The 229,117-nt window shown below is 72.9% G+C and carries 208 protein-coding genes and 6 tRNA genes (1 of these 214 cut by a window edge); 140 read left to right on the top strand and 74 right to left on the bottom strand.

All coding sequences use genetic code 11. From position 1 onward, the window contains the following. From gyrB to K8Z61_RS13665, 10 genes are all read left to right on the top strand, one after another. Positions 1-604, top strand: partial view of a DNA topoisomerase (ATP-hydrolyzing) subunit B gene (gyrB, locus tag K8Z61_RS13710; RefSeq protein WP_224130523.1) — the 3' portion only. 1,484 nt of this gene lie to the left of the window's left edge; the window shows 604 of its 2,088 coding nt (coding positions 1,485-2,088); the start codon falls outside the window, past its left edge; the stop codon is at positions 602-604. A gap of 69 nt (positions 605-673) precedes the next feature. Beyond that, entirely contained in the window at positions 674-3,319 is a 2,646-nt protein-coding gene (gene gyrA, locus K8Z61_RS13705; protein WP_224130443.1) for a DNA gyrase subunit A, read from the top strand. Then, entirely contained in the window at positions 3,319-3,819 is a 501-nt protein-coding gene (locus tag K8Z61_RS13700) for a DUF3566 domain-containing protein (RefSeq protein ID WP_224130442.1), read from the top strand. Before gyrA ends, K8Z61_RS13700 begins: the two co-directional genes overlap by 1 nt. A gap of 88 nt (positions 3,820-3,907) precedes the next feature. Next, positions 3,908-3,981, top strand: a tRNA-Ile gene (locus K8Z61_RS13695). A gap of 35 nt (positions 3,982-4,016) precedes the next feature. Continuing rightward, on the top strand, positions 4,017-4,139 hold the full coding sequence (locus K8Z61_RS13690; protein WP_224130440.1) for a DLW-39 family protein: 123 nt from the start codon (positions 4,017-4,019) through the stop codon (positions 4,137-4,139). A gap of 57 nt (positions 4,140-4,196) precedes the next feature. Next, positions 4,197-4,272, top strand: a tRNA-Ala gene (locus tag K8Z61_RS13685). A 201-nt stretch (positions 4,273-4,473) separates the two neighbouring features. Then, positions 4,474-4,995 (top strand): hypothetical protein, encoded by a 522-nt coding sequence (locus tag K8Z61_RS13680; protein WP_224130438.1) that lies wholly within the window; start codon positions 4,474-4,476, stop codon positions 4,993-4,995. Between the two features lie 48 nt (positions 4,996-5,043). Next, a complete protein-coding gene (locus K8Z61_RS13675; protein WP_224130436.1) occupies positions 5,044-5,958 on the top strand; it encodes a hypothetical protein in 915 nt (304 codons plus the stop codon). Between the two features lie 178 nt (positions 5,959-6,136). Next, entirely contained in the window at positions 6,137-6,919 is a 783-nt protein-coding gene (locus K8Z61_RS13670) for an SURF1 family protein (protein ID WP_224130434.1), read from the top strand. Further along, positions 6,916-7,251, top strand: coding sequence for a DUF3817 domain-containing protein (locus K8Z61_RS13665; RefSeq protein ID WP_224130432.1), 336 nt, complete (start codon positions 6,916-6,918; stop codon positions 7,249-7,251). The genes K8Z61_RS13670 and K8Z61_RS13665 overlap by 4 nt, the downstream gene beginning before the upstream one ends. A 101-nt stretch (positions 7,252-7,352) precedes the next feature. Here K8Z61_RS13665 and K8Z61_RS13660 read toward each other — a convergent pair whose 3' ends face one another. Beyond that, entirely contained in the window at positions 7,353-8,078 is a 726-nt protein-coding gene (locus tag K8Z61_RS13660) for a hypothetical protein (protein ID WP_224130430.1), read from the bottom strand. A gap of 134 nt (positions 8,079-8,212) precedes the next feature. Between K8Z61_RS13660 and K8Z61_RS13655 the strand changes: the two genes are divergently transcribed. After that, a complete protein-coding gene (locus K8Z61_RS13655) occupies positions 8,213-8,725 on the top strand; it encodes a peptidylprolyl isomerase (protein ID WP_224130428.1) in 513 nt (170 codons plus the stop codon). Between the two features lie 25 nt (positions 8,726-8,750). Beyond that, the gene (locus tag K8Z61_RS13650) at positions 8,751-9,692 is read left to right on the top strand and encodes a rhomboid family intramembrane serine protease (RefSeq protein WP_224130426.1); all 942 of its coding nucleotides are present in this window, start codon (positions 8,751-8,753) and stop codon (positions 9,690-9,692) included. A 173-nt stretch (positions 9,693-9,865) separates the two neighbouring features. On the opposite strand, the gene K8Z61_RS13645 is transcribed toward K8Z61_RS13650, so the two are convergent. Then, positions 9,866-10,330 (bottom strand): cell division protein CrgA, encoded by a 465-nt coding sequence (locus K8Z61_RS13645; protein ID WP_224130424.1) that lies wholly within the window; start codon positions 10,328-10,330, stop codon positions 9,866-9,868. A gap of 65 nt (positions 10,331-10,395) precedes the next feature. Between K8Z61_RS13645 and K8Z61_RS13640 the strand changes: the two genes are divergently transcribed. After that, positions 10,396-11,259: a DUF881 domain-containing protein gene (locus K8Z61_RS13640; RefSeq protein ID WP_224130422.1), complete on the top strand. Its 864-nt coding sequence runs from the start codon at positions 10,396-10,398 to the stop codon at positions 11,257-11,259. Positions 11,260-11,303: 44 nt separating this feature from the next. Here K8Z61_RS13640 and pknB read toward each other — a convergent pair whose 3' ends face one another. From pknB to K8Z61_RS13605, 7 genes are read right to left on the bottom strand one after another with little or no spacing between them, the layout of a single operon-like run. Beyond that, positions 11,304-13,088, bottom strand: a complete 1,785-nt coding sequence (gene pknB, locus K8Z61_RS13635; protein WP_224130420.1) for a Stk1 family PASTA domain-containing Ser/Thr kinase — start codon at positions 13,086-13,088, stop codon at positions 11,304-11,306. Then, on the bottom strand, positions 13,085-14,590 hold the full coding sequence (locus K8Z61_RS13630) for a serine/threonine-protein kinase (RefSeq protein ID WP_224130418.1): 1,506 nt from the start codon (positions 14,588-14,590) through the stop codon (positions 13,085-13,087). The genes pknB and K8Z61_RS13630 overlap by 4 nt, the downstream gene beginning before the upstream one ends. After that, positions 14,587-16,086, bottom strand: coding sequence for a penicillin-binding protein 2 (locus tag K8Z61_RS13625; RefSeq protein ID WP_224130417.1), 1,500 nt, complete (start codon positions 16,084-16,086; stop codon positions 14,587-14,589). The genes K8Z61_RS13630 and K8Z61_RS13625 overlap by 4 nt, the downstream gene beginning before the upstream one ends. After that, a complete protein-coding gene (locus tag K8Z61_RS13620) occupies positions 16,083-17,495 on the bottom strand; it encodes an FtsW/RodA/SpoVE family cell cycle protein (RefSeq protein ID WP_224130415.1) in 1,413 nt (470 codons plus the stop codon). Before K8Z61_RS13620 ends, K8Z61_RS13625 begins: the two co-directional genes overlap by 4 nt. Continuing rightward, on the bottom strand, positions 17,492-18,883 hold the full coding sequence (locus K8Z61_RS13615; protein ID WP_224130413.1) for a PP2C family serine/threonine-protein phosphatase: 1,392 nt from the start codon (positions 18,881-18,883) through the stop codon (positions 17,492-17,494). Before K8Z61_RS13615 ends, K8Z61_RS13620 begins: the two co-directional genes overlap by 4 nt. 13 nt (positions 18,884-18,896) lie before the next feature. After that, complete coding sequence (locus K8Z61_RS13610; protein ID WP_224130411.1) at positions 18,897-19,376, bottom strand: FHA domain-containing protein; 480 nt, start codon at positions 19,374-19,376, stop codon at positions 18,897-18,899. Continuing rightward, on the bottom strand, positions 19,369-20,091 hold the full coding sequence (locus tag K8Z61_RS13605) for a DUF3662 and FHA domain-containing protein (protein ID WP_224130409.1): 723 nt from the start codon (positions 20,089-20,091) through the stop codon (positions 19,369-19,371). Before K8Z61_RS13605 ends, K8Z61_RS13610 begins: the two co-directional genes overlap by 8 nt. Positions 20,092-20,268: 177 nt before the next feature. Here K8Z61_RS13605 and K8Z61_RS13600 point away from each other — a divergent pair. The 4 genes from K8Z61_RS13600 (at position 20,269) to K8Z61_RS13585 (ending at position 24,357) form a co-directional block, all read left to right on the top strand. Then, positions 20,269-20,352, top strand: a tRNA-Leu gene (locus K8Z61_RS13600). Between the two features lie 278 nt (positions 20,353-20,630). Continuing rightward, on the top strand, positions 20,631-23,111 hold the full coding sequence (locus K8Z61_RS13595) for a molybdopterin oxidoreductase family protein (RefSeq protein ID WP_224130407.1): 2,481 nt from the start codon (positions 20,631-20,633) through the stop codon (positions 23,109-23,111). A 50-nt stretch (positions 23,112-23,161) separates the two neighbouring features. Further along, the gene (locus K8Z61_RS13590; RefSeq protein WP_224130405.1) at positions 23,162-23,680 is read left to right on the top strand and encodes a hypothetical protein; all 519 of its coding nucleotides are present in this window, start codon (positions 23,162-23,164) and stop codon (positions 23,678-23,680) included. Next, the gene (locus K8Z61_RS13585; protein WP_224130403.1) at positions 23,677-24,357 is read left to right on the top strand and encodes a hypothetical protein; all 681 of its coding nucleotides are present in this window, start codon (positions 23,677-23,679) and stop codon (positions 24,355-24,357) included. The genes K8Z61_RS13590 and K8Z61_RS13585 overlap by 4 nt, the downstream gene beginning before the upstream one ends. Before the next feature lie 83 nt (positions 24,358-24,440). Here the strand turns inward: K8Z61_RS13585 and K8Z61_RS13580 are convergent, their stop codons facing one another. Beyond that, complete coding sequence (locus tag K8Z61_RS13580; RefSeq protein WP_224130401.1) at positions 24,441-25,757, bottom strand: HNH endonuclease signature motif containing protein; 1,317 nt, start codon at positions 25,755-25,757, stop codon at positions 24,441-24,443. A 224-nt stretch (positions 25,758-25,981) separates the two neighbouring features. Continuing rightward, positions 25,982-27,382: a glycosyltransferase family 87 protein gene (locus K8Z61_RS13575; RefSeq protein ID WP_224130399.1), complete on the bottom strand. Its 1,401-nt coding sequence runs from the start codon at positions 27,380-27,382 to the stop codon at positions 25,982-25,984. Between the two features lie 198 nt (positions 27,383-27,580). Between K8Z61_RS13575 and K8Z61_RS13570 the strand changes: the two genes are divergently transcribed. The 9 genes from K8Z61_RS13570 (at position 27,581) to K8Z61_RS13530 (ending at position 35,655) form a co-directional block, all read left to right on the top strand. Next, positions 27,581-28,642, top strand: coding sequence for an NAD(P)-dependent oxidoreductase (locus tag K8Z61_RS13570; RefSeq protein WP_224130397.1), 1,062 nt, complete (start codon positions 27,581-27,583; stop codon positions 28,640-28,642). Further along, positions 28,639-29,310: a glycosyltransferase family 2 protein gene (locus tag K8Z61_RS13565; RefSeq protein ID WP_263431049.1), complete on the top strand. Its 672-nt coding sequence runs from the start codon at positions 28,639-28,641 to the stop codon at positions 29,308-29,310. Before K8Z61_RS13570 ends, K8Z61_RS13565 begins: the two co-directional genes overlap by 4 nt. Continuing rightward, positions 29,307-30,014, top strand: coding sequence for a DUF2064 domain-containing protein (locus tag K8Z61_RS13560; RefSeq protein ID WP_224130395.1), 708 nt, complete (start codon positions 29,307-29,309; stop codon positions 30,012-30,014). Before K8Z61_RS13565 ends, K8Z61_RS13560 begins: the two co-directional genes overlap by 4 nt. Continuing rightward, positions 30,011-30,736 carry a bifunctional 2-polyprenyl-6-hydroxyphenol methylase/3-demethylubiquinol 3-O-methyltransferase UbiG gene (locus tag K8Z61_RS13555; protein ID WP_224130393.1) on the top strand — a complete coding sequence of 242 codons (726 nt, stop codon included), beginning with the start codon at positions 30,011-30,013 and terminating at the stop codon, positions 30,734-30,736. The genes K8Z61_RS13560 and K8Z61_RS13555 overlap by 4 nt, the downstream gene beginning before the upstream one ends. After that, complete coding sequence (locus K8Z61_RS13550; RefSeq protein WP_224130391.1) at positions 30,736-31,911, top strand: molybdopterin-dependent oxidoreductase; 1,176 nt, start codon at positions 30,736-30,738, stop codon at positions 31,909-31,911. Before K8Z61_RS13555 ends, K8Z61_RS13550 begins: the two co-directional genes overlap by 1 nt. Next, positions 31,911-32,360: a hypothetical protein gene (locus tag K8Z61_RS13545; protein WP_224130389.1), complete on the top strand. Its 450-nt coding sequence runs from the start codon at positions 31,911-31,913 to the stop codon at positions 32,358-32,360. The genes K8Z61_RS13550 and K8Z61_RS13545 overlap by 1 nt, the downstream gene beginning before the upstream one ends. Continuing rightward, complete coding sequence (locus K8Z61_RS13540; RefSeq protein WP_224130387.1) at positions 32,360-33,046, top strand: response regulator transcription factor; 687 nt, start codon at positions 32,360-32,362, stop codon at positions 33,044-33,046. The genes K8Z61_RS13545 and K8Z61_RS13540 overlap by 1 nt, the downstream gene beginning before the upstream one ends. Then, on the top strand, positions 33,043-34,191 hold the full coding sequence (locus K8Z61_RS13535; RefSeq protein WP_224130385.1) for a sensor histidine kinase KdpD: 1,149 nt from the start codon (positions 33,043-33,045) through the stop codon (positions 34,189-34,191). The genes K8Z61_RS13540 and K8Z61_RS13535 overlap by 4 nt, the downstream gene beginning before the upstream one ends. A gap of 408 nt (positions 34,192-34,599) precedes the next feature. Further along, positions 34,600-35,655: a hypothetical protein gene (locus K8Z61_RS13530; protein WP_224130383.1), complete on the top strand. Its 1,056-nt coding sequence runs from the start codon at positions 34,600-34,602 to the stop codon at positions 35,653-35,655. Here the strand turns inward: K8Z61_RS13530 and K8Z61_RS13525 are convergent. Genes K8Z61_RS13525 through K8Z61_RS13505 form a run of 5 tightly spaced genes read right to left on the bottom strand, consistent with a single transcriptional unit; the run spans position 35,652 to position 41,496 of the window. Next, positions 35,652-36,761, bottom strand: a complete 1,110-nt coding sequence (locus K8Z61_RS13525; RefSeq protein WP_224130381.1) for a glycosyltransferase — start codon at positions 36,759-36,761, stop codon at positions 35,652-35,654. The two genes, K8Z61_RS13530 and K8Z61_RS13525, sit on opposite strands and share 4 nt — an antisense overlap. Further along, positions 36,758-37,750, bottom strand: coding sequence for an ABC transporter ATP-binding protein (locus tag K8Z61_RS13520; RefSeq protein WP_224130379.1), 993 nt, complete (start codon positions 37,748-37,750; stop codon positions 36,758-36,760). Before K8Z61_RS13520 ends, K8Z61_RS13525 begins: the two co-directional genes overlap by 4 nt. Then, positions 37,743-38,594, bottom strand: coding sequence for an ABC transporter permease (locus K8Z61_RS13515; RefSeq protein ID WP_224130377.1), 852 nt, complete (start codon positions 38,592-38,594; stop codon positions 37,743-37,745). Before K8Z61_RS13515 ends, K8Z61_RS13520 begins: the two co-directional genes overlap by 8 nt. Then, a complete protein-coding gene (locus K8Z61_RS13510) occupies positions 38,591-39,880 on the bottom strand; it encodes a nucleotide sugar dehydrogenase (RefSeq protein ID WP_224130375.1) in 1,290 nt (429 codons plus the stop codon). Before K8Z61_RS13510 ends, K8Z61_RS13515 begins: the two co-directional genes overlap by 4 nt. Continuing rightward, positions 39,877-41,496, bottom strand: a complete 1,620-nt coding sequence (locus tag K8Z61_RS13505; RefSeq protein ID WP_224130373.1) for a glycosyltransferase family 4 protein — start codon at positions 41,494-41,496, stop codon at positions 39,877-39,879. The genes K8Z61_RS13510 and K8Z61_RS13505 overlap by 4 nt, the downstream gene beginning before the upstream one ends. Positions 41,497-41,616: 120 nt before the next feature. On the opposite strand from K8Z61_RS13505, the gene wecB reads away from it, so the two are divergent. From wecB to K8Z61_RS13460, 9 genes are all read left to right on the top strand, one after another. Continuing rightward, positions 41,617-42,699 (top strand): non-hydrolyzing UDP-N-acetylglucosamine 2-epimerase, encoded by a 1,083-nt coding sequence (gene wecB, locus K8Z61_RS13500; RefSeq protein ID WP_224130372.1) that lies wholly within the window; start codon positions 41,617-41,619, stop codon positions 42,697-42,699. Further along, positions 42,696-44,435: a glycosyltransferase gene (locus tag K8Z61_RS13495; RefSeq protein ID WP_224130370.1), complete on the top strand. Its 1,740-nt coding sequence runs from the start codon at positions 42,696-42,698 to the stop codon at positions 44,433-44,435. Before wecB ends, K8Z61_RS13495 begins: the two co-directional genes overlap by 4 nt. Next, on the top strand, positions 44,436-46,577 hold the full coding sequence (locus tag K8Z61_RS19370; RefSeq protein WP_224130369.1) for an acyltransferase family protein: 2,142 nt from the start codon (positions 44,436-44,438) through the stop codon (positions 46,575-46,577). It begins immediately after the preceding gene. Further along, a complete protein-coding gene (locus tag K8Z61_RS13485; RefSeq protein WP_224130367.1) occupies positions 46,574-48,403 on the top strand; it encodes a glycosyltransferase in 1,830 nt (609 codons plus the stop codon). The genes K8Z61_RS19370 and K8Z61_RS13485 overlap by 4 nt, the downstream gene beginning before the upstream one ends. Positions 48,404-48,406: 3 nt before the next feature. After that, positions 48,407-50,623 carry a glycosyltransferase family 4 protein gene (locus K8Z61_RS13480; protein ID WP_224130365.1) on the top strand — a complete coding sequence of 739 codons (2,217 nt, stop codon included), beginning with the start codon at positions 48,407-48,409 and terminating at the stop codon, positions 50,621-50,623. Further along, positions 50,613-51,665 carry a glycosyltransferase family 2 protein gene (locus tag K8Z61_RS13475; RefSeq protein WP_224130363.1) on the top strand — a complete coding sequence of 351 codons (1,053 nt, stop codon included), beginning with the start codon at positions 50,613-50,615 and terminating at the stop codon, positions 51,663-51,665. Before K8Z61_RS13480 ends, K8Z61_RS13475 begins: the two co-directional genes overlap by 11 nt. Before the next feature lie 130 nt (positions 51,666-51,795). After that, on the top strand, positions 51,796-52,683 hold the full coding sequence (locus K8Z61_RS13470; RefSeq protein ID WP_224130361.1) for an NAD(P)-dependent oxidoreductase: 888 nt from the start codon (positions 51,796-51,798) through the stop codon (positions 52,681-52,683). A gap of 136 nt (positions 52,684-52,819) precedes the next feature. Continuing rightward, positions 52,820-54,016 (top strand): acyl-CoA dehydrogenase family protein, encoded by a 1,197-nt coding sequence (locus tag K8Z61_RS19365; RefSeq protein ID WP_224130359.1) that lies wholly within the window; start codon positions 52,820-52,822, stop codon positions 54,014-54,016. A gap of 52 nt (positions 54,017-54,068) precedes the next feature. Further along, on the top strand, positions 54,069-54,653 hold the full coding sequence (locus tag K8Z61_RS13460; RefSeq protein WP_224130358.1) for a DUF2867 domain-containing protein: 585 nt from the start codon (positions 54,069-54,071) through the stop codon (positions 54,651-54,653). Between the two features lie 49 nt (positions 54,654-54,702). On the opposite strand, the gene K8Z61_RS13455 is transcribed toward K8Z61_RS13460, so the two are convergent. Further along, positions 54,703-55,488: a 2-keto-4-pentenoate hydratase gene (locus tag K8Z61_RS13455; protein ID WP_224130357.1), complete on the bottom strand. Its 786-nt coding sequence runs from the start codon at positions 55,486-55,488 to the stop codon at positions 54,703-54,705. Then, on the bottom strand, positions 55,485-56,531 hold the full coding sequence (locus K8Z61_RS13450; protein WP_224130356.1) for a PP2C family protein-serine/threonine phosphatase: 1,047 nt from the start codon (positions 56,529-56,531) through the stop codon (positions 55,485-55,487). The genes K8Z61_RS13455 and K8Z61_RS13450 overlap by 4 nt, the downstream gene beginning before the upstream one ends. 103 nt (positions 56,532-56,634) lie before the next feature. Here K8Z61_RS13450 and K8Z61_RS13445 point away from each other — a divergent pair, with 103 nt between their 5' ends. From K8Z61_RS13445 to K8Z61_RS13435, 3 genes are all read left to right on the top strand, one after another. Then, positions 56,635-57,636, top strand: coding sequence for an SDR family NAD(P)-dependent oxidoreductase (locus K8Z61_RS13445; protein ID WP_224130355.1), 1,002 nt, complete (start codon positions 56,635-56,637; stop codon positions 57,634-57,636). A 65-nt stretch (positions 57,637-57,701) separates the two neighbouring features. After that, entirely contained in the window at positions 57,702-58,184 is a 483-nt protein-coding gene (locus tag K8Z61_RS13440) for a glutathione peroxidase (protein ID WP_224130354.1), read from the top strand. Between the two features lie 27 nt (positions 58,185-58,211). Beyond that, the gene (locus K8Z61_RS13435; RefSeq protein ID WP_224130353.1) at positions 58,212-58,715 is read left to right on the top strand and encodes a CoxG family protein; all 504 of its coding nucleotides are present in this window, start codon (positions 58,212-58,214) and stop codon (positions 58,713-58,715) included. A 63-nt stretch (positions 58,716-58,778) separates the two neighbouring features. Here the strand turns inward: K8Z61_RS13435 and K8Z61_RS13430 are convergent, their stop codons facing one another. Next, a complete protein-coding gene (locus K8Z61_RS13430) occupies positions 58,779-61,121 on the bottom strand; it encodes an MMPL family transporter (protein ID WP_224130352.1) in 2,343 nt (780 codons plus the stop codon). Between the two features lie 63 nt (positions 61,122-61,184). Next, complete coding sequence (locus K8Z61_RS13425; RefSeq protein WP_224130351.1) at positions 61,185-61,793, bottom strand: TetR/AcrR family transcriptional regulator; 609 nt, start codon at positions 61,791-61,793, stop codon at positions 61,185-61,187. Between the two features lie 144 nt (positions 61,794-61,937). On the opposite strand from K8Z61_RS13425, the gene K8Z61_RS13420 reads away from it, so the two are divergent. Then, complete coding sequence (locus K8Z61_RS13420) at positions 61,938-63,323, top strand: NAD-dependent malic enzyme (RefSeq protein ID WP_224130350.1); 1,386 nt, start codon at positions 61,938-61,940, stop codon at positions 63,321-63,323. Positions 63,324-63,347: 24 nt separating this feature from the next. Here K8Z61_RS13420 and ppgK read toward each other — a convergent pair whose 3' ends face one another. After that, a complete protein-coding gene (gene ppgK, locus K8Z61_RS13415) occupies positions 63,348-64,121 on the bottom strand; it encodes a polyphosphate--glucose phosphotransferase (protein WP_224130348.1) in 774 nt (257 codons plus the stop codon). A 140-nt stretch (positions 64,122-64,261) separates the two neighbouring features. On the opposite strand from ppgK, the gene K8Z61_RS19360 reads away from it, so the two are divergent. From K8Z61_RS19360 to K8Z61_RS13390, 4 genes are all read left to right on the top strand, one after another. Continuing rightward, complete coding sequence (locus K8Z61_RS19360) at positions 64,262-65,734, top strand: fatty acid desaturase (RefSeq protein ID WP_308116780.1); 1,473 nt, start codon at positions 64,262-64,264, stop codon at positions 65,732-65,734. Then, positions 65,734-65,931, top strand: a complete 198-nt coding sequence (locus K8Z61_RS13400; RefSeq protein WP_224130346.1) for a ferredoxin — start codon at positions 65,734-65,736, stop codon at positions 65,929-65,931. Before K8Z61_RS19360 ends, K8Z61_RS13400 begins: the two co-directional genes overlap by 1 nt. Positions 65,932-66,000: 69 nt before the next feature. After that, positions 66,001-66,576: a TetR/AcrR family transcriptional regulator gene (locus K8Z61_RS13395; protein WP_224130344.1), complete on the top strand. Its 576-nt coding sequence runs from the start codon at positions 66,001-66,003 to the stop codon at positions 66,574-66,576. Positions 66,577-66,660: 84 nt separating this feature from the next. Then, a complete protein-coding gene (locus K8Z61_RS13390; protein ID WP_224130342.1) occupies positions 66,661-67,926 on the top strand; it encodes a M15 family metallopeptidase in 1,266 nt (421 codons plus the stop codon). A 10-nt stretch (positions 67,927-67,936) separates the two neighbouring features. Here the strand turns inward: K8Z61_RS13390 and K8Z61_RS13385 are convergent, their stop codons facing one another. Next, complete coding sequence (locus tag K8Z61_RS13385) at positions 67,937-68,764, bottom strand: alpha/beta hydrolase fold domain-containing protein (RefSeq protein WP_224130340.1); 828 nt, start codon at positions 68,762-68,764, stop codon at positions 67,937-67,939. A 103-nt stretch (positions 68,765-68,867) separates the two neighbouring features. Between K8Z61_RS13385 and K8Z61_RS13380 the strand changes: the two genes are divergently transcribed. From K8Z61_RS13380 to K8Z61_RS13365, 4 genes are read left to right on the top strand one after another with little or no spacing between them, the layout of a single operon-like run. Then, complete coding sequence (locus K8Z61_RS13380) at positions 68,868-69,854, top strand: NADPH:quinone oxidoreductase family protein (RefSeq protein ID WP_224130338.1); 987 nt, start codon at positions 68,868-68,870, stop codon at positions 69,852-69,854. A gap of 10 nt (positions 69,855-69,864) precedes the next feature. Further along, positions 69,865-70,236, top strand: a complete 372-nt coding sequence (locus K8Z61_RS13375) for a hypothetical protein (protein ID WP_224130336.1) — start codon at positions 69,865-69,867, stop codon at positions 70,234-70,236. Between the two features lie 10 nt (positions 70,237-70,246). Then, positions 70,247-72,211, top strand: a complete 1,965-nt coding sequence (locus K8Z61_RS13370) for a M13-type metalloendopeptidase (protein ID WP_308116779.1) — start codon at positions 70,247-70,249, stop codon at positions 72,209-72,211. Beyond that, the gene (locus K8Z61_RS13365; protein ID WP_224130334.1) at positions 72,208-72,990 is read left to right on the top strand and encodes a 2-phosphosulfolactate phosphatase; all 783 of its coding nucleotides are present in this window, start codon (positions 72,208-72,210) and stop codon (positions 72,988-72,990) included. The genes K8Z61_RS13370 and K8Z61_RS13365 overlap by 4 nt, the downstream gene beginning before the upstream one ends. A 4-nt stretch (positions 72,991-72,994) precedes the next feature. Here the strand turns inward: K8Z61_RS13365 and K8Z61_RS13360 are convergent, their stop codons facing one another. Further along, positions 72,995-73,405, bottom strand: coding sequence for a Crp/Fnr family transcriptional regulator (locus tag K8Z61_RS13360; protein ID WP_224130331.1), 411 nt, complete (start codon positions 73,403-73,405; stop codon positions 72,995-72,997). Positions 73,406-73,528: 123 nt separating this feature from the next. Between K8Z61_RS13360 and K8Z61_RS13355 the strand changes: the two genes are divergently transcribed. Beyond that, a complete protein-coding gene (locus K8Z61_RS13355; protein ID WP_224130329.1) occupies positions 73,529-75,679 on the top strand; it encodes a DEAD/DEAH box helicase in 2,151 nt (716 codons plus the stop codon). Between the two features lie 152 nt (positions 75,680-75,831). Here K8Z61_RS13355 and K8Z61_RS13350 read toward each other — a convergent pair whose 3' ends face one another. The 3 genes from K8Z61_RS13350 to K8Z61_RS13340 all read right to left on the bottom strand — a co-directional run bounded on the left by K8Z61_RS13350 (position 75,832) and on the right by K8Z61_RS13340 (position 79,111). Continuing rightward, on the bottom strand, positions 75,832-76,827 hold the full coding sequence (locus K8Z61_RS13350) for a glycoside hydrolase family 6 protein (RefSeq protein WP_224130327.1): 996 nt from the start codon (positions 76,825-76,827) through the stop codon (positions 75,832-75,834). A gap of 86 nt (positions 76,828-76,913) precedes the next feature. Further along, positions 76,914-77,747, bottom strand: coding sequence for an SDR family oxidoreductase (locus K8Z61_RS13345; protein WP_224130325.1), 834 nt, complete (start codon positions 77,745-77,747; stop codon positions 76,914-76,916). Then, positions 77,744-79,111 (bottom strand): cytochrome P450, encoded by a 1,368-nt coding sequence (locus tag K8Z61_RS13340; RefSeq protein WP_224130323.1) that lies wholly within the window; start codon positions 79,109-79,111, stop codon positions 77,744-77,746. Before K8Z61_RS13340 ends, K8Z61_RS13345 begins: the two co-directional genes overlap by 4 nt. 104 nt (positions 79,112-79,215) lie before the next feature. Here K8Z61_RS13340 and K8Z61_RS13335 point away from each other — a divergent pair, with 104 nt between their 5' ends. From K8Z61_RS13335 to K8Z61_RS13320, 4 genes are all read left to right on the top strand, one after another. Continuing rightward, a complete protein-coding gene (locus K8Z61_RS13335; RefSeq protein WP_224130321.1) occupies positions 79,216-79,842 on the top strand; it encodes a TetR/AcrR family transcriptional regulator in 627 nt (208 codons plus the stop codon). A gap of 61 nt (positions 79,843-79,903) precedes the next feature. Further along, positions 79,904-81,136 (top strand): acyl-CoA dehydrogenase family protein, encoded by a 1,233-nt coding sequence (locus K8Z61_RS13330; RefSeq protein ID WP_224130319.1) that lies wholly within the window; start codon positions 79,904-79,906, stop codon positions 81,134-81,136. A 136-nt stretch (positions 81,137-81,272) separates the two neighbouring features. Next, positions 81,273-82,076, top strand: a complete 804-nt coding sequence (locus tag K8Z61_RS13325; RefSeq protein ID WP_224130318.1) for a DUF1206 domain-containing protein — start codon at positions 81,273-81,275, stop codon at positions 82,074-82,076. Positions 82,077-82,147: 71 nt separating this feature from the next. Continuing rightward, positions 82,148-82,492: a hypothetical protein gene (locus K8Z61_RS13320; RefSeq protein ID WP_224130316.1), complete on the top strand. Its 345-nt coding sequence runs from the start codon at positions 82,148-82,150 to the stop codon at positions 82,490-82,492. A 21-nt stretch (positions 82,493-82,513) separates the two neighbouring features. On the opposite strand, the gene K8Z61_RS13315 is transcribed toward K8Z61_RS13320, so the two are convergent. The 5 genes from K8Z61_RS13315 to K8Z61_RS13295 all read right to left on the bottom strand — a co-directional run bounded on the left by K8Z61_RS13315 (position 82,514) and on the right by K8Z61_RS13295 (position 87,236). Continuing rightward, a complete protein-coding gene (locus K8Z61_RS13315) occupies positions 82,514-82,777 on the bottom strand; it encodes a DUF1905 domain-containing protein (protein ID WP_224130314.1) in 264 nt (87 codons plus the stop codon). Between the two features lie 323 nt (positions 82,778-83,100). Then, on the bottom strand, positions 83,101-83,418 hold the full coding sequence (locus tag K8Z61_RS13310) for a hypothetical protein (protein ID WP_224130312.1): 318 nt from the start codon (positions 83,416-83,418) through the stop codon (positions 83,101-83,103). 95 nt (positions 83,419-83,513) lie between these two features. Further along, positions 83,514-85,793, bottom strand: coding sequence for a SpoIIE family protein phosphatase (locus K8Z61_RS13305; protein WP_224130310.1), 2,280 nt, complete (start codon positions 85,791-85,793; stop codon positions 83,514-83,516). Positions 85,794-85,967: 174 nt separating this feature from the next. Then, positions 85,968-86,114 (bottom strand): GPGG-motif small membrane protein, encoded by a 147-nt coding sequence (locus tag K8Z61_RS13300; RefSeq protein ID WP_224130308.1) that lies wholly within the window; start codon positions 86,112-86,114, stop codon positions 85,968-85,970. Positions 86,115-86,231: 117 nt separating this feature from the next. Continuing rightward, complete coding sequence (locus tag K8Z61_RS13295) at positions 86,232-87,236, bottom strand: LacI family DNA-binding transcriptional regulator (RefSeq protein ID WP_224130306.1); 1,005 nt, start codon at positions 87,234-87,236, stop codon at positions 86,232-86,234. 170 nt (positions 87,237-87,406) lie between these two features. Between K8Z61_RS13295 and araB the strand changes: the two genes are divergently transcribed. From araB to mmsB, 6 genes are all read left to right on the top strand, one after another. Further along, positions 87,407-89,137, top strand: coding sequence for a ribulokinase (gene araB / locus K8Z61_RS13290; RefSeq protein WP_224130304.1), 1,731 nt, complete (start codon positions 87,407-87,409; stop codon positions 89,135-89,137). Beyond that, positions 89,134-89,862 carry an L-ribulose-5-phosphate 4-epimerase gene (locus tag K8Z61_RS13285; protein WP_224130302.1) on the top strand — a complete coding sequence of 243 codons (729 nt, stop codon included), beginning with the start codon at positions 89,134-89,136 and terminating at the stop codon, positions 89,860-89,862. Before araB ends, K8Z61_RS13285 begins: the two co-directional genes overlap by 4 nt. Beyond that, positions 89,859-91,373: an L-arabinose isomerase gene (araA, locus tag K8Z61_RS13280; RefSeq protein ID WP_224130300.1), complete on the top strand. Its 1,515-nt coding sequence runs from the start codon at positions 89,859-89,861 to the stop codon at positions 91,371-91,373. Before K8Z61_RS13285 ends, araA begins: the two co-directional genes overlap by 4 nt. A gap of 52 nt (positions 91,374-91,425) precedes the next feature. Beyond that, positions 91,426-92,505 (top strand): multiple monosaccharide ABC transporter substrate-binding protein, encoded by a 1,080-nt coding sequence (gene chvE / locus K8Z61_RS13275; protein WP_224130298.1) that lies wholly within the window; start codon positions 91,426-91,428, stop codon positions 92,503-92,505. 111 nt (positions 92,506-92,616) lie between these two features. Then, positions 92,617-94,230 (top strand): sugar ABC transporter ATP-binding protein, encoded by a 1,614-nt coding sequence (locus K8Z61_RS13270; protein ID WP_224130296.1) that lies wholly within the window; start codon positions 92,617-92,619, stop codon positions 94,228-94,230. A gap of 23 nt (positions 94,231-94,253) precedes the next feature. Beyond that, a complete protein-coding gene (gene mmsB, locus K8Z61_RS13265) occupies positions 94,254-95,630 on the top strand; it encodes a multiple monosaccharide ABC transporter permease (RefSeq protein WP_224130294.1) in 1,377 nt (458 codons plus the stop codon). 112 nt (positions 95,631-95,742) lie between these two features. Here mmsB and K8Z61_RS13260 read toward each other — a convergent pair whose 3' ends face one another. The 3 genes from K8Z61_RS13260 to K8Z61_RS13250 form a co-directional block, all read right to left on the bottom strand. Then, positions 95,743-96,342: a TMEM175 family protein gene (locus K8Z61_RS13260; protein WP_224130292.1), complete on the bottom strand. Its 600-nt coding sequence runs from the start codon at positions 96,340-96,342 to the stop codon at positions 95,743-95,745. Between the two features lie 78 nt (positions 96,343-96,420). Further along, the gene (locus K8Z61_RS13255; RefSeq protein ID WP_224130289.1) at positions 96,421-97,020 is read right to left on the bottom strand and encodes a YceI family protein; all 600 of its coding nucleotides are present in this window, start codon (positions 97,018-97,020) and stop codon (positions 96,421-96,423) included. Positions 97,021-97,260: 240 nt separating this feature from the next. Beyond that, positions 97,261-97,404, bottom strand: a complete 144-nt coding sequence (locus K8Z61_RS13250) for a hypothetical protein (protein WP_224130287.1) — start codon at positions 97,402-97,404, stop codon at positions 97,261-97,263. Positions 97,405-97,785: 381 nt separating this feature from the next. Here K8Z61_RS13250 and K8Z61_RS13245 point away from each other — a divergent pair, with 381 nt between their 5' ends. The 4 genes from K8Z61_RS13245 to K8Z61_RS13230 all read left to right on the top strand — a co-directional run bounded on the left by K8Z61_RS13245 (position 97,786) and on the right by K8Z61_RS13230 (position 104,403). Then, positions 97,786-99,579 carry a DEAD/DEAH box helicase gene (locus K8Z61_RS13245; RefSeq protein WP_374227959.1) on the top strand — a complete coding sequence of 598 codons (1,794 nt, stop codon included), beginning with the start codon at positions 97,786-97,788 and terminating at the stop codon, positions 99,577-99,579. Positions 99,580-99,758: 179 nt separating this feature from the next. Next, complete coding sequence (locus K8Z61_RS13240) at positions 99,759-101,651, top strand: penicillin-binding transpeptidase domain-containing protein (RefSeq protein WP_224130283.1); 1,893 nt, start codon at positions 99,759-99,761, stop codon at positions 101,649-101,651. A 249-nt stretch (positions 101,652-101,900) separates the two neighbouring features. Next, the gene (locus tag K8Z61_RS13235) at positions 101,901-103,379 is read left to right on the top strand and encodes an NAD-dependent succinate-semialdehyde dehydrogenase (protein WP_224130281.1); all 1,479 of its coding nucleotides are present in this window, start codon (positions 101,901-101,903) and stop codon (positions 103,377-103,379) included. A 19-nt stretch (positions 103,380-103,398) separates the two neighbouring features. Next, positions 103,399-104,403 (top strand): DUF2332 domain-containing protein, encoded by a 1,005-nt coding sequence (locus K8Z61_RS13230; RefSeq protein WP_224130279.1) that lies wholly within the window; start codon positions 103,399-103,401, stop codon positions 104,401-104,403. Here K8Z61_RS13230 and K8Z61_RS13225 read toward each other — a convergent pair. Continuing rightward, positions 104,400-105,497: a helix-turn-helix transcriptional regulator gene (locus K8Z61_RS13225; RefSeq protein ID WP_224130276.1), complete on the bottom strand. Its 1,098-nt coding sequence runs from the start codon at positions 105,495-105,497 to the stop codon at positions 104,400-104,402. The genes K8Z61_RS13230 and K8Z61_RS13225 overlap by 4 nt on opposite strands. Positions 105,498-105,699: 202 nt before the next feature. Between K8Z61_RS13225 and K8Z61_RS13220 the strand changes: the two genes are divergently transcribed. Continuing rightward, positions 105,700-106,608 carry a diacylglycerol kinase family protein gene (locus K8Z61_RS13220; protein ID WP_224130274.1) on the top strand — a complete coding sequence of 303 codons (909 nt, stop codon included), beginning with the start codon at positions 105,700-105,702 and terminating at the stop codon, positions 106,606-106,608. 166 nt (positions 106,609-106,774) lie between these two features. Here K8Z61_RS13220 and K8Z61_RS13215 read toward each other — a convergent pair whose 3' ends face one another. Beyond that, complete coding sequence (locus tag K8Z61_RS13215) at positions 106,775-107,449, bottom strand: pirin family protein (protein ID WP_224130272.1); 675 nt, start codon at positions 107,447-107,449, stop codon at positions 106,775-106,777. A gap of 70 nt (positions 107,450-107,519) precedes the next feature. Between K8Z61_RS13215 and K8Z61_RS13210 the strand changes: the two genes are divergently transcribed. Beyond that, complete coding sequence (locus tag K8Z61_RS13210) at positions 107,520-108,875, top strand: glycoside hydrolase family 1 protein (RefSeq protein ID WP_224130270.1); 1,356 nt, start codon at positions 107,520-107,522, stop codon at positions 108,873-108,875. On the opposite strand, the gene K8Z61_RS13205 is transcribed toward K8Z61_RS13210, so the two are convergent. Together K8Z61_RS13205 and K8Z61_RS13200 are read right to left on the bottom strand one after the other, a co-directional pair. Next, complete coding sequence (locus tag K8Z61_RS13205; RefSeq protein WP_224130520.1) at positions 108,872-109,432, bottom strand: TMEM165/GDT1 family protein; 561 nt, start codon at positions 109,430-109,432, stop codon at positions 108,872-108,874. The two genes, K8Z61_RS13210 and K8Z61_RS13205, sit on opposite strands and share 4 nt — an antisense overlap. 102 nt (positions 109,433-109,534) lie before the next feature. Then, entirely contained in the window at positions 109,535-110,380 is an 846-nt protein-coding gene (locus K8Z61_RS13200; protein ID WP_224130268.1) for a prephenate dehydratase, read from the bottom strand. 53 nt (positions 110,381-110,433) lie between these two features. Between K8Z61_RS13200 and K8Z61_RS13195 the strand changes: the two genes are divergently transcribed. Continuing rightward, entirely contained in the window at positions 110,434-110,850 is a 417-nt protein-coding gene (locus K8Z61_RS13195) for a DUF4446 family protein (RefSeq protein WP_224130266.1), read from the top strand. A gap of 54 nt (positions 110,851-110,904) precedes the next feature. Here the strand turns inward: K8Z61_RS13195 and K8Z61_RS13190 are convergent, their stop codons facing one another. Both K8Z61_RS13190 and K8Z61_RS13185 read right to left on the bottom strand, forming a co-directional pair. Then, entirely contained in the window at positions 110,905-112,476 is a 1,572-nt protein-coding gene (locus K8Z61_RS13190; protein WP_224130264.1) for a diacylglycerol kinase family protein, read from the bottom strand. Beyond that, positions 112,446-113,468: a YafY family protein gene (locus K8Z61_RS13185; protein WP_224130262.1), complete on the bottom strand. Its 1,023-nt coding sequence runs from the start codon at positions 113,466-113,468 to the stop codon at positions 112,446-112,448. The genes K8Z61_RS13190 and K8Z61_RS13185 overlap by 31 nt, the downstream gene beginning before the upstream one ends. A 61-nt stretch (positions 113,469-113,529) precedes the next feature. On the opposite strand from K8Z61_RS13185, the gene K8Z61_RS13180 reads away from it, so the two are divergent. From K8Z61_RS13180 to K8Z61_RS13150, 7 genes are all read left to right on the top strand, one after another. Beyond that, positions 113,530-114,135 carry a TIGR03086 family metal-binding protein gene (locus K8Z61_RS13180; RefSeq protein WP_224130260.1) on the top strand — a complete coding sequence of 202 codons (606 nt, stop codon included), beginning with the start codon at positions 113,530-113,532 and terminating at the stop codon, positions 114,133-114,135. Positions 114,136-114,224: 89 nt separating this feature from the next. Further along, on the top strand, positions 114,225-115,196 hold the full coding sequence (locus K8Z61_RS13175) for an aldo/keto reductase (RefSeq protein WP_224130258.1): 972 nt from the start codon (positions 114,225-114,227) through the stop codon (positions 115,194-115,196). 51 nt (positions 115,197-115,247) lie between these two features. After that, entirely contained in the window at positions 115,248-116,540 is a 1,293-nt protein-coding gene (serS, locus tag K8Z61_RS13170; protein WP_224130256.1) for a serine--tRNA ligase, read from the top strand. Then, a complete protein-coding gene (locus K8Z61_RS13165; RefSeq protein ID WP_224130254.1) occupies positions 116,537-117,379 on the top strand; it encodes an HAD family hydrolase in 843 nt (280 codons plus the stop codon). The genes serS and K8Z61_RS13165 overlap by 4 nt, the downstream gene beginning before the upstream one ends. Next, entirely contained in the window at positions 117,376-117,858 is a 483-nt protein-coding gene (locus tag K8Z61_RS13160; RefSeq protein ID WP_224130252.1) for a GNAT family N-acetyltransferase, read from the top strand. The genes K8Z61_RS13165 and K8Z61_RS13160 overlap by 4 nt, the downstream gene beginning before the upstream one ends. Further along, on the top strand, positions 117,855-118,715 hold the full coding sequence (locus tag K8Z61_RS13155; protein ID WP_224130250.1) for an HAD family hydrolase: 861 nt from the start codon (positions 117,855-117,857) through the stop codon (positions 118,713-118,715). The genes K8Z61_RS13160 and K8Z61_RS13155 overlap by 4 nt, the downstream gene beginning before the upstream one ends. Positions 118,716-118,742: 27 nt before the next feature. Beyond that, positions 118,743-119,378 carry a hypothetical protein gene (locus tag K8Z61_RS13150; RefSeq protein WP_224130248.1) on the top strand — a complete coding sequence of 212 codons (636 nt, stop codon included), beginning with the start codon at positions 118,743-118,745 and terminating at the stop codon, positions 119,376-119,378. Between the two features lie 59 nt (positions 119,379-119,437). Here K8Z61_RS13150 and K8Z61_RS13145 read toward each other — a convergent pair whose 3' ends face one another. From K8Z61_RS13145 to K8Z61_RS13135, 3 genes are all read right to left on the bottom strand, one after another. Beyond that, on the bottom strand, positions 119,438-120,010 hold the full coding sequence (locus tag K8Z61_RS13145) for a bacterial proteasome activator family protein (RefSeq protein WP_224130245.1): 573 nt from the start codon (positions 120,008-120,010) through the stop codon (positions 119,438-119,440). 38 nt (positions 120,011-120,048) lie between these two features. Further along, complete coding sequence (locus K8Z61_RS13140; protein ID WP_224130244.1) at positions 120,049-121,017, bottom strand: NAD(P)H-quinone oxidoreductase; 969 nt, start codon at positions 121,015-121,017, stop codon at positions 120,049-120,051. A 73-nt stretch (positions 121,018-121,090) separates the two neighbouring features. Further along, a complete protein-coding gene (locus K8Z61_RS13135) occupies positions 121,091-121,699 on the bottom strand; it encodes a molybdenum cofactor guanylyltransferase (protein ID WP_224130242.1) in 609 nt (202 codons plus the stop codon). A gap of 35 nt (positions 121,700-121,734) precedes the next feature. Between K8Z61_RS13135 and K8Z61_RS13130 the strand changes: the two genes are divergently transcribed. From K8Z61_RS13130 to K8Z61_RS13115, 4 genes are all read left to right on the top strand, one after another. Further along, positions 121,735-122,532 (top strand): carbon-nitrogen hydrolase family protein, encoded by a 798-nt coding sequence (locus K8Z61_RS13130; RefSeq protein WP_224130240.1) that lies wholly within the window; start codon positions 121,735-121,737, stop codon positions 122,530-122,532. 11 nt (positions 122,533-122,543) lie between these two features. Further along, the gene (locus tag K8Z61_RS13125) at positions 122,544-123,521 is read left to right on the top strand and encodes a hypothetical protein (protein WP_224130238.1); all 978 of its coding nucleotides are present in this window, start codon (positions 122,544-122,546) and stop codon (positions 123,519-123,521) included. 85 nt (positions 123,522-123,606) lie between these two features. Continuing rightward, positions 123,607-123,834 (top strand): biotin/lipoyl-binding carrier protein, encoded by a 228-nt coding sequence (locus K8Z61_RS13120; protein ID WP_224130236.1) that lies wholly within the window; start codon positions 123,607-123,609, stop codon positions 123,832-123,834. 259 nt (positions 123,835-124,093) lie between these two features. Beyond that, positions 124,094-124,297, top strand: coding sequence for a cold-shock protein (locus tag K8Z61_RS13115; protein WP_224130234.1), 204 nt, complete (start codon positions 124,094-124,096; stop codon positions 124,295-124,297). 72 nt (positions 124,298-124,369) lie between these two features. Here K8Z61_RS13115 and K8Z61_RS13110 read toward each other — a convergent pair. The 3 genes from K8Z61_RS13110 to K8Z61_RS13100 form a co-directional block, all read right to left on the bottom strand. After that, positions 124,370-124,457 (bottom strand) — tRNA-Ser (locus K8Z61_RS13110). Positions 124,458-124,500: 43 nt separating this feature from the next. Beyond that, the gene (locus tag K8Z61_RS13105) at positions 124,501-125,280 is read right to left on the bottom strand and encodes a hypothetical protein (protein ID WP_224130232.1); all 780 of its coding nucleotides are present in this window, start codon (positions 125,278-125,280) and stop codon (positions 124,501-124,503) included. Between the two features lie 109 nt (positions 125,281-125,389). Beyond that, positions 125,390-126,211: a hypothetical protein gene (locus K8Z61_RS13100; RefSeq protein ID WP_224130230.1), complete on the bottom strand. Its 822-nt coding sequence runs from the start codon at positions 126,209-126,211 to the stop codon at positions 125,390-125,392. Positions 126,212-126,302: 91 nt separating this feature from the next. Here K8Z61_RS13100 and K8Z61_RS13095 point away from each other — a divergent pair, with 91 nt between their 5' ends. Together K8Z61_RS13095 and K8Z61_RS13090 are read left to right on the top strand one after the other, a co-directional pair. Next, a complete protein-coding gene (locus tag K8Z61_RS13095) occupies positions 126,303-126,773 on the top strand; it encodes a hypothetical protein (protein ID WP_224130229.1) in 471 nt (156 codons plus the stop codon). An 80-nt stretch (positions 126,774-126,853) separates the two neighbouring features. After that, positions 126,854-126,944, top strand: a tRNA-Ser gene (locus K8Z61_RS13090). A 69-nt stretch (positions 126,945-127,013) separates the two neighbouring features. On the opposite strand, the gene K8Z61_RS19020 is transcribed toward K8Z61_RS13090, so the two are convergent. Beyond that, positions 127,014-127,751: a hypothetical protein gene (locus tag K8Z61_RS19020; protein ID WP_263431047.1), complete on the bottom strand. Its 738-nt coding sequence runs from the start codon at positions 127,749-127,751 to the stop codon at positions 127,014-127,016. 266 nt (positions 127,752-128,017) lie between these two features. On the opposite strand from K8Z61_RS19020, the gene K8Z61_RS13080 reads away from it, so the two are divergent. Continuing rightward, positions 128,018-128,164 (top strand): hypothetical protein, encoded by a 147-nt coding sequence (locus K8Z61_RS13080; RefSeq protein WP_224130227.1) that lies wholly within the window; start codon positions 128,018-128,020, stop codon positions 128,162-128,164. A gap of 65 nt (positions 128,165-128,229) precedes the next feature. Here K8Z61_RS13080 and K8Z61_RS13075 read toward each other — a convergent pair whose 3' ends face one another. Next, positions 128,230-129,228: a LuxR family transcriptional regulator gene (locus tag K8Z61_RS13075; RefSeq protein WP_224130225.1), complete on the bottom strand. Its 999-nt coding sequence runs from the start codon at positions 129,226-129,228 to the stop codon at positions 128,230-128,232. Between the two features lie 142 nt (positions 129,229-129,370). Continuing rightward, positions 129,371-131,188 (bottom strand): phosphoenolpyruvate carboxykinase (GTP), encoded by a 1,818-nt coding sequence (locus tag K8Z61_RS13070; RefSeq protein ID WP_224130223.1) that lies wholly within the window; start codon positions 131,186-131,188, stop codon positions 129,371-129,373. A gap of 444 nt (positions 131,189-131,632) precedes the next feature. Between K8Z61_RS13070 and K8Z61_RS13065 the strand changes: the two genes are divergently transcribed. From K8Z61_RS13065 to K8Z61_RS13055, 3 genes are all read left to right on the top strand, one after another. Continuing rightward, a tRNA-Arg gene (locus tag K8Z61_RS13065) sits at positions 131,633-131,705 on the top strand. Positions 131,706-131,881: 176 nt separating this feature from the next. Further along, positions 131,882-132,586, top strand: a complete 705-nt coding sequence (locus K8Z61_RS13060) for a hypothetical protein (RefSeq protein WP_224130221.1) — start codon at positions 131,882-131,884, stop codon at positions 132,584-132,586. Positions 132,587-132,658: 72 nt separating this feature from the next. Further along, positions 132,659-133,378 carry a DUF3841 domain-containing protein gene (locus tag K8Z61_RS13055; protein WP_224130219.1) on the top strand — a complete coding sequence of 240 codons (720 nt, stop codon included), beginning with the start codon at positions 132,659-132,661 and terminating at the stop codon, positions 133,376-133,378. Between the two features lie 410 nt (positions 133,379-133,788). Here the strand turns inward: K8Z61_RS13055 and K8Z61_RS19015 are convergent, their stop codons facing one another. From K8Z61_RS19015 to K8Z61_RS19010, 4 genes are read right to left on the bottom strand one after another with little or no spacing between them, the layout of a single operon-like run. Next, entirely contained in the window at positions 133,789-133,920 is a 132-nt protein-coding gene (locus tag K8Z61_RS19015; RefSeq protein ID WP_263431046.1) for a hypothetical protein, read from the bottom strand. Between the two features lie 37 nt (positions 133,921-133,957). Further along, positions 133,958-135,247, bottom strand: coding sequence for a hypothetical protein (locus K8Z61_RS13050; RefSeq protein WP_224130217.1), 1,290 nt, complete (start codon positions 135,245-135,247; stop codon positions 133,958-133,960). Further along, on the bottom strand, positions 135,244-135,816 hold the full coding sequence (locus K8Z61_RS13045) for a 5-methylcytosine restriction system specificity protein McrC (RefSeq protein WP_308116778.1): 573 nt from the start codon (positions 135,814-135,816) through the stop codon (positions 135,244-135,246). The genes K8Z61_RS13050 and K8Z61_RS13045 overlap by 4 nt, the downstream gene beginning before the upstream one ends. A 28-nt stretch (positions 135,817-135,844) precedes the next feature. Further along, positions 135,845-136,165 (bottom strand): McrC family protein, encoded by a 321-nt coding sequence (locus tag K8Z61_RS19010; RefSeq protein ID WP_263431070.1) that lies wholly within the window; start codon positions 136,163-136,165, stop codon positions 135,845-135,847. A gap of 495 nt (positions 136,166-136,660) precedes the next feature. On the opposite strand from K8Z61_RS19010, the gene K8Z61_RS13040 reads away from it, so the two are divergent. The 6 genes from K8Z61_RS13040 (at position 136,661) to K8Z61_RS13015 (ending at position 146,738) form a co-directional block, all read left to right on the top strand. Continuing rightward, complete coding sequence (locus K8Z61_RS13040) at positions 136,661-138,058, top strand: hypothetical protein (protein WP_224130215.1); 1,398 nt, start codon at positions 136,661-136,663, stop codon at positions 138,056-138,058. An 88-nt stretch (positions 138,059-138,146) separates the two neighbouring features. Beyond that, entirely contained in the window at positions 138,147-138,587 is a 441-nt protein-coding gene (locus tag K8Z61_RS13035; RefSeq protein ID WP_224130213.1) for a hypothetical protein, read from the top strand. Positions 138,588-139,072: 485 nt separating this feature from the next. Then, positions 139,073-140,068 (top strand): hypothetical protein, encoded by a 996-nt coding sequence (locus K8Z61_RS13030; protein ID WP_224130211.1) that lies wholly within the window; start codon positions 139,073-139,075, stop codon positions 140,066-140,068. Further along, positions 140,065-143,409, top strand: a complete 3,345-nt coding sequence (locus tag K8Z61_RS13025) for a DEAD/DEAH box helicase (protein WP_224130209.1) — start codon at positions 140,065-140,067, stop codon at positions 143,407-143,409. Before K8Z61_RS13030 ends, K8Z61_RS13025 begins: the two co-directional genes overlap by 4 nt. Then, the gene (locus tag K8Z61_RS13020) at positions 143,406-146,291 is read left to right on the top strand and encodes a DEAD/DEAH box helicase (RefSeq protein WP_224130207.1); all 2,886 of its coding nucleotides are present in this window, start codon (positions 143,406-143,408) and stop codon (positions 146,289-146,291) included. The genes K8Z61_RS13025 and K8Z61_RS13020 overlap by 4 nt, the downstream gene beginning before the upstream one ends. 57 nt (positions 146,292-146,348) lie before the next feature. Continuing rightward, on the top strand, positions 146,349-146,738 hold the full coding sequence (locus tag K8Z61_RS13015) for a hypothetical protein (RefSeq protein ID WP_224130205.1): 390 nt from the start codon (positions 146,349-146,351) through the stop codon (positions 146,736-146,738). Positions 146,739-147,211: 473 nt separating this feature from the next. Here K8Z61_RS13015 and K8Z61_RS19355 read toward each other — a convergent pair whose 3' ends face one another. Then, complete coding sequence (locus tag K8Z61_RS19355) at positions 147,212-148,096, bottom strand: CHAP domain-containing protein (protein WP_224130203.1); 885 nt, start codon at positions 148,094-148,096, stop codon at positions 147,212-147,214. Between the two features lie 247 nt (positions 148,097-148,343). On the opposite strand from K8Z61_RS19355, the gene K8Z61_RS13005 reads away from it, so the two are divergent. The 3 genes from K8Z61_RS13005 to K8Z61_RS12995 all read left to right on the top strand — a co-directional run bounded on the left by K8Z61_RS13005 (position 148,344) and on the right by K8Z61_RS12995 (position 151,207). After that, positions 148,344-149,045, top strand: a complete 702-nt coding sequence (locus K8Z61_RS13005) for a hypothetical protein (protein ID WP_224130201.1) — start codon at positions 148,344-148,346, stop codon at positions 149,043-149,045. Beyond that, a complete protein-coding gene (locus K8Z61_RS13000; RefSeq protein WP_224130198.1) occupies positions 149,042-150,682 on the top strand; it encodes a hypothetical protein in 1,641 nt (546 codons plus the stop codon). The genes K8Z61_RS13005 and K8Z61_RS13000 overlap by 4 nt, the downstream gene beginning before the upstream one ends. Before the next feature lie 90 nt (positions 150,683-150,772). Continuing rightward, positions 150,773-151,207 (top strand): SRPBCC family protein, encoded by a 435-nt coding sequence (locus tag K8Z61_RS12995; RefSeq protein WP_224130196.1) that lies wholly within the window; start codon positions 150,773-150,775, stop codon positions 151,205-151,207. 28 nt (positions 151,208-151,235) lie between these two features. Here K8Z61_RS12995 and K8Z61_RS12990 read toward each other — a convergent pair whose 3' ends face one another. Continuing rightward, on the bottom strand, positions 151,236-152,375 hold the full coding sequence (locus K8Z61_RS12990; RefSeq protein ID WP_224130194.1) for a CdaR family transcriptional regulator: 1,140 nt from the start codon (positions 152,373-152,375) through the stop codon (positions 151,236-151,238). A gap of 123 nt (positions 152,376-152,498) precedes the next feature. Here K8Z61_RS12990 and K8Z61_RS12985 point away from each other — a divergent pair, with 123 nt between their 5' ends. Together K8Z61_RS12985 and pruA are read left to right on the top strand one after the other, a co-directional pair. Next, positions 152,499-153,434: a proline dehydrogenase family protein gene (locus K8Z61_RS12985; protein ID WP_224130192.1), complete on the top strand. Its 936-nt coding sequence runs from the start codon at positions 152,499-152,501 to the stop codon at positions 153,432-153,434. An 85-nt stretch (positions 153,435-153,519) separates the two neighbouring features. Then, a complete protein-coding gene (gene pruA / locus K8Z61_RS12980) occupies positions 153,520-155,148 on the top strand; it encodes an L-glutamate gamma-semialdehyde dehydrogenase (RefSeq protein WP_263431045.1) in 1,629 nt (542 codons plus the stop codon). 4 nt (positions 155,149-155,152) lie between these two features. Here pruA and K8Z61_RS12975 read toward each other — a convergent pair whose 3' ends face one another. Beyond that, entirely contained in the window at positions 155,153-155,758 is a 606-nt protein-coding gene (locus tag K8Z61_RS12975; protein WP_224130190.1) for a DUF6518 family protein, read from the bottom strand. 147 nt (positions 155,759-155,905) lie between these two features. On the opposite strand from K8Z61_RS12975, the gene K8Z61_RS12970 reads away from it, so the two are divergent. Then, positions 155,906-156,814, top strand: a complete 909-nt coding sequence (locus tag K8Z61_RS12970; RefSeq protein ID WP_224130188.1) for an oxidoreductase — start codon at positions 155,906-155,908, stop codon at positions 156,812-156,814. Positions 156,815-156,927: 113 nt separating this feature from the next. Here K8Z61_RS12970 and K8Z61_RS12965 read toward each other — a convergent pair whose 3' ends face one another. Next, positions 156,928-157,365 (bottom strand): hypothetical protein, encoded by a 438-nt coding sequence (locus tag K8Z61_RS12965; protein WP_224130186.1) that lies wholly within the window; start codon positions 157,363-157,365, stop codon positions 156,928-156,930. 159 nt (positions 157,366-157,524) lie between these two features. Continuing rightward, entirely contained in the window at positions 157,525-158,190 is a 666-nt protein-coding gene (locus K8Z61_RS12960; RefSeq protein WP_224130184.1) for a SprT-like domain-containing protein, read from the bottom strand. Between the two features lie 430 nt (positions 158,191-158,620). On the opposite strand from K8Z61_RS12960, the gene K8Z61_RS12955 reads away from it, so the two are divergent. From K8Z61_RS12955 to K8Z61_RS12940, 4 genes are all read left to right on the top strand, one after another. Beyond that, positions 158,621-161,608, top strand: coding sequence for an apolipoprotein A1/A4/E family protein (locus K8Z61_RS12955; RefSeq protein ID WP_224130182.1), 2,988 nt, complete (start codon positions 158,621-158,623; stop codon positions 161,606-161,608). After that, a complete protein-coding gene (locus tag K8Z61_RS12950; protein WP_224130180.1) occupies positions 161,608-162,990 on the top strand; it encodes a hypothetical protein in 1,383 nt (460 codons plus the stop codon). The genes K8Z61_RS12955 and K8Z61_RS12950 overlap by 1 nt, the downstream gene beginning before the upstream one ends. Before the next feature lie 87 nt (positions 162,991-163,077). After that, on the top strand, positions 163,078-165,150 hold the full coding sequence (locus tag K8Z61_RS12945) for a serine/threonine-protein kinase (protein ID WP_224130178.1): 2,073 nt from the start codon (positions 163,078-163,080) through the stop codon (positions 165,148-165,150). Positions 165,151-165,177: 27 nt separating this feature from the next. Then, the gene (locus K8Z61_RS12940) at positions 165,178-169,491 is read left to right on the top strand and encodes an FtsK/SpoIIIE domain-containing protein (protein ID WP_224130177.1); all 4,314 of its coding nucleotides are present in this window, start codon (positions 165,178-165,180) and stop codon (positions 169,489-169,491) included. Between the two features lie 86 nt (positions 169,492-169,577). Here K8Z61_RS12940 and K8Z61_RS12935 read toward each other — a convergent pair whose 3' ends face one another. Then, positions 169,578-169,874 (bottom strand): WXG100 family type VII secretion target, encoded by a 297-nt coding sequence (locus K8Z61_RS12935; RefSeq protein ID WP_224130175.1) that lies wholly within the window; start codon positions 169,872-169,874, stop codon positions 169,578-169,580. A gap of 198 nt (positions 169,875-170,072) precedes the next feature. Continuing rightward, entirely contained in the window at positions 170,073-170,468 is a 396-nt protein-coding gene (locus K8Z61_RS12930) for a DUF3054 domain-containing protein (protein ID WP_224130173.1), read from the bottom strand. A 159-nt stretch (positions 170,469-170,627) separates the two neighbouring features. On the opposite strand from K8Z61_RS12930, the gene K8Z61_RS12925 reads away from it, so the two are divergent. From K8Z61_RS12925 to K8Z61_RS19350, 6 genes are all read left to right on the top strand, one after another. Further along, complete coding sequence (locus tag K8Z61_RS12925) at positions 170,628-171,344, top strand: ABC transporter ATP-binding protein (RefSeq protein WP_224130172.1); 717 nt, start codon at positions 170,628-170,630, stop codon at positions 171,342-171,344. Continuing rightward, a complete protein-coding gene (locus tag K8Z61_RS12920) occupies positions 171,319-172,866 on the top strand; it encodes a hypothetical protein (RefSeq protein WP_224130170.1) in 1,548 nt (515 codons plus the stop codon). The genes K8Z61_RS12925 and K8Z61_RS12920 overlap by 26 nt, the downstream gene beginning before the upstream one ends. 72 nt (positions 172,867-172,938) lie before the next feature. After that, positions 172,939-174,003, top strand: coding sequence for a putative zinc-binding metallopeptidase (locus K8Z61_RS12915; protein ID WP_224130168.1), 1,065 nt, complete (start codon positions 172,939-172,941; stop codon positions 174,001-174,003). A 19-nt stretch (positions 174,004-174,022) separates the two neighbouring features. Then, positions 174,023-175,000: a glutathione S-transferase family protein gene (locus tag K8Z61_RS12910; protein ID WP_224130166.1), complete on the top strand. Its 978-nt coding sequence runs from the start codon at positions 174,023-174,025 to the stop codon at positions 174,998-175,000. Between the two features lie 72 nt (positions 175,001-175,072). After that, the gene (locus K8Z61_RS12905; RefSeq protein ID WP_224130164.1) at positions 175,073-176,014 is read left to right on the top strand and encodes a cation diffusion facilitator family transporter; all 942 of its coding nucleotides are present in this window, start codon (positions 175,073-175,075) and stop codon (positions 176,012-176,014) included. Continuing rightward, positions 176,011-176,901: a sucrase ferredoxin gene (locus K8Z61_RS19350; RefSeq protein ID WP_224130163.1), complete on the top strand. Its 891-nt coding sequence runs from the start codon at positions 176,011-176,013 to the stop codon at positions 176,899-176,901. The genes K8Z61_RS12905 and K8Z61_RS19350 overlap by 4 nt, the downstream gene beginning before the upstream one ends. Here the strand turns inward: K8Z61_RS19350 and K8Z61_RS12895 are convergent. From K8Z61_RS12895 to dnaK, 8 genes are all read right to left on the bottom strand, one after another. Continuing rightward, positions 176,895-178,301 carry a M1 family metallopeptidase gene (locus K8Z61_RS12895; protein WP_224130161.1) on the bottom strand — a complete coding sequence of 469 codons (1,407 nt, stop codon included), beginning with the start codon at positions 178,299-178,301 and terminating at the stop codon, positions 176,895-176,897. The genes K8Z61_RS19350 and K8Z61_RS12895 overlap by 7 nt on opposite strands. Positions 178,302-178,482: 181 nt before the next feature. After that, entirely contained in the window at positions 178,483-181,086 is a 2,604-nt protein-coding gene (clpB, locus tag K8Z61_RS12890; RefSeq protein WP_224130158.1) for an ATP-dependent chaperone ClpB, read from the bottom strand. A gap of 119 nt (positions 181,087-181,205) precedes the next feature. Then, positions 181,206-182,291, bottom strand: coding sequence for an Abi-alpha family protein (locus K8Z61_RS12885; protein ID WP_224130156.1), 1,086 nt, complete (start codon positions 182,289-182,291; stop codon positions 181,206-181,208). Between the two features lie 4 nt (positions 182,292-182,295). Further along, the gene (locus K8Z61_RS12880; protein WP_224130154.1) at positions 182,296-183,594 is read right to left on the bottom strand and encodes a hypothetical protein; all 1,299 of its coding nucleotides are present in this window, start codon (positions 183,592-183,594) and stop codon (positions 182,296-182,298) included. A gap of 106 nt (positions 183,595-183,700) precedes the next feature. Further along, on the bottom strand, positions 183,701-184,162 hold the full coding sequence (locus tag K8Z61_RS12875; RefSeq protein ID WP_224130152.1) for a heat shock protein transcriptional repressor HspR: 462 nt from the start codon (positions 184,160-184,162) through the stop codon (positions 183,701-183,703). A gap of 3 nt (positions 184,163-184,165) precedes the next feature. Continuing rightward, complete coding sequence (gene dnaJ, locus K8Z61_RS12870; RefSeq protein ID WP_263431059.1) at positions 184,166-185,353, bottom strand: molecular chaperone DnaJ; 1,188 nt, start codon at positions 185,351-185,353, stop codon at positions 184,166-184,168. A gap of 124 nt (positions 185,354-185,477) precedes the next feature. After that, positions 185,478-186,095 carry a nucleotide exchange factor GrpE gene (gene grpE / locus K8Z61_RS12865; protein ID WP_224130148.1) on the bottom strand — a complete coding sequence of 206 codons (618 nt, stop codon included), beginning with the start codon at positions 186,093-186,095 and terminating at the stop codon, positions 185,478-185,480. Then, the gene (gene dnaK / locus K8Z61_RS12860; protein ID WP_224130146.1) at positions 186,092-187,942 is read right to left on the bottom strand and encodes a molecular chaperone DnaK; all 1,851 of its coding nucleotides are present in this window, start codon (positions 187,940-187,942) and stop codon (positions 186,092-186,094) included. Before dnaK ends, grpE begins: the two co-directional genes overlap by 4 nt. Positions 187,943-188,141: 199 nt before the next feature. On the opposite strand from dnaK, the gene K8Z61_RS12855 reads away from it, so the two are divergent. Then, on the top strand, positions 188,142-188,987 hold the full coding sequence (locus K8Z61_RS12855; RefSeq protein ID WP_224130145.1) for an aldo/keto reductase: 846 nt from the start codon (positions 188,142-188,144) through the stop codon (positions 188,985-188,987). A gap of 106 nt (positions 188,988-189,093) precedes the next feature. Next, complete coding sequence (locus K8Z61_RS12850) at positions 189,094-189,474, top strand: hypothetical protein (protein WP_224130143.1); 381 nt, start codon at positions 189,094-189,096, stop codon at positions 189,472-189,474. 33 nt (positions 189,475-189,507) lie between these two features. Here K8Z61_RS12850 and K8Z61_RS12845 read toward each other — a convergent pair whose 3' ends face one another. Continuing rightward, positions 189,508-190,104, bottom strand: a complete 597-nt coding sequence (locus tag K8Z61_RS12845) for a hypothetical protein (protein WP_224130141.1) — start codon at positions 190,102-190,104, stop codon at positions 189,508-189,510. Positions 190,105-190,218: 114 nt separating this feature from the next. Continuing rightward, complete coding sequence (locus K8Z61_RS12840) at positions 190,219-190,644, bottom strand: nuclear transport factor 2 family protein (protein ID WP_224130139.1); 426 nt, start codon at positions 190,642-190,644, stop codon at positions 190,219-190,221. Positions 190,645-190,711: 67 nt separating this feature from the next. Between K8Z61_RS12840 and K8Z61_RS12835 the strand changes: the two genes are divergently transcribed. From K8Z61_RS12835 to K8Z61_RS12820, 4 genes are read left to right on the top strand one after another with little or no spacing between them, the layout of a single operon-like run. Continuing rightward, positions 190,712-191,590 carry a TIGR03619 family F420-dependent LLM class oxidoreductase gene (locus tag K8Z61_RS12835; protein WP_224130137.1) on the top strand — a complete coding sequence of 293 codons (879 nt, stop codon included), beginning with the start codon at positions 190,712-190,714 and terminating at the stop codon, positions 191,588-191,590. Beyond that, positions 191,587-192,795, top strand: a complete 1,209-nt coding sequence (locus tag K8Z61_RS12830) for a hypothetical protein (RefSeq protein ID WP_224130135.1) — start codon at positions 191,587-191,589, stop codon at positions 192,793-192,795. Before K8Z61_RS12835 ends, K8Z61_RS12830 begins: the two co-directional genes overlap by 4 nt. Further along, complete coding sequence (locus tag K8Z61_RS12825) at positions 192,792-193,640, top strand: SDR family oxidoreductase (protein WP_224130133.1); 849 nt, start codon at positions 192,792-192,794, stop codon at positions 193,638-193,640. The genes K8Z61_RS12830 and K8Z61_RS12825 overlap by 4 nt, the downstream gene beginning before the upstream one ends. Before the next feature lie 11 nt (positions 193,641-193,651). Continuing rightward, complete coding sequence (locus K8Z61_RS12820) at positions 193,652-194,809, top strand: sulfotransferase (RefSeq protein ID WP_224130131.1); 1,158 nt, start codon at positions 193,652-193,654, stop codon at positions 194,807-194,809. A gap of 29 nt (positions 194,810-194,838) precedes the next feature. Here the strand turns inward: K8Z61_RS12820 and K8Z61_RS12815 are convergent, their stop codons facing one another. After that, positions 194,839-196,293, bottom strand: coding sequence for a cytochrome P450 (locus tag K8Z61_RS12815; protein ID WP_224130129.1), 1,455 nt, complete (start codon positions 196,291-196,293; stop codon positions 194,839-194,841). 93 nt (positions 196,294-196,386) lie between these two features. Between K8Z61_RS12815 and K8Z61_RS12810 the strand changes: the two genes are divergently transcribed. Then, the gene (locus tag K8Z61_RS12810) at positions 196,387-196,995 is read left to right on the top strand and encodes an amino acid-binding protein (protein WP_224130128.1); all 609 of its coding nucleotides are present in this window, start codon (positions 196,387-196,389) and stop codon (positions 196,993-196,995) included. 264 nt (positions 196,996-197,259) lie between these two features. Here K8Z61_RS12810 and K8Z61_RS12805 read toward each other — a convergent pair whose 3' ends face one another. After that, the gene (locus K8Z61_RS12805) at positions 197,260-197,703 is read right to left on the bottom strand and encodes a nitroreductase family deazaflavin-dependent oxidoreductase (protein WP_224130126.1); all 444 of its coding nucleotides are present in this window, start codon (positions 197,701-197,703) and stop codon (positions 197,260-197,262) included. A gap of 90 nt (positions 197,704-197,793) precedes the next feature. Here K8Z61_RS12805 and K8Z61_RS12800 point away from each other — a divergent pair, with 90 nt between their 5' ends. Beyond that, positions 197,794-198,729 carry a 1,4-dihydroxy-2-naphthoyl-CoA synthase gene (locus K8Z61_RS12800; protein WP_224130124.1) on the top strand — a complete coding sequence of 312 codons (936 nt, stop codon included), beginning with the start codon at positions 197,794-197,796 and terminating at the stop codon, positions 198,727-198,729. A 19-nt stretch (positions 198,730-198,748) separates the two neighbouring features. Here K8Z61_RS12800 and K8Z61_RS12795 read toward each other — a convergent pair whose 3' ends face one another. Next, positions 198,749-199,918 carry a site-specific integrase gene (locus tag K8Z61_RS12795; RefSeq protein ID WP_224130122.1) on the bottom strand — a complete coding sequence of 390 codons (1,170 nt, stop codon included), beginning with the start codon at positions 199,916-199,918 and terminating at the stop codon, positions 198,749-198,751. 219 nt (positions 199,919-200,137) lie between these two features. Next, complete coding sequence (locus tag K8Z61_RS12790; protein ID WP_224130120.1) at positions 200,138-200,509, bottom strand: transcriptional regulator; 372 nt, start codon at positions 200,507-200,509, stop codon at positions 200,138-200,140. Positions 200,510-201,190: 681 nt separating this feature from the next. On the opposite strand from K8Z61_RS12790, the gene K8Z61_RS12785 reads away from it, so the two are divergent. The 28 genes from K8Z61_RS12785 (at position 201,191) to K8Z61_RS12650 (ending at position 229,062) form a co-directional block, all read left to right on the top strand. Next, positions 201,191-201,793, top strand: coding sequence for a hypothetical protein (locus K8Z61_RS12785; RefSeq protein ID WP_224130118.1), 603 nt, complete (start codon positions 201,191-201,193; stop codon positions 201,791-201,793). Continuing rightward, positions 201,772-202,758, top strand: coding sequence for a hypothetical protein (locus K8Z61_RS12780; RefSeq protein ID WP_224130116.1), 987 nt, complete (start codon positions 201,772-201,774; stop codon positions 202,756-202,758). The genes K8Z61_RS12785 and K8Z61_RS12780 overlap by 22 nt, the downstream gene beginning before the upstream one ends. Before the next feature lie 95 nt (positions 202,759-202,853). After that, complete coding sequence (locus K8Z61_RS12775) at positions 202,854-203,549, top strand: SAF domain-containing protein (RefSeq protein WP_224130115.1); 696 nt, start codon at positions 202,854-202,856, stop codon at positions 203,547-203,549. Beyond that, entirely contained in the window at positions 203,549-204,352 is an 804-nt protein-coding gene (locus K8Z61_RS12770; protein WP_224130113.1) for a hypothetical protein, read from the top strand. The genes K8Z61_RS12775 and K8Z61_RS12770 overlap by 1 nt, the downstream gene beginning before the upstream one ends. Positions 204,353-204,408: 56 nt before the next feature. Continuing rightward, positions 204,409-205,848, top strand: a complete 1,440-nt coding sequence (locus K8Z61_RS12765) for a CpaF family protein (protein WP_224130111.1) — start codon at positions 204,409-204,411, stop codon at positions 205,846-205,848. After that, positions 205,836-206,723 carry a type II secretion system F family protein gene (locus K8Z61_RS12760; protein ID WP_224130109.1) on the top strand — a complete coding sequence of 296 codons (888 nt, stop codon included), beginning with the start codon at positions 205,836-205,838 and terminating at the stop codon, positions 206,721-206,723. The genes K8Z61_RS12765 and K8Z61_RS12760 overlap by 13 nt, the downstream gene beginning before the upstream one ends. Then, positions 206,720-207,628 carry a hypothetical protein gene (locus K8Z61_RS12755; RefSeq protein WP_224130106.1) on the top strand — a complete coding sequence of 303 codons (909 nt, stop codon included), beginning with the start codon at positions 206,720-206,722 and terminating at the stop codon, positions 207,626-207,628. Before K8Z61_RS12760 ends, K8Z61_RS12755 begins: the two co-directional genes overlap by 4 nt. 51 nt (positions 207,629-207,679) lie before the next feature. Further along, positions 207,680-207,880, top strand: a complete 201-nt coding sequence (locus K8Z61_RS12750) for a hypothetical protein (RefSeq protein WP_224130104.1) — start codon at positions 207,680-207,682, stop codon at positions 207,878-207,880. A gap of 36 nt (positions 207,881-207,916) precedes the next feature. Beyond that, positions 207,917-208,324: a TadE family protein gene (locus K8Z61_RS12745; protein WP_224130102.1), complete on the top strand. Its 408-nt coding sequence runs from the start codon at positions 207,917-207,919 to the stop codon at positions 208,322-208,324. Then, on the top strand, positions 208,321-208,788 hold the full coding sequence (locus tag K8Z61_RS12740) for a TadE/TadG family type IV pilus assembly protein (protein WP_224130100.1): 468 nt from the start codon (positions 208,321-208,323) through the stop codon (positions 208,786-208,788). The genes K8Z61_RS12745 and K8Z61_RS12740 overlap by 4 nt, the downstream gene beginning before the upstream one ends. A 56-nt stretch (positions 208,789-208,844) precedes the next feature. Further along, positions 208,845-209,219: a pilus assembly protein TadG-related protein gene (locus K8Z61_RS12735; protein WP_224130098.1), complete on the top strand. Its 375-nt coding sequence runs from the start codon at positions 208,845-208,847 to the stop codon at positions 209,217-209,219. Positions 209,220-209,237: 18 nt separating this feature from the next. After that, positions 209,238-212,483, top strand: a complete 3,246-nt coding sequence (locus K8Z61_RS12730) for a LysM peptidoglycan-binding domain-containing protein (protein ID WP_224130096.1) — start codon at positions 209,238-209,240, stop codon at positions 212,481-212,483. 298 nt (positions 212,484-212,781) lie between these two features. Continuing rightward, positions 212,782-213,687 (top strand): hypothetical protein, encoded by a 906-nt coding sequence (locus tag K8Z61_RS12725; RefSeq protein ID WP_224130094.1) that lies wholly within the window; start codon positions 212,782-212,784, stop codon positions 213,685-213,687. A gap of 90 nt (positions 213,688-213,777) precedes the next feature. Beyond that, on the top strand, positions 213,778-214,038 hold the full coding sequence (locus K8Z61_RS12720) for a hypothetical protein (RefSeq protein WP_224130092.1): 261 nt from the start codon (positions 213,778-213,780) through the stop codon (positions 214,036-214,038). Continuing rightward, positions 214,035-214,973: a hypothetical protein gene (locus K8Z61_RS12715; RefSeq protein WP_224130089.1), complete on the top strand. Its 939-nt coding sequence runs from the start codon at positions 214,035-214,037 to the stop codon at positions 214,971-214,973. Before K8Z61_RS12720 ends, K8Z61_RS12715 begins: the two co-directional genes overlap by 4 nt. A 20-nt stretch (positions 214,974-214,993) precedes the next feature. After that, positions 214,994-215,329, top strand: coding sequence for a hypothetical protein (locus tag K8Z61_RS12710; protein ID WP_224130088.1), 336 nt, complete (start codon positions 214,994-214,996; stop codon positions 215,327-215,329). 1 nt (position 215,330) lies between these two features. Next, positions 215,331-216,188 carry a hypothetical protein gene (locus K8Z61_RS12705; protein WP_224130086.1) on the top strand — a complete coding sequence of 286 codons (858 nt, stop codon included), beginning with the start codon at positions 215,331-215,333 and terminating at the stop codon, positions 216,186-216,188. A gap of 26 nt (positions 216,189-216,214) precedes the next feature. Next, positions 216,215-217,579 carry a hypothetical protein gene (locus K8Z61_RS12700; RefSeq protein ID WP_224130084.1) on the top strand — a complete coding sequence of 455 codons (1,365 nt, stop codon included), beginning with the start codon at positions 216,215-216,217 and terminating at the stop codon, positions 217,577-217,579. Then, positions 217,576-219,111 carry an SCO6880 family protein gene (locus tag K8Z61_RS12695; RefSeq protein ID WP_224130082.1) on the top strand — a complete coding sequence of 512 codons (1,536 nt, stop codon included), beginning with the start codon at positions 217,576-217,578 and terminating at the stop codon, positions 219,109-219,111. Before K8Z61_RS12700 ends, K8Z61_RS12695 begins: the two co-directional genes overlap by 4 nt. 90 nt (positions 219,112-219,201) lie before the next feature. Next, positions 219,202-220,716 (top strand): ATP-binding protein, encoded by a 1,515-nt coding sequence (locus tag K8Z61_RS12690; protein ID WP_224130080.1) that lies wholly within the window; start codon positions 219,202-219,204, stop codon positions 220,714-220,716. Between the two features lie 180 nt (positions 220,717-220,896). Then, positions 220,897-221,679, top strand: a complete 783-nt coding sequence (locus tag K8Z61_RS12685; protein WP_224130078.1) for a sulfite exporter TauE/SafE family protein — start codon at positions 220,897-220,899, stop codon at positions 221,677-221,679. 169 nt (positions 221,680-221,848) lie between these two features. Next, entirely contained in the window at positions 221,849-224,569 is a 2,721-nt protein-coding gene (locus K8Z61_RS12680) for an endonuclease/exonuclease/phosphatase family protein (protein ID WP_224130076.1), read from the top strand. Between the two features lie 91 nt (positions 224,570-224,660). Further along, complete coding sequence (locus tag K8Z61_RS12675) at positions 224,661-225,248, top strand: ATP-binding protein (RefSeq protein WP_224130074.1); 588 nt, start codon at positions 224,661-224,663, stop codon at positions 225,246-225,248. Then, positions 225,245-225,727, top strand: a complete 483-nt coding sequence (locus K8Z61_RS12670; protein WP_224130072.1) for a hypothetical protein — start codon at positions 225,245-225,247, stop codon at positions 225,725-225,727. The genes K8Z61_RS12675 and K8Z61_RS12670 overlap by 4 nt, the downstream gene beginning before the upstream one ends. After that, positions 225,724-227,211, top strand: a complete 1,488-nt coding sequence (locus tag K8Z61_RS12665; RefSeq protein ID WP_224130070.1) for a type IV secretory system conjugative DNA transfer family protein — start codon at positions 225,724-225,726, stop codon at positions 227,209-227,211. The genes K8Z61_RS12670 and K8Z61_RS12665 overlap by 4 nt, the downstream gene beginning before the upstream one ends. Positions 227,212-227,227: 16 nt before the next feature. Further along, positions 227,228-227,959 (top strand): hypothetical protein, encoded by a 732-nt coding sequence (locus tag K8Z61_RS12660; protein WP_224130068.1) that lies wholly within the window; start codon positions 227,228-227,230, stop codon positions 227,957-227,959. Next, positions 227,946-228,689, top strand: coding sequence for a helix-turn-helix domain-containing protein (locus K8Z61_RS12655; protein WP_224130066.1), 744 nt, complete (start codon positions 227,946-227,948; stop codon positions 228,687-228,689). The genes K8Z61_RS12660 and K8Z61_RS12655 overlap by 14 nt, the downstream gene beginning before the upstream one ends. 13 nt (positions 228,690-228,702) lie before the next feature. Further along, the gene (locus K8Z61_RS12650) at positions 228,703-229,062 is read left to right on the top strand and encodes a hypothetical protein (protein ID WP_224130065.1); all 360 of its coding nucleotides are present in this window, start codon (positions 228,703-228,705) and stop codon (positions 229,060-229,062) included. The last annotated feature ends 55 nt before the right edge of the window (positions 229,063-229,117 follow it).

Here is a 229,117-nt window from a genome sequence, read left to right as displayed (position 1 = left end):
GGCGATCCTCCCGATCCGCGGCAAGATCCTCAACGTCGAGAAGGCGCGCATCGACAAGGTGCTCGGCAACACCGAGGTGCAGTCGATCATCTCCGCGCTCGGCACCGGCATCCACGACGAGTTCTCGATCGAGAAGCTGCGCTACCACAAGGTCGTGCTGATGGCCGACGCCGACGTCGACGGCCACCACATCAACACGCTCCTGCTGACGCTGCTGTTCCGGTTCATGAAGCCGCTGATCGAGGGCGGCTACGTCTACATGGCCCAGCCGCCGCTGTACCGCCTGCGGTGGAACAAGCCGGCCGAGCACGAGTTCGTCTACTCCGACGCCGAGCGCGACGCGCTGATGCGCGCGGGTCTCGAGGCCGGCAAGAAGCTGCCCAAGGAGAACCCGGTGCAGCGCTACAAGGGCCTCGGCGAGATGAACGCCAAGGAGCTGTGGGAGACCACCATGGACCCCGACAACCGGCTCATGCTCCAGGTCACCCTCGACGACGCCGCACACGCCGACGAGATCTTCTCGATCCTCATGGGCGAGGACGTCGAGCAGCGCCGCTCCTTCATCCAGCGCAACGCCAAGGACGTCCGATTCCTGGACATCTAGGTCTGGGGCCGTATCCCGCCCTCTACCGCCAGCCCTAGACACTCCTAGATCCAGACAGAGAGACTGATCGTGACCGAGACGCCCACCGACGGCACCGTTCCTCCCACCGGCGGCCGCGTCGAGCCCGTCGAGCTGCAGACCTCGATGCAGCGCGCGTACATCGACTACGCGATGGCCGTCATCGTCGGCCGGGCGCTGCCCGACGTCCGCGACGGCCTCAAGCCGGTGCACCGCCGCGTCCTGTACGCGATGTACGACGGCGGGTACCGGCCCGACCGCGGCTTCTCCAAGTGCAGCCGCGTCGTCGGCGACGTCATGGGTCAGTACCACCCGCACGGCGACTCCGCGATCTACGACACCCTCGTGCGCCTGGCGCAGCCGTGGGTCATGCGCGCGCCCCTGATCCAGGGCCAGGGCAACTTCGGCTCGCCGGGCAACGACGCCGCGGCGGCCATGCGGTACACCGAATGCCGCATGGCGCCGCTGGCGATGGAGATGGTCCGCGACATCGACGAGGAGACCGTCGACTTCCAGCCGAACTACGACGGCCGCTCGCAGGAGCCCGTCGTCCTGCCGTCGCGGTTCCCGAACCTGCTGGTCAACGGCTCGGCCGGCATCGCGGTCGGCATGGCCACCAACATCCCGCCGCACAACCTGCGCGAGGTCGCCGAGGGCGCGAAGTGGGCGCTGGAGCACCCGGACGCCTCCCGCGAGGAGCTGCAGGACGCCCTGATCGAGCGGGTCAAGGGCCCCGACTTCCCCAACGGCGCGCTGATCGTCGGCACCGCCGGCATCGAGCAGGCCTACCGCACCGGTCGCGGCTCGATCACTCAGCGCGCGGTGATCGAGGTCGACGAGGACGCCCGCGGCCGCACCTGCCTGGTGATCACCGAGCTGCCGTACATGGTGAACCCCGACAACCTGGCCGAGAAGATCGCCGACCTGGCGCTCTCGGGCAAGGTGCAGGGCATCTCGGATGTCCGTGACGACACCTCCGACCGCACCGGCCAGCGGCTGGTCGTCGTGCTCAAGCGCGACGCCGTGGCCCGCGTCGTCCTGAACAACCTGCTCAAGCACACCGAGCTGCAGACCAACTTCAGCGCCAACATGCTGGCGCTGGTCGACGGCGTGCCGCGCACGCTGACGATCGACCAGTTCATCTCCAACTGGGTCGAGCACCAGATCGAGGTCATCCGCCGGCGCACCGAGTTCCGGCTGCGCAAGGCCGAGGAGCGCGCCCACATCCTGCGCGGCCTCGTGAAGGCGCTCGACATGCTCGACGAGGTGATCGCGCTGATCCGGCGCAGCCCCGAGGTCGACGACGCGCGTCAGGGCCTGATCGAGCTGCTGGAGATCGACGAGATCCAGGCCAACGCGATCCTCGACATGCAGCTGCGGCGGCTGGCCGCGCTCGAGCGGCAGAAGATCATCGACGACCTGGCCGAGATCGAGCGCACCATCGCCGACCTCCAGGACATCCTCGCCAACGTCGCGCGGCAGCGTCAGATCGTCTCCGACGAGCTCACCGAGATCGTCGACAAGTACGGCGACGAGCGGCGCAGCCAGATCATCGCGGCCGACGGCGACCTCTCGATGGAGGACCTCATCCCCGACGAGGAGCTCGTCGTCTCCATCACCCGCGGCGGGTACGCCAAGCGCACCCAGCGGCACGCGTACCGCACGCAGAAGCGGGGCGGCAAGGGCGTGCGCGGCGCGACGCTGCGCGGCGACGACGTCGTCGAGCACTTCATCGCGACCACCAACCACCACTGGCTGCTGTTCTTCACCACGGCCGGCCGGGTCTACCGCACGAAGGCCTACAACCTGCCCGAGGCGGCGCGCGACGCGAAGGGCGGGCACGTCGCCGGGCTGCTGTCGTTCCAGCCCGACGAGTCGATCGCGCAGGTGCTGGCGATCCGCGACTACGAGCAGGCGCCGTACCTGGTGCTCGCCACCCGCGCGGGCCTGGTGAAGAAGACCCGCCTGGGCGACTACAACTCGCCGCGGCAGGCCGGCGTCATCGCGATCAACTTCCGCGACGACGACGACGAGCTGATCGGCGCCGAGCTGGTCTTCCCCGAGGACGAGATCCTGCTGGTCTCGCGCCGCGGCCAGGCCGTGAGGTTCTCGGCGGCCGACGAGCAGCTGCGTCCGATGGGCCGCGCCACGTCCGGCGTCCGCGGCATGGAGCTCGGCGGCGAGGACGCCGTCCTGTCGATGTCGGTGATCCGCGCAGCGCAGGCGCAGGCCGAGGACTCCGACGAGAACGTCCAGTACGTCTTCACCATGACCGACGGCGGCTTCGCCAAGCGCACCCGCATCAGCGACTACCGGCTCACCAACCGCGGCACCAAGGGCGTCAAGGCGATGGCCCTGGCCAACGAGGACCGCGGCGGCCTGGTCGGCGCGTTCATCGTCGAGGACGGCGACGAGATCCTCTCGATCACCCAGGGCGGCCAGGTGGTGCGCAGCCCGATCAACGAGGAGTTCCGTCCGACCGGCCGTTCGACGCAGGGCGTGAAGTTCGTGTCCTTCCGCTCCGGCGACGCCGTGGCGGTGGTGACCCGTTCGGTCGAGGCGAAGGCCGACGACGAGGAGGACGCTGCGGGCGCGGATGCAACAATCGCCGCAGACGACGAGTCGCAGGTCCCGGACGCCGGTGCCGAGGCCGGCGTCGCCACGGACGCCACGACCGACGGGGAGGACCAGGCCTGATGGCTGGTACCGCACGCAGCGACGACACGGCCGCCCAGGCCCCCGCCACCGAGCAGCTGAACACGCGGCTGCAGTCGATGGCCGAGGCCGGCGGCCCGGCCGCGAAGGCGACGGCCGACGCGCGCCGCAACCCGCGTCGGGCCCGGCTGCGGCTCTCGACGATCGACCCGTGGTCGGTCATGAAGACCTCCTTCCTACTGGCCGTCGCCTTCGCGATCGTCAGCGTGGTGGCCGTCCTCATGGTCTGGACGGTGCTGAGCGCCGCCGGCGTCTGGGAGTCGATCAACCAGACGGTGCGCGACATCGTCGGCGGCGACACCGCGCAGAGGTTCGACGTCACCGACTACCTCGGCACCAGCCGCGTCCTGGGCTTCACGATGGTCGTCTCGGCGATCAACGTCGTGCTGATCACCGCCGTTGCGACCCTCGCGGCGTTCCTCTACAACATGGCCGCCTCGCTGCTCGGCGGCATCGAGGTCACCCTCTCCGAGGACGCCTGAGCCGACCGCCGCACCGTTTTGTCGGCGTCCGAGACGCTGGGGTAGTGTTCCCCCTCGGTCAACCGACCGCCCCCGGCCTGCCGGGTGCGGGCCTATAGCTCAGACGGTTAGAGCGCTTCCCTGATAAGGAAGAGGTCACAGGTTCAAGTCCTGTTAGGCCCACCGACCGCAGCCCGCCTGCAACCGAGGAGTCCTCGATGAAGAAGATCCTGCTCGTCGTCCTCACCGCCGCAGGCGCCGTCCTGGCCAAGCGCAAGTACGACTCCAGCCAGGCCGAGCACGCCCTCTGGGCCGAGGCCGTCGACGCCGTCCGTCGCTGACCTCACCGCAGCATCGCGGGCCTCGCGCCCGCACTCCCGCCGCCTCCGGGTGGCATCGGGGCCTTGGCGCAATTGGTAGCGCACCTGCTTTGCAAGCAGGGGGTTAGGGGTTCGAGTCCCCTAGGCTCCACCAACTTCCTGCGTCCTCGACGGGAACTCGCGCGGATCTCCCGCTGGGTCGGCCCGTGCTCGTGGACCGCTGAAAGCGTTCCTCGAGCATCGGCGAACTCCGTCGTGCGCCGTCCTGGGGATGTCGTGTGCAACCGCATCACGCAGAATTCCCGCACTAGCTTCGGTCTGTATTCGATGCCAAGCTGCGCCGGTGGAACCGTATGTGCGGCACGTCAAGCACGTCGTTCCGGACGAATTTCGTGGGGAACTCGCGCTCGTCGACGCGATGGCGGACCGCCTGCGTCGACATCTCTCGGACACGGCCTCCGACCTGCGTCGACTCCACGTTCACGGGGCATCCAGCGCGGTGGTGCAAGGACATGTGGGTGGATTGCTCCGCGTCGATCTCCACTTCGAGGAGGAGGTCGTCCTGACCGCCGAACTTGGATTCGTGACGCAGGCTCGACCGGATTTCATCTTCAGGCTCGGCCCCGGACGCGGCGTGATCGCGGAGGTGGAGCGGGGCGGAACGATCACGAACAACCACGACCTGAAGGATCTCTGGAAGGCGCACATCGCTCCCGATGCGCACCATCTGTTCCTCGTCGTCCCCATGCAGAACTTCTCCAGGGACGGGTCCGGTCGCGAGAAGCCCTTCCCGGTCGTGGCGCGGCGGCTCGGCGCGTTCTTCGGCGACAGCCGCCGCGAGATCGACGTCCTGAGCGTGCATGTCTTCGGCTACTGAGCGATTCGTCCGTGCCGGGCAGGCCGCCTCCATGTTGCACAATGCCCCGTGCTCTCTCGCCTGACCCGCGCCCTCGCCACGGGCACGCTGCTGGTGACCGTCACCGGCTGTGCGGGATCAATCCCGCCGCCGAGCGCGGCGCCGAAGCCCGACGTCCTGCCGTCGGCCACGCCCACGCCGGACGCCGACCTGCCGGCTTCGGCGGTGCTGCCCTATGTGCCGGAGAGCACGGCGCTGCTGACGGTCACCGACTACGACCGGGTGGCCGAGCAGCTGGGCGTCGAGCTGACGCGCGGGATGAGCCAGGCCGAGCGGGACGACTTCTGGCGGCGGGCCGCACGCGGCGCCGCGCTGCTCAGCCCCGGCCTGCTGCGTGACGACGAGAAGCGGCTGCGCGACGACTACGGCATCGGCCAGGAGGACGTCTCGTGGGAGGCGCACCTCGTTGGGGACGACGGGGTCGAGACCGGCTGGGTGCTGCGGTTCCGCGACGGCACCCCGATGGCGTCGGTCAAGGAGGCGATCGACGCCGGGGTCGGGCCGCTCGCCGGGGCGCGGATCGCCGACGGGACGGTCGTCGTCAAGGGCACGCTGCCCGATCCGGCCGACAGCTGGGCGTCCGACGAGACGATCCAGCCTCTCGTCGGCACCACCGCGGCGGACGGGGTGGTGGTGCGTCGGGGCTGCGTGGCGGCGCCGGCGGGCACGCCGCGGGTCGAGTCGCTGGACGCCTGGTCGATGACCTTCGAGGGCGCGCTCGCCACGGCCCGCCTGGGGCTGAAGCGCACCGACCTCTTCACGCGACTGCGGCTGGCCGAGCAGCGCGCGAGCTTCACGCGGGTCTTCGCGGGCGGCGTCGCCGACCCGCAGTCGGGACGCCTCGGCTTCCGGATGAAGGCGCCCGCGGCGGCGACCGATCTGGCCCTGCGCGAGGATCTGCCCTTCGCGGTCTGCGGGCGGTAGGTCCCGGCCGCTGTCGGGTGCGGGGGTCTCGACAAGCTCGACCACCGTGCGGGGCTCGACCACCGTGCGGGGCTCGACCACCGTGCGGGGCTCGGCCACCGTGCGGGGCTCGGCCACCGGGTGCGGCTCGACCGGCGTCACAGGCTGGACCACCGGAGCGCCCCGTACCCTGGAGGGCGTGACCAGCGCCTTCGCCCCGCGCCTCCTCGCGGCCCATGCGGCGATGCTGGTGTCGGTGTCGGCGGCCACCGGCCTGGGCGTCTGGCAGTACGACGCCTACCAGGCGCGCAAGCAGGCCGAGCGCATCGACCTGACGCAGGAGACCCCGCGTCCGCTCACCGATCTGATGGGCTCCGACGATCCGTTCCCGGGCGCCGACGTCGGGCGTCCGGTCGACGTCCGCGGCACCTGGGTGCCCACCGGCACGGTGTTCGTGTCGGGCCGCGAGCACGACGGCGTCGACGGCTTCTGGGTCGTGACGCCGGTGGCCGTGGGCGGCGAGGGCCGGCCGGCCGTGCCGGTGGTGCGCGGCTGGGTGCCCACCGTGGCCGACGCGCCGCCCGCACCGAGCGGCGAGGTCGACCTCGTCGGGTCGCTGCAGCCGACGGAGGGCACCGGCGAGACCGACCCGAATCCCGACGACGACGTCATCCCGCAGGTGCGCATCGCCGACCTGATCCAGCACGTTGACCAGGACCTCTACAGCGCCTACGTCGTCGACGACACCCCGTCGGCCGGGCTGGTGAAGGCCGACCTCGCGGCGCTGCCCGACAGCGGACGCTTCACCGGCCTGCGCAACTTCCTCTACGCCATCGAGTGGTGGCTCTTCGGCCTCTTCGCGCTCTACATCTGGGGCCGCTTCGTGCGCGACGAGACGCGCGAGCCCGACGACCTCGGGGACGGCACTGCCACCCCGTCCGGTCCGGCTCCGGACGACCACCCGGTACCGTCGAACGCGTGAACCGGCTCTTCGTCACCTACCGCGTGCTCGCCCTCGTGGTGGGCGTCCTGCTGCTCGTCGGCACCCTCAGCGCCGTCCTCAAGTACGGCCTCAGCGAGGGCAGCAGCCTCCAGACCCTCGGCGAGCGGCTCGACCTGGTCTGGCTGGTACACGGCTGGATCTACATCGTCTACGTCGTGGTCGCGTTCGTGCTGACGCAGAAGGCCCGCTGGTCGCTGCCGCAGTTCGGGCTGATGATGATCGCCGGCCTCATCCCCGGCCTGATCTTCTGGGTCGAGGCGCGCGTCGCGGCCCGTCTGCGCGAGCAGCACCCTGAGCTCGTCCGCGCCTGAGCCGCCGAGCCCGCCGCACGATCCCGAGACGCCGAACGGCGGCCGCCCCGCGAGGGGACGGCCGCCGTTCGACGTTCCACGTGGAACCGATGCGGTGCGGCTCAGCGGTCCTCGGCCGGCGGGGCGGCGTCGAGCTCGACGATCTCGACCGGCTCCTCCGGCGTCGTGGCCTTGCGCGGAGCCTCGGCGGCGTCGGCGATCGCCTCGTCCGGGGTGGCCCCGGCGTCGTCGGCGACGTGCTTCGGCGCCTCGGTGGCCGGGGTGGTGACGACGCCGGCGGAGGACGACGCGGGCGCGCTGCTCGGCGCGGCCGGCGGCACGTACGCGGACTGCCACACGTCGGGCTTCGAGCCGCCCTGCAGCCGCTTGGCCACCACGCCCACGGCCGCGGCGACACCGCCGACGATGAGCAGGGTCTTGACCTTCGAGCGCTTCTTCTTCGGCGCCGGCTGGCCGGTGAGCTCGGCGACGCGGGCCTGGGCGCGGCCGGCCACGTCGGCCGCGCGCTCCTGCGCGAGCGAGGCGCCCTGCGCGACGTACGGGGCGGCCTTCGAGCGGGCCTCGCTCAGCGCGTCCTGCAGCACCGGGACGGCCTTGTCACGCGCGTCCTGGAGTGCGGGGACGGCCTTGGCCCGGGCGTCCTGCAGCGCCGGCACGGCCTTGGAGCGGGCGTCGGAGAGGCGGTGCGCGGCCTCCTCGCGGGCGGTGCCCGCGGCGGACTCGAGCTGGTCGACGAAGCCCTCGACGAGGTCCTCGAACGACTCCACCACCGAGCCGACGCGATCCTGGGCCTGATCGAGCAGGGACTTCTTCTTGCGCAGACGCATGACGCGTCACTTCCTCTCGTGGTGGCGTGCAGGTGGGGGACGCCGGTCATCTTGGCACCCGTGGAAAGATCGTCGCGCACGACGCGGCCGCGTCGTTCACCCAGACGTACACCCACGCCAATCGAAAGGCAGTCATGGCTGACCTGCAGGCCGTCCTCAAGACCAACCGGGGCGACATCACCCTGAACCTGTTCCCGAACCACGCCCCCGAGACGGTCGAGAACTTCGTCGGCCTGGCCACCGGCGAGAAGTCCTACGACGCCGGCAACGGCAAGACCGGCCCCTTCTACGACGGCCTCGGCTTCCACCGCGTCATCTCCGGCTTCATGATCCAGGGCGGCTGCCCGCTCGGCACCGGCACCGGCGGCCCGGGCTACACCTTCAAGGACGAGCCGCACCCCGAGCTGGTCTTCGACAAGCCCTACCTGCTCGCCATGGCCAACGCCGGCCCGGGCACCAACGGCTCGCAGTTCTTCATCACCGTCGGCGCCACCACCTGGCTGAACTTCAAGCACACCATCTTCGGCGAGGTCGCCGACCAGGCCGGCCGCGACGTCGTCGACGCCATCGCCACCACCGCCACGGGCCCGGGCGACCGTCCGCTCGAGCCGGTCGTCATCGAGTCCGTCGAGATCACCGGCCGCTGAGCGGCCACCCCCTGAGGCCTGACGCATGACGACGCCCCCGGCCACGCCGCAGCCCGTCCCCGGCACCGGCGTGCCCACCTGCTACCGGCACCGCGACCGGGAGACCTACATCAGCTGCCAGCGGTGTGGTCGACCCATCTGCCCGGACTGCATGACGGAGGCCGCCGTCGGCTTCCAGTGCCCGGAGTGCGTGGCCGAGGGGCGTCGCAGCATCGCGCAGGCGCGCACGTCCTTCGGCGGGGTCATCCCCAGCCGTCCGGGCGTCGTCTCGCTCACCCTGATCGGCCTCAACCTGCTCGTCTTCGCCCTCGTGCAGGCGACGGGCGGCGCGGCGAGCCTGCTCGTCGACCGCCTGTCGCTGCACGCGGAGTCGCTCTGCGGCCTCTCCCGGGGCTTCTTCTACGGCGCCAGCGAGGCCGGCTGCGTCGGCCGGGGCGGCACGTTCGTCCCCGGCGTCGCCGACGGCGCGGTCTGGCAGATGCTCACCAGCGTGTTCCTGCACGTCTCGGTGCTGCACATCGCCTTCAACATGTTCGCGCTCTACGCGCTGGGCCCGCAGCTGGAGCAGGTGCTCGGCCGCTGGCGCTTCCTGACGCTCTACCTGCTCTCCGGCCTGGCCGGCTCGGTGCTCGTCTACGCCACCGCCGGCCCCTCGACCACGCTCGGCGCGTCCGGGGCGATCTTCGGCCTGATGGGCGCGCTGCTCGTCATCGCCTACAAGGTGCGCGGCGACTACCGCAGCATCCTGTTCTGGATCGGCCTGAACTTCGTCATCACCCTGGTCGGCGCGGGCTACATCTCCTGGCAGGCCCACCTCGGCGGCTTCCTGGGCGGCGCCGCGCTCGGCGCCCTGCTCGCCTACGCCCCGCGCGAGCGCCGCACCCTCGTGCAGGTCGGGGGCTTCGTGGCCGTCGGCGTCGTGCTCGTCGCGATCACCGCGCTCCGCACGCTCAGCCTGCAGGTCTGAGCCCGGACGCAGCGAGACCCGGCTCGCAGGTGAGCCGGGTCACGCTCCCCGCCCCCAGGCGGTGGAGAACCTTGTGGACGAACGGTCCGGTGCGTCCACAACTGTGGACGTTCCTGGGGAGAACTACACGCGTGTGATTCCTCCCCAGGGTCATCCCCAGGTGTGGAGGACGCTCACTCCCAGCGGGTCGCGAAGGAGAAGCCGACGGCCATGAACGCGATGCCCACGAGCAGGTTCTTCTGGCCGAGGTCGTTGAAGACCGGCACCTGCGAGACGTCGTTGGAGATGACGTAGAAGGTGCAGATCCAGAGCAGGCCGAGGAGGAAGCAGCCGAGCATGCCGACCACGACGCCCCGCCCGCGGCCGAGCGGGGTCGAGGGGTGCGCGGCGATCAGGAGCCCGAGGAAGATCGCGCCGAAGCCGATCAGGTAGTTGTAGTCCGCGAGGTCGCCGATGAAGGCGGGACCCTTCGGGTCGTCGCCGAGCACGTCGGGACGCACGCCCACGTAGTAGTAGGCCATCCAGGCGATGCCGCCGAGCACGAGGACGAGGGCGAGCACCGCGCGGACCGTCAGGATCGGACCCCGGATCGGGTCGGCGAAGGCCTGATCGGCCGGCTTGCGCTTGAGCTTGGCCACGACGTCTCCTCGGGCGGTTGACTACGGGATGGGGATCGGCGTCGAACGCCCGTAGCCTAGACGTCGTGAGCGAGGGGGAGCACGTGAGGGGCGGTGCGTCGGCCCACGGCACGACCCACCGCACGGCCCACGGCGCGACGCGGGGCACGGCCCTGGTGGCGCGGGTGCGCAGCGGTCTCGGGCGCACCGTCGGACGCCGTCCCCGCCGCCCCGGCTCCCGCGCCTGGCGCGTCGGCACCCCGGTCGTGCTGGTCCTCTGCGGCTCGCTGCTCGCCGTCAGCGCCGCCCGCAGCCAGGGCACCGACCTGCGACCCGGCCGCTACCCCGACGTCGCGTCCCTCGTGCGCGCGGAGTCGCAGTCCTACGAGGCCCTGCGCCAGCGGGTGCAGGACCTCAACGGCCAGGTCGCCGAGCTCGCCGCCGGCGTCGACGATCCCGAGGTCGCGCGGCTTCAGCAGCGCACCGAGCGGCTGCGCAGCCCCGCGGGCCTGGCGCCCGTGCGCGGACCGGGCGTCACCGTCACGCTGTCGGACAGCCCCCTCGAGGTCGACCGCGAGAGCGGCATCGACGAGCGGTGGTTCGTGGTGCACCAGCAGGACGTCCAGGCGGTCGTCAACGCCATGTGGCGCGGCGGCGCGACCGCGGTGACCATCCAGGGCCAGCGGGTCGTCACCACCACGGCGATCAAGTGCGAGGGCAACTCGATCACCATCCAGGGCGTGCCCTACCCGCAGCCGTACGTCATCTCCGCGGTCGGCGACCAGTCGTCACTCGAGAGCGCGCTGACCTCCGACTCCTACGTGCGCGGGTACGTGCAGCAGTCGCAGGACCCCGCGGTGCGCATCGGCTGGGGCATGCGGCGCGACGAGGTGCGCGCGCCCGCCTACGACGACGTGCTGCGGCTGTCGTACGCCAAGCCCGTCGCCTGACCCGCCCGACCCGAGGCCGACCTCGCCGGCCGGCGCGGGCTGGGTCAGGGCGTCGGCTGCTGCTGCCCCGGCGGGGTGCCGCCCTGGCCGGGAGGGTTGCCGCCGTTGCCCGGACCGCCGGGCGTCGGCTGGCCCGACGGCGTCGGGCTGGCGGAGGGGGTGGGCTCGAAGGCGGAGACGAAGATGTTGACCTCGCTGCCCTGCGGCTGGGTCGTGCCCGGCTCGGGCAGCTGGTCGACGACCGTGCCCTTCTTCTCCGTGCTCGTGGGGTCCTGCCGGACGACCGGCTTGAAGCCGGCGCGGATGATCTTCTGCGTCGCCTGGTACTGGGTGAGGCCCACCACCGAGGGCACCTCCTCCGGCCCGTCGGAGTAGTACACGACGACGGTCGAGCCGGACGCCACCTTGGTGCCGGCGGCGGGGTCGGTGCGGATGACCTGTCCGGCGGCCTCGTCGGACTCCACCACCTGGAAGCGCGGCTTGAGGCCGGCGTCGGTGAGCGTGCCCTGCGCCTGCTGCCGCATCTGGTTGACGATGTCGGGGATGGCGACCTCGGGCTTGCCGGCGCTGATCGTCAGCGTGACGGTGGTGCCGGGGTCGACGAACGCGTTGGCCGGCGGGTCCTGCGAGATCACCCGGCCCTGCGGCACGGTGCCTGACGGCTCGAAGCTGGCGGTGCCGACGGTGAGGTTGGCGTCGCCGAGCGCCGCGTTGGCGCTGTTCTCGCTCATCCGCACGACGTCGGGCACCTGCACCTGCTCGGGCGCGGACGGGAAGAGCTTGGGCCACAGGAAGATCGCGGCCACGATGATGCCGATGACCAGCGCCGCCAGCGCCAGCAGGAAGCCGGTGCGCGGGCCGTCGTCGTCGGACTCCTGCGCGGGCACCGGCACCGGCACGGGCATCGGCGCCGGACGCGGGGCGACGGGCGGCAGGGTCGTGGTCGGGGGCAGCGGCGCCGGCGCCTGGGCCTGCACCGGACGACCGGCGAGGTAGCGCTCGATGTCGCTGCGCATGGCGGCCGCCGACTGGTAGCGGTCCTCGACCCGCTTGGCCAGCGACTTCATCACGATCGCGTCGATCTCGGGGGTGAGCTCGGTGTCGTGGTCGGACGGCGGCAGCGCCTGCTCGCGCACGTGCTGGTAGGCCACGGCGACGGGCGAGTCGCCGACGAACGGGGGACGTCCGGTGAGCAGCTCGTAGAGCAGGCAGCCGGCCGAGTAGACGTCCGAGCGCGAGTCGACGGTCTCCCCGCGGGCCTGCTCCGGGGAGAGGTACTGCGCGGTGCCGACGACGGCGGCCGTCTGGGTCATGCTCGAGGCGGCGTCGCTGATCGCGCGGGCGATGCCGAAGTCCATCACCTTGACGTCGCCGCTCGGCGTGAGCATGACGTTGCCGGGCTTGATGTCGCGGTGGATGATCCCGGCCCGGTGGCTGTAGTCGAGCGCCGAGAGCACGCCGCTGGTGATCTCCAGCGCGCGCTCGGGCAGGATCTTGCGGCCCTCGCGGAGGATGTCGCGCAGCGTCCGGCCCGCGACGTACTCCATGACGATGTAGGGCTGCTGCACGCCCGAGCCGTCGGAGGCGGGCTCCTCGCCGGTGTCGTAGACCGCGACGATCGCCGGGTGGTTCAGCGACGCCGACGACTGCGCCTCGCGGCGGAAGCGCGCCTGGAAGGTGGCGTCGCTGGCGAGGTCGGTGCGCAGGCGCTTGACGGCGACCACGCGGCCGAGCCGGGTGTCGGTGCCCTTGCGGACCTCGGCCATGCCGCCGCGTCCCAGCAGCTCGCCGAGCTCGTAGCGGCCGCCGACCGTGGGCTGCTCGGTCATCGGGCGACTCCTCGGGAGGCGGGCGGTGCGGGCGGCGTGCCCGCTCCGCCGGACGCGGACGGTGACGCGGGCGCCGTCGGGGACGGCGTCGGGGTGGGCGTCGGGGTCGGGGTCGGGGTGGGCGTGGGGGTCGGCGTCGGCGCGGCGCCCCAGTAGCTGATCGTCACGGAGTCGCCCTGCACCAGCGCGCCCTCGGGGCTGACGCGCTCGACGGCGCCGGGGGTCTGGCTGCCGTCGTTGGTGAGCTCGTTGAGCACGACCTTGAGGCCCAGGCGGGTCAGCTGCTCGCGGACCTCGCGGTAGTCGCGGCCCTCGTAGTCGCTGCTGCGCACGTCGACGGTCTGCACCGTCGGGCTGGCCTGGGTGGGCGTCGACGAGGGCCGCTCCGAGGCGGTGCGACTCGGCGTCGGACGCGGGGTCTCGGCGGCCTGGGTCGGGGAGTCGTCCCGGTTCAGCAGGACGACCAGGGCGATGATGCCCGCGATCGCGGCGACCGCGAGCAGCGCCAGCAGCGCGCCGGTGGCGGCCGAGCGACGCTGCGCGGGGGCGTCCGAGACGGTGGTCGAGGTGGTGATCGGCGGCACCGGGGCTACGGGACCGGTGCGCAGCACCGCCGTCGCGGCCTCCGCCGGCGCGGCCGGCGCGACGGGCGCCACGGGCGGCAGCACGACGGTGCTGGGACTGCGCAGCGCGGCGGCGAAGGCGGCGCCGTCGGCGAACCGCTGCTCGGGGTCCTTCGCCAGCGCCCGCGTGACGACGGCCGCGAGGTCGGAGGGCACGCTCGCCGGCAGCGCCGGCACCGGCTGGTTGAGGTGCGCGAGCGCGGTGGCGACCGGGGTGTCGGCCTCGAACGGACGGCGTCCGGCCAGCGCCTCGAAGGCCACCACGCCGAGGGAGTAGACGTCGGAGGCGGATGTGCTCGGGTTGCCACGCGCCTGCTCCGGCGAGAGGTACTGCGGGGTGCCGAGGACGGTGCCGGTCTGGGTGAGGCCGGCCGAGGTGGCGGCACGCGCGATGCCGAAGTCGGTGATCTTGACCTGCCGCGCCGGCGTGACGAGCAGGTTCGCGGGCTTGACGTCGCGGTGGACGATGCCGGCGGCGTGGGCGGCGCCGAGCCCGTCGGCGGCCTGGGCGAGCAGCTCGCGGGCGGCGTCGGGGTTCATCGGCTCGCCGCCGCGCAGCAGCGCCGAGAGCGGCTGGCCGTCGACGAGCTCCATGACCAGGAACGGCTGCGGCATGCCGCTCTGCGTGCCCTCGCCGACGTCGTAGACCGCCGCGATGTTCGGGTGCTGGAGCGCGGCCGCGTGCCGCGCCTCCTCGTTGAGCCGCGCCCGGAAGGCGGGGTCGTCGGCGAAGCCGGCCCGCAGCGTCTTGATCGCGACCGCGCGGCCGAGCAGCGTGTCGGTGGCGCGCCACACGTCGCCCATGCCCCCGCTCGCGAGGTGCTCGTCGAGGCGGTAGCGGTGCTGGTCGTCGGCGTACCGGACGTCGTTAGTGCTCACTTGATGACCGCCTCCATCACGGCCTTGGCGATCGGGCCGCCGAGCCGGCCGCCGGCGATGTCGCCGCGGGCCACGGTCGGGGCCTTCTGGATGAGGACCGCGACGGCGACCTGCGGGTCGTCGGCCGGCGCGAAGGAGGTGAACCAGGCGTACGGCGGCACCGAGGGGAGGCCGCTCTGCGCGGTGCCGGTCTTGCCGGCCACCTTGACTCCGGGGATCGCAGCCGGCGCGGCGGTGCCCTCGTCGACGGTCGAGACCATCAGGTCGGTGAGCTGGCTGGCGGTGCGCGCGCTGATCGCCTGGGAGAGCTGCTGCGGCTTGGTGGAGTCGATCTGCTCGAACTCCGGCGACTGGACGGAGTCGACCAGGTAGGGCCGCATCACCTTGCCGTCGTTGGCGATGCCGGCGGCGACCATCGCCATCTGCAGCGGGGTCGCCCGCACCTCGAACTGGCCGATGCCGCTCTGCCCCGCCTGCGGCTTGTTGGCGTCGGCCGGGAAGACCGACTCGGCCTGCGGCAGGAGGTCGTCGAAGTAGGTGGAGTTGAACCCGAACGCCTCGGCCTGCTTGCGCAGCCGGTCGGCGCCCAGCTCGACGCCGAGCCGCGCGAAGGTGGTGTTGCAGGAGTTCTCCAGCGCCTGGGCGAACGGGATGCGGTCGGAGCCGCAGTTGCGTCCCTCGTTGTCGATCAGGCCGGACGAGCCGCTGGTCAGCGGCAGCTGGTACGTCGCGCCGCCCGGCACGAGGTCGTTCTTGGTGTAGAGGCCGTCCTCGATCGCCGCGGCGGCGGTCACCAGCTTGAAGGTCGAGCCCGGCGGCAGGGTGGTCTGGATGGCGCGGTTGGTGAGCGGCTGGCCCGGCGCGTCCTGCAGCCGCTGCGCGGCCTTGTTGACCTTGGCGAGGTCGTGGTCGGCGAGCAGGTTCGGGTCGTAGCTGGGCAGCGAGACCATCGCGAGCACCTTGCCGGTGCGCGGCTGGATGGCGACGACCGAGCCCTGGCCGTTCGGGCCGAGCACCTGCTTGAGCGCGGTGTACGCGGCGCGCTGGGCCTTGGCGTCGATCGTCAGCTCGACGTTGCCGCCCTTGCTCTGCTGGTTGCTCAGCAGGTCGACCAGCCGGCTGACGAACAGGCTGTCGTCCTCGCCGGAGAGCACGCGGTTCTGGGTCTGCTCCACCATCTGCTGGCAGCTGGTGCAGCCGCCGGACTGGGCGTTGTAGTAGTTGAACCAGCCGGTGATGGGCGCGTAGAGCTGCGGCTGCGGGTAGGTGCGCTGGTAGTCGTAGCGGTCCTTCGACGGGACGCTGCGGGCCACCGGCGTGCGTCCGACCAGGATCGCGCCGCGCTCCTGGGAGAAGGAGGCGTCGACGGCGCGCCGGTTGCGCGGGTCCTGGTCGAGGGAGCTGGCCTTCCAGTACTGCAGGTAGGTCACGTTCGCCATCAGCGCGAGGAACAGCACCAGGCAGAACACCGAGAGCGTGCGGATCGGACGGTTCACAGCCGGATCACCTGCGTCGACTCCTCGTCGGGCTCGTCCGCCTCGGCGGACAGGTCGGGCACCGGACGTCGGGCGAGGTCGGAGATGCGCAGCAGCAGGGCCACGATCACCCAGTTCGCGACCAGCGACGACCCGCCGTAGGACAGGAACGGCGCGGTGAGGCCGGTGAGCGGGATCAGCCGGGTGACCCCGCCGACCACCACGAACACCTGCAGCGCGAAGACGCCCGCCAGACCGGTGGCCAGCAGCTTGCCGAAGCCGTCGCGCGAGATGACGGCGGTGCGCAGCGCCCGCTCGACGATCAGGCCGTACATGACGAGCACGGCCATCAGGCCGGTGAGCCCGAGCTCCTCGCCGATGGAGGAGGTGATGAAGTCGGAGTTGGCGTAGTAGACCATCCAGGGGCTGCCGCCGCCGAGGCCGCGACCGAGCAGGCCGCCCCAGCCGAAGCCGAACTGGCTGAGCACGATCTGGCGGCCCTTGTCGCTGGTGCCGTCGCCGAAGAACGCGTAGGGGTCGAGCCACAGGTCGACGCGGTCGCCGACGCGGCCGACGAACATGGTGGCGAGCACGGCGCCGATGACGAACATGATCGCGCCGACCACCAGCCAGCCCGGACGCTCGGTGCTGACGTAGAGCATGATCAGGAACAGGCCGAAGAACAGCAGGCTCGAGCCGAGGTCGCTCTGCGCGACCAGGATGACCATCGAGATCGCCCACATGCCGAGGATCGGGCCGAGGTCGCGGCCGCGCGGCAGGTCGACGAAGAGCACCCGGCGCCCGGCGAGCGCCAGCGCGTCGCGGTGCAGCACCAGGTAGCCGGCGAACGCGATGACCAGCAGCACCTTCGCGACCTCGCCGGGCTGCAGCGAGAACGGGCCGATGCCGATCCAGATGCGGGCGCCGTTGATCTCCTTGCCGAGCACCGGCACCTGCGGGGTCAGCAGCAGGACGATCGCCGCCAGGCCGCAGGTGTAGGTGAAGCGGGTCAGGACGCGGTGGTCGCGCAGCAGCAGCAGGGTGCCGGCGAACAGGCCGACGCCGAGGGTCATCCAGATGAGCTGGCGCCGGGCGAAGTCGGAGTCGCCGGCGAGGTCGAGGCGGTGGATGACGGCCAGGCCGAGGCCGTTGAGCGCGGCGACCACGGGCAGCAGCACGGGGTCGGCGTACGGCGCGACCAGCCGGACGACGACGTGCGCGCCGAGGATCAGGCCGGCCAGCCAGCCGCCGTAGCCGACGATGTCGGCCGGCACCCGGCCCTCGACGCCCAGCCCGGCGGCGGCGTACGCCCCGATGCCGACGACGAGCGCGAGGACGAGCAGGAACAGCTCGGCGCCGCGGCGGCGCCGGTGCACGAACTGCAGCAGCGGGCCGGTGACGCCCGTGGTGGTCAGGCCGGGGGTGCTCACGGGGCGTCCCCTCCGCAGTCGCGGGCCGAGGCCACCTGGGTGCCCAGGTTGGCGATGGCCTGGCGCGCCTCGTCGAGGCCGCTGGTGCCGAAGGTGGCGCGCACGCGGTCGGCGTCGTAGGTGCACAGCTCGCTGAGCGGCAGGTCGCTGCGCTCGTACGGCGTGGAGAGGCTCAGGCCGGGGACGTCGGCGTTGACGCCGCGGAAGATGACGACCACGCCGTCCTGCTCGCCGATGTAGTACTGCCGCTGGCTCCACGACCACGCCGCCGCGCCGATCAGCCAGACGACGCCGAGCACGACCAGCCCGATGAGCGGGGCACGCAGCCACCGCAGCCGCTCGGGCGCGCGGGGCGCGTACCGCACGGCCTCGGGGTCGGGCGGGTCGGCGGTGATGGCGTGGTCGGGCAGGTCGGCGACGCCCACGGCGCCGGCGGAGCTGGTCGTCCCCTCGCCGCCGTCGCCGTCGGGGGTGCGGTGACGCCGGGTGGAGAGCAGCCCGCGCGGCATGCGTCGGCGCAGCTCGGACGCGGAGCCGACGAGCAGCGGCTGGAGCTCGGCGAGCTCGTCGGCGTGCGCCTGCGCGCCGGCGTCGTCGAGCACCTCGGCCACCACGCAGGTGACGTTGTCGGTGGAGCCGGCCTCGAGGCTGGCGCGCACCAGCTCGACGGCGGCGAAGTCGGGCGTCCCGTCGCCGAGCAGGGCGGCGATGACGTCGTCCTCGAGCACGCCGCAGGCGCCGTCGGAGCACAGCAGCAGGCGGTCGCCGGCCGCGAGGTCGACGACGAAGAGGTCGGGCTCGAGCTCGGTCTGGCCGTCGAGCGCACGCAGGATGACGTTGCGGTGCGGGTGCACCCGGGCCTCGGCCTCGCTGATGCGGCCCTCGTCGATGAGGCTCTGGACGAAGGTGTGGTCCTTGGTGAGCTGGCGCAGCACGCCGTCGCGCAGCAGGTAGGCGCGGGAGTCGCCGACGTGGCCGAGCGCGATGCGGTGGCCGTCGAAGCGGGCGAGCGTGGCGCAGGTGGAGGTGCCCATGAGGGCGGGGTCCTCGTCGACGAGGTCGGCGATGCGGTCGTGCGCGCGGTGCAGGGCGCCGGAGACCTCGCCGAGCAGCTCGACGGTGCCGGTCTCGGGGTCGGTCGCGCCGGTGGACGGTGCGTTCGCGAGGTCGACGCCGGTGTCGCCGAGCCGCGAGCCCGCCGGGGTCGGGGCCGGCACGTCGAGCCGCCGCAGCTGGCTGATCGCGGTGGCGCTGGCGATGTCGCCGCGGGCGGCGCCGCCGACGCCGTCGCACACCGCGAGCACCCAGGGCCCCGCGTAGCCGGAGTCCTGGTTGTCCTTGCGGACCCGCCCGACGTCCGAGAGCGCCGAGTAGAGCAGCCGGTACATCAGCCGGCCCTCCTCACTTGCGCACCTCGATGATCGTCTTGCCGATGCGCACCTGCGTGCCGACGGTGACGGTGGTCGGCTGCGTGATGCGGACGCTGCCGATGTAGGTGCCGTTGGTGGAGCCGAGGTCCTCGACGAACCACTGGTCGCCGGACGCGGCGATGCGCGCGTGCCGGGTGGAGGCGTAGTCGTCGTCGAGGCGGATCGCGGCGTCGGACCCGCGTCCGATCAGCACCGGCGTCTCGCCGAGCTCGGCGCGCTCGCCGGCGTTCGAGCCGTCGACGACGATGACGTGCGTGGGGGAGCCGCGGCGCTTGGCCGGCGGCTTGGCCTTGCGCTCCTTCCGCTCCTTGCGGGGCGGTGCGGTGCGGGCGGCCTCGGGCACGCGCGCGCCGAACATGTCGGAGCGGATGACCGAGATGGCCGAGAGCACGAAGATCCACAGGATCGCCAGGTAGGCGATGCGGATCAGGAAGAGGGTCAGCTCAGACATCGGCCCGCTCCTCGATGACGCGGACGGTCATGGTCGTGTTGCCGACGCGCACCTCGGTGCCGTCGTCGGCGATCGAGCGCGCCCGCTTCTGCCCGTCGACCAGCACGCCGTTGGTGGAGCCGAGGTCGACGACCTCGACGCTCACCTGCTCCTGGTGCTGGCCGCGGTAGGAGACGGCGATCTGCGCGTGCCGGCGGCTGACGCCGGGGTCGTTGATGCGGATGTCGGCGTCGGTGCCGCGTCCGACCACCACGCCCGGCGGGTGCAGCGGGTGCTGCGTGCCGTTGATGTCGAGGAACGCCCGCGCCCGGCGGATCTGGGTGTCGGTGGCCGTGCCCGTGACCCGCGCCTGCGCCTGGCTGCGGATGCGGAACAGGCCCGTCGCGAGGTCGTCCGCCCGCTCGAACTCGATCTGGATGGGGCCCGGGAACGCGTAGCCCTGCGTCGTCGCGTGCTCCTCGACCTGCTTCGTGAGCTCGGCGGCGAGCGCGGAGTCGTAGGGCGCGAGGCGCTCGAGGTCGCTCGGGCTCAGCTCCACGTGGAACGCGTTGGGCACCAGGCGGCGCGAGCGGGAGAGGATCTGCGCGTTGTTGTCGCACTCGCGCTGCAGCGCCGCGGCGATCTCGACCGGCTGCACGGCGGAGCGGAAGGCGCGCGCGAAGGCTCCGTTGATGAGGGACTCCAGGCGCTGCTCGAACCGCTGCAGTCCGCTCACCGGGCCTCCTCTCGACTCCACGACCGTGCTTGCCGGCGTGCGGCGGGCAGGCCGAGGACCCGGCCGACGCCGGATCGAGCCCGATCGTAACGGGCCGTCGGTTCCGGACGACTCATCCCGGGTGGGGGCCGTGGTTTGGGGATGTCGTCGCGGCTGGGATAACCTCGCCCAGCACTCGCGCGAGTGGCGGAATAGGCAGACGCGCACGGTTCAGGTCCGTGTGCCCGAAAGGGCGTGGGGGTTCAACTCCCCCCTCGCGCACAGCGGCCCACCTGCAGTCATGCAGGTGGGCCTGTTGCTTTTCCGGGTCGGGTTCGGCGCGGCGGTGCAGTGCAGGATTCCCCGGATATCCGGGGAATCCTGCACTCCGTGACGCGGCCGGCACCTCCCGCGGCGCCCCGGAGTGCCGTGCGCGTCACGGAACGGCCGGCGGTCGGTCCGCCGCAGGGCCGGCGTCCACCCGAACGGCGGCCGCAGTCCGCGCATGGCGCGTCCTCCGGACGGATACCGCCTCACGCCACGACAGCGGAGGTGGGCGCATGGAGCAGCGGACGCAGATCGATCGGATCGCCGAGCCGTGGGGCACTCGGACGCCCTACGGGGCGGGAGAGCCGTGGCCGGTGCGGGTCGACCAGCACCTGGCGGCGGGCGTCGCCGAGGACGACGTGGAGCGGTGGGTGCAGGCGGCGTCGCTGCTGCACTCCAACGGCGACGCGATGGACGTGGCGGTGCGCGCAGGTCGGATCGTCGGCGTGCGTGGCCGGGCGGTGGATCGGGTCAACCACGGTCGGCTCGGCCCCAAGGACCTGTTCGGCTGGCAGGCCAACGGCTCGCCCGACCGCCTGACCCGGCCGCTGATCCGTCGTGACGGGCGGCTGGTGGAGACCGACTGGGAGACGGCGATGGCCGCCGTCGCCGGGCGGGCCCGCGAGCTGATCGAGGAGCGCGGGCCCTCGTCCATCGGGTTCCACACCACGGGGCAGCTCTTCCTGGAGGAGTACTACACGCTCGCGGTGCTCGCCCGCGGCGGCATCGGCACCCCGCACCTCGACGGCAACACGCGTCTGTGCACGGCGACGGCGGCGGCGGCGCTCAAGGAGTCGTTCGGCTGCGACGGACAGCCCGGCTCGTACGCCGACGTCGACCACGCCGACGTGATCTGCCTCTACGGCCACAACGTCGCCGAGACCCAGTCGGTGCTCTGGACGCGGATGCTCGACCGGCTCGACGGGCCGCAGCCGCCGGCGATCGTCTGCGTCGACCCGCGCCGCACGCCGGTGGCCGAGCGCGCGGCCGTGCACCTGGCACCGCGGCCGGGCACCAACGTCATGCTGATGAACGGTCTTCTGCACGAGCTCATCGCGCACGATCGCGTCGACCGCGCCTACCTCGACGCCCACACCGTCGGGTTCGACGAGCTCGCGCGCACGGTGGCGGCGTGCCCGCCGGAGCGGGTCGCCGAGGTGTGCGACGTGCCGGTGGACGACCTGCGCCGTGCCGCCCGGATCATCGGCGACGCCGAGCGGCTCGTGTCGACCGTGCTGCAGGGCTTCTACCAGTCGCACCAGGCGACGGCGGCCGCCGTGCAGGTCAACAACGTGCACCTGCTGCGCGGCATGCTCGGTCGTCCCGGCTGCGGCGTGCTGCAGATGAACGGGCAGCCCACCGCGCAGAACACCCGCGAATGCGGCGCGAACGGCGACCTGCCGGGCTTCCGCAACTGGGCGAACGACGCCCACGTCGAGGAGCTGGCGCGGCTGTGGAACGTCGAGACCTCGCGGATCCCGCACCACTCGGCTCCCACGCACGCCATGCAGATCATGCGATACGTGGAGGACGGGTCGATCCGGTTCCTGCACGTCAGCGGCACGAACCCGGCGGTCTCGATGCCCGAGCTCGCGCGGATGCGGGCGCTGCTCGGCCAGGATCGGCTGTTCCTCGTGGTCCAGGACCTCTTCCTCACCGAGACCGCGACGCTCGCCGACGTGGTGCTGCCGGCGGCGACCTGGGCGGAGAAGACCGGCACCTTCACCAACGCCGACCGCACCGTGCACCTCTCCGAGCAGGCCGTCGACCCTCCCGGCGAGGCGCGCCCCGACCTCGAGATCCTGCTCGACCTGGCGCGGCGCCTGGACCTGCGCGACCGTGACGGCGCGCCGCTCCTCGGCTGGACGTCGCCCGAGGAGGCGTTCGAGGCCTGGAAGGAGTGCTCGCGCGGCCGGCAGTGCGACTACACCGGCCTCACCTACGAGCGGCTGCGCGGTGGCAGCGGCATCCCGTGGCCGTGCACCGACGAGCGTCCCGAGGGCACCGAGCGGCTCTACGTCGACGGCGACTTCCGCTCGCGTGCCGACGACTGCGAGGGCTACGGACGCGACCTGGTCACCGGCGCACCCGTCGAGCCCACCGAGTACCGGGCGCTGAACCCGGACGGCCGCGCGGTGCTCAAGGCGTGCGAGCACCTGCCGTCGCACGAGCCCACCACGACGGAGCATCCGTACGACCTGATCACCGGCCGGACGCTGTACCAGTTCCACACCCGCACCAAGACGGCCCGCGCCCCGCAGCTGCAGGCCGCCGCACCCGAGGTGTGGGTCGAGGCGTCGGCCGACGACGCCCGAGCCGAGGGCTGGGCCGAGGGCGACCTTCTTCGCGTCGCGACGCCGCGCGGCTCGGTCCTCGCTCGTCTGCGGGTCGGCGGGATCCGGCCCGGCGCCCTCTTCGTGCCGTTCCACTACGGCTACTGGGACACCACCGGCGACGCCCCCGACGGCGACGGCGGGCGCGCGGCCAACGAGCTGACGCTCACCGGCTGGGACCCCGCCTCCAAGCAGCCGCTCTTCAAGGCGGGCGCCGCGCGCGCGGATCGAGTCGCGGCCTCCGACGGCCTGGCGGCGCCCGCGCCGACGACGACGGCGTCGCGTCCGGCCGGCGACCCGGGCGCGCGCCCGGTGGCTGCGACCCGCGGCGGACCGCCGGCGCTGTGCGACGAGCGGATCGTGGCGGGGGACGAGCGGTGAGCGGGCTCGGCGGGCCCAGCGGTCCTCGTCGGTTGAGTGGTGTCGCCGCCGTGCTGCGCAACCGCCATGCCGAGCAGATAGGGCTCGCGCTCGAGCGGGTGCACGCGGCGGAGTGTGCCCTGATCAGGGCGCTGGACGATCTGCGTCACCGTCACCCCAACGACCACGAGGTGTTCCACGTGGCGCGGGACGTCGCGGCGTGGTCGCGCCGGCACGTCCCGCTGGTCGCGGAGGCCGCCGGGGCCTGGGGCCGCGATCTGGATCCGGAGGGTCCGGCGGAGGATTCATCGGTGCGAGATCGGCTCGCCGAGCGCGCCGCGCAGCTGGTCGGACGGCGCCATGCCGCGTCCGTGCTGCTGCTCGACGACCTGCGGGCCGCGCACCTGTGCGCGGCCGGGGCGTCGCTGGACTGGGAGGTGCTGGCCCAGGCGGCGCAGGCGCTGCGCGACGACGCGCTGCTGGCGCTCGTCCAGGAGTGCCATCCGCAGACGCTGCGGCAGCTGCGGTGGACGAACGCCCAGGTGAAGGAGACGTCCGCGCAGATCGTCGTGGCCGGGGCGGGATCGTGAGCACGTCCTCCGACCTCGACCACCCGCTGCCGACCCGGGTGGTGCTCCGGCCCGTCGCGACCCCGTTGCCGCTGGGCTTCCTGGCGCTCGGCGTCGCCACGCTCGGGTTCGCGGCCGTGCAGCTCGGCTGGGTCGACGCCTCCCAGGGTCACGCGGTCGCCCTCGGCGTGCTCGTGCTGACCGTGCCGCTTCAGCTGCTGGCCGCGACGTTCGGCTTCCTGGTGCGCGATCCCGTCGCCGCCACCGGCATGGGCGTCCTCAGCGGCACCTGGGCCGGGGTGTGCCTGGTGACGCTCTCCTCGCCGCCCGGTGCGCTCAGCCCCGGCTCCGGGGTGCTGCTGCTCGGTGCCGGTGCCTGCCTCCTGGTGCCGGCCGCCGCTGCCCGCGCGGCCATCGTCCCGGCGGCCGTGGTCGCGACCAGCGCCGTGCGGTTCGCCGTCACCGGGATCGCGCAGGTGCGGCAGAGCCATGCCTGGCTCGAGGTGGCCGGCTGGATTGGTGTCGTCCTCGCCGCGCTGAGCCTCTATGCCGCTCTCGCCCTCGAGCTCGAGGCCTCGTCCGGACGCACGGTGCTGCCGCTCGGCCGGCGCGGCGTCCGCGCCCGGGCGCTCGACGGTCGGCCCGCCGACCAGATCGCCGATCTCCCCAGCGAGCCCGGGGTGCGGCGGCTGCTGTAGGCGGGGCTTGCCGTAGACGGCGCGCGCCGGCAGCCCGATCACCGGGTGATGTCGGGCTGTGGGGTTGCGCGTAGCGGTGGGGCTCAGCCGCCGTCGGGCTGGGGTGGGTCGAGGAGGGTGGTGCCGTGGCGGTCGCGTCGGAATCGGACGCCGTTCGGTGACTGCCAGAGGTAGACGCCGGGTTGGTCGGGTCCAGCGGGCTTGTAGCGCCAGCCGTCGTGGGTCTTGTGGCGGTGGTGCTTGCGGCACAGGGGCGCGAGATTCGACGAGCTGGTGGAGCCGCCCGACTCCCAGGGGTCGATGTGGTCGGCGTCGCAGGACCGTGCTGGTCTGCGGCAGTAGGGGAAGACGCAGGTGTGGTCCCTGAGGATGATCTGCTCGCGCATGAGCTCGGGCACCTCGTAGGCGTCGCTGTAGCGCTCCGCGGCCAGGTCGAGGATCGGACGAACGGTGACGCTGGTGCCGACGGTCTGGCACCAGGCCTTGATGACGTCGATGCCGAGGGGCGACCGGGACGCCTCGGAACGGGCCACGTCGCCCAGCGCACCGGTGACCGCGTCCACCGACAGGTGCACGTAGAGGGTCAGGTGCCGCGACCGGGGCTGCGTCGCGGAAGCAGCAGCACCCTCCGATCCTCCGCCGGTCTCGAGCGGAAGCGCCTGCTCGCCACGGGCGAGCATCCCGGCGGCCTTGGCACGCCGGACGTTCAGCGTCTCCTCGGAGCCGGCCTTCTTGAGCTGCTCGGCGAGCGCTGCGATGGCGCGTTCGAGGTCGGCGGCGTCGGGCTGGTCGAGGCGGCCTGAGATGTCGATGGTGCCGTCGAAGCCGGCTTGACCCATCCACACCTCGAAGCAGCGGTGCTCTGCTTCGCGGGCCTTCCGCAGGACCGCGTCACCGGGGTCGGCGTGCTCCTGCGCGACCCGGCAGATGTTCGAGATCTGGGTGCGGGAGACCTGGTGGGCGTACGCGGCGATCCGGGCGTCCACGAGGTCGGCTGCCTCGGCGGAGAGGGGGATGGTGTCCTCGGTGATCCGGCGGACCTGCCAGACCGTGAGCTCGCCCTTCACCAGGCGGGACCAGACTCGCGGGAGCCGCACGCACGCCTCGAGGGCGTGGCCGACGTAGAACGAGCCGGCCTGCTGGGTCATGCCGAGCGCGGTGATGAACTCGGTGACCGCGTGCTCCTGCACCTCCGGCGCGCCGGGGCCGGCAAGCGGGAGCATCATCCCGGTGTCGATGACATAGCCCGCCACGTCACCAGTGCCCGCGACGTGGGCGATGGCCCAGTCCGCGGCGGCGATGAAGACGTCTCGCTCCGCTTGCTCGGCAGCAGCCCGCGCAGCCATCGCGGCGCGTAGGGCGTCGCTGTCGCGCAGCAGCCGAGGGGTCCGAGAGGGCATGCTCAGATTCTATGCGAACACGCGTTCGATCGCCAGTGTTTCCCCAGATCAGACCAGGTTTTTGAGAACCTCAGCCATGGACAACTGAGAGAGACGACGACGAGGCCGGCGGCGGCGAACGGGGAACACCCGCTGTACCGAGACGGCGGGCAACCACCGAGTGCCATGACCGCCACGGCGACCACTGACAAGCGGTGAGCTGACCATCGGTGGTCGACCTCGAGTCACCGTGGGCGTTCGAGTGCCGGGGTCTCGACAGGCTCGACCACCGGTCGTCCGCCCGCCGGGAGCCGCCGGGAGATCAGCCACCCGACGAGCGTCAGGCCGGCGGCGATCGCCCAGAGGCCGGAGTAGCCCACGTACGCCCCCTGGTAGAGGTACGAGAACGTGCCTGCGGCGGCGACGGGCAGCCAGTGCCAGCGGCCGGTCATGGCGATGAGCGCGAGCAGCAGCACGGCGTACCAGCCGTAGTGCGGGGTGAAGACGAGGAACGCGCCGCCGACGAGCCACACGGCGGAGCGCTCCGGGTGATCGGGGTCGCTGACGCGCCAGCAGAGGGCGGCGAGGGCGACCAGGACCAGCGCGCCGACGAGGGTGTCGAGCGGCTGGGGCAGCAGCCAGCCGACGAGCTTGAGCCGCGAGCCGCTGCTGTAGCCCTCCTCGTCCAGGTAGCCGGGGAGGTAGCCGATGACGTCCATGCCGACGGCGAGCACGTGCGGCACGTAGCCGAGCACGACGACGGCGACGGAGGTGCCGATGACGGTCCAGGGGTGCCGCTTCAGCAGCGCCGGGCCGATCAGGGCGGGATAGATCTTGGTGGCGATCGCGGCGCCGAGCAGCACGCCCGCCCAGGCCGGCCGCATCAGCGCGTACGCGGCGAGCGCTCCGTAGGCGAAGAGGACGCCGACCCAGTCGATGTGCGCGTTGTTGCCGATCTCGGTGACCACCAGCGGGCTCCAGGCCCACAGCGCGGCCCACCACGCCGGCTCGCCGCGCAGCCGCTGGCGGCGCAGCAGCAGGAACGTCAGCAGCAGGACGCCGGCGGCGCCCGTCGCCTGGAAGGCCAGCTGTCCGCCGTGGCCGTCCAGCCCGGCCAGGTCGACGAGCCGGACGCCGACGAACGCGCCCTGTGCGACCGGCGGGTAGATGGTGCGCACGTCGGGCCGGTTGAGCCGCGCGCAGCCGGTCGGCCGCGTGCAGGTGCCGTCCCCGGACGCCTGGAACAGCTCGGGGGTGTGCAGCCGCTCGAGCGCGGGGTCGTTCGGCGTGTGCCGGTACGGGCTCACGCCGGCGAGCTGCACGGTGCCGTCCCAGATGTAGCGCAGGTCGTCGTTGGACGTCTGCGGCGGGACGCTGATCGCGGCCAGCTGCAGCAGCGTCGCGACGCCGAGCACCAGCCCGGCGACGGCCCGGCGGCCCAGCCGCGCCCAGGCGAGCGCGATCACCGCGACGGCGAACGGCGCCCAGGCCAGCGGCTGCTGCTCGCCGCTCGCGTCGTCGCGGAACAGCACGGCCGTGAGCACCACCTGCGTCGCGGCGGCCAGGCCGAGCACGATCCGCGCCACGAGCACCCCCCGCGAGCGGGGAGCGGTGGCCGGGGGGGCGTCGACCTGGGGGGACGTCATGCCGCGAGGGTGCCACCCGTCCGAGGCGTCCCGCGAGCGCGGAGGGCGAGGGGTCACCGATCCGTAAGCACCGGGCCCGACGACCCGGTGACAGGTCTTACCGATCGGTGACGGACCCCCAAGGGAGGTTGTCCCGATCACCGGGCACTGTCACGTTCGGAGCATGACACCCCGTCCCTGCTCTCCCCGTCGCCGCCGATGAGGGTGCTGCTCACCGGCTCGGCCGGCTTCATCGGCACCGCCGTCCGCGCCCGCCTCGAGGCGGCCGGGCACGACGTCGTCGGCGTCGACCTCATGCTCGAGCAGGCCCACGGCGACGCGGCGGCGCCCGCGGGGACGCACCGGCTGGACGTCCGCGACGCCGTCGCCGACCCGGACGCCGCGTGGTCGCGGCTGCTGCGCGGCGTCGACGTCGTGTGCCACCAGGCCGGGGTCGTGGGCGTCGAGCGGGATGCCGCGGAGCTGCCGCTCTACGCCTCGCACAACGACGTCGGGACCGCCACGCTGCTCGCCGCGATGGCCGCGCACGGGGTGGAGCGGCTGGTGCTGGCCTCCTCGATGGTCGTCTACGGCGAGGGCCGCTACGCCTGCGCCACCCACGGCCCGCAGACGCCCGGACCCCGCTCGGAGGAGCGGATGGCGGCCGGCCGGTACGAGAACGCGTGCCCCCGCTGCGACGAGGACCTCGCCTGGCTCACGATCGGCGAGGACGCGCCGCTGCGTCCCCGCAGCGGGTACGCCGCCGGCAAGGCCGCGCAGGAGCACTACGCCGGCGCGTGGGCCCGGCTCACCGGCAGCCGGCTGATGGCGCTGCGCTACCACAACGTCTACGGGCCCGGCATGCCGCGCGACAGCAGCTACTGCGGCGTCGCGGCGATCTTCCGCTCGCGGATCGAGGCCGGCCTGCCGCCGCTCGTGCTGGAGGACGGCGGTCAGCAGCGCGACTTCGTGCACGTCGACGACGTCGCCACCGCCAACCTGCTGGCGATCGAGGCGGTCGGCGACCTGCCCGCCGGCGACGCGCCGGCCTACAACGTCGCCTCCGGTCAGCCGGTGACCATCGCGCAGGTCGCCGAGGCGATCGCCGGCACCCGGGGCCTGACGCCCGAGGTCGTCGGCGGCCACCGCATCGGCGACGTCCGGCACGTCGTCGCCTCGCCCGAGGCCGCCCGCCGCGACCTCGGCTTCGTCGCGGCCGTGCGTCCCGAGGCCGGCCTGCCGGCGCTGGCGTCCGCGCCGCTGCGCGAGGCCGTCCGATGAGCGGCGACGGGCTGGACGAGACCACGCTGGTGCTCCCCTGTCTCGACGAGGGCCCGTCGCTGCGGGCGCTCCTGCCGCGGGTGCCCGCCGACCTCCGCGTCGTGGTGGCCGACAACGCCTCCACCGACGACACCGCCGCGGTGGCCCGCTCGTTCGGCGCCACCGTCGTGCAGGCCTCGCCGCGCGGCTACGGCGCGGCGGTGCACGCCGGCGTCGAGGCCGCCACGACCCGCTGGGTCGCGGTGATGGACGGCGACGGCTCGCTCGACCCCGACGACGTCGCCCCGCTGCTCGCGCTCGTGCGCGGCGGCGAGGCCGACCTGGCGATGGGCCGCCGGGTGCCGGTCAGCCGCGGGCTGGTGCCCTGGCACGCCCGCCTGGGCAACGCGATGATCCTGCGACTGCTGCGCCGCCGCATCGGCGTCGGCGTGCGCGACATCGGCCCCCTGCGGGTCTGCGAGCGGGAGCGGCTGCTCGCGCTCGGCGTCGAGGACCGCGGCATGGGCTACCCCGTCGAGCTGCTCGACCGCGCCACCCGCGCCGGCTGGCGGATCGTCGAGCGCGACGTCGCCTACCACCCGCGCACCGCGGGCACCCGCTCGAAGGTCTCCGGCTCCCTGCGGGGCACCCTGCGCACCGCCCGCGACATCGGCCGGGTGCTGGCATGAGCGCGCCCACCGCCCTGGTGATGGCCAAGGTGCCGGTGCCCGGACGGGTCAAGACCCGCCTCGCCGCCGACCTGCCCGGCTCGTCCGGGCAGGCCCACGAGGCGGCGGCCGCCCTCGCCGCGGCCGCGCTCCTCGACACCCTCGACGCCGTCGCGGCCTGGGCGCCGCCCGGACGCCGCGTCGTCGCGCTGGACGCCGACCCGGCCGACCCGGCCGCAGGCCCCCACGCCGGAGCCCTCGTCGAGGCGCTGGACGGCTGGCGGGTCGTCCCGCAGGGCGAGGGCGGCCTCGACGAGCGCCTCGCCCGCGCCCACGCCCGCGTCGACGGCGCCGTCCTGCAGATCGGCATGGACACCCCCCACGTCACCCCGGCCCTGCTCGACGCCGTCGCCGCCGGCCTGGACGACGCCGACGCCGTGGTCGCGCCCGCTGACGACGGCGGCTGGTGGGCGCTGGCCCTGCGGTCGGGCCGCGACGGCCGTGCGCTGCACGGCGTCCCGATGTCGACGGACACCACGGGCGAGGCCACCGTGGCCGCCCTGGCCGCCCTCGGCCTGCGGGTCGGCTCCGCGCCCGTCCTGGAGGACGCCGACACCCTCGCCGCCGCCCGGCGGATCGCCGCCGCGGCCCCCGACACCCGCTTCGCCCGGCTCCTCGAGCGACTGGAGGCCGGACTCCCGGCCGGAGAGGCGGCCCTGCGATGACCGCCCAGCCCTGCCCCCACCACCCGGACGGCTGTCCGGGCGGCCAGTCCCGCGCGGGCGGGCGGCCGGTCTCGCCCGTCGCCCGTCGCGTGCTCGGCGCAGAGGAGGTCTTCGCCCACGCCCTGCGCGGCGAGCCCTGCCATCTCGCCATCGGCGGCACCGACCAGCGGGTCGCGCTGCCGGTCGTCGACTGGACCCGCGACACCGACGACTCCGACGAGCTGCTGCTCGGCTGGTGCGTCGGCCCGACGATCGACATCGGCTGCGGTCCCGGCCGGATGGTCACCGAGCTGGCGGCGCGCGGCCACCTGAGCCTCGGCATCGACGTCGTGCCCGAGGCCGTGCGCCAGACCCGCCTGCGCGGCGGCGCGGCGATGCGTCGCGACGTCTTCGAGCGGGTGCCCGGCGAGGGCCGCTGGCAGACCGCGCTCCTCGCCGACGGCAACGTCGGCATCGGCGGCGACCCCGTCGCGCTGCTCGCCCGGGTGCGCCGGATGCTGCGCCCCGGGGGCCGCATCGTGGTCGAGACCGCCGCGCCCGGCTCGGCGTCGCGCAGCTTCGACGCCCGGCTGGAGTGCGCCTGCGCCGCCAGCGACGCCTTCGGCTGGGCGATCGTCTCGATCGAGGACCTCCCCGACATGGCCGCCGACGCGGGTCTGCGCGAGGAGCGCCGTCGCACCGCCGAGGGACGCTGGGCCGCCGTGCTCACCGAGGCCGCCTGATGAGCACCCTGCGCGAGCGCGTGCCGGCGCTGCCCACCCCGACGTTCTCCTCCCGCCTGCGCAGCCCGGCGGTGGCCGCGCGCATCGGCGTCTGGCTCGGCCTGGCCTTCGCGGTCTGCTTCGTCTCCGGGCTGATCAGCCACGCGATCCAGATCCCGTCTGTGCAGGGCGAGATCCCGTTCCCGACCAGCCCCGTGTGGATCTACCGGGTCACCCAGACGCTGCACGTCGTGGCCGGCACCGCCGCCGTCCCGCTGCTGCTCGCGAAGCTGTGGGCCGTCTACCCGCGGCTGTTCCAGGCGCCGCCTCGTGGAGCTCGCGAGGCCCTGCTGAGCGTGCTCGAGCGCGGCTCGATCGCGCTGCTCGTCGCCGGCTCGCTGCTCGAGCTCGGCCTCGGGCTGATGAACGTCGCCCAGTGGTACGCCTGGGGCTTCGACTTCCGGGTGACGCACTACGCGCTCGGCTGGCTCGTGATCGGCGCCCTCCTCGTGCACATCGCGGTGAAGCTGCCGGTCATCCGCAGCGTGCTCGGCGCCGACGTCGAGGCGAGCGACGAGGACCGGCCCGAGGCCGTCGAGCCCGGCGTCCTCACCCGGCGCGGCGTGCTGCGCACGACCTGGATCTCGGCCGGCGTGGCGGTCGTCGTCGCGAGCTCCGCCGCCGGCACCGCGCCCGTGCTGAACCGCATCGCCGCGCTCTCGCCCCGCTCCCGGCGCAGCGGCATCCCGATCAACCGCACGGCCGCGCAGGCCGGCGTCGTGCCGGCCGCGACCAGCGGCGACTACGCCTGCTCCGTGCTGCTCGACGGCGCGGAGCGACGCTTCTCCGCCGCGCAGCTGCGGGCGCTGCCGCAGGCCACCCACACCCTGCCGATCGCGTGCGTCGAGGGCTGGAGCGCCGACGGCACCTGGACCGGCGTCCCGCTGCGCGCCCTGCTGGACGAGGTGGGCGCGCCGCTCGGACGCCCGGTACGGGTCGTCTCGCTGCAGCGCAGCGGACCTGACCTCGAGACCGTGCTGCCGCCGGACTTCGCCGACGACCCCCGCACGCTGCTGGCCATGGAGCTCGACGGCGAGCCGCTCTCGCTCGACCACGGCTACCCGGTGCGACTGATCGCGCCGAACCGTCCCGGCGCGCTGCAGACCAAGTGGGTCGGACGGGTGGAGGTGCTCTGATGCGCGCCGAGACCGGGGTGCGGGCGGTCCTGATCGTGCTCGGCGCCGCCGTCATGGCCTACGCGGCCTGGCTGCTGCTCGATCGTCAGACGCTCGACCAGAGCCTCGAGGTCGGCCGATGGGCGATCATCGCCGTCGTGCTGCACGACGCCGTCCTCGCGCCGATCGCCCTCGGCATCGGCTGGCTGCTGGGCCGGCTCGGCGGTGCGGGCGGCGTCCGGGCGACGGCGGTGCGGGCGGCGGCTGCCGCCGGCACCGTGATCGCCACGCTCGGCGTCACGGGCTTCGCGGTGCTGACCCGCTCCGGCGACGACGCCGGCAACCGGACCCTGCTCGACCGCGACTACCCGGCCGGCCTGCTGGGGGTCGCGGCCGTCGTCGTGGTCGTCGCCGGGCTGGCCGCGCTCGCGGGCGTCGCCGGCGCCCGGCTCGGAGCGCGTCGCCCCTGATGGCGCGGGTGCTGGTCGTCGACGACGACGCGACCGTGCGGGAGGTGCTCGCCACCTACCTGCGCGCGCACGACCACGAGGTCGTCGAGGCCGGCGACGGCGAGACCGCGCTGCGGCTGATGGCCGAGCGGCCCGCCGACCTGGTGGTGCTCGACCTCATGCTGCCGGGCGTCGACGGGCTCGAGGTGACCCGCCGGCTGCGCCGCGAGCGCGACGTCCCGATCATCATGCTCACCGCGCTCGGCGGCGAGGCCGACCGCGTCGTCGGTCTCGAGCTCGGGGCCGACGACTACGTCGGCAAGCCGTTCAGCCCGCGCGAGCTCGCCCTGCGGGTCGACGGCGTGCTGCGCCGCACCGCGGCCGCCCCGGCCGCCGACTCCGGGCGCGTCACCCGCGACGGCGACCTCCTGGTCGACGCCGGACGCCGCCTGGCCTCGCTCGACGACGTGCCGCTCGCGCTCACCACCCGCGAGTTCGACCTGCTGCACTTCCTCGTCACCCACCCGTCCACCGCCTTCACGCGCGAGGATCTCCTCCAGCACGTGTGGGGCTGGACGATCGGCGACCGCTCGACGGTCACCGTGCACGTGCGCCGCCTGCGCGAGAAGGTCGAGACCGACCCGACGCGCCCCGTCCGGCTCCTCACCGTGTGGGGCGTCGGCTACCGATGGGAGCTCCGAGCATGACCCTCGCCGACCTCGCCCAGATCGTCGGCGTCGCCGCGCTCGCCGCCGGACTCGTCGGCGCCCTCGGCCTCGGCGTCGCCTGGGCGACGCGCGCCTGGTCGCTGCGCTGGCAGCTGCTCGTGCTCGCCGCGGCGGCCGGTCTGGGCGGCTACGCCGGGACGCTCGCGATCGCGTGGCAGATGTTCATCTCCTCCCACGACCTGCTGGTCGTGACGGTCGTCAGCACCGTGTCGCTGCTGATGGCGGTGGCCCTGGCCGTCGCGATGAGCTGGCCGCTCGCGCGCTGGTCGGCCACGCTCCAGGGCCAGGTGCGGTCCCTCGGTCCCGGCCTGGTGCCGGGCGCGGTGACGACCGGGCCGCGGGAGTGGCGCGCGCTCTCCGACGAGCTGGCCGAGGCCCAGCGCCGCCTCGAGCAGGCCCGGCTGCGCGAGCTGCGGCTGGAGGAGTCCCGCCGCGAGCTGGTCTCCTGGGTCTCCCACGACCTGCGCACGCCGCTGGCCGGCATGCGGGCGATGGCCGAGGCGCTCGAGGACGGCCTGGCCCCCGACCCGTCACGCTTCCACCGCCAGATCCGCGTCGAGGTCGACCGGATGGCCGCGATGGTCGACGACCTCTTCGAGCTCTCCCGCATCCACGCGGGCGTCCTGCGGCTCACGCCGACGACGCTGGCCCTCGGCGACCTGGTCTCCGAGGCGATCGCCGGCGCCGATCCGCTGGCCCGCGCCCGCAACGTCCGGCTCGGCGGCGACGTCGACGCCGACCTCGAGGTCACCGCGGACCCCGCCGGCCTCTCCCGGGTGCTCTCCAACCTGCTGGTCAACGCCATCCGGCACACGCCGTCCGACGGCGTCGTCGAGGTGATCGGACGCCGGCACGACGACGGCGTCGAGGTGCTGGTCAGCGACGGCTGCGGCGGTCTGCGGCAGGACGAGATCGAGCGGGTCTTCGACCTCGGCTGGCAGGGGGAGCAGGCGCGCACGCCGAGCGCGGCCGGCACGCCGGGCGGCCCGACCGGCGCCGGCCTCGGCCTGGCGATCGTCAAGGGGATCGTCGAGGCCCACCACGGGCGCGTCGGCGTGGAGAACCTGCCCGCCGACGGCGGCTGCCGCTTCTCGGTGCTGCTGCCGCGAGCCGTCCCGGCCTGAGCGCCGCGGGGCGCCGACCGGGGCATGCCGCCGCGTTCCAGGAAACAGGCGTCCACTCATCCGGGCGAACCGAGCACACATGACCGCGGAGCGGCTACGATTCGGATGCGTCGGCCGCGACATCGCCTCACGCTGTGAGAACAGGGTCCTGGGGAGGGCCTGAGCGCGATGTCGCGGCCGACGTGCTGTTCCCGGGGCTAGGCCCGAGGAACAGGGTGCTGGGGAGTGCTCCATCCCTCGTTCGGCGCGGCCCGCCCCGCGGATGGGTGCAAGCTCGCCGGTCTAGTCCACCCTGGGCCGCGGACGTGGCCCGGGCGGGCCGGGCAGGTCCGTCCGATCGATGCCGGGGTTCGCCGGACGGCGCCGTCGACGGCCCCGTACGGTGGTCGCGCATCTCGGGAGGTGGGCATGCTCGGACGGACACGCATGGGGCGCGTGGGGCTGAAGGGACGTACGGGATCGTCGACGGCGGTCGCGCTGCTGGCGGTGGCCGTGGTGGCGGCGCTGGTCGCGGCCGTGCTGGAGGCGCCCGCGCTCGCCCGCGGATCCGACCTTCTCGGCCGGCCGGCGGCCCGCACGGTCACCCACGTCGACCAGCGCTCGGTGCCGCCGCGGGAGACCGTGCGGATCCTCCAGGTCGTGTTCCGCGCCAAGGCCGGCGAGCGGCGGCTGATCACCGCGAAGGTGTACGCCCGGCAGCCGCGCACCACCGGCGACCCCGTGCTGATGGCCGCAGTCTCCATGGGCTGCAGCCCGCGGGCCCGCGGCGTCCGCAGCGCCGGATCGACGCAGAACCTCGTCCGCGGCCACCGCAGCCTGCTCACGCCGCGCTTCGTCTACCGCGTCCCGCGCACCGGACGCGTGGCGTGCACCGTCTACGCCACCGGCGAGCGGCCGCGTCCGCATCGCGGTGGCGCGCGGCGCAACGCCTGGCGGGTCTCCGACGGCTCCTACATCGCGGTCTCACAGCCGCTCCGGCGCTGGTCGCGCTCGATCGGGACGGCCGCCCGCTCCCGCGTCGTCCGACCGCATCGCCAGTGGTCGCCGATCAGCACCCGCGTGTGGATCGGCGCCGGCCGCTCCTTCCAGCTGCTCGCCGACCACAAGGTGACGACCTGCTCCTCGCCGGGCGGCAGCAAGGACTCCACCACGCAGGGCCGCAACCTGTGCCGCTTCCACGTGCGCAGCGGAGGCACGCGCGTGCGCTCGCGGATCACCGTCGTCCAGCTGGACCGCCGCGGCCACGCGTGCGCCCCCCGGCAGGTCTTCCTCGGCTCGCGGATGGTGACGCCGTCGGTGCACCACGCGATGCTGTTCCAGCGCGAGCGGGTGCGCGTCGCCCGGCGCAAGGGCTGCACCCAGCGCTTCTGGATCCGCTCCACCCTGCTCAACAGCCGCGGCGCGACGATGATGGTGCACGCGCCGTCGGAGCGGCTGGCGGTGCTGCCGCGCGTGGTGCGCTAGCCGCGGGCGGGGCCGGCCGCAACGCCGGCCAGGTGGCGCACGAACGCGTCCGCGTGCACCCGCCAGTCGAGGTGCCGCTGCGCGTACACGTGGCCGCGCGCCCCGACCTCGGCCAGCGCGGGGTCGGCCTCGAGCGCGAGCACGGCCTCGACGACGTCCTCGGGTCGGGCGCGGCCCTCGACGAACGGCACCACGCGTCCGGCGTCGGCCTCCTCGACCAGCCGCACCGCCTCCGGCAGCGGGGTCGTGACGACGGGCAGCCCGTGCGCGAGGTACTCCGCCACCTTGCTCGGCCGCGAGACGCGGTAGTTCGGCTGGTCGTGCAGGAGCGAGAGCCCGGCCAGGGCGCCGTCCAGCAGCGCCATCGCCTCGGCGTACGGCCGGAAGCCCAGCCACTCGACGCCCGGCGCGTCGACCAGCGCGGCCTGCGCCTCGGCGTCGGCCGGCCCGACCAGCTGCACGCGCACCCGCCCGTCCGTGCGCTCGTGCAGCAGGGCGCCGGCCGCGATCATCTCGAGGGCGCCGCGGGCCCGGGTCAGGTGCCCGACGTAGACCACCCGCGGCTCGCCCGGTGCGACGACCCGGTCCGGCACCCGGGTGGTGTTCGGGACGACGGGGTGCGGCCGCGCGAACCGCTGCTGGTAGGCGTCCTCGGCCAGGAGCAGGTCGACGCGGCGCTCCGCCCGACGCTCCACCGCGCGCACGCCCCGGGCCGCGGGGCCGGACAGCGACGCGGGGAGCCAGGCCTTCATGCCGAGCGCGGCGGCGGTGTCCTCGTGCACGTCCCAGACGACCGGCGGCAGGCGCAGCCCCGTGGTGGCCAGCAGCAGCTCGGGGTCGTGCAGCAGGACGACGTCGTGCGCCGGGGCCTCGCGACGCAGCAGCGCCCGGGCCGCGCGGAGGGCGCGCAGCCGACGGCGTCCGCGGGCGCGGGGCACGTCGAGGGTGCGCAGGCCGGGCTCGGGCACGGCGGCCACGTCGTAGCCGGTGAACGGCGCCGCGTAGGTGACCTCCCAGCCGTGCTCGAGCAGCGCGGGGATCTGCCGCTGCCTGATGCGGGCGTCCTGGGGGTGGTGCACCACCGTGACGACCAGCGCGCGGGTCACCCGGCCTGCTCCGCCTTCGCGGACTCGGCGCGGGCGGCCTCCTCGCGGGCGGCCTCCTCGCGGGCGGCCTCCTCGCGGGCCGCCTGTTCCTGCTGACGGCGCCGCGAGACCGGCTGGTCCTCGTCGGCGTCGTCGACCTGCACGCGCTTGCGCTTGGTGGGCCGCGCGGTCGGACGTCCGGTCTTGGCGGAGTACTCGTCGAGCACGTCGGCGGTGGGGCCGTCGGCGACCAGGCGACCGCGGTCGAGCCACAGCACGCGGTCGCACATGTTGCGCACCATCGACATCGAGTGGCTCACCAGGATCATCGTGCCCGCGTGCTCGACGATGTCGTCGATGCGGTCCTGGCTGCGCTGCTTGAACTCGACGTCGCCGGTGGCCAGCGCCTCGTCGATCATCAGGATGTCGGGCTGGGAGGACGTCGAGATCGCGAACCGCAGCCGCGCGCCCATGCCGGAGGAGTAGGCGCGCATCGGCAGGTCGATGAACTCGCCGATGCCGGCGAGGTCGACGATGTCGTCGTAGCGCTCGCGCACCTGGGCGGGCGTGAGGCCCAGTGCCAGGCCGCCGAGCACGATGTTGCGCTCGCCGGAGAGGTCGCGCATGAGCGCGGCGTTGACGCCCAGCAGCGACGCGGTGCCGTCGGCCCAGATGGCGCCCTGCGTGACGGGCAGCGCGCCGGCGATGCCGCGCAGCAGCGTCGACTTGCCCGAGCCGTTGTGGCCGATGATGCCGATCGACTCGCCGTGGTGGGCCACGAACGAGACGCCCTGCACCGCCTTGACGACGTCGACCGCGCCGACGTGGCGCCGCAGCCGCTGGTTCCACGACTGCCCCTTGAGCCGGCGGCCGCCGAACGTGCGGTAGTGGATGTGCACGTCGTCGACGATCAGCGACGGCTTGCCGACCCGGCTGCCGGCGTCGGGCCGGATGCCGGGACCCTCCGCCGGCTCGTCGTGGTCGTCGTGGTCGTCGTAGTCGTCAGCCACGGGCGTAGGTCTCCTCCGCGCGCCAGAAGAACACGAAGCCGACGGCCAGCAGCCCGAAGGCCCAGCCGATGCCCCACAGCCACGACGAGAGCGACACCGGCACCTCGGTGAGCAGGCACGAGCGGCCGAGCTCGAGGTAGATCGCGATCGGCTGGTGCTTGAGGATGTCAGCGGCGGCGCCGTCCTTGACGTAGTGGTTGAGCGAGAAGAAGACGCCCGAGGTGTACATCAGCGCGCGCAGCACGAAGGGCACGAGCCGCCCGAAGTCGCGGAACTGCGAGACCAGCCGGGCGAGCACCATCGCGATGCCCATGCCGAAGACCCACTGGAGGCCGACCGCCAGGGGCAGCAGCAGCCACACCGGTCGCAGCGGCTCGCCGGAGCTGATCACGACCACGATCAGCACCAGCAGCGCCGGCATCAGCGTGAACAGCTCGGCGGTGACGGTCGCCAGCGGCAGCATCGCGCGCGGGAACTGCAGCGAGCCGATGAGGTCCTGGTTCAGCGAGATCGCCTTCGAGCCGTTGGAGATCGAGGCGGTGGAGAAGTGGAACAGGAAGACGCCGATCACCAGGAAGCCGGTGTAGTTGTCGATGCCGCGGTTGGTCTTGAGCACGACGCCGAACACCAGCAGGTAGACGCACGCCCACAGCGAGGGCGTGATGACCGCCCAGAGCTGGCCGAGGTAGCCGCCGGACTGGTTGCGCGCGTAGGCGCGCGCCGCCGCGAGGGAGATCATGAAGTGACGCCGCTGCCAGGTCTGGCGCAGGTACTCCCTGAGGGGCGGCCGGACGCCGACCCTGCTCAGCCCGTGTTCGGCGGCGAGCGCCGCGAGATCGGTCACAGTCGGTGCGCCTCCTCGCCGACGGTCGCGCCGCGGGTGTCGAAGAACAGCTGCGACGCGGCGGCCAGCGCGCTGGGGTCGTAGGACGTGTGCTTCTGCACGAGCACGACCAGGTCGGCCTCGCGCAGCGCGGCGTCGAGGTCGTCGGCGCGGGTGACCTCGACGCCCGGACGCCAGTCGGTGACGTGGGGGTCGTGGTAGACGAGCTCGGCGCCGAGCTGGCTGAGCTGACGGGCCAGCGGCACCGCGGGCGACTCGCGCTGGTCGGCGATGTCGGGCTTGTAGGTGACCCCCAGCAGCAGCAGCTTCGAGCCGCGGATGGCCTTGGCGTGGTCGTTGAGCAGGTTCTGCGCGCGGTGCGCCACGTAGGCCGGCATCGTCGCGTTGATCTCCTCGGCGAGCTCGACGAAGCGGAACGGGTAGCCGAGCTTCGCGCGCACGTTGTGGGAGAGGTAGTTGGGGTCGATCGGGATGCAGTGGCCGCCGACGCCCGGGCCCGGGTAGAACGCCTGGAAGCCGAACGGCTTGGTGGAGGCGCAGCGGATGACGTCCCACAGGTCGATGTCGAGCTCGTGGCAGAAGCGGGCCATCTCGTTGACCAGCGCGATGTTGATGTGCCGGTAGGTGTTCTCGAGGAGCTTCGCGGTCTCGGCCTCGCGGGCGCCGACCGCCTCGACGATGGTGTCGACGAAGCGGCCGTAGAACGCGCCGGCCCGCTTCGTGGCCTCGGCGTCGAGCCCGCCGACCACCTTCGGGGTGTTCTTCAGGCCCCAGGTGGGGTTGCCGGGGTCGATGCGCTCGGGGGAGAACGCGAGGGAGAAGTCGGTGCCCGCCGTCAGGCCGCTGGCCTCCTCGAGCTGCGGCTTGACCTCCTCCTCGGTGGTGCCGGGGTAGGTGGTCGACTCGAGCACGACGAGCTGGCCGCGCTGCAGGTTCGCGCCGATCGCGGCGACGGCCGAGCGGACGGCGCGCAGGTCGGGGCCGCCGCCGTCGCCCAGCGGGGTCGGCACGCAGATGACGACGGTCTCGGCGCCGGCGATCACCGAGGCGTCGGTGGTGGCGCGGAAGCCGCCCTCGACCATGGCGGCGATGTCGGCGTCGGAGAGGTCGTCGACGTGCGAGCGACCGCCGTTGAGGCCCTCGACGATGGCCTCGGTGACGTCGAGCCCGGCGACCCGCAGACCGGCGGCGGTGGCCTCCTTGGCCAGCGGCAGGCCGACGTAGCCGAGACCGATCACGACGAGGTCGTGGGTCCAGGTCGTGTCGGCGGTGGGGGATGCGGTCACAGGGTCTCTCCTCGGATCGCGCCGGTGCGGCGGGCTGGTTCGGGTCGGGCCGGTGCGTGGGCCGGTGCGTGGTCCGGTGCGGTCCGACGGGCGTCTGCGGTGGGGTCCATCGTGCCGTAGACGGCGGCGTAGGCGTGCGTCGCCGCCCTCCACGTGCGGGTGTCGGCGACCCAGCGGCGCGCGGCGGCGCCGCGGTGGGCCCGCTCGGCGGGGTCGGCGAGGGCCTCCAGTCCGGCGGCGATCGCCTCGGGGTCGTCAGGTCGCACCAGCACGCCCCGATCCTCCCCCACGATCTCGCGCAGCGGGGGCAGGTCGGCCGCGAGCACCGGCAGGCCGAGCGCCATCGCCTCGACCGGCTTGATCGGCGGGACGACGCGCGTCACCGGCAGGTCGCGGCGCGGCAGGCAGAAGACGTCGAGGCGACGGTAGGCGTCGGCGAGCGCCGCGCGGTCGAGCCGGCCGGTGAAGGTGGCGGCGTCGCCGAGCCCGCGCTCGGCGGCCAGCGTCTCGAGCGCGGCCCGGGCCGGGCCGTCGCCGGCCACGAGCAGCCGGACGTCGCGACCGCGCGTCCGCAGCAGGGCGACCGCCTCGACGAGCAGGTCGACGCCCTCGTAGGCGTTGAGGGTGCCGCCGATGCCGACGGTCAGGCCGGCTCCCGGCGCGCGGGGCGGGACGGGCTCGGCCAGCCACGAGTCGTCGACGCAGTTGGGCACCACGTGCACGCGCGCGGGGTCGACGCCGCGGGCGATCACCTGCTCGCGCAGGGCCGTGCTCAGCGTCACGACGGCGTCGGCGGCGCGCATCACCTGCGCCTCGGACTCCCGGCTGAGCCGGTGGAAGTCGGTGCGGGCGGCGGCGTCGGGGTCGGCGGCGCGGCTGCGCCAGGTCTCCTCCAGCAGCCCCCGCACCTCGTAGAGCAGCGGGACGCCGTGGCGCCGGCGCAGCGCGAGCCCGACCCGGCCGTTGAGGTGGTTGCTGTGCGCGTGCAGCACGTCGGGACGCACCTGCTCGACGACCCGCGAGGCGCGCTCGACGTCGAGCCGCAGTGCGTCGTCGGCGCGCAGCGGCAGCCGCGGGCCGAGCAGGCGGTGGTGCACGACGCCGGCCACGACCCGGCGGGCCGGGACGCCGAGGCGGCCCTTGCTGACCGGGAACCCCAGGCGGCTGACGACGTGCACCTCGGCGCCGTCGCGCACCTGCTGCTCGGTGATGCCCCGGGTGCGCACGGTGTACCCGGCGACGATCTCGGGCTCGGAGTTGGTGACGAGGTGCAGCACGCGCTCGGCGCCGGCGGGCGCGGGCGGCCCGAGCCGGCGCGGCGGCAGCGGGCCGGCGGGCACGGGCGCGAGCAGCATCGCGAGCTCGCCGTCGATCAGCCGGGCCAGGAGCGGACCGACCGGGCCGGCGGCGCGGGCGAGCTCGCGGGCCAGCCGCAGCTCGCCGCGGGCGTGGGCGTCGAGGGCGGCGCGGTAGCGCGGGTCGTCCTGCCACGGCGCCGGCACGCCGCCGACGTGGGCGGTCGCGCGCAGCAGGTGACGCAGCGTGACGACGGCCGCCGCGGGGGCGTCGCGGAGGGTGCGGCCCGCGGCGTCGAGACGCCGGCTGCCTGCACCCATGAGGACTCCTCGCTGCCTGCTGTGGGACGGTCGTGCGATTCCGGGCCCGCCGCCGCACTGTAGTAAGTTTCCGCAGTCAAGTCCCACCGAGGCGGCGGGCGTCTCGCCCGCGGAGGTCGCATGTCGCTCGTCATCCACATCACCGGTGCGCGGCCCAACTTCCCGAAGGCGGCCCCGGTCATCGACGCCGTCGCGGCGCTCGGCGGCGATCGCGTCCAGCAGCGGCTCGTGCACACCGGCCAGCACTACGACGAGCGCATGTCGGAGGTCTTCTTCCGCCAGCTCGGCCTGCCCGAGCCCGACGTCAACCTCGGCGTCGGCTCCGGCACCCACGCCTCCCAGACCGCCGCCGTCATGGTCGGCCTCGAGGAGCTCTTCCTCGCCGAGCGCCCCGACGCCGTGGTCGTCTACGGCGACGTCAACTCCACCGTCGCGGCCGCGCTGGTCGCCGCGAAGCTGCAGATCCCGCTGGCCCACGTCGAGGCCGGCCTGCGCAGCTTCGACGCCACCATGCCCGAGGAGGTCAACCGGCTGGTCACCGACCGGCTCTCCGACCTGCTCTTCGCCACCAGCGCCGACGCGGTGGCCCACCTCGGCAACGAGGGCACCGACCCCGACCGCATCCACCTGGTCGGCAACCCGATGATCGACACCCTGCTGGCCCACCTCGACGCCTTCGACGTCGAGGCCGCCCGCGCGCGGCACGCGCTCGAGGGTCGCTACGCGGTCGCCACGCTGCACCGTCCGGCCAACGTCGACGCCGGGGCCGACGCCGAGGCGCTCGTCCGCACGCTGCACGCCGCCGCCGACCAGGTGCCGATCGTCGTCCCGCTGCACCCGCGCGGCCGCGCCGCGCTCGAGGGCGCCGGCCTGCTCGAGCACCCGGGCATCAGCCTGTGCGAGCCGCTGGGCTACGTCGAGTTCCTCGGCCTGGTGCGCGGCGCCGACGTCGTCATCACCGACTCCGGCGGCGTGCAGGAGGAGACCACCGTCCTCGGCGTGCCGTGCCTGACGCTGCGGCCCAACACCGAGCGTCCGGTCACCATCACCCACGGCACCAACCGGCTCGTCACCCGCGAGTCGCTGGCCGCCGAGGTCGAGGTCGCGCTCGCCACCGACCGCTCCAGCCACAAGGTCCCGCCCCTGTGGGACGGCCACGCCGGCCCGCGCATCGCCGAGGTCCTGGTCGAGGCCTACGCATGATCCTGCGCCGCCGTCCTCGGCTCGGCGCGAACCGCATCCCGCCCGTCGTCCCCTCCCGCCCCGACCTCACGGTCGCGGTGGTGCTCGACCCCTTCTCCGAGCTCGCGTTCGGGTACGAGTGGAGCCAGGTGACGTTCGGGCCGGACGACTGGCGCGCGACGCTCGAGGCCCGGCGGCCCGACCTGCTCTTCGTCGAGTCGGCCTGGAACGGCAACGACGGCCGGTGGCGGCTGCACATGACCCGCGACGACCGGCCCAGCCCCGAGCTGCAGGCGCTCGTCGCGTGGTGCCGTGAGCGCGGCGTCCCGACGGTCTTCTGGAACAAGGAGGACCCGCCCAACTACGCGAAGTTCCTCGAGACCGCGCGGCTCTTCGACCACGTGTTCACCGTCGACGCCGACCGCATCCCCGTCTACCAGCGCGACCTCGGCCACGACCGGATCGCGCTGCTGCCGTTCGCGGCCCAGCAGCGGCTGCACCGGCCGGTGCGCTGGATGCCCGGACGCCCCTACGAGGTGGCCTTCGCCGGCACCTGGTTCGCCGAGAAGCACCCCGAGCGGCGCGCCCAGATGGAGTACGTGCTCGGCCCGGCCGTCGAGCACGGCCTGCACATCTGGTCGCGGATGCAGCGCGGCGACAAGCGCTACCGCTTCCCGAAGCCGTACCGCAGCCACGTCGTCGGCTCGCTGCCGTACCGGAAGATGATCGGCGCCTACACCGCCTACAAGGTCTTCCTCAACGTCAACTCGGTCACCGGCAGCCGCACCATGTGCTCGCGCCGGCTCTTCGAGCTCTCCGCGGCCCAGACCGCGATCGTCTCGGCGCCCGCCGCCAGCATCGAGCCGTTCTTCGGCGACACCGTCACCGTCGTCCAGGACGCCGCCCAGACCGAGGCCGCGCTGACCCGCCTGCTCGGCGACGACGACGCCCGCGACCGGCAGGCGCTGCGCGCCCACCGGCGGGTGTTCGACGAGCACCTCTACTCCCACCGCGTCGACACCGTGCTCACCACCGTCGGGCTGGCCGGCGGCCCCCGGCCCGCGCCGCGGGTCTCGGCGGTCGTCCCGACCCGGCGTCCCGAGCAGCTCGACCACGTGCTCGAGACCATCGCCCGGCAGAGCCACCCCGACGTCGAGCTCGTGCTCGTCACGCACGGGTTCGCCCCGGACGAGGCCGAGCTGCAGGCCCGCGCGGCCGCGGCCGGCGTCCAGCGGCTGGTGCTGGTGCCCGCCGACGGCGCGCTCAGCCTCGGGCGCATCCTCAACCTCGGCACCGAGGCGTCCACCGGCGAGCTCGTCGGCAAGATGGACGACGACAACTTCTACGGCACCCACTACCTCACCGACCTCGTCCGGGCGCTGGACTTCTCCGGCGCCGACGTGGTCGGCAAGTGGGCGCACCTGGTGCGGCTCGAGGGCACGGGCGAGACCCTGCTGCGCTTCGCCCACGCCGAGCACCGCTACGTCAAGCAGGTGCAGGGCGGCACCCTGCTGACCCGCCGCGACGTCGCCGAGCGCATCCCGTACGACGACCTGCCCCGTGGCGTCGACACCGCCTTCCTCAACCGGGTCGCCGAGGCCGGGCTGACGGTGTACTCCGCCGACCGGTTCAACTTCGTGTCGATCCGCAGCCACGACCCCAGCACGCACACCTGGTCGATCAGCGACGACGAGATCCGTCAGCGCTCCTCCCAGGTGCTCGACGTCCCCGACCCCTACGCCCTCGCGGAGGTCTGAGTGAGCACGACCACCAGCCGGCCGGCGGCGACCCCGTCCAGCGCCGGACCCGTCGGCCCCGAGGCGCCGGTGCGCAACGACCGGTTCCGGCCCGACATCCAGGGCATGCGGGCGATCGCCTGCCTGCTCGTGCTGCTCTACCACGCGGGCCTCTCGGTGCTGCCGGGCGGCTTCGTGGGCGTCGACGTCTTCTTCGTCATCTCCGGCTTCGTCATCACCGGCCAGCTGCTGAAGGAGGGCGACCGCACCGGCACCGTCTCGCTGCTCGGCTTCTACGCCCGGCGCGCGAAGCGGCTGCTGCCGGCCGCCGGCCTCGTGCTGGTCTCGACGGCCGTGCTCGTGTGGGCGTTCGTGCCCAAGATCCGCTGGGAGACCACCGGCGGCGACATCGTCGCCTCGTCGCTCTACTTCGTGAACTGGCACCTCGCGGCCCGCCAGGTCGACTACCTGGCCGAGGACGAGCCGCCGTCGGTCGTGCAGCACTTCTGGTCGCTCTCGGTCGAGGAGCAGTTCTACTTCCTCTGGCCGCTGCTGTTCATCGTCTTCCTGCTGGTCGCGCGCCGGTTCGGCCTGGCGCGCCGGCTCTCGCTGACGCTCGGCCTCGCGGTCATCACCGTCCCGTCGCTGGCCTACGCCGCGCACCTCGCGCTGAGCGACCCGACGGCGTCGTACTTCAACACCGGCACCCGCATCTGGGAGTTCTCCGCGGGCGCGTTCGTCGCCATCGCCGCGCCCTGGCTCGACCGCGCGCCCGCCCGGCTGGCGCAGCTCGCGGGCTGGGTCGGCCTGGCGCTCGTCGCCGGCAGCGGCCTGTTCCTGAACGAGAAGATGACCTGGCCCGGGGCCTACACCCTGGTGCCGGTCGTCGGCACGGCCCTCGTGCTCGCCGCAGGCCCCGCCGCCGGCGCGCTCGGCCCGGTGGTGGTGCTGCGCAACGGCTTCATGCAGCAGGTCGGCAACATGAGCTACTCGCTGTACCTGTGGCACTGGCCGCTGCTCACCGTCGCCCGGGCGCACTACGGCGACAAGGAGATCACCACGCCGATCGGCGTGCTGATCCTGCTGGTGTGCGCCGTGCCCGCCTACCTGTCGTACCGGTTCGTCGAGAACCCGATCCGGCACTCCGCCCGCATCTCGCGCAGCAAGCGCACCGCGGCGGGCGTCGGCGCGTTCTTCACCGCGATCGGCGTGGTCGCCGGCCTGCTGCTCTCGTCGGCCGTCTCGGCCAGCGCGCGCAATGTCGCGGACACCCCGGGTGCGGCGATCCTCGGCGACCCGCCGGCCACCTCGGTGCTCGCCGGCCAGGGCCCCGGCTCGGAGGACTACGCGGCCATCTACCCCGACCCGCTCGTCGCGGCCAAGGACCTGCCCGACCTCTACGCCGCCGGCTGCCAGGTCGACCAGGACACCGACGAGCCGAAGGTCTGCGAGTACGGCCCCCAGGACGCCAAGACGACGATCGCGGTGGTCGGCGACTCCAAGGCCGCGCAGTGGGTGCCGGCCTTCCAGCAGCTAGCCGACGCCCACGACTGGCGCATCCGCACCTACACCAAGTCGGCGTGCGCCTTCGCGACCATCACCACGATCAACGACAAGCAGCCCTACACCAGCTGCCGCACCTGGACCGACAACGTCCTGAAGGACCTCACGGGGGCGAACAAGCCCGACTACGTCGTCACCGTCAGCCTGAAGTCCACCGGCATCGACGGCACCAAGGCCGACGGCAGCCCGCGGCTGAGCAAGGACGCCATGGTCGCCGCGCTCGCCGACACCTGGGGTCGGCTGGAGCAGGCCGGCGTGAAGGTGATCTCGCTCTCCGACACCCCGCAGACGCAGGGCAAGGCGATCTACGAGTGCGTCTCCGAGCACGAGGGCGACTACTTCACCGCCTGCACCTACGACCGCGCCAAGGGCATCGACGCCAGCGGCCAGTCGACGCAGGAGGCCGCGGCGAGGAAGGCGGACGTGCCGTTCATCGACATGAACGACTTCATCTGCCCCACCGCCTACGACGGCCGCTGCCCGCCGGTGATCGGCAACGTGATGATCTACCGCCAGGGATCCCACATCACCAGGACCTACATCGAGACCATGGCGCAGCCCTTCTACGAGGAGCTCCGCAAGGCGGGAGTGCCCGGATGAGCCTGACCAGCCCGACCCCCTCCGCCAGCGCCGCCACCGCGGTGCGCGTCGTGCGCGATCGCCTGCGCCGGCTGCGCGAGCACGTCGTCGAGGAGGAGACGCCCGCCTGGGCGCTGGCCCCGGCCCTGCGGCCCCAGCGCCCCGGGCTCACCGTCGCCATGGCCGTCTCGGCGCGCCTGGCCACGGGCCTCGACGACCAGTGGCACGCGCGCACGCTGACCGCCGAGACGCCGTCCGCCGCCGGAGCCGACCTGCTGCTCGTCGAGCTGTGCGACCTCGCGGTGCCCGGCTTCGGCCGCGCCGACGAGCCCCGCGTCGTCGACCTGCTGCAGGCCGCGCGCGCCGCCGAGGTCCCCGTGGTCGTCTGGATCACCCGCGGCCGCCCGCCGGCCGGCCAGGCCGACGTCGCCGCCCTGCGACGCCTGCTGGCGCTCGCCGACCACGTCTTCGTCGCCGGCGGCGAGCGGCTGCTCGGCCTGTGGGGCGCGCTCGTCCCCGTCGAGCCGCTGCTCCCGGCCGCCCGCACCCAGCGGCCTCCGCGCACCATCGGCTCCACCCCGACCCCCGGCTTCTCCGCCGTGCCGGAGGCCGCCAGCCCGGCCGAGCGTCGCGCCCTCGTGGTCTCGACCGGGCCGAGCGACCCGGAGGTCGCCGGGCCGGTCGCCACCGTGCTCGGTCCGGCTCTGCGCTCGCTGGCACCGCGCACCGACGTGCGCCTGCAGGACGTCGCGATCCCGCCGCGCGGCGTGCTGCCCAACCCGCTCTCGCGGCTGGCCCAGCCGGCCGACCACGCCGGCGTGGTCGAGGCGATCGAGCACGCGGCGGTGCTCGTCGACGTGCCGCGTCGCACGGTCGACGACACCTGGATCCCGCTGGAGGCGATGGCGCTCGGCACCCCCGTCATCTCGCTCGCCGGGCTGCCGCAGCCCGAGGGCGTCGACGTGCTCGCGCCCGCCGACCGCGCCGGCCTGCGCGCCGAGGTCGTCGCCCTGCTCAACCAGCCCGAGCTGGCCGACCGCGAGTCGCTGCTGCTGCGGCGCAGCGTGCTGCGCGCGCACACCTTCGGGCACCGGGCCCGCACCCTGCTGGCCGCCGTCGGTCGTCCGGCCGAGGAGGTCCGCGAGCCGCAGCCGCCGATGATCTCGGCGATCGTGCCCACCAACCGGCTGCACGAGCTCGACAACGTGCTGGCCAACATCGCCCGGCAGCAGCACCCCCGGGTCGAGCTCGTCCTCGTGCTGCACGGCCTCGCCGTCGACGAGGCCGACCTGCGCGCCCGGGCGAAGGAGGCCGGCGTCGAGCAGCTCGAGATCGTGGCCGCCGACGCCTCGCTGACCCTCGGCGCCTGCATGAACCTCGGCATCGACGCCTCGTCCGGCGAGCTGATCGCGAAGATGGACGACGACAACCACTACGGGCCGCACTACCTCGGCGATCTCGCCGCCGAGCTGCGCGCGCAGGGGGCCGGCATCGCCGGCAAGTGGGGCCACTACGTGTGGCTGCGCTCCACCGGCGCGGTCGTGCTGCGCTACCCCGAGTTCGAGCACTCCTGGGTGCGGCGCATCCAGGGCGGCGCGATGCTCTTCGACGGCGACGTCGCCCGCGGGCTGCGCTTCGGCGACCTGCCGCGCGCCGTCGACTCCGACATCCTCGACCGGGCGATCGCCGACGGCGTGTCGATCTGGTCGGCCGACCGCTTCAACTTCGTCAGCGTGCGCGGCGAGGACCGCGCCGCGCACACCTGGACCGTCGAGGACGCCAGCTTCCTCACCGCCGCCGGTCGGCTGGCGTTCTACGGCGATCCGCGTCCCCACGTGGAGGTCTGACCCATGGCCGGCAAGTCCGCTCGCACCCGCGTCAAGCAGAAGCTGCGCCGCCAGGTCGCCACCGCCTCGGTGCGGGTCCCGGCTGACCGCGGGCCCGCGAAGGTGCAGGAGATCGTCGAGCGCGCGCACGTGGCCGAGGCCCGTCGTCGCCTGGTGCAGGGCAAGGACCCCGCCGGCGCGCTCGCGCTGCTGCAGCCGCTGCTCGAGCGTGACGACGCCATCCCGCGGGCGTGGGTCGTGGCCGCCGAGGTGCACGAGGCCACGGGCGACCGCGCGGGCGCGCTCGACGCCGCCCGTCGCGCCGTGCGCGCCGGCGACACCTTCGACGCCCGACTCGCCCACCACCGCCTGGCCAGCGCCGGCACCGACGCCGCCGAGGCCGACGCCGCGCTGCACGCCCTGATCGACGCGCGACCGCGCAACAAGCGCGAGATCCTCGCGACCATCGAGGCGCTCCGCTCGGCCGGCGAGGCCGACGTCCGCCGGTTCGAGGCCAACCTCGCGCGGTGGGGTCTCACCGGCTACGAGGAGGACCTCGACGAGACCCTCGCCGAGCAGGAGCTCGTGGCGGCCGACGCCGCCGAGCTCGACGCCCTCGTCGAGGAGGTGGGCGAGCGGCTGCGCCGTCCGCTGGCGCCGATCGCGCGCGCCCTCGACCAGCGTCGCGAGTGGAGCCGGCTGGCGGACTTCGCCGAGCGGCAGATCGCCGACACGATCGCCATCTCGGCGCGTCGCGAGCCCGCCCTGGAGCTGCGCCGGGCCGCGGCCCGGGCGCTCACCGCCGGCTACACCGGCCCGGCCCAGCGGCTCGCCGGCGAGGCCCTCGCGCGCCACCCCGACGACCGCTACGCCCGCGCCACCTGGGAGAACGCCACCGACCAGCTGGCCGTCGTCCGCGACGGCTGGCAGGCCGCCACGCCGCGCACCAGCCCGGCGTACGAGCCGCGTCCCAAGGCCGTCCTGGCGATGCTCGCGCAGTCGCTGCCGCACCTCTCCGGCGGCTACGCCACCCGCACCCACGGCCTGATGACCGGCCTGGCCGCGCACGGCTTCGACGTCGAGGGCGTCACCCGCCTCGGGTTCCCCTACGACCGGTGGAGCACCAGCGACCAGCGCGTCGTCGAGCCCTACGACGACGTCGACGGCATCCGCTACCACCGCACCATCGAGGTCGAGGCGCCCGGCCCGTACCCGCAGTACCCCCTGACGCGCTACGTCGGGAAGTACGCCGACGCGATCGTCGCCCACGCCCGGCGCCACCGCCCGGCGCTGCTGCAGTCGTCCAGCTTCTACGTCAACGGCCTGGCCACCCGCGAGGCCGCGGCCCGGCTCGGCGTGCCGTACGTCTACGAGATGCGCGGCCTGGAAGACCTGATGAAGATCTCGCGCGACCCCGGCTTCGGGGCGAGCGACCGGCAGCGGTTCCTCGACGAGGTCGAGCTGCAGTCGTGCCTCGGCGCGGCGAAGGTCTTCGTCATCACCGAGGCGCTGCGCAAGGAGATGGCCGCCCGCGGCGTCCCGGAGGAGAACCTCGTCGTGCTGCCGAACGGCGTGCACACCCACCGCTTCGAGCCGCGTCCGAAGGACCTCGAGCTGCAGGCCGAGCTCGGACTGCAGGGCAAGACCGTCATCGGCTACGCCGGCGGCATGGTCGACTACGAGGGCCTCGACCTGCTGCTCGAGGCGGTCGCGGAGCTGCGGGTCGCCCGCCGTGCCGCGTCCGGCTCGGAGACGCCCGACTTCCACCTCGTCGTCGTCGGCGATGGCCCGTACCAGTCCGTCGTCCACGCCACCGCGGAGCGGCTGCAGCTGCACGACCTGGTCACCTTCACCGGCCGCGTGCCGCACGAGGAGGTCAGCCGGTACCTCTCGCTCTTCGACATCACGCCGTTCCCGCGGCGTCCGCTGCCGGTGTGCGAGCTGATCTCGCCGATCAAGCCGTTCGAGTCGATGGCGATGGGCCGCGCGGTGATCGTCTCCTCGGTGGCGGCGCTCACCGAGATCGTGCAGGACGGCGTGACGGGCCTGGTCTTCGAGAAGGGCTCGGCCACCGACCTGGCGCGGGTGCTGAACACCCTGATCGACGACCCCGACCTGCGCGCCCGTCTCGGCGGCGAGGCCCGCGACTGGGTGCGCCGCGAGCGCGACTGGCACCAGCTGGTCGACATCCTCGCGACGAACTACGACGCGATCATCGCCGAGCACGCCCGTGGCCGCTGACGCTCCCGACGCCCAGGAGCACGGCGCGCGGCCCGCGCCGCCGGTGTCGGTGGTGATGCCGGTGCTCAACGAGGAGCGCTACCTGGCGCAGTCGGTGCAGCGGGTGCTCGACCAGGCCTACGACGGCCCGATGGAGGTCGTGCTCGCCGTCGGCCCCAGCCGCGACCGCACCGCCGAGATCGCCGCCGGGCTGGCCGCCGACGACCCGCGCATCCGGGTCGTCGACAACCCCACCGGACGCACCCCGCACGCCCTCAACGCCGCGATCGGCGCGTCCAGCCACGCGTACGTGGTGCGCGTCGACGCCCACGGGCTGCTGCCGGACGGCTACGTGCGCGACGTCGTCGCCCTGCTGGAGACCACCGGGGCGGCCAACGTCGGCGGGCTCATGCACGTCGAGGGCGAGACCGACTTCGGGCACGCAGTCGCGGTGGCGATGTCGTCGCCCTACGGCATCGGCGGCGCGAAGTTCCACGTCGGGGGCCAGGCCGGCCCGGCCGACACCGTCTACCTCGGCGCGTTCCGGCGCGACGTGCTCACCGCTCTGGGCGGCTACGACGAGCAGTTCACCCGCGCGCAGGACTGGGAGCTGAACTACCGCATCCGCAAGGCCGGCCACACGATCTGGTTCTCGCCCGACCTCGCCGTCACCTACCGACCGCGCCGCGACCTGCGGGCGCTGGCCACCCAGTTCCACGGCTCGGGGCGCTGGCGCCGGCAGATCATCGCCGCCTACCCCGACACCGCGTCCTTCCGCTACCTCGCCGCCCCCGTCGTCACCCTGGCGATCGGCGTCGGCGTGCTGCTGGGCCTCGTCGGCCTGCTCGGCGCCGCGCTGGGCGCCGGCCCGCTCGGCTGGCTGACCCTCGGCCTCGCGGTGCCCCTCGTCTACGCCCTCGGCGTCGTCGCGGTGAGCCTGCGCGAGGGTCGCGGCCTCAGCGGCCGGGCGCGGCTGTGGCTGCCGGTCGTCATCGTCACCATGCACCTCGCCTGGGGCAGCGGCTTCCTGCGGTCGGTGCCTCGGGCCCAGCGCGCCCGCTGAGCCTGGCCGCAGCTCGCACGTAACGCGGAGTCCCGTGAACTGACCAGCCCTCAGGAGTGGTGGTCAGTTGACGGGACTCCGCGTTACAAGGGGTGATCGAGCCGCGCCCACCGCGTGCCAGGCTGGCGGCATGAGCGAGACCACTCCGACCGTCGCCGTCCTCGGCACCGGCATCATGGGCGCGGCGATGGCCCGCAGCCTGTGCCGCGCCGACCTCCCCGTCCGCGTCTGGAACCGCACGCCGTCCGGCGCCGAGCCGCTCGCCGAGGCGGGGGCGCGGGTGTGCGCGAGCGTCGAGGAGGCGGTGAGCGGGGCGGACGTCGTCGTCACGATGCTGCACGACGGCGCGGCCGTGCGCGACGTGCTGGCCCAGGCCGGCCCCGCGACGGCGCCCGGCGCTCGGTGGCTGCAGTGCACGACCGTCGGCCCCGACGAGCTGCCCGGCCTGGCCGACATCGCGGCGAGCCACGACCTCGTCCTCTACGACGCCCCCGTGCTCGGCACCCGCGAGCCGGCCGAGGCTGGCAACCTGGTCGTCCTCGCCGCGGGTCCAGAGCAGGGTCGGGACGCCCTCGCGCCCGTGCTGGACGCCGTCGGCGCCCGGACGCAGTGGGTGGGCGACGACGCCGCGTCGGCCGCCGCGACCCGGCTCAAGCTGGTCGCGAACAGCTGGGTGCTGGCGATCAACAACGCCGCCGGCGAGACCGTCGCGGTCGCGGAGGCGCTGGGCGTGGAGCCCTCGGCGTTCCTGGAGGCGATCGGCGGCGGGCCGCTCGACCTGCCCTACCTGCGGGCCAAGACCGCGCTGATCCTCGAGGATCGCACGGAGGAGGCGAGCTTCGGCGTCGACACCGCGGCGAAGGACGCCCGGCTGATCGTCGCCGCGGCCGAGGCCGGGGGACGACGGGTCGACGGCCTCGCCGCGGCACGCGACCGGCTGCAGCGGGCGTCCGAGGCCGGGCTCGGCGCCCACGACATGGCCGCCGCGCACGCCGCCAGCAGTCCGCAGGGGGCCTGAGCGGGGCGCGCCGGCGGCGCCGGACGGCGACCGCCGAGGGGGTGGTCCGGACCACTCCCTTGGCGGATCGGCCCCTCGTCGGGCAGAATGTAGAACGAGTTCTAGTTCTGCGCCCGCCCCGAGAGGTTGATGCACCGTGACCCGTACCGCAGCCGAGGTCCTCGCGAAGCTCGAGGAGCACGCCGAGGAGATCGCCTCGCTCGGGCCCGTCAACGAGGAGCTCGGGCGCCTCGACGACCGCGCCGCCAAGATCCTCCGTGACGCGGGCGTCATCAAGATGCTCCAGCCCGCGCAGTACGGCGGCTACGAGTCGCACCCGCGCGAGTGGGCCGAGGCGACGATGAAGGCCGCGTCCCTCGACGGCGCCACCGGCTGGATCTGCGGCATCGTCGGCGTCCACCCCTGGGAGATGGCGTTCATGGACCCGAAGGTCCAGGACGAGGTGTGGGGCCAGGACCACGAGGTCTGGGTCGGCTCGCCGTACGCGCCGATGGGCGTGCTGAAGCCGCTCGGCGACGGCACCTACGAGTTCTCCGGCCGCTGGCAGTTCTCGTCCGGCACCGACCACTGCGACTGGGTCTTCCTCGGCGCGCTGCTCGGCGACGAGAACGGGGTCCCCCTGCTCGACCCGCCGCAGCTGATCCACGTGCTGCTGCCGCGCAGCGACTACACGATCGTCGACGACTCGTGGGACGTCGTCGGCCTCAAGGGCACCGGCAGCAAGGACGTGATCGTCGACAAGGCGATCATCCCCGAGTACCGCACCATCACCTACACCTCGCTGGTCGACGGCTCGGCCTGGCGCAGCCGCGGGCTGGAGAGCCCGACGTACCAGATGCCGTTCTCGGCGATCTTCCCGCTGGGCATCACCTCCGCGGTCATCGGCATGGCCGAGGGCGCCCTGGCCCACCACCTCGCCTACCAGCGCACCCGCGTCCAGATCACCGGCCGCAAGGTCAAGGACGACCCCTACGTCATGTACGCCGTCGCCGACGCCGCGGCCGAGATCCACGCCTCCCGGGTGACGCTGCTCGACGGCGTCAGCCAGATGTACGACGCCGTCGCGCAGGGCAAGGAGTTCGAGTTCGGCGAGCGCTCGCTCTCGCGCCGCAACCAGGTCGCCGCCGCGTGGCGTGCGGTGCGGGCCGTCGACGAGATCGTCGCCCGCTCCGGCGGCAACGGCATGCGCATGTCGCACCCGCTGCAGCGGTTCTGGCGCGACATCCACATGGGCCTCACCCATGCCATCCACGTGCCCGGGCTGGTCTACCACGCCTCCTCGCTGTCGATGATCGACGTCGAGGCGCCGGGGTACATGCGCCCGATGATCTGAGCCCACCCCGACGCACCCGCCGCATGCCGCCGTGCCTCCTAGGCTCGGCGGCATGCGCGTCCCCCGTCCCTCCCTGCCGCGTCCGCTCCCGACCGCCCGCACCAGCGCCCGCGTCACCGCCCTCCCGCTGCCGGCCGCCGAGGTGTGGCGCACGGTGTCGGAGGTCGGCCCGAGCGCGTGGTACGTCGACGCGCTGCCGCTGGTCGTGCGCGGGCTGCTCGACCGCGCCGTGGGCGGCGAGGGGCGGATCATCCCGCCGGCCGCGCCGTTCCCGCTGGTCGCGGGCGACCGCGTCGGCCTCTGGCACGTCGACGCCGTCCGGCCCCCCGGCCTGCGGCTGCGCGGCGAGCTGGCGCTGCGGGCGATCGTCCGGGCGCCGGGCACGGTCACCCTCGTCACCCGCGTGGTGCCGCTCGACGACGACCGCACCCGCGTCGAGCAGATCGTCCGGCTCGACCCCGACGGCCTGCTCGGCCTGGCCTACCTGACCGCCGACCTGCCGGCCCGCGAGACCGTCATCGAGCTGGTGCACCGCCGGCTGCTGCGCGAGCTGCGGCACGACCCCACCCGCGAGCAGCGCCGGGCCCGGCGCCGGGAGGAGCGTCGCGAGGGGCGTCGCGAGGGGACCAGAGGCTGAGTCGCTCGAGCCGGCGCGATGCCACGCCGGCCGGGCGCCTCGACCCGCGTCAGGGCGCGACGGCGAGCTCGCCGAGTCCCTCGATCGCCAGTCGGTACGACGAGCCGGCCACCAGCGGGACGGCGTCGGTGAGCGCGCCGAGGAGCACCAGCGAGCCCGCCGGCAGCACCTCGCCGCGCGACTCCAGGTGCGCGAGCAGGTGGCCCAGCGCCCGCAGCGGCTCGCCAAGGATCGCGGCGCCGGTCGCGCGGTGCACGATCGCGCCGTCGACCTCGACGGTGCAGGCGAGCGCGGCGAGGTCGAGATCGCCCGGTGGACGCAGCGGCGCCGTCACGGGGTCGAGCACGACGCCCGCCGCGCTGGTGTCGTCGGCGACGACGTCGGGCAGGCGGAAGCGGTAGCCCTCGAAGCGCGAGTCGATCACCTCGGCGGCCAGCCCGACCTCGGCCACGACGCCGCGCAGGTGGAGGGGCTCGCCGGCGAGGTCGACGGCGGTGCGGACGACGATCTCGGGCTCGATCCGCGGCTGCGTCCAGCCCGCCAGCCGGGCCGGGACGTCCTCGACCCCGAGCAGCATCGCGTCGGTCAGGAACCCGACGATCGGCCGGTCGACGCCCATCCGCTCCTGCTTGGCCCGCGACGTCAGCCCCAGCTTGGCGCCGACCACCCGCTCGCCGGCGGCGACGCGGGCGCGCCGGTCGGCGTCCTGCACGGCGTACGCCCAGGCGTCGTCCAGGGCCGGGTGGTCGTCGGTGAAGGGCCGCAGCAGCCGCCCCGATCGCCGGGCGTCGGCGAGGACGGCAGCCGCCCGCGCGGGATCCGGCGCGCCGCTCACGCCCGGTTCTCGGCCAGCACGAGGGCGAGGTCGTCGCACAGCGCGCGCCGGCTGTGCCCGAGCAGCCGGGCGACGAGCCGGTCGAGCGCCTGCTCGAGATCGCCCTGGCCCAGCGACGGCGCGTAGGCGTCGAGATCGAAGAAGCGGCCCGCGCGGTCGCGGTGCTCGACCAGGCCGTCGGTGAAGAACAGCATGCGGGCGCCCCGCGGCCAGGCGTGCACGCTGGCGGTCGGGTCGCTGCCGAGGCCCAGCGGCACGGTGACGTCGCCGTCGTCGAGCGCCTCGACCGCGCCGTCGCTGACCAGCAGCGGCGCGTGGTGCCCGCAGTTGACCAGGCGCACCGAGTCACCCTGGAACTCCGCCACGACCGCGGTGACGAACTCCTCGTCGTCGGGCTCCTGCTCGACGACGACGTCGATCATCCGCGCCAGCCGGCACAGGTCGGGCTCGGTGAACGCGGCGGTGCGGAAGGCGCCGAGCACGGCGCTCGCGGTCTGGACGGCCGGCAGGCCCTTGCCGCGCACGTCGCCCACGATCACCCGCACCCCGTGCGGGGTCTCGGCCACCTCGTAGAGGTCGCCGCCGACGAGGGCCTCGGCGCTGGCCGAGACGTAGCGGCTCGCGACGCCCACCGAGCCGACCGCGCTGGGGGTGGAGCGGAGCACCGCGCGCTGGGCGGTCTCGGCGATGACGGTCATCCGCTTGAGGCGGTCCTCGCGCTGGTCGCGCACGTAGGAGCCGACGACGGCCAGCACGGCGATCAGGGTGCACACGCCCACCCGCAGCCACCACTCGGCGGTGCCGGTGTAGTCGTGCCAGGCGCCGCTGAGCAGCGCGACGACCACGCTCGCGACCGCGATGCCGGCGGTCTCGCGCCAGCGTCCGATCACCGAGGTGAGCAGCGCGGCGGCGCTGAACGCGCCGGCCAGCCGGAAGGCCTCGACGTCGATGGCCACCAGCACCACGAGCAGGCTCAGACCGGCCAGGACGCCCGTGGTCAGGCACGCCTGCAGGGCAGGCGGGACTCGACAGGCGGCGGGCACGGGCGAAGTCTGCCAGCCGGGGTGGCGCGGCGTCCGGCGCTCGCGTCGATCGGGCACCCCGATGAGAGGACCCTCATGCGGCGGCGCCCCCTACAGTCGGGGCATGGCTCGGAGCCGCTCCACCCGCTCGCTCGACGCGCTGCTCGACGGTGCGCTCGACCGCACCGTCCTCCTCGGCTACAGCCGGGTCGGCAGTCGCCTGCGCCGTCGCTGGTGGCCCGCCGACCCGCAGCCCGGCTCCCTGCAGGGACGGCGGTACGTCGTCACGGGCGCGACCTCCGGTCTCGGGACGGCCGCGGCGGACGGCCTGCTCGCCCTCGGCGCCTCGGTGCACGTGCTGGGCCGCAACCCGGGCAAGGTCGAGGCCACCGCGCGCTCGCTGCGCGAGGCGCACCCGCACTCCGAGATCGTCGAGGAGGTCTGCGACGTCGGCGACCTCGCCGCCGTCGAGCGCTGGGCTCGCGGCCTCCGCGACCGGGTGCCCGCCGTCCACGGCCTCCTGCACAACGCCGGCGTCATGCCGCCGCAGCGGCAGGAGAGCCCGCAGGGCCACGAGATGTCGCTCGCGGTGCACGTGCTCGGCCCCCACCTGATGACCTCGCTGCTGCTCGACGCGCTGCGGGCCTCCGGCGCCGCGAGCGTGGTCTGGATGAGCTCGGGCGGCATGTACGGCGCCCGGCTGCACGTCGACGGCCGCGACGACCTCCAGTACGCCGAGGGCGAGTACGACGGCGTCCAGGCCTACGCGCGCACCAAGCGCATGCAGGTCGTGCTCGCGGACGCGTGGGCGCGGGCGGTCGGCGGCGACGACCTGCGGATCGAGAGCATGCACCCGGGCTGGGCCGCGACCCCCGGCGTCACCGAGCACCTGCCGGCCTTCGAGCGGGTGCTGCGCCCGCTGCTGCGCACCCCGGCCGACGGCGCCGACACCGCGGTGTGGCTGCTCGCGACCCGGCCCGCCTCGCGCGCCGGCCACTTCTGGCACGACCGCCGCCAGCGGCCCACGACCTTCGGCTGGGAGCGCGGCCACGACCCCCAGGACGTCCGCCGGCTGCTGGCGTACGTCGAGGAGGCCACGGGCGTGGGGCTGGCCGCCGCCCGCTGAGACGTCGACGCCTCGTCGCGCCACCCAGTACCACCGGCGACCACCGGTTTGGCAGGCTGGGGGGCATGACCTCCCTTCAGGACTTCTCCGCCACCTCGATCGACGGCCGCCCGGTCGACCTCGGCGACTACCTCGGCCAGGTCGTCCTGGTCGTCAACACCGCGTCGAAGTGCGGCTTCACCCCGCAGTACCAGGGCCTGCAGCAGCTGCACGACCAGTACTCCGCCCGCGGCTTCGCGGTGCTCGGCTTCCCCTGCGACCAGTTCGGTCACCAGGAGCCCGGCGACGACGCCGAGATCGCCGGCTTCTGCGAGCGCAACTTCGGCGTCACCTTCCCGCTGTTCTCGAAGATCGAGGTCAACGGCGACGGCGCCCACCCGCTCTTCGCGTGGCTGCGCAAGGAGAAGAGCGGCCTGCTCGGCGGCAAGATCAAGTGGAACTTCACCAAGTTCCTCCTCGGCAAGGACGGCCAGGTCATCGGTCGCTACTCGCCCACCACGAAGCCCGAGAAGATCGCCTCCGACATCGAGAAGGCGCTCGCCGCCTGACGTCGGGTAGCTCGTCAGGAGCCCGCCATGACCGCCTTCACCGCCTCGCGTGAGGCCCACGCCGTCGTCGACGCCCCGCGCGAGGCGATCTGGGCGGTCCTCACCGACCCGCCGCGGCTGGCCTCCCTCGTCCCGTTCCTGCGGACGATCGAGGCCGTCGACGAGCACCACTGGCGGTGGGAGATGAGCGGGCTGAAGGTCGCCGGGCTCGACATCGCGCCCACCTTCACCGAGCGGATGGAGCTGACGCCGCCAGAGCGGCTGGAGTTCCACCACGAGCCGCCGGCGGGCGTCACCGAGCGGGCGGGCGTCACCGGCTGGTACGAGCTCACCGCCCTCGAGCCGGCTGCCGACGGCACCGAGCGCACCGCCCTGGCCACGGGCCTCGACATCACCGTGGAGCTCCCGCTGCCGGGGCTCGCGCGACGCACGGTCGAGACCACGATGCGCGGCGTCATCGCGCAGATGGGCGACCGGTTCGCCGCCAACCTGCTGCGCGAGCTCGGCCTCCCGCCCGGCTCGGCCGCCTAGGCCCACCCGGACGCACCGCGGCCCGGCCCGTCGAGGACGGGCCGGGCCGCGGTGCTGCGTCGGTCAGCGGCTGCCGGCGTGCTCGGCGTCGCCGCCGAGGGTGCGCAGCTCCTCGTCCAGCTCGCGGTCGGTCGAGGCGCCCGGCCGCTGCAGCGACTCGCCCTCGACGTCGACGTTCGGCAGCAGCCGGTCGAGCCAGCGCGGCAGCCACCAGGCCCGCTCGCCGAGCAGCTGCAGCAGCGCCGGGATGAGCACCATCCGGACGACGAAGGCGTCGAAGACGACGGCCACGGCCAGCGCGAAGCCCATCGACTTCACGATCGGGTCGCTCTGCAGCATGAAGGCGGAGAACACCGCGGTCATGATGGTCGCGGCGGCCGCGACGACCCGCGCGCTGTTGCGGAAGCCGTCGACGACGGCCTCGCGCGTGCTCATGCCGTGCACGTGCGCCTCGCGGATGCGGGTCACCAGGAACACCTGATAGTCCATCGCCAGGCCGAACACCACGCCGATCAGGAAGATCGGCATGAAGCTGACGATCGGCTGCCCCTCCATCAGGCCGAAGGCGCCCTCCTGGAAGACCGCGACCGTCGCACCGAGCGTGGCCAGCACCGAGAGCAGGAAGCCCAGGGTGGCGGTCAGCGGCACGAGCACCGAGCGGAAGACGACCATGAGCAGCACGAACGCCAGGCCGATGACCACGGCGAGGTAGATCGGCAGGGCGCCGGCGAGCCGGTCGGAGACGTCGGTGGTGATGGCGGTGAGGCCGGTGACGCCGATCGTCGTGCCGGTGCGCTGCTCGATGCCGGCCTGGCCGTCGCGCAGGTCGCGCAGCAGCTGCTCGGTGGCGGTGTCGTCGGGTCCGGAGGACGGCGTGATCAGCACCTGCTGGCCGGCGCCGTCCGGCGAGGGCAGGGTCAGCTGGGCGTTGGCGACGCCCTGCTGGCCGGCGGCCCACTCCACGACCTGCCCGAAGGCGGCCTGACGATCGGCCTCGGGGAGCGCGCGGGCGTCGACGACCACCAGCAGCGGGCCGTCGCGGCCCGGGCCGAACGCGTCGGTGATCAGGTCGGACGCCTTGCGCTGGGTGGTGTCGCTGGAGGCGGTGGAGTCGCTCGGGAAGGCCAGGTGCAGGCCCTTGGCCGGGATGGCCAGCGCGCCGAGCGCGACCACGACGAGCAGCACCGCGGCCACCGGCGCGCGGCCGACGAGCCGGGCCCAGCGAACGCCGTTGTTGAGCAGCCGGCCGTCCGCGTCGCGGGTGCCGCCGGTGCGGCGGACGCGGCCGGCGAACGCCTTCGACTTCAGGATGCCGAGGATCGCCGGCAGCAGGGTGAGCGCGACGAGCACGGCCACCAGGACGGTGCCGGCCGCGGCCAGGCCCATCGCGGTGAGGAACGGGATGCGGACGATCGACAGCGCGGCCAGCGCGATGAGCACGGTGAGGCCGGCGAAGACCACCGCGGAGCCGGCCGTGCCGACCGCGACGCCGATGGCGTCCTCGCGGTCGTCGGTGCGCTCGAGCTCCGCGCGGTAGCGGGCCAGGATGAAGAGCGTGTAGTCGATGCCGACGGCCAGGCCGATCATCGTCGCGAGGATCGGCGTGGTCGAGCCGATGTCGAAGAGCAGCGTCGAGGCGGTGATGCCCGAGACGCCGAGCCCGACGCCGACCAGCGCGATCAGGATCGGCAGGCCGGCGGCCACCAGCGAGCCGAAGGTCAGCAGCAGCACGACCAGGGCGACGCCGATGCCGATGAGCTCGGACGTGCCGTCGACCGCGGCCTGCACCTTCGAGCCGGTGCCGTTGGCCTCGGCGGTGAGCCCGTCGGTGCGGGCCGAGGCGAGCGCGGCGTCGAGGGCGTCGATGGTGTCGGCCTGCACGTCGGCCGGGGTGGCGACGTCCCAGGCGAAGGTGATCAGGCCGGTGCGGGCGTCCTGCGAGAGCGGGGAGGTGGCCTCCAGGTTCCGCTCGACCGTGGCCTGCGGCGTGCCCGCCTGCCGCGCGCCCTTCAGCGCCTGCTGGCGCTGCCCGTCCGCGGCCTGGACCGGGCCCACGATGGCCTGGCGGCCCTCGCGGCTCAGCTGGGGCAGCGCCTTGAGCCGGCCGACCAGGTCGGTGACGGCCTGCTCGGGGCCGGCGTCGCGCAGCGTCTGGCCCTCGGGGGCGCGGACGACGACGGTGACGCCGGCCTGGTCGAAGGCGTCGACCGCGTCGGGGTAGAGCTCGGACTGCAGGTCGGCCGCCTTCTCCGAGGGGATGCCCGGGATGGTGAACGCGTCGGTCATCGGCTTGCCGAAGCCGGCGGCGACGACGCCGACGGCGATGATCGCGACCAGCCAGGAGGCGAGCGCGAGCGGCCAGCGCCGGTAGGCGCCGCGGCCGAGGCGGTAGAGGAAGGTGGCCATGGTGGTGGTCTCTCTCGTGGGACGGGATGGGTGCTGCCGGGTGGTGCGGGGTGGTGCGTGACGTCAGGGGCCGAGCAGCTCGCGGCCGGTGGCGAGCGCGTCGAGGAAGCGCTGCGAGAGCGGGGCCTCGTGCGGGTCCTGGGAGAACTGCTGCAGGGCGACGTCGAAGAACGCGACGCACAGGCGCACGAGGAGCGCGGCGCGGTGCTCGCCGAACTCCTTCCCCTCGCGGGCCAGGATGTGGCCGCTCATCTGGGTGAGCACCTCCTGGAACCGCTCGTGCGCGACGAGCATCAGGCGCGGCGTGGCGGTGGCGACCTGCATGCGCAGGTCGACGAGGTCGGGCGTGAAGTCCTCGTCGTCCAGCAGGTGCAGCGCGAGCTCGCCGACGTCGTCGAGGAGCACGCCGTGCGGCCCGCCGCCGACGAAGGTGGCGAGCGCGGCGTCCGGGATCTCGGGCACCGAGCCGATGACGGCGTCGACCTTGCCGGGCACGTAGTTGAACAGCGTGCGCCGCGAGACCTCCGCAGCGTCGGCGAGCTCGTCCATCGTCCAGCCGTCGAGGCCGCGGTCGCGGGTGAGCTCGAGGGCGCGCAGCTGGATGCGACGCAGGGTCGCCGCCTTCTTCGCCTCGCGCCCCGTGATCGGGCCGGTCATTGCACTGATGGACATGGAGTGCAGTATTGCACTGTCGTTCAAGGAGTGCAGAATCGTGACGACGGTCACCCGCGTCGTCCCGCAGGGCCCTCCGTGCGGGTGGTGCGCGGACGCGCGTCGGACTTGCCGGTAACCGAGCCCGGGCCGGACGCTGGCGGGATGAACCGCGCGACCGCCTCGAGCTACTCGATCACCATGCGCCTGCACACGGCGCCCGACCACGGCGTCGTCGGGGCGGTGGCCACGACGATCGCGCAGGCCGGCGGCATCGTCACCGCCATCGACGTCGCGGAGTCGAGCAACGCCCGGCTGGTCGTCGACGTCACCTGCTCGGCCGGCGACGCCGACCACGCCCACGAGCTCGAGGTGGCCGTCGACGCGCTCGACGGCGTCGAGGTCTACAAGGTCAGCGACCGCACCTTCCTGCTGCACATCGGCGGCAAGATCGAGGTGGGCTCGAAGGTGCCGCTGAAGAACCGCGACGACCTCTCGATGGCCTACACCCCGGGCGTCGGCCGGGTCAGCCGGGCGCTGGCCGAGCACCCCGAGGACGTCCCGCGGCTGACGATCAAGGGCAACTCCGTCGCCGTCGTCACCGACGGCTCGGCCGTGCTGGGCCTGGGCAACATCGGCCCCGGCGCCGCGCTGCCGGTCATGGAGGGCAAGGCCGCGCTGTTCAAGCGGTTCGCCGACATCGACGCCTGGCCGATCTGCCTGGACTCCCAGGACGCCGACGAGATCGTCCGGGCCGTCGAGCTGATCGCGCCCGGGTTCGGCGGCATCAACCTGGAGGACATCGCCGCGCCGCGCTGCTTCGAGATCGAGCGGCGGCTGCGCGAGAGCCTCGACATCCCGGTCTTCCACGACGACCAGCACGGCACGGCGATCGTCGTCCTGGCGGCGCTGACCAACGCGCTGCGGGTCGTGCGCAAGCGGCTGGCCGACGTGCGGGTCGTCGTCTCCGGCGGCGGCGCGGCCGGCACCGCCATCGTCACCCTGCTGCTCGCGGCGGGCGCCGTCGACGTGGTGGTGGTCGACCGGGCCGGCGCGCTCTCGGCCGACGACGACACGTTGCCCCCGGCGCACCGCGAGCTCGCCGCGGCCACCAACCCGCGTCGGGTCACCGGCTCGCTGCACGACGTGCTGGTGGGCGCCGACGTGTTCATCGGCGTCAGCGCGCCGGGGATCCTCGAGCCCGCGTGGATCGGCGAGATGGCCGACGACGCCGTCGTCTTCGCCCTGGCCAACCCCGATCCGGAGGTCGATCCCGCCGAGGCCGCCCGGTACGCCGCCGTGGTGGCCAGCGGCCGCTCGGACTACCCGAACCAGATCAACAACGTGCTGGCCTTCCCCGGCGTCTTCCGCGGTCTGCTCGACGCGCGGGCCAGCGACGTCACCGTCGAGATGCTGCTGCGGGCGGCCGAGGCGATCGCGCTGGTGGTCGGCGACGACGAGCTCAACCCGAGCTTCATCATCCCGTCGGTCTTCCACCCCGACGTGCCCGGCGCCGTCGCCGCCGCCATCCGGGACGCCGCCGGCGGCTGAGATCGCAGGCTGCGACAGGTCCCGTCAGCCTGCGCGCTCGGACGCGTAGACCGCGGCGCCGACGACGCCGGCGCGGTTGCGCAGCCGGGCGGGCACGATCGTGGTGCCGATGTCGATCAGCGGCAGGAACTCGTCGGAGCGCTTGCTGATGCCGCCGCCGACCACGATCAGCTCGGGGGAGAACAGCCGCTCGAGCGTGCCGTAGTAGACCGTGAGCCGCTCGGCCCACTCCTCCATCGAGAGGTCCTTGCGCTCGCGGGCGCTGTTGGCCGCCCAGGTCTCCGCGTGGTGACCCTCGACCTCGAGGTGGCCGAGCTCGGTGTTCGGCACGAGCACCCCGTCGAGCAGCAGCGCCGAGCCGATGCCGGTGCCGAGGGTCGTGACGATCACCAGGCCGCCGCGCCCGCGGGCGGCGCCGTAGCGGGCCTCGGCCAGGCCGGCGGCGTCGGCGTCGTTGACGGCGTGCACCCGGCGTCCGGTGAGGTTGGAGAAGAGCGCGTCGGCGTCGGTGCCGAGCCACGACTCGTCGATGTTCGCGGCCGAGCGGACGACGCCGTGCGAGACGACGCCCGGCACGGTGATGCCGATCGGCGCGCCCGGGGCGGCGTCGTCGCCCTCGAACTCGCCGAGCAGCTCGACGACGACGTCGCCGATCGCCTCCGGGGTGGCGGGCTGCGGGGTGGGGATGCGGACGCGCTCGGCGGCGAAGTCGCCCGCCTCGAGGTCGACCGGCGCGCCCTTGATGCCGGTGCCGCCGATGTCGATGCCGAACGCGCGGCTGGTCTGGCTGTCGCTCACCGCGCCACCCTCACCGACCCGCGGGTCGCCGTCCACACCCGGGTGACTTTACAAATCAAGGGGGGTTGTCAACGCGTTTGACATTCCCTATGGTTCTGTCAACCCGGCCGGTGACGGCCGTCACCCCAGGAGGAATCCCCATGACCGCGACTCCGAGCGCCGGCATCCCGAACTCGACGGTGCCCGCCGGCTCCACCGAGCGGTGGAAGGACAAGAAGCGCTACCTCTGGCTGATCGGCCTCGTCGTGCCGTCGCTGGCGTTCGCCGCCATCGGCCTCTGGGCGGCCACCGGCTGGACGGCCCTGCTGTGGCTCGGCCCGATCATCGTGCTGGGCGTCGTGCCGGCGATCGACCTCGTCGCCGGCCTCGACCGCTCCAACCCGCCGGACGACGTCATCGAGCAGCTCGAGAACGACAGGTACTACCGCTGGATCACGTATCTGTTCCTGCCGATCCAGTACGCGGGCTTCGTCACCGCGATGTGGCTGATCGCCACCGACGGCGGCGGCCTCGGCGACCTGACGCTGCTCGGCAAGATCGGCCTGGCGGCCTCCATCGGCACCATCGGCGGCATCGGCATCAACACCGCGCACGAGCTCGGCCACAAGCGCGAGGAGAACGAGCGCTGGCTGGCCAAGATCGCCCTCGCGCAGGTCGCCTACGGCCACTTCTACATCGAGCACAACCGCGGCCACCACGTGCGGGTCGCGACGCCGGAGGACCCCGCCTCGAGCCGGATGGGCGAGAACTTCTACCAGTTCTGGCCGCGCACCGTCCTCGGCTCCCTCAAGAGCGCGTGGCACCTGGAGCAGAAGCGGTACGCCCGCAAGCACACCCACCCCTTCCACCTGGGCAACGACGTGCTCAACGCCTGGCTGATGACCGCCGTGCTCTGGGGGGCGCTGATGGTGTGGCTCGGCGTCGGCATCGCCCCGTTCCTGGTGCTGCAGGCCGTCATCGGCTTCTCGCTGCTCGAGGTCGTCAACTTCATGGAGCACTACGGGATGCTGCGGCAGAAGGTCGGCAGCGGCGAGCGCCAGCGCTACGAGCGCGTCGACCCCTCGCACTCGTGGAACTCCAACAACATCGCCACCAACGTGCTGCTCTACCACCTGCAGCGCCACAGCGACCACCACGCCAACCCGACCCGGCGCTACCAGACCCTGCGCGACTTCGAGGAGAGCCCGGTGCTGCCGACCGGCTACGCCGGCATGATCGTGCTCGCGCTCGTCCCGCCGCTGTTCCGCCGCGTCATGGACCGACGGGTGCTCGACCACTTCGACGGCGACATCAGCCGCGCGAACCTCATGCCCCGCAAGCGGGAGCGGCTGATCGCCAAGTACGCCCCGCACCTGGCGGCGCTCGAGGCCGAGCGGGCCGCCGCGGTCGGTCCGGTGCGCGAGGACGTCACCCCCGGCGCGGTGGCCGACGAGGTGCTCGCCGCCCGCTGCCCGGGCTGCGGCTACACCTACGAGGTCGAGGTCGGCAACGAGCTCGAGGGCTTCGCGGCCGGCACCGCCTGGTCGGAGATCCCCGACGACTGGTGCTGCCCCGACTGCGGCGTTCGCGAGAAGGTCGACTTCGTCCCGCTGAACAACGTGGAGGTCTCCTGATGGGCATGCGCATCGTCGCCGACTACGACACCTGCGAGGGCCTCGGCATGTGCGAGGCGATGGCCAGCGACTACTTCGAGCTGGACGACGACGAGCAGATGCACATCCTCAACGAGCACCCCGACGAGGCCGACCGGGCCCACGTCAACGCCGCCGTGCAGGCGTGCCCGGTGCTCGCGCTGCGGCTCGAGGGCTGAGCCCCTGCCCGCACGCACGCGTCCCGGCCTGACGGGCGCTCGCCTCCCCTCGGTCCTTAGACTCAGGGGGTGAGCACCCGTCAGGCCTCGACGCGCGAGCGCATCGTCGACGCCGGCGTCGCGCTCACCACCGAGGTCGGCTGGTCGGGCGTCACCATGGCGCGGCTGGCCGAGGTGGTCGGCGTCAGCCGGCAGACCGTCTACAACGAGGTCGGCACCAAGGCCGGGCTGGCCGAGGCGATGATCCTCGCCGAGCTCGAGCGGTTCATGGGCGTCGTCGACGCCGCCTTCGACCGGCACTCCGGCGACCTCGTGGCGGCGATCCGAGCCTCCGCGCACGACGTGCTCGTGCACGCCTCCGACAACCCCCTGCTGCACGCGGTGGTCTCGGCCACCCACGGCGCCGACACCGAGCTCCTGCCGCTGCTGACCACGCACGCGCAGTCGCTGCTCGAGACCGCCAAGCAGGTCATCGCGGCCCGGGTCGCGCCCTACCAGCTCTCCCTCGCCCCCGCGCAGGTCGAGGCGATGATCGACATGGTGGTGCGGGTCGTGCTCTCGCACGTCATGGCGCCGAGCGCCGCGCCGGACGACACCGCCGAGTCCGTCTCGTTCGTCGCCGCGAAGGTCCTCGACCTGGACTGAGCGCGCCGTCCGATGGGCGCGATGCCCGGAGGCCGCCTACCCTGGTGACCTCGACCACAGTCGCGGACCAGGGGAGGAACCGCCGTGCCGCATCTCGGGCGCACTCGGCGTGCCGGACGATCCGTCGCGCTGCTGACCGCGACCCTGCTGGCGGTGCCGGCGCTCGGGGGCTGCGGCGGACGCGCGTCCGACGCGCCGGCGGCCGACCCCTCGGCCGTGGCCGCGAGCCCGTCCGGGTCGGCGTCTCCCGCCGCGGGCCCGGCGTCCCCGGGGGCCTCGGCGCCGGCGTCCCCCGGCGCCGCCCACGCAGTGGCCGATCCCGGCCCGCTGCGGCTGCCGCTGCGCACGGCCGACGTGCTGCTCGTCGACGACCGTCCGCTCACGCCCCGGCTGCTCGAGCGGATCCGCGGGCTGAAGGGCGTCCAGAGCGTCACGTCGCTCTCGATCGCGAAGGTCAGCATCGAGAACCGCGCGCTGACCCTGGCCGCGGTCGACGCCGCGTCGTACCGCCGGCTGACGCCGCAGGCCTCGGCGCAGGCGCAGTCGGTGTGGCGGCGCGTGGCCGGCGGCGAGATCGCCGCCCTGCCGGGGCTGCGGAAGACCCTGCCGATCGACCGCGAGGGCTACCTGCGGCTCGGCAACGACGACTCCGACGCGCGGCTGCACGTCGGCGCGTACGCGCCCCAGGTGCCGTCGATCGACCTGGTCGTCAACGAGTCCTGGGGCCGTGACCTGCGGATGCCCGCCGGCAACGCGGTGGTGGTCTCGACTGGCATCGCCTCGCCGACGAAGGTGCGCGGCCAGATCCGCCGGCTCGCGCCCGCCGGGGCGTCCGTCCAGGGTCTCGACGCGGTGGCGCGCTACGGCCTCGACCCCGGCGCCACCCAGACCGCGTTCGTCGTCGGCTCGGTGGCCGACGCGGTCGGCAGCTTCACCTACAGCGTGCTCGGCGGCGGGCGCATCGCCCCCGCGCCCGCGTGGGTGGCCTCGCACATCGGCACCGAGACGATGCCGATCATCGGCCGGATGACCTGCAACACGAAGATCTTCCCGCAGTTGCGCGCGGCGCTCCTGGAGATCCAGCAGGTCGGCCTCGCCTCGAAGATCTTCCCCGGCCAGTACGCCGGCTGCTACTACCCGCGGTTCATCGCCGGAACCACGACGCTCTCCAACCACTCCTTCGGCCTGGCCTTCGACGTCAACGTGCCGGGCAACCAGCGCGGCACCGTCGGCCAGATCGACCGCGGCGTCGTCGCGATCTTCAAGAAGTGGGGCTTCGCCTGGGGAGGCGACTGGAACTACACCGACCCCATGCACTTCGAGCTCGCGCGGCTGGTCGCGCCCCGCTGAGCCGGCCCGTTCAGGCCAGGCGACGTGCGACCTCGCCGGCGACCATCGCCATCGTCGTGCGGGCGCGCGTGGGGTCCTCGGTCAGGAAGTAGTGGTCGACGCCCGGCGTCACGTCGTGCACGACCTCGACGCCGGCCTCGGCGAGGCGGCGCGCGTAGGCGTCGCCGTCGCGCCGCAGGGTGTCGCGCTCGGCGGTCAGGACGACGGCCGGCGGCAGGCCGGCGAGGTCGGGGGCGAGCACCGGCGAGGCGTAGGGGTGCGCGCGGGTGGCCGGGTCGGGGAAGTAGACGCGGCGCACGAGCGCGCGCAGCGACGGCGAGATCATGCCGGGGGCGGCCGGCACGTCGGTGGCGAGGTCGAGCGCCGGGACGCCCAGCACCTGCAGCCGGGGGGTGAACGAGCCCGCGTCCCGCGCCTGCAGGCACACCGACGCCGCCAGCCCGCCGCCGGAGGAGAATCCGCCGACCGACACGGCGGCACGCCGTCGCGCCACCACGCTGGCGACGTCGTGGCACTCGTGCTGGGCCACCGGGTACGCGACGTACGGGCCGGTGCGGAAGTCGACGTTCCACACCTCGACGCCGGCCGTCGCGGCCAGGTAGCGGCACCACCAGTCGTCCATCCGCGGGTAGCGCATCAGCCACGCGCCGCCGTGGAAGTGCACGTGCGCCCGCTCGCCCGCCCCGGGGCTGCCGGCGGGCGGGGAGTAGACGTCGACCGGCACCGCGCCGTACCGGGTCGGCACCCGCTCGCGGCGCGGACGCGGGAGGTCCTGCCCGGCGAACCGCAGCTCCGCGCCGTAGCGCACGGTGAACCGGGCGAGGGCGTGCATGGTCATGGCCTGGAGGCGGTCGGAGGGGCGCACGCGTCGGGTTCGGCGCCGCGGGCCTCCCCGGATGCCCCGCCCGCCGCGCCCCGCCCCGGCGGCTACGGTGGCCACCATGCGCGCAGTGCAGGTCGTCACGACCACCGGACCCCGCGACGTCGTCGTCCAGGACGTCCCCGAGCCGACGCCCGGGCCGGGGGAGGTGCTCGTGGAGGTGCACAGCGTCGGCATCTCCTTCCCCGACCTGCTGCTGAGCAAGGGCGAGTACCAGCTGCGGCCCGAGCCGCCGTTCACCCTCGGCGTCGACTTCGCCGGCGTCGTCGTCGGCGGCGACCTCGAGCACCCGAGCACCGAGCGGCTCTCCGTCGGCACCCGGGTGGCCGGCGTCGGCGCCTACGGCGGCGCGGGCGAGCTGGTCGCCAGCCCCGGCATCTTCACCTTCCCGCTGCCCGACTCGATCACCTTCGACGAGGGCGCGGCGCTGCCGATGAACTACCTCACCGCCCAGTTCGCGCTGGCCGAGCGCGGCTCGCTGCGCGAGGGCGAGACGGTGCTCGTGCACGGCGCCGCCGGCGGCGTCGGCACCGCCACCGTGCAGGTCGCGAAGGGCTACGGCGCCCGGACGATCGCGGTGGTCTCCACCGACGAGAAGGCGCAGGTCGCGCGGGACGCCGGGGCCGACGAGGTCGTCCGCGTCGAGGGGTTCCGCGAGGCCGTCAAGGAGCTCACCGGGGGCCGCGGCGTCGACGTCGTCATGGACGTCGTGGGCGGCGAGGTCTTCCTCGACTCCCTGCGCTCGCTGGCCCCGCAGGGCCGCCTGCTGGTCGTCGGGTTCGCCGCCGGCCAGGGCATCCCCGAGGTCAAGGTCAACCGACTGCTGCTGAACAACACCGACGTGCGCGGCGTCGGCTGGGGCGAGTACGCGATGCGCCGCCCCGGCTACATGCACGCCCAGTGGGCCGAGCTCGAGCCGATGATGGCCAGCGGCGTCGTCAAGCCGCCCGTCGGCCGCACCTACCCGCTGGAGGAGTTCGGGCAGGCCCTCGTCGACCTCGACGAGCGGCGCGCGCTCGGCAAGTCCGTCGTCCACGTCCGATCCTGAGAGGCCCGCCATGAGCCACGAGCACGACCACGCCGGTCACGACCACGACCACCACGACCACGACCACGCGCCCGACCCCGAGCTCCTGCGCCAGGTGGCGCACGTGGTGCTCGACGGCGTCAGCGCCGACCTCGACGACGCCGGCACCGACCCCGTCGAGCTCGCCTTCGGTCGGCTGGTCGAGCTCGAGGCCATCGAGATCCACCTCGACGAGGAGAACGAGGAGCTCGAGCTCGACGTCTCGCCCCTGATGGGCGGGGTGCTGGTCGTCGTCGGCGAGCTCGTCGAGCTGCTCGCCGAGCAGGAGGGCACCTCGGTCGAGGAGGTGCTCCAGACGGTGCGCGGACGCCTCGACGCCCGCCTCGCTGGACCGCAGGACTAGCCTCGGCGCCGTGAGCATCCTCGACGACGCCCGTCCGGGCATGGACCTCGACACCCGACCCCAGGACGACCTCTTCGGCCACGTCAACGGCCGGTGGCTGGAGGAGACGGAGATCCCCTCCGACCGCTCCAGCTGGGGTCCGTTCGTGCAGCTGGCCGACCGCGCGGAGGAGCAGGTGCGCGCGATCATCGAGGACCTCGCCGGGCGGGTCGCCGCCGGCGAGAGCGGCCTCTCGCCCGATGCGCGCAAGATCGGCGACCTGTTCGCCTCCTTCATGGACGTCGACGCCATCGCCGCCCGCGGCCTCGAGCCGGTGCGTCCGCTGCTCGACGCGGTCGAGGCGCTGCGCGACGTCCGCGACCTCGCGGCGTTCCTCGGCGAGTTCGAGCGCATCGGCGGCCACGGCCTCTTCGGCTCCTACGTCGACTCCGACTCCAAGGACTCCGACCGCTACCTCTTCCACCTCACCCAGGGCGGTCTCGGCCTGCCCGACGAGTCGTACTACCGCGACGAGAAGTTCGCCGAGGTGCGCACCGCCTACGTCGAGTACCTCACCGGGCTGTTCCGCGCGGCCGGACGCCGGGACGCCGAGGCCGATGCCGCCACCGTGCTGGCCGTCGACACCCGCCTGGCCCAGGGTCACTGGGAGCGCGCGGAGACCCGCGACGTCCAGAAGACCTACAACCTCTTCACCCTCGAGGGCCTGCGCGAGCTCGCGCCGGCCTTCGACTGGGACGCCTACGGCCGCAACCTCGCCGGCACCAAGGTCGAGCTCGACGTGCTGCTCGGCGAGGTCTGCGTGCGGCAGCCGTCCTACCTCTCCCACCTCTCCGGCGTGCTCGAGGAGCTGCCGATCGAGCAGTGGCGCACCTGGCTGGCCAGCCACGTGCTGCGCGCCTGGGCGCCGTACCTCACCGACGACCTCGTCGAGCTGAACTTCGGCTTCTACGGCCGCACCCTCAACGGCACCCCCGAGCTGCGGGCCCGGTGGAAGCGGGGCGTCTCGCTCGTCGAGGGCGCGCTCGGCGAGGCGGTCGGCGCGGAGTACGTCGCCCGGCACTTCCCGCCGAGCTCGAAGGCGATGATGGACGAGCTGGTCGCCAACCTGCTCGCGGCCTACCGCGTCTCGATCTCCGAGCTCGACTGGATGACCGAGGAGACCAAGCAGCGGGCCTACGAGAAGCTCGACACCTTCCGGCCGAAGATCGGCTACCCCGACCGCTTCCGCGACTACTCCGCGCTGCGGGTCACCGCCGACGACCTGGTCGGCAACGTCGTCGCCGCGTCGGTCTTCGAGACCGACCGGCAGCTGGCCAAGCTCGGCGGGCCGGTCGACCGCGACGAGTGGTTCATGCTCCCGCAGACCGTCAACGCCTACTACAACCCGGGCACCAACGAGATCTGCTTCCCGGCCGGCATCCTGCAGGCGCCGTTCTTCAGCCCCGACGCGCTGCCGGCGGAGAACTACGGCGGCATCGGGGCCGTGATCGGCCACGAGATCGGCCACGGCTTCGACGACCAGGGCGCGCAGTACGACGGCGCGGGCAACCTGAACAACTGGTGGAGCGAGGCCGACGAGGCGGCGTTCCGCGTCAAGTCGCAGGCGCTGGTGGCCCAGTACGACGGCTTCGAGCCGCGTCAGCTGCCGGGCGAGAAGGTCAACGGCTCGCTCACCGTCGGCGAGAACATCGGCGACCTCGGCGGCCTCACCATCGCCCACCGCGCGTTCGTCATCTCCCAGGGCGGCGAGGCGAGCCGTGACGACCGCGAGCGCCTCTTCCTGAACTGGGCGTTCGTGTGGCGCACCAAGCGTCGTGACGAGCAGGCGCGGCAGTTCCTCACCGTCGACCCGCACAGCCCGGCGGAGTTCCGCGCGAACATCGTGCGCAACCTCGACGAGTTCCACGAGGTCTTCGACACCCGACCCGGCGACGGCCTCTGGCTCGACCCCGAGGAGCGGGTGCGGATCTGGTGACCGCCCTCGGGACGTTCGATCCCGCCCACCTCCAGCGCTCCCACCGGGTGCGCTGCGAATGGGGCCCGTCCGGCGCGCACGCGCTCGTCGGCGACCTCGGCCCCGGCGACCTCGCGATCGTGGTCGACGTGCTGTCGTTCTCGACGACCGTCACGGTGGCCGTCGAGCTCGGCATGCAGGTGTGGCCGTGCCGCTGGCGCGACGAGCGCGCCGAGCGGCTGGCCCGCGACGTCGACGCGGTGCTCGCCGTCGGACGCCTGGAGTCGCGCGCGCCGGGCGCTCCGCCGCGGGCGACGGTGAGCCTGTCGCCGGCCGAGATGGCCGGAGTCGAGGACGTCCCGCGGGCCGTGCTGCCCTCGCCCAACGGCTCGACGATCTCCGCCGAGCTCGCCGACTCCGGCCTGGAGGTCGTCGCCGGCTGCCTGCGCAACGCCGGCGCCGTCGCCCTGCGCGCCTGGGAGGTGCTCGACGCCGGCGGCAGCATCGTCGTGGTCGCCTGCGGCGAGCGGTGGCCTGACGGCACGCTGCGGCCCGCGGCCGAGGACTGGTGGGGCGCCGGCGCCGTCCTGGCCGCCCTGCCCGGCGAGCTGCTCAGCCCCGAGGCCGCGCTCGCCGCCTCGACCTTCACCGCCGTCGACGACCTGGGGCCCGCCGTGCTCGGCTGCGCCAGCGGCCACGAGCTCGCCGCCCGCGGCTACCTCGACGACGTCGGCGTCGCCGCCACCCTCGACGTCACCGCCGTCGTCCCCACGCTGCGGGACGGGCGGTTCGTGGGCTGAGGCGTCAGTCGTCCTGACCGGCCTCGCGCAGCCGGCGGGCCAGCGTGGTGGCGACCTGCCGCGCCACGGTGGGGAACGTGCTCATCACGGTCTCGAACGACTGCGGGTCCATCACCAGCACGTCGGCCTCGGAGGTGGTGACGACCGTGGCCGAGCGGGCGCCGGCCCGGTCGAGGAGGGCCATCTCGCCGATCAGGTCGCCGGCGCCGAGGGTGGCGATGGCCCGGCCGCCGGAGAGCACGTCGGCGGAGCCGGAGAGCAGCACGAAGGCCTGCGAGCCGAGACCGCCCTGCTCGGTGAGCACGGTGCCGGCCGCGACCGTGGTCTCGTCGAGCAGTCCCGCGAGCCGCTTGAGCTCCTTCGGGGTGCACGACGCGAACAGGTCGAGCCGCTGGAGACGTGCGGGATCGGCCATCGGGGGCTCCTGGCTGCTGGAGGGTGCGGGTGGGGCCGAACCTACCGCGTCGCGCGCCCGGCGTCCGGGCTGCTGGGGACGGCCGGTCCAGACCTGTCGGCGTCACCTGCTAGACACGCGGTCATGCCCCCCGCCGTCCCCTCACCCGCCACCGACGCCGCCCCCACCCGTGCGGAGGCCGAGGCGCACCTGCGCGCGCTCGTCGGGCGCGACGACGCGGTGCTCCGCGACGACCAGTGGACGGCGATCCAGGCGCTGGCGGCCCAGCACCGGCGGGCGCTGGTCGTCCAGCGCACCGGCTGGGGCAAGTCGGCGGTCTACTTCGTCGCCACGCTCCTGCTGCGGACGCGGGGCGCCGGCCCGACGGTCATCGTCTCGCCGCTGCTGGCGCTGATGCGCAACCAGATCGCCGCGGCCGAGCGGGCGGGCATCCGGGCGGCGACGATCAACTCCACCAACATCGAGGAGTGGAGCGGCGTCGAGCAGGCGGTGCGCGCCGGCGAGCTCGACGTCCTGCTGGTCAGCCCCGAGCGGCTCAACAACCCCGGCTTCCGCGACGAGGTGCTCCCGCGGCTGGCGGCCACCTGCGGCCTGCTCGTCGTCGACGAGGCACACTGCATCTCCGACTGGGGCCACGACTTCCGGCCCGACTACCGCCGCATCCGCACGCTGCTGGGCGACCTGCCCGACGGCATCCCGGTGCTGGCCACCACCGCCACCGCCAACGCACGGGTCACCGCCGACGTCGCCGAGCAGCTCGGCACCGACGTCCTGGTGCTGCGCGGCAGCCTCGACCGCGACTCGCTGCGGCTGGCCGTCGTCCGGCTGACGACCGCCGAGCAGCGGCTGGCGTGGCTGGCCGACCACCTCGCCGAGCAGCCGGGCTCGGGCATCGTCTACTGCCTGACGGTCGCCGCCACCGCGGAGGTCGCCGACTACCTCCGCTCGCGGGGCCACGCGGTGGCGGCCTACTCGGGCCAGACCGAGCCCACCGAGCGGCAGGCGCTCGAGGCCGACCTCGCCGCGGGCCGGGTCAAGGCGCTGGTCGCGACCTCCGCGCTCGGGATGGGCTACGACGCGCCGCTCGGGTTCGTGGTCAACCTCGGGGCGCCGTCGTCGCCGGTGTCGTACTACCAGCAGGTCGGCCGCGCGGGCCGTGCGCTCCCGCCGGGGCAGACGGCCAGCGTCGTGCTGCTGCCGAGCACGGAGGACCGCGACATCTGGGCGTACTTCGCCTCCCTGGCCTTCCCGCGCGAGGAGGTCGTGCGGCAGACCCTCGACGTGCTCGCCGCTGAGGGCGCCCCGCTCAGCACCGCGGCGCTGGAGACCCGCGTCGACCTCTCCCGCTCGCGCCTGGAGCAGATGCTCAAGGTGCTCGACGTCGACGGCGCGGTGCGCCGGGTGAAGGGCGGGTGGGAGTCCACCGGACGGCCGTGGACCTACGACGCCGAGCGGTACGCCCGCGTCCGCGAGGCCCGCGAGCGCGAGCAGGCCGCGATGCTCGCCTACCTCGCCACCGATCGCTGCCGCATGCGGTTCCTGCGCGAGCAGCTCGACGACCCCGAGGCCGTCGACTGCGGCCGCTGCGACGTCTGCGGCGGGTTCGCCCCCGCCACCTCGGTCTCCGACGACGCGCTGGTCGAGGCCCGCGAGCGGCTGGCGCGCCCCGGGGTGCCGATCGAGCCGCGCAAGATGTGGCCCACCGGCCTGTCCGCCCTCGGCATCGGCCTGAAGGGCCGGCTCAGCAGCGGCGCCGACGAGGGCCGCGCGATCGCCCGGCTCACCGACCTCGGCTACGGCCCGGCGCTGCGCGCGCTGTTCGCCGGCGACCCCGGCGATCCGGGCGAACCGGGCGATCCCGACGCGCGCGGCCCGGAGTCCGTGCCCGTGCCGCTCGTCCGGGCGCTGCTGGCGGTGCTGGACGACTGGCGTCCGCCGGTCGACGCCATCGTGGCCGTCGAGTCGGCCTCGCGACCCGCGCTCGTGGCCGACCTCGCCGACGGCCTCTCCCGCTACCTGCGCGTGCCCGTGGTGGGTCGCTTCGCGATCGTCGACTCCTCGGTGCGGCCCGGCCAGGGCGCCACCAACTCGGCGCAGCGGGTGGCGGCGGTGTCGCGGCGCTTCGCGCTGCAGGCCGACGTGCCCTCGGGCGCTTCGGTGCTGCTGGTCGACGACCGCGTCGGCACCGGCTGGACCCTCACCCTCGCCGCCCGCGCGCTCCTCGACGCCGGCGCCGGCCGGGTGCTGCCCGTGGCGCTCGCGCTCGACGCCTGAGCCTCGCGCCGGCGGTCGAGCCTGTCGGCGGTCGAGCCCGCGTCGGTGGTCGAGCCTGTCGAGACCCCCGCACCCGCCCGCGACGGCGTCGGCGGTCGAGCCTGTCGAGACCCCCGCACCCGCCCGCGACGGCGAGCCCGTCGTCCGGACGACTACCGCGCCTGCAGCAGCCGTCGCGCGCCCTGCGGCCACCACTGCCCGGACGGCGGGCCGCCGTGGCAGGTGTCGTCCGAGGACTGCCCGTCGGACTCGCCGGGGTTCTTCACCCACAGCCGTCCGTCGAAGGAGCCGCGCAGCACGAGCCGCGGCGGCTCCCCGAGGCGCGCCCACGTCGGGTTGCAGACGTCGCCGTCGACGGGCCGGGCGGCGCCGTTGCGGCCGGTGTCGATCACGTAGCGGCGCCCCGACACGCCCTGCCGCGCCAGCGCCGCCACCAGCGCCCGGGCGTATCGCTGCTCGTCGGCGGTGGGCCGGAAGTTGCCGACGTCGGTGCTGAAGCCCCGCGCCGAGCCGATGCCGGCCCGCTTCAGCAGCGGCGCCATCTGCGCCGGGGTGCGCCAGCCGGAGTGGCCGGCGTCGAGGTACGCCCACGCCCCGGCCCTCGTCAGGTGCGAGAGCGCGTAGCGCAGCAGCGAGAGCCGCTCGTCGACGTCGAAGCGGCAGCGCTCGTTGCCGATGAACGGCACGGCGTCGGGCTCGACGACCACCAGCGGGTGGCTGCCGCGCAGCCCGGCGGCGGCGCGCGAGACCCAGCGGCGGTAGCTGGCGGCGTCCGGCAGGCCGCCGGAGGAGTAGAGGCCGCAGTCGCGTCCGGGGATCGCGTAGATCACCAGCAGCGGCGTCTTCCCGGCGTCCTCCGCGCGCTGGACGTAGCGGCGCACCGCGCCGCGGACGTCGTCGACGCCGTAGTAGTCGGTGATCCACAGCGGCTGGGCGCTGCGGCCGATCCGGGCGTAGCGGGAGTCCTGCGCGGCCGCCTTCGAGCCGGGCATGTACGGGTCGACGAAGAGCCCGCGCGAGGCGCGCGGGTCGCCGGCGCCGACGCTCGGCGCGGCGGCGGGTCCGACCAGCCCGGCGAGCAGGAGCAGGCCCAGGACCGGGACGAGCAGGGCCAGGACGGCCGGGACGAGGGGAGGGCGGCGGGGCACCCGTCGAGGCTAGGTCAGCGTGGGCCCACGCACCGGGGTTCCGGCGCGCGGGCCCACGGACCTGCGTCACATCGCGGTCGAGCCGGTCAGCGGCTCGCGCGGCGCTCGTACTCCGCGCGGGCGGCGGCGTCGACGTCGAGCAGGATCTGGTCGCCCTTGGTGACCCGGCCCAGCCAGTCGCGGGCCGAGCGCGGCAGCAGGTTCACCGCGGTGCCGACGCCCTGCGCGTAGCCGGGCACCCAGCTCTCGAGCCGCGGCTTGCGGGCGACCGCGAGGATGGTGTCGGCCACCTGCTCCGGCGTGCACGGCTTCATGCCCGGCGCGTTGCCGACGCCGGCGGAGAGCTCGGTGGCGACGACGGTCGGCAGCACCACCGAGGCGTGCACGCCGTAGGGCGCCAGCTCGGCGTACATGGCCTCGGTGAAGCCCACGACCGCGAACTTGCTGGCCGAGTAGACCGCCGCGCCCGCGTACCCCATGCGGCCGACGGCCGAGGCGACGTTGATGACGTGGCCGCGTCGGCGCGCGATCATGTCCGGCACGACCAGCTTGGTGCCGGTGATGACCCCGCGCACGTTGACGTCGAGGGTCTTGTCGATCGACTCGTCGGCGTGCTGCTCGAGCAGCGAGAGCGGCATGATGCCGGCGTTGTTGACCAGCACGTCGATCGGCCCGAGGGTGCGGGCGAAGTCGAGGAAGGCCGCGTAGGACGCGCGGTCCGCCACGTCGACGACGTGGCCCTCGGCCACGCCGGCGCGTCCGCGGGAGACCTGCAGGGCGGCCTTGGCGGCGACGTCGTCGTCGAGGTCGCCGATGACGACGCGCGCCCCGGCGTCGACGAAGCGGGCGGCGGTGGCCAGGCCGATGCCGCGTCCGGCACCGGTGATGACGACGAGCTGGCCGGTGAGGTCGGTGGTCATGAGGTCCTCCGGAGAAGGTCGAGGGGGAGCCCGTCCGAGGGGAAGGGCAGGGAGTGGTTGTTCATCGGCGCGACGTAGTCGGGGTCGACCGACCAGGTCCAGCCGCGGAGCAGGTGGTGGGTGATGGCCTTGATCTCGGCACCGGCGAAGAAGAGGCCGAGGCACTTGTGCACGCCGCCGCCGAAGGGCTCCCAGGCGTAGCGGTGCGACTTGTCCTCGCGCCGCTCGGGGCCGAACCGGTCGGGGTCGAAGGCAAGCGGGTCGCTCCACAGCTCGGGCATGAGGTGGCTGAACTGGGGGGCGAGGGAGCAGAAGGTGTCGGCGGGGATCTCCACGCCGCACACCACGACCGGCTTGATCGTCTTGCGCACGATCACCGGCACGGGGGCGCGCAGCCGCAGCGCCTCGCGCATGACGCGGTCCATGGTGTCCCAGGCGTCGAGATCGGCGAGCGTGGGCCGCTCGGGCATCGCGTCGGCCTCGGCCCGCAGCCGCTCCTGCCACGCGGGGTGCTTGCCGAGCAGCTCGAGGATGGTGGTGACGGTGAGCGTCGAGGTGTCGTGCGCGGCCATCATCAGGAAGATCATGTGGTTGACGACGTCGTCGTCGCTGAACCGCTCGCCGTCCTCGGTGCGCAGGTGGCACAGGCGGCTGAGCATGTCGCTCGACTCCACCGCGCGCCGCGCCGGCAGGTAGGAGCGCAGGAACTCCTCGAGCACCGCGCGGCTCCTCGTCGCGCGCCCCCAGCGCGTGAACGGCCACGGCCGCTGGACGATGCCCGAGGCGGCCTGCACGCAGTCGATGAACGCCTTGTTGATCTGCGCCATCTCCGCGGGCGGGGTGTGCTCGGCGCCGCCCATGAAGATCTCGGCGGCGATGCCGAGCGTCAGGGTCTTGAGCTCGGGGTAGGCGCGGAAGTCGGGCAGCGGACGCCAGCGGCGCAGGCCCTCCTCGATGGCGGGGTGCATGCGCTCGACGTACCCCTCGAGCCGGGGCCGGACGAACGCCTCCTGCATGATCCGCCGGTGCAGGTGGTGCTCCTCGAAGTCGAGGAACATCAGGCCGCGCTGGAAGAACGGGCCGACGATCTCCCCCCAGCCGGGGCCGCTGACGAAGGCCTTCTCGCGGTTGGTGAGCGCGGCCTCGCAGGCGTCGGGCCCGAGCAGGAAGACCCACTGCTTGGTGAGCATCGGGAACGGCGAGACCGGCCCGTAGGCCTCCCACTGGCGCGTGAACAGCGCCATCGGGTCCTTCGCGTACTCCAGCGCGCGCCCGAGCAGGGGCAGGCCGCGGTCGCCGGGCCGGATCGCCGGGAGCGGACGCACCGCGGAGGGCTCCGGACGGCGGGCTGTGGTCTGGGTCACGTGCCCACTGTCAATCAGGAAGGACGCCCTGTCAATATGTGGGGCGAGGCTGATCGCAGGAGCGGGACGTCGCTCGTCGGGACTCGGATGGGAGGATGCGCCGCATGGCGGTGAAGGCCGGGCGCTATCGCGGCATGACGGCGGACGAGCGCGTCGCGGCGCGTCGCGCGCAGCTGCTCGACGCCGCCCTCGAGGTGTGGGGACGCGACGCCGGCGCCGAGGGCCCGCGGGTCACGATGACCGCGATCTGCACCGAGGCGGGGCTCTCGGAGCGGTACTTCTACGAGTCGTTCACCGGGCTCGACGCCCTGCTCGCCGCGGTGCTCGAGGGCATCGCGCAGGAGATCGAGGACGACGGCGTCGCGGCCATCGCGGCCGCGCAGGGCGGTCCGGCCGAGCGGGTGCGCGCCGGTCTCGCGGCGTTCGTCGGCGTCATCACCGACGATCCGCGCAAGGGCCGCGTCCTGACCATCGAGGCGCCCGGGTGGCCGTCCCTGCGGCCCACGCAGCGAGCGCTCATGCGCACCTTCGTCGACCTGGTCTCGCGGGAGGGTCGGGCGCTCTACGGCGCCGAGGCGCTCGAGGAGCGCGACGCCCACCTGCAGGCGCTGATGTTCATCGGCGGGATCCAGGAGCTCGTCACGTCCTGGCTCGGCGGCGAGGTCGACGCCGATGTCGAGGAGATCGTCGACTCGGCCACCTTCATGTTCACCCGCACCGGTCACCGCTGAGTCGCGAGACGTTCCACGGAACGTGTAACTCGCAGTTACACCGGCGAGTACGCTCGCCTGTATGAGCGAGACCACCGAGACGCCGACCAACTTCGGCCTGTCCCAGGACCACCGCGACCTCCAGGCGTGGGTGCACCAGTTCGCGGCCGACGTCGTGCGTCCGGCCGCCGCCGAGTGGGACGAGAAGGAGGAGTTCCCCTGGCCCGTGCTGGAGGAGGCCGCCAAGATCGGCCTCTACTCCGTCGACTTCATGGCGACCCAGGCCTTCGACCCCACGGGCCTCGGCATCCCGGTGTTCCTCGAGGAGCTGTTCTGGGGCGACGCCGGCATCGGCCTGGCCATCACCGGCACCTCGCTCGCCGCCGCCGGCCTCTCGGGCAACGGCACCGAGGAGCAGGTCATGGAGTGGCTGCCGCAGATGTTCGGCGAGCCCGGCGACCTCAAGGTCGCGGCGTTCTGCTCCTCCGAGCCCGACGCCGGCTCCGACGTGGGCGCCATGCGCACCCGCGCGATCTACGACGAGAAGACCGACGAGTGGGTCATCAACGGCACCAAGACGTGGGCCACGAACGGCGGCATCGCCAACGTCCACGTCGTCACCGCCGTCGTCGACCCCGACCTGCGCACCCGCGGCCAGGCGTCGTTCATCATCCCGCCGGGCACGAAGGGCCTCTCCCAGGGCCAGAAGTTCCACAAGCACGGCATCCGCGCCTCGCACACCGCCGAGGTCGTCCTCGACAACGTCCGCATCCCCGGCCGCTGCCTGCTCGGCGGCAAGGAGAAGCTGGACGCCCGGCTCGCCCGCGCCCGCGAGGGCGCCAGCACCGGCGGCGCGAACGCCTCGATGGCCACCTTCGAGCGCACCCGTCCCGCCGTGGGCGCCCAGGCCGTCGGCATCGCCCGCGCCGCCTACGAGACCGCGCTCGACTACGCCAAGACCCGCGAGCAGTTCGGCAAGGCGATCGTCGAGAACCAGGCCGTCGCGTTCGCCCTGGCCGACATGAAGACCTCGATCGACGCCGCCCGCCTGCTCGTCCACCGCGCCGCGTGGATGGCCTCGCAGGGTCTGCCGTTCGAGGCCGCCGAGGGCTCGATGTCGAAGCTGTTCGCCGGCGAGACCGCCGTCAAGGTCACCACCCAGGCCATGCAGATCCTGGGCGGCAACGGCTTCACCCGCGAGTACCCGGTGGAGCGCTGGTCGCGCGACGCGAAGATCTACACGATCTTCGAGGGCACCAGCGAGATCCAGCGCCTCGTCATCGCCCGCTCGATCTCGGGCGCGTCGATCCGCTGACGCACCCCGGCGGTGGTCGAGCGCCCCGCCCTGCAGCACCCGAGGCCCCGTCCGGCTGTGCCGGACGGGGCCTCGTCGCGTCGCGTCTCCCGCGGGAGGGTGCCCGCGGGCGCGGACCGGGTCTAGGTTCCGGCCCATGGACGTCGAGGCGACCGCGCGGCGGGTGGCGCGCAGCGACGGCCTCGACGTCGGGGTGCGGCTCGGCCTGGTCGCCTACGGCCTGGTGCACCTGCTGATCGCCTGGCTCGGGCTCCAGCTCGCGCTGGGCGACCGGCAGGGCTCGGCTGACTCGGCCGGCGCGATGCAGCAGCTCGCGGAGCAGCCGTTCGGAGGCGTGCTGCTGGGGGCGGTCGCGCTCGGCATGGGCGCGCTGGTGGTGTGGCGTCTGCTCGAGGCGGCCGTGGGCCACCGGCAGGACGACGGCGCGGCCCGCTGGTGGAGGCGTGCGACGTCGCTGGGCAAGGCGATCGTCTACGTCGCCGTCGGCTCGAGCGCGGTCAGGGCGACGACGGGTCCGGCCTCGGGCGACGACGGTCGCTCCGCCACGGCTCGGCTGATGGACCTGCCGGCCGGCGCGGTGCTCGTCGGGCTGGTCGGACTCGGCATCGTCGCCTACGGCCTACGGCACGCCCAGCGCGGGCTGGGCGAGGACCACGCCGACCACCTGACCGCCGAGGGTCGCAGCGGCGACGCGGGGTCGCTCTACCTGGCGCTCGGCACGGTCGGCTACGTCGCCAAGGGCGTCGCGATCGCCGCGGTCGGCGGGCTGTTCGTCTACGCCGCGGTCAGCCACGATCCGGAGCGCTCCGGCGGCCTCGACCAGGCCCTGCGCACGGTCCTCCGGCAGCCGTTCGGTCCGGTGCTGCTCGGGGCGATCGCGCTCGGCTTCGCCGCGTACGGCCTGTTCTGCTTCGCGCGGGCACGGCACCTGTCCCGGTGACGCCGTCGGGCGCGGTCGGCCGCCCGCCTAGGCTGAGCCGGTCCGTCCGATCCCGATGCCCGAGGTGACCGTTGCCCGCCACCCGCTCCGCCCGTCAGAGGAAGGCCGCCGCCGAGGCGGGAGCGCTGGCGACGGTGACCATCGACCTCGCCCCGGACGACTCGTTCGCCTATACGATCGCGTGCACGCGGTGCGAGGTGCCGCGTCCCGGCAGCGGGACGCGGTCGTGGAGCACGCGGCGGCGCGGTGAGGACAACGGCTACCTCGCGGCGATGGACCGCTGGATCCTCCACCTCGCCGCGAAGCACCCGGACGCCTCGGCGCCGTGCCTGGCCTACCTGCCGGAGGCCCAGGCGCGGCTGCAGGAGCGACGCGAGCAGCGTTCGGGCCGCCCGGCGTCGTCGGACGAGGGCTGAGCGAGTCGACAGCCGAGCCGCTCAGCGCTCGGCGTCGACCTCGAGTCGCACCTCGATCTCGTCGCCCGCGCCGCGTCCGGTGCGCTTGCGGGTCTCGGCGTTGAACGACACCAGGTACCGCCCGCCCATGACGCCGATGGTGGTGCGGTACTCGTAGTCGCCGTCGATGGTCACGACGACCGGCACGCGCTTGCCGCGATCGAACGACAGCACGACGTCCTCCGGGACGATGATGCCGACGTTGTTGCCGCCGGTGGCCTCGAGGACGGTGCGGAAGGTGGGCATGGCGGGGCTCCTGTCCTGGCTCCTGTCGTGGCCGCGGGGCCGCAGCCGTCGGGGATCACCCCACCACGACCTGGGAGCGGGGTCGAGCAGTCGTCCGTGACGCGTACGGCACCTCCCTGGACGCCCTGAGGTGCCGGACGCGTCACGGAGCGTCGGGTTGCCCCGGGGCCCCGGGGCACCCCCCGGGGCCCCCCCCCCCACCCCCCCCCCCCCCCCCGCGCGCCCCGCCCCCCCCCCCGCGGGGGGGGGCCACCGTCACGGAGCGTCGGTTTCCCGGGTCGCCCGGGGAAACCGACGGGAGCCGCCCCGATCACCCCGACACCTCACGCCGCGCGCACGGCCTCCCGCAGCGCGGCGTGGCTCCACCAGGGCTCGACGTCGAGTCCGGCGGTGGCCGCCTGCAGCTCGAGCATGGAGCGGTCGACCGCCTCGAGGCAGGCCGTGACGTCGGCGCACGAGAGGTCGCCGGCGTCGAGGACCGCCAGCAGGGCCGCCGAGCGCTCGGCGGCGCGGGCCAGGGGAGCGGACAGTCGGGGCCCCTCGGCGGAGAGGTCGGCGACGAAGACGGGGTCGAGGAACACCTCGGCCAGGCGACGCAGGTCGTCGGTGGTCGAGCGGAGCCAGAGGTCGGGCTGGGCCACGAGGGCCTCGCAATCGCAGGTGGGGGCGGGTGCTGGGGAGGACCGCCTCGGCCGGGGAGCCTCGTCGATCATCACGGGACGGGGCCCGCCGGGGCTCACCCGTTGGATGAGCGATCGATCGGGCGATGGATCGCCAGCACGGTGGTGTCGTCGTCGCCTCCGGCGCTGGCGTCGTCGACCAGCCGCGCGACCCACGGGCCGACGCCGTCGACGGGTCCGGGCTCGGCGGAGGCGCGCAGCTCCTCGACGGTGGCGGCGAGATCGCGGTCGCGCCGCTCGTGGAGCCCGTCGGTGTAGGCGAGCAGGGTGGCGCCCGGGGGCAGGGTCGCGCTGAACGTCCGCGCGGTGCCGGCGCCGACGCCGAGCAGCGGCCGCGAGATGCCCTCGAGCGGCCGCGCGGGCCCGTCGCCGAAGATCATCGGCGCCGGGTGCCCGGCGTTGATCATCTCGACCTCCCCCGTGCCGGGGTCGATCACCAGCAGCAGCGCGGAGGCCACCTGGTCCTCCAGCAGCCCGACCATCATCTGGTCGAGCAGGTCCAGGCACAGCGACGGCTCCGCCCCGGCGTAGAGGTAGGAGCGCAGCGCGGTGCGGATCTGCGTCATCGCGGCCACCGCGGCGACGCCGTGGCCGGCGACGTCGCCGAGGGTGAAGGCGACCCGGCCGTCGGGGAACTCCAGGTGGTCCCACCAGTCCCCGCCGAGACGCACCTCGCTCGCGGGGCGGTAGCGCGAGGCGATCTGCAGGCCGCCGACGTCGGTGACGAGGTCGGTGACGACCGTGCGCTGCAGCGCCTCGGTGACCGCGATCTGCTCCCGCGAGCGGTGCAGCAGCAGCCCGGCGGCGTGGGCGCGGATGCCGTTGGCGAGGTCGTGCTGGGCCTGGGTCCAGGGGCGCGAGTGGTGACGCACGATCTCGCGCCACTGGTCGAAGGACTTGCGCGGCGAGAGCCGCACGTGGTCGCCCTCGCGCTCGTACAGCTTGGCGTTGGCGGGATCGCCGCCCCAGTCGACGACCCGCGGCATCTCGGGGCGGTAGAACGCCAGCCAGCGGTCGCCCGCGGTGCCCACGATCAGCGCGCCCGCGGCGGTGTCGGCGTGCTCCTCGAGCGCGGGGTCGAGACCCGCCAGGTGGTGGGTCGACGCCGGCTCACCGTCGGCCCGACGCAGCAGCGCCGCGATCCGCCGGCAGACGTCGTCCGGCGGCGTCCGGCCCCCGGTGATGACCCGGCCGTTGTAGAACAGCGCGACGCCGTCGGCGTCGGCGATCTCGAGGGTGTTGGGGTGGGCGGCGAGCACCTCGAGCATCCGGTCGCCTGCGCCGATCATGGCGGCGGTGAGCTCGGCGTAGAGGCTCTGGCTGCGCAGCTCCTGCTCGCGGACGTCGCTGCGCTCGCGCTCGGCCATCATCTGCGAGGCGATCTGCCCGAGGAACTCCGCCGCCGCCCGCGCCTCGTGGCTGGGCCGGTGGGGGCCGGAGTAGTGGTGGCAGGCGATGAGCCCCCACAGCTCGCCGTCGACGATCAGCGAGACCGACATCGAGGACGTGACGCCCATGTTCGTCAGGTACTCGACGTGGATCGGGGAGACGCTGCGCAGGGTCGAGAACGACAGGTCGAGCGGGGCGCCGGTGCCGGGGTCGAGCACGGGCACGCACGGCACGGGCCGGTAGGAGACGTCGGCGATGAGCCGGATCCAGTTGACGGTGTAGAGCCGGCGCGCCTGGGCGGGGATGTCGGTGGCGGGGTAGTGCAGGCCGAGGAACGGGTTGAGGTCGTCGCGTCGCTGCTCGGCGATCACCTCGCCGTTCCAGTCGGCGTCGAAGCGGTAGACCATCACGCGGTCGAAGCCGGTGACGTCGCGGATCTCCTGCGCCAGCCGGTCGGCCAGCTGCGTGACGCTGCGCGCGTCGACGAGCCGGGCCATGGCCGAGCGCGCGGACTGGTAGCTGAGCATCGTCTGGTCGCCGTCGACCTCCTCGAGCTCCACCACGATGCGCAGGCCCGAGCGGTGGACGACCGCCTCGACGGCGCGTCCGCGGAGGCTGCCGGCGTCGTCGGCGTCGGCGCGCACCGAGGGCAGCACCAGGCTCACCGGCTCGCCGCGCACGGCGTCGGCGTGCTCGACCACGCGCGAGCCGAGATCGTCGCCGACGAGGTCGGCGAGCCGGAGCCGCAGCGCCTTCTCGGGCGGGACGCCGAGCAGCTCGAGGACGTTGGCCGACGTCATGACGATCTGGCCGTCGGACTCGCGGACGGCCAGAAGCACGCCGTGCGGCTGGATCGCGCCCGGGACGTGGATCGGCTCCCGCTCGCAGGTGTCGAGGTCGAACGGCGGGTGAGCGGGGCTGTGGGCGGCGGGCTCGACCTGGGTCATGTCGGGCTCCCTTGCGCAGGCTGCCCGAGAACCCCGGAGCGCCGGGGACGACGTGGTGCGCGCCCGTCGGGAGGGCGGGGCCGGCGGACAGACGTACGCTAACTCATCGACCGATCACCCGAATGCCGGCGATGCGGCCCCACCCCGAGGGGCTAGGCCCGGTCCAGACCGGGCTCAGCCGAAGATCGACACGCCTCCGGGGCCGATGAGCAGGCCGACGACGACGATCAGCAGGCCGATCAGCAGGTCGCCGCGCACGGCGCGGACGATGCCGTAGACGACCAGCACGACGGCGATGAGCCACAGGATCGTGTGGAGCATGGGGACCTTCTCTCGGGTGGCGGGTCCTCGGGCGGGACCCGATCCCCGTCAGCGTGACCGCGGGGCGAGAGGCGGAAACCCGCAGGTCAGCCGCCTACCCCGGTGGGCGAGGAACGCTCAGGCCGGCGGCGGCGCGGTCGACGCCCGCACCTGCAGCGGGCACGGCACCAGCGCGGTCGGCCCGGCGTCCTCGCCGTGCAGGAGGCGGGCGAGCACGGCGAGGGCCTCGGCGCCGAGGGCGGCGAAGTCCTGCCGGACGGTCGTCAGCGCAGGACGCAGGTAGGGGGCCTCGGGCAGGTCGTCGAAGCCGACCACCGAGACGTCGCGGGGCACGCGGCGTCCGCGGCCCTCGAGCCCGGCGACCAGCCCCATGGCCATCTGGTCGTTGGCGGCGAACACCGCCGTCGTGCCGGGCTCCACGAGCGACGCCGCCAGGTGCCCGCTGGCGGCCGACCAGTCACCGGCCACGAGCGGCTCGGCGGGCGGCAGGCCCGCCTCGGCCCGGGCGTCCTGCCAGCCGAGGACGCGCTGGACGGTCTCCGACCATCCGGGCGGGCCGGCCAGGTGCGCGACGTCGCCGTGGCCGAGCCCGAGCAGGTGGCGGGTGGCCTCGCGGGCGCCGCCGCGGTTGTCCATGCCGACGCTCGGGCCCGCGGGGCGGCGGTCCGGGTCGTCGCCGGCGAGCACCAGCACGGGGACGCCGAGCTCGGCCGACTGCACGCGCAGGGCGCTGTCGTGCGCCGCGATCAGGACGACCGCCTCGACGCCGTAGCCGAGCAGCTCGCCGACGCACGCGCGCACCTCGTCCTCGACCAGCTCGTGGGCGGTGCGGGTGGCCAGCCGGTAGCCGGCGGCCCGGGCCGCGCGGTCGACGCTCAGCAGGATCTGCTGCGGCCCGAACTGGCCGGAGCCGAACATCACCGCGCCGATCAGGCCGGAGCGTCCGGCGGCGAGCGCCCGGGCGCTGAGGTTCTGCCGGTAGCCGAGCTCCTCGATCGCGGCGCGGACGCGCTCCTCGGTGGCCGGTCGCACGTTGCCGGAGCCGTTGACGACGCGCGACACCGTCTGGTGCGAGACGCGGGCACGCGCGGCGACGTCCTGCAGCGTCGGCGGTCGGGTCATGCGGGGGAGCGTAGCCACCCCGGCCCACGTGTCCAGCGTCAGGATGTGAGCGCTCACAACTGGTCTGGTCCACTCGGCGGCGATGTGGGCCGGAGGGCTTGACGGCGATGAATGTTAGCGCTCACAGTACTCCGGGCGCCGGCGTGGCGCCGGTCACAGGAGGAGGGACGATGGGCGAGCAGCACGTGGTGGGCGTCGACTTCGGGACGCTGTCGGGCCGGGCGGTCGTCGTCCGGGTCGGCGACGGCGCCGAGCTCGGCAGCGCCACGACGCCCTACGCCCACGGCGTCCTCGACCACGCCCTGCCGGGCGGTCGCCGGCTCGGCGCCGACTGGGCGCTGCAGGTGCCGGCCGACTACGTCGTCGTGCTGCGCGAGGCGGTGCCCGCCGCGCTGGCCGCCAGCGGCGTCGACCCCGCGTCCGTCGTCGGCATCGGCACCGACTTCACCGCCTGCACGATGGTGCCGACGACAGCCGACGGCACCCCGCTGTGCGAGCTGCCCGACCTCGTGAACGAGCCGCACGCCTACGTCAAGCTGTGGAAGCACCACGCCGCCCAGCCGCAGGCCGACCGGATCACGGCGCTGGCCGCCGAGCGCGGCGAGCCGTGGCTGGCGCGCTACGGCGGCCACATCTCCTCGGAGTGGGAGCTCGCCAAGGCCCTGCAGGTCCTCGAGGAGGCGCCCGAGGTCTACGCCCGCATCGAGCACTGGGTCGAGGCGGCCGACTGGATCGTCTGGCGACTGTGCGGCACCTACGTGCGCAACGCCTGCAGCGCCGGCTACAAGGGCAACCTCCAGGACGGCGCCTACCCGAGCGCGGAGTACTGCGCGGCGCTCCACCCGGGCTTCGCCGACGTCGTGCCGACCCGCATCGCCCACCCCGTCGGCACGCTCGGCGCCGCGGCCGGCGCCCTGACGCCCGAGGCCGCCGCCTGGACCGGCCTGCCGGTCGGCATCCCCGTGGCCGTCGGCAACGTCGACGCGCACGTCACCGCCCCCGCCGCCCAGGCCACCCGGCCCGGCCAGATGCTCGCGATCATGGGCACCTCCACGTGCCATGTCATGAACGGCGAGGTGCTGCGCGAGGTGCCGGGCATGTGCGGCGCCGTCGAGGGCGGCATCACCCCCGGGCTGTGGGGGTACGAGGCGGGTCAGTCGGGCGTCGGGGACGTCCTCGGCTGGTGGGTCGAGAACGGTGTCCCCGAGTCGTACCGCCGCGAGGCCGAGGCGGCCGGCGAGTCGGTGCACGCGCTGCTGAGCCGGCTGGCCGCTCGGCAGCGGGTCGGCGAGCACGGCCTCGTCGCGCTCGACTGGCACTCCGGCAACCGCTCGGTGCTCGTCGACCACGAGCTGAGCGGGCTCGTGCTCGGGCTGAGCCTGGCCACCCGGCCCGAGGACGTCTACCGCGCGCTGGTCGAGGCCACCGCCTTCGGCGCCCGGGTGATCGTCGAGACCTTCGGCGCCGCCGGGGTGCCGGTCACCGAGTTCGTCGCGGCCGGCGGCCTGGTGGCCAACCGCTTCCTCATGCAGGTCTACGCCGACGTGCTCGGCATGCCGATCTCGACCATCCGCTCCGGCCAGGGTCCCGCCCTCGGCTCGGCCATCCACGCCGCCGTCGCCGCCGGCTGCCACGCCGACGTGCACGCCGCCGCCGCGGCGATGGGCGGCGTCGAGCGGGCCTCGTTCGTGCCCGACCCCGAGCGCCACGCCGCCTACGACGAGCTGTTCGCCGAGTACCGCGCGCTGCACGACCACTTCGGCCGCGGCGACGCGATGATGCGCCGGCTCAAGGCCCGGCGCCGCGCCGCCCTGGCGGAGGCGGCTCGCGAGACCGCCCCCGCCGCCCCCGCCGCCCCTGCCACCGCCACCGCGACCGCCCTCGCCGGGAGCGCCCGATGAGCGCCCCGGCGCTGGACGCGGCGCTCGCCGAGCGGGCGTGGGCCGTGCGCACGGAGGTCGCGGCCCTGCACGCCGAGCTGACCCGCTACGGCCTGGTCGTCTGGACGGCCGGCAACGTCTCGGCCCGCGTGCCGGGCGTCGACCTGTTCGTGATCAAGCCCTCCGGCGTCGCCTACGACGACCTCCGCGCCGACACGATGGTCGTCTGCGACCTCGACGGCCGGCTCGTCGACGGCGACCGCGCGCCGAGCAGCGACACCGCCGCCCACGCCTACGTCTACCGGCACATGCCCGAGGTGGGCGGGGTCGTGCACACCCACTCCACCTACGCCACCGCCTGGGCCGCGCGCCGCGAGCCCATCCCCTGCGTGCTGACGATGATCGCCGACGAGTTCGGCGGCGAGGTGCCGGTCGGGCCGTTCGCGCTCATCGGCGACGACTCCATCGGCCGCGGCATCGTCGAGACGCTGCGCGGCAGCCGCTCGCCCGCGGTGCTCATGGCCAACCACGGGCCGTTCACCGTCGGCGCCGACGCCCGCGCCGCGGTCAAGGCGGCCGTGATGGTCGAGGACGTCGCCCGCACCATCCACCTCGCCAGGCAGCTCGGCGAGCCGGCCGCGATCGCGCCGGCCGACGTCGACGCGCTCCACGAGCGCTACCAGCACGTGTACGGCCAGCAGTCTCCGCCGCCCGCCGCCCCGACCACCCAGGAGTCGCTCCGATGACCGCCCTCGCCCTGCGCCCGAGCCACCGCGTCTGGTTCCTCACCGGCAGCCAGCACCTGTACGGCCCCGAGGTCCTCGAGCAGGTCGCGGAGCACAGCCGCGCCATCGCCGCCGCCCTCGACGCCTCGCCGGACGTGCCGGTGGAGGTCGTCGTCCGGCCGGTGCTCACCGACACCGACGCCATCCGCCGCACGCTCGTCGAGGCCACCGCCGACGACGACTGCCTCGGCGTGATCGCCTGGATGCACACCTTCAGCCCCGCGAAGATGTGGGTCACCGGCCTCGAGGCCCTCGGCAAGCCGCTGCTCCACCTGCACACCCAGGTGCACCAGGCGCTGCCGTGGTCGACCATCGACATGGACTTCATGAACCTCCACCAGGCCGCGCACGGCGACCGCGAGTTCGCCTCGGTGCAGACCCGGCTCGGCGTCGTCCGCACCACGGTCACAGGCCACGTCGACGACCCCGCCACCGCCCGGCGCATCGGCGTGTGGGCCCGCGCGGCCCGCGCCCGCGCCGAGATGGTCGGCCTGCGGGTCGCCCGGTTCGGCGACAACATGCGCGGCGTCGCGGTCACCGAGGGCGACAAGGTCGAGGCCGAGCGACGCTTCGGCGTCAGCGTCAACACCTGGGGCGTCAACGACCTCGTCGCCGTGGTCGACGCGGTCGGGGAGCACGAGGTCGACGCGCTCGTCGAGGAGTACGGCGACGCCTACGACGTCGCCCCCGAGCTGCGGCCCGGCGCCGCGCGTCACGACGCGCTGCGCACCGGCGCGCGCATCGAGGCCGGGCTGCGACGGTTCCTGGTCGACGGCGGCTTCCGCGCCTTCACCACCAACTTCGAGGACCTCGGCGGCCTGCGCCAGCTGCCCGGCCTGGCGGTGCAGCGGCTGATGGCCGACGGCTACGGCTTCGGCGGCGAGGGCGACTGGAAGACCAGCGTCATGCTGCGCACCCTCAAGGCGATGGCCGACGGGCTGCCCGGCGGCACCTCGTTCATGGAGGACTACACCTACCACCTGGTGCCCGGCGAGGAGCTGATCCTCGGCGCCCACATGCTCGAGGTCTGCCCGAGCATCGCCGCCGAGCGTCCTCGCCTCGAGGTCCACCCGCTCGGCATCGGCGGACGCGAGGACCCGGTGCGCCTGGTCTTCACCGCCGCGCCCGGCCCCGCCGTGGTGCTCGGCACCGCCGACCTGGGCGAGCGGTTCCGCCTCGTCGCCAACGACGTCGAGGTCGTCACCCCGCCCGAGCCGCTGCCCGCGCTGCCGGTGGCCCACGCCGTCTGGCGTCCCGCGCCCGACCTGCGCACCTCCACCGAGGCGTGGCTCCTGGCCGGCGGCCCCCACCACACCGTGCTCTCGACGGCCCTGACCGCCGAGCATCTCGACGACCTCGCCGAGATGGTGAGGACCGAGCTGGTCCTCATCGACCGCGACACCACCGTCCGCACGCTCGCTCGGGAGCTGCGCTGGAGTGCCGCCTACCACCGCCTCGCCGCGGGACTGTGATCCCGTGGCCCGGCGACCCCCACACCCACGCGAACGGACGAAGGAGTTCACGGTGCGCAAGCTCATGACGACCGCAGCGGCGCTGACCCTCGCGGTCGGCCTCGCCGCCTGCGGCGGCGGCGACTCGGGCTCGGCCTCGGACGGCGGAGGCGGGAAGGGGACGATCGGCGTCGCCATGCCGACCAAGTCCTCCGAGCGCTGGATCGCCGACGGGAACAACATCAAGAAGCAGCTGGAGGACGCCGGCTACAGCGTCGACCTGCAGTACGCCGAGGACGACATCCCGACCCAGGTCTCCCAGGTCGAGAACATGGTCACCAAGGGCGACAAGATGCTGGTCATCGCCGCGATCGACGGCACCGCCCTCGGCGACGTGCTCGCCAGCGCTCAGTCGTCCGACATCCCGGTGATCGCCTACGACCGGCTCATCCGCGACACCGACGCGGTCGACTACTACACGACCTTCGACAACGAGAAGGTCGGCGTCCTCCAGGCCACCTCGCTCGTCGACGGCCTCAAGGCGCGGGGCAAGGCGCCCTACAACGTCGAGCTGTTCGCCGGCTCGCCGGACGACAACAACGCCACCTTCTTCTGGAACGGCGCCATGTCGGTGCTGCAGCCGCTCATCGACTCCGGCGACATCGTCGTGCCCTCGGGGCAGACCAAGTTCGAGCAGGCCGCGATCCTGCGCTGGGACCCCGCCACCGCGCAGAAGCGGATGGAGGACATCCTCACCAGCACCTACGCCTCGAAGAAGGTGCAGGGCGTGCTCTCGCCCTACGACGGCCTCTCGCTCGGCATCATCGCCGCGCTCAAGGGCAACGGCTACACCGACGACGACCTGCCGGTGGTCACCGGCCAGGACGCCGAGGTGCAGTCGGTGAAGTCGATCCTCGGCGGCGAGCAGTACTCCACGATCTTCAAGGACACCCGCGAGCTCGCGAAGGTCACCGTCGAGATGATCAAGGCGATCGCCGAGGGCAAGGACCCCGAGGTCAACGACACCAAGACCTACGACAACGGCAAGAAGGTCGTGCCCGCGTACCTGCTCGACCCCGTGGTGGTCGGCAAGGACGACGTCACGAAGGTGCTCGTCGACTCCGGGTACTACACCCAGGCCGACCTGAAGTAGCCCTCTCCGGTCCCGTCCCCCGGGACACCGGCGGGTCGGGCGCGATCTCCCCCGCGTCCGGCCCGCCCCTCCGACCCCTCCGACCTCCGCCCAGCCCGACGAAAGGGAGCCATGACCGCCCCCCTCCTGGAGATGCGCTCCATCACCAAGCGCTTCCCCGGCGTCCTCGCGCTCGACGACGTCAGCCTCGCCGTGCGGCCCGGCACCGTCCACGCCGTGTGCGGCGAGAACGGCGCCGGCAAGAGCACGCTGATGAAGGTGCTCTCGGGCGTCTACCCGCACGGCTCCTTCGACGGCGAGATCCTGCTCGGCGGCGAGCCGGTGCGCTTCGCCAGCATCCGCGACAGCGAGGCCGCCGGCGTCGTGATCATCCACCAGGAGCTCGCGCTGATCCCCGAGCTGTCGATCGCGGAGAACGTCTTCCTCGGCAACGAGCAGCTCGTGGGCGGCGGCGGCCGTACCGGGCGCCGCCGGCGCTGGGCCGGCGGCGTCGTCGACTGGGACCGCACCCACCACCGGGCGATCGAGCTGATGGCCCGGGTCGGGCTGCGGGAGAACCCGCTGACCCCGGTCAAGGACCTCGGCATCGGCAAGCAGCAGCTCGTCGAGATCGCCAAGGCGCTGGCCAAGGACGTGCGGCTGCTGATCCTCGACGAGCCCACCGCCGCCCTCAACGACGACGACTCCGAGCACCTGCTCGGGCTGCTCGACGGGCTGCGCGCCAAGGGGCTGACCTCGATCATGATCAGCCACAAGCTCAACGAGATCGAGCAGGTCGCCGACGCGATCACGATCATCCGCGACGGTCGCTCGATCGAGACGCTCCAGGTGCGGCCGGACGCCTCGGCCCCCGAGGCCGAGCGCACCGCGCCCGCGGAGCGGGTCGACGAGGACCGCATCATCCGCGGCATGGTCGGCCGCGACCTCGAGCACCGCTTCCCGGCGCACGAGCCGCGGATCGGCGAGGTGCTGCTCGAGCTCGAGGGGTGGAGCGTCGCCCACCCCGACGACCACGACCGGCTCGTCATCCGCGACGCGAGCCTCACGGTGCGGCACGGCGAGATCGTCGGCATCGCCGGCCTGATGGGCGCCGGACGCACCGAGCTCGCCCGCAGCGTCTTCGGCCGCTCCTACGGCGCCAAGCACGCCGGACGCCTGCTGCTGGACGGCGAGGAGGTGCGGCTGCGCTCGGTGCGCGACGCGATCCGCGCCGGCATCGCCTACGTCAGCGAGGACCGCAAGGGGCTGGGCCTCAACCTGCTCGACGACATCAAGACCTCGGTCGTCTCCGCCGGCCTCGAGCGGCTGCGCACCGGCCCCGCCCGGGTGGTCGACGCCGGCCGCGAGGTCGCGGTGGCCGAGGAGTACCGCCGCTCGCTGAACATCAAGGCGCCCAGCGTCACCGCCGGCGTCGGCAAGCTCTCGGGCGGCAACCAGCAGAAGGTCGTGCTCGCCAAGTGGCTCTTCACCGAGCCGCGGCTGCTGATCCTCGACGAGCCCACCCGCGGCATCGACGTCGGCGCCAAGTTCGAGATCTACGGCATCGTCCAGCGCCTGGCCCGCGAGGGCCGCGGCGTCCTGGTCATCAGCTCCGAGCTGCCCGAGCTGCTCGGGCTGTGCGACCGCATCTACACCCTCGCCGAGGGCGTGATCACCCACGAGTTCACCCGTGACGAGGCCAGCCAGGAAGCGCTGATGCGTCACATGACGGCGGACGTCCGCTGACCGCCGTGCGAGAGAGGGAAGCCATGACCACCACCCCCGCCCGTCCACGCCGCCCCGGCGTCGACCTCGGCTCGCTGCTGCGCGGCAACGTGCGCCAGTACGGCATGATCATCGCCCTCGCGGCGATCGTGCTGCTCTTCCAGCTGCTCACCGACGGCGTGCTCCTCAAGCCGCTCAACGTCTCGAACCTCGTCGTCCAGAACGCCCAGATCCTGATCCTCGCGATCGGCATGGTCATCGTGATCGTGTCGCGGCACATCGACCTCTCGGTCGGCTCGGTGGCCGCGTTCACCGGCGCGGTGGGGGCGATCCTGATGACCCGCCACGACGTGCCGTGGCCGCTCGCGGTGGTGATCTGCCTGGTCGTCGCCGGCCTGATCGGCGCCTGGCACGGCTTCTGGGTCGCCTACGTGGGCATCCCGGCGTTCATCGTGACGCTGTCGTCGATGCTGCTCTTCCGCGGCCTCACCCTGGTCGTGCTCGGGGGCGCCACGGTGGGCGACCTGCCCCGGGGCTTCCTCGACCTCGGCAACGGGTTCCTTCCGAAGGTCGGCCCCGACACCGGCTACCACAACCTGACGCTCGTCCTCGGCGTGCTGGTCGTCGTCGTGCTGGTCGCGCTGGCCTGGCGCAAGCGGGCCGCGTCGGCGAGGTACGGCTTCGCGGTGCTGCCCACCGGGCTGTGGGCGCTGCAGCAGGTGGTGATCGCCGCAGTGGTGCTCGAGCTGACGTGGCTGCTCGCGCAGGCCAAGGGCCTGCCGATCGTCGGGCTCATCCTCTTCGGCCTGATCGCGCTGTACACCTTCGTCATGACCCGCACCGTGATCGGCCGGCAGGTCTACGCGATCGGCGGCAACGTCGACGCCGCCACCATGTCGGGCGTCAACACCCGCCGCGTCGACTTCCTGGTGATGGTCAACATGGGCGTGCTGGCCGGCCTCGCGGGCCTGGTGACCACGGCCCGCCTCACGGCCGCGAACCCGAAGGCCGGCACCAACTTCGAGCTCGACGCCATCGCCGCCGCGTTCATCGGCGGCGCGGCCGTCACCGGCGGCGTCGGCACGGTCGTCGGGGCGATGATCGGCGGCCTGGTGATGGGCGTGTTGAACAACGGCATGTCGCTGCAGGGCGTCTCCATCGACTGGCAGCAGGCGATCAAGGGCCTCGTGCTGCTGCTCGCCGTCGCGTTCGACGTGTGGAACAAGAAGCGCACCGCCGGCTCCGGCGGGGCCGGCGCGGAACGCAAGGACGCCACCGCGCCGCCCCCCGACGAGCTCGTCGAGGCGCTCGAGGCCTCAGGACCGCCCGGCTCGGTCGGTCCGGCCGACACGCCCGGATCGGGCACGCGGACGGACGAGTCGACCGCCGGCGCCCCGCCCGGTCACCCCGCGCGCACCTAGCGCCCCTGCTCCGGGCGCCCGGTGGTGGGACGCGACCGCGCCACGCCGCCGGGGTCCTCCGCGCGGGCGGCCGCGTCCTCGACGGGCCGCCGGGCGCCCGGGCCGTCCGCGCTCAGACCTCCCCGGAGGCAGCCGCGCGGGCGGCGACGTGCGCCTCCAGGCGCCGGTCGGGCACGACCCAGATCAGCGCCACGAGCACGAAGAACGTCAGCCCCAGCCATGGACCGACGGTCGCCGCCCCGACGATGCCGGCCACGTACAGCAGCGGCGACGCCTTCCCCTTCAGGTCGCGGCCGAGCGCGCGACTCAGGTCGCCGGCGTCGTCGACGCGCACCACCGCCATCTGCAGCAGGTAGTAGGCGATCGCGGCCGCCAGGAGGTTGACGCCGTAGGTGACCGTCGGCGCGGAGGCGAGGGAGGTCTCGTCCATCCAGGCGGTGGTGAACGGCACGAGCGAGAGCCAGAAGAGCAGGTGGAGGTTCGCCCAGAGCACGGCGCCGTCGACGCGGCGGGCCAGCTGGAACTGGTGGTGGTGGTTGTTCCAGTAGATGCCGATGTAGACGAAGCTCAGCAGGTAGGTGAGCAGGCTGGTGGCGGAGTCGGCCAGATCGGCGAAGTGCTCGCCCTCGGGCACCCGCACCTCCAGCACCATGATCGTCAGGATGATCGCGAGGACGCCGTCGCTGAACGCCTCGAGGCGGCTGGTGGGCATGGCACCAGCATGGCCGGACGCAGCAGGGGCCGCACCCGAACCGGGTGCGGCCCCTGCTGTGTGGCGGTGCGGGGTGCGTCAGGCGTTCTTGATCGCCGAGACGTCGAAGTCGAGCTTGATCTTCTCCGAGACGAGGACGCCGCCGGTCTCGAGCGCGGCGTTCCAGGTGAGGTCCCAGTCCTTGCGGTTGATCGTGGTCGCGCCCTCGAAGCCGATGCGGGTGTTGCCGAACGGGTCGGTGGCCGAGCCGGTGAACTCGAAGTCGATGGTGACCGGCTTGGCGATGCCCTTGATGGTGAGGTCGCCGGTGATCGTCCAGTCGTCGCCGTCGCGGGAGACCTCGGTGGAGACGAAGGTGATCTCGGGGTTGGTCTCGGCGTCGAAGAAGTCGGGGGAGGCCAGGTGGCCGTCGCGGTCGGCGCTGCCGGTGTCGATCGACGCGGTCTTGATGGTGAGGTTGACGGTCGAGGCGGCCGGGTTGGCGGTGTCGACGTGCGCGGTGCCGCTCCACTCGCCGAACTGGCCGCGGACGGTGGTGACCATGGCGTGCCGGGCGCTGAAGCCGAGGCGGCTGTGGCTGGCGTCGATGGTGTAGTCGCCCGAGATGTCCTCGAGGACGGTGGTGGCGGGGTCGAAGACGTCGGCCTCGGCGGTGGTCTTCTTGGAGAAGATGCCCATGGTGTGCTCCTGGAGTCGGCGGGTTTGGTTCAACTTTCAACCACCCTAACGGACGGGTGGCCGCGTGCATTCCCGGGCCAGCCTGCCGTCTCCGGCCGGTCTGGACCAGTGCCCGCCGGCGACTGCGCGGTGAACGGACGTCCGGACGCGACGAGAGCCGCCCCCGCGGTGGCGGGGACGGCTCTCGAGGGTCGATCCCCGCGGGGCCGGAGCGGCGGGGGATCGGCGGGCTGTCGTCGGTCAGGCAGCGTGGGTGTGGTGCGTGTGCAGGCCGGCGGTGGTCGCGGCGCTGAGCCAGCGCGACTCCAGGTGGCCCTGGCCGTCGGCGTCCTGCACCGTGATCCAGACCTGGTACATCTCACCGGTCGTCTGAGTGTGGGTCATGAGACACCTCCTGTTCACTCTCTGTTCACCAAAGGTAGCACGTCCCCACCGGCATGCCACGTCCTTGACGGAATCCTGACCATCTCCTCCACCTGGGCGGTCCGGAGCGGGCTCGTGGTGCGGTCGCCGCTCCACCCCCCGCCTGGGGGAGCCGTCCTGGCCGCGCGAGCGGATGCCGCAGCCCGCCTCCGGTGGCCGGACGCACGCGCTCGGCGTCGCCGGCCCGGCCCGCGGGGAATGCGTCCTGGGCCCCGTCGCCACTACCGTTGACGGGTGAGCGACCCCGTGGACCTGCCCGACGACCAGCCCCAGAACCCCGTCGAGGACGCACCCGAGGAGCCCACGGGCCCGACCTTCGCCGACCTCGGCCTCGGCCCCAAGGTGCTCAAGGCGCTGCGCGACGTCGGCTACGAGACGCCCTCGGCCATCCAGGCCGCCACCATCCCGACCCTGCTCGAGGGACGCGACGTCGTCGGCCTCGCGCAGACCGGCACCGGCAAGACCGCCGCGTTCGCGCTGCCCGTCCTCGACCGCCTCGACGTCTCGCAGAAGACGCCGCAGGCGCTCGTCCTGGCCCCCACCCGCGAGCTCGCGCTGCAGGTGTGCGAGGCCTTCGAGCGCTACGCCGCCCACCTCACCGGCGTGCACGTGCTGCCGGTCTACGGCGGCCAGGGCTACGGGGTGCAGCTCTCCGCGCTGCGCCGCGGCGTCCACGTCGTCGTCGGCACGCCCGGGCGCATCATGGACCACCTCGAGAAGGGCACCCTCGACCTCTCCGAGCTGCGGTTCCTCGTGCTCGACGAGGCCGACGAGATGCTCAACATGGGCTTCGCCGAGGACGTCGAGACGATCCTCGCCGACACCCCGTCCGACAAGCAGGTGGCGCTGTTCTCCGCCACGATGCCCGCGCAGATCCGCCGGCTCTCGCAGAGCTACCTGCGCGACCCCGCCGAGATCACCGTCAAGGCGCGCACGTCGACGGCCTCCAACATCACCCAGCGCTACCTCGTCGTCAGCTACCCGCAGAAGGTCGACGCCCTCACGCGGATCCTCGAGGTCGAGAACTTCGACGGGATGATCGTCTTCGTCCGCACGAAGAACGAGACCGAGACCCTGGCCGAGAAGCTGCGGGCACGGGGCTACTCCGCGGCCCCGCTCAACGGCGACGTCGCCCAGGCCCAGCGCGAGCGCACGGTCAACCAGCTCAAGGCCGGCAAGCTAGACATCCTGGTGGCCACCGACGTCGCCGCGCGCGGTCTGGACGTCGAGCGGATCAGCCACGTCGTCAACTACGACATCCCCACCGACACCGAGTCCTACGTCCACCGCATCGGCCGCACCGGCCGCGCGGGACGCTCGGGCGACGCGATCTCGTTCATCACCCCCCGCGAGCGCTACCTGCTCAAGCACATCGAGAAGGCGACGCGGCAGCCGCTGGCCGAGATGCCGCTGCCGGGCGTCGACGAGGTCAACGCCACCCGCCTCGCGCGCTTCGACGACGCCATCACCGAGGCGCTCGCCGACACCGAGCGCATCACCGCGTTCCGCGACATCGTCGCCCACTACGTGCGCCACCGCGACGTGCCCGAGCTCGACGTCGCCGCCGCGCTGGCCGTCGTCGCGCAGGGCGAGACCCCGCTGCTGCTCGACCCCGCGGCCGAGCGTCCGGCGCGTCCTGTTCGGGGTGACCGTCCCGAGCGGGGCGAGCGTCCGGAGCGGGGCGACCGCGGCGAGCGGCCCGAGCGGAAGAACCGCCGCGCCGACGGCCCGCCGCTGGTCACCTACCGCATCGCGGTCGGCAAGCGGCACCGCGTCGAGCCTCGGCAGATCGTCGGCGCCATCGCCAACGAGGGCGGCCTGCGCCGCGCCGACTTCGGCGCCATCTCGATCCGCCCCGACTTCTCCCTCGTCGAGCTGCCCGCCGACCTCGGCCCCGAGACGTGGGAGGCGCTCGCCGACACCCGCATCAGCGGCAAGCTGATCGAGCTGCGGCTCGACGACGGCCCGCCGCGCGGTGGCGCCCGGCGTCCGCGCTCGGACCGGCCCGAGCGGTCGGACCGGCCCGAGCGGTCGGAGCGGCACGACCGCCCCGAGCGCTCCGACGCCCCGGCCGCGTCGGACGCCGCCGACGACCGTCGGGCCCGCAAGCCGCGGCACCGGTCGTCGCAGGACTGAGCGCCGCGGGCTCGGCCGCTCGCCCCATGTGACGCGGAGTCCGGTCAACTGACCACCCCTCCTGAGTGGTGGGAGGTTCACGGGACTCCGCGTTACATGCGATTCCGACTCCGGCCGCATCCCCGCCCCGGCGCCGCGCCGCGCAGGGACCGTCGGCGCCGGCTGGTAGAACCGCAGGCGTGACGCGTCTCGGTGGTCTCCTGCTCGCCCTCGTCCTGTGCGCGGGCCTGCCCGCGTGCAGCGGCTCGTCGGGTCCCGACCCGCGGCCGACGGCCGAGGCCTGGGCCACGGCGCTGACGACGGGCGACCTCGCCGACGTGCCCGTGGCCGACCCGCCGAGCGGGGGCGTCGCGAAGGGATACGCGGCGATCGTCGAGGGGCTCGGCGGGCTCGAGCCTCGGGTCGAGGTCGCGTCGGTCGACGACGGCGCGTCCGACGCCGAGCGCATCGCTCGGCTGCGCTGGACGTGGCCGGTCGGCGGCAGCTGGGCCTACGAGACCTCGCTCCCGCTGCGCGAGGTCGACGGCGCGTGGCGCGGCGTGTGGTCGCCCGCCGTCGTCGAGGGCTCGCTGCAGGCGGGCGAGACGCTGCGCCTGCAGCGGCTGACGCCGACCCGCGGCGACCTGCTCGGCGCCGGCGGCACGGCGCTGGTCACGGAGCGTCCCGTCGTCCGGTTCGGGCTCGACAAGACCCGCGTCAGCGCCGCGCGGGCGCCTGCGTCGGCCCGGCGCCTGGCGACGCTGCTGGACGTCGACGTCGCGGGGTTCGTCAAGCAGGTGCGAGCCGCCGGCGCCAAGGCCTACGTCGAGGCCATCGTCTACCGCCGCGACGACGTCCCGCGGCGGGTCGCGGCCGGCTACGAGGCCATCCCGGGCGCGGTCGCGACGAAGGACCAGCTGGCGCTGGCGCCGAGCAAGGGGTTCGCCGCGCCGATCCTCGGCACGGTCGGCCAGGTCACCGCGGAGATGGTGAAGAAGCAGCCCGACGTCTACCGGCCCGGCGACCAGGCCGGCCTCTCCGGGCTGCAGGCCCGCTACGACGAGCAGCTCCGGGGCACGCCCGGTGCGCTGGTGACGGCCGTCCCCGGCGATGGCGCTCCGGGCGGCGCCGAGACCGAGCCCCGCGAGCTCTTCCGGGTCGACCCGAAGGCCGGCCGCGACCTCCGGCTCAGCCTCGACGTCCGGCTGCAGCAGCAGGCCGAGTCGGTGCTGGCCGGGGTGCGGCCCGACGCCGCCCTGGTCGCGATCCGCCCGTCCACCGGCGCGGTCCTCGCCGCCGCCACCGGCCCGTCGAGCTCGCTGAACCTGGCCACCTTCGGCCGGTTCGCGCCGGGCTCCACCTTCAAGATCGCCAGCAGTCTGGCCCTGCTGCGCGCCGGGCTGCGTCTGGGCAGCGCCGTCACCTGCCCCGCCTCGGTCACGGTCGACGGCAAGCGGTTCGGCAACTACTCCGACTACCCGAGCGGTGCGCTGGGCCGCATCACGCTGGCCCAGGCCGTGGCCAACTCGTGCAACACCGCCTTCATCGGCCAGCGCGGCAGGGTCGACGGCTCCGCCCTGGCCGACGCCGCCGCGTCGCTGGGCGTCGGCATCGACCACGACGCCGGCTTCCCCGCCTACTTCGGCGCCGTGCCTGAGCCCCGCAGCCAGACCGAGGCCGCCGCCGACCTGATCGGTCAGGGCACCGTCACGACCTCGCCGATGGCCGTCGCCACCCTGATGGCCTCGGTGCAGGCCGGACGCACCGTGCTGCCGTGGCTCGTCCAGGACCAGTGCCCCACCGTCGGCGACGGCGTCGCCCCGCTCACCTCGGGCGAGGTGACGGCGCTGCGCTCGCTGCTGCGCGGCGTGGTCACCGGCGGCTCCGGCCGCGGCCTGGGCGACCTGCCGGGCCCGCCGGTCCGGGCCAAGACGGGCACGGCCGAGTTCGAGCGGGACGGTCGCACGCTCACCCACGCGTGGATGGTCGCGGGCCAGGGCGACCTGGCCGCGGCGGTCTTCGTCGACGTCGGCGACTCCGGCTCCGGCACGGCCGGTCCGCTGCTGCGCCGGTTCCTGGCGTCCGCCCGCTGACGCGCGGGCTCGCGCCGGCGCCCGGAACGAGGTCCGGGAGGAGGCCCGGAAAGAGGATGAGCCCCGGGCTGCATGGGGTCAGCCGGGGCTCATCGTCGCGTCAGAGTGCTCCCTCCGAATCGACGTCCCGATCATGCCACGCACCGGCCGGGGCCCGAGGCGGAAACGCCCGATCGGGTGGCACCGGTCCAGCCCACCCGGCCGTGGGGGCCCTGGGCGCGCGGGGCGGGGCGGTGACAGGATCGGCGCATGGGCCTCGACCAGCGCTTCCCGTCCGACCTGCTCCCCGACGACCACCGCGGCCTGCTCATCGGCGGCGCCTGGCGTCCGGCGTCCGGCGGTGAGGTCTTCGAGGTGCTCGATCCCGCCGACGGCAGCGTCCTGACGACGGTCGCCGACGCGAGCGTCGAGGACGCCGTCACCGCGCTCGACGCCGCCGTCGCGGCGCAGGCCGCCTGGGCGCGCACCGCGCCGCGCGAGCGCGGCGAGATCCTGCGGGGGGCGTTCGAGACGATCGCGGCCCGCGCGGACGAGATCGCCCTCCTGATGAGCCTCGAGATGGGCAAGACGGTCGCGGAGTCGAAGGGCGAGGTGTCGTACGGCAACGAGTTCTTCCGCTGGTTCTCGGAGGAGGCCGTCCGCATCGCCGGCCGCTGGATGCAGGCGCCCGCGGGGGGCAGCCGGCTGCTGACGATGAAGAAGCCGGTCGGCCCGTGCCTGTTCGTGACGCCGTGGAACTTCCCGCTGGCGATGGCCACGCGCAAGATCGGCCCGGCGATCGCCGCCGGCTGCACGATGGTCGTCAAGCCGGCCGCGCAGACCCCGCTGACCATGCTCGCCGTCGCCGGCATCCTCGCCGACGCGGGCCTTCCCGACGGCGTGCTCAACATCGTGCCGTCGACCCGGGCGGCGGAGATCAGCGAGCGGCTGCAGGCCGACGACCGCCTGCGCAAGGTCAGCTTCACCGGCTCCACGGGCATCGGCCGCGTGCTCGTGCGGCAGAGCGCCGAGCAGCTGCAGCGCGTCTCGATGGAGCTCGGCGGCAACGCGCCCTTCCTCGTCTTCGAGGACGCCGACCTCGACGCCGCCGTCGACGGCGCGATGACCGCCAAGATGCGCAACATGGGCGAGGCCTGCACGGCCGCCAACCGCTTCCTGGTGCACGAGTCCGTGGCCGAGGAGTTCGGACAGCGCCTGGCCGCCCGGATGGGCGCGCTGGTCGTCGGCCGCGGCCAGGACGACGGCGTCGACGTCGGCCCGCTGATCGAGCAGAAGGCGCTCGACGGCGTCCGCAAGCGCGTCGACGACGCGGTCGCCGAGGGCGCCCGCGTGCTCACCGGCGGCAGCGACGCCGAGGTGCCGGCCGAGGGCTTCTTCTACCCGCCGACCGTGCTGGTCGACGTCCCTGCCGACTCCGCGCTCAACCGCGAGGAGATCTTCGGCCCGGTCGCGCCCGTCCTCTCCTTCCGCACCGAGGAGGAGGCGATCGCGCGGGCCAACGACACGGCGTACGGCCTGGCGTCGTACGTGTACACGCGCGATCTCGCGCGGACGATCCGGGTGGCCGAGGCGCTGGAGTACGGCATGGTCGGCGTCAACACCGGCCTGATCTCCAACCCGGCGGCGCCGTTCGGCGGGGTCAAGGCCAGCGGGTTCGGTCGCGAGGGAGGCTTCGAGGGCATCGAGGAGTACCTCGAGACCACCTACGTGGCGCTGCCCGCCACCTGAGCCGCCCCGGCCTTCGCCCGTGGATCCCTACGGCCCGACGCGCTCGCAGTACGAGCGCTTCGCCCGGCACGCCGCGGAGTCGCCGACCTTCGCGGCCTGGTCGCGCGGCGTCGCGGGCGACGAGGAGGTGCTGGCCTGGATCGACGCGCTGCCCGACCTACGGCGCCAGCCCAACCTCGTCTTCGCGGCCGCGCGCTGGCACGGCGTCCCCGCGCCGGGGCCGTACGCCGGGCTGCGCGCGGCGCTGCTCGGGGACGACGGGACGATCCGCGCGACCCTCCTGAGCCGCTCGACCCAGACCAACGAGGCGGGTCGCCTCGCCACCCTGCTGCCGGCGCTCGGCCTGATCGCCGAGGCCGAGGGCGTCCCGCTCGCGCTGCTCGAGGTCGGCGCCAGCGCCGGGCTGTGCCTGCTGCCCGACCGCTGGGACTACCGCTGGCACACCGCGGACGGCGAGGTCCGGCTCGACGCCGGTCAGGGCCGCGAGCTGCGGGCCCGGGTCGAGGGATTCGCCCCCCTGCCGCGGCGTCCGCTGCCCGTCGCCTGGCGCCGGGGCGTCGACCTGCGGCCCGGCGACGTGACGGACGACGACGCGGTCGCCTGGCTGGAGAACCTCGTGTGGCCCGGGCAGCACGACCGGCTCATCACCCTGCGCGCGGCCCTGGCCGCGGCGCGCGAGGACCCGCCGCCGATCGTCGCGGGCGACCTGCTCGAGGTGCTGGAGGCCCAGGTGGCCGCGGCCGGAGCGCATGGCCCGGTGGTCGTCTACCACTCGGCCGTCATCGCCTACCTCGACGACGCCGACCGCGACCGCTTCGTCGCCCTCGTCTCCGGCCTGCAGGCGCGCGGCGCGTGCCACTGGGTCAGCAACGAGGCCGCGAGCGTGCTCCCCAGCGTCACGGCGACCCTGCCGGCCCCGCTGGCCTCCGACCGGCGCCTGGCCGGCGGCTGCTTCGTGCTCGGCGTCGACGGCGTCGCCCGCGCACTCACCCACGGGCACGGCCGGTGGCTGGCCTGGGGCTAGCCGGCCGACGGCTCGCGTGCGGCCGGCGCCGATGAGGTCCGGAGGCCGAGCGCGTCAGCCAGCCGACCGCGCGAGGGGATGCCGAGCTTGCGGTAGACGTGCGAGAGGTGCCACTCGACGGCCTTCACGCTGACGCCGAGCTCGGCGGCGATGCCGCGGTTCGTCAGGCCGGACGCCGCGGCCTCCGCGACCCGGCGCTCCGTGACGGTGAGCGTCGCGACCCCGGCGCTGGCCACGGTCGTCGGGGTCTCCCCGGCCAGGCGGAGGAGCCGCTCGACGCGCTGCGCCAGCGGACGGAGTCCCTGGCCGCCGGCGTGCGCCTCGGCGTCGCGCAGCAGCGACACCGCCCGGGCGTGCCCGGCCGGCTGGAGGAGCAGCAGCGTGGCGAGGTCGGTGCCGATCTGCGCGGCCAGGCGCGCGTCGACCGGCAAGGCGCCGGGCGGCGCGACCAGCGCGAGACCGTCCTCGAGCAGCCGCACCCGTCGCTCCCCGGCGTCCACGGCCGCCAGGGTGCGCAGCGCCGCGGCGCGGGCCCGCGGGGACTCCCCGGCGACGAGCTCGGCCTGCTGCTCGGCGGTGCGCCGGGCCTCGGCGCGGCTGCCGGTGCGGAGCAGGGCCAGGGCGAGCGTGGTGCGCCACGGGACGTCGGCCGCCGGCGCCTCGGGAGCCAGCCGTCCGGCCTCGAGCGCGTGGGCGAGGGCGTCGTCGTCGCGACCGCAGGCCAGCGCCAGCTCGCCGCGGAGCACGGCCGCGCGGGCGAGCTCGGCGCGCTCCGCCGCGGACGGCGCGCCCTCGAGCCGCTCCTGCAGCAGCAGCGCGACGGCGTCCTCCACCAGCGGCAGCTCGCCGCGAGCCAGGCGGACCTCCGCGAGCGCCACGAGCACCCGTCGTCGCAGGGTGGGCGGCAGGGAGCGCTCCGCGGCGAGTCGCTGCAGGGTCGCGAGCGCGTCGATCAGGCGTCCGGACCGCTGGTCGTCCAGGGCGCGCGCCAGCGTCGCGCGGGCGTCCTGCGTCGACGGTCCGGTGGGTCGAGGGTCGGCGGGGGAGGTCTGCGCGGCTGGGGAGGTCGGGACGGCTGCCCCGGGGGCCTGCATGGGCCCATCGTGGGGTGCGGTGCCCGGCCCGCGGACCCGAATGCCGCAATTCGACCGACCCCGACCGCGCGGCTCACCCGCAGGGGCCGGGTCGCGTGCGACGCGTGCGACGGCTGGGTCGGCTGGGTCGAGTGGGCCGATCGGCGGCGACGGTGCGCCCGGGGTCGACGCCCGCGGACGGGTCTGCCAGGGTTCGTCAGCGATGCGCTCCTTCGCCGTGCTCCTCAACCCCGCCGCCGGTGGCGGCGACGCCGCTCGCGGCGCTGCGGCCGTCGTCGCCCGGCTCGAGCAGGCGGGCGCTGCGGTGCGGATGCTCCCGTCGCCCGGCCCGGAGCGACTCGCCCCGCTGGTGTCGGAGGCCGCGGAGCGCGGCGAGGTGGTCGTCTCGGCCGGCGGCGACGGCATGCTCTCCCACGTCGTCGGACCCGCGGCCCGCGCCGGGGCCACCCTCGGCCTGCTGCCGGCCGGCCGCGGCAACGACTTCGCGCGCATGCTCGGGCTGTCGTCGGAGCCCGACGCCGTGGCCACGACCCTGCTCGAGGCGCCGGCCCACCCGGTCGACCTGCTCGCGTGCACGCGTCCCGAGGTCGGCACCGAGATCGTGGCGGGCTCGGTCTACTGCGGCATCGACGCGCACGCGTCCGCGCTCGTGCACCGCATGCGCCGCACGCCCGCGCCGCTGCAGTACCCGTCGGCCGCGGTCCGGGCGATCGTCGGCTACGCGCCGGGACGCTTCCGGCTCGAGCTCGACGACGACGTGCTCGAGATCGAGGCCGGCATGGTCGCCCTCGCGAACTCCGGCTACTACGGCCAGGGCATGCGCATCGCCCCGGACGCCTCGCTGCACGACGGCCTGCTCGACGTCGTCGTCGTGGCGGCGACCTCGCGGCTGACCCTGCTGCGCGCGTTCCCGACCATCTACTCCGGCCGTCACGTCGACCGGCCCGAGGTCAGCCTGCACCGCGCGCGCCGGGTCAGGCTGACGGTGGCTGCCCGCTCGCCCGTCGCCGTCGGCGCCGACGGCGAGCCCCGGGGCGTCCTGCCCGGCCCGGACGACGACCCGCTCGTCGTCGAGGTGCTCCCGGACGCCGTGCGCGTGGTCGGCGGCTAGGCGTCCGGTCGTCGTGGTTCCACGTGGAACCAGGACCAGACCACACGCGCCCCATCCGCCACTGGTTTCCCCGGTCGACCGGGGAAACCGTTCGATGACGGGCAAAACTTTGCCTGTCATCGATCAACATCCCCGGTCGACCGGGGAAACCGACAGTGCGCCCGCCTCAGGGCAGGGCCAGCACCACCAGCTCGCTCGGCACGCCGGCCTGCACCGTGTGGCCCGGCTCGTCGGTCATGAGGAACGCGTCGCCGGCCTGCAGCGGGTCGGCGAGCGAGGAGCGCAGGAGGGCGCCGCGGGTCACCGCGACGTAGAGGCGTGGGGCGGCGGGCAGGGCCAGGGAGGCCCCGGCGTCGAGCCGGACGACGTGCAGCGCGACGCCGGGCACGTCCAGGTCGGCGGCGGGCAGGAGCCGGTTCGGCGCGGTGTCCAGGGCCGCGCCCAGCTCGACGACGCGGTGGGCGACGCCCTCGCGCTCGACCGGGTCGGTCAGCCACAGCTGGACGAACCGGGTGCCGGTGCGGCCGATCTCGCTGTGCTCGGCGCCGTCGCCGGGGTGGAAGACCCCGAGGCTGCCGGCGGGCAGGAGGACGGGCTCGGCGTCGTCGTGGCGGTGCTCGAGCACGCCGTCGAGCACCCAGGTCACGATCACCAGGCCGCTGTGCCGGTGGCTCTCGAAGCCGGTGCCGGCGGCGAGGAGGTGCTCGTCGTGGCAGACCAGCGGCCCGAACCCGGCCCGCTCGGGGTCGTAGTGGGCGCCGAAGGAGAAGGCGTGACGGGTCTGACGTCCGGCCTCCCGGGTGAGGAAGCGCGCCGAACCCCTGCGGATCTCCACGGTCATGGACCAAGATCGTGCCATGCGACCAGGGGCCCCCGGAGTCGGGTCGGGCGGCGCCGGCCCCGGTGCCCCCGTGCGCTCGCTGACCCCCGCGCCGGCCGCGCCGCCGGTGCTGCCGCCGGGCTTCCGGCTCGGCGTCGCGACGGCCGCCTGGCCCACGGAGGGCGCGGCGGACGCCCGCGGCGCCACCGGCTGGGACCGCTTCGCCGCGCTCCCCGGCACGATCCGCGACGCCGCGACCGGCGACCCCGCCGCGCACGGCGTCGAGCGCTGGCGCGAGGACGTCGACCTGCTCGCCCGCCTCGGCGTCCCGGCCTACCGCTTCTCCGTCTCCTGGGCGCGGGTGCAGCCCGGCGGCGCCGGGCCGCTCTCCGCGGCCGGCCTCGACCACTACGAGCGGCTGGTCGACGCGCTGCTCGCGGCCGGCGTCGACCCGATGGTCACGCTGCACCAGTGGGACCTCCCGGCCGAGCTCGACGAGCGCGGCGGCTGGCTCGACCGCGACGTCATCGACCGGTTCGCGGCCTACGCCGAGGCGGTCGCGGGCCGGCTGGGCGACCGCGTGCGGCAGTGGGTGCCGGTCGACCAGCCCAGCCTCGAGGCGACGCTCGGCTACGGCGTCGGCTCCCACGCGCCGGGCCGTGCGCTCGGCTTCGACGCGCTCTACGCCGCCCACCACCTGCTGCTCGCCCACGGCCGGGCGACGATGGCCGTGCGCTCCCGGCTGCCCGGCGGGCTCGGCGAGGTGGGCTGCGCGAACCAGCACGCGCCGGTCTGGCCGGTCAGCGACGACGCCGCCGACGTCGGCGCCTCCAAGCTCTTCGACGCGCTGTGGAACGGGCTGTTCCTCGAGCCCATGCTGCTCGGCCGCTACCCCGCCGACCTCGCGCCGCTGCTCGAGGACGTCGTCCAGGACGGCGACCTCGCCACCATCCGCCAGCCGCTGGACTTCTACGGCGTCACCTACGCCGCACCGCTGCGGATCGGGGCGGCTCCCGAGGACTCCGACCTGCCGTTCGAGGCCTTCGAGACCGTCGGCCACCCGCTGACCGACGCCGGCTGGCCGGTGGTGCCCGAGGCGCTGCGCGAGTGGCTGATCATGCTCCGCGCCCGCTATCGCGCCGCGCTGCCGCCGATCGTCGTCACGGGCACCGGCGCCGCCTTCGACGACGGGCCCGACGGCTCCGACGCCGACCGCATCGCCTTCCTCGACGCCCACCTGCGCGCCGTCGCCGAAGCGGCGCAGCGCGGCGTCGACGTCCGGGCGCTGTACGTGTGGTCGCTGCTCGATGGCGTGGAGTGGACGGCCGGACGCACCCACCGCTTCGGGCTCGTCGCGGTCGACCCGGACGACGGCACGCGCACGCCGAAGCCGTCGTTCGACTGGCTCGCCTCGGTGGTGCGGGCGCAGACCCGCTCGGTGGGCTAGCTCGCCAGCTCGTAGACCGTCAGCGCGGCCAGCACCGCGCAGGCCGCCGCGCCGCCGTACATCAGGCGGTGCAGCGGCACGCGGGACGAGAGCCAGCGCCCCGCCACCACGGCGAGCCCGCTGACGGTCAGCAGGGCGCCCAGCGCGCCCACGAACACCTCGACCGGCGCGTCGTAGCGCGCCACCAGCGTGATGGTCAGCAGCTGGGAGAGGTCGCCCCACTCGGCCGCGAAGAGCACCAGGAACGACGCGACGATCGCGCGGTACCCGGTGGCGTCCTTCGCTCGCGCGGCGATCTCGGCGCTCTCCTCGTCCTCGTCGGCCGCCGAGCGGGCCTCCCGCAGCAGCAGCACGGCGCCCAGCACGAACATGCCGGCCACGACGCCCTGCACCAGCCGGTCGGGCAGGAAGGTGACGACCTGCCCGAGCAGCACCGCGACGGTGGTCTGCACCGCGAACGCCAGGCCGACGCCGATCCACACCAGCACCGGCCGGTACCGGGTGGAGAGCACGAGCGTGGCGAGGAAGGTCTTGTCGGGCAGCTCGACGAGGAAGATCGCGCCGAAGGTGAGCGCGAGGGCGGCGAGGTCGATGGCGGGCTCCTGCGAGGCAGTCGGCGAGCGGTGCTCGCGACGGGGCGGGACGGGACGGGGCGCGGGTCAGGCGTGGGCGCGGAAGGGGTCCGCGGGGTACACGCCGAGGATCTTCACCTCGGTGGTGAAGAACGACAGCTCCTCGAGCGCGCGGCCCAGCCCGAGGTCGTCGGGGTGGCCGTCGACCTCGGCCAGGAACTGCGTGGCCGTGAACTGCCCGTCCACCATGTAGCTCTCGAGCTTGGTCATGTTCACCCCGTTGGTCGCGAACCCGCCCAGCGCCTTGTAGAGCGCGGCCGGCAGGTTGCGGACGTTGAAGATGAACGAGGTGACGACCGGCCCCGATCCCGGCTCGGCGCGCACCGGCTCGCGGGAGAGGACGACGAAGCGGGTGGTGTTGTGGTCCTCGTCCTCGACGTCCTCGGCCAGCACGTCGAGGCCGTAGATCGACGCGGCCAGCGGCGGCGAGATCGCGGCCTGGGTCGGGTCGGCTGCCTCGGCCACCTCGCGGGCGGCGCCGGCGGTGTCGCCGGAGATGATCGGGACGAGCCCGTGCTCGCGGATGACCTTGCGGCACTGGCCGAGCGCGTGCACGTGGCTGTGCACGGTGCGGATGCCCTCGAGGGTCGCCCCCGGCACGGCCATCAGGTGGAACCGGATGCGCAGGAAGTGCTCGGCGACGATGTGCAGGGTCGAGGCCGGCAGGAAGTGGTGGATGTCGGCGACGCGTCCGGCGAGGCTGTTGTCGATCGGGATCATCGCGAGGTCGGCGTCACCGCCCTCGACCGCGGCGAAGACGTCCTCGAACGACGCGCACGGCACGGCCTCCCAGTCGGGGTAGTGCTCCTGGCACACGATGTGGGAGTTCGCCCCCGGCTCGCCCTGGTAGGCGATGCGTCGCTGGTTCGGCACCCGCGCAGTCTAGGGAGCGCGGCGACGGGCCGACCGGCGGCTAGGTTGGCCGCGTGCCGCTGGTGCTCGCCGTCCTCGCCCTGCTCCTCGCCGTCGCCGCGCTCGTCCTGGGGGTGCTGGCGCTGCGCCGCGCCGCGCCCGGACGGGCGTCCGGCGGCGACGACGCGCTCCCGCCGGACGTGCTCGGCCTGCGTCAGGAGGTCGCGGCCCTGCGAGCCGAGGCCGGACGCGCGCTGCGGCACCTCGCGGTCGTGCGCTACGACGCGTTCGGCGACATGGGCGGCCACCTCTCGTGGAGCCTGGCGCTGCTCGACGACGCGGGCGACGGCGTCGTCGTCACCTCGATCCACGGCCGCTCGGACGCCCGCACGTACGCCAAGAGCGTCAGCGGCTGGACCTGCGAGCAGCAGCTCTCCCCGGAGGAGGCCGAGGCGATCGCCGCGGCCCGGCCCGGCCGCGCGAGAACCTGAGGTCCGGACCGGCCCCCGAGCGGTCGGGCCGACACGGCGTGCTGACGCGGCGTGCTAGCGGGGCACCCGCACCAGCACGCGTCCCTGCAGGCACTCCATGCGCAGCTCGCGGCCGGCGCCGACGGTGTCGCCGTCGAGCTGACGCGGGGTGTCGGCGGCGGCGCGCAGGACGATCGTCCGGCCGGTCATCCGGTTGACCAGCTCGTCGGTGCGCCGCTGCCGGGCCAGCACCCGCACGGCGAGCGGGATCCACGAGACGAACCGCCGCGGGTGCAGCAGGACGACGTCGAGCCGCCCGTCGTCGATGCTCGCGTCGGGCAGCAGCGGCATGCCGGCCTGCAGGTAGCCGACGTTGCCGACCACGATCGTCCGCGCGCGGTGCTTCGTGAACTCCCCGCCGTCGACGCTGATCTCGACCTTGACCGCCGGGAACATCAGCGACTTGAACGCCGAGAGCACGTACGCGAGCCAGCCCACGCGGCGCTTGATGTCCTCGTTGACGCCCTCCATGATCGCGGCGTCGAAGCCCATGCCGGCCATGACGAGGAAGTGCGAGTCCTCCAGGCCGTCGCCGCCGACGGCGACGAGGTCGATGGCGCGGTCCTGGCCGTTGAGCGCGACGTCGATCGCGGCGCGCAGGTAGAGCGGGATGTCGAGGTTGCGGGCCAGCAGGTTGCCGGTGCCGGCCGGGATGATGCCCACGGGGATGCCGGTGCCGGCGAGCTCGGCGCAGACCTCGCGGACGGTGCCGTCGCCGCCGCACACGAGCACGAGGTCGGCGCCGTCGACCGCGGCGGCCTCGGCCATGCCGGTGCCGGGGTCCTCGACGGTCGTGAGGTGCCAGGTGGGGGCCAGCCAGCCGCTCTGCAGGGCCATCTGCGTGACGGTGGCCTGGAACTGGTCGACGTCCTCGACCTTGATCGGGTTGAGCACGACCGCCAGCCGCCGCTCCGAGGGGTAGGCCTCGGGCAGCGGCTCGGCGCGGTGCGCCTGGCTCCGTGGCAGGGGCGACCAGACGGCCAGGCCGATCAGCACGATCGCGACGCCGAGCAGCACGCCCGCGACCACGTCCGAGGGGTAGTGCCGCCCGAGCAGGACGCGGTCGAGGCACACCACCAGCACCAGCACGGCCAGCCCGCCCTGGAGCAGCCGTCGCGGCCGGGTGCGCCGCACGAGCATCTGCACCAGCACGGCGCAGAGCAGGCTGAACGCCGCGATCGACGAGGCGTGGCCGCTCGGGAAGGAGTTGGTGCCGAGCAGCGTGGAGGGGTCCTGCCACGGCGGCCGCTCCCGGCCGATCAGCACCTTCAGCCAGGTGGTCGCCTGGCTGTTCACGACCATCACGCCGATCACCAGCACCGCCGCACGTCCGAAGCCGCGCAGCCACAGCACGAGCGCCAGGACGAGGGTCAGCGTGGTCATGCCGGCGGTCGCGAAGGCGAGCTCGACCCCGCGCAGCAGGTGGTGGGGCCAGCCCCCGATCGCCCAGGCGCTGGCCGGCTCGCCGCGGCCGTCGACCCGGACGAGCGGCCCCCAGCCGGTGCGCACCAGGGTCGCCAGCACCGCGAACGCCCCCAGCAGGGCGGCCGCCCAGGTCAGGAGGGTGGTGCGGGAGCGGTCGAGCACGGGGGAAGTGTGGCAGCAGCCGGCTGTGCGTGGAGCGCCGCCGCCGCGCGCGCGGACGCCAGCGCTCGGGCGCGCAGGTCCGGCGGGCCGAGCACCTCGACGTCACCGCCGAAGCCCAGGCAGACGCCCAGCACGGCGCGCTCGACCCGGAAGGAGCCGTCCAGCTCGACCCAGGCGTCGTCCCGGGCGCGCTCGACGAGCGCGGGCGGTGAGAGCATCGGCGTCAGAGCGGTGCGCACGGCCTCCTCGTGCTCCACCCGGACCCGCAGCCGGGCGGCGATCGGGGCGATCCCCCGGTCCTCGAAGGTGCTCCTCAGGGTCGTCCAGACCTCGGCGAGTCGGGCGTCGGCGGGCAGCCGGGCGTCCTCGTCGAGCACCGTCAGCCCCGCGATGCGGGCGAGTCGGTACGTGCGCGGCTGTCCCCGGTGGTACGCCACGAGGTACCACCGCCGACCGTTCTCGACCAGACCGAGCGGGTCCACGGTACGGGTGCGGGGCACGGCGTCCCGCGCCCCCGCGTAGGCGAGCCGGACGCGTCGCCGCGCCATCGCGGCCGTGCGCAGCGCGGGCACGTGGGCGGCGTCGTCGGGCTCGGCGAACCAGCGGCGCCGGTCGACGTGCACGACCTCCTGCAGCCGCGATGCCGAGCCGGTCAGGCGTGCGGGCGCCGTCGCGGTGAGCTTGTCGAGCGCCGAGCGCACCTCGCGGCTCAGCCCGAGATCGCCGAAGGTGTCGAGCCCCAGGGACGCCAGCAGCACCTGCGCCTCGACGTCGTCGAGCGCCGACACGTCGGCCCGGAAGCCCTCGAGCAGCCGCAGGCCCCCGTGACGCCCGCGCTCGGCGACGATCGGGACGCCCGCGGTGCTGAGCGCCTCGACGTCGCGCAGGATCGTCCGCTCGCTCACCTCCAGGTGCGCGGCGAGCTCGCGCGCGCTCATCCGCGGACGCTGGCGCAGGAGCAGCATGATCGAGAGGAGCCGGTCGGCGCGCATGTCCCGATCCTGTCAGGAATACCTGACACAAGGTGTCAAGTATGAGCGGGAACCTCGTCCCATGAGCCCGATCACCGCCACCCCGTCCATCCCCGACCTGCGTCCCGCGCTGCTGGACGCCCTCGCCCACGCCGAGCCGCTCGTGCTGCTCGCCGCCGGCGACCTGCCCGGCCTCGACCGGCCGACGCCCTGCGACGAGTACGACCTGCGCACCCTGCTCGGTCACCTGCTCACGGTCGTCGAGCGCATCCGCGTCGTCACCGCCGGCGGCCACTTCTCCGAGGTCCCGCAGGTCACCGTCGTCCCCGACGACGAGCGCGCGGACGCCTGGCACGCCGCCGTCGCGCGACTGCGCGACGCCCTGCCGCTCGTCGACCTCGCCCGGCCCGTCACCGCGCCCTTCGGCACCCTGCCCGCGGGTGCGGTGCTGATCAGCTACGTCGGCGAGGTCGCCGTCCACACGTGGGACCTCGCCGCGGCCGTCGACCGGCGCGACCTGCTCGATGCCGCGGTGGCCGCGCCCCTGCTCGCCGCGGCCATGCAGCGGCTCCCGGCGCAGGGGAGGGCGCAGATGCCGTTCGGCGACGTCGTGCCGGTCGCCGACGACGCCGGCGCCTTCGACCGGCTCGTGGGCTGGTTCGGCCGCCGGCCCGACTGGCGTCCCTGAGACCGGCACTCCCGCCGGCGCTCGGTCGCCTCTGCGTCCCACCCTCTCCGGGGGCCGGCCCGGCGCGGCCGCGGCCTAGGGTCGCAGGCATGGTCGCCACCACCCGTCTCGGTCGTTCCGGTCTCGTCGTCTCCGTCGTGGGCCTGGGGTGCAACAACCTCGGTCGCGCCGGTACGGCCAGCGAGAGCCAGGAGGGCACCGACGCCCTGGTCCACGCCGCGATCGACGCCGGCATCACCCTCTTCGACGTCGCCGACGTCTACGGGGCGCGGCCGGGCCTCTCGGAGGAGCGGCTCGGCGTCGCCCTGCGCGGTCGCCGCGACGACGTGGTCGTCGCCACGAAGTTCGGCATGCCGACGGGCGGCGCGAACGGCGCCGACTTCGACGCCCGCGGCTCGCGGCGCTACGTCGTCCGGGCGGCGGAGGCGTCGCTGCGCCGGCTGGGCACCGACTGGATCGACCTCTACCAGCTGCACACCCCCGACCCGCTCACGCCGATCGAGGAGACCCTCGCGGCGCTCGACGACCTCGTCACCGCCGGCAAGGTCCGCTACGTCGGGCACTCCAACCTCTCCGGCTGGCAGATCGCGGACGCCGACCACGTCGGCCGCGCGCTCGGCACCCGCTTCGTCTCCGCGCAGAACCACTACAACCTGCTCGACCGGCGCGCCGAGCTCGAGGTCGCCCCGGCCTGCGAGGCGTTCGGGCTGGGCCTGCTGCCGTACTTCCCCCTGGCCAACGGCCTGCTCACCGGCAAGTACCGCGACGGCGCCCCCGAGGGCAGCCGCCTGACGATGACCCGCCAGCACCTGCTCGACGTCGCGCAGGGCGAGCAGTTGCGCGCCTACTCGGCGTTCGCGCAGGCCCGCGGGCTCACCGAGCTCGAGGTCGCGATCTCGTGGCTCGCGACCCGTCCCGCCGTGGCCAGCGTGATCGCCGGCGCCACCCGCCCCGAGCAGATCCGGGCCAACGCCGCCGCGGCGTCCTGGACGCCCGCCGACGACGACCTCGCCGAGCTCGACGCGCTCTTCCCGCCCGCCGAGCGGATCGCGCTCTTCTGAGCGCGCCGATGCGCTCCGGGAGCCGGTGGCCGGCCCGGATAGCCTGACGCCGTGATCGATCCGCGCACCCTCCGCGAGCAGCCCGACGTCGTCCGCGCCGCCCAGGCCAAGCGGGGCCTCTCCGACGCCGTCGTCGACGAGGCGCTCGCCGCCGACTCCGCCCGCCGGGCCGCGATCGTCGCCTTCGAGCAGCTGCGGGCCGAGCAGAAGGGCCTCGGCAAGCAGGTCGCCCAGGCCCAGGGCGAGGAGAAGCAGGCGCTGCTCACGCGCACCAAGGCGCTCGCCGCCGAGGTCAAGCAGGCCGAGGCCGCCCAGGCCGAGGCCGAGGCCGCGTGGCAGGCCGCGCTGACCTCGCTGCCGAACCTCGCCGCCGCCGAGACCCCCGAGGGCGGCGAGGACGACTTCGTCGTCCTGGAGACCGTCGGCACCCCGCGCGACTTCGCCGCGGAGGGCTTCGAGCCGCGCGACCACATCGAGCTCGGCCGGCTGCTCGGCGCCATCGACCTCGACCGCGGCGCCAAGGTCTCCGGCAGCCGCTTCTACTTCCTCACCGGCGTCGGCGCCGAGCTCGAGCTCGCGCTGATCAACCTGGCCATGCAGCAGGCCCGTGAGGCCGGGTTCACCCAGGTCATCGCGCCGTCGCTGGTGCGTCCGCGGGCGATGGACGGCACCGGCTTCCTCGGCCAGGCCGCCGACGACGTCTACCGCATCGAGGGCGAGGACCTCTACCTCGTCGGCACCAGCGAGGTGCCGATGGCGGCCTACCACTCCGACGAGATCCTCGACGCCGCCAGCCTCCCGCGCCGCTACGCCGCGTTCAGCCCGTGCTTCCGCAAGGAGGCCGGCTCGCACGGCAAGGACACCAAGGGCATCATCCGCGTCCACTGGTTCGACAAGGTCGAGATGTTCGTCTACGCCGACCCCGACGACGCCGCGGCCGAGCACCAGCGGCTCCTGGCCTGGGAGAAGCAGTTCCTCGACCGGCTCGAGCTGGCGTACCGGGTCATCGACGTCGCCGCCGGCGACCTCGGCCTCTCGGCCATCCGCAAGTTCGACTGCGAGGCCTGGATCCCCACCCAGGGCAAGTACCGCGAGCTCACCTCCACCTCGAACTGCACCGAGTTCCAGGCCCGGCGCCTCGACATCCGCGGCCGCTACCCGGCCGCCGACGGCGCCACCACGGTCAAGCCGATCGCCACCCTCAACGGCACGCTGTGCGCGATGACCCGCACGATCGTGGCCATCCTCGAGACCCACCAGCAGGCCGACGGGTCGGTGCGGGTGCCCGAGGCGCTGCGGCCCTGGCTGGGCCGTGACGTCCTCGAGCCGGTCGTGGCCCCGTGAGCCGCACGCCCGAGAGCTGGCGGCCGCGCCTGGTCGCGCTCGACATCGACGGCACGCTGCTGCGCTGGGTCGAGGGCGCCGGCTCCACCGACCCGCACCTGAGCCCGGCGGTCGTCGAGGCGGTGGCCCGGGCCAAGGCGGCCGGCGCGCACGTCGTGCTCTCCAGCGGACGCGCGCCCGGCGGCATGATCGAGATGGCCGACGCCCTGGGCCTCGGCACCGAGGACGACCCCGCCTGGATCGTCGCCTCCAACGGCGCCGTCGTGTTCCGCTACCCGCCGATGCGCGTGGTGCACGAGGAGACCTTCGACGCCGCGCCCGCCGTCCGCGCGATCCTGGCCGAGCGGCCCTCCGCGCTGGTCGCGGTCGAGGAGCGCGGCGTCGGCTACCGCGTCAGCGCCCCGTTCCCCGAGGGCGAGCTCGGCGGCGAGAGCATCGTCGCCGAGGTCGAGGACCTCGTCGGCGAGCCGGTCAGCCGGGTGATCATCCGCGACCCGTCCGCGCAGCCGGAGGACTTCGTCGAGCTCGCCGCTCGCGCGGGCCTGCACGGCATCGACTACGTGGTGGGCTGGACGGCCTGGCTCGACCTCGCGCCCGTCGGCGTCTCCAAGGCGTTCGGGCTGCAGCTCGTCGCCGACGCCCTCGGGGTCGTCGCCGCCGACGCGCTGGCCATCGGCGACGGCCGCAACGACCTCGAGATGCTCGCCTGGGCGGGTCGCGGCGTGGCCATGGGCCAGGCCGTCGAGCAGGTGCGCGCGGCAGCCGACGCCGTCACCGACTCCGTGGCCGACGACGGCGCCGCCCGCGAGCTCGACCGCTGGTTCGGGACGGGCGCGTGAGCCTGCCCGCGATGATCGCGACCGAGCGGCTGCGCCTGCCGCTGCTCGACGCCGCGGTGGTCGCCGACCTGCGGGCCGGGGCGCGGCGCCCGCAGTTCCACCCCGACTTCCCGCGTCCCGACGACCTCGACGCGATCTCGATGTGGCGCGAGGGCGACCCCTGGTCGGTGCGGGCGATCGTCCGCGGCGTCACGGCGCTCGGGACGATCGGCTTCTTCGGCGCGCCCGAGCCGGCCGACGACGACGTCCCCGAGACCGAGGTCGGCTTCGGATTGGTCGACGAGGCGCAGGGCTGGGGCTTCGCGACCGAGGCGCTGACCGCCCTGCTCGACCACGTCGACGCCCTCGGCGTCCGCGTGCGCGCCCGCACCCGGCCCGAGAACGCGCGCAGCCTGCGGGTGCTGGCCAAGACCGGCTTCACCGCGCTCCGCGGGGCCGACGACGACGGACACCTGGTGATGGCGAGGTCCCTGCCGTGACGACCACCTCCCCGCTCGACCTCCCGCCCGGCGGCGAGCGGCCGCTGCCGCGCCTGGTGGCCACGGACCTCGACGGCACCCTGGTGCGCAGCGACGGCTCGGTCTCGCCCTACACCCGCGCGGTGCTGACGGCGCTGGAGCAGCGCGGCGTCCCGGTCGTCTTCGTCACCGGACGCCCCCTGCGGTGGGCCGCCCACGTCTTCGACCACGTCGGCGAGCACGGGCTGGCGATCATCTCCAACGGCGCCGCCGTGTGGGACGTCGCCGCCGACGCGCCGCGCCTGGTGCGCGACATCGAGCCGGCGCTCGCGCTGGAGGTCGCCGAGGAGATCCGCGCCGCGGTGCCGGGCAGCGCGTTCGCCGTCGAGGACCTCGTCGGCATCGGCCTGGAGCCGACCTTCATGGAGCGGGTCGAGATCCCCGACGTCTCGCGCCGCGCGCCCCTGGCCGACCTGCTCGACCGGCGCGTGCTCAAGCTGCTGGCGCGCCACGAGGAGCTCGACGCCCAGGAGTACTGGGACCGCGCCGAGGCGGTGTCGCGGGGGCGGCTGACGATCACCTGGTCGTCGTCCTCGACGCTGCTCGAGATCAGCGCCCCCGACGTCACCAAGGCCTCGACCCTCGAACTGCTGTGCGCCGAGCTCGGCCTCGGCCCGGCGGACGTCGTCGCCTTCGGCGACATGCCCAACGACCTGCCGATGCTCGGCTGGGCCGGGCTGTCCTACGCGATGGCCGACGCGCACCCGTCGGTCCGCGAGGTCGCCGGCCGCACCGCCCCCGGCCACGACGAGGACGGCGTCGCGCAGGTGCTCTCCGGGCTCTTCGGCCTCGGACTGCAGCCCGGCGCGTCGGACTGAGCGCGGGCATCTGCTTCCATGGAACCCATGCGTCCGTCCACCCGCTCCCGTGCCGCCCGCGGTCCGGCGGCGCTCCTGGCGCTGCTGACCGTCCTGCCGCTGCTCGCGGTGCTGGCCGGAGCCGCGGCCGTGGCCACGCTGGTCGCGGCCCCCGCCTCGGCGCTGTCGTGCCGGCCGCCGCTCGTGAGCCGCGCGGGTCAGCAGGCCGACGCCGTCTTCGTGGGCTCGGTGCAGTCGGTCACCAGCCGGGCCGACGGCGACGACACGGTGTTCACCCACCGGGTCGTGGTCAGCGGGGTGTGGCGCGGCCGGATCCGCTCGAAGTCGGTCGAGGTCGTCACCCGCTCCGGGCCGCCGTCGGTGTGCCCGCTGGGCCGTCTGCCGCAGGACACCCCGTACGTCTTCTTCGCCCGTGCGGACGGCGACCTGTGGCGCGTCTCGGCCTCCAGTGGCACCGCGACGGCCTCCCCGGCGCTGCGTCGCTCGCTGAAGTCGCTGTACGGCTCACCGAAGGTGCCGGTCTCGCCGGAGCCCACGCCGCCTGCCCTCACCGCCCTGCCGGTCTCGACGCCGGCCACCTTCGAGCGCGCCGCCGCGCCGGGCGCCGCGCTGGTGCTCGTCGGCCTGCTCGGGCTGGTCGTCGTGCGTCGACGCCGGGCCTGAGCCCGCCGGCCGTCCGCCGGCCGTCCGCTGACCGCCCGCCGACTGTCCGGGCCGCGGGCTCAGAGGTAGAGGCCGCCCGAGGCGTCCGAGCCGCCGTCCTCGCCCGGGCCGCCGGGCATGCCGGCACCGGGCACGGGCGCGCCGCCCCCGGCGGGCAGGCCGCGACGGATCTGCTCGAACTGCGCCCGCGCGGCCATCTGCTGGGCGTAGATCGCGGTCTGGATGCCGTGGAAGAGGCCCTCGAGCCAGCCGACCAGCTGGGCCTGGGCGATCCGCAGCTCGCCCTCGGACGGGGCGGCGTCCTCGCCGAAGGGCAGCGCGAGCCGCTCGAGCTCCTCGACCAGCTCGGGCGCCAGACCGGCCTTGAGCTCGTCGATCGACGCCTCGTGGATCTCGCGCAGCCGGTGCCGGCTGGCCTCGTCCAGCGGAGCCGCCTTCACCTCCTCGAGCAGCTGACGGATCATGCTGCCGATGCGCATCACCTTCGCCGGCTGCTCGACGAGCTCGGTGACGTTGCGCTCGCCGCCCTCCTCGCCCTCCGGCGCGTCCTGCACCTGCAGGGCCGAGGCGGGCACGGCGCCCATGGGCTGGCCGTCGGGGCCGACGATGACGATCTGCTGCTCCTCGCTCATGACTCCACCCTACGGAGCCGTCGACCGCCGCGAGCGCATCAGAGGGTGAGCAGGATCTTGCCGCTGTGGGCGCCGGAGTCCATCAGCGCGTGCGCCTCGGCGACCTGCGCCAACGGCATCGTGCCGTGCACGATCGGCCGCACCGAGCCGTCCCCGACGAGCGGCCAGACGTGCTCGACGACGGCCGCGCAGATCGCGCTCTTGCCCTCGACCGGGCGCGCGCGCAGCGACGTCGCGATCACCGCGCCGCGCTTGCGCAGCAGGGCGTTGAGGTCGAACTCGGCACGGGTGCCGCCCTGCATGCCGATGACGACGAGCCGCCCCTCGGTGGCCAGCGCGTCGACGTTGCGGGCCAGGTACTTGGCGCCCATGTTGTCGAGCACCACGTCGGCGCCGCCGAGCTCGCGGAGCACCTCGACGAAGTCCTCCTCGCGGTAGTCGATCGCCCGCTCGGCGCCCAGCGACTCGCACAGCGCCCGCTTCTCGGCGCTGCCGGCGGTCGTCAGCACGCGGGCGCCGAGCGCCGCCGCGGCCTGGATCGCGAAGGTGCCGATGCCGCCCGCGCCGCCGTGCACCAGCAGGGTCTCGCCGGGGCGCAGCCCCGCGATCATGAAGACGTTCGACCACACGGTCGCCGCCACCTCGGGCAGCGCCGCGGCGGTGACGAGGTCGACGCCCGGCGGCAGCGGCATCACCTGACCGGCCGGCACGGCCACCAGCTCGGCGTACCCGCCGCCGGCGAGCAGCGCGCACACCTCGTCCCCGACCTCGTGGCCGGTGACGCCCTCGCCGAGGGCCGTGATCGTGCCGCTGCACTCCATGCCGATCACGTCCGAGGCCCCCGGCGGCGGCGGGTAGAAGCCCTGGCGCTGCAGCAGGTCGGCGCGGTTCAGGCCGGCGGCGGCGACGCGGATCAGCACCTCGCCGGGGCCGGGCTCGGGGTCGGGGAGCTCCCCGACGCTCAGGACCTCGGGACCGCCGGTCCCCTGGGCGATGACGGCGCGCATGCTGCGAAGGCTAGGACGTCGGGCCCCGCCGTCGGTCACCCCCCGGGCTGGACGGCGGCGCCGCCCAGGCTCCTCACTGCTCCCGCGACTGCTGCTCGCGATGCTCGGCGAGGGTGGCGAGATCGCCCCAGGTGTCGATGTCGTGGTGCTCCAGCCCGGCGGCGGCGACGTCGACGAGGTCGAGCGGCCCGAGGAGGGTCCGCATCGCCATCCCGTGCTGCCGCTCGTGGTCGGGGCGCACGGCCGCCAGCCGGTCGGGGTCGAGGACGAGGGCGAGCTGGCCGCGTCCGGTCGGGTCGACCAGGCGCGCGCCGTCGTGGCCGTCGGCCGCGTCGTGCAGGCGGCGGAAGGTCGTGGGCGTCACCTGCGGCATGTCGACGGCGAGGACGCCGAGCGTCCGGGGACGCCGCAGCAGGGCGTCCACGCCGGTGAGCAGCGCCGCCACCGGGCCGCCGTGGCGGGGGTCCTCGCGGACGAACGTGACGGGGCGATCCGTGGGCAGCGGGTCGCCGACCACGACGACCTCGGCGGCGTCGACGAGCGCGTCGAGCGCGTGAGCGAGCAGCGAGCGCCCGTCGACCTCGAGGCCGGCCTTGTCGACGCCCTCGAGCCGGGTGCCGCGGCCGCCGGCGAGCACCACGGCGCAGAAGCCGCCCCGGCCGGGGTCCAGGAGTCCGCTCACGCGGGCCATCCTGGCGCACGACCTACCCTGGCCGGGTGCCCGTCCCGTCCCGCCCGCTGGAGGTGGCGCTCGTCCAGGCGGCCAGCGCCCTCGACCCCGAGGTCAACCGCGCCCGCCTGCCCTCGCTGGTGCCCGACGGGGTCGACCTCGCGGTGCTGCCGGAGGCCTCCGCGCGCGACTTCGGCGCGCCGGGCTCCGACGTCGCGCCCTTCGCCGAGCCGCTGGACGGGCCCTACGCCACGGCGCTCGCGGCGGTCGCCGCGGCGCGCCACACCACCGTCGTCGCCGGCGCCTTCGAGACCTCCGCCGACCCCGACCGGCCCCACAACACGCTGCTGGTGCGCGGCGCGGTGCGCGCGGAGTACCGCAAGATCCACCTCTACGACTCCTTCGGCCACCGCGAGTCCGACCGCCTGCTGGCCGGCCCGACGACGCCCGTCGTGGTCGACCTGCCCGTCGGCGACACTGCCGGCGACATCTGGCGGCTCGGGCTGATGACCTGCTACGACCTGCGCTTCCCCGAGCTCGCCCGGGCGCTGGTCGACGCCGGGGCCGACGTGCTCGTCGTGCCGGCGGCCTGGGTGGCCGGCGAGCGCAAGCTCGACCACTGGCGCACGCTGGTGCGGGCCCGCGCGATCGAGAACACCGTGCACGTGCTCGCCGCGGCGCAGCCCGCGCCCCGCTACACCGGCCACTCGCTCGCGGTCGGTCCGCTCGGCGACGTGCTCGCCGAGGCCGGCCCGGACGAGGAGGTGCTCCGCGTCGCGCTGGCGCCGGACGCCGTCGCCGAGGCCCGCCGCGCCAACCCGTCCCTGGCCAACCGGCGCCTGTAGCCTCTCGCGACGTGTCCCGCCGCTCCGCCCTGCCCTCCCCGGTGCCGGTCGGCGCGCTGCTCCTCGTCGGGCTCGTCCTGCTGCTGCTGGGCGTCGTCCCGGTCGGACCCCGGCTGCTCGGCGGCCTGGGCGCCGCCGTCGTGGCCAGCACGTACGCCTGGGTGCTCGCGGCCCGCGCCGGCGGGCGTCCGCTGACGTTCGCCGGGCTCGCCGTGCTGCTGTCGGCGCTCACCCTGGCCGTCGACGCGCCGTGGCTGCGCGCCGGCGCCGCCGTCCTCACCTGCACCGAGGCCGCCGTCCTCGCGGTGATGACCACCGTGCCCGCCCGTCGCTTCCTCCAGGCGGCGCGCGAGTGCGCCCTGGCCACGGTCACCGCCGCCCTGGGCGCGCTGGCCACGGTCGGCTGGCGGCCGGAGGTCGACCTCCTGCGCTTCCACTACCTCACGCTCGTGCTCGCCCTGGCGGCCGCGTTCGCGCTGGTGCACCGGCTCGGTGCCGGCTTCCACGGGCTCGGACGACGCGGACTGCTGGTCGTGCTCGGCGGCGGGGTGCTGCTCGTGGGCACCGTCGCCTACGCCGAGCTGCTGCGCCGCTACGGGCCCGGCCCCGTCGTCGACGGGCTGATCTCGGCCACCGACTCCTCCCGTGACGCCCTCGGCGCCGTCCCGCGTCCGGTGGCGGCGGTGCTCGGCATCCCGGCGCTCGCCTGGGGCTGCCACATGCGGGCCCGACGGCGTCAGGGCTGGTGGGTGTGCGCGTTCGGCGTCGCGGCGACGATCCCCGTCGCCTCCTCCCTCGTGGAGCCGGCCACCTCGCTGCTCTCGGCGGCGCTCCAGGCGCTGTACAGCCTCGTCGTGGGCCTGGCGATCGGCTACGGGGTGATCCGGGTCGACCTCGCGCTGACCGGCCCCCGGGGACGTCGGGCGCGGCGCGCCGAGGAGGACCGCGCGGTGCGGCCCGAGCCGCCGCGCACCAGCGCCCTGCTCTGAGCCCGCACCCGGCCCGCAGCCGGCCCGCACCTGCCGCGTCCCGACCGGCTCGGCGTACCTGCGGGTAACGAATACGGTCGCCGATGTGGCCCGTGAGCAGGAGATCGTCGCCGAGATGGTGGCAGCCGTCATGACCGTCGCCGTCGAGTCCGGCGCCGCGGTGGCGGCGGGCGACACCGTGGTGCTCCTGGAGTCGATGAAGATGGAGATCCCGGTGCTGGCCGAGTCGGCGGGCGTCGTCCGCGACGTCCGCGTGGCCCCCGGCGACGTCGTCCAGGAGGGTGACGTGCTCGTCGTCCTCGATCCGTCCTGAGCCGGTGTCCGCGCCCGCTCGGCGCCGCCTGGAGAATCCGTCGGACTCACCCGGTCGTGGATGGTGCGCGCCGGCCGGGGCGCTGCTACCTTCGACTCAGTTGAAGGGGACCTCGGGTCCCTCCGCCGCCCGCAAGATGGTCGGCGGCTCATCTGAACGTCCTTGGTCTTCGGTATTGCTGGGCATCAAGTGAAAGAGATGTCTTCAGCCCGACCACCGGCACAGTGTCGGCGGATCAACACCGAAGGAAACACGCATCATGGCTCAGGGCACCGTCAAGTGGTTCAACGCTGAGAAGGGCTTCGGCTTCATCGCCCAGGACGGCGGCGGCGACGACGTCTTCGTCCACTTCTCCGCCATCCAGGGCAGCGGCTACAAGTCGCTCGAGGAGAACCAGAAGGTCGAGTTCGAGGTCACCCAGGGCGCCAAGGGCCCGCAGGCCTCCAACGTCGTGGCGATCTGATCTCGCTGATCTGACGCACGAACGCCCCCGTCCGGCTCTGCCGGGCGGGGGCGTTCCGCATGCTGGGGCGTCTGGCAGAGGGGGCGGGATTCGAACCCGCGGTGGGTCTCCCCACGACCGCTTTCAAGGCGGTTCCGATCGGCCACTCCGGCACCCCTCCGTGACCCGCGCGGCCGAGCCGCGCGGGGCAGGGGGAGTCTAGGTCAGCCCTTCGCGGGCGCGACCTTGATGGGGACGAACGACAGCGACCAGTCGGTCACGCCCTTGCTGCCGAAGTCGCCGGTCAGCTCGGCGTAGGAGATCCACAGCCAGCGACCGACCATGCGCTTGGGCACGGTGAACCGGACGACGGCCTTCGAGCCGCGGCGCTCGACGACGGCCGCCGAGCCCGAGCGGTTGGCCTCGAAGTCCGCGGCCGTGAAGGTGCGGCGCCGCGAGCTCCACACCTGGGTGACGATCGTCGTCCCCTTCTCGAAGCCCGGGCTGGAGAAGCCGATCCTCGCGACCGAGCCGGCCCGCAGGGAGTAGACGCCCTTGATCCGCTCGGCGTTCAGCGAGGCGCGCTTCGGCCCGCGCAGGTCGCGGAAGCGGAGGGTCGACTCCGGGCTGTCGGTGACGGTGCCGTCGGTGCCGGTCTCGCGGACGACGACGGTGTGGGTGCCCGCCCGGCCGCACGCACCGCTGAAGGAGAGCCCGCCCTCGGGCTGCGCGGAGGCCGCGTCGTCCACCACCTCGCCGTCCACCAGCAGCGAGTAGGCCGAGGCGTCGCTCGGGCTGTCGTCGGTGAAGCGGACGAAGCGGCTGCACGCGACGTTGTAGTAGGGGGTCAGGCCGCCGCTCTCGGTGCTGATGCCGGTGGCGGTGATCCTGGGCGCGGAGGAGACGTCGGCGTTGGCGCTCGACGGACCGACCACCGGGACCGTGGCGACGAGGCCGAGGGCGAGGAGGGCAGGGACGGGGCGGAGTCGCAGAGGGAGGGACACGTCCGGGAGGCTAGGCCGCCGCCGGCTCGGCTGCGGGTCGTCGAGGGCGCGTCGGGGATTCCCGGACGTTCCCGGACGCCGGTGGTGGCCGGCGGTCGCCGGTGGACGCTCAGCGCACGACGCGCAGCGTCCGGGTGACTCCCCAGGCGCGGGTGACGGGACGTCCGTCGACGATCCGGGTGCCCCACACCGTCACCTCGAGCCGGCGGCCGACGAGCCGGCTCGGCACGAACACCTTCGTCACGAGGGTTTGGCCGGAGGTGGCGACGTACCCGTCGCCGGGCGCGCCGGGGCAGAAGGAGTTGCGGCACACGAGCACGTCGTCCGCGGTGGCGGCGCCCGTGGTCGGGCGCGACCACACGACCTGGGTGACGCGGGTGCCGGCGGCGAACCGGCCCGTCCAGCGCAGGGTCAGGGTCCGGCCGCCGCGGATCGACGAGGCGGGCGAGAGCTCCAGCCGCGATGGGTGGGCGACCGTGCGCAGCGCGAACCGACGGGCCGCCGAGCGGCCGAGACGCCGCTGGCCGTCGTACTCCTCGACGGTGACGTCGTAGGTGAGGCCCGAGCGGATGCTGCTCTGGTTGCCGACCGGCAGGATGACGCGCCCCTCCCAGCCGTCCGGCGCGGTCCACACCTGCTGCACCTTGTCGGCGCCGTTCGTCGGCAGCGCGGTGATGACGTAGCGGTGGCCGGCGACCGGGGAGGAGTCGGCGATCTCGACGCTCAGCCCCGCGTTGCCCCACACGGTCGTCGGGGTGCCGCCCTGGAAGAGGTCGGAGGAGACGCGGACGACCGACAGGCCGGCGGTCGCGGACTGCGCGGGGGACTCCACGAGGCCGACGCCGGCGAGGCCGGCACTGACGACCGTCACCCCCGCGACGAGGGAGGCGAGCAGCGGACGAGTGGGACGACGTCGGGATCCGGGGAGCACGCGCGCACGCTAGGCGCCGGCCGGGACCGGCCCGTGAGCGGGAGGCGACCGGCGGGTGAACGCGTCTCCGGGGGCCTGGGAGAATCGGGGCATGGCCCGACGCGACCCCCTCCCCGTGCCCCACGACTACCGTCTCGCGCCCCTCTTCGCGGCCCGGCTCTTCGGCCTGGCGCTGGTGGCGCTGGCCGTGGTCGCCTTCGTCGGCACGGCGGTGGTGTCGGTGGCGCCGGTGAACCCCGACGTCATGGTGCTGGTGCTGGTGCTCGCCCTGGCCGCGGTGCTGTGGTTCGGCTGGTGGCTGCGCGCCCGCGCGACGCCCTTCCACGTCGACGCCGAGGGCTACCGCGTTCGGCTCGTGCGCGGAGCGGGCGTGATGAGCGCCCGGTGGGCCGACGTCGTCGAGGCGAGCACCGACAGCCCGCACGGCATCCCGGTCGTGGTGCTGCACCTCGTCGGCGGCCGCACCACGTCCATCCCCGTGCAGGCGCTCGCGCTCGACCGCGAGGAGTTCGTCCGCGAGCTGCAGCAGCGGCTGCGGGACGCCCGACGCGACGCCGTCTGACGCGGGCGGCACCCGTCCGATCCAGCTGGCAGACGATTGGGCACGCCCCGGATCCGACCTGTAGCCTGACGCCGCTGTAGGGAGGCGTCGCCTAGTCCGGTCTATGGCGCCCGACTGCTAATCGGGTTTGGGGCTACAACCCCATCGGGGGTTCAAATCCCCCCGCCTCCGCAGACACCGATCCCGCCCGGGTCCACCGGGCGGGATCGTCTGTCTCCGGGCTCGTCGAACGGGTGCGCCTCAGTCGCGTCCGAGCAGGCGGCGGGTCACTGGATCCCTCTGCGCCTGCGCCGAGCCGGCGCGCGAGGTGCTCCGGAAGAGGGCGGCGGCCGCGTACCAGCTCGGCACCGCCAGACCGACGAACGCGACGAGCAGCGCTGCGTCCTGGTCGGCCGGCCAGGCGTCGGCCCAGCGGCCCTCGGGGTCGGTGGTCAGACGGAGCAGGACCAGCGGGGCGAGCCCGCCTGCCGCCGCCAGGCCGGCGGCCAGGTAGCGGCGCGGGTGCAGGTACCAGGCGCGGGCCTCGACCGCGGCCCGCGCGTCGCTCTCGCCCCAGTCGGTGACCCGGCCCTCCGCGTGCGCCACGAGGCGGGGCAGCGCGCTCCACCAGCAGAACGCCTCGACGACCCGACGTCCCGCGGCCCGCACCCGCAGTCCGAGCACCACCGCGGCGCCGGCCAGGAGGACGCCCAGGACCAGGCCGCCGAGCCGCACCGGCGGCGCGCCCCCCGACCAGGCGCCCGCGGTCAGTCCGGCGCCTGCGGCCACCCCCAGGCCCCACGCCGCGGCGCCTGGGCCGAGGCGACGGGCCGAGGTGAGCTCGGGGTCGAGGACGCGCAGCGCCTCGCGGCGACGCATCAGGTGCAGACCGAGGTCGGACGGGTCGCCGGCCCGGGCCGTCTCGCTGATCCGCACCCACTCCCGGGCCTCGGGCGACACCAGGCCGGACAGGACGGCGTCCGGCGCGGAGCCGCTCACGGTGCAGGTCGCGCGTCGACGCGCAGATCGGTCACAGGCTGTCCCCTCGGTGGCGTGCGCCGGGACTCCGGGCTCGGCGCCACCGTGCCCCGGACGGTTCTGGTCCAATCCCCGCGGCGCCGGGACCGGAGCCCCGCTGGCAGCGGCGAAGTGCAGGTTCTCGCACTGCATGTTCCTGAGGGTCGGTTTCGGAACCCGCCGGGACGGGCATCGGGCAACCTGGCAACTCCTTCGGGATCGGCAGCGGCCGGTCCTCGCATCTGAGCGTGAGGTCACCCATGAAGAACATCCGTCGCATCGCCCTGACGCTCGCCGCCACGGCCCTCTCCCTCGGCACCCTGGCCGCCACCGGCCCCGCCGCCCACGCCGACACCAGCTGGGGCTGCTACTCCTGCCGCGCCATCCCCAAGTGACGTGCTGAGGTCCACGACCCCGGAACACCCCCCCTGAGCGGGTGCGAGCCACGGCTCGCACCCGCTCAGTCGTCTGCGGAGGTCTCGTCGCCGGTGACGCCGAGCCGGCCCATCTCGTAGCCGAGCTGGAAGCGGGTCTCGGCGTCGTACTCCGCCTTGAGGTCGGCGATGTAGCCCGCGTACGTGCGCGGGCTGACCCCGAGCCGCTTGGCGCTCGTCGGGTCGGCATGGCCCTCGACGAGCATGCGGATCGTCATCGCCCGCTGCTCGGCGGCGATGTCGCGCATGGTCTCGCCGTCCTTCTGGCCGAAGGGGCGTCCGCGCTCCCAGGCGCGCTCGAAGACGTCGACGAGGTAGGCGACGACGGCCGGCTCGCGCACGACGACGGCGGTGCTGAGGTCGTCGCTGCCGGGGATGATCGCGATCCGCCGGTCGAGCACGATCAGCCGGTTGAAGAACTCGTCGAGGGTGCGCACCTGCGCCCCGCGGGCGGTCACCACGTCGACGTACTTCACCGTGGGCGTGTGCCTGCGCGCCGCGTGCTGGTAGAGCGTGCGGAAGCGGACGCCGCGGTCGATCGCCGCGGTGTCGCGCACGGCGGCCGCGGCCAGCGCGACGGCGTCGCGCCCGGTCTGGGGCTGGGCGGTGAGGATCTCGTCCTCGACGTCGGCCACGAGCCCGGAGAGGTGCGCGTTGATCGCGGTGTCGCGCAGGTAGGTGACGGAGTCGCCGCCCGGCTGGGCGGGAGCGCGACGGTAGGTCTGGCCGAGAGAGGCGAGCGTCTGCGACCACTGGGTCGACTCCTCGAGCAGCCGCGTCCCCTCGCTGCTCAGCGGCGTGACGACGCGCGTCTGCAGGCCCGCCGGGTCGGCCGGCACCCAGCGGACGCCCTCGGCGTCGCGCTGCGCGAGGCCGAGCTCGACCAGCAGGGCGAAGGCCTCCCCGCCGGGGCCGTCGACGGCGACGCGCGGGTCGTCGAGCGGGATCGCCCCCTCGCGCACCAGCGCCTCGTACAGCGCGGTGGACTCGGTCTCCAGCAGCCGCCGCTGCTCGGGTCCGTACACGGGTGTGCCTCCTCGCTGGGGATCGTCCGGTGGCCCGGGCCATCCTCTCCGATGCGCGGTCGCGCGCGCCCCGGAACGGGCCGACGGGGCCCCGGCCGGTCGGCCGGGACCCCGTCGCGGTGGTGCGGGGACGTGCAGGGGCTCAGAGGCCCAGGCGCGCCTTGAGGCCGTCGAGCTCGGTCCAGAGCACGCCCGGCAGGTCGTCGCCGAACTGCTCGAACCACTCCTGGATCTGCGGGATCTCGGCCTTCCACTCCTCGGGGTCGACCGCGAGGGCCGTCTCGAGCGCCTCGGGCGTCATGTCGAGGCCGTCGACGTCGAGCGAGCCCGGCGCCGGCACGTGGCCGATGGGGGTCTCGACCGCGGCGGCCTGGCCGTCGATGCGCTCGACGACCCACTTCAGGACGCGGCTGTTCTCACCGAAGCCCGGCCACAGGAAGCCGCCGTCCTCGTCACGACGGAACCAGTTGACGTAGAAGATGCGCGGCAGCTTCGCGGCGTCGTTGTCCTTGCCGACGTTGATCCAGTGGCCGAAGTAGTCGCCGGCGTTGTAGCCGATGAACGGCAGCATGGCCATCGGGTCGCGGCGCACCACGCCGACGGCGCCGACGGCGGCCGCGGTGGTCTCCGACGACAGGGTCGCGCCGAGGAAGGTGCCGTGGGTCCAGTCGCGGGCCTCGAAGACCAGCGGGATGGTGGTCTTGCGGCGACCGCCGAAGAGGATCGCGTCGATCGGCACGCCACGCGGGTCGTCGTACTCGGGGGCGAGGATGTCGCACTGCTTGATCGGGGTGCAGTAGCGGCTGTTCGGGTGGCTGGAGAGCTCCTCGGAGTCCGGCGTCCAGGGCTCGCCCTTCCAGGACGTCGCCTCGGCCGGGGTGTTCTCCAGGCCCTCCCACCAGATGTCGCCCTCGGGCGTGAGCGCCACGTTGGTGAACACCGAGTTGCCCTTGTTGATGGTGCGCATGGCGTTCGGGTTGGTGTGCTCGTTGGTGCCGGGCGCGACGCCGAACAGGCCGTACTCGGGGTTGACGGCCCACAGGCGGCCGTCCTCGCCGATGCGCATCCAGGCGATGTCGTCGCCGAGGGTCTCGACCTTCCAGCCGGGGATGGTCGGCTGGAGCATCGCGAGGTTCGTCTTGCCGCACGCGGACGGGAAGGCCGCGGCGATGTACTTGACGACGTTCTGCGGGCTCGTGAGCTTGAGGATGAGCATGTGCTCGGCCAGCCAGCCCTCGTCGCGTGCCATGGCCGAGGCGATGCGCAGCGCGTAGCACTTCTTGCCGAGCAGGGCGTTGCCGCCGTAGCCCGAGCCGTAGGACCAGATCGCCCGCTCCTCGGGGAACTGGACGATGTACTTGGTGTCGTTGCACGGCCACGCGACGTCGGCCTGGCCGTCCTCGAGCGGGTGGCCCACCGAGTGCAGCGCCTGCACGAACGGGGCGTCGAGCTCGGTCATCCGCTCGAGCACGTGGGTGCCCATGCGGGCCATGACGCGCATCGAGGCGGTGACGTAGGCGGAGTCGGTGACCTCGATGCCGAACATCGGCTTCTCGGCCTCGAGGTGGCCCATCACGAACGGGATGACGTACATGGTGCGTCCGCGCATGCAGCCGTCGTAGAGGTCACGCATGATCCCCTTCATCTTCTCCGGCTCCATCCAGTTGTTGGTGGGGCCGGCGTCGCGCTCGGCGACGCTGCAGATGTAGGTGCGGTCCTCGACGCGGGCGACGTCGATCGGGTCGGACGCGGCGTAGAAGGAGTTCGGCTTGATGGCCGGGTTCAGACGCGTGAAGGTGCCGGTGGCGACGAGGGCGTCGGTGAGCTGGGTCCACTCCTCGTCGGAGCCGGTGCACCAGTGGATGCTGTCGGGCTTCATGAGCTCGGCCGCGGAGCGGACGAACTCGAGGATGCCCTGGTGGGTCGTGGGGGCGTCGGTGAGTGCCGGGGTGGCGGTCATCTGCCTGGGTTTCCCTCTCGAGCTTCGCGGCTACGCACCTGCTGGGGTGGGCGTGTCCGGCCGTCGAGCGTGTCGACGAATGCGTGGAGTGTTGGTGGACGGATCGCGCGGCGTCGTTGTCGGCGAGGTGGCCGGGGCGCTGCGGACGACGGGGGTCGTACGGTCCCGCCACGGTCAGGTGCGGCGAGGCTACCCCGCGTCCAGGGGGCCTCATATTGGATCGTTCAACGGATGTAACCCGTTTCACACTCGGATATCGGACGTCGGCGTCTCGCTGGTGTGACGCGCAACCCGCTCGGGTGAGGTCTGCCGACCGGGCCGGATGCGGCCCCGCCCGCGGCTCGGTGACCGCGCGGTGACGGGCCGGCGACGACCCGGGGGAGGCCGGATTCGGCATGCGGCGCCGGCGTCCGGTATCGTCACCGAGTCGTCGCAAGGCGGCATGCGCCCGTAGCTCAACGGATAGAGCATCTGACTACGGATCAGAAGGTTTGGGGTTCGAATCCCTACGGGCGCGCAGCACGCGAAGGCGCCTGACCTGCAGGAACGCAGGTCAGGCGCCTTCTGTCGTTCACGCTCCTGAGCGCAGGTGCTAACGGCTTGCTCACGGCGGCTTGATGTGGCCCCGGTTCCGATGGCACGGGCCCACAGCCGAACTCGCCGGTTGTCGGTGGTGTCCGCAAGGGTGAGGGCGTGTTCAAGACCCCCGCACAGCACGTCGGCACCGCGCTCATCGTCACTGGCCTGATCTCCCTCTCGGCTTGCGGAGGCAGCGGCGGCGCCGAAGCGCCCAGCGCGGAGGTCACAGCCACCGTGACCCGCAGCGGGCAGGCCTCACCCGAGTCGAGCCCCTCGGCCTCGGTCGAGACCGCGCCCACCTACGAGGCGCTCACCAAGAGCAAGCTCGAGGCCGCGCTCCTGACCCTCCGGGACATGCCCGTCGGCTACAGCCAGGATGCCGACAGCGAGTCCGGTGACACCGACAAGACCTTCTGCGACTACGAGCCGCCGTTCACCGAGAAGGTCGCGGTCTCACGGGACTTCACCAAGGGCGGCGGCCTGTCCTCCCAGTTCCTCAGCGTCGGGTTGCGCCAGTTCGGCGACAGCGACCGGGCCGGCAGCGCCTTCGACGCGCTCGTCAAGGCACTCGACACGTGCAAGGGGGAGACCTTCCAGGGAACGAAGCTGGTCTACGCGGTGATGTCGGCACCGAAGGTGGGCGACGACTCGATCGGCATCCGCATCACCGCGGACGGCACGACCATCCTGCAGAACTTCGCGGTCGTCGGTCCCACGCTCGTCAACGTGGGCGGCGGCGGGCTGATGAAGGCCGACGCCGATGAGATCGCCGGACTGCTCGAGGACCAGGTGAGCGCCTACGAGGACGCGGCGCGCTAGGCGACCTCCGGGGAGCCGGTGCTACGGCCTCGGTCGGCGCTGTCTGTCGGCGCTCTCCGCCAGGGTGAGCCTGTGCTCGAGTCCTACGATCGGCTGCCGTCACGGCAGCCGTGGCAGATCCTGTGGCGTCATCGGCGCGCGTTGCCGGGCACCGTCGATCGCAGTGACGCTGACGTGCTCCGGCTGTGGACGATCCAGACGCGGGAGGCCTACGAGGTCCTGGTGCGCGACGGAGCGCTGCGCGGGAGCCCCGAGCACATCGAGCCGACCTTCGCGGAGCCGTATGCCTGGCTGGAGGGTCAGGCAGCGAGCCGGCTCGGGACCGGCACGGGAACGCTGCTCTGGCTGTGGGCACGAGGGCCGGCGACAGTGGTGCGTGGGTCGGCCGTCCACGGGGCGGATGAGGTGTTGCTCGAGGTCGTCAAGCCGCGCGACGAGGTGCTCCTGTCGAGGTTCGACGCCTGGCACAGCTGTCTGAACGGCTACCCGCATCTGCAGCCGGCGCCCGACGAGAGCGACGCGGAGTACGACCGCCGCCTCGACGTCGTCTACGACCTGTACGACGACGCTCGGCGCGAGCACGGCGACCTGCCCCTGCTGATGCAGGAGGTCATGCAGTGGAGCTGGTGCGAGGTCATCGACCCCGACCGGTTCGAGCCGAACGAGGTGCTCCAGGCCTGCGTGCACGAGATCGCGGCCGGGGACGTCATCGGTGCGTGGCGGATTCGGAGCAGGCCCCGGGACGCCATCAAGCGCCAGCTGAAGCCAGCGCTTCGCTGGCTGCGCCGTTGACCCTTCGGAGGCCTCGCCCCGGATCCGCCGATCCGCTCGCCTGGGGCGCCGGGCATCCGCTCGGCGCCGTGGCGGTCACGATGCCTGGTCCATCGCTCGGGCTAAGGCGCCTCCTAGCCCGTCCGCGCGTGCGTGGAGGACGCTGGCGTACACCTGCAGCGTCACCGTGGCTTGTCGGTGTCCGAGCCGTTCGGCGACCTCTTGGGGCGGGACCCGATGGTGAGGCGGATCGCCGCGTGAGGGGGCATGTATCGTGGAATCGGCGTCACCTCGGGGCAGCGGCCCGGCACAGCGTGTTTAGGGCGGGTTCTGGCCGGCGACTCGCGTTGCTTCGTATGTTTTCATGCTCGGCTGGGCTCATCGTCGGTGTCCGTTGATGTCGGATCGTGGGCACGGGGACGGGCTAGCGCTCACCTGGCCGCGACGATCTCCTGGGCGCAGTCCGCATCGACGATCGCGACCCAACCGGGCGGGCTGCTGACGTGAATGGCGGTGTTGAGCTTCGCCTGGGTCTTGAGCAGTCGGTCGATGTCGATCGCCAAGGGCCTCCTGTTCGGTGACCCGGACGAACATCGCGGTCTAGGTGTCCTGTCCGCGCGCACGTAGCCGTGTGGCAAGTGCCCGAGCCGACTCGCTGCCGGACCGGGCGCCGTCCCGCATCCGCATCGCCGCAGTCCCGCTGTTCTGTCGGATGCTCTCCGCGCGGTCGGCCCCGGCCTCGAGGGCGCGGTCGCGGGCCTCGCCAGCGGCCTGGCGCCAACGACGGACGCCGACCGCGTCGGCCTTCGCCTCCAAGCTCAGCGCTCGGTGGAAGTCGAGGATGGTCTGCTGGGCGGTCAGCGACGCGTTCGCGGCTTCGGGTGACCGGCTCGGGTGCAGGAGGACCTTGGCGTTGGCCAGAGCGGCGGCATCCTCGATGCGCGCGAGCAGGCTCTCGGTGCGCTGCTGGATGGCGAACCGTCGTTCAGCTCGGGCGCTGCCAAGGCCGGCGCGGTGGGCGTCCACCTCGAGAGGCGCAGTCTCGAGAACGCGGTCGAGCTCGAGGACAGCGAGGGCGTCCTGCAGTTGGAATGAGCGGGCCAGCACCGCGAGCCACTCACGCGTAGAGCGCGCGGCGTCGCTGGCGGCCTCGCTGACGTCCGAGATCTTCCGGGCCTTCTCGAGGGACTCGGCGATGCCGTCGAGTTGGAGCAGGGCGTAGGCCTGGACGTCGGCGATGGTCGAGGAGAGGTTCTGCACCTTCGACCAGGTGACCTCATCCACCTTGCCCCGCGCGTTGCTGACGGTCATCGCCTCGTCGATGGCCATGCCGACCCCGATGAGTCCGGAGATCTTGGCGTCGCGCTGGGCGCGGAGGACGGCGTCGAGCTTGACGTCGATGCGCTCGAGGTAGTCGGTGATCTCGGCCATCGACTGCTGCATGGCGAGCTGGGCCATCACGCTGGCGGCGCCGGCGAGTCGGGCCGGGTTGGTGAGGCCTGCTCCTGGGCGCCGCGCGAACTCGACGAAGCCGCGGATCTGACCCTTCTCGCCTCTCAGGACCCCGGTGCTCAGCCCGCTGGCCGACTCCCGCAGGCCGTGCTTCTCGATGGCCGCTGCGGACTCCTTGGTCAGCTTGACCCACCGGCCGGAGTGCTCGGCGATCTGCGAACCCGCGTCGGCCACCGCGGAGCCCGTGCTCAGTAGGCTCCGCATCCTGCGCATGCCAAGGCCATCTTGTGTCCGGGGCTCAGCGGTCAGACCCTCGGACTCCAAGAAGCGCTCGACGGCCGCCTGCGGGCCGAAGACGGCCAGTCCGCGCTCGTCAGCCACCAGTTCAATCTCGATCCCGCCCTGTGTCTCGCGGTTCATGCTGTCGCTGTGGTTCATGTGTCCTCCCGAGCCGGTGCCGCCAGTGTGCCTGCTAGCTCCGACGCTTGCCGTCTGATCAGGTCCGGCGGCTGGGTGAGGTCGAGGCGGTGGAGGGCGATCGTGCAGCCGGCTCCACGAATGGCGTACGGGGGCGGGGGAGGGCCGCCGTCGGCGTAGATCAGATGGCCGATGGTGAGGCCGAGTCGGGCGCAGTAGATGACGAACTGGTCGGCGTCGGCGTTCGAGATATTCGCGGCCCCTTCCAGGACCTTGTACTTCGTGTCGGCGACGCCGCTCCAGCCGGTACCCCCGTCGCGGGCCAGGTCGGGCCGCATGACCAGAGATCCGCGCTCGTCGAGGGGCCGGGTCACCTGAGCGGACCAGGCCGGGTCGGCGTCGGCAAGCAATCGTGCGACCAGGCGCTCGAAGAGATGCGCCATGTTGACCCAGAATCCATGCACCACGGTGGCGCCGGCTGCGCTCTCGACGCTGAGGTGACGCAGCGTCAGCTCAGTGCGTCTGAGGAGCGCTTGGAGGCGCGCGTTGGGGCGGGATGGCTGCCAGGGCGGGAGTGGTACGCCCGGCACGATGAGCGCTGCCTCGGCGAGCTGCCGATCAACGCGTCGCAGCGGCTTCGACCTCTGCGGGAAGCCCTGGCAGGGCGAGGAGTGCGTCCGCGGCTGATCGGATGATTCGATTCTCGGGTGTGTCGATCGTCCACTCGTCCACTCGCACCTCCAGCAGGCTCAGGTGGCCGAATCGCCGCAGGTCCTGGTCGCGCATCCGCAGCCTGCCGCGTAGCACGGGCAGCGTCTGATCCTCCGTGCGATAGCCGCGTAGTGGTCCGGTGGCTAGGGCGTGTTCGGCCTCGAGGGTGAACATCCTCGCCAGGACCGCCCTGAGATCCGCGTCGAGCTTCTGCGACGCTACGGCCAGCGCCGTCCGAGCCCCTGCGCAAGCTGCTTACCGAGCTTCTCATCTTCGGCGCCGCGGATGAGGACGCGATCGCCACCGTGGCGGAGCTAATGGACGCGACGAACTGTCTCGTTCCAGCGGCTTGAGAGATCGCCGAACTTCTTGAGCTGGAGTGGTGATAGCCCGGCGACTCGATCCGCCCCTCCGCGGCGGCACTGTCTGATAGCGATGACGTAGGCCGATGTCCTTGACTCAAGCGTTACGCCCGAGTCCAGGGCGTGCCGGCCGCCGCAGCGACCTTGATTCACGACCGCACGCTCAGGGCGGAGCGGGTACAGCCCGCCGTGCTTCTGCGCGCGATTGGGGCAAAGTCCTTAACTTGTCGGCGATCGTGACTAAGGTCGCCGCCGAGACCCCCACTGTGCCTCCAGCGGCAGCGCACTGCCGCTGGTGTCGGCGCGCCTCCATGGGGCCCAATCGACGCGGCAGCGAGCCGCGGCCCCTCGAGGAGAGAGAATGTCCGACGCACAGCCATCCGTCGATCCAGCGAGCAGGATCGCGAACCTTGCCGAGGATCCGCGATTCGCGGGCCGTGCGGATGATCTGCGCTCGCTTGCCCGCGACCTAGCCGACTCCGATGCAGAGGCGTGGGCGGGCGTCGATCTCTTCGCAGCCTTTCCCCTGGGGGCGACCGCCCGCCTTGAGTCGAAGAACTGGGTAGAGCGCGCCCTCAGCTTGCTCACCGGCATCACAGTCTTCCTGCCGGTTGGCTGGACCTGGCTTGCGTTCCGTGACGCGTCAGCGGCATATCGGGATCTCCTCAACGCGGGAAAGGTTGAGGACGGCACGACGTTCCTCGAGCTCTGGGCGACCGGCTTCCAGGGCACTCTCACGGGGCGCCACCTTCTGGTGCCGACGGCCATGACCTCGGCACTCTTGATCTTCCTCGCCATCGCCACGCTCGTCGCCCACCGCATTGCGGTCGGGGTCAATGTCCGCCGGGAGGATGCGGCTCGCGAGAGCGCGCAGAACGCGCTCATCTCAGGTCTCACCCAGGCCGCTGTGGTCCTGAACGCCAGGCGAGCCGACCACCCGCAGCGAATCGAAGACATCCTCAAACAGTCCGTGGATCGCCTCGCCTCCGCCCACCGTGCCGTCAAGAAGACGTTGAACGAGGTCGAGCGCACGACCGCTGGAGTCAGCGTGGGCATGACGACCCTGGCGGGAACGCTGACCGGGACCAGCGACCAGGTCAAGGAGCTCATGGTCGTTGCCACGCGGACCGCCGAAGCCGCTGGCAGCGCGGCTGACCAGGCCCGCGAGGCGAGCATCCAGGGCACCGCGGCTGTCGTCCGTGCAGCCGAGGAGTCCCAGGCGGCGTTCACCACGGTCGTCCAGAACGGGGTCGCTGAGCTCAACGCAGCCCAGACGGACGCGACGCGACACCTGGCTGATCGAGTCGAGGCCACTGTGGCGTCGGTAGGCGACCTGATCACGACCGGTGCCGCCCAGATCTCTGCCACAAGCGCATCGGCTGGCGCGGACATCACCCGGAGCGTCTCCGCCGCGGAGCAGTCCTTCGCCTCAGCGACGACCGACTCGATCCGTCGCGCGACGGAAGAGCTGAACGCCGTCATCAGCCGCATCAGCTCCAGTGCACAGGAGACGAGCTCGGCAGCCGTGCTCCTCGCCGGCGAGGTCGAGAAGATCAGCAGCTCGCAGGAACGGGCTCAGGGCGAGCTCAGCGCGGCGGTGGACGAGATCACCCGCGCGATCGAGCGGCTCGACAGCGCGCTGATGCGTCAGGAGGGCGTCTTGCAGGGCCAGGTCAGCGAGCTCTCGGCGGCGCGCGACGCCGCCGAGCGCATGCTCCTGCGCCTGAGCTCGATGCCGCAGCCTGTGGGCGAGCGCTGACCCCGTGGCCACTGCTACCTCGCGGCGCAACGGTCGCTCTTTCAGCGTCGAATCGATTGCGGGCTGGGTCTTCGCAGACCTTCTCCTCGTGCTCTTCATCGTCGGCCTCGGGTCGGCCATCCGCTACACGCCCCCGCCCCCGCCGCCGCCCGCGCCTGAGAAGCCGAAGATCGCGCCCATCATCGGGATGAAGACCGACCCGTCGAAGATCACGATCAGATTCAACGCCGCAGCAGCCAGCAGTGGCCGCGTCACCGGCGCCGATGCGCGATCGGTCTGCAAGGCCGTCCGACAGCGCCTGGACCCGGTCAAGGGAAAGCGCGCCGCGCTCGTCCTGGTCTTCGGCGGAGGCAGTGGGGTCACCGTCGGACAGAACGTCGCCCGTTCCGTCATCAGCCAGCTGGGATGTGCCTCCGAGGCGACCTTCGGGCGCAAGGTCCCGTCACGACCGTTCTGGGACGGCACGCTGCCCCTCGGCGAGGTCCGACTCGAGGTCTTCCTCTTCATCACCCAGAAGGCAGCCGCGTGAGCCCCTTCAAGCGACTCCTCTCACGCCTCCGGTTGCGGGGTTCGAAGGCCATCGACGCCACGTCCTCCGCACCCAGGGATTCCCAGACGTCGCCCTCAGAGCCCTCAGGACGGCCAGCGCGCCACGCGGGATCTGGGGACCCGGCTGCGCCCGCAGACGCAGGCCTCCCCCAGGCAGTGGTCAACGCCGAGGTCGCCATGGAGGCTCGTAACACGGCTACCCCAGCGCCGCCTCTCGCTAGCAGGTCAGCCCTCCGGGACGTTGAAGGTGATGCACCACGGTCATCCTGGGATCGGCAGGCCGAGGCGGTCACCTGTGACACCTCGGTGGCGACCCCACAAGACGTGTCGGCTGGCCTCACGACGCCGAAGCCGAGTCCCCAGCCCGTAGTCGCGCCGCTCGATGCCCACGTCAATTCAGAGTCCCCAGCCGATACCGTCCTAGGCGCGCCCGAGGCACTCGAGACCGCAGCGGATGCAGAAGTCGTGGCGCCCACGCTGAACGAAGGCCTCTCGAGTGACGCAACAGATCTTGAACCGGTCGTTGCGACCGACCCCCCGGAGTCAGCCTCGACCCCTGAGACCCCGGACGGTGAGATCAGCGGCAGCTGTGCCCCGTCACCGTCGGTCGAGGTCGTGCCGATCCCCGCTGCCGACGTTGAGTCCACGCTGCCGGACGATGCGACCGACGACCGCACATCCGATTCTGCGCCCAGAACAGCCGTCGAGGATCGGAGCCGTCGTTCGGCCGCGACCCCGGCTATCCAGGTCCTCGACCTCGCGAGCCGCCGGTCGGACCGCGTCCCTGCGCTGCCTGAGCTCCTGACCACGGCGGTCAAACCTCGAGACACCGTCGTCGTCACGGCAGCCATTCCCGCCCGATTGGTCTCTGAGGTGGTCGCGCGGCTCAGCACATCACGCGGTCAGGTTGAGGCGCTGCTCTTCGCCGAGCCCATCGGCGTCCCGATCCCGCACGTCGCCGAAGATCAGCAATACACGGTCGAGGCGCTTCCCACCCGCTTCCGACTTCCTGACGGTCAGCCCCAGACGCTGACGGCGGTCCTCCCTCTCCGCTCGTCCTCCGCCAATCACTCGTCGATCGACGACGCGGACCGGATCGAGATTGCTCGCCTCCTCTGTCGGACCCTCGATGCACTCCATGCCGGCGACGTCGTCACCACTGGGTTCACCTCCGACTCCTTCGCCGTCACGTTGCGGCCACGGCCAGAGCTCTGGTTCCTTCGGCCCGACCAGCTTCGCCCGCTCGGCGGAGAGCCCCTCGACGGCAGCCACGCCTGGCGCGGAGCTGACGAGGATCGCGCCGATCTTGCACGCCTGCTCGAGGAGCTCCTGCCGGATGGGATCGCTCGCACGGTCATGGTCGCCGAGTCACGACAGCAGATGAGCCGTCTCCTAGACCAGGCTGGCCGCCGCGGCCAGCGTCCTACCGCCGCTCGATGGCTCGAGGTGCTCAGCGCATGATCAGGCTCCAGGACATCACGCCGCAGGATCGAGTGCGAGGCTTGAAGAGCGAGCCAGTCACCATCGTCCAGACCCGATGGGTCGATGAGGACGCGCTGGAGGTGAGCTTCAGGACGGCTGCTGGCGTGCTGGAACAGAGGATCGTCTTCGAGGAGGAGGAGGCAGATCTCCACCTCGTTGACGAGGCAGGCAACACAGCCGCCCCGGACGTGCTCCGGTGGAAGATCGGCGTCGAGGCGTTCCGGCTGGCCAACGCCGCCTATGTCGATCCGATGCACGCAGTGTCGTCGAGCTCGCTTCAACCGCTGCCGCACCAGATCACGGCGGTCTACGGCGAGTTCCTCCCGCGCCGGCCACTGCGGTACCTCCTGGCCGATGATCCCGGCGCCGGCAAGACCATCATGTGCGGGCTCTACATCAAGGAGTTGATCCTTCGCCGCGATCTCAGCCGCTGCCTGATCGTCGCTCCGGGTGGCCTGGTCGATCAGTGGTCGCATGAGCTCTACGACAAGTTCGGGCTGACGTTCACCGTCATGACCCGTGAACTGGTCAATACCGCTGTCACCGGAGACGTGTTCGCAGAGAACCCGCTCCTGATCGCCCGCATGGACATGCTGGCCAACGACGACGCCCTGCTGGAGAAGATCCGAGAAGGCGAATGGGATCTGGTCGTGGTGGACGAGGCGCACCGCATGAGCGCGTCGGGCACCAACCCGGACAGCAAGCGCACCAACCGATACGAGCTTGGTCAGATCCTCTCTGAGGCCTGTCGCAACTTCCTGCTGCTGACTGCCACGCCCCACTCAGGGGATCCAGAGCGGTTCCAGGCCTTCATGGCCCTCCTGGACCGCGATCGCTTCGGCAGCCACCGTGCCGGCCAGCAGACACCGGTGACCACCGACCTGATGCGCCGCATGTTGAAGGAGGAGCTCCGGACCCTGCAAGGCACGCGACTCTTCCCCGAGCGACGCGCTCAGACCGTTCCGTATCCGCTCAGCGCGATCGAGGCAGACCTCTACGACGAGGTCACCACCTACGTCAACGAGGAGATGAACCGCGCTGAAGCTCGCATGAAGGGACAGGCTCGGGTCACCGTCGGCTTCGCGCTGCTGGTGCTTCAGCGTCGCCTGGCCTCCAGCCCGGAGGCGATCCTCCAGAGTCTTCATCGCCGGCATGCCCGTCTGCGCGGTCGCCGCGAGGAGTTGACGACGGGGTCGGCTGAGTCGCTCGCTCCAGTGGCAGAGTCATCGGTCACCGGCGAGTCCGGAGTCGATGACGTCGCCGCGAGCGAGAGCCGCGAGCACAGCGGTCAGCTGGACGCTGCGACGGCTGCTGAGACGCTGGCTGAACTCGACCACGAACTCAGCACGCTGGAGCGCCTGATCGCTCTCGCAGCCAAGGTCCGCACGTCTGAGGCCGATCAGAAGTGGCTGCAGCTCAAGTCGATCCTAAGCTCCTCCGAGGTGCTCAAGCCGGACGGCACCCGCCGCAAGCTGATCGTCTTCTCAGAGCACCGAGACACGCTGAACTACCTCCAGTCACGCATCGAAGCCCTCCTCGGGCGCGCCCCGCTGCAGATCCACGGCGGTCTCCGACGCGAGGCCAGATTGGCGGTCCAGCACCGCTTCGTCACAGATCCCGCCGCCGACATCCTGCTGGCGACGGATGCGGCCGGGGAGGGCCTCAACCTCCAGGCGGCCAGCCTGATGGTGAACTACGACCTTCCGTGGAATCCCAATCGACTCGAACAGCGCTTCGGTCGCATCCACCGCATTGGCCAGACCGAGGTGTGCCACCTGTGGAACCTGGTGTCGGAGGACACCAGGGAGGGTGCGGTCTATCTCCGACTGCTCGAGAAGGTCGAGGAGCAGTCGTCCGCACTCCAAGGCAAGGTGTACGACGTCCTCGGCGACGCCTTCGTCTCCACCTCGCTCGAGGAGCTCCTCACCCAGGCCATCCGACGGGGCGAATCGCCGGAGACGAAGTCGTGGTGGACGCATGTCGTGGATACCGCGGTCGCCGACGAGATCCCCGAGCTTCTTCGCCAGCGCGCACTCAACACTGATGTCCTGAAGAGCGTCGACCTCGAGCTGGCTCAACGCCGCGCCGAATCGGGTCGTCTGAACGCCCTCCAGCCGCACTACACCGGTCCATGGCTCATCGCCGCATTGCAGTCGCTAGGCGGCGCAGTGCGCAGCGTGGCGGGGGGACGGCACGACATCCGCCTCGTCCCCGCGGTCGTGAAGGACGAAGCGCGCCGAGGGACCGGGGCCGTCCAGACGATCTACTCCGGGGTCAGTCTTGGCCGCCACGACGAGGCCGCGGACGGTGCTCCCGTCATCGGTGCCACCCACCCTCTCTTCGAGGCCACCACGGCCGCCACCCAACGCGGATGGGACACCGAGCACCTCGAGCTCGCGCTCGTCGTCGATCCCTGGACCAGCGAGTCAGAACCGCGTCTACTGATCGCCTCGACCTCCGACATCGTCGATGGCTGTGACCCTGCACAGGTCCTGTCGCGTCGCGTCGATCTCGTGGAGCTGAACCTTGCCAGTCAAGCAACGGACACGGTCGGAGCGGCCTACCTCGACTACCGGGAACCGACCACGCCGGAGCTCGATCGCATCCAAGCGATGGTCGCCACCCTGGGGGGCCCCGCCAAGCTCCTGGACCGCGCTCAGTCGTGGGCCATCGCGGCGGTACGTGACCACCGGAGGGAAGTGCAGGCCAGTCACGGAACGGCGATGGAGCGACAGCGGCGCGAGATCGAGGACTCGCTGACTCGTGAGGCGCGTCATTGGGATGCCGTAGCCACGGGCGACGTCCGGAGCACGACCACGCCCGAGACCGCGCGCCGACGTGCCGACGACGCCCGGGCCCGTCTGAGCCTGCGCCGCCGACAGTTCGACGCCGAGGCTCAGACGTCGGCTCAACCTCCCAAGCTCCACGCCGTCGCACTCGTCGTTCCAGCGGCCTTGGCCGCGGGTCGCGCACAAGCTGCCTCGACCTTCGACGGTGTCGCGGGCGATCTCTCCTCTCGTGGGCTGACCGCAACCAAGCACCCGGACCATCCCCGGCTGTGGGGTCTGCAGCAGGACGACCGGACACTCTGGTGCCTTCCAGTGGATCGACCGCTGGACGATGTCGTGCTGTGCCGCCGCACGGACGTCGCTGCTGGCCTCAACCTCGGATCCGACTTCGCCCTCTTGCTGAACGATGGGGCGGGCCGTCTCCGAATCACGACGCCCAAGGTCTCGATGCAGGACTTCGAGCCCCTCGGCACCCACGCGATCTCCTGGTCGTGGGACACGCTCTGGCGCGCAGGCAGGAGTCCCTCGTGACGACAGCTCCCTACCGCCCCGTCGATGCGGATGAGGCGGCTCGCATCCAGGCTGGCCTCCACGGCTGGGCCGTCCGGACGCTCGAGTCTCTCTACGCCGCGCGATCCGAGATCGCCCACCGCGCAGCCGCCCTGCGAGCGGAGGTCGCAGGTCTCGCCTCGAATGGGCCGTCCTCCGGGATCATGGGCGACTTGGTCGTCCTCTCCTCACCCGCCGAGTCTGCAGAGTTCACTGCGGTGTGCCAGCTCGGCGCTGCCGTAGCGGCGGTGGACGGAGACTTCCAGCGGGCTGAAGATCTCCGGCGGAGCCTTGAGCGAACCGCTGAGGAGACCGACCCGTCACGACGCCGAGGTCTGGAGCGCGAGGCGATCAATCGCGGCCTCGAGCTACGCGGGTGGTTCCAGGACACCGATCTGGATGAGCGGCTCGCGTTCTGTCGGCAGCGTCTGGTCGAGCCCGGCGGCGACTTCGACGACTACAGCGCCGGCGCCGCTGTTGCCCTCGGGCTCCCAGCCCCTGTCGGACGGCCTGCGATCGTCGCTGCGAAGGATCTGTCGGCCATCGTGAGCTCTCGCGCGTTGGCCATCGAGTCCGACACGATCCGTGAGGACCACATCAGGGCCATCAAGGCCGGCTACCAGGGCCTCGTAGAGCGCCGCATCGCCACCAAGCTCTCCGAGCTGGATCTCGACGTCCTGCGCCAAGCGACTCCGGGGGGCATCAGGATCGCGTCTCTCGAGGCCGCTGGCATCACCACCGTGCTCGGCGTCTGGCAGAACCGGCACCAGCTCGCGACGGTTCCTGGCATCGGAGCGGACTCAGCTCGTGAGCTCCAGCTCGCGGCCTCCCGTCTCCGCTCCGCTGTCAAGGACGACCTCGGCCGCCGTCTCGTGCGAATCGACCTCCGACCGGATGATCGCGTCCTCACTGACCTGCTGCGCCGACTCATCGCGGTCATCGAGCTCGACGAGCGCATCGAGCCGTCACGATCGTTCCTCGCGAAGGTCTCCCAGACGCTCGGTGACTGGACGCCTGCCCAGCCCGACGCTGAGCTCTGGTTGCTCCACCGGTTCAGCCCTCGACGGGCTCTGGACGTCGCCCGCTATCTGGCCTCCACTGCCGAGGAGGCACGGCAACTCGGGTTGACGGCGATCGCGGTCGCGAATCACGACTCCGACAAGGTGTGGGCCACGTTCCGTCAGCGAAGCAGCGAGCTCTACAGCCTGCTGGGCGAGATCGTCGGCATCGCCGTCGATCAAGACGCAGTCCAGGGTCACGTGTCCCAGGAGATCGCAGCCCGGGTCAATGAGCAGGTCCTGCGAACCGATCAGCTGCGTACCTCCCTGCGTGGCTACCAGGCCTTCGGTGCGAAGTTCGCCCTCGTGCAGCGCAAGGTCATCCTCGGAGACGAGATGGGGCTGGGAAAGACCATCCAGGCCCTCGCGACGATGGCCCACTTGGCCGACGGCGGTGCCACCCACTTCCTGGTCGTGTGCCCGAACGGGGTCCTCATCAACTGGATCCAGGAGATCCGGCGACACACGCGCCTCACGCCGTACCGAGTCCACGGAACTGATCGCGATGCAGAGCACGCGAGATGGCGCAGCCGGGGCGGCGTGGCCGTCACGACCTACGGCACGCTGAGCAACCTCACCTGGAAGGGAAACTACGAACTCGGCCTCTTCGTCGCCGATGAGGCACACCAGCTGAAGAACGCGAGCACGCTGCGGGCCCGTGCCGCCGCTCAGCTCATCCAGCGCAGCAGCCGATCCATGCTGATGACTGGTACCCCGATCGAGAACCGCGTCGAGGAGTTCTCGACGCTCGTTCGCTACCTGCAGCCGGAGGTCGCGGATCGACTCAACGACGTCGAGGTGCTCATCGGCGCCGAGGCGTTCCGCCAGGTGTCCTCACCCGTCTACCTCCGGCGCCGCTCCGACGACGTCCTCACCGAACTGCCCGACCTCGTGATCACCGACGATTGGGTCGCGCTCACCGCGGAGGAGGACGAGGCCTACCTCGATGCTCTCGCCGATAGGCACTTCGCCCAGCTGCGCCGTGTCGCGTTCGGCGGCGCGAGCAAGGTCGAGGAATCGTCGAAGATCTCGCGCGTCATGGAACTCGTGGCAGAAGCGACTGCCAACGGCAAGCGGGTCCTCGTCTTCTCCTACTTCCGTGACGTCCTGCAGCGTCTCGCGGACGCGCTGGGCGACGTCAGCGTCGGAACCATCACTGGCTCCCTCACGCCCGAGGCGCGCCAGGGCCTGGTCGATCGTCTTGCGGAGAGCTCGAGTCCCAAGGCTCTGCTGGCTCAGATCGAGGCCGGCGGCCAGGGCCTCAACATCCAGTCGGCGTCCGTGGTCATCCTGTGCGAGCCTCAGGTCAAGCCCTCGCTGGAGGACCAGGCCATCAAGCGAGCCCACCGGATGGGTCAGATCGAGAAGGTGGTCGTCCACCGCATCCTCACCCCCGACAGTGTCGATGAGCGCCTGCTCGAGATCCTCGACCGCAAGCGGACGCTCATCCGTGAGTACGTCAACGTCAGCGAGGTCGCTGAGGCCACGCCTGAGGCCAAGGACATGTCCTACCAGGAGATCGCGCGCGTCGTCCTCGCGGAGGAGCGCAAGCGGCGAAGCGCTGCACTGAGGGCCCGCGAGGGGCGCCCCACGCAGGCTGAGCCCGCCGCGAAGGCGCCTGCCGTGCAAGCGGCGAAGCCGGGCTCCTCAGGGCCTCGTTCGCTGAAGGCCTCACCGCAGAAGCCTCCACCACGAGCGGCCCCGCCGACAGTGGTTCGCCAGCCTGAGACGTCGCAATACCAGCCTGACATCTGCCGCTCCTGCGACCGGCCGATCTCGATCACTGGCCACTGCGGTTGCTCGTAAAACCTAGGCATTTGCGCGCTGCCGTGCGGGCTCTTCCAGGAGAGGAATATCTCGATAATGAACTTCGAAGAAATCGCCAATGCATTGCGGTCGCATTGGCAGGTAGAAACTTTGCGCGACCGATCACTGCGCATAAACGTTGAGGGCTGCGGTGTCTTTGTGAGTCTCTTCGACTTCGGCAATGAGGTTGTAGTCAGCCTCGGAGGGAGCGTGGGATTCGACCTAGAGCCGAGCAAAAAGGTCTTTCGCTGGGTCGCCGTCACGGGCAGCGACCAGGTCTTTGGTTCGGTTATTGCGAATTTCAACGACGACGGTCTCTTGGATCTTTGGGCACGCTACGCGGCTCTCGCTTCGGTTCTTGATGCCTCCGCACTGATATCGACGGTTCGACAGTTCGCATTCGATGTCAGCGAGGCCGAGCGCACCGTGCGCGTGCTGTTTTCCTGACGCGATCGCCTGTTGCCGGAGCAAAGCGCGCGACGGCCCTGAAACACGGTCTCTCGCCTGGCCCTGCCGTCGAACTGCGAGCAGCACGATCCCGTCGTCCCGGTGCCAGGCGAGCCGGCTCGTGTCGCCGTCCTCTGCGTAGCTCGACGGTGCGTCCTTTGCTAACGGCTTGCTACCCGGAGCTGGTGATCCACCCTGAACTGAGACGAACCTCGGCGGACGCCAAGTGGATGTTCATGCAGGTGAGAGCGGTGGCAGGAATCGTCGTTGGTCTTCGCCACACGCTCCTCAGCCAACTACGGATCAGAAGGTTTGGGGTTCGAATCCCTACGGGCGCGCAGCACGAGAAGGCCCCCGACCGGTTCGGTCGGGGGCCTTCGTCGTCTAGCTTTCGATCCGACAGGTGACTCTCGGGAGGGCATCGCCTCGGCCGGAGGCTGGTCTGGTCTCACCCTCCCCGGTAGCGAGGCCGCTCAGAAGTGATCGAATGAGGAGAAGCCCAGTTGCGCCGGCGAGCCGGTTCGGCTCCCGAGAGCGCCATCGGCGTGCTTGTTGTACTCGACGACGGTGATGGTGCTTCCGTTGACGGCCGTCACCACGGCGACGTGCCCGTAGGTCGACGCCGTGCTGATGGCCACCGATCCGACGCTCGGGCTGCCGTCGTTCCGGATCCCGTGCGACGCCGCGCGAGAGCCCCAGGTCTTCGCGTTGCCGAGCCCCTTGTACTTGCTGGCCGGCACGCCCGCGGACGCCATCATCCAGGCCGCGAAGTCAGTGCAGTTCCGGTACGCGTAGCCGTAGGGCGAGATCTCAGACGGGTCGTTGTACGACTCGGTGTGCTTCGGCCCCCAGTCGAAGTTCTTGCAGTAGTTCGCGCCACCACTGCGGCTGTACGGCGCGTGCTCGCACGGCATGGAGGCGTACGGGTAGTTCGCCGGGTTGGGCAGGCCAGAGGGGGGCGGGGGCGGGGGCGGCGGCGGCGTGTCCCCGCAGTGCGGGATGCCGTACTTGCCGGTGATGTCCGAGTCCTTCGCGTAGTGCGAGTCGTCGTACTTGCTGGTGATGAACCCCGTCTGGCCTCCGTAGGTCACGTTGAACCAGACATCGACCCCGCCCACGCGGTCGCCCTGCGTCCAGCAGTTGTACTGGGGCGACGTGCCCCTGGGCACGGTGAGGATCTTCGGGTAGCCCGTGCCCGGGCCGGTGCGCATGTTGACGTTGTCGGTGGTGGTGATGCCGTGGTCAGCGTGCGCGGTGCCGGGCGTGGCCAGGGTGGCGACGACGGCGATGAGGCTGGCGAGCCCCGTCAGGACGGCGGTCGCGCGTCGGCGGCCGGTCGGGGATGGGAGGTGGTCCACGATGAGCTCCTGCGGTGTCGGGGGAGGTGTCCCGGAGTGGTGAAGAGGACGCAACCACGGCGCGGAGCGCGACCGGTCGGACGCCGACACCGGGTGTCGGCGAGAGCTCTCCTGGTCCAGACCAGGGAAGCCGAGTCGCGGTGTCGGGTACCCCTGCGCGGGGTCATTGCGGTTCACCGCAGGCCTCGGGTGCCACCAGGTGTCGGCATCTCCTGACGACGTCCGTCCGTCGCCCTAGCCTCGCGCCATGACTGCTCCCGTCGTCGCCACCGTCTGGTGGCAGGCTCCTCACGAGGAGACCTACCGCCGTTACATGACCGAGCACGATGCCCTGGTCTTCGGTCGGGCGGGCGACGCCTCCGTGCGGTTCGGCTACGGCGCCGATCTCAGTCGGACCGTGCCGCGGCACTGGGGCGAGCTCGCCTGGACGCGCGGACGCCTCCTGGTGCAGAACCTCCATGAGCGCCTGGGGTTCATGGTGCGTCCGGAGGACGGATCGAGCATGCCCGCGATGATCGTCCCGCCGCAGTCCGCGGTGTCCCCGCCGATGCCGCGATTCGACATCGTGGCCGTAGCACCGGCCGACGACCTCTTCGAGGCGCGGGAGTTCACGCTGAGCGTGCTGACGGCGCAGCAGCGGCGGCTGAGGGCGCCGTCGTCGGAGCCGGAGGACTCCCCGGAGGTGCTCAGCACGGTGCCGTTCCGCCTCACCGAGCTCCAGCGGCGGATCGGTCGGCTGCTCATCGCGGCGACCCACTCCGGCGGCACGCGGAGGCCGTCCTACGTGGAGATCGCCGACGAGCTGCACTACTCCGTCCGTCGGGTCCGCGAGGTGATCGCCGAGATGGACGCCCAGTTCACCGTGTCCGGGCTCGTCGTGCTCGACGGCGGTGACGCGATCGACCGCACCGCGCAGGTGGTGCGCACGCACACCGGACTGGTCGCATGACCGCCGAGCCGCGGCGCCGGGAGGGGCGCACCGGGCCCATCGGCCGTCGTGACGCCTACCTGGTGCCCGACGCGCTACGGGTCATCCGCGGCGGATCGGGCGTGGTCTACCGCGCGGTGCTGGACGCAGGCGTGGCGGGCATGCCGGCCGGCACGGCCGTGGGGCTCAAGGCGCTGACCGCCATCGACGAGGATCGCTTCCGCAAGGTGGCCGACCGCTCGGCCCGGATCCCGCGTCATCCGAACCTCGCGCACCATCTCGAGACCTTCCTCGGGCCGCCTGTGCTGGCTGCACCCGACGAGATCGAGGAGGACGATCACGTCTTCTACTCCTCCCACGTGTGGGTCGAGGGTCGCCTGTTCAGCGAGGCGATCCTGACGGCGTCCCCTGCCCAGGTGCGCGCGTGGGCGCGGGACGTCGCCGAGGGCCTCGATGCGCTGCACGCCGCGCCGTCCGGCGGCCTCGCCCACCGTGACGTGCACGGTCGCAACGTCGTGGTGACGCCCGAGGGCCACGCCGTGCTGCTCGACTTCGAGGCGGTGCTCTGGGGTGACGACACCGACACCTCGATGTCGGCGCTGACGAGCGTCCCGTCCGACGTCGCGGAGTCCGCCCCCGGGCTGCGCGGTGCCCAGCAGAGGGATCGCGCACTGCTCGCCGTGCTCCTGCTGCGTGGTCTCGCGCGCGACGCGTCCGGGACCATGCCCTTCGACGAGGTGCGGGACGTCGCGCGCCGGACGCTGGAGGAGCTCGTCGCGGATGCCGATGGGGCCCTGGCCGGTCTGTGGGCGGCCGCCTGTGGTCGTGCTCCGGGGTCGGCCGTCGAGATCGTGGAGGCCCTCGATCGTCCGAATCTCCGCCCCGCCGGCGCCGTCCGCGGCGGGAGGCGGCATCGCGTCCGGGCCGGCGTGCTGGCCGCGGCCGTGGTTGTCGCCGTGGCCGCTGGCGTGGGGGTGGGCGCGGAGGTGCGGCCACACGTCGCTCCCACCGCCTCGACGGCCGACCCTTCCGGATCCGCCGTCGAGGCGGGCGCCATCGCCACGCCGGGCTCCTCCCGCTCGAGCCGCGTCCCCCGCTCGCGGCCGCCCTCCTCAGCTGGCGCTTCCCACCTGACGCGCGCCTCGGTCCCCGGGGGCGGTCAGCGCACGAGGGGGACGGCCACCCCGGGCGCGTCCCCCGCGACGGCGGCGGCCGTGCCGGTCCGCACGCCGTCGGTCGCAGCGGTCGTCGCGCCGTCCCGGCTGCCGTCACCGTCCTCGTCGCCGTCCATCGCGCGGCCGGGCTCCCCGGCGAGCACCCACGTCGGCTCGCTGCCCTCCTCCAGCCCCTCGTCCGTCCCGCCGGGTCGCCCGGCAGCGCGTCTGGAGACCAGCGGCAGCGAGGTCCACACCTGGAGCGACTACCGGACCGCGGGCGGCCGGCCCGGGGTGACCATGGACGTGCACCGCACCGTCGAGATCACCTGCCGTGTCGAGGGCTTCGCCGTCCAGGACGGCAACACCTGGTGGTACCGCATCCGCACGGCTCCGTGGAGTGACGAGTTCTACGGCTCGGCGGATGCCTTCTACAACAACGGGTCGACGTCGGGATCCCTGCACGGCACGCCGTTCGTGGACGAGTCGGTGCCGCTGTGCTGAGGGACCGTCCGCTCGCTGGTCGCGGACGCCGCCCGTCCGCTCCTCGTGGCAGCGTCTGAGCCGCACCAGCCCCGAGCTCCAGGAGTCCCCATGTCGAAGCGCGTCAGCGCCACCGCCCGCACCACCCTGCCGATCGGCGTCGAGCGCGCGTGGGCGGAGCTGGCCCACCACGAGGGCATGGCGTCGTGGGGTCCGGGCGTGAAGGTCACCGTCGACGACGCGCGCGCCGAGGTGCCCGGCGGGGTCGGGGCGGTGCGGCGGATCGCGGCGGCCGGTCCGGCGCCGGCGATCGTCGAGGAGATCACCGCCTTCGAGGCCCCGCACGTGCTCGGCTACCGCGGGCTGGCCGGCGTCCCGTTCCGCGACTACCGCGGCGAGGTGCGGCTCACCGGGCAGGGCACCGGCACGGCGGTGGAGTGGACGCTCTCGGCCCAGGCACGGGTGCCGGTCGTCGAGCAGGCGCTGCTGCGGCTGATCAGCCGCACCCTCCTCGGGCTCTACGCCCGGTCCGCGCGCAAGGCCTGACGGCCGAGCGTCCGCTGCGGAGGGCCGCTCAGCCGAGGAACGGCGCCAGCGTCAGCGCGAGGTGCAGGCGCAGCCGGTCGGCGCCGTCGTCGAGCCGCAGCCCGGTGCGCTCCTCGACCTGCCGCAGGCGGTGGTAGACGGTCTGCCGGTGGACGCCCAGCTCCGCGGCGGTCGTGACGACGTTGCCCGCGGCGTCGAGGAACACCTGCGCGGTGCGGGCGAGGTCGGGCGCCTCCGCGGTCAGCCGCGCGACCGTCGACGGCACCACGGTGCGCCGCAGCTCGTCGGCCCGGGCGACGCCGAGCAGCGCGAGCGGCCCCAGCTCGTCCCACGACGCCAGCGCGCCGGAGGGGGTCGGGGACGCGACCCGCAGCGCCACCAGCGCGCCGGAGCGGGAGCGGGCGAGGTCGTCGAGCGAGCCGACGCTCGGCCCCACGCCGACGCGGGTCGCGGCGTCGACGTCCGGCAGCCGCCGTCCGAGCCCGAGCCCGAGCCCGGCGAGCAGGCCGCCGACGCCGGCGTCGAGTCGCACGGCGCCGCTGCGGACGACCGCCGTCGAGGCGCCCTCGAGCTCGCGCACCCACACGACGCCGGGACGCGGCGGGCGGCTGGCCAGCTGCTCGGCCAGGGCGGGCCGCTCGACGACGACGCAGCGCACCGGCTCGTCCAGCCGGAGCCCGGCGGCGGCGGCGAGGTCGGCGGCCGCCTCGGCGGCGGTCTGCGGCGTGCCCTCGACGACCGCGCGGTAGAGCTCGTCGCGGTGGTCCTGCCGGCGCTCCATCAGGTGCAGCAGTCGCCCGACCGACTCCGCGAGCCGGGCCGCCTCGGGCCAGAGCGCGGGGTCGATCGCGGCGTCCGGGTCGAGCAGCCACACGTACGCCTGCGCGCGTCCGAGGTGCACCGCCGGCACCAGCAGGCGCGTGACGATGCCGCGTGCGGCGTCGCCCGGGATGCGCACCGGGGACGTCGCCGCGCGGATGCCCTGCGCGTCGAACCAGGCGCGCACCTCCGGCGTCGAGCCGCGTTCGAGGATCGAGCGGCGACGCACCTCGTCGACGGCGTCGCCCTGGCCGGAGAAGGCGAGCAGGTCGAAGTCGAGGCTCTCGATCGTGCACGGGGCGTGCAGGAGGGCTGCGATCTCGTCCGCCAGGTCGTCCAGCACCGCCATGCGCCAAATGTCGCACGGATGCCGTGGATCTTCGTACGTCTGTCGCTGTTCGTGCTCGCGTGCGCGGCCGCAGCATGGACGCACCGACCCGGACGGGCGGTCACCGACTCCCTGGAGGCAGCCATGCTGAGCGCCACCCTGAGCCACGCGGCCCGCAGCCCGCGCGCCCGGCACGCCGTCGAGGCGCTGCCCCTGACCCGCGCCGTCGTCGACCGGTTCGTGGCCGGCGAGCGCACGACCGACGCGGTGGCCGCCGCGTCCGAGCTCGCCGCCGTCGGCCGCAGCGTGACGATCGACGTGCTCGGCGAGGGCGTCCACGACGTCGCCGGCGCGCGGCGCACCCGCGACGCCTACCTCGCCCTCCTCGGCGCGCTCGCCGAGGCCGGCCTCGCACGCGGCGCGGACGCCTCGGTCAAGCTCTCCGCCCTCGGTCAGGCGATCCCGGGCGTCGGCGAGGCGTTCGTCGTCGAGCAGGCCGAGGAGGTCTGCGCGGCCGCCCGCGCGGTGGGCGCCACCGTCACCCTCGACATGGAGGACCACACCACGGTCGACTCGACGCTCTCCGTCGGCGAGACCCTGCGCCGCACCGACCCGACCGTCGGCAACGTCCTGCAGTCGAACCTCCTGCGCACCCCCGGCGACATCGCCGCCCTCGCCCGCGGCGGCGCGGGCGGCACCCGCGTCCGCCTGGTCAAGGGCGCCTACAAGGAGCCGGCCGGCGTCGCCCACCAGCGCAAGCGCGACGTCGACGCGGCCTACCGCGACGACGTCGCCGCGCTCCTCGGCTCGCGCTGCTACGCGATGATCGCCACGCACGACCCCGTCATGCTCACGCACGCCGTCGGGGTCGCCGAGCGCGAGGGTCGCACAGCCGACGCCTGGGAGCTGCAGATGCTCTACGGCATCCGCACCGACCTCCAGCAGGGCGCCACCGACGCCGGCCACCGCATGCGCGTGTACGTGCCCTTCGGCACCGACTGGTACGGCTACTTCATGCGTCGCCTCGCCGAGCGTCCGGCCAACGTGGCCTTCTTCCTCCGAGCGCTCGCCCACCGCTGAGCCGCTCCGCCGCATCCGGCCCCACCCGGCCCCACCCGGCCCCACCCGACCACCGCCCGTTCCGCCGCATCCAGGGAGACCACCGATGGACGCCGTCACCACCCCGCCCGCCCCGACCAACGAGCCGGTGCTGACCTACGCGCCCGGCACGCCCGAGCGCACCGCGCTGCAGGCCGAGCTGGCGCGGCAGGAGGCCGAGCAGCCGACGCTGCACGCCGTCATCGGCGGCGAGCGGGTCGTCGGCAGCGGCCCGGAGCACGAGGTCGTCCAGCCGCACGACCACTGGCACGTGCTCGCGCGCTTCCACGGCGCCGGCGAGGCTGAGGCGACGGCCGCGGTGACCGCGGCCGCCGAGGCCGCGCGGCCCTGGCGCGACCTGCCCTTCGACGAGCGGGCCGCCGTGTTCCTCCGCGCCGCCGAGCTCCTCGCGGGCCCGTGGCGTCAGCGGCTCAACGCCGCCACCATGCTCGGCCAGTCGAAGACCGCGGTGCAGGCCGAGATCGACTCCGCCTGCGAGCTCATCGACTTCTGGCGGTTCAACGTGCACTACGCCGCGACGATGCTCGCCGAGCAGCCGATCGCGAACAGCCCCGGCGTCTGGAACCGCACCGACCACCGCCCGCTCGAGGGCTTCGTCTACGCGATCACGCCGTTCAACTTCACTGCCATCGCCGGCAACCTGCCGACCGCGCCGGCCCTGATGGGCAACACCGTGGTCTGGAAGCCCTCGCCGACCCAGCAGCTCGCGGCGTCCCTGACGATGGAGCTGCTCGAGGAGGCCGGTCTGCCGCCCGGTGTGATCAACCTGCTGCCCGGCGACGGCCTGGACGTCTCGCGCGTCGTCCTGCCGCACCGCGATCTCGCGGGCATCCACTTCACCGGCTCCACCGCCACCTTCCAGCACCTGTGGCGCACCGTCGGCGAGAACATCGCCGGCTACCGCTCGTACCCGCGCGTGGTCGGGGAGACGGGCGGCAAGGACTTCGTGCTCGCCCACCCCAGCGCCGACGCCGACGTGCTGCGCACCGCGCTGATCCGCGGCGCCTTCGAGTACCAGGGCCAGAAGTGCTCCGCCGCGTCGCGCGCCTACGTGCCGGCCTCCCTGTGGGCCCGCATCAGGGACGATCTCTACGCCCAGACCGAGGCGCTCTCGATGGGCGACGTCACCGACCTCGCGCACTTCCTCGGCGCCGTCATCGACCGGCGCGCGTTCGACCGGCACGCCGCCGCGATCGCCCGCGCCCGCGCCACCGACGGGCTGACGATCGGCGTCGGCGGCACCGTCGACGACGCGGAGGGCTACTTCGTGCGTCCGACGATCATCGAGGGCGTCGACCCCACCGACGAGGTGTTCACCACCGAGTACTTCGGCCCGATCCTCGCCGTGCACGTCTACGAGGACGGCCGCTTCGAGGAGACCGCCCGCCAGCTGGAGAGCGCCTCGCCCTACGCGCTCACCGGCTCGGTGCTGGCCCGCGATCGCGGCGCGATCGCCTGGGCGTCGCGCGAGCTGCGGTTCGCAGCCGGCAACTTCTACGTCAACGACAAGCCGACCGGCGCCGTCGTCGGTCAGCAGCCGTTCGGCGGCGGCCGCGCGTCGGGCACCAACGACAAGGCCGGGGCGCCGTCGAACCTGGCCCGCTGGACCAGCCCGCGCTCGATCAAGGAGACCTTCGTCGCGCCGGTGACGCACGGTCACCCGCACCAGGGCTGAGGGGTCACCCGAGCACCGTGGCGCAGCCCAGGCCGATCGTCGACGCGGCGACCGCGAGCGTCGCGACGGCGGCCAGGCGATGCCGCGCGGTCGGCAGCCGGGTCGTCGCGGCAGCCAGGCCGAGGAGGCCGACGGCCAGGCAGAGCGACCAGGAGACGGGGCTGGTGGAGTCGGCGACGACGGTGAGGCCCCGGAGCCCGTCGGCCAGCAGCACCCCGGCGAGCGCTCCGGCGCCCAGCGCGCGCGGCAGCGGCGGACGTCCGACGAGGCCGGCGGTCGCGGCGCCGACGAACGGGCCGGCCACCACGCCGACGGCGCCCCACAGGGTCGGGTCGTAGGTCCAGCCGCGCGCCTCGGAGACCGCGGTGTAGCCGAGCACGAGGCTCACGAACGACGCGGCGCCGAGCACGGCGCCCCACCGGAGGCCGGGACGCCGGGACGCGACGGCCAGCGCGGTCAGCAGCGTCCAGCCGGAGACGGAGTTCGCCAGCGGCGCGAGGGATCCCGGAAGCCAGGTCTGCGCGTACGAGGTCGCGCCGCCGAGGGCGAGGCCGGCGAGCACCACGACGAGGGCGTCGGCGGCGAGGTGCAGGGGGCGTCGAGCGGTCATGTCGGCGATCCTCGCGGCGGATCCGGCCCGATCGCGGTGCTGCGGCAGCAGACGGCACCTGCGGGGGAGGAGGTCGGCACCGGAGGACGACCTTGTGCGGTGTGCTGCGATCGAGGGGAACCCCGCGCCGTCCCCGAAGGAGCCCTCGTGACCTGGACCGACGTCCCCGACCTCACCGGCCGCACCGCGCTCGTCACCGGAGCCAACGCGGGCCTCGGCCTCGAGACGACGATCGCGCTCGCCGGCGCCGGCGCGCAGGTGCTCATGGCCTGCCGCAACCGGGGCAAGGCGGACGCCGCGGCCGACGCCGTCCGCCGCCGCCATCCCGCGGCCGACGTGCGGGTCGTCGACCTCGACCTCGCCGACCTCGCCTCCGTGGAGCGGCTCGCGGCGCTGCTGCTCGACGAGGACCGGCCGCTGGACCTGCTGATCAACAACGCCGGTCTGATGGCCGTCGACGAGGCGCGCACCGCGCAGGGCCTCGAGCTGCAGTACGGCGTGAACCACCTCGGCCACCACGCGCTGACCGGACGCCTGGTGCCGCTGCTGCTGCGCTCGGACCTCGCGCGGGTCGTCAGCGTGTCGAGCATGGGCCACCGTGCTGCCCGGGGGCGTCCCGACCCGACGCTCGAGCGCCGCTACGACCGGTGGAACGCCTACTTCCACAGCAAGCTCGACAACCTCTACTTCACCGCCGAGCTGCAGCGCCGGGCCGCCGCGGCCGGCTCGCACCTGACCGCGCTCGCCGCGCACCCGGGCGGCTCCGACACCGATCTGGGCGTCGAGGGCAGCGGCGTCTCCAACCGGGCGATCGGCCTGCTCGCGCCGCTGCTCGCCCAGCCGGCCGCCGACGGCGCCCGTCCGACACTGCGTGCCGCCACCGACCGGACGCTCCCGGGCGGCGCCTTCGTCGGCCCCCGCTTCGTGGTGCGCGGCCGGACGCCGGTCGTCGAGCGGCCCAGCCGCCGCGCCCGCGACGCCGACGCCGCCCGCCGGCTCTGGGAGGAGTCGGTGGCGCAGTCCGGCGTCGATCCCGAGGTCGCGCTGCGGGGGTGAGGCGCGCAGGTTTCCCCGGATATCCGGGGAATCTGGACGTTGTCAGGGGAAGTTTCGCCTGACAACGTCCAGATTCCCCTGACCAGTCCGGGCCGTCCAGCCGGGACGGACGCTCAGGCGCGGCGACGCCGGAGGGCCGTGGCCGCGAAGCCGACGAACCCGACCGTGGTCGCCACGAAGGACGCGCCGACGACGGCGCGGAACCGCGGATCGTCGTCCAGGTCGGGCTTGAACGCGAGCGGCAGGAACATCCCGGCGTTCGACCACGCGGCCACCGCCATCGTGCGCTGCAGCGGCGCCGGGGCGTCGGGCAGCGCGGTGCCCAGGGCGACGCTCGCCGTGCCGAGAGCGGCGAGGTCCAGGTGCCACTGGCGGATGCGGGCCGGGGCGACGATGCCGAGGCGACGGGCGTCGTCGCGTCGGTCGATCACCAGCGTGTAGACCCAGCCGGAGAGGGCTCCCGCGGCCAGCTCGGCCATGCCCGAGGTCGCCAGCAGGCTCGGAGCCGCTCGACGGGAGGACGGCCGATCGGAGACGGGGTCGCGGCGCATGCGGGCATCCTCCCAAGCGCGGCCCGCGGTGTCCGGGATCGTCCGGGATCGTCCAGGGCCGAGCGGATCCCCGCCGGCCCGCGACTGCGGCGCCCTAGCGTCGTCCCCACCAGCCCGCCTCCCCGGTGCGGCCCTCCCCAGGCCGCCCGACGCCGACCCCTACGCCGGCTCGACCCCCGCGAACGGCACGCTCAGCAGCTCGGCCCCGATCCGCAGCCGGTAGCGCGTACGACCCCGGGCGACGACGACCCCGATGCGCCCCGCATGCGACCCCGGCACGACGATGCGGGCGCGGTGCCCCACGCCCAAGCGCACCGGCGTGATGCCCGCGCGGTGGGCGGCGAGGTCGGCCAGGTAGTTCGGGTGCATCGGCGCGGGACGACCGCGATGGGTCCAGGCGTAGACGTGCTCGAGGGAGAAGACGCGGCTGCAACGCCCGCAGCTGAGCACCCGCTCCGGACGGCGGTGGCGCTCGACGACGTGGCCGGCCGGGCAGACCCCGCGCCAGGCGCCCTCGACCCGCGGGGCCTCCGGGGAGACGCAGCGTGCTCCGGTGGACCCGATGCGTCGCGCGATCGCGCGCCAGACGGCGTCGTGCTGGTGCTCGGGACCGGCCAGCGCGTGCGCGATCTCGTGCAGCACCGTCTCGCGCACCTCCGCCTCGGCGTGCAGCAGCGTCAGAGGCGCGCTCAGGCCGATGATCCGCCGATCGTGGCGGCACACCCCGGCCCGGCGCTTGGCCGAGTCGAGCCGCACCTGCCAGTCGTCCAGCCCGTGCTCGTGGAGCAGCGCGGTGGCGAGGCGGAGGGCGGCGTCGAGGTCCATGACGGGAGACCATCATCGGGCACCGACAGTCCGGACGTGTGCCCGGGACGGCCTGGGGACACCGGGCCGCATGCCCCCGTCCACCCCCGCCGGGCGGCAGCACCACGACCTGCACGAGGGCGGGGCGAGGACCACGGGCTGACGACAGGGGCGGGGCGACGGCGCGGGAGGCGTCCCGCGGCCCGTCCCACCGGATCCGTCGATCCCGGTTTGGCTCCCCACCCTTCTGGGCAGACAGGATGCGGAGCGAGACCTCCGCGGCACTCCGTCGTTGCCCTGTCGTGGGCGACGGCCGCATCCGTCCCGTCCCACGTCTCACTCGGATCGAAGGAACCCCATGCGCTCTCGGACCTCCCCTGCTGGACCCGCCCGCCCCACAGACCCCGCCGGACGTCGGCGTGCCGCCCGCCGAGGAAGGCCGCTCGCCTGGGTGGCCGGGCTCGCCGTCGCCGCCACCGGCGTCTCGCTGGTCACCATCGGCGGCGCCCAGGCCGCGCCGCAGCGGATCCTGCAGAACGTCGCGGTGCAGGTCGCGCCCGACGGCACGCTGACCGGCATCCGCTCCACCGTCATCCGCTCCGAGGACGGCGGCAAGCCGAGCAGCAGCGACGAGGGCCTCGACCCCTCGCAGGTGCAGGGCGGGCTCCCGGTCCGCGTGCTCACCGCCTACCGCACCTCCGACGGCCGCGTCGGCACCGACCTGCGCGACATCAAGGGCTTCGACGGCACCGTCACCATCGAGGTCACGGTGCAGAACACCACGGCCCGGCCCGAGCAGATCGACGCCGACGTCGACTCCGAGCGCTTCAGCTCCGCGCAGCTCCTCGCGACGCCGCTGACCGTCGTCGGGGGCGTCACCCTCGACAAGGACGCCCTCGGCTCCGTCGTGACGGGTGCCGGCTCCTCCGACGCCGGCTCCGAGGTCACCAACGGCGTCGTGAGCCGGGTCGACGACGCCACCCGCGTGCAGTGGTCGACCTTCCTCGCGCCCCCGCGGCTCTCGCCGACGGCCACCTTCCGCCTGGTCGAGCGCACGGACGACTTCAAGGTGCCGACCTTCGACCTGAGCGTCCAGCCGGGCCTGGTCACCGACCCGTCCATCACCCGCCTGCTCGACGTCGTGTTCGGCGACGGCGAGGGCAGCGTCAGCCAGCTCGACGCCGAGACCATCGCGCAGGTCGAGGAGATCGCCGCCAGCCTCGGCGCCGCCGACCGCACGCTCGGCACGATCGTCGGCCAGCTCGAGGACGCCCGGGACAGCTTCGGCCAGCGCGCTGTGTCCGGCCTCGAGGCCGGCCGCACCCAGCTCTCGGCCCAGCTGGTGAGCCTCGTCGACCAGCTGCGCGCGGCCCGCGAGGCCTCCAGCAATGCCTTCCGCACCTCCGGTGCGGAGCTGCGGAGCAGGATCGACTCCAACATCGACACGATCCTCAAGCGCCTCGGCGACCCCGACCGGGTCCTCGCCCAGGGCGCCCCGTCCTCCGCGCCCACGTCGGCCCGGTGCACGGGCGTCCCCAGCCGCGCCACGTCGGCGAGGCTGTCGATCTTCGAGCGGGTCTACCGGGTCTCCACCGACCTCGACCGGCTCGACCGCGCCGCCCAGGGCTGCCGCGCCGACCTCGAGCGCCAGGTCCGCGGCGCCATCGGCGGCATCGTCGACGACCTCCAGGGCATGAAGGGCCAGCTCGGCCGCACCAGCGCCGACATCGTGAGCCTGCGCAGCACCCTCAGCACCACCATCGACACCGCCCTCGGCAGCGGTCTCCCGGCCGCGCTGCAGGACGTCACCAAGCGCACGACCGCGCTCATCGACTCCTTCACCGCGAAGGACGGTCCGCTCGACCTGCTCGCCAGCGGCGGGACGTCGTCCGACGACCAGGCGACCTCGGTCGACCAGGCGCTCGCCGCGGTCCGCACGCAGTTCGGCACCCTGCTCGGCCTGACCTCGCCGAAGGGCTCCGAGCTCGCGAAGGCGCTCGGCACGCTGGCCACCTCGGTGAAGTCCCAGGCCGACCTGCTCGACTCCGGCTCGTCCAGCGTGCTTGCCGACCTGAAGGCCCGCGCCCAGCAGCTCTGCGCACTGCAGCTCGCGCCCGGCGACCCCGCCCAGACCGGTCCCACCGCCGACGAGCAGCTGCGCGACCAGATCGTCGGCTCGCTGAGCGGCCAGGACTGCGCCAAGAACGACGTGGCCAACTCCCTCGCCGCCCGCATCGTGGCGGTCACCGCCGCGCTCCGCGCCGCGGCGTCCGACGCGGCGCCGGGCTCCGGCTCGGGTGGCTCGGGTGGCTCCCTCTTCGATCTCCTCGACCTCCTCGGCGGCGTCCGCGGCGCGGTCGACGGCGTCCTGTCCAACCAGTTCGCCTCCCTCGAGACCGTGGTGAAGAACGCGCTGAGCACGGGCGACGACAACCGGTCCGCCGTCGCGAACGCCGTCAACGGCGTCCTGACCTCGGCCCGGGGATCGGTCTACGACCGCTCGCTGCCCGCGCCCGACATCGACCCGTCCAGCTGCGCCCCGAAGGCGCCGCTCGACCAGACCAAGGCGCCCGCGCTGAACCTGCTCCAGGAGCGGGTGGCCGTGCTCGGCTGCTACCAGAAGACGCTCGACGCCACCGTCTCCACGTCGCTCGGCGCAGGTGACGCGAGCGCGGCGTGCCCGGCCCCCGCCACGCCGCCCGCCAGCCCCTCGGCCACCCCCGCGCCGACCACCGCGCCGGAGTCGGTGCTCGGCGTGCTGGGCGCGCAGTGCGCCACGCTGACGCAGGACCAGCAGGGCCTGAAGGACAGCACCGACGACTTCGCCAGCGCGACCGACGAGATCTTCGACGACCTCAGCACCTTCCTCACCGCCCAGGAGTCCGAGCTGACCTGCGACATCGGCGCCGCCGTCAAGCGGCAGCGGCTGGTGCTCGGCGAGACGGCGCCCCGCTCGACCCTGCTCGAGCGCGTCTGCGGCCGGCCCCGGGTCGAGGGCCCGGACGTCACGAAGACCCAGCGCTACCAGCAGCGACGTCAGGTCGACTCCGCCGTCTCCTCCGCGATCGGGAGCATCACCGACCAGATCCGTGGTGCCACCGGTGACACCGACGCGACCCGCCGCGAGCTCACCCGCAGCCTGATCGCGGTGCTGCGTCAGATCGGCGACCCGCAGCGTCCGCAGCAGGGCGGCCTGCTCGGCGAGATCGACGACCAGGCCAGCTCCACCGGCGACGCGCAGAACGTCCTGCGGACGCTCGGCGTCACCACGGTCGGCTTCCGCAACGGCCGCCAGCTGGAGCAGGCGTCGCTCGACCAGCTCCGCACGGTCGACCGTCGGGGCCGCGACCTCGCCTCGGCCTTCCCGCTGTTCGCCATGGAGCCGCCGGCCGGCAGCACCTTCCGCACGGTCTTCAGCTTCCGGATCGGGGACGAGTGATGCGCGCCCGTGCCCTCCCGCTGGGCCTGGCCGCCGGGCTCGTCGGGCTCGCCGGCCTCAGCGGCTGCAGCGACGACGCGGTCGGCTCGCCCGCCCCGCCGGCGGCGGAGGTGAAGGTCGCGGCCGCGCCGAAGGACCTCGGCACCGTGAGGATCGGCGTGCTGGTGTCGGTCAACGCGCCGGCCGACCAGGGTGGCGACTACACCGACGGCCCGGCCACCGGGAAGGCCGCCTCCCCGGCGGCGGCCGCCGCCGGCGCCTGGCTGGCCGCCTACCGCAGCCGACTGGCCGGCACCGGCGTCCAGCTGGTCGTGCGCTCCGACGCCGGCCGCAGCGCCACCGCGCTGAAGGCCGTCCAGGACATGGTCTCCGAGCAGGTCTCCGGCATCGTCGTCGCCACGAGCGGGAGCCACCTCGAGGACGCCCTGGCCAGCGCGAGCACGGCGGGCGTGCCCGTCGTCGCCCCCTACCTGGGGGACGACTCCCTGCCGAGCGGCGTGTACGCCACCGGCCCGACCCGCGACCAGGTGACCGGCGCGGTCGAGGAGGCCCTCCAGCAGGCGGGTCGCTCGACGCCGCTGGTGCTGTCCGACGGCTCGCCGCTGCGGCTGGACGGCGCGGTCGGCGTCGCCGCCCTCGACCGGTACGAGCGGCAGGTCCGCGCCGCGCAGAGCCGGGCCCGCCGCGGTGGCTCGCAGGCCACCGTCGCGCCGGCGTTCGACTCCGTGGTCATCACCGGCTCCGCGGCCTCCGACGCGTCGCTGCTGGCGCGCGTCCAGACCGGCGTCGCGCAGGCGGCGAGCCTGCCGATCATCCTCGGACCCGAGGCCCTCACCCCGGCGTTCACGCTCGCGGTCCAGGGCGTCCAGGCGTCCGGTGCGTCCGGGTCGGCCGGACGCGGTGAGCCGACCGCCTCGATGTCGGGTCGGCTCAGCGCGGTCGGCACCGACGCCACCGACGCCACCACCCTGCGCGCCGACGCCTCGGGCGACGCCGCCGCCGGCTTCTTCGCCGCGCTGCGGCTGGCTCTCGGCGGGTCGCAGATCCCCGACGACGACGTCCTCGGCCCCTTCGCCGAGTTCGGTCGCGGGGCCGACACCGCCAGCCACGACGCCGTGCTCGCCCTCCTCGCGGCGGTCCGCACGGCGGGCTCGACGGCGCCGGCCGAGGTCGCGTCGGCGCTCGCCGGCTCCACGCCCGGCTCCGCGGACGGGCTCGCCGGCCCGGCGCTCGACTTCGGCGACGCCAGCGCGCTGCCCGACGACTCCGTGAGCCTGCTGAGCCCCACCACGCAGGACCCCGGCGTGCGTCCGGTGGCCCAGGACGCCGACGGCACCAGCCTGCCCGGCGTCTTCTGGTTCGCCTCGACGAAGCAGGGATGATCGGGCGCACGATCAGGCAGGACGTCCCGGCCCACGACCGCACGGCGGCCCACGGCCGGGACGCAGACGAGAGGTGAGCAGGTGTCGGTGAGCAGCAACCAGGCCCTCGGCAGCCGGTACGAGCTGGTCGAGACGATCGGCGCCGGCGCGATGGGCGTCGTGTGGCGCACCCTCGACCGGCAGACCGGCGAGCAGGTGGCGGCCAAGCTGCTCAAGGCCGAGTACACCTCCGACCACGATCTCGTCGGCCGGTTCATCCAGGAGCGCTCGATCCTGCTCGGGCTGCGCCACCCGTCCCTCGTGCAGGTGCACGACCTCGTCGTCGAGGGCCAGAGCCTGGCCATCGTCATGGACCTCGTCCAGGGCGGCGACCTGCGCGGTCACCTCCGCGCGGAGGGCCCGCTCGCCCCGCTCGACGCGGTCGACGTGGTGTGCGCGGTGCTCGACGCGCTGGCCGTGGCCCACGAGGCGGGGTGCCTGCACCGGGACGTGAAGCCCGACAACGTCCTGCTGGCCGCAGGTCCCGACGCGCTGGCCAGCCGGGTGCGCCTCACCGACTTCGGCATCGCGCGGCTCGCGCAGGACTCCACCGTCCAGGTCACCGGACTGCTCGGCACGCCGGGCTACATGCCGCCCGAGCTGTTCTCCGCCGGCCGCTTCGGCGCGGCCTCCGACGTCTACGCGGTCGGCGTCATGCTCTACGAGCTGCTGGCCGGACGCACGCCCTTCGCCGGGCCGGGCACGGCGCACACGCTGGGCTTCCGGCACGTGACGTCCGCGCCGCCGCCGCTGCCGGTCGACCCGGCACTGTGGCAGGTGCTCTCCGGCATGCTGGCCAAGGACCCCAGCCGTCGACTGCCGGCCGCGGCGACGGCCGCCGCGCTGCGCGACCTGCGGGAGCGGCTCGACGGCGTCGCGGCGCTGCCGCCCCAGCCCGAGCCCACCGCGTGGGCCCCGGCCGACGACGCCCTGGGCGCGACGCCCGCGGAGGCGCTCCGCGTCGAGAACCTCGACGCCGGGGTCGACCTCGGCGCGACCCGGCTCAAGGGCGCCGCGGCGCCGGCCGCGCCCGCCGCGCTCCCCGGCGAGGTGCAGGCGGTCGTGGCGCCGTCCGTCGGCGACGAGGCGGTCGACGCCGTCACGAACCTGCGTCCGCGGCTCGAGGTCGCGCCGCCGACGCTGCCGTCCCAGGCCGCCCCGCCCAAGCCGCCGATGGAGCGGCGCACGCGGCTGATGATCGCGGGCGCCTCCGCTGTCGCGGTGCTCGCCGTGGTCGGCGTCGTCGTCGCCGTCACCGGCGGCAAGGACGCCGGTGGCCCGTCCGGCTCGGCGGGCGGCTCCGCGGCCGCGCCGGCGGCCCTCGACGCCTGGAAGCCCTACCGCTCGGGTCTGCGCATCACCCCGTCCATCGCCACCGAGGGCGACGCCGCGACCCTGACCCTCGCGCTCGCGGCCGACGGCGCGCTCGGAGGCGACGCCCTGGTCGTCGTCCCCAAGCCGCCTGACGGCGGGTGCGACGCGCTGACGCCGTCCACCGGCGACGGACCGGTGGTCTCCTCCCTCGCCCAGGCGCAGGTCGGCGATCTCGGGGGCGGCTGCGCGCTGCTCCCCGCGCTGACCGACCACGTGGGCGGCGATGCCCGGCCCGTCACGCTCAGCTTCCAGGCGCCGGGCTGGGCCGGCGACCCCGGCCGGGCCGCCGAGTGGGCGCAGCAGGCCGAGACGCTCACCGAGGCGGCGCTGGCCTCGGTCGATACCACCGCCGACGTGTACGCCGCGCAGCGGGTCACCGGCCTGTGCGCCACCGTGCCGTCCACCGGCCGGCGCCGCGAGATCACCGTCCGCGCCGAGGTCGTGTCGGGCGAGGGCGAGGCCTGCGGGCCCCAGGTCGCGACGCCCGCGTCGGGCACCCCCGCCGTCCTGCCGGACGTGCTCGGCAGCGGGTTCACCAAGGACGACTTCACCCTCTCGATCCGGGGCACCGACGGCAAGGCGTGCCCGCAGGTCGCCGAGGGCGGCACCCTGTCGATCACCACCAAGCCCTACGGCGGCAGCGGCACCGACACCTGCACGGTGGCGGTCACGGCGGCGGGGGCTGACGGCCGCGTCCTCACCACGGCCGACCCTGTCACCGTCGACGTGCCGCGTCTCCAGAGTTGAGCCACCCCCACCCATCGAGGACCCCGCATGCGCATCTCCTGCACCGTCGTCCACGAGTCGACCACCCGCGACGTCCTCGTCGCCTGTGACGACGCGACGCCGGTCGCCACCCTCGAGCGGGCGCTGGCCGCCGAGGTCGGCGCCCACGGCTCCTGGAGCCTGCGCCCGGCGGCCGACGACGCGACCGTCGCCGAGCTGGGCCTGCACCACGGCGACGTCGTCTCGTTCGGCGGGCACGAGCCCGTCGAGCTCCCCACCGCCGGCCTGCAGCTGCACGTCACCGGGGGGCCGTGCGCCGGGCTGGTGTTCGCCCTGCCCGTCGGCACCCACGAGATCGGCCGCACCGGCCCGCTGTCGTGGCCCGACCGCTCGCTGTCGCGCCGCCACTGCCGGCTCGAGGTCACCGCCGGAGACGTGACGGTCGTCGATCTCGGCTCCACCAACGGCGCCGCCGTCGACGGCGCCCTGCTGAGCGCGGACGAGCCGACCCCGCTGGCGCCGGGGCAGCTGCTCGAGATCGGCGACTCCGTCGTCGAGGTGCGCTCCGCCCGGGCGGCCGAGACCGTCGTGGAGTCGGGCGACCCGGGCTGGCGCAACTTCCTGCGGCCACCGCGGATCGCGCCGTACGTCGACCCCGCGGAGATCGAGATCCCGCGGGCGCCGCAGGCCCACAAGACCCGTCGGCTGCCGTGGATCGCGATGCTGCTGCCGCTGCCCGTGGCTGGCATCATGGCCGTGGTCTACAACCCGATCAGCCTGCTGTTCGGCCTGATGTCGCCGATCATGATGCTCGGCAACTACATCGCCGACCGCGTCGGCGGCGCCAAGGACCACCGCGAGGAGGTCGAGGCGTACGAGGCCAGCCTGGCGCGGGCCCAGGAGCGGCTGCGCGAGGCGGTCCGCGAGGAGGAGCAGCGGCTGCGGCAGGCGATGCCGGACGCCGCCGACGTGCTCGTCACGTGCCTGCTCCCGGGCCGGAGGCTGTGGGAGCGGCGGCGCCACGATCCCGACTTCCTGGCCCTGCGGCTCGGCACCCACGACCTCCCCTCGGAGGTGCGGCTCACCGGCGAGCGCACCGAGAACCAGCACGAGACGCACGCGGTGCCGGTCGGCTTCGACCTGGTGACGTCCGGCGTCGTCGGCCTCGCGGGCATGGCCGAGGAGATCGACCGGACGCTGCGCTGGGTCGTCGTCCAGCTGGCGGCGCTGCACGCGCCGCGCGACCTCACCATGACCTTCCTGACCACCCGCGGCTCCGAGGAGTGGGGCTGGCTGCAGTGGGTGCCCCAGCTGCGGCCGGCCGACCCCGAGTCGGTCGTGGCGATGGTCGGTCTCGACACCGACACCCTGACCGCCCAGGTGGCGGCGCTCTCGCGGCTGCTGAGCGAGCGCCAGAAGGCGCTCAAGGAGCACTCGGCCACGGCCGACTCCTTCCCGGCCCACGTCGTCGTGCTGCACGGGTTCCGCGAGATGCGCGCCGTGCCGGGGCTCACCGAGCTGCTCGCCCGCGGCCCGCAGGTCGCGATCTTCGCGATCTGCGTCGACGACCACGAGAAGTCCCTGCCGGAGCGGTGCACCGCCACGCTCGCCCTCCAGGCCGACGACGCCGCCCGCGCCGTGCTGCGCCGGGGCGGCACCCGCGATCTGGTCGGCGTGCTGCGCGAGGGCGTCGAGTCGGCCTGGTGCGACCGCGCGATGCGTCCGATCGCGTCGCTGCGCGACGTCGGCGCCTCGCAGGAGGGCGAGTCGCTGCCCGACTCCGCGCGACTGCTCGAGGTGCTCGGCATCGACCCGCCCACCGCCGACGCCGTGCGGGCCGGCTGGGTGATGCAGCCGGAGAGCACGCGCATGGTGCTCGGCGCCGGGCTCGGCGGCCCGTTCAGCCTCGACCTCAAGGCCGACGGACCGCACGGCCTGATCGCCGGCACCACCGGCGCGGGCAAGACCGAGCTGCTGCAGACGATGATCGCCTCCCTGGCGGTCGCGAACCGGCCCGACGCGCTGAACTTCGTGCTCGTCGACTACAAGGGCGACGGCGCGTTCAAGGACTGCGTCAAGTTCCCGCACACGGTCGGCAAGGTCAACAACCTCGACCCTCACCTGGTCGTCCGCGCGCTGGCCTCGCTGCGTGCCGAGCTGCACTACCGCGAGCACTTCCTCGCCGAGGCCGGCGTCAAGGACATCGAGGACTACCGCGACCTGCGGGCCAAGGAGCCGCACCGGCCGCCGCTGCCCCGCCTGCTGATCGTGATCGACGAGTTCGCCCAGCTCTTCAAGGAGCTGCCCGACTTCGTCAACGGCCTGGTGGCGATCTCGCAGCTGGGCCGCTCCCTCGGCATCCACCTGATCCTCGCGACCCAGCGGCCCAGCGGCGTGGTCTCCCCGGAGATCCGCGCCAACACCAACATGCGCATCGCGCTGCGGGTGGCCGACGCCGGCGACTCCACCGACGTGCTCGACTCCCCGGACGCCTCGCGCATCGCGAAGTCGACGCCGGGTCGCGCCTACGTCCGGCTCGGCGCGGGCGCGCTGCAGCCGTTCCAGTCCGGACGCGTGGGCGGACGACGTCCGGGTGCGGTCGCGGTCGACGTCCCGCCGCCGTTCGTGGCGCCGCTCGGCTGGCGGGGGCTCGCCTACGCCCCGCCCGCGCCGCCGAAGACCAAGCAGGCGGCCGTGGCGGTCGACGACACCGACCTCGCCGCGCTGGTGGCGGCCGTGGTCGAGGCCGGCCAGGCCGAGGGCGTGCCGCCGCAGCGCAGCCCGTGGCTGGAGGCGCTCGAGGAGCGCCTGATCGCGCCCGAGCACCCCGAGCCGGTGCCCGGCGCCGTGCCGCCGCTGGCCTACGGCCGCTGCGACCGTCCCGAGCTGCAGCGGCAGGAGGTCGCGACGTGGGACCCGCACCGCGACGGCCACCTGCTGGTGATCGGCTCGGCCCGCTCGGGTCGCTCGCAGGTGCTGCGCACGCTCGCCGGCGCGGTGGCCGCCCAGGCGACGCCGTCCGACGTGCACCTCTACGGCATCGACTGCGGCAACGGCGCGCTCTCCGCGCTGCTGCGACTGCCGCACACCGGCAGCGTCGTCTCCCGCACCGAGAGCGAGCGGGCCACGCGCCTGCTCGCGCGGATCGGGGAGGAGCTCGACCGCCGGCAGCGGCTGCTGACCCAGCACGGCTTCGGCGACGTCTCCGAGCAGCGGGCGTCGGGCGTCGACCCGCTGCCGCACCTGCTGGTGATGCTCGACCGCTGGGAGGGCTTCACCGCCACGCTCGGCGCCACCGACGCCAACACCGACGCGATCATGCGGATCCTGCGCGAGGGCGCCAGCCTCGGCGTCCACGCGATCATCACCGGCGACCGCACCCTCGCCTACAACGTGCGGGTCTCCTCGATGACGGAGAGCAAGCTGACGCTGCGACTCGCCGACCGCGACGACTACGGCCTGGTCGGCCTCACCCCGCGCGACATGCCCGACTCGGTGCCCGACGGCCGCGGCTTCTACGGCACGGGGGTCGAGACCCAGGTGTTCCTGCTCGGTGACGACTCCACCGCCCAGGGCCAGGCGCAGGCGCTGGCCGTGCTGGGGGAGCGCGCGGCCGCGCGCGGTCCCGTCACGGTGGCGCCGTTCCGGGTCGACCCGCTGCCGCTGCGCATCGAGCTCGGCGAGCTGCTCTCGCTGCGCGGCGCGGCGTCCGGTGCGGCGCCCGGCGGTCCGGTGGCGGTGATCGGCGTCGGCGGCGACGAGCTCACCGCCTTCGAGGTCGACTACCGCTCCGGCGCCGGCTTCGTCGTGGGCGGGCCCGGACGCTCCGGGCGCAGCACCGTGCTGCGGGCCGCGGCCCAGTCGTGGCTCGACACCGGCGGTCAGGTGGTCGTCGTCGCGCCGCGCCCCGGGGCGATGCGCGACCTCGACGGGCACGAGGGCGTGCTCGGCGTCGTGACCTCGGACGAGTCGGAGTCGCGGTTCGCCGCTCGCTGCGCGGAGGCGAGCGCCCCGCTGCTCATCGTGGTGGACGACGCCGACGGGATCCGCACCTGGGACGCCGGCGACCACGTCCTGGGCGTGCTGCGCGGCCAGCGCCCCGGCAGCCAGGTGCTGGTGGGCGGCGACGCGGAGTCCCTCGCGTCGGCGTCGCTCGGCTGGCTCGGCGAGCTGCGCAAGGGCCGCCGTGGCCTCCTGCTCTCACCGCAGTCCTACGGTGACGGCGAGCTCGTGGGCCTCCGGCTGCCGCGCGACCTGATCGGCGGGCCCATCCAGCCCGGCCGCGGCTGGCTGCACCGCGGCGACGGCCAGTGGGTGCAGGTCGCGACCTGCGCCCCGCTGCCCGACCAGGCCGGCGTCTGAGGCCGACCCCTCGCGCCGACCCCGGACACAGAGCAGGGGCCCGACCGGAGATCCGGTCGGGCCCCTGCTCGTCGGGTGGGGGGACGTCAGCCCTTGAGCGCCTTGGCGAGCTCGCTGTCGACGTTCTGGAACGTGGTGGCGGCCTTCTCCAGGTAGCCGGCGAGGCCGTCGAGGCCCTCGAGCGCCTTGTTCAGGCCGCCCTTGAGCTGCTCGTAGGACTCGTTGAACTGGCCCGACGCGGAGTCGGTGACGAAGCCGCCGGAGGTGAGCTCGTGGACCTTGCCCTTCAGGCGCTCGAGCTCGTCGTTGATGGTCTGCTGGTGGTTGCGGAACTCCGTGGCCTTCTGCTGGAGCTCCTGGTACGAGACCTTGACGTTGGACATGCCGTCTCCTGGGAGGTGATGTGACGAGGAGCCGACCTCCTCGGTCCGGCGCCCCGAGCGCCGACACTGTCCCCCTATCCCGCGTTCGGTGGAGGGCCAAACCCGCTCGGACGAGAAATCTCCCCGTGTGCGCCGGGCTCGGCGTCGGCACGCGCCCTCGGGTCGCTGCCGCGCGCCGCGCGTCACCGTTCGGCGTCGTCAGCGCGCGGCGCCGCTGCGGTGGCCGAGGTCGTGCGCCGCGCGACCGGTGCGCCGCCGCACCAGGTGGGCGACGAGCCGCGAGCCCACCAGCAGCACCGCCAGGACGATCGTCGCGACCACCACGAACGAGGTGGCGGTGCCCTCGCCGACCAGGCGGCGCACGCCCATGCCCACGATGACGGTCGTCGGCCAGACCAGCAGCCCGGCCACCAGGCCGCCGCCGGCCCACGACCGCGCCGAGAGCACCGCCCAGGCCAGGGCGACGCCGACCAGGAACGGCCCGGCGGTCTCGAGGGTGCCCAGCAGCGTGAGGCCCTCCTCGTGGCTGGAGCGGCCGATCGCGGCGAAGAGCAGGACGAGGGCGACGTCGACGGGCAGCCAGAGGAAGCGCATGGCGCCATCATGACGCGCGGCTCCCCGCCTGCCGGGCACACTGGCGGGGGAGGCGGCCGGCTCAGATCGCGCGGTCGCGCGCCGATGTCCCGATCGGCCCGGGCCGTGCCGGCCCGCGGCCGGGAGCGCGGACGCGGGCGTCCGGCGGGAGGAGCGAGGGTGACCCATCCGGTGCACGTGCGGGGGCTGCGCGTCCGCTTCGGCGAGGTCGAGGCGGTCGGCGGCATCGACCTCGACGCGGAGGCCGGCCAGGCCACCGCGCTGCTGGGTCGCAACGGCGCGGGCAAGTCGACGACGATGCGCGTGCTCGCCGGGGTCGTCCCTCCGACCGAGGGCGACGTCCAGGTGGCCGGCTTCGACCTGCGCACGCACACCATGGACGCGCGCCGCGCCGTCGGCTACTGCCCCGACATCGGCGGGCTCGTGCCGCGCGCGACGCCGTGGGAGCACCTGCAGCTCTCCGCGCGGCTGCGCGACCTCGACCGTCACGACCCCGGCTGGGAGGCGCGGGCCCGCGACCTGCTGGAGCGCTTCGGGCTCGGCGACGTCGCCCACCGCATCACCGCCGGCTTCTCCCACGGCATGGGACGGCGGCTCTCGGTCGTGCTCGCCGCGATGCACCGGCCCCCTGTGCTGCTGCTCGACGAGCCGTTCGACGGGGTCGACCCGCTCGGGGTCGAGGCGACGCTGGAGCTGATCGCCGACGCCCGCGCCCGCGGCGCGGCCGTGCTGGTCTCGACCCACCTGCGCGATCTCGCCGTGGCCGCCTGCACCCAGGTGCGGGTGCTGCGCGGAGGCAGCCAGGTGGCCGTCGTCAGCGCCGCGCAGATGGGCGGCGAGGAGGGTGCGCGTGTCTACCGCGACCTCCTCGACTGAGCCGGGCCGCCGCCCGCGGCGCGAGGGGCTCGTCCGACCCCTGCGCGACGTCGCGGCGTTGCTCGCCTTCCGGCGCGGCACGGGCGGGCGGCGACAGCGTGTGGCCGCGGCGCTCGTCGTCGCCTCGCTCCCCGCAGCGGCGGTCGTCCCGGCCCTGACGCCGGACGCCGGCGGCACCGGCCGCGCGTTCAACCTGCTCGTGCTGCTGCCGACGGCGATGGCGGCCCTGGTGGTCATCACCGCCGTCTCCGCGATCGCGGGCGGCGGCGGGCGCGAGCTGCTCGCCCGCGAGCCCGCGCAGGTCTTCCCGGTCAGCCCGACCGTCGACCACCTCGGCGCGCTGCTGCTGGCGCCGCTGACGATCGCCTGGATGGTGCAGGCCTGGGTGCTGCTGGGCGCGGGGGCCTACGCCGTCGGGCCGCGTCCGGTGCCGCTGCTGGGCCTGCAGCTCGGGCTGGCGCTGTGGCTGCTGCTGGCCACGGCCGTCGGCCAGGCGCTCGCGTGGACGGTGGAGGCGGTCCGCCGGCGTCCCCGCGGCCTCCTGCTCGTGCGCGGCGTCGCCGCCGTGCTGGTGGTCGCGGCGCTGGCCGCCCAGGCCGCGCACCGGCTCGTCCCGCTGCTGGACGCCGTCCCGACGTCGTGGCTGCTCGTCGGGCTGCTCGGCGCGCCCGGGCCGCGCTGGGGCCTGACGCTCGCCGGCCTGGCCGTGGTGACGGTCGGCGCCGTCCTGCTCGGCGCGGTGCCCGCCCGCCGGGCCGCCCGGCTGCTCCCGATCGACGAGGTGGCCGCCGAGACCGGGCACCGCCGGGCGAGGCCGCTGCCCCGCTCGGCCGCCCGCGCGCTCGTGCGCGGCGACCGGGCGTCGGTGTGGCGCGCCGTCCCGATGCGCCGGGGGCTGCTGGTGCTGGCCCTCGGCCCCGGCCTGGTCGCCGTCCTCGGCGACCTGCCGTGGTCGTCGCTGACCCTGCTCCCCGGCCTGGTGATCTCCGGCGGGGCGCTGCTGTTCGGCGTCAACGCCTGGTGCCTGGACGGCGGCGGCGGACGCTGGCGCGAGAGCCTGCCGGTGCCGCCGCAGACCGTCTTCCGGGCGCGGGTGCAGGTGCTGGCGGAGTTCCTGCTGGCCGCCGGCGTCCTGACCGTGCTGGTGGCGGGCGCGCGAGCCGGGGTGCCGCGTCCGGCCGAGGCCAGCGCGCTCGTCGCCAGCCTGCTCGTGGTGCTCGTGCAGGTGACCGGGGCGTCGATGCGCTGGTCGCAGCAGCACCCCTACGCCGTCGACCTGCGCTCGGCCCGCGCGACGCCGGCGCCGCCCACGGCGATGGTGGGCTACTCCGCGCGCCTGGCCCTGGCCACCACCGTCACCGGGCTGGTCTTCAGCGGGCTCGCGCAGATCGACGACTGGCGGATCGCGCCGCTGCTCGCGGTGCCGATGCTCGCCTGGTCGGCGGTCCGGCTCCTGCGCACCCGGGAGCGCTGGTGCGACCCTGTGCGGCGCTCCGCGGTCGTCCTCGCCGTCACCGCCTGAGGGGCCTGCGCGCGTCCGACCCCAACGGGTGGCTTCTGCGGACGGTCGGCGTCGGCTGGCACGCTTCTGCGCGTGCTGGCCCATCGCTGTCGCGTCTGCGACAACCCCCTGTTCGCCGAGAACTCCGTGTGCATCTCCTGCGGCACCGCCCTGGGCTGGTCGCGCGCCGAGCGGACGCTCGTGCCCGTCGACGTCGAGGGCCGCTACGTCGACGCCGGCGGCGCGGCGTGGTTCGTCTGCCGCAACCTGGGGCTCTCGGGCTGCACCTGGCTGGCGAGCGTCGAGGGCGGGCAGTGCTTCTCCTGCGACCTCACCCGCATCCGCCCGTCCGACGACGACGCCGAGGGCCTCGCGGCCTACGCGGTGGCCGAGGCGGCCAAGCGGCACCTGATCGCCGAGCTCGAGGGCCTCGGGCTGCCGATCCTCGGCAAGGACCCCGCCACGGGCGGCGACCCCGAGAACGGCCTGGCCTTCGACCTGCTCTCCAGCGTCGAGGAGGACGTCACGATCGGGCACGCCGAGGGCGTCATCACCATCGACCTCGCCGAGAGCGACGACGCCCACCGCGAGCAGGTCCGGGCGCGGCTGGCCGAGCCGTACCGCACGATGCTCGGCCACTTCCGTCACGAGATCGGCCACTACTACGAGTGGCAGCTGGTGCGCGGCGAGGAGCGGATGGCCCGGTGCCGCGAGCTGTTCGGCGACGAGTCGGCCGACTACCAGGCCGCGATCGACCGCCACTACGCCGACGGGCCGCCGGACGACTGGGCCGAGGCCTTCATCTCCACCTACGCCACCATGCACCCCTTCGAGGACTTCGCGGAGACCTGGGCGCACCTGCTGCACATCTGCGACACCGTCGAGACCGCGCGCGAGTTCGGCCTGACGACCGTCGGCCCGGTCAGCTCGTTCTCACGGTTCCGCGACGTCGTCACCGGCGTCTGGATCCCGCTGTCGACCGCCCTGAACCAGATCAACCGCAGCATGGGCAAGGACGACCTCTACCCGTTCGTCATCCCCGCCCCGGTGCTCGACAAGCTGGAGTTCGTCGCCTCGCTCGTGCCGGCCACGGCGGGCGACGGCAGCGTCGCCGCCCAGCCCGCCGACCACCCCGCAGGGGCGCCGGCGCCCGCCTGAGCCCGGCTACGGTGGCGTCATGCCGGATGACGTCCAGGACGACGACCTCACGCCCACCTACGTCGAGCAGGGCAAGGCCTTCGAGCGCGACATGACCTACGTGCCCGACCGCATCACCCAGGACGCCCGACGCCCCGAGCACGGGCCGGTCGAGGGCGAGCTGTGGCCGGTCGAGCCGGGTCGCTACCGCCTCGTCGCGGCGCGCGCCTGCCCGTGGGCGAACCGGGCGATCATCGTCCGCGAGCTGCTCGGGCTGCAGGACGTCATCTCCCTCGGCACCCCCGGCCCGACCCACGACAAGAACTCGTGGACCTTCGACCTCGACCCCGGCGGCGTCGACCCCGTGCTCGGCATCCCGCGGCTCAAGGACGCCTACGATAAGCGGTTCCCCGGCTACCCGCGCGGCATCACGGTGCCGGCGATCGTCGAGGAGTCGTCGGGGCTGCTGGTCACCAACGACTTCCCGTGGATCACCCACGACCTCTTCCACGAGTGGCGCGACCACCACCGCGACGGCGCGCCCGACCTGTGGCCCGTCGCCCAGCGCGAGGAGATGGAGGAGGTGATGCAGCGGGTCTTCACCGAGGTCAACAACGGCGTGTACCGCTGCGGCTTCGCGGGCTCGCAGGAGGCCTACGAGTCGGCGTTCGACCGTCTCTTCACCGCGCTCGACTGGCTCGAGGAGCGGCTCGCCGACCGCCGCTACCTGATGGGCGAGGCGATCACCGAGGCGGACGTGCGGTTGTTCACCACGCTGGTCCGCTTCGACCCCGTCTACCACGGCCACTTCAAGTGCAACCGCAACAAGCTCTCCGAGATGCCGCACCTGTGGGGCTACGCGCGCGACCTCTTCCAGACGCCCGGCTTTGGCGACACCGTCGACTTCGAGCAGATCAAGGCGCACTACTACGTCGTGCACACCGACATCAACCCGTCGGGCATCGTCCCAAAGGGCCCCGACCTGTCGGGCTGGACGACGCCGCACGGCCGCGGCTGACCCCGCGGCCGACCCGGCGGCCGACCCCGCGGCGGTCGGGCCCGTCGAGCCCCGGCCCCTAGGCTGACGCCCATGGGCCACGGACACGGGCACGGCCACGGCGGCCATGGCGGCCACGCGGGCGGTCGGGCGGCCGACCGACGGCGCCTGCGCGTCGTCCTGGCGGTCTCGGCGACGGTGATGGTGCTCGAGGTGGTGGGCGCGCTGCTCACCGGCTCCCTCGCGCTGCTCGCCGACGCCGGCCACCTCGCCACCGACGCGGCCGCGGTCGCCCTGGCGCTTGCGGCGTCCTACGTCGCGAGCCTGCCGGCCGGGCGCCGCTCGACCTTCGGCTACCACCGCGCCGAGATCCTCGCCGCGCTGGCGAACGCCGTCGTCCTGCTGGTGGTCTGCGGCTACCTGGCGTACGCCGCGGTGCCGCGCCTGCTGCACCCGACGCCGGTGGAGGCCGGCACGATGATCTGGTTCGCGCTGGTGGGCCTCGTCGCCAACGCGGCGTCCCTGCTCGTGCTCGCGCGGGCCGACGGCACCTCGCTGAATATGCGCGGCGCGCTCAACGAGGTCGTCGCCGACCTGCTCGGCTCGGTGCTCGCGGTGCTGAGCGCCGTGCTGATCCTGCTCTTCGACTGGCAGCGCGCGGACGCCGTGGCGTCCCTGCTGATCGCGGCGATGATCCTGCCCCGCTCGTTCGCGCTGCTGCGCGACGCCGGCGCGGTGCTGCTCGAGGTGGCGCCCGCGGGCCTCGACCTCGACGACGTCGAGCGGCACCTCGCCGGAGTCGAGGGCGTGCTCGAGGTGCACGACCTGCACGCCTGGACGATCACCTCCGGTCTGCCCAGCCTGTCGGCGCACGTCACCGTCACCGACGAGGCGCTCGCCGCGCGGGGCGTGGGGGCCGTGCTCGACGACCTGTGCCACTGCGTGGCCGAGCACTTCGACGTGCGCCACGCGACCTTCCAGGTCGAGCCGGCCAGCCACCGCGCCCACGAGGACCTCGGCGAGGTGCACCGGTGAGGTTCCGCTGCTCGGCGGCCAGCCGCGACGACGGCGAGCCGCTCGCCGGCAGCGCGCCGTCCGACGTCCGCTGGCTGCTGCTGGAGCGTCCGGGTGCCTGGCTGCCGAAGGCCGCGGAGTCGCTGGAGCTCCCCGCTGCGCTCACCGACCCGGCACGGGCCGGCGTCTGGGCGGACGCGCGGGTGCAGCTGGTCCGTCGTCCCGGGGGCGGCCGGACGCCGGACGGACTGGTCGCCTTCCGCGCCGATCTCGCCGCCGGCACCCTCGAGCGGGCCGTCGTGTCCACGCTCGACGACGTCGCGGACGCCGCGTGGGCGCCGTGGCCCCGGCCGCTCTGGCTGGTCTGCGCGCACGGCCGGCGCGACGTCTGCTGCGCCGAGCTCGGGCGCCCGGTCGCGGCGCGTCTGGCGGCGTCCGATCCCGCCGCGACGTGGGAGACCAGCCACCTCGGGGGCCACCGGTTCGCGCCGACCCTGCTCGCGCTGCCGTCGGGCGTCGTGCTCGGCCGCCTCGACGGCGGTGGCTCCGCCGACGCCGAGGCCGCAGCCGCCGTCGACGCCCTGCGCGCGGGCCGCTGGCCGGACGCCGCGGTGCTCCGCGGGAGAGCCGGACGTCCGGCCGCGGTGCAGGCGGCCGAGGCGCACGTGCTGGCCGCGCGTCCGGGTCTGCCGCTCGCCGCGGTCGAGGGTCGGATCGTGCAGGCGCCTGGGGCCGGCGGCGGGGTCGTCGTCGAGGTGCGGACGCCGGACGGCGCCGAGCGGCTGCTGGTCGAGCCCGAGACGCGCGAGCGCCGCCAGAGCTGCGCCGAGGAGCGGCTCAAGCCGGCGACGTCGTGGCGCGTCCGTGGGCCCGCGCCGATCGCGCCGGCCGCGGGCGGGAGTCAGTAGCCCGACGGCCTGCCGTCGGTGTCGAGCCAGTCGCGGAACAGCGTGGTGAGGTCCTGGCCGGAGATCCGCTCGGCGAGCCGCTCGAACTGCGCGGTCGTCACGCTCCCGTGGCGGCGCTCCCGGGGCCAGGCCTTCAGCAGGGCCGCGAAGTCGGCGTCGCCGATCCGCGTCCGCAGGGCCTGCAGCGTCATGGCGCCGCGCTGGTAGACCGGGTCTCCGAAGAGCTGGCCCGGCTCGGTGAAGCGGCGCGGGGCGGGGCTCCACAGCGGATCGTCGGCGGGCTTGGCGTAGCGGCGGTCGAACTCCTGCTGCGGCGTGCGGCCGCCGTGGCTGCCGGTCCAGAGCCACTCGGCGTAGGTGGCGAACCCCTCCGCGAGCCACAGGTCGTGCCAGTCGCGCACGGTGAGGGAGTCGCCGAACCACTGGTGGGCCGTCTCGTGGACCACGGTGAGGACGTCGGCGAAGCCGGGCGGGTAGAACGGGCGGGTCTGCGTCTCGAGCGCGTAGTCGACGTCGGCGTCGTCGACGACGCTCCCGGCGCTCGCGAACGGGTACGGGCCGAACCAGCCCTCCAGCGTCGAGAGCACCTCGGGCAGGCGGGTGGTCGAGCCGGGAGTCTCCCCGGCGTCGACGTAGGAGCGCAGCGGGATGCTGCGTCCGTCCACTGAGCGGTAGGTGCCGGTGGTGACGCGGTAGCGCCCGAAGCCGACGGTGGCGAGGTAGGTGGCCATCGGCTCGCGCACCGACCAGACCGACGTCGTGCGCGTCTCGCCGACCCGCTCCGACACCAGCGCGCCGTTGGCCACCGCGCGGTAGCCGCGGGGCGTGCTGAGGGTGAAGCGGTAGGTGGCCTTGTCGGCCGGCGTGTTGTTCGACGGCAGCCAGGTGAGCGCCCCGATCGGCTCGTTGAGGGTGATCGCGCCGTCGCCGGTGCGCAGCCAGCCCTCGAAGGAGCCGTCCTGGTCCTGGAGCCGCTGCGGGGTGCCGGCGTAGGAGACGCGGGCGGTGAAGCGGTGCCCCGACGCGACGGGTCGGGCCGGCGTCACGACCAGCTCGGTGCCCGAGCGCCGCACCATCGCCCGTCGCCCGTCGACCGTGACGCCGGTCAGGCGCGGGCCGTCGTAGTCGAGGTGGAAGGAGTCCAGCCGCGCTCGCGACCGCGCGGTCAGCGTCACCTGCGCGCTCACGCGGTCGGTCGCCGGGACGTAGGACAGCCGCACGTCGTAGTGCTGCACGTCGTACCCGGTGTTGCCCTGGCCGGGGAACAGCGTGTCGGTGCGCTGGGTGCCGGGCGCGTCGACCGCCGAGCCGGGCAGCGCCGTGAGGGTCAGCCCGGCGGCGATCCCGCCGGCCAGGAGCGTGACGAGGAGGCCGGGGCGACGCGGACCGAGACGGGGCACCGCCCCAGTGTGCCGTGCCGGGGTGCCACCCGTCAGGGGGCGGGCGGGTCGACGTCCTGGACGGCAGCGCCCGTCCTGACCGGCACGTGGTCGGTCAGGACGGGCGAAGTTGGTCGATGACAGGCGAAGTTTCGCCCGTCATCGATCGGTTTCCCCGGTCGACCGGGGAAACCGACGACCGTCAGGCCCCCACCACCAGCCCGTCGTCCCCCACGTCGACCCGCACGGCGGCGCCGTCGGAGACCTCGCCGGCGATCAGCAGCCGGGCGAGCGGGTCGCCGATGGCCGACTGAATCAGCCGGCGCAGCGGACGGGCGCCGTAGGCGGGGTCGTAGCCGGTGGTGGCCAGCCAGCGGCGGGCGTCGTCGGTGACCTCGATCGCGATCCGGCGCACCGCGAGCCGGCGCTCCAGCAGGGCCAGCTGCAGGTCGACGATGCGGGTCAGCTCGTCGGGGGTCAGCGCCTCGAAGACGACGATCTCGTCGAGCCGGTTGAGGAACTCGGGCTTGAACGAGCCGCGCACCGTCGCGAGCACCGACTCGCGGCGCCGCTCGGGGTCGATCAGCGGGTCGACGAGGAACTGCGAGCCGAGGTTCGAGGTGAGCACGACGATCGTGTTGCGGAAGTCGACCGTGCGGCCCTGGCCGTCGGTGAGCCGGCCGTCGTCGAGCACCTGCAGCAGGATGTCGAAGACCTCGGGGTGCGCCTTCTCCACCTCGTCCAGCAGCACGACCGAGTACGGCCGGCGCCGCACGGCCTCGGTGAGCTGGCCGCCCTCGTCGTAGCCGACGTAGCCCGGGGGCGCCCCGACCAGGCGGGCCACCGCGTGCTTCTCGGCGTACTCGCTCATGTCGATGCGCACCATGGCGCGCTCGTCGTCGAAGAGGAAGTCGGCCAGCGCCTTGGCCAGCTCGGTCTTGCCGGTGCCGGTGGGGCCGAGGAAGAGGAAGGAGCCGGTCGGACGATCGGGGTCGGCGATGCCGGCGCGCGAGCGGCGCACGGCGTCGCTGACCGCGCGGACGGCCTCGGCCTGCCCGATCAGCCGCCGGCCGAGCACCGACTCCATCTCGAGGAGCTTCTCGGCGTCGCCCTGCAGCATGCGTCCGGTGGGGATGCCGGTCCAGGCCTCGACCACCTCGGCGATCTGCTCGGCGCCGACCTCCTCGCCGACGAGCCGCTCGGCGGCCGGGACGGAGCCCGCGCCCGGTGCGCCGGCGGCGTCGACCGCCCGGATCTGCGACTCCAGCTCGGGGATGCGGCCGTAGAGCAGCTCGCTGGCCTTGCCGAGGTCGCCCTCGCGCTGCAGCCGGTCGGCCTCGATGCGCAGCTGGTCGAGCTGGCGGCGCAGCTCGCCCTCGCCCTCGAGCGAGGCCTTCTCCCGCTCCCAGCGGGCCTCGAGCCCGCGCAGCTCCTCCTGCTTGTCGGCGAGGTCGGCGCGCAGGTGCGCCAGCCGCTCGACCGAGGCGTCGTCGGTCTCCTTGGCCAGCGCGAACTCCTCCATCCGCAGCCGGTCGACCTGGCGGCGCAGCACGTCGATCTCCTCGGGCGAGGACTCGATCTCCATGCGCAGCCGCGAGGCCGCCTCGTCGACGAGGTCGATCGCCTTGTCGGGCAGCTGCCGGCCGGTGATGTACCGGTCGGAGAGGGTGGCGGCGGCCACCAGGGCGGCGTCGGTGATGCGGACGCCGTGGTGCGCCTCGTACTTCTCCTGGATGCCGCGCAGGATCTGGATGGTGTCCTCGACGCTGGGCTCCCCGACGAGCACCTGCTGGAAGCGGCGCTCCAGCGCGGGGTCCTTCTCGATCCGCTCGCGGTACTCGTCGAGCGTCGTCGCGCCGATCATGTGCAGCTCGCCGCGGGCGAGCATCGGCTTGAGCATGTTGCCCGCGTCCATGGCGGAGTCGCCGCCGGCACCCGCGCCGACGACCGTGTGCAGCTCGTCGATGAAGGTGATCACCTGGCCGCCGGCCTCGCGGATCTCCTCGAGCACCGCCTTGAGCCGCTCCTCGAACTCGCCGCGGTACTTCGCCCCGGCCACCATCGCGGCGAGGTCGAGGCTGAGCACGCGTCGGCCCTTGAGCGAGTCGGGCACGTCGCCGGCGACCACGCGCTGGGCGAGCCCCTCGACGACGGCGGTCTTGCCGACGCCGGGCTCGCCGATGAGCACCGGGTTGTTCTTGGTGCGCCGCGAGAGCACCTGGACGACGCGGCGGATCTCGGCGTCCCGGCCGATCACGGGGTCGAGGCGGCCCTCCTCGGCGGCGGTCGTCAGGTCGACGGAGTACTTCGCCAGCGCCTCGTAGGTCGACTCGGCGTCCTGGCTGGTGACCCGGCGGCTGCCGCGCAGGGCGCTGAGGCCCTCGCGCAGGCCGTCGGCGGTAAGGCCGGCGTCGGCGAGCACGGCGCGGGCCGCGGACTCGACGGTCGCGAGGCTGATCAGCAGGTGCTCGGTGGCGACGTAGTCGTCCTTCATCGACGCCGCGAGGTCGAGCGCACCGGCCAGCACGCGGGTCAGCGCGGGCGAGGCCGAGGGCGTCTGGACGCTGCTGCCGGTGGCGGTCGGGAGGGCGTCGCGGGCGGTGGACGCGGCCCGGACGAGGCCGGGCGCGTCCGCGCCGCTGCGGGTGACGAGGGACGCGGCCGTGCCCTCCGGCTGCAGCAGCAGGGCGACGAGCAGGTGGACGGGATCGACGACGGTGTTGCCGGCGGTGGTGGCGGCGACCTGGGCGGCCTCGACGGCCTCCCGGCTGCGGGTGGTGAACCGCTCGGCCCCGAACTGACTCATGGGCGGCACTCCTGTGACGGTGGTCCTGGCGACCGGCGAGCACCGGTCGTCTGCAGAACAGTCTGAGACTTGAGTCTGTTCCACTCAAGTCCTGTGAGTGGCGTCTTCGACCGTCCTGGTCAGGACGGTGCGTCGGCGTTCTCCGGCGGGGCGTCGTGGGCCGGGAACTCCGCGACGGCGGCCTCTTCGTCGACCAGGCAGGTGCGGCAGAAGTCGAGGCCGAAGGGCGTCAGGTGGATGCTGCGCCGTACGACCTTCGCGAACCGCACCGAGTGCAGTGCCGCGAGCACGTCGGGCTGCGCCTCGAGCACCTGGTAGTCCATCGGATCGCGCAGCGGCTCGGCCGAGAACCACACCAGCCCGAGGCGGAAGAGGTTGTTCAGGTAGGCCGGCACCCGGTCGACCGAGCGCAGGCCGGCGCGGGCGCCGATCATCGTCAGGCCCGGTGCGATGAGCTGGCTGCTGACCATGCCGAGCGGGCCGCCGGTGCGGACGTCGACGCTGGGCTGCGGGCCGCCGTTGAGCAGCAGCAGGAGGATGCGGCCCTCGTCGGGGGCGAGCTCGTCGAGGATGCGGTCGTAGGCCGGGTGCGACTCCTCCTCCATCCACACGTCGCGCGAGCGCTCGAGCAGCTCGGCGCCCCGCTCGCGCAGTCGCTCGGGGGTGGAGCGGCCGCGCTCGGTGACGTGCACCTGCGCGGCCAGCACCACCGACGGGCCGTCGTTGGCCTCGACGATCTCGCCGAGCGACTCCGCCGCCTGCACCAGCGCGCGTCCGACCGGCGTGCCGGACGACACCGAGCGGGAGAGCTCGCCGACGACCGCGGCCATCCGGGTCGCGTCGGCCGCCAGCGCCGCGGCCTCCTTGGAGTCGGTGAGCGCGCGGGCGAGACGTCGTCCGGTGCGCACGTAGGTCTTCACCGACCAGCCGGTGGTGTGCCACGCGGCCGAGGCCGCCACCCGCGCCAGGCCCGGGAGCGCCTCGACGGCCGGCGCGAGCGCCTCGGTGAGCGGCACCGGCGTCACATCGGTCTCGTCGGGTCCGTAGACCCGCGCGAGCGCCTCGTCGAGCGAGCGCTGGTAGGCGGGATCGCGGTCGGGACGCGGGCGGCCGCCGCGCACCGAGCGCAGCGCGCGCAGGGCGCGCTCGTCGCGCCCCGCGGAGCCGGGGGCGCCGGGACGAGGGGTGCGGTCGTCGTCGCTCACGCGCTCACCCGACCCCGAAGATCGCCAGGTGCAGGAAGCCGCCGGCCAGGCCCATGATCGCGCCGTGGGCGTAGAGCATCCACTCGTCCTCCTTGATCGCGGAGCGCATCATCTCGACGAAGTCCCGCGGCGGCAGCTCCTTGGTGCGCCGCGCGATCAGCACCCGGATCTTCTCCGACTGCCGCCGGCTGAACTCGGGGTCCTGGAACGGCGTGAGGGTGCGGCCGACGGCCTCGCGGGCCACGGAGTCGCGGATGCTGTCGAAGCGGCTCGGGCCCACGGCCAGCCGGACGGCGGGCAGCGCGGGACCGGCCGCCTTCTCGATCGCCGGACGCAGCGCGGTGGCGAGCATCTGCCGGGTGCGGTCGCCGCGGGGGCCCTCCATGAGGAAGTCGCCGATCCGCTCGAGGGTGATGACGTCCTCGGCGATGATCCGGGCGTACACCTCGGCGGCCTGGTCCTGACGCCGCAGGAAGAGCCCGTGCGCCTTGATGCCGAAGTACCGGCGCGGCTCGGTGGGCTCGAAGATCAGCCACATGCCCAGGGCGTTGGTGATCCAGCCGACGACCACGCCGAGGATCGGCAGCAGCCACCACTGGTGGGCGATCGAGTCGACGACCGCCACCGGGATGCCGAGCAGGAAGCCGAAGATGAAGCCGAAGGCGACCATGAGGTTCAGCTCGCGCTGACCGAAGTCCCGGAAGATCCGCACGACCAGGGACGGGTTCTTCTGGAAGTGGTCGATGACCATGATCTTCGGGTCGAGCAGCTGGTCGATGTGCACGCCGATCTCGGTGGTCACCTTGCCGACCACCGACGGCAGCTGCGCCTGCACGCGCTCGACGATCGCGTTGCGCAGCGGCCGCGGGAGGTCGCGCCAGAGCCGGGGGTGCTCCTGGCGCATCACCTGGTCGACGAGGTCGGGCAGCTCGGGACGGAAGACCGTGACGATGTGCTCGGCGATCTGGTCGGGCTCGAGCTGCTGGTAGAACTCCGCGGGCGTGCCGAGCTTCGCGATCGCCTTGTCGACGGCGATGCTGCCCATCTTGGCGGCCCGCGCCGGCACGATGCCCTGCCAGCCGATGCCGCCCTGGAGGATGCCGGGCACCTCCTGCAGCTTGCGCGGCAGCAGCCCGCTGAGCTCCTGCATGCCCGGCACGCGCACGCCGTGGAAGCGCACGGGGCTGAAGAGCATCCACAGCCCCGACCAATTGATCAGCCAGCCGATGACGCCGGTGAACAGGGGGATCGTCAGGAAGTTGACCCAGTGGACCTGCTCGTACCACGCGGTCACCGCGCTCATGAGCCCGTCCACGCCTCACCCCTGCCCTCGTGCGCGCGGACGACGGCCGCGCTGCCTGGCTGAGGGTAGAAGGCCCGGGGCGTCCGTGTCAGGACGTCCCACGCCGTCAGCGCTGACGACGCCACACGACGACCTGGCCGGGTGCCTCCGGGGCCCGCAGCACGGGCAGCCGCTCGACCCGGACGGTCGTGCGCGCGGCCTCCGCCGCGCGGGACGGACGCGTCTGGGCCAGCGCCTCGCGGGTCGCCGCGAGCTCGGCCTGGAGCTCCTCGTTGCGAGCCGCCAGCGCGGCGACCCGGTGCTCGAGCTCGAGGATGCGGCGCACGCCCTCGATGCCGATGCCCGACGCGGTCAGCTCGGCGATGCTGCGCAGCAGCTCGATGTCGCGCAGCGAGTAGCGGCGTCCGCCGCCGCCGGTGCGGCCGGGGGTGATGAGCCCGAGCCGCTCGTAGGTGCGCAGCGTCTGCGGGTGCAGCCCGGTGAGCTCGGCGGCGACGCTGATGACGTAGACCGCGGCGTCGGGCCCGGGCTCGAGGCGCTGCGGGCCGTCGGGGGGACGCAGGGCCACGGCTCAGCCCGCCGTCTCGAAGAGGTTGGCCCGCAGCGGGGTGGACGCGCCGGCCTGGGCGCTGCGCAGCGCCTCGAGCGCCGCGCGCACCTCGGCGTTGAGCACCGCGGGCACCTGCACCTCGACGGTGGCCAGGAGGTCGCCGCGGGTGCCGTCGGCCCGCTCGGCGCCCTTGCCGCGCACCCGGAAGGTGCGCCCGTTCGGGGTGCCGGCGGGGATCTTCAGCGTGACGGGGCTGCCGCCGAGGGTCGGGATGCGGATCTCGGCGCCGAGCGCGAGCTCGTCGAAGCCCACCGGCACGTCGAGGGTGAGGTGGTCGTCCTTGCGGCCGAACAGCCGGTGCGGGGAGACCTTGACGGTGACGAAGAGGTCGCCGGCGGGGCCGCCGTGCTCGCCCGAGCCGCCCTTGCCGCGCAGGCGGATGCGCTGGCCGTCCTTCACGCCCGCCGGGATGCGCGCCTGGATGGTGCGCGAGGACGCCGCACGACCCGAGCCGTGGCAGGTCGGGCAGGCCTCGTCGTAGACCAGCTGCCGCCCGCCGCACGACGGGCAGGTCTGGCTCATCGAGAAGGCGCCGCCGACGCCGTTGACGATCGTGCCCGCGCCGTCGCACTCGGGGCACACGTGCGGCTTGGTGCCGGGCTTGCCGCCGCTGCCGTCGCAGGTGCCGCAGGGGGCGTCGGCGGTGAGTCGCAGCGAGATGGTGACGCCGTCGAGGGCGTCGGTGAAGCCGATCGTGGCGGTGGTCTCGACGTCGGGGCCCTTGGTGGCCCGGGGCCGGGCCCGACCGCGGCCGAAGCCGCCGCCGAAGAGGTCGCCGAACATGTCGCCGATGCCGCCGGCCCCGCCCGCGCCACCGCCCTGCCGCAGCAGGTCGTCGAGGTCGAAGGTCTGGCCGCCGGCCCCGGGCCGGCCGCCGAACCCGCCGCCCCCGAAGCCGCCGGGGAAGCCCCCGGAGGCGTGCAGGCGACGCAGCTCGTCGTACTTTGCGCGCTTGTCGGGGTCGCCGACGACGTCGTAGGCCTCGGCGACGGCCTTGAAGCGGTCGTGCTTGGCGGTGTCGCCGGGGTTGGAGTCGGGGTGGTTCTCGCGGGCCAGCTTGCGGTAGGCCTTCTTGATCTGGTCGTTCGTGGCGTCCTTGGCGACGCCGAGCACGGCGTAGAAGTCCTTCTGCGCCCAGTCGGCGCGCATGCCGTCGGTGCTGCTCACGCGAACCTCCCTCCGTGGATCTGATCGTAGGCGGTCGAGACGGTGCCGGGCCCGGGATCGCGCACGGGACGCGACCCCGGGACCGGCGTCGGATGCTGCGGCGGACTCAGGCCGGCTCGACGACCAGCACCTGCGCCGCGCGGACCACGCGGTCGCCGATGCGGTAGCCGGCCTTGGCGATCACCTTGCAGGTGGTGACGGTGACCTCGGCGTCGCTGCCGATGTGGCTGAGCGCCTCGTGCAGCTCGGGGTCGAAGGCGTCCCCGGGCTCGCCGAAGCGGATCAGCCCGAGCCCGGCGACGGTGCGCTCGAGCTGCTCGGCCACCGCCTTGAAGCCGCCCTCGAGGGGCTCGTGCTCCTTGGCGCGGTCGATCGTGTCGAGCACCTCGATGATCGGCGTGAGCGCGGCGTAGGTCGCGTTCTCGCGGATCAGGTCGCGGTCGCGCTCGACGCGCCGCTTGTAGTTGAGGAACTCGGCCTGCAGCCGCTGGAGGTCGCCCGTGCGCTCGGCGAGCGCCGCCTCGGCCCGCGCCAGCGGGTCGTCGGCGGACTCCGGAGCGGATCCGTCGGGGGCTCCCTCGTGGGCACCGGCGGCCTCGAGGTCGACGTCCTCGCCCGGGGCGGGCGCGACGCCGTCGGCGCCCGCGGCGGCCTCGGGGGCGACGGCGTCCGCCGCCCCCGGGGTGCCCGCGTCCGGCTCGCGGCCGGCCTCGTCGTGCGTCACTTGGCGTCGCCGTCGGTCGGCTCGTCGACGACCTCGGCGTCGACGATGTCGTCGTCGGCCTCGCCCGTCGCGCCGGTGGCGCCGCCGGCCGCGGCCGACTCCGCCTCGGCGGCCGCGTAGAGCGCCGCGCCCATCTTCTGGCTCGACTCGTTCAGCTTGGTGACGCCGGCCTTGAGCTCCTCGGCGTCCGCCTCGGCGTTCTCGAGCGTGGCCTTGAGCGCGTCGACGTCGGCCTGCACCTCGGTCTTGACGTCCTCGGGCAGCTTCTCGGCGTTGTCGCCGAGGAACTTCTCGGTCGTGTAGACGAGCTGGTCGGCCTGGTTGCGCACCTCGACGGCCTCGCGACGCTTCGCGTCGGCCTCGGCGTACTCCTCGGCCTCGCGGACCATGCGGTCGATCTCGTCCTTGCCCAGCGACGAGCCGCCGGAGATCGTCATCGACTGCTCCTTGCCCGAGGCCTGGTCCTTCGCGGTGACGTGGACGATGCCGTTGGCGTCGATGTCGAAGGTGACCTCGATCTTCGGGATGCCGCGCGGCGCCGGCGGGAGGCCGGTGAGCTCGAAGTTGCCCAGGGGCTGGTTCTCGGCCCAGATCTGCCGCTCGCCCTGCGCGACCTTGATCTCCACCGACGGCTGGTTGTCGTCGGCGGTCGTGAAGATCTCGCTGCGCTTGGTGGGGATCGTGGTGTTGCGCTCGATCAGGGTGGTCATGATGCCGCCCTTGGTCTCGATGCCCAGGCTCAGCGGGGTGACGTCGAGCAGCAGGACGTCCTTGACCTCGCCCTTGAGCACGCCGGCCTGCAGCGCGGCGCCGTTGGCGACGACCTCGTCGGGGTTGACGCCCTTGTTGGGCTCCTTGCCGCCGAGCAGCTCCTTGACCAGCTCGGTGACGGCCGGCATGCGGGTCGAGCCGCCGACGAGCACGACGTGGTCGATGTCGCTGACCTTGACCCCGGCGTCCTTGAGCACCTGCTGGAACGGCGCCTTGGTGCGCTCGATCAGGTCGGCGGTGAGCTTCTGGAACTCGCTGCGGGTGAGGCGCTCCTCGAAGTGGAGCGGGCCCGACTCGCCGTGGGTGATGTAGGGCAGGTGGATGGTGGTCTCGGAGGACGACGACAGCTCGATCTTCGCCTTCTCCGCGGCCTCCTGGAGGCGCTGCTTGGCGATCTTGTCGGCGCCGAGGTCGACGCCGTTGCCGTCCTTGAACTTCTTGACCATCCACTCGACGACCCGGTTGTCCCAGTCGTCGCCGCCGAGGTGGTTGTCGCCGTTGGTGGCCTTCACCTCGACGACGCCCTCGCCGATCTCGAGGAGGGACACGTCGAAGGTGCCGCCGCCGAGGTCGTAGACGAGGATCAGCTCGTCCTCGCCCTTGTCGAGGCCGTAGGCGAGCGCGGCCGCGGTGGGCTCGTTGACGATGCGCTGCACGTTGAGGCCCGCGATCTCGCCGGCCTCCTTGGTGGCCTGGCGCTGGGCGTCGGAGAAGTAGGCCGGCACGGTGATGACGGCGTCGGTGACCGGCTCGCCGAGGTAGGCCTCGGCGTCGCGCTTGAGCTTCTGGAGCACGAACGCGGAGATCTGCTGCGGGGTGAACGACTTGTCGTCGATCTGCTGCTTCCAGTCGGTGCCCATGTGGCGCTTGACCGAGCGGATGGTGCGCTCGACGTTGGTGACGGCCTGGCGCTTGGCGACCTCGCCGACCAGGACCTCGCCGCTCTTGGCGAAGGCGACGACGGACGGCGTGGTGCGCGCGCCCTCCGCGTTCGCGATGACGGTGGGCTCGCCGCCCTCCAGGACCGACACGACGCTGTTCGTCGTGCCGAGGTCGATGCCGACCGCTCGTGCCATGGGTGGAACCTCCAACTGATCGGGGTGGTGCGGGATGTCTGCGTCGTGGGACTGCTCCGCCCAGGGTGGGCCGCCGTCCGCGTCCATTCAACTTCTTGAGCCGCTTGGACTCAAGTTCACTGAGGGGTCAACCGGCACTGAGGCTCGATCATTCCCGCGGGTGAGGGGCCTCCCGCGCCCGCGTGGCAGCGTCGAGGGCATGACCACGCCACACATCACGCTGAACAACCAGACGACGATCCCCCAGCTCGGGTTCGGGGTCTTCCAGGTGCCGCCGGAGCAGACGGCCGACACCGTCGCGACGGCGCTGCAGGTGGGCTACCGCCACATCGACACCGCCGAGATGTACGGCAACGAGCAGGAGGTCGGCATCGCGATCGCGCAGTCCGGCATCCCGCGCGACGAGCTGTACGTCACCAGCAAGCTCAACAACGGCTACCACCGTCCCGACGACGCGCGCCGCGCCTTCGACGACACCCTGGCCAAGCTCGGGCTCGACCAGATCGACCTGTTCCTCATCCACTGGCCGCTGCCGACCCTCTACGACGGCGACTACGTCAGCACCTGGCGCACCCTGACCGAGTTCGTCGCCGACGGCCGCGCCCGCTCGGTGGGCGTCTCGAACTTCCAGCCCGCGCACCTCGACCGCATCGTCGCCGAGACCGGCGTCGTGCCCGCGATCAACCAGATCGAGGTGCACCCCTTCTTCGCCAACGAGGAGGCCCGGGCCGGCTCGCACAAGCACGGCGTCGCGGTGGAGGCGTGGTCGCCGATCGCGCAGGGCAAGGTGCTCGATGACGCCACGATTGGCGAGATCGCGCAGGCCCACGGCCGCACGCCCTCGCAGGTGACCCTGCGCTGGCACGTCCAGCGCGGCGACATCGTCTTCCCGAAGACGATGAAGCGCGAGCGGATGGAGGAGAACTTCGCGATCTTCGACTTCGAGCTCGGCTCGGAGCAGATGGCCGCCATCGACGGCCTCGACCGGGGCGAGGAGGGCCGCACCGGCCCGAACCCCGACACGTTCGACTACGTGCCCGACTGATCCCCGCGTCGGTCATCGCGCGCCACGACGCCGGCTCCCGCACGGGGGCCGGCGTCGTGCTGCGCTCCGGGGTGTCGAGGCACGGTGGGTCGGGGAGGATCAGAGGGTGAGCGAGACGGTGTTGATGACCCGGGCGGCGAACAGGCTGGTCCCCGGTGCCGATCTGCGGACGCGGGCGAGCCTGAGCGCCACGCTGGTGGTGCGCCTGGTGCGATGGCGCCTCGGCGGGCTGTGGGTCGGCGGGCGGCTGACGCTCACCGACGAGGTGGTGCGGTTCGCGCCGAACGGCCTGAACCGGGCCTTCAACACCGGCGCGCTCGACCTGTGCCTCGCGCTCGCGCACGTCGACGAGGTCACCACCCGCTGGGGCGTCCTCACCGGCATCGTCGAGGTCCGTTCGGCGGAGTCGACGCTGACCTTCCGCTGCTTCGGGGCCGCGCGAGCCGCGAGGGCGGTCCGGGACGCCGTCGCGGAGCAGCGACGCTGACGCCGCGACCGCTGCCTGTGCGCGGGAGGTCGATCAGCCGACGGTGACGGTGACGCTGTTGGACGCCTTGCGGCTGTCGGTGTCGATGACGCGGAACCGGTTCGCGCCCAGCTGGCCCGTCTGCACGTAGGTGGAGAAGGCACCGTTGCTGACGACCATCGTCACGTCGAAGTCCTGCCAGGCGCCGGCGGCGAACCGCTGCACCTGCAGCACCGCGCCCTCGCCGTCGGCATAGGTGCCGGTGAGGTCGATGCGCTCCATCGGCCCGGCCGCGGTGGTGCCGGCGGTCAGGTTGATCCCCTCCTTCGTCGAGGGCGACGCCGAGGGCTTGCGGGTCGGGCGCGCCGAGGCGGTGGGGGCCGAGGACGACGGGTCGGGCGCGAGCGTGATCAGCGGTCCGGCCGAGCCGGAGGTGCGCTCGGGCGAGGGCAGGTACATCGAGGCGTCCGCGCCGGCGTCGCCGGTGGAGCGCTCGCTGTCGACGCCGGCGGCCCGCAGGCCCACGATCGCGACCGCGCCGACGACCAGGCCCAGGGCCAGGGCCACGCCGACGAGCGCGACGAGGCCGACGACCACCGGGTTGCCGGGACGTCGGGGCCGGTCGGGCGTGCCGCCCTGCTGCTCGCTCACGCGGCCATTCTCAACCGAGGGCGGACGCCGCCCAAACCGCCCCTCCGCCCAGGCGGGTCGCGAGACGGGTCCGCCCGGGCTCGGCGTCGGCCCGGGAGTCGGCTCGGCGTCGGCTCAGAGGCCGCGCTTCCAGGCGATCTCCTCGACCAGGCGGCGGCTGCGCCAGCCGTCGGCCGTGCGGACGAGCGTGTGGTGGTACCAGCCGCCGAGCTCGACGACCTTGGTGCCGCCCGCCCCGTCGTCCATCGTCATCGGGTTGTGGAAGTAGGCGGTGCAGGTGGCCTCGTCGCCGTCGATCCGCACGTCGAGCTGGCCGAGCGTGTGCATGCGCGTCGGGAAGAAGGCCGGGAGCATCTCGGCCAGCCACGGCTTGATCGCCGGGAACGCGTCGTGGATGCCGCCGGAGGCCACGTAGTCGATGTCGGCGTCGGGGGTGAAGACGGTGTCGAGCCGGTCCCAGTCGCCGGTGTCGATGGCGCGGGTGTAGCGGGTGAGGACGTCGGCGATCTCGAGGCGGTCGCTGATCTCGGTGAGCTCCACGATGTGAACTGTGGCACGAAAGTGGAACACGTTCTATATTCGCCGGGCATCCAGCAGAGAGGCCGACATGCGATTCAGCTACGCCGAGGCGATGACCCGCGCCGAGTACTACGCGCCGCTGGCGCAGGCCGCCGAGGCCGCCGGCTACACCTCCATGACCGTCGCCGACAGCCTGATCTACCCCGAGGTGTCGGACTCGAAGTACCCCTACACCGACACCGGCGACCGGGAGTTCCTGCAGGGCAAGGAGTTCATCGAGACGATGGTGATGTGCGCGCACCTGTTCGCGCACACCACCACGCTGCGGCTGACGCCGTTCGTGCTCAAGCTCCCCGTGCGCCCGCCGGTGCTGGTGGCCAAGCAGGCCTCGTCGCTGGCGTTCCTCTCCGGCGACCGGCTCGGGCTCGGCGTCGGCATCTCGCCGTGGCCCGAGGACTTCGCCAACCTGGGCGTCCCGTGGGAGCGCCGCGGCAAGCGGATGGACGAGTGCATGCAGATCCTGCGCGGGCTCACCTCGGGGGAGTTCTTCGGCTTCTCCGGCGAGTTCTACGAGATCGACCGGCTCCAGCAGTGCCCGGCGCCGTCGAAGCCGATCCCGCTGCTGGTCGGCGGCCACGCGGACGCCGCGCTGCGTCGCGCGGTGCGCCACGGCGACGGCTGGATGCACGCCGGCGGCGACGGCGAGGAGCTCGACCGGCTGCTCACCCGGCTCGCCGAGATCCGCAAGGAGGAGGGCGACACCCGCGACGACTTCGAGGTGCACGTCATCAGCTACGACGCCTACACCCTCGACGGCGTCAAGCGGCTGGAGGACAAGGGCGTCACCGACTGCATCGTCGGGTTCCGGGTGCCCTACATCAAGGGCCCCGACACCGAGCCGCTGGAGACCAAGGTCAAGCACCTCGAGCAGTACGCCGAGTCGATCATCGCCAAGGCCGGCTCGTGACGGCCCTCGACGGGATCCCGGCCCCCTCCACGGCGCCGGTCGACGGCGCCGACGGCTCCTGGGACCTCACCGCCCCCCTGCGCGAGGCGATCGCCGAGGCCGAGCGGCTGATCGCCGGCGCCCCCTTCGTCCGCACCGAGGCCGACCTGCTCGAGGGCTACGACTACCTCGCCGGACGCATCCGGATGGCCATGCAGACCGCGTTCGACTACGACCTCGAGCGGCCGCTGTTCGTCAACCCCACCCACCAGTTCTCCCGCCAGGGCCTGGACAACCCCGACGCCATCTACTTCAACGCCTACCTCAAGGAGGGCGTCGAGTACGTCATCCGCGGGCGCCGCGGCACCTCCGCCGACCTGTCGTTCCAGGTGATGGGCGGCGCCTACACCGCGACGTCGGCCGCCACCTCGATGCTCGCCTTCGACGACCGCGAGCTCGAGCGGGACGCCGAGGGCCGCTTCGAGCTCCGCTACACCGCCGAGCCGGGCGCCAAGACGCTGATCGTCCGCGAGGTCTTCAACGACTGGGACGCCGAGGAGCGCGGCACCCTCACCATCGAGCGCGTCGACACGCTCGGTCAGCCCGCGCGTCCGCTCACCCGCGCGCTGCTGGCCAAGAAGTACGAGGTCGCGGCGCGCAGCCTCACCTCGAGCATCCAGACGTGGTTCGCCTTCCCCCAGTTCTTCCAGTACAAGGAGCCGGTCAACACGCTCACGACGCCGGCGTCCACCCCGGGCGGGCTGGCGTCGCAGCGCTCCTCGATCGGCCACTACGCGCTGGCCGAGGACGAGGCGATGATCGTGACCGTGCCGCGGTGCGACGACGCCGCCTACCAGGCGATCCAGATCGGCTCGGACTGGTACGCCTCCACCGACTACGAGACCCACCAGACCTCGCTCACCAAGGCGCAGGCGCAGACCGACCCCGACGGCCTGATGCGCTTCGTCGTCAGCGAGCACCCGCCGCTGGACGGCGCCCCGATCGCGAACTGGCTGGAGACCACCGGCCACCGCACCGGCTCGATGATGCTGCGCTGGCAGCGGCTCGAGCGCGACCTCGGGCCGGACGACGGGCCGCAGGTGGCCGTCGTCCCGCTCGCGGAGGTGGCCCGCCACCTGCCGCACACCGCCCCCCTCACCCCCGCGCAGTACGCCGAGCGGATCGCCGCCCGGCAGCGCGCCGTCGCCCGGAGGATGATCTCGTGAGCACCGTCGCCGCCGCCTTCCGCGAGTCCGATGCCGCCGTGGAGGCGCGCTACCGGCCGCTGCCCCTGCTGGAGGGCAAGGTGGTCGTCCTCTCGGGCGTCGGCCCCGGCCTGGGCCGGGCGCTGGGCGAGGAGGCCGCCAAGATGGGCGCCGACCTCGTGCTGGTCAGCCGCACCGAGTCGCGGCTGGAGCGGATGGCCGAGGTCGTCCGCGCGCACGGACGCCGCGCGCTGGTCGTCCCGACCGACATCACCGACGAGGACGCCCGGGCCCGCCTGGTCGAGCGCAGCCTCGAGGAGTTCGGCCGGGTCGACTGCCTGCTCAACAACGCCTTCGGCATCCCGCCGATGGACCCCGTCAGCGGGCTGTCGGTGGAGTCGCTGCGCGCGGCCAACGAGACCAACGTGTTCGCGCCGCTGCGCCTCTCGGCGCTCTTCGCCGACGCCCTCGCGGCCACCCACGGCTCGATCGTCATGCTCAACTCCTGCGTCGTGCACTCCTCGCAGCCGGAGTACAGCGGCTACAAGCTCTCGAAGGGCGCGCTGCTGCACCTGGCGTCGTCGCTGGCCACCGACCTGGGGCCGCGCGGCATCCGGGTCAACAGCGTCGCGCCGTCCTACATCTACGAGGACGTCAACCAGGGCTACTTCGACTGGCTGGCGTCGGTCGACGGCGTCACCCACGACGAGATCTACGAGCGGAAGGCCGCGCCCACCGACCTCAAGCGCCTGGCCTCGCCGGCCGAGGTCGCCCGCGCGACGTTGTTCCTGGCCACCGACCTCGCCTCGGCGATCACCGGCCAGCTGATCAACGTCGACTGCGGCGAGTTCCACAACGAGTCCTGAGGGGGAGCGCCATGACCGACAACGTGATGACCCGCGAGCGGGCCGACCTCGGCACCTACGAGGACATCGCCGCCGCCGCGATGCGCACCACGGGGCTCTCCGACTTCGGCGGCACCGCGCACGAGGAGGGCCTGCGGGTGCTCGTCGAGGACCTCGCGTCCCCGGAGGCCGGCCTGACCCCGCGGGGCAACTACTTCCAGCGCTCGGAGGTGAAGTCGGCGCTGGTCGGACGGCTGCTCACCGAGGCGGCGTTCACCGCGCGTCCCGAGCACGCGGACGTGCCGATCGTCCGGCCGATCTTCGTCATGGGCCTGCCGCGCACCGGCACCACCGCGCTCCACCGGCTGCTGTACGCCGACCCCGGCGCGCAGGGCCTGGAGATGTGGCTGACCCAGTTCCCGCAGCCGCGGCCGCCGCGCGAGCAGTGGGACGCCGACCCGGTGTTCTCGATGATGCAGGCCGGCTTCGCCGCGCACCACGCCGAGAACCCCGAGTACACCGGCATCCACTACATGGACGCCACCTCGGTGGAGGAGTGCTGGCGACTGCTGCGCCAGACCGGCAAGTCGAACTCCTACGAGTCGCTGGCCAACCTGCCGCGCTACAGCCGGTGGCTGCAGGGCCAGGACTGGACCGACGCCTACGCGCGGCACCGGCGCAACCTGCAGCTCATCGGCCTCAACGACCCCGAGAAGCGGTGGGTGCTGAAGAACCCCTCGCACATGACCGCCCTCGACGCGCTCATGGCCGTCTACCCGGACGCGTTGATCGTCTACACCCACCGCGACCCCGTGGTCTGCCTCGCGTCGTCGTGCTCGCTGTCGGCCGAGACCACCGTCGGCCACTCCGACACCTACGTCGGCGGCGTCATCGGGCACACCCAGCTCGACCTGTGGGCCCGCTCGTTCCACGCCTTCCACGACGCCCGCGAGCGCTACGACGAGGCCCAGTTCGTCGACGTCTCCTTCGACGAGTTCCGGGCCGACCAGGTCGGCACCGTCCAGCGGATCTACGAGCGGTTCGGCCTGACCTGGACGCCCGAGGTCGAGCTCGCCGTCCGCGACGCCGACGAGGAGCTGCGCAGCGGCGCCCACGCGCCGTCGCACCGCTACGACCTCAAGGACTACGGCCTGTCCGCCGAGCGGGTGCGGGGCGCGTTCGTCCGCTGACGGCGGCCGGTGGTCGAGCCGGTCGAGACCTACCGGGCGCGCACGCGGATCCGGGCGCCGCGCCGCGGCACGCTGGTGATGTTGCGGACGCGCGGCTCGTCCTCGCCGAGCGCCTCGACGTCGAAGCGGGTCAGCACCTCGCGGAGCACGACCGCGCCCTCCATCTGCGCGAAGCCCGCGCCGATGCAGCGGCGCACGCCGCCGCCGAACGGGATCCAGGTGTTCGTGGGCGGGTTGCGGCCGAGGAACCGCGCGGGGTCGAACCGCTCGGGGTCGGCGTGGTTCGACTCCTTGCTGTGCGCGATCAGGATCGACGGGCCGACGGTGGCGCCCGCGGGCAGGTCCCAGCCGCCGAGCCGGGCGGGCTTCAGCAGCGTCCGGACGACCATCGGGATCACGGGGTGCAGCCGCATCGACTCCTTGAGCACCGCCTCGAGGTGGGCGAGCCCGTCGACGGCCGCGTCGTCGTCCTCGCCGGCGGCGGCGTCGGCCGCGGCGATCGCCTCGGCCAGCAGGTCGGGGTGCCTGCCGAGCTCGTGCAGCGCCCACGCCAGCGACGTCGCGGTGGTCTCGTGTCCGGCCAGCAGCAGCGTGACGAGCTGGTCGCGCAGCTCGGTGTCGTCCAGCCGCCCGTCCCCGGCGTCGCCGCCGTCCTCGCCGTCGCCGACGAGGATCAGCCGCGAGAGGACGTCGGAGCGCGTGGCGAGGTCGGGCGCCTCCCGGCGCTCGCGGATCTCGGCGTAGATCAGCCAGTCGAGCTCGACCTGGTTCTCGATCGTCGCCTTCCAGGGGCCGAAGCGCTGCAGGGTCGGGATGCCCCAGCCGAGCAGCACCATCGGCGAGATGTCGACGGTGGCGTTGACCCGCGGCCGCAGCGCCGCGAGCCGCTGCTCGTCGGTGACGCCGAAGACGACGCGGAGGATGACCTCGAGGGTCAGCCGGTTCATCCGGTCCAGCGAGCGCAGCTCCTCGCCGTCGCGCCAGGTGGCGACCTCCTCGGCGGCCACCCGGGCCACGAGGTCGGCGTAGCCGCGCAGGGCCTGGCCGTTGAAGGCCGGCATCAGCAGCCGCCGCGCCCGCTTGTGCTGGGCGGAGTCCTGGAGCAGCAGCGAGTGCTCGCCCATGATCGGCCCGAGGATGCCGTTGGCCTTGCCGGCGTGGAACACCTCGGGGTCGCCGGCGAAGATCTCGCGGGCGTCCTCGGGTCGCGTCAGCATCACCAGCGGCCGGCCGCCGGGCAGCAGCCGGATCGTGAACGCGTCGCCGTGGGTGCGCTGGAGCCAGGCGTGGAAGCGGTGGCGGTAGCGGAGCAGCGCGATGGTCTGGATCGCCGCGGGCCAGCGGGGCCCCGGCGGCAGGCCCTCGGACGACACCCGGCCGAGGCCGTCGCCGCGGCCCGGGTTCATCCGGGCGAACCGCTGGGCGGTCAGGACGGCGGTGTCGGCGCCGGCGCCGGCCGGCCGGGCGTGCTGCGACGCGGTCATGCGTCCGACCGTAGCCCGATCGGCGGGCGCCGTCGCGGGTCGTCCGCGCGGACCCGAAACCCGCGCGTCACAGGATCGGTCTAGGGTCGGCGCGTGCCCTTCCTGCTGCGTGTCGAGCTGCCCGACGTCCCGGGATCCCTGGGCCGTCTCGCGTCGGCGATCGGCGTGGCCGGCGGCGACATCGAGGCCATCGAGATCGTCGAGAAGCGGCCCGACGGCACCGCGCTCGACGACGTCCTGCTCGAGGTGCCCGGCGGCACCATGCCCGACTCGATCGTCTCGGCGTGCCACACGCTCGAGGGCGTCCGGGTGGTGTGGATCAGTCGCTACCACGCCGGCGGCAACCTCTTCCTCGACCTGGAGGCCGTCGAAGAGCTCACCGCCAACCCCGACGAGGCGCTGGAGCGGCTCGTCGAGCTGGTGCCGGTGGTGTTCCGCGCCGACTGGGCCGCGCGCGTCCACCGCGCGGAGGGCATCCTGCACGCCACGCCCGCCGCCCCCGAGGAGCTGCCCTTCGTCGAGGTGCTCGACCGCGCCGAGCGGCTGGAGCTCGACGACGAGGAGACGATCCTCGCCGGCGCCCGCCTCTCGGGCAACGAGGTGCTGGTCGTCGCCCGCCGCGGCGGACCCGAGTTCCTCGACTCCGAGCTCGCCCGCATCGGGCACCTCGCCGGGCTGGCGAACACCATCGCCCGACCGTGAGCCGACAGCTTCGGCGGCTGACCGCCGAAGCTCCAGCGGCTGGCCGCCGAACCTGTCGGTGGGCGTTCGAACCTATGAACGCCCACCGACAGGTTCGGTCGCGTCCAACCCTGGTCCGGTTCGGCGCGGGCGCCGAGCCTCGGCGGTGACGCGCCAGTTTCATCGGTCAACCGACGAAACTGACGCCTGGCCGATGAAGCTTCAGCGTCCCAGTGCCAGTTTCATCGGTCAGCCGATGAAACTGCGCGGCCGCCCGCCCCGCGCTCAGACCCGTTCGAGCAGGAACACCGGGATCTCGCGGTCGGTCTTCTCCTGGTACTCCGCGTACGGCGAGTAGACCGCGACGGCGCGCTCCCACCACTCGGCCCGCTCGGCGCCCTCGGCGATCCGGGCGCGGTATGTGTGCTTCGACGGGCCGTCCTGCAGGTCGACCTCCGGGTGCGCGACGAAGTTGGCGTACCAGGCGGGGTGCTCGGGGGCGCCGCCCTTGGACGCGACGGCGGCGTAGACGCCGTCCTTCTCGACGCGCATCACCGGGTTCTTGCGCAGCTTGCCGCTCTTCGCGCCGCGCGAGGTGATCACGACGATCGGCCACTCCGGGTGGTCGGGCAGGGTGTTGGCCTCGGCGCCGTCGGTGGCCTCGTAGGTCTCCACCTGGTCGCGCACCCACTTCTCGGGGCTGGGCTCGTACTCGCCGGTCAGGGTCATGACGCCAGCCAACCACCCCGCCCGCGCGCCCGTCCGCACCTGCCCGGGTGACGGCTCGGGCCGGGGCGCCGACGGCTAGCCTCACCCACCATGAGCGCGATCGACGGCGTGTCCGACACCTTCGACCCCGAGGCGTGGGACGTCGTCCCGGGCTTCGAGCACCTCACCGACCTCACCTACCACCGGGCCCGCGCGCACGGCACGGTGCGCGTCGCCTTCGACCGGCCGGACGTGCTCAACGCCTTCCGTCCGCACACCGTCGACGAGCTGCTGGCCGTCCTCGAGCACGCGCGCACCAGCGGCGACGTCGGCTGCGTGCTGCTCACCGGCAACGGCCCGTCGCCGAGGAACGGCAAGCACTCGTTCTGCACCGGCGGCGACCAGCGCATCCGCGGGAAGGCGGGCTACCAGTACGAGACCGACGGCCACACCGAGGAGGCCGCGCCGCCGAACCCGATCGACAAGGCGCGTCTGGCCCGGCTGCACATCCTGGAGGTGCAGCGGCTGATCCGGTTCATGCCCAAGATCGTCATCTGCGTGGTGCCCGGCTGGGCGGCCGGCGGCGGCCACAGCCTGCACGTCGTCAGCGACCTGACGCTGGCGAGCGCCGAGCACGCGCGGTTCAAGCAGACCGACGCCGACGTGGGGTCGTTCGACGGCGGCTACGGCTCGGCCTACCTGGCCCGTCAGGTCGGCCAGAAGCTCGCCCGGGAGATCTTCTTCCTCGCCCAGGAGTACTCCGCCGAGGACGGCGTCCGCATGGGCACCGTCAACCGCGCCGTGCCGCACGCCGAGCTCGAGGCCACGGCGCTGGAGTGGGGCCGGCTGATCAACGGCAAGAGCCCCACGGCGCAGCGGATGCTCAAGTACTCCTTCAACCTCATCGACGACGGGCTGGTCGGCCAGCAGCTCTTCGCCGGCGAGACCACGCGGCTGGCCTACATGACCGACGAGGCGCAGGAGGGACGCGACCAGTTCCTGGAGAAGCGCGACCCCGACTGGTCGCCCTACCCCTGGTACTACTGATCTAACGCGTTTGGCCAGGTCAGCGACTTGTTGGTTCGCTACTGTGCACAGACTGTGCACGCGGCTTAGCGAGTGCGGTGCGCATGAGGTTGCCGGCCGCTCCTCGGGTGCGATCCTCCGCGGTCGGCCACAGGTGCGAGTAGGTGTTGAGGGTCGTGGTTGCGCTGGCGTGGCCGAGCGCTCGCTGGACAGTGACGACGTCGCAACCTTCGGCGATGAGACCTGAGGCGAAGAAGTGGCGGAGGTCGTGCAGACGCACGTGGGTCAGGCCGGCTGCTTGGCGGGTGGCTCGCCAGCGCCAGGTGACGGCGTTGTCGTACATCGGCTCAGTGCCGACGGTGAACAGCCATCTATTCGAGTCGCCTTTCGGCGTGAAGGCTGCCACATGCTCGGAGAGCAGGGTCACCAAGTCGTCTGGAAGGTAGACGACTCGCTCCGAGCCGTACTTCGGGGCCCTGATCGCGTACGAGCTTCCGTCGCGCTGGAGTTGTCTTCGCACGGTGAGTTGGCGTCGGAGGAAGTCGATGTCGCCGACCTGGACGCCGGCGGCCTCTCCGAGGCGGAGGCCGGCAAAGGCGCACAACGCGACATACGCGCGGAAACCCTTCCGGGTCGACGCGCGCTTGCTGTCGGCGGCGTCGAGGAGTCGGCCCACCTCCTCAGGCGTTGGGATGCGCATGGCGGCCTCGGCCTTACGCCGCCGGGGGAGCGTGATTCCCGCGGAGGGGTCGGACGCGATCAGCTTGTCAGCGACCGCCGCCCGGAACACTGACCGGATGATGACGTGTCGCGTCTTGATCGTCGTTGGTGCGAGCGTCGTGCTCATCGCCTTCACCCACGACTCTACGTGTGAGCGCCTGATCGACCGCAGCGGCAGATCTGCGAACGGCACTGATCCTGCCACATGGTCCGCGTTCTCCCGGGTCGACGGCACCCAGATCTGACGCTGTGACCAGTCGGCATAGAACCGGCTGAAGGTGATCTTGCCGGCTTGGGGATCCACGTAGTTGCCGGTGATGACTGCGGCCGTGGTCTCGTCCAACCATCGCTGCGCATCCATCTTCCGCTTGAAGAGCCGCCGATGCTGCTTGCCGTGCTCGTCGCGATAGTGCGCCTGCCAACGTTCGCCGGTGCGCTCCTCACCTGCTTGCGTCGTCCAGCGGATGGTGCGCTTGCTAATGCTCGCCATGATCGGACCTCCTGTCGCGTAGGACGTACCGAATGCCGGCTGCCTTGCGATGCTGGTTCATCATCATGCTTGCCAGGGCATTTCGGCGAGCGGCACCTCTAACCGCGACCTGGGCGTCGTCTCGGATGTCGGCGGCTCGATGATGCGTCCGAGCGCGGAAGAACCTCACGTCGGGATTAGCAACTCCAGCCCCATCGGATCGGACAAGTAACCGAGGAGTCATTTTCCTGGAGCGTCCTGGTCGTCCTGCTCGGCGACGGGGGAGTGGCGTCCGCTCACGTAATTGACCCAGATTCGCCCGACGTCTTTGGCCCGCTCGGAATTTGTTCGCCACAGCACGGCGCGACCGCGACCGCCGGGTTTGCGCTCGCCAGGAGGCGTGTCGGCGATGACCAGGCCGGCCTCTTCAAGGATCGCCAGGTGCTTGCGGGCCGCTGTCTCTTTGGTGCCAGTCGCTTCAGCGATCTCGTGTACGCCCATCGGTCGCTCCGAGAGCTGGCGGAGGATCTCGGTCCGGACGCTGTGCCCGATCGCATCGATGATGATCTTCACCTCCGTCGGCATCTCGGGCGGAGCGGGCAGCGACGGCATGGACCGCATTGTGCCCGACACGCCCATCACTAAAGGATCGCGTAACGCGTGGGTTTTATGTGACGATGACAGTACAGCAAGCGGCGGGCCGCACCGAGCAGTCCACGGCGCGCTGCAGATCGGAACAGGTGGCCGAATACCTGATTCGGCCACCTGCCCAAGGCCCGTCCGCCCGCCTGGGCGGGCGTCTCGGAAGGACACAGCGTGGCGACGATCCAGCGACGTACTCATCGGGGAGCCGCGCGGCTGCTCGACGAGGACGCTGTTGCTATCGCCACCGAGCCGGTTGCATCCCTCCGCGGTCAGGTGGAACGCAGTAACACCGGCGACTCCGCCGCGCTCGCTTCTGTCCCCACGCCGCGCCAGTGCCGTTCCCGTCCGACGTCGACATCGCCGCCGGAAGCTGCCGCGTTCACGTCGGACCCTTGGGTCGTTCCCGCCAGCCTGACGCATGGCGGGAGCGACGCAAGAGAGGGACTTAGAGGAATTTCCCGATCGGATGTCCGATCCGGCGGAGTGACGGTTGCCATCACGTTTGAGAGGGGATCTAGCCGAAGGAGAGGAGCCGACATGCACCTACGCGCAACGTCAACGGTCACGCGTCGGTCTTGGCCCACGGCACATTCACGAGATCGGCTTTACGCTTCGGGTAAGGCAGCACTCGCTCACTCGGGAGGTTTGGTGCTGATGCGCCGCTTTCATACGCACGCCGGCTCGGCCCTCGCGGCCGCCATCCTCATGCTCACGGCGTCCGCCTGCGGTGGTGGAGACCCGAAGGGCGACCCGAGCCCGACCTCCACGGTCAGCAGCTCGCCAACCAGCTCGTCGCCTACCCCGACCTGGGACGCGAAGTTCAGCCCCGCCCAGCTCCAGCGCTATCAGGAGGCTCGGGCCCGGTGGATGGAGTACTGGGCCTTCTACACCGAGGCGGCGCGGAAGGGCGTCGATACGCCGTCTGTCATGGCCGGGTTCGAGAAGTACTCGATGGCACCGCTTAGTGAGCACTCACAGTTCCTCGATACATACGTCAACGGAGGAGCTCGAATGGAGGTAGCTCCCAAGGTTCTGTGGACTAGCGCCTCCAAGATCGGACCCACGTCCGTTGTCTTCAACTACTGCCTGGACTACACCGACGCGCGCATCACGACTAACGGTCAGGTGAACGAGATCACGGACCCGAGCCGGCGTCTCGTCAAGGTTCAGATGCGTAAGACGACGAAGGGCTGGATGAAGGAGCGCTACGTCGACCAAGGAGTAGAGCCATGCGCGCCGACAGCACCTTGAGAGGTTCGATAAGCGCGGGCCTGGCTGGCGTCGTTGTCACCGTTGTCGCGGCCGCCGCCATCCTCTCCGGCGGAGGAGTGAGCGGGCCTGCCTGGGCGGACGGGCCCGGAGACTGTCCGCCAGGAACAGGGTGGAACGGCGATCTCGGTGCTTGCATCGCGATCACCATTCCTGGGCAGTCCCCCGGATCAAGTCCTAGTCCTGGTGGCGGCGGAAGCGCGCCGGCCGAATGCCATGCACAAGACGGATCGGTCGTGCCCTGCTCCAAGAACGGCTTGTCCTGGTGGGCCAATCCACATTGGTGCTACGCCGAACCCCAGAATCCCCAGCCCGCAGCTGACGACCCTGTCTGGGCGGCCAACAACATCACGCCGGCAGACGGCCAGTTCTGGACCTGCAGCACGTGCGCGGCAGGAAGCAACGCCTGTACCGGTCAGGTGTGGTGGGTCGCGAACGGCACTCAGCCGGTCGACCCCGTCGCCGTGGCCACGACGCTGAGGGCGTCGCTGCCCTACGAGTTGGGGAACGCGAAGATCGCTCCGGCGCCGACATATCACACGTACATCTCGTACAAGAACTGGTTGTGGGTGCCATCCGGGCAGTGGCATGCGGTCACTGCGAGCCAGTCACAGAACGGCGCCACGGTCACCTTGACGGCGACGCCGTCGTACACGCAGTGGGACATGGGCAACGGTGACACGGTCTCGTGTGTCGGGCCCGGGCGTGAGTGGGTGACCGGGATGCCTGAGGACGCGCCGACGAACTGCTCCTACGCCTACGACGAGATGAAGAACCCAGAGGGCGACACCTGGACCGTGTCGGTGCGGATCAACTACACGCTGGCGTGGACCTGCACCGGCAACTGCGGCGGCCTGACCGGCGGTGACCTCCCGGCCGTGCTCGCCGCGGCAGGCAATACGACTTCGATCACGGTGTATCAGCGACAGACGGTGGTGACGCATTGACCAGCTTGGATTCTCGGACCTCGCGCCGAGCTACGGACCGACGCACGTCCCCGCTGACGGGCGGGCTGCCTGGTGCAGCCTCGTTGTCGAAGGCTGTGTCGAAGGCGCCGCGCAAGTACGGCCAGATGCTGGTGAGTGTGCTCGTGGTTCTTGCAGCGGTGATCGCTGGCGGATGGCTGTACACGAACAAGGGCGGTGTCACCGAGGTCCTCGTGGTCGCGCAGCCGATCCCCGCAGGGCACCCGATCACCGAGGCCGATGTCCGCACCTCGCATGACCCACTGCTGGTCTCGCGGAATGTGTCGGGCATCGACGGTGCGATTCCAGTCTCGGACGTCGACTCGGTCTTCGGGAAGCGCACGACGGTCGCGTTGCTGCCGGGGCAGGTGCTCACCAACGACGCATTGACGACGAGTCTGCTTCCGCAGCAGGGCCAGCAGTTGATCGCGGTGAGCCTGCCAGCGGGCCGGGTGCCAGCGACCCTGGAGGCGGGGTCGGTGGTCGACGCGATCGCCGTGCCGCAGCAGGGTCAGGCCGGGGATTCGAACGCGTTGGACACCCCGAAGGATCTCGCCGCAGGCGCGACGGTGTACTCGGTGAAGCAGGCTCAGGACGGTTCGGTGGTCGTGACATTGTTGATCGATGACGGCGACGCGAAGACGGTCGCCGCGTACGGCGCGGTGGGGCAGTTGACCCTGTTGCAGGCTCCGATCACCGATGGCGATGCGTCGCTTGCTCCGCAGCCGACCACCTCACCATCGGCCGAGGCCTCGACCGGGGGGCAGGGCTGATGTTGATCGCGGTGTGCTGCGACCGTGGCGCTCCCGGGTCGACGACGACGGCGCTGGCGCTGGGCGTCTCGACGCCGGAGCCGGCGGTGGTCGTCGAGGTCGACCCCTACGGGGGTGATCTGGCGCTGCGGTGTGCTGCGCCGGGCGGCCGGGGCGAGGCCTTCCCGCCCACCCCGACCGTGCTGACGTTGGCGAGTGAGGCTCGCACGATGCACAGCCCGGGGCTGGTGGCCAGCAAGGCGCACGAGTTCACCGAGTCCACGCGGATCGTGCCGGGGCACTTCTCGGCCGAGCAGGCAGCCGGGGTGAAGACCTGGGCGCCGCTGGCCCAGGCCCTACGGGACTCTGCCTCGCGGGTAGTGGCTGACTTGGGCCGGATCCACTCCTCGTCCCCGACGATCCCGGTCGCGGCCGCCGCCGACGTGGTGGTGATGGTCACCCGCCCCGAGGTCGGGGCGGTGATGCACCTCAAGGACCGCCTCGAACGGTTGGCGCCCGTGCTGGCCAACATCCGCAACGCGCCTCCCGTGATCGTGCCGGTCGTCGTGACGCCGAAGCGCATCGCCGGCGGGGTTGTCGACGAGGTCGGCCAGATGCTCGCGCCCAGCAACGCTGCGGGTGTGATCGCGGGCATCGGGTGGATTGCGTTGGACCCGGACGGTGTGGAGCTGATGTACGCAGCGAAGGTCGGCGGCAAGGACGCCAGGACTCCTGTGCTGCGTTCGGCGGCGGTTCTCAACGACCAGCTGAACCAGGCGGTCGGGGTCCGGGCGTATCCGGCGCCGGATGGGGGAGTGGCGTGATGGAGTTGGGCGGCACGCACAGCAACGGGAACGATACGAACCTGCGACCGTTGCAGATGAAGCAACTCGTGCAGGTCGACCAGGTGCTGGTGAAGAGGCTTCAGCAGCGGGTTGGGGCGCGGCGTGCAACGGCGCTGGCCGAGTTCCGCAGCCAGGGCAAGCCGACCCCCAAGGGTGAGGACGCCCGGCAGCACACCGAGGCGATCTTGGCCTCGGTTCTGACCCAGTACGAGTCCGAGCTCGTCGAGGACGGTCGTACGCCGCTGGAGCAGGAGGCCCGTCTGCGGCTGGAGGCCGCGTTGAAGGCCCAATTGTTCGGTGCCGGCAACCTCGACCAGCTGCTGGAGGACCCCGAGGCCGAAGACATCGTGATCAACAGCTGGCAGAACGTGTTCGTCACCTACGCCGACGGCACGAAGGCTCAGCTGCCGCCGATCGCTTCCTCGGACAAGGAGCTCGAGGAGATCGTCAAGACGATCTCAGCGCACGACGGCCTTTCGACTCGTCCTTTCGACCTGATCAACTACCACGTCACGCTCCGGCTGCCCGATGGTTCACGACTGCACGCGGTGCAGGGAGTCAGCGCCAATGGGCTGTCCATCTCGATCCGCAAGCACCGGCACAAGAAGGCCACGCTGCTGCCGGTCCCGGGCCTGGCCGAGCAGGAACGCGCCGCCGGCGTCTCGGAGTCGATGCAGACCAAGGATCTGCTCAGCGAGGGGACCGTCGACCACGAGCTGGCGGCGTTCTTGTCCGCCTTGGTGAAGTCGCGGCAGAACCTGATGATCGCGGGAGCGGTGAGCGCGGGGAAGACGACGCTGCTGCGTGCTCTGGCCTCCGAGATCGACCCGTTCGAGCGACTCGTCACCGTCGAGCGCTCGATCGAGCTCGGGCTACACGAGGACCCTGAGCGCCACCCCGACATCGTTCCGCTGGAGGAAAGGCTCGAGAACGTCGAGGGCAAGGGTGCCGTCGGGTTGGCTGACCTGGTCCGCGACTCCCTGCGCATGAGCGCGTCTCGCGTCATCGTCGGAGAGGTCCTGGGCGATGAGGTCATCACGATGCTCAACGCGATGGCCCAGGGCAACGACGGCTCGTTGAGCACCATCCACGCCAACTCCTCGCGCGACGTCATCGGCAAGATCCAGACCTACGCCCTGCAGGCACAAGAGCGGCTGCCCTTCGATGCCACGAACGGCCTGATCGCAAACGCGCTGAACTTCATCATCTTCATGCGCCGCATCCGCACCGCCGACGGCCGACAGCGGCGCGTGATCGAGTCGATCCGCGAGATCACCGGACGCGACGAAACCAGTGTGAAGACCACCGAGCTGTGGAAGTACAACAAGGTCACCGGCCGTACCGAGTTCACCCGCAAGGCGATCATGCGCGAGGAGGCGCTCCTGGAGGTCGGATGGGACCCCGACGCAGGAGAGTCCCTGCAGCGTTTCGGTGAGGCGACTGGCACCGAGGACGCCGAGAGGTGGCAGATCTGATGGGCCTGTTCCTCGCGTGCGTGCTGGCCTTGTGCCTGGGTGTCATCGGCGTCATCCGGACCGCCCAGGGCAAGAGCCTCGTGCCGGCCCGAGTGGTCACCTCCCGTCGCAAGGTCGCCGACTACCCGCAGACGGCCCGGTCGGTCACGGTCGCGGTGATCGTGGGTGTCGCGGTCGGGATCTTGACGCGCTGGCCCGTCGCGGGACTGATGGCTGTGGCGATCGTGCTGCTGTGGCCCAAGCTGGCCCGCTCGGGGGCGATCGAGAAGACCAGCGTCGCCAAGATCGAGGCGATCGCGAACTGGACCGAGTCGCTGCGCGACGCCGCGGCCGCCGAGTCCGGCCTCGAGCAGGCCCTGCCGGCGACGTTGGAAGGCGCCCCGATGCTCCTGCGGCGACCCCTTCGCAATCTTGTCAACGCTCTGGACCTGCGGACCCCGCTGCCGATTGCGTTGGCTGCGTTCGCCGACGAGGTCGACCACCGCGGCGCCGACAAGGTCGTAATCGCTCTTTCTCAGACCGCCGAGCAGCGCGCAGGCAGCCTCAAGCGTGTCCTGACCACGCTGGCGTCCAACACCCGCGCCGAGCTGGAGATGCGCCGCAAGGTGCTCACCGAACGCAACGGCGTACGCCGTCAGTCCAACCAGGTCGTGCTGGGCATGCTGGCCCTAGCCGGCCTGCAGGCGGTCTTCCTGCGCGGATGGGTCGAGCCCTACAGCACCCTGTACGGACAGGGTCTCCTCGCGGTTCTGGCAGGCGCCTACGTAGCGCTCCTGGTTCGTCTCCAGCGCCTCGCGGCGCCAGAGCCTCAGCCCAGGTTTCTTTCCGGTGCCGAGGCACTGATGGGCGGAGCGAGCGCGGGGGTCGTGTCATGATCGCGATCCTGATCGCCTCTGCGGTCGCAGCTCTCGGCCTGCTTCGCTTGCAGCGGCTCGCCTTCCCCGCAGCGCCCCCACTGGCCGACCAGGCGGCACGATGGGAGCGGGCCCGATCCCGTGCGGATCGTCGCTCTCAGCGCAACGTGTCGGCGGGCGAGGAGTCGTGGTCGACGAAGGCCGCGGAGTGGTTCGCTGAGCAACTACGGACCAAGCGACCCGACGACCTGCAGACCTACGAGCGGGATCTCGCCGTCACCGGCCAGCCCATGGAGGAGTGGCTGGCAAGGACGCTGGTGTGGTTCCTCATCGGCCTGCTGGGCCCGGTCGTTTTGGTGCTCCTTGGCAACGCCGCCGGTCTTGGTGTCCCGCTCCTTGCCGCTCCTGCCATCGGCCTGCTGTTCGGGGTGGTTGCGGTCATCGCGGAGGTCAAGAAGCTGCGCGAGGACGCCGCGGCGAAGCGTGAGGAGATGTGCGATGCGTTGTCGGACTTCCTCGACCTTGTCGTGATGGCCATGGAGGGCGGCAGCAGTCACGCCGAAGCCCTGCCCACCGTTGCCGGCAAGGGCACCGGCTGGGCGTTCCACACTCTGGCCGACGCGATCGACAACGCCCGCCCCAACGGCATGACGCCCTGGCAGGCGCTCGGCGAGATCGGCGAACGGTTCGGCGTCGTCGAACTGATTGACCTTCGAGCATCGATGAACCTGGCCCAAGACGAGGGCACCAGCATCCGCAACACCCTCATCGCCCGCGCTCAGTCGATGCGCGATGCCCGGCTGGCCGACGCCAACGCACGCGCGAGCAAGTCGACCGATGCGATGCGCAACACCTTGATGATCATGGCGCTCGTCGCGGCCGCCTACGTGATCCTCGCCCGCGTCTTGTTCCTGTTCACCGCATAGCCCGCGCACCAACCCACCAGCTCCACCCTTGCCTCGGAAAGGACCAACCCGATGAACGAGTTCAACCACCTGCAGATGGCGATCGCCTACGTGCGCTCACGCTGGGAAATGACCCAGCGCGACGAGCGAGGCGCCAGCGCACCGGAGTACCTGGTGCTCCTGCTCGGCATCCTCGCGATCGCAGCCTTGGCGATCATCGCCGTGAAGACCTTCGTCACCAACAAGGGCAACGAGCTCAACGGCGGCCAGTGACCCCACCCCGGGGCCACACGACTGGACGACTCAACGATGACCATCCGCACCCGCATCTCGGCGCTGAAGGACCGGCGCACACGCGACGAGCGTGGCTACGGCGCTCCGGAGTTCGTGCTCGTCATGCCCGTGGTGATGCTCATCTTCTTGCTGCTGGTGCAGTGGTCCGTGCAGCTGTACAACGACCGGATCGTGCACGCAGCGGCACGCGAGTCCGCCGTCTCCGCAGCGGCTTGGGACGGCACTGAGGCCGACGGTCGACAGACCGCGAACGACTACCTCGCCGACAGTGGCAGCGACCTGTCCAACACCAACGTCACAATCACTCTGAGCCCGACAGAGGTCACGGTGACGGTTTCCGGTGAGGTGATGACGCTGGTGCCGGGCATGACCAAGAGGGTCTCGGCCACAGCAACGGTCCCACGCGAACGGTTCGCCCAATGATCACCGCCCGGGTCCTTCGAGCTCGTGCTGCGGCCCAGTGGCGGCGACTCGGTCTCGCCAGGGACGAGCGCGGTTACGCCTCGGCCGAGCTGCTGCTGATGGCGACCGTGCTGGTCGGCTTCATCATCACCGTGGTTGGCGCCGGACGCTTTATCGACTCCCGCAGCCAGGTCGACGATGCCGCCTACGCTGCCGCGCGAGCGGCGTCGCTGGAACAGAACGTCGATGCCGCCCAGATCGCGGGCCGTGAGGCGGCCCAGAACTCCCTGACCGACCGCGGCAAGGCCTGCACCCAGATGACGGTCTCCTTCGCCGGTACCGACTTCCGCACCTCCGGGCAGGTCAAGGTGACCGTCACTTGCCACGCGAACCTCAGCGATGTCGTCGGATTCGGGCTACCTGGTTCCAAGGACTTCACCGCCACCGCCGTGGTGCCTATTGAGCAGTACCGGAGACTCCCGTGAGGCGCCTGGGCGCCCGGGTCCGGGCTCGCCCGCGGGCGCCGCGCGATGAGCGGGGCGTGGTGTCGGTGTGGACGATCTTCATGGCCTCGGGGGTCTTCTTGATCCTGTTGGGCCTGGTCTACGACGGCGGCAACGCGATGAACAGCAGGATCAGCGCCCACCGCAGCGCCGAACAGGCCGCGCGGGCGGCCGCCGACGAGATGCGCGGCGTCCGCGACGGCGCCGAAGGCATCAACCAAGCCACCGCGGTCCAGCGTGCCAACCAGATCCTGGCCCAGGCCGGCTGGCAAGGGACGGTCAGCATCAACGGGCTCGACGTCACGGTGCAGGTGACCGGCAAGTCCGACAACGCCTTCTTGGGCGTCATCGGCTTCAAGAGCTTCCCAGTCGACGAGACCGGGACCGCTACGTCAATCACGGGTCCGAACTAGGTCCGGAGGAAGAGAATCATGATGGTCCGACTTCTCACGCGGCTCGGCGCACTTCTGGTGCTGCTCGGCATCCTCGTGGGCTTTCCTGCCCTGCTGATCGCCGCGGTGGGCAACCCCTGGCCCGCTGGAGGCATCGACGAGCTCTCGCTCATGAGCAACTCGGCCGTGCTCGGGTTGCTCTCGGTGCTGGGCTGGTTCGTGTGGGCCCAACTGGTGCTGTGCACGCTATGGGAGATCCCACCGGCGCTGCGCCACGAAACCTCTGGCGCCTCACGGATGCCGATCGCGCTCGGCGGACAGCAGCGGTTCATGCGCCTGCTGGTCCACACCGTGCTGGCCGTGGGGGTGACCTCAACCCTGCTGAGCTCGCACGTCGCTCGGGCCGAGGCCGCCCCGGCGGTGCCGCTCGCTCCGGTGGCCCACGTGGCGGTCCAGGCAGCTGCTCCCGCAACCACGCCGACCGCTGCGAGCGCAACCCCGGTCGTCGAGCACACCCAGCACACCCAGCAGGGTGACCCGACGATCGTTACCGAGCGTGGGGACACGTTGTGGGCTCTGGCCGAGGCACATCTGGGAGACGGGTTCCGATGGCAGGAGATCGCCGACCTGAACCACGGGCGAGTGATGCCCGACGGGCGCATCTTCAGCAACCCCCGCACGCTGGAACCCGGCTGGGAACTGCGGGTGCCCGCGGACGCAACGAACCTTCCCGGCGCCGGCGCGCCGGGAGCTCAGACCGACCACGTCGCTGAGCATGTCGTCGAGCCAGGCGACACCCTCAGTGCGATCTCGCAGGAGACGACCGGCGACGCCGAGAGCTGGCCCGAGCTGTACGACGCCAACCGCACGGTCATCGGTGCCGACCCCGACCTGATCTTGCCGGGGCAGGTCCTGGTCCTTCCCGGAGTCTCGCCGGCGAACCGGCACGAGCAGACAGAAGGCAGGCACAGCGGGGAGACCGGCCCCGACTCCAGCGAGGTCCACGGGCCGGCGACGGGGGACCAACAGACCGCTCCCAAAGGCACTGACCAGGCGCCCGACCAGGCCCCGGAACAGGTCCCGGGGCAGGTCCCGAGTACGCCGGCGGCTCCAGTGGAGCCAACTGCTCCAGCGGCGCCCCTGGGCGCGGACACGACGACCGGGGAGGCGACGCCACCAGATCAGGTGCAGGCACCGGAGCACGACGACGGGATCACCGCGCTGCGGGCGCTGTTGGCGAGCGCAGTGTGTCTCTCGGTCGGTGCGCTGGGTCTGGTGGCGGCGAACCGACGCAGGCAGTTCCGTCGCCGTCGCATCGGTCGAACCATTGCCTCGACGCCCGACGAGCTTGCCGCGGTCGAGCAGGCCATAGTCGAGCATGGCACCGATGCCCAAGACGACGTCGAGTTCCTCGACCGTGCGCTGCGGCATGTGGCGGCGTGCTGCCATGCCGCGGGCAACCCGCTGCCCCAGCTCGGGGCCGCCGTGCTTGGTGGCGAGGACCTGACGTTGTTGTTCACCCATCCGGCGGTCGGGGAGGTGCCGGAAGGCTGGTCGGCCACTGATGATGCCCGCGCCTGGATGTTGCCGCGCTGGACCTTCCTCGAGGCCGACCTCGAGACACAGCCCGCGCCTTACCCGGCGTTGGTGACGATCGGCCAGGACGAAGGAGGCCGCACTTGGCTGCTCGACCTCGAGACGCTGGGCACGTTCGGGATTGGCGGGGAGCCCCAGCAGGTCGCCGACCTGGCGCGGTTCCTGGTGGCCGAACTGGCCGTCAACGCCTGGTCCGAGGGCAGCGAGGTCATGTTGGCCGACCAATTCGGTTCCGAGACCATCGGGCTGAACCCCACCCGTCTGCGTCAGGTGGACCGCCACGTCGCCCTAGCTCGGGCCGCCGGGCTGGTCGGTGAGATCGACGAGGTCGAGCAGAACCTTGACGCTGACGTCCTCACACGGCGCCGTGACGGCCTGGTGCTGGACACCACTCATCCGGTGGTGGTCGTGGTGCCGTCGCGACCCGAGGGCGACCTCGTGGACGACCTGACGATGCGGCAACGCTCCCGAATCGTGGTGGTGCACGGCGAGGAGGAGGCCCCGGCGGTCGAGCTGACGGGGGACGGGATGGCGTTCCTGCCGATGTGGGGGATCAGCGTCAGGGCGTTCACGTTGCCCGCCTCGGAGGCCGAGGCAATGGCCGCTCTGCTGACCTCGACCCGCAATCTCGAGGATCAGCCGATGCCGGCACCGGAGAGCGACGACGGGCCATTGGGGAAGTACGCGCTCGCCGACGGGTCATTGCGTGAGGAGTACACCGAGCCGCGGCACACCGACGGCAACGACCCCTCATCGCTGCTGCCCGACGCCGACGCCGTGTACCTGGCCACCGCCGCCACCACGGTCGAGGACCTCGCCGTGGCGGCGCCCAGCATCCCTGCAGCGACCCTGGAAGAGATCGAGGCGATCGACCCCACGTTGGCCGAGGACCTCGCGGACTGGTTCGACGAGACCTCGCCCCGCCCGAAGATTCGACTGCTCGGCCCGGTCGACGTGCAGGTGCGCGGCGGGGGAGACCCGACTGGGTTGAGCAACCTCGCCGGCACGATCTCCTTCATCGCCTACCTCGCCTGCCAGGACCGCGGAGTGACCGGCGAGCGGGCTGCCGACGCGTTCGGGTGGAAGACCACGAAGACGGTCCAGAACCGCGCCACTGATGCCCGCTACCTGCTGGGCACCCGTCCCGACGGAAGCGACTGGCTGCCCGAAGCGGGAGCGAGCGACGGCGCCCGCCGCGGCGCTCCGACCTACGGACTGGTGACGGGCACCGGCGGGGTACTCGTTGACTTCGACCTGTTCCGCCGGCTGCACTTCCGAGCCCGCAAGCTGGGCGACGTCGGCGGGGAGCAGGACTTGGTCACCGCTCTCTCACTGGTCGCCGGCGCACCCTTCGAGGCCTCGACCGATCGCCGGTTCCCGTGGCTGTTCAAGGGACAACGACACGACGACATCATGAGTTCGGCGATCCAGAAGGTCGCCCACGTCCTGGCCACCCGCGCGGTCGCCGAGGGTCGAATGGACCTGGTGCGGCTGGCATGTGAAGCGGCTCGCAAGGCCAACCCCTACACCGACGTCGCGTGGCTCGATCTGGCCGCGGCTGCCGAGGCTGAGTCGGGGCGAGCAGCGGCCGACGCCCTGGTCCGAACCAACGTGGTGGACCGGTTCGACGAGGACCTCCCGCCCCGTACCGAGGCGGTCTTGGATCAACGCGACTGGGCCGCTGGCTAGCCCGCCTCGGCGCGACAGAAGGGTCGTACGTGGCCCCGCTTCACCGGGTGGTGAGGCGGGGCCACGGCCCATTTCCAGGCCGCGCAAGCGGTGGACCCGAACTTTCTTGAACTTTTTTCGGGCCGGGCTGGTGAGCGGCGGCACCGTCTCTGACCTGCGGTTTTGCGTTTGGTGAGCGGTTTGGTGAGCGCTCATCAGGCAGTCCTGGGCGGGTGGTGTGGATCTTGGTGAGCGGGGTGGTGAGCGGTCAGTTCTGACATGGGCGCGTCCTGATCGCCTGCCTGCTCGGAGGACCGCCATGTCGGCCAGCACCCTCACCATCCAGACCACCGCACCCACCGCCGAGCCCACCGCCCCGGCCACCCCCGCCACTCGCGTCCAGCGGGAACGCCGACGGGGGCAGGGAGCTCTCGCCACGGCCGTGGCGGCCAGCCTTGACCGCTCGGGCAAGTGGGAGCAATGGCAGCAAGTCGAGCTACGCCTGGCCGGCTTCGCCGACTTGCAGGAGGCATGCGCGGGATGGCGGCGCCGCGACGATGAGTGCTACGAGATGCTGGCGGGACTGGTCGCGCTCGGATCACGTCGCGGTGGCGATGACGACGACGCCGCCCTGGCTGTGCTGGTGGTCCTGGCCGACGGAGTGAACCGGGTCGCGGGCCAACTCAGTGACTTGCAGTGCGAGGTCGGCGACGTGCACGCCATGGTGTGGGAAGAGGTCAAGGCCGCCGAGCCGCAGTTGGGGAACCGGGCGGGTCGCTACCTGTTGGACCGGGCCCGGCAGCGGCTGTGCCGTCCGGCGGCCGGGCTGCTCTGCCGGGTCGAGACCACGTCGCTAGACGCGTGGCTGGTGGGGGAGGCGGGCAGCGAGGTCCTGGGCACCGGCCTCGAGCGCGGAGTGGACGACTGCGACCTGACCGTCGCGGTGCCGGTTGTCGAGGATGCGGTTGAGGACCTGGTCGACCTGTTGGTGTGGGCACGTGAGGTCGGCGTGATCGCGCCCGGGGAGATCGATCTGCTGGTCGAGCTGATGGCCGCCGAGCACGAGCTCCTCGCCCGGGGCGAAACGAAACGGGCCCGCGAGGAGGCCCAGCGGATCGTCGGTGAACGTCACGGCGTGACCCTGCGTCAGATCCGCCGTCGACGCGACCAGACCACTGCTCGGCTGCGCGACGCGGCGCCGCAGTACCTCGAGGCGATTGCCTGAAGGGACCGACTTGATCTGGACCAGGATGAATCTGGAAGAAGTTGCGGCCCCCGCGTCCGATCCGGACCAGGGGCCGTTGCCTGTCCCGACATGAGCGAGAACGCACACGCCGTGGTCAGTGTCTCCGGTGATCTTGCAGGGCCGACCCCCGAGGTCGTCGCGCAGCTGCTGGAGGTCGTGGCCACGCACAACGTGGACCACGCTCTGTCGGGCATCGAGGACGCGATCGCACGGCTGCGTGCCGATGCCGAGCAGGCCGCAGACGCTCGCGAGGTCATCCGCAACACCCCCGCCTCGGTGCTGCGCGAGGCCATGCGTCTGCGGGCTGCCCGGATCGAGGCCGCGCGATGACCACCGGCACGACCGCTCGGTTCTCCACCCGCGAGCTCCAGGCGGCTGCGGCCGCACTGGCGGCTGGCCGTTTTGCGCACCCCACGACTGCGCTGGCGGCGCCCGCGGCCCTGTCGGTCGAGTGCGATGAGGTCGACCGCAACCTCACCACGGGCGGCCCGGCCCCCAGGGAGACCGGCGATCGGGTCGGCGGCGACGCCCGGGTAGCCCCGGGGGAGGGTGACCTCCTGGGCGGGATCGGGCCGGTGGTGCGAGTTCGTGCGGCCAACGCAGGCGCGGGCGCCTCCACCGTCACCCTCGCGTTGGCGGATGCAGCCGATTGCTCCGGCGTGCGCGCGCGGATCCTGGATGCGGCTGCTCCGGCATGGTCGGGGCTGCTGGGTGCGACCGTGACCGAGCTCGGCGCGGCCGAGGGATGGCGGCGCGGCCGCCGCGGCGCGAACGTCCTGATCGACCGCGTCCAGGAGCCTGTGTGGGTTCCGGCCGACGTGCCCGCCCCTCGCCCTGTCGACGGTGTCGACCTGACCGTGCTCGATGCCGGCTGGACCCCGCGCGAGCTGGCGGCCGCCCCGCAGGGTGCGTGGGTGGCCTCGGCTCGCGCCGACGTCGAGGTCCTGGTGACCCGGCCCTACGAGCTGGCGCTGTCCCAGGCCGAGGCGTCACTGGTCGAGCTCACCGATCAGCTCAACAGCGAACGCGTGGTCGTCGTGGTCATCGGCGCAGGCCGTTGGAGCGACCGCGAGTTCGCCGGCGCCGGCCGTCTGCTGCGCACCGCCCACGAGCAGGAGGCGGTGCTGTTCGCGCCGCTCCTGTCGGCTAAGGCCCTCCCGGGTCTGGGGCCGGACCCGCTGCCCAAGCAGCTCACGAACCCCTCCCAGCACCTGCTGGAGCGGATCACCACCATCACCGGACCGCTGACGGCGAACCGGACCTGAAAGGAAAGCAGGAGAGACACATGATCGTTCACGCCATCTCCGAGATCGCCACCACGCTGGTGACCAACGCGGGGACCACCATCAAGGCCGAGGGCGTCAGCAACGTCTGCGCCCAGGCGCCCACGGGCGTTGCCCCGTACGTCGCCCAGATCCTCGGCTGGGTCAAGTACGGCGTCATCGCCATCATCATCGGCGCGGGCTTCGCCTCCTCCGGTGCCCTGATCGTCGGCAAGTTCGGACAGATGGGACGCGCGGCGCAGCTCGGCGCCTCAGGCCTGTTCTGGACCGTGATCGGCGCCATCGCGTTCGTCTGCATCTACGCGATCCTCAACGGCATCGTCGGGAACGGCTGCTGAGATGTTCACCCGGACCCGAAACGCGTACCAGACCAAGCTGGTCGACCCGAGCACGGAATGGACCCGGCTACGGCTCCAGATCCTGCTCGGGGCGGCGGCGGTCGTCGTACTCGCACTGGTCGTCGGCGGTGCCTGGTCGGTGATCAACATGCTCACCGGCTCCAAGCCCGACGAGGCCGTCGCCGCCACCGGGTCCGGCACGACGACGTCTGCACAAGACCAGCTGGCCGACAAGCCCCTCCCGGCCGCCCCGGTCGAGGCAGCCCAGCCCGGTGGCGACCTGTCCACCGGCAAGACCGGCACCCTGGAGATCCCGCCCCCGATGAAGGTCGGTGAGGTCGGTGTCGCGACCGGCTACCCACACACCCCGCAGGGTGCCCTGGCGCAGATGGCCGCGATCGACTCCACCGCCCTGAGCTCGGCCTCGGTGAAGATCGCCCAAGACGTCATCACCAACTGGGCCGCACCCGGCGGACCCACGCCGGAGTCCTGGTCTGGGGTCAAGGGCGTGGCCACCCTGTTGGGTTCAGCAGGACTGTCGGCTGACGCACAGAACGGCATCACGATCGGCGTCGAACCGAAGATGGGGTTCGTCAAGGGCACGGTGGGCTCCGACTTCGTCGTGCCCTGCGTGGACTTCATCATCACCGTCACCCTGCCGGGCTCCCCGTCCCAGCAGGTCGCCGCCGCTGACTGCCAGCGCATGGTCTGGCAGAACTCCGCCGACTCCAGCGACTCTGCTGGAGGCCGGTGGGTGATCGGAACCGGCGATGAGCCAGCTGCGGCTCCCTCGCTGTGGCCCGGTTCCCAGGCTTCCTTCGACGCCGGCTACCAGTGGCTGGAGGTGCCGCAGTCATGACGTCTCTGGTCGCAAACATTGTCCCGATGATCGACCTCAACCCGCTCCACTGGTTGGGGAATAAGGCCAAGGAGACACTGGCCGACGGGTTCACCTCGATGATGATGGCCATCTGGTCGGGCGCCATGTGGCTGCTGAAGACCGCGTTCAGCCTCATCGACAGCTTCACTCCCAACGTTGCCGACCCGGGCCTGTCCAAGCTCTACTCGGTCACCCTGTGGCTCGCGCTGGCCATCGCGCTCATCGTGGCGTTCGGGCAGATTGGCCTGGCGGTACTGCGGGGCGATGGCCGCGGGTTCGGCACCCTCGCCGCAGGGCTGGTGCAGTACGGGGTCGTTCTGTGCTGCTGGATCGGCGTCTGCGCCGGTCTCATCGCAGCCGCCTCGGGCCTGACCAAAGGACTGTTGAACAGTCTGCTGGGCGTCGACTCGTTCTCCGGCTACGCGGCCGGCGACGGGTTCGTCGACACAGTTTCGGGAACGACCCAAGCCGCCACCCTGGGCATCTGTGCCCTGTTCATCCTGATCCCGGCTGCCTTCGGGCATATGGTGATCATGATGGTCCGTTCCGCGGCCCTGCTGATCCTGACCGCGACCATGCCGCTGACCGCGGCCGGTGCGCTCTCTGAGGGCACCAAGTCGTGGATGTGGAAGAGCATCCGCTGGTTCCTGGCCTGCGTGCTGATGGAGCCGCTACTGGCGCTCGTCGTGGGCATGGGTACCCAGTTCGCCTGGGCCGGGATGCCCGACGGCGCCGAGTCACAGAACTCCGCCGAGCAGCTGCTGCACGTCTCTGACACCTCCTCCAACATCGGCATGTCCGTGGTCGGGTCGATCATCATGCTGGTGGCCTGCTTCATGCCGATGGTGCTGTTCCGGCTCCTCGCGTTCGTCGACCCCGGCACCGCCTCGGGCGCCTCCTTCCGGTCCACGATGAACGCCAACGGCGGCGTCTCAGGGTTGCTGAAGGGCAAGGGCGCCACCAGCGGATCCTCCGGTTCGGAGGCCGCCACCGAGACCGGGGCGGACGGTCGGACCAGCTCCGAGAACGGAGCCGAGGCCGAGACAGCAGGCCGGTTCCAGTCCTCGGGTTTGAAGAAGTACGGCGGAAAGGTCGGTGCCGCCGTCGGCGGCGCCATGGACAAGACCGGCAAGGTCGCCGCGGCCGGTGCCTCGATGGGCATCGACGTCCTGGGCCAGGCCGGCATCGGCAACCAGGGCTACTACGACACCAGTCACAGCCCCCGACAGGCGAAGGACAAGCACGGAAAGGCTCAGCGCATGCAGCCCCTCAACGACACCAACCACGACGGCGTCGCCAACGACAACCCACCCCCGAAGGTCTCCTCGGCCGAGGCGGTCGGTCCTGAAGATGCGGTGTTCCTCGCATGAGCGTCTACGGAGCTTCGGCAACCCGTGACCGGCAGGCATGGCTCTTCGGGCTGACCGGACCCCAGTTCGTCCTGGTGCTCGCTGCCGGGTTCCCCACCTGGATGGCGATCGCCATGCAGAAGTGGCTGCCGTTGCTGGTTCTGCTGCCCGCATGGGGTGTGGTCGGGCTGCTGGTCTGCCTGCCCATCCGTGGCCACTCAGCCTTCCAGTGGATCGGGGTCGTGTTCCGGCACATGGCCGGAATCGCGTTCGGCTGGTCGCGGTTCCAATCCAAGGCCGCCGCCGGTGACCTCGACCTCGGCAACGCCGACGACCCTGACGACGACGGCGAGGCAGGGGAGGCCGACCTGCCCGGCATCCTCGCCGGGATCCAGATCCACGACGGCCCGCCGATGAGCGGGCAGACCGCCCGCCCGGCGATCATCCAGAACCACGCCGCCCGCACCTGGGCCGCGACCGCCCGGGTCATCCACCCCGGGATCGGGATGAGCGATGAGGTCGACCGGTTCCGCATGGGCGCCGGGCTGACCGAGATGATGGAGGCCGCGACCGCGGGCAACCAGATCGACTTGGTCGTGGTGCAGGTACGCACCATCCCCGACGACGGCACCGAGCGCGCCGAGTGGGTGCGCACCAACGCCCGGCCCGACGAACCGCCTGTGTCGGCGAGCGTCAACGCGCAGCTGGAGGCGATGACCGCCGGCGCGGCCGTGCGCCACGAGGCGTTTGTGACCGTCGTGGTCCGCGAGGACGTCATCAACAAGGACGCCAAGCGCGCTGGTCGTGGAGTGATCGGCCGTGCCCGCATCCTCTACTCGGTCCTCGCCGAGGTCGAGGCCCGCCTGACCGGCTCGATCGGCTGCAGCCGCGTGAACTGGCTCGACACCTCCGAGCTCGCGATGGCGATCCGTACCGGCTTCGAACCCGGGGACCTGCCGGCGTTGGCCGACGCGGAGATCCATCACCGCGACGACCCCTCGATCGCGGCCGGCGTACCGGTCGCGGCGGCGGGGCCGACCAACGCCACCACCGCGATGCGGTCCTACCGGCACGGGGAGTGGGAGTCGGTCTCCTCGACGATCCTGCTGCCCCGCAAGGGCGCCCGCATGGGTGCGCTGGCGCGGGTTCTGGTGCCGTCCCAGCCCGGTGAGCGACGGGCCCTGACCGTGTTCTACCGGCCGGTCTCCCAGCAGGCCGCGGATCGGTCCACTGGCACAGCGCAGATGTCAGCGGTCATGGCCGGCACGCTGCGGGAGAAGGTCGGCCGTGTGGAGCGGGCCAAGGACCGCCAGTCGGTCGGCAAGCTCCACGAGCGCGACGAGAAGCTCGAGCGCGGCCGGTCACTGGTCAAGGTCGCCTCCGCGGTCTCGATCACCGCCCCGGCTGGCTGGAATGTGCAGGACTTCGGCCGCCGCCTGGACGCCTCGATCCGCATCAGCGGCTTCACCCCACTCCCGCTCGACGGGGCCCACGATGCCGCGTTCGCCGTGGCCACGATCCCGCTGGGGGCAGGCCTGCCGAAGAAGCGGTGACCCAAGACCAGCGCCTCAATACGGCACCGGCCTGAAACAGCCCGGCCACCAGATGTCCGATCTGGGAGCCGGGCTGTTGCCTGTCCCGACATGACCAAGAGCGCTACGAAGTCGCGGCCGCACTCGCGCACCATCGATGACCTGCTGGCCGACTTCGGGACCACGATGCCCCGCAAGGCCGCACCGCCACCGGCGCCGCCCGCGGAGAAGCTGTTCCCGAACTCGATCAAGGCCCACGGCGTACGACGCCCGGGGCACGGGTGGGCACCGACACTGCCGCCGCTGGCCGGCTACCAGATGACCTCGGAAGAGACCCCCGTGTTGTGGCCGCTGATCTCCGGCGACGGGCTCCCGCCGTGGGGTGCGGAGATGGGCTACGACGTTCTCTCGGGCGGCAAGTTCTACTGCGACCCGATGGGTTGGGTCCTCGACGACACCATCCCGGTGACCAACCCGAACATCTTCATCTTCGGCAAGCCCGGCCGTGGCAAGTCCGCGACAGTGAAGGCGTTCATGCTGCGCATGATCCGCTACGGCTATCGCTCGCTGGTCCTGGGTGATGTGAAGGACGAGTACGAGGACATCTCGAAGTTCCTCGGCGTTGACCCCTTCAGGATCGGACCCGGGCTACCCGGCCGGATCAACCCGCTCGACCTCGGCGCCCTCGGCGCGGACTGGGAGAAGCAGACCGCCGAGGAGCAGGAGAAGCGAGCGACGATCATCTTCAACCGCTGGCTGATGCTGATCCGCGGATTGGTCGGCTCCCAAGGCGTGAGCTTCACCCCGACCGAGGAGACCGTGATTAACGAGGTCCTCCAGGACCTCACGGGCTGGTCGGCAGGGGCGTCGCGCCTCAAGCCGGTCACGATCCCACAGGTGTGGGCCGCACTGCACTCACCGAGCAAGGAGCTGGTCAACAACAACCGCTACGAGAACCCTCAGGCGTTCTACGACGGCACACGGCCGCTGCGCGATGCGCTCGGGGCTCTGTGCAAGGGGTCGCTGCAGGGCATGTTCGACTCCGAGTCGACCTTCCAGCCGGACTGGCGTGCACCGATCCAGACGCTGTCGCTGCGCTCCCTGCACGCCACCGGCAACAAGGTCGCAGTCGGGATTGCGCTGATGTGTCTGAACTCGTGGGGGCAGGGGATCCGCGAGGCCGCCGCAGCTGGCGACCGACGGATCGTGCTGCGAGATGAGGCCTGGCTGCAGACCCGCCTCTCGCTCGAGGCGGTCGAGGCCCTCGACGCCAACCTGCGGCTCTCCCGCACCGAGGGCGACATCCAGATCGTGACCTATCACAAGCCGTCGGACCCGCTCTCGGCTGGCGACCAGGGCAGCCAGGCTGCCCAGATCGCCAAGGACCTGCTCAACCTCTCCGACGTCCGCATCCTCATGGGCCAAGACGAGTCGGTCGCCGACGAGCTCGGTCGGCTGATGGGTCTCTCCGAGATGCAGCAGAACGTCATCACCAACTGGGCCATGCAGGAAAAGGGCCGGGCCCTGTGGATGGTGGGCGATCAAAAGTACAAAATTCAAACTTTGTTGACCCCTCTTGAGCGGCGACTCACGTACACCAACGACGCGATCGACCCGGCTCTCTAGAAGTTCGCATGAATATTGACGATTCCTCAGCGAACTTGACCATGCACAGCGCCCAGGGCGTAGGCGGATGCTTAGGTTCAGCGAACCTACTACTACTCCGTCCGACCCGGGACGACCGCGCGCCGTTCGGGCTGGTGAGACCTGCAAGGGCAGGGCGCTCCTCGCTGCGAGGATCAGGGCGTGGACTGGGGACATCTGGCGTTGGGTCTGATCGCGGGGTTGCTGATCGCGACGATCACGGCACCCGTGGGTGTCTCGGGCGCGGTGTTCCTGCTGCCGGTGCAGATGGACCTGTTGAAGGTTCCCAACCCTGCGGTGACCCCGACGAACCTGCTCTACAACGTCGTCTCGGGCCCTGGTGCGCTGCTGCGCTACCGAACGCAAGGGCAACGGCCAGGAGAGTTGACCCGGTACATGCTCGCCGGGACGGTGCCGGGCGTGATCGCTGGCGCCTTCGTGCGGATCTACCTCATCCCGGACGCGCGGCCGTTCCGGCTGGTCGCCGCGGCGGTCTTGTTGCCGTTGGGGGTGTGGCTGATCTGGCGCACCCTGCGTCCATCGGCGAGGCCACGAACGGCAGATCCGTCTGTGCGGCTGATCGTCGGACTCGGTTTGGTGGTGGGTGTGCTCGGCGGCGTCTACGGGATTGGTGGCGGGTCGATCCTGGCGCCGATCCTGGTAGCGCGGGGGCTCCCGCTCGCGAAGGTTGCTCCGGCGGCTCTGGCCTCGACCTTCGTCACCTCGATCGTGGGCGCGGCCGCGTTCGGCCTCATCGCTCTGCGCACGCACGGATCGGTGGCACCGGACTGGGGGCTCGGGATCGCCTGTGGGCTGGGTGGGCTGATCGGCGGCTACCTGGGTGCTCGCTGGCACCGGCGGCTACCGGAGAGGGTGTTGGCGCTGATGCTCGGCGCTACCGCCGCCGCGTTGGCGGTGGCGTACGTGTATCAGTCCTTGCGCTGAGCCAAACGCTGTGCACGGCTGGCCGGGAGGTCAGCGATGCGGTGTGAGGCCCTTCGAGGTGCTCAACGAGGTGCGGGCCGTTCATGCTGGCGGGATGCGTTCACTGGCGCGATAGCGGCAGCGGAGAACTTCGATGCATAGAGACAACCGCCTGAGAGAGGCGGACATCGTGAAGAAGATCGCCCTCGGGCTGCCGCTGCTCCTAATGGCGCCCTTGATGCTGCTGTTCCTCGGAATGGGCAACGCCAACATCGCCGCGGTCCAGGCCGCCTGCGCAACCACGGCAACGAGCACCGGCGGCATGTTCGGGATCGGCACCTTGAACTGGCGCGGCGCCTCCCACTACGAGTCGAACCCGCATCCTGGCGAACGCCCGTACAGGGTGCGGGTGCCGAACATGGTGGCCAAGGTCGGTGCCTCGGGGGCCAGCATCATCGGCTTCCAGGAGTTCGAGCCGCCCCAGGCCGCCGACTTCTTGAACGCCACCCACGGCGCGTGGGCGATTGTGAAAGGTCGAGCCCACGGCAAGCCCGCGACCGCGAACTCGATCGCCTACCAGCCGGGCGTGTGGACCGTAGCCGAGGTCCGCTACGTCACGATCAAGTACGGCGGGCCGACCGTCCAGATCCCGCTGGTGCGGTTCACCTCGACCAAGGGCATCGGCTCGATCTGGGTGCTCAACACCCACAACCCGGCAGACGTCGTCAACGGCAGCGACGCCATGCGCGACGACGCGGTCCGGGCCGAGGCCAACACGCTGCGTCAGCTGCAGGCGAGTGAACCGACCACGCCCCTGTTCTTGACCGGCGACATGAACGACAAGGCCCGGTTCAAGAACCTCTTCCTCACCACCGCGGGGAGCGGCTGGAGCAGCGCAAACACCGACGGCAATCAGATCGACCGGATCATGGGATCGGCAGCGGTCACCTTCTCCGGCACCGTGGTCGACCAGTCCACCAACGACAACGCCCACGACTACACCGACCATCCGTTCGTCTACACCGGCGCACAGCTCGCCAACGGCCCGAGCGCAGGAGACAACGCCACCAGCACCGGGCAGGCGGGGACTGGGACCGACCTCGGGGTGATGCCGACCAGCATCAACGCCACACCTGGCGGCCCGGTGAACGGCAACATCCTGATCGCCAACGCGAACATCAAACTCCGCAGCGGCTTCACCCCGGGCGTACGTGCGCTCGCGGCCCCGTCCCCTGACTTCATCACTCTCAACGAGGTCGGCGACGTACCGATTGCGCAGATGCAAGCCGATGCCCCCGGGTACGGGGCCTACCGCGACCCGACGCCCGTCCAGGCCGCGGACGGCGGAGCCCGATCGCTCGACAACGCCATCATGTGGCGCACCGACACGTGGAAGATGCTCGACGGCGGCCGCGTGCGCATCGTCCAAGACGACCACGTCATCTTCCACGGCTCCAACAAGAACTGGGGCCGCTGGGCGATCTGGGGAGTCTTCCAACGCACTGACGGTGCCGTGGCCGCCGTCATCTCCTCCCACCAGATGACCAACCCCTTCCGCTACCCCAACTCCCAGTGGGGTGACCAGCCGTTCACGCGCGCCACCCAGTACGGGCAAGGCATGGACTACCTGGTCCAGCTGACCGCGAAGCTGTCGGCCTACGGACCGGTCTTCCTCGGCGGCGACATGAACTCCCACCCCGGGGAAGGCCCCGAGTCGGCCGCGGCCAAGATGCAGGCCGCCGGGTTCAGGTACACCAAGGACTCCGGGGTGATCTACAACTTCTACGCCGCTCCGGTGAGCGTCGAGAAGACCTGGGAGATCAGCAAGGCGGCCGTCCACTCCGACCATCCAGCCCTGTTCACGCGCATGGCAATGAACGGCGCCGGACCTGGCGGTCCGACATCCGGCACCGGCGCTACCGGTGTGGAGAACATCGCCACCGGGACCACCTGCCCTCCGTGCCCCAGCACGTACGGCGACGCCGGCTCCGTGGTCTTGCAGAACGTCGCGGCCACAGACAGCAGCAGCGGCGCCCAGGTAGCCGCGAAGGCCGCCTACCAGGCCGGGTTCCGAGGCGAGGACCTGGTGACCGCGGTGGCAATCGCGCACGTGGAGTCGAACTGGAACCCGAACGCCACTAACGGCACCCACTTCGGTCTGTGGCAGATCGCGGCCAGCCACAAAGGGCTGGTGCCGGGCTGGAACCAGCCGGGCGACATCTTCGACCCGCTGGTCAACGCCCGCTACGCCTTCGCTCTCTACTCAGGGCGGCCTGGAGCGGGTGCGGCAAAGTTCGCCGACTGGCTCCCCTTCGAGCACGCCGACTACCACCAGTACCTCGACCAGGCCCGCCAAGGGGTCGCCGCCGCAGTCGGCACCGGCGCGCTGACACCGGTCGCCGACACCGGGGGCAGTTGCGCGGCCTCGGCGATCACCGTCGCCGGCGACCTCTCAGCCGCCCTGTCGGCACGGATCAGCGCGATGCAGCACACCCCAGGCGGCCTGTGCGGACTGTCGTGGACCCACGGCGCACCCTGCACCTACTCCGGGCAATGCCCGAAGGTCGTCGACGCCCTGTACGGCGGACCGGGGGTCGGCCGCGGCTATGGCAACGGCCAAGACGTCGCCCAAGGCATCATCAACGCTGGCCTCGCCCAGGCCCGTGGCACCGGCCTCGACCCGCTCCCACCCGTCGGGGCGGTGGTGTCCTACGACCGGGGCGACGGAGTCGGCCACGTCGCGATCTACGTCGGGAACGGCAAGATCTTCGGCAACGACTACGGCTGCTCGGCCAACGGCGTCTACGGCTGTGTTGGGTTCGCCGACGTCCACACACCGTCGGGATCAGTGACCTGGGCGCTTCCCAAGGCTGGCTTCGACCTCGGCGGGATGCCCGCAGCAGCCGCCTAACTCGGGCCATACCGCCGTGACCGGCCAGCTGCGCGAAATCGGTTGCCGCAGTGGTGTCCGATCCGCGGCCCGTTGCGTTGCCTGTCCCGACATGGACGTACGCATCGGCACGACCGTGGATGGCCAGCCCGCCGGGTTCGACACGAACAGCAACCGGCCTCTGCTACTGATCGGCGACGTCGGCCGCGGAAAGACCACCCTCGCCCGCTACCTGACGCGTTGGTGGCTGGCCGACACCGCGCGGCACGCCCATATCTTTGCCCAGGGGCCTACCGAGTGGTCCGACCTGGTCGAGGACCCGGAGTACCCCGACAACCTCACACGGCCACTCGGCGGCACCTGCCGACGCGGCACCTGTCTTGTCGTGGTCGACGACATCGACCTCAAGGACGACGACTGGCTCAACCTGCTGCCGTTGGGAACCGCCCGCGTCATCCTCACCTCCTACGGAGGCAACCGGCTGATCGAGCGGCCACTGCTCGGGCGCGACATCACCTGCTTGGGCCTGATCCGACCCGAGCACGCCGACGCGGTGGAGACGGCAGCTCTCGACGGGCAGGGACGGCTGGACTGGCCGCTGGACACCGTGCCGGTCGTACCCGATGCGCGGGGTCCGATGGACCGGCCGTGTCACCGCTGGCAGGCACCGGCTCGTAGTCCGATGGCGGTGTCGCGGTGAGCATGGAGCGGTCCCGTCGCGCCCGATTCGCCAACACCGCACCCTCGGCGGGCGAGTTCGCGATCGGGTTCGTTCTCGCTGGCGTCTTCGTCTTCCTCATCACGCCTCTAGTGGTCCAAGGGCTCGTCGGATGGGCGACCTCAGGTGGCTTCGCATGGCCCAACGGCCATCTCGCGAGTGCCTACGGCGGTCTTCTGCGCGGCCGCTTCGGCACCGGCCTAACGGATGGTGTCGCTGCCGGGTTGCCGGGCAATGCGGTGATGTGGGTGCTCGCCCTGATCGGGGAGGTCCTCGCGATCGGCGCCACCGTCGTGGTCGCGATGTGGATGCGCGACGTCACCGGCGCCAACTCGCGCCACGGACTGGCCACCGCCACGCAGGCCGCTGACGCCCTCGGCCTCGCACCTCTGCGCAAGCGGGCCGACCAGATCCGACCCGATCTCTATGCCCGCGCCAACCGGAACGGACTTTTGCGATGAGCCTTGGTCTGAAGCACGTGAACCCCACTGACGTCGGCTGGCGGCTCGGCCGCGCCGGGCGCCGCGGCCCCGAACTGTGGGTGCCGTTCGACCGCACCACCTGCGTCTTTGGCCCGCAGGGCTCCGGCAAGACCCTCGACCTGCTGGTACCCGCGCTGCTGGACGCACCCGGCGGCGCGTTGGTCACGTTGACCAAACCGGAGGACCTGTTCCTCACCCTGGAGGCCCGCCAGCAGATCGGCCCGGTCGCGGTGCTCGATCCGTTCGGGCTCGCCCCCGGGGTGCCCGAGCTGGTGGTCGACGTGATCGCCGGGTGCGAGAACGCCATGTTCGCCGAACGTCAGGCCAAGGCCTTCGCGGCCGGCACGATCAAGGGCGCCACCGCCCAGTCCTCTGACCAGGCGGCCCGGTTCTACGCCGGGGAGTGCGCGAAGGTGCTGCAGGCCTACTTCCACGCCGCCGCGATCGCCGGCCGCGACCTCGAGGAGGTGCTGTTGTGGGTCTCCAGCCCGCGCGAGTACCCGCAAGCCGAGGAGATCCTGCGGACCCACCCCGCAGCCGAACCGCTGTGGGACGGCCTGCTGCGCGGCGCTTTGTACGGTGACGAACGGACCGCCGGCAACACGATCACCACGGTGCAGCAGGCGATGGCGCTGTTCTTCCAGCGCTCGATCAGGGAGCGGTGCGTGCCCACGACGGCTCGGCCCGCGACCAACCTTGAGGAGCTGATCCGGGCCGGGGGCACGATCTACCTGCTGGGTCGCGAGGACCCCTACGCCAGTGCCTCTCCGCTGATGACTGCAGTCACCGAGCAGATCCTCGACACCGCCCGGCGGCTCGGGGAGACCTCCGAGGTCGGTCGGTTATGCCCGCCGTTCTTGGCCTGCCTCGACGAACTGCCCTCGACCGCCCCGATCCCGACTCTGTCGACCAGGCTGGCCAACGAGCGAGCCCTCGGCCTGTCCTTCATCCTGGCCGCGCAGACCTGGCGGCAGTTCGTGGTCTGCTACGGCGAGGACGAGGCCCGCACGATCTACGGGTTGTCGAACAACCTGGTTGTCTTCGGTGGCGGCAAGGACATTCGGTTCTATCAAGAGCTCTCCGACCTGATCGGGTCGACCACCCACACCGAGACCCGCTACTCCTCGCGGGGCCACGAGTTGTTCGGCGTCATGGACCGCTCCTATGACCAGCGCCGGGTTCCGATCCTGGAGCCAGCCGAGCTGCGGCGCATCGAGCCCCGCAAGGCGCTGGTGCTCTCGGAGATGCACGACCCGATCATCTCGAATCTGCACCGTTGCATCGACGGCAAGCGCGGCAAGGAGCTCTTGGTCGCCCAGCGGCGCGCACGCCTCGACGCCCGCGGACGAGCGCGCGCCGGCGATGAGCCCGGATATCTGATCGAGACCATCGACCCGGTCGAGCCGCTGTCCGTGACGGAGACCGTCGCGCGGACCCGGCAGCGACTCGGAATGCCGAAGTAGAGACCGGGAGACACCGATGAATACGACGCATCCTTCGCAGATCGCCACCCGTGCCGCGGCGGCCGGCGGCGTGACGTCGAGCAGCAGCGCGAGGATGCCGCTGGTCGGGCTGATGGTGCGCCCGTTCCCCGAGCCTGGTCCGACGATCCGCACCGCTATGGAGCAGCTCCAGCAGGCCAGCGTGGAGCCGCCGGCCGATGAGGAAGCGCTGCGCGAGCTCGCCCAGATGCCGCGCCCGTGGGACCCGGGCACCTGCACGGGTTTGATGCGCGCCGAGCTGTGGGCATGGCTGGACCTGGTCGCAATGTGGGTCAACGAGCAGCACCTGTGGAACGTGACCCGTCCCGGCATCCCGGAGTGCTGGCCCGCGCATCCACACCTGGTGCATGACCTCGCGGTACTTGCGTGCAGCCGCTACTACACCTCGTTCGCGATCAACCCCGCCGCGCTGGAGGACTGGCACCGCTACGGCCTGCCGGGGTTCCTCGAGCGACTCAGGGACCGTCTCGGCGACGCCTGCCAACCCGGCAAGCACCAGCCACGCCCGCGCCGCGAGCGCGACGAGGCGCACGCGGCCAACCCGGTGCGCCGGGGCCGCCGACAGCGGTACCGCGACGACGTCGAGCGGGCGGGCGAACTGGCCGCGCTTAGCCAGCCCTCCGAACACGTCACGCAAGAGAAGCCCACGCCCGGCGAGCACGAGCCCGACGGCTCTCATGAGGTGGTGATGACCGATGGTCACACCTGACAGCACCAGTCGACGGCTCCGCCTCGTCGACGTCGACCGCGACGATTCCGACCACGCCCCGACAGATGCACTCGGCGAGGCCGCTGATGACGGGCTGAGCGTCCGGCAGGCGGCCGCGTTCGTAGCCCTGGTCGCCGAAGACAACCAGGCGGCGATCAGTTACACACTGGAGCAGATGAGTGCCGACCAGCTGCGATCGCTCGCGCTTGCGTTAGCGACCCAGGTCAATGCGGCCGAGACCGCCAACGGCGAGGTCGCCGACGTCGGGCCCGACGGCCTGTGCGCCATAGCGGTCGCCTCAGCGGCCCAGGCGTTCGGGACCACCAGAGACGCCGTCCTCAGCACGGACCGGCACCGTGCCGTCACCGATGCGCGCGCGGTGGCCATGACCGCCGTGCGCCGCGGTGGCCTCACCCTGCCTGCCATTGGGGCCTTCTTCAACAAGGACCACACGACGGTCATATACAGCCTGACGAAGGTCGCGAACAACCCCCGCTTGGAAGCGGTCTGCAACCGGATCGTCGACCAGCTCGACGAGCATTGCGCCAAGCCGACCGGCGTCCCGGACGAGGACCCGGCAGCTACCGCAACGTCTGAAGCCGCGGCTGCGGCTACCGGGCGGTCCAGCACCTTGCAGCTCGCCGCGATCGAGCAGGCACGCACCGACACCGCACGCGGGCGTCACGACGAGGACACCAAGCGCGTCGCGGTCGTCGCACCGACCCGATAGCCCTGGACCGGCCATGTTGAACCGCGAACAGCAGAGGCTGCTCGGTGCCGCCGGATCAGGATTGGCAGCATCGGCCCTGCTCGATGAGATGCGTCAGCGGACCACCCTCGAAGGTGGATGCTCGGCCCCGCAGCCCAACTGCTGGATCAGCTACAACCGGAAGGCGATCTGGCTCGAGGACCACTCCGGGTTCTCGGAGGCGATGAGAGCCGCCGGCACCGACAAGCAGGCATGGCGCCGGATCAGGCCGGAGGTCCTGGTGAAGGTCACCTGGGTCGAAGCAGCGGCGTACGGAGCCGCGTTGCCCGCGCCACTGCGCCAGGAGCTTGAGACGCTGCGGCGAACACGAAGTGAACCGTCCCCGGTTCAGTGACTGGCGAGTTCTCCCGACAGCTGCTGCTGACCGGGGTTGATCTGACGGTAATAGG

It is taken from the genome of Nocardioides sp. TRM66260-LWL (assembly GCF_020075545.1).
In the GTDB taxonomy this organism is placed as follows: domain Bacteria; phylum Actinomycetota; class Actinomycetes; order Propionibacteriales; family Nocardioidaceae; genus Nocardioides.
The sequence above is the reverse complement of the archived record's forward strand: the minus strand, read 5'-3'. Positions and strand labels throughout refer to the sequence as shown.

Excerpts from the sequence above, each read along its gene's own strand:
- K8Z61_RS12765 (WP_224130111.1), top strand. The coding sequence starts at position 204,409 with ATGAAGCAACTCGTGCAGGTCGACCAGGTGCTGGTGAAGAGGCTTCAG.
- K8Z61_RS13535 (WP_224130385.1), top strand. The coding sequence starts at position 33,043 with ATGACCCTCGCCGACCTCGCCCAGATCGTCGGCGTCGCCGCGCTCGCC.
- K8Z61_RS13005 (WP_224130201.1), top strand. The coding sequence starts at position 148,344 with ATGACTGCTCCCGTCGTCGCCACCGTCTGGTGGCAGGCTCCTCACGAG.
- K8Z61_RS13225 (WP_224130276.1), bottom strand. The coding sequence starts at position 105,497 with ATGCAGGCCCCCGGGGCAGCCGTCCCGACCTCCCCAGCCGCGCAGACC.
- K8Z61_RS13115 (WP_224130234.1), top strand. The coding sequence starts at position 124,094 with ATGGCTCAGGGCACCGTCAAGTGGTTCAACGCTGAGAAGGGCTTCGGC.
- K8Z61_RS13565 (WP_263431049.1), top strand. The coding sequence starts at position 28,639 with ATGAGCGGCGACGGGCTGGACGAGACCACGCTGGTGCTCCCCTGTCTC.
- K8Z61_RS12990 (WP_224130194.1), bottom strand. The coding sequence starts at position 152,375 with ATGGCGGTGCTGGACGACCTGGCGGACGAGATCGCAGCCCTCCTGCAC.
- K8Z61_RS12880 (WP_224130154.1), bottom strand. The coding sequence starts at position 183,594 with ATGAGCGCGGTGACCGCGTGGTACGAGCAGGTCCACTGGGTCAACTTC.
- K8Z61_RS12655 (WP_224130066.1), top strand. The coding sequence starts at position 227,946 with ATGGTCACACCTGACAGCACCAGTCGACGGCTCCGCCTCGTCGACGTC.
- K8Z61_RS13655 (WP_224130428.1), top strand. The coding sequence starts at position 8,213 with ATGGCTGACCTGCAGGCCGTCCTCAAGACCAACCGGGGCGACATCACC.
- K8Z61_RS13025 (WP_224130209.1), top strand. The coding sequence starts at position 140,065 with ATGATCAGGCTCCAGGACATCACGCCGCAGGATCGAGTGCGAGGCTTG.
- K8Z61_RS12665 (WP_224130070.1), top strand. The coding sequence starts at position 225,724 with ATGAGCCTTGGTCTGAAGCACGTGAACCCCACTGACGTCGGCTGGCGG.
- K8Z61_RS12995 (WP_224130196.1), top strand. The coding sequence starts at position 150,773 with ATGTCGAAGCGCGTCAGCGCCACCGCCCGCACCACCCTGCCGATCGGC.
- K8Z61_RS13700 (WP_224130442.1), top strand. The coding sequence starts at position 3,319 with ATGGCTGGTACCGCACGCAGCGACGACACGGCCGCCCAGGCCCCCGCC.
- K8Z61_RS13530 (WP_224130383.1), top strand. The coding sequence starts at position 34,600 with ATGCTCGGACGGACACGCATGGGGCGCGTGGGGCTGAAGGGACGTACG.
- K8Z61_RS13570 (WP_224130397.1), top strand. The coding sequence starts at position 27,581 with ATGAGGGTGCTGCTCACCGGCTCGGCCGGCTTCATCGGCACCGCCGTC.
- K8Z61_RS12730 (WP_224130096.1), top strand. The coding sequence starts at position 209,238 with ATGATGGTCCGACTTCTCACGCGGCTCGGCGCACTTCTGGTGCTGCTC.
- K8Z61_RS12935 (WP_224130175.1), bottom strand. The coding sequence starts at position 169,874 with ATGTCCAACGTCAAGGTCTCGTACCAGGAGCTCCAGCAGAAGGCCACG.
- dnaJ (WP_263431059.1), bottom strand. The coding sequence starts at position 185,353 with ATGCGCGCCGACTGGGCGCAGAAGGACTTCTACGCCGTGCTCGGCGTC.
- K8Z61_RS12650 (WP_224130065.1), top strand. The coding sequence starts at position 228,703 with ATGTTGAACCGCGAACAGCAGAGGCTGCTCGGTGCCGCCGGATCAGGA.
- K8Z61_RS13140 (WP_224130244.1), bottom strand. The coding sequence starts at position 121,017 with ATGCGCGCCGTCATCGCCCAGGGGACCGGCGGTCCCGAGGTCCTGAGC.
- K8Z61_RS13050 (WP_224130217.1), bottom strand. The coding sequence starts at position 135,247 with ATGAACCACAGCGACAGCATGAACCGCGAGACACAGGGCGGGATCGAG.
- K8Z61_RS12660 (WP_224130068.1), top strand. The coding sequence starts at position 227,228 with ATGAATACGACGCATCCTTCGCAGATCGCCACCCGTGCCGCGGCGGCC.
- K8Z61_RS12975 (WP_224130190.1), bottom strand. The coding sequence starts at position 155,758 with ATGACCGCTCGACGCCCCCTGCACCTCGCCGCCGACGCCCTCGTCGTG.
- K8Z61_RS13235 (WP_224130281.1), top strand. The coding sequence starts at position 101,901 with ATGGGCCTCGACCAGCGCTTCCCGTCCGACCTGCTCCCCGACGACCAC.
- K8Z61_RS13325 (WP_224130318.1), top strand. The coding sequence starts at position 81,273 with ATGGACGTCGAGGCGACCGCGCGGCGGGTGGCGCGCAGCGACGGCCTC.
- K8Z61_RS13305 (WP_224130310.1), bottom strand. The coding sequence starts at position 85,793 with ATGACCCAGGTCGAGCCCGCCGCCCACAGCCCCGCTCACCCGCCGTTC.
- pruA (WP_263431045.1), top strand. The coding sequence starts at position 153,520 with ATGGACGCCGTCACCACCCCGCCCGCCCCGACCAACGAGCCGGTGCTG.
- K8Z61_RS12950 (WP_224130180.1), top strand. The coding sequence starts at position 161,608 with ATGCGCGCCCGTGCCCTCCCGCTGGGCCTGGCCGCCGGGCTCGTCGGG.
- K8Z61_RS13260 (WP_224130292.1), bottom strand. The coding sequence starts at position 96,342 with ATGCCCACCAGCCGCCTCGAGGCGTTCAGCGACGGCGTCCTCGCGATC.
- K8Z61_RS13150 (WP_224130248.1), top strand. The coding sequence starts at position 118,743 with ATGCGTCCGTCCACCCGCTCCCGTGCCGCCCGCGGTCCGGCGGCGCTC.
- K8Z61_RS13330 (WP_224130319.1), top strand. The coding sequence starts at position 79,904 with ATGAGCGAGACCACCGAGACGCCGACCAACTTCGGCCTGTCCCAGGAC.
- K8Z61_RS13610 (WP_224130411.1), bottom strand. The coding sequence starts at position 19,376 with ATGTCTGAGCTGACCCTCTTCCTGATCCGCATCGCCTACCTGGCGATC.
- K8Z61_RS12790 (WP_224130120.1), bottom strand. The coding sequence starts at position 200,509 with ATGCCGTCGCTGCCCGCTCCGCCCGAGATGCCGACGGAGGTGAAGATC.
- K8Z61_RS13400 (WP_224130346.1), top strand. The coding sequence starts at position 65,734 with ATGGGCATGCGCATCGTCGCCGACTACGACACCTGCGAGGGCCTCGGC.
- K8Z61_RS13380 (WP_224130338.1), top strand. The coding sequence starts at position 68,868 with ATGCGCGCAGTGCAGGTCGTCACGACCACCGGACCCCGCGACGTCGTC.
- K8Z61_RS13220 (WP_224130274.1), top strand. The coding sequence starts at position 105,700 with ATGCGCTCCTTCGCCGTGCTCCTCAACCCCGCCGCCGGTGGCGGCGAC.
- K8Z61_RS13215 (WP_224130272.1), bottom strand. The coding sequence starts at position 107,449 with ATGACCGTGGAGATCCGCAGGGGTTCGGCGCGCTTCCTCACCCGGGAG.
- dnaK (WP_224130146.1), bottom strand. The coding sequence starts at position 187,942 with ATGGCACGAGCGGTCGGCATCGACCTCGGCACGACGAACAGCGTCGTG.
- K8Z61_RS13345 (WP_224130325.1), bottom strand. The coding sequence starts at position 77,747 with ATGACCACCGACCTCACCGGCCAGCTCGTCGTCATCACCGGTGCCGGA.
- K8Z61_RS13070 (WP_224130223.1), bottom strand. The coding sequence starts at position 131,188 with ATGACCGCCACCCCGGCACTCACCGACGCCCCCACGACCCACCAGGGC.
- pknB (WP_224130420.1), bottom strand. The coding sequence starts at position 13,088 with ATGACCGAGCAGCCCACGGTCGGCGGCCGCTACGAGCTCGGCGAGCTG.
- K8Z61_RS13425 (WP_224130351.1), bottom strand. The coding sequence starts at position 61,793 with ATGTCCATCAGTGCAATGACCGGCCCGATCACGGGGCGCGAGGCGAAG.
- K8Z61_RS12690 (WP_224130080.1), top strand. The coding sequence starts at position 219,202 with ATGACCAAGAGCGCTACGAAGTCGCGGCCGCACTCGCGCACCATCGAT.
- K8Z61_RS12725 (WP_224130094.1), top strand. The coding sequence starts at position 212,782 with ATGTCGGCCAGCACCCTCACCATCCAGACCACCGCACCCACCGCCGAG.
- K8Z61_RS12800 (WP_224130124.1), top strand. The coding sequence starts at position 197,794 with ATGAGCGCGATCGACGGCGTGTCCGACACCTTCGACCCCGAGGCGTGG.
- K8Z61_RS12745 (WP_224130102.1), top strand. The coding sequence starts at position 207,917 with ATGACCATCCGCACCCGCATCTCGGCGCTGAAGGACCGGCGCACACGC.
- K8Z61_RS12815 (WP_224130129.1), bottom strand. The coding sequence starts at position 196,293 with ATGACCGCGTCGCAGCACGCCCGGCCGGCCGGCGCCGGCGCCGACACC.
- K8Z61_RS12910 (WP_224130166.1), top strand. The coding sequence starts at position 174,023 with ATGCCGGATGACGTCCAGGACGACGACCTCACGCCCACCTACGTCGAG.
- K8Z61_RS19360 (WP_308116780.1), top strand. The coding sequence starts at position 64,262 with ATGACCGCGACTCCGAGCGCCGGCATCCCGAACTCGACGGTGCCCGCC.
- K8Z61_RS13385 (WP_224130340.1), bottom strand. The coding sequence starts at position 68,764 with ATGACCATGCACGCCCTCGCCCGGTTCACCGTGCGCTACGGCGCGGAG.
- K8Z61_RS13560 (WP_224130395.1), top strand. The coding sequence starts at position 29,307 with ATGAGCGCGCCCACCGCCCTGGTGATGGCCAAGGTGCCGGTGCCCGGA.
- K8Z61_RS13440 (WP_224130354.1), top strand. The coding sequence starts at position 57,702 with ATGACCTCCCTTCAGGACTTCTCCGCCACCTCGATCGACGGCCGCCCG.
- K8Z61_RS13435 (WP_224130353.1), top strand. The coding sequence starts at position 58,212 with ATGACCGCCTTCACCGCCTCGCGTGAGGCCCACGCCGTCGTCGACGCC.
- K8Z61_RS13460 (WP_224130358.1), top strand. The coding sequence starts at position 54,069 with ATGCGCGTCCCCCGTCCCTCCCTGCCGCGTCCGCTCCCGACCGCCCGC.
- araB (WP_224130304.1), top strand. The coding sequence starts at position 87,407 with ATGGGCGAGCAGCACGTGGTGGGCGTCGACTTCGGGACGCTGTCGGGC.
- K8Z61_RS12820 (WP_224130131.1), top strand. The coding sequence starts at position 193,652 with ATGACCGACAACGTGATGACCCGCGAGCGGGCCGACCTCGGCACCTAC.
- K8Z61_RS12740 (WP_224130100.1), top strand. The coding sequence starts at position 208,321 with ATGATCACCGCCCGGGTCCTTCGAGCTCGTGCTGCGGCCCAGTGGCGG.
- K8Z61_RS12700 (WP_224130084.1), top strand. The coding sequence starts at position 216,215 with ATGATCGACCTCAACCCGCTCCACTGGTTGGGGAATAAGGCCAAGGAG.
- K8Z61_RS13595 (WP_224130407.1), top strand. The coding sequence starts at position 20,631 with ATGGAGCAGCGGACGCAGATCGATCGGATCGCCGAGCCGTGGGGCACT.
- K8Z61_RS13015 (WP_224130205.1), top strand. The coding sequence starts at position 146,349 with ATGAACTTCGAAGAAATCGCCAATGCATTGCGGTCGCATTGGCAGGTA.
- K8Z61_RS13580 (WP_224130401.1), bottom strand. The coding sequence starts at position 25,757 with ATGCCCTCTCGGACCCCTCGGCTGCTGCGCGACAGCGACGCCCTACGC.
- K8Z61_RS13505 (WP_224130373.1), bottom strand. The coding sequence starts at position 41,496 with ATGGGTGCAGGCAGCCGGCGTCTCGACGCCGCGGGCCGCACCCTCCGC.
- K8Z61_RS12675 (WP_224130074.1), top strand. The coding sequence starts at position 224,661 with ATGGACGTACGCATCGGCACGACCGTGGATGGCCAGCCCGCCGGGTTC.
- K8Z61_RS13095 (WP_224130229.1), top strand. The coding sequence starts at position 126,303 with ATGGCCCGACGCGACCCCCTCCCCGTGCCCCACGACTACCGTCTCGCG.
- K8Z61_RS13335 (WP_224130321.1), top strand. The coding sequence starts at position 79,216 with ATGGCGGTGAAGGCCGGGCGCTATCGCGGCATGACGGCGGACGAGCGC.
- K8Z61_RS13545 (WP_224130389.1), top strand. The coding sequence starts at position 31,911 with ATGCGCGCCGAGACCGGGGTGCGGGCGGTCCTGATCGTGCTCGGCGCC.
- K8Z61_RS12715 (WP_224130089.1), top strand. The coding sequence starts at position 214,035 with ATGACCACCGGCACGACCGCTCGGTTCTCCACCCGCGAGCTCCAGGCG.
- K8Z61_RS13660 (WP_224130430.1), bottom strand. The coding sequence starts at position 8,078 with ATGCGTCTGCGCAAGAAGAAGTCCCTGCTCGATCAGGCCCAGGATCGC.
- K8Z61_RS12780 (WP_224130116.1), top strand. The coding sequence starts at position 201,772 with ATGCGCGCCGACAGCACCTTGAGAGGTTCGATAAGCGCGGGCCTGGCT.
- araA (WP_224130300.1), top strand. The coding sequence starts at position 89,859 with ATGACCGCCCTCGCCCTGCGCCCGAGCCACCGCGTCTGGTTCCTCACC.
- K8Z61_RS13255 (WP_224130289.1), bottom strand. The coding sequence starts at position 97,020 with ATGGGCATCTTCTCCAAGAAGACCACCGCCGAGGCCGACGTCTTCGAC.
- K8Z61_RS13295 (WP_224130306.1), bottom strand. The coding sequence starts at position 87,236 with ATGACCCGACCGCCGACGCTGCAGGACGTCGCCGCGCGTGCCCGCGTC.
- K8Z61_RS13555 (WP_224130393.1), top strand. The coding sequence starts at position 30,011 with ATGACCGCCCAGCCCTGCCCCCACCACCCGGACGGCTGTCCGGGCGGC.
- K8Z61_RS12855 (WP_224130145.1), top strand. The coding sequence starts at position 188,142 with ATGACCACGCCACACATCACGCTGAACAACCAGACGACGATCCCCCAG.
- K8Z61_RS12705 (WP_224130086.1), top strand. The coding sequence starts at position 215,331 with ATGTTCACCCGGACCCGAAACGCGTACCAGACCAAGCTGGTCGACCCG.
- K8Z61_RS13480 (WP_224130365.1), top strand. The coding sequence starts at position 48,407 with ATGGCCGGCAAGTCCGCTCGCACCCGCGTCAAGCAGAAGCTGCGCCGC.
- K8Z61_RS12795 (WP_224130122.1), bottom strand. The coding sequence starts at position 199,918 with ATGGCGAGCATTAGCAAGCGCACCATCCGCTGGACGACGCAAGCAGGT.
- K8Z61_RS12930 (WP_224130173.1), bottom strand. The coding sequence starts at position 170,468 with ATGCGCTTCCTCTGGCTGCCCGTCGACGTCGCCCTCGTCCTGCTCTTC.
- K8Z61_RS13375 (WP_224130336.1), top strand. The coding sequence starts at position 69,865 with ATGAGCCACGAGCACGACCACGCCGGTCACGACCACGACCACCACGAC.
- K8Z61_RS13250 (WP_224130287.1), bottom strand. The coding sequence starts at position 97,404 with ATGACCCACACTCAGACGACCGGTGAGATGTACCAGGTCTGGATCACG.
- K8Z61_RS13650 (WP_224130426.1), top strand. The coding sequence starts at position 8,751 with ATGACGACGCCCCCGGCCACGCCGCAGCCCGTCCCCGGCACCGGCGTG.
- clpB (WP_224130158.1), bottom strand. The coding sequence starts at position 181,086 with ATGAGTCAGTTCGGGGCCGAGCGGTTCACCACCCGCAGCCGGGAGGCC.
- K8Z61_RS13360 (WP_224130331.1), bottom strand. The coding sequence starts at position 73,405 with ATGGCCGATCCCGCACGTCTCCAGCGGCTCGACCTGTTCGCGTCGTGC.
- K8Z61_RS13300 (WP_224130308.1), bottom strand. The coding sequence starts at position 86,114 with ATGCTCCACACGATCCTGTGGCTCATCGCCGTCGTGCTGGTCGTCTAC.
- K8Z61_RS13485 (WP_224130367.1), top strand. The coding sequence starts at position 46,574 with ATGAGCCTGACCAGCCCGACCCCCTCCGCCAGCGCCGCCACCGCGGTG.
- K8Z61_RS13145 (WP_224130245.1), bottom strand. The coding sequence starts at position 120,010 with ATGAGCGAGGAGCAGCAGATCGTCATCGTCGGCCCCGACGGCCAGCCC.
- K8Z61_RS12835 (WP_224130137.1), top strand. The coding sequence starts at position 190,712 with ATGCGATTCAGCTACGCCGAGGCGATGACCCGCGCCGAGTACTACGCG.
- K8Z61_RS12710 (WP_224130088.1), top strand. The coding sequence starts at position 214,994 with ATGATCGTTCACGCCATCTCCGAGATCGCCACCACGCTGGTGACCAAC.
- K8Z61_RS13420 (WP_224130350.1), top strand. The coding sequence starts at position 61,938 with ATGAACCGCGCGACCGCCTCGAGCTACTCGATCACCATGCGCCTGCAC.
- K8Z61_RS12750 (WP_224130104.1), top strand. The coding sequence starts at position 207,680 with ATGAACGAGTTCAACCACCTGCAGATGGCGATCGCCTACGTGCGCTCA.
- K8Z61_RS13575 (WP_224130399.1), bottom strand. The coding sequence starts at position 27,382 with ATGACGTCCCCCCAGGTCGACGCCCCCCCGGCCACCGCTCCCCGCTCG.
- mmsB (WP_224130294.1), top strand. The coding sequence starts at position 94,254 with ATGACCACCACCCCCGCCCGTCCACGCCGCCCCGGCGTCGACCTCGGC.
- K8Z61_RS13175 (WP_224130258.1), top strand. The coding sequence starts at position 114,225 with ATGGTCGCCACCACCCGTCTCGGTCGTTCCGGTCTCGTCGTCTCCGTC.
- K8Z61_RS13185 (WP_224130262.1), bottom strand. The coding sequence starts at position 113,468 with ATGCGCGCCGACCGGCTCCTCTCGATCATGCTGCTCCTGCGCCAGCGT.
- K8Z61_RS12940 (WP_224130177.1), top strand. The coding sequence starts at position 165,178 with ATGCGCATCTCCTGCACCGTCGTCCACGAGTCGACCACCCGCGACGTC.
- K8Z61_RS13180 (WP_224130260.1), top strand. The coding sequence starts at position 113,530 with ATGAGCCCGATCACCGCCACCCCGTCCATCCCCGACCTGCGTCCCGCG.
- K8Z61_RS13285 (WP_224130302.1), top strand. The coding sequence starts at position 89,134 with ATGAGCGCCCCGGCGCTGGACGCGGCGCTCGCCGAGCGGGCGTGGGCC.
- K8Z61_RS13430 (WP_224130352.1), bottom strand. The coding sequence starts at position 61,121 with ATGGCCACCTTCCTCTACCGCCTCGGCCGCGGCGCCTACCGGCGCTGG.
- K8Z61_RS13470 (WP_224130361.1), top strand. The coding sequence starts at position 51,796 with ATGAGCGAGACCACTCCGACCGTCGCCGTCCTCGGCACCGGCATCATG.
- K8Z61_RS13615 (WP_224130413.1), bottom strand. The coding sequence starts at position 18,883 with ATGTACCGGCTGCTCTACTCGGCGCTCTCGGACGTCGGGCGGGTCCGC.
- K8Z61_RS12905 (WP_224130164.1), top strand. The coding sequence starts at position 175,073 with ATGGGCCACGGACACGGGCACGGCCACGGCGGCCATGGCGGCCACGCG.
- K8Z61_RS13315 (WP_224130314.1), bottom strand. The coding sequence starts at position 82,777 with ATGCCCACCTTCCGCACCGTCCTCGAGGCCACCGGCGGCAACAACGTC.
- K8Z61_RS12960 (WP_224130184.1), bottom strand. The coding sequence starts at position 158,190 with ATGGACCTCGACGCCGCCCTCCGCCTCGCCACCGCGCTGCTCCACGAG.
- K8Z61_RS12720 (WP_224130092.1), top strand. The coding sequence starts at position 213,778 with ATGAGCGAGAACGCACACGCCGTGGTCAGTGTCTCCGGTGATCTTGCA.
- K8Z61_RS12755 (WP_224130106.1), top strand. The coding sequence starts at position 206,720 with ATGATCGCGATCCTGATCGCCTCTGCGGTCGCAGCTCTCGGCCTGCTT.
- K8Z61_RS13355 (WP_224130329.1), top strand. The coding sequence starts at position 73,529 with ATGCCCCCCGCCGTCCCCTCACCCGCCACCGACGCCGCCCCCACCCGT.
- K8Z61_RS12695 (WP_224130082.1), top strand. The coding sequence starts at position 217,576 with ATGAGCGTCTACGGAGCTTCGGCAACCCGTGACCGGCAGGCATGGCTC.
- K8Z61_RS13690 (WP_224130440.1), top strand. The coding sequence starts at position 4,017 with ATGAAGAAGATCCTGCTCGTCGTCCTCACCGCCGCAGGCGCCGTCCTG.
- K8Z61_RS13270 (WP_224130296.1), top strand. The coding sequence starts at position 92,617 with ATGACCGCCCCCCTCCTGGAGATGCGCTCCATCACCAAGCGCTTCCCC.
- K8Z61_RS13550 (WP_224130391.1), top strand. The coding sequence starts at position 30,736 with ATGAGCACCCTGCGCGAGCGCGTGCCGGCGCTGCCCACCCCGACGTTC.
- K8Z61_RS13000 (WP_224130198.1), top strand. The coding sequence starts at position 149,042 with ATGACCGCCGAGCCGCGGCGCCGGGAGGGGCGCACCGGGCCCATCGGC.
- K8Z61_RS13445 (WP_224130355.1), top strand. The coding sequence starts at position 56,635 with ATGGCTCGGAGCCGCTCCACCCGCTCGCTCGACGCGCTGCTCGACGGT.
- K8Z61_RS12770 (WP_224130113.1), top strand. The coding sequence starts at position 203,549 with ATGTTGATCGCGGTGTGCTGCGACCGTGGCGCTCCCGGGTCGACGACG.
- K8Z61_RS13495 (WP_224130370.1), top strand. The coding sequence starts at position 42,696 with ATGATCCTGCGCCGCCGTCCTCGGCTCGGCGCGAACCGCATCCCGCCC.
- wecB (WP_224130372.1), top strand. The coding sequence starts at position 41,617 with ATGTCGCTCGTCATCCACATCACCGGTGCGCGGCCCAACTTCCCGAAG.
- K8Z61_RS12805 (WP_224130126.1), bottom strand. The coding sequence starts at position 197,703 with ATGACCCTGACCGGCGAGTACGAGCCCAGCCCCGAGAAGTGGGTGCGC.
- K8Z61_RS12965 (WP_224130186.1), bottom strand. The coding sequence starts at position 157,365 with ATGCGCCGCGACCCCGTCTCCGATCGGCCGTCCTCCCGTCGAGCGGCT.
- K8Z61_RS13540 (WP_224130387.1), top strand. The coding sequence starts at position 32,360 with ATGGCGCGGGTGCTGGTCGTCGACGACGACGCGACCGTGCGGGAGGTG.
- K8Z61_RS12985 (WP_224130192.1), top strand. The coding sequence starts at position 152,499 with ATGCTGAGCGCCACCCTGAGCCACGCGGCCCGCAGCCCGCGCGCCCGG.
- K8Z61_RS13040 (WP_224130215.1), top strand. The coding sequence starts at position 136,661 with ATGTCCGACGCACAGCCATCCGTCGATCCAGCGAGCAGGATCGCGAAC.